At 33.8% G+C, this 230,686-nt stretch carries 202 protein-coding genes, 3 tRNA genes and 1 pseudogene (2 of these 206 running past the window's edge); 85 read left to right on the top strand and 121 right to left on the bottom strand.

Features of this window, described 5'->3' with window-relative positions; all coding sequences use genetic code 11:
• From HNQ90_RS02210 to HNQ90_RS02200, 3 genes are all read right to left on the bottom strand, one after another.
• On the bottom strand, positions 1-944 hold the 5' portion of the coding sequence (locus tag HNQ90_RS02210) for a ribonucleoside-diphosphate reductase subunit alpha (protein ID WP_144115016.1). 853 nt of this gene lie to the left of the window's left edge; only the first 944 of its 1,797 coding nucleotides appear in the window; it begins with the start codon at positions 942-944; its stop codon lies off the left edge, out of view.
• A gap of 3 nt (positions 945-947) precedes the next feature.
• Positions 948-2,222 carry a ribonucleotide-diphosphate reductase subunit beta gene (locus HNQ90_RS02205; protein WP_144115015.1) on the bottom strand — a complete coding sequence of 425 codons (1,275 nt, stop codon included), beginning with the start codon at positions 2,220-2,222 and terminating at the stop codon, positions 948-950.
• A gap of 396 nt (positions 2,223-2,618) precedes the next feature.
• A complete protein-coding gene (locus HNQ90_RS02200; protein ID WP_144115014.1) occupies positions 2,619-3,182 on the bottom strand; it encodes a DUF3109 family protein in 564 nt (187 codons plus the stop codon).
• 132 nt (positions 3,183-3,314) lie between these two features.
• Here HNQ90_RS02200 and HNQ90_RS02195 point away from each other — a divergent pair, with 132 nt between their 5' ends.
• From HNQ90_RS02195 to HNQ90_RS02185, 3 genes are read left to right on the top strand one after another with little or no spacing between them, the layout of a single operon-like run.
• Positions 3,315-3,902: a MarC family protein gene (locus HNQ90_RS02195; RefSeq protein ID WP_144115013.1), complete on the top strand. Its 588-nt coding sequence runs from the start codon at positions 3,315-3,317 to the stop codon at positions 3,900-3,902.
• A gap of 42 nt (positions 3,903-3,944) precedes the next feature.
• A complete protein-coding gene (locus HNQ90_RS02190) occupies positions 3,945-4,148 on the top strand; it encodes a hypothetical protein (RefSeq protein WP_144115012.1) in 204 nt (67 codons plus the stop codon).
• Position 4,149: 1 nt separating this feature from the next.
• Positions 4,150-4,752, top strand: a complete 603-nt coding sequence (locus HNQ90_RS02185; protein ID WP_144115011.1) for an FAD-dependent oxidoreductase — start codon at positions 4,150-4,152, stop codon at positions 4,750-4,752.
• A gap of 30 nt (positions 4,753-4,782) precedes the next feature.
• On the opposite strand, the gene HNQ90_RS02180 is transcribed toward HNQ90_RS02185, so the two are convergent.
• From HNQ90_RS02180 to HNQ90_RS02160, 5 genes are all read right to left on the bottom strand, one after another.
• Complete coding sequence (locus tag HNQ90_RS02180) at positions 4,783-5,085, bottom strand: type II toxin-antitoxin system RelE/ParE family toxin (protein ID WP_144115010.1); 303 nt, start codon at positions 5,083-5,085, stop codon at positions 4,783-4,785.
• Positions 5,086-5,319 carry a type II toxin-antitoxin system ParD family antitoxin gene (locus HNQ90_RS02175; protein WP_144115009.1) on the bottom strand — a complete coding sequence of 78 codons (234 nt, stop codon included), beginning with the start codon at positions 5,317-5,319 and terminating at the stop codon, positions 5,086-5,088. It lies immediately after the preceding gene.
• A 168-nt stretch (positions 5,320-5,487) separates the two neighbouring features.
• On the bottom strand, positions 5,488-7,080 hold the full coding sequence (locus HNQ90_RS02170) for a S41 family peptidase (protein WP_144115008.1): 1,593 nt from the start codon (positions 7,078-7,080) through the stop codon (positions 5,488-5,490).
• Positions 7,080-7,511 (bottom strand): deoxycytidylate deaminase, encoded by a 432-nt coding sequence (locus tag HNQ90_RS02165; protein ID WP_144115007.1) that lies wholly within the window; start codon positions 7,509-7,511, stop codon positions 7,080-7,082. The genes HNQ90_RS02170 and HNQ90_RS02165 overlap by 1 nt, the downstream gene beginning before the upstream one ends.
• A gap of 424 nt (positions 7,512-7,935) precedes the next feature.
• Positions 7,936-8,379 carry an SRPBCC family protein gene (locus HNQ90_RS02160; RefSeq protein WP_144115006.1) on the bottom strand — a complete coding sequence of 148 codons (444 nt, stop codon included), beginning with the start codon at positions 8,377-8,379 and terminating at the stop codon, positions 7,936-7,938.
• A gap of 95 nt (positions 8,380-8,474) precedes the next feature.
• On the opposite strand from HNQ90_RS02160, the gene HNQ90_RS02155 reads away from it, so the two are divergent.
• From HNQ90_RS02155 to HNQ90_RS02145, 3 genes are all read left to right on the top strand, one after another.
• Entirely contained in the window at positions 8,475-8,894 is a 420-nt protein-coding gene (locus HNQ90_RS02155) for a winged helix-turn-helix transcriptional regulator (protein ID WP_172625803.1), read from the top strand.
• Between the two features lie 246 nt (positions 8,895-9,140).
• Positions 9,141-10,331, top strand: a complete 1,191-nt coding sequence (locus HNQ90_RS02150; protein ID WP_172625802.1) for a GDSL-type esterase/lipase family protein — start codon at positions 9,141-9,143, stop codon at positions 10,329-10,331.
• Between the two features lie 62 nt (positions 10,332-10,393).
• Complete coding sequence (locus HNQ90_RS02145; RefSeq protein WP_144115003.1) at positions 10,394-10,912, top strand: hypothetical protein; 519 nt, start codon at positions 10,394-10,396, stop codon at positions 10,910-10,912.
• Positions 10,913-10,953: 41 nt separating this feature from the next.
• Here HNQ90_RS02145 and HNQ90_RS02140 read toward each other — a convergent pair whose 3' ends face one another.
• Positions 10,954-11,553 carry an MCP four helix bundle domain-containing protein gene (locus HNQ90_RS02140; protein ID WP_144115002.1) on the bottom strand — a complete coding sequence of 200 codons (600 nt, stop codon included), beginning with the start codon at positions 11,551-11,553 and terminating at the stop codon, positions 10,954-10,956.
• Positions 11,554-11,927: 374 nt separating this feature from the next.
• Complete coding sequence (locus tag HNQ90_RS02135; RefSeq protein ID WP_092853883.1) at positions 11,928-12,518, bottom strand: HupE/UreJ family protein; 591 nt, start codon at positions 12,516-12,518, stop codon at positions 11,928-11,930.
• Positions 12,519-12,753: 235 nt separating this feature from the next.
• Here HNQ90_RS02135 and HNQ90_RS02130 point away from each other — a divergent pair, with 235 nt between their 5' ends.
• Positions 12,754-13,272 (top strand): hypothetical protein, encoded by a 519-nt coding sequence (locus HNQ90_RS02130; RefSeq protein ID WP_144115001.1) that lies wholly within the window; start codon positions 12,754-12,756, stop codon positions 13,270-13,272.
• Between the two features lie 204 nt (positions 13,273-13,476).
• Positions 13,477-13,944, top strand: a complete 468-nt coding sequence (locus HNQ90_RS02125) for a CBS domain-containing protein (protein WP_092853879.1) — start codon at positions 13,477-13,479, stop codon at positions 13,942-13,944.
• 86 nt (positions 13,945-14,030) lie between these two features.
• Here HNQ90_RS02125 and HNQ90_RS02120 read toward each other — a convergent pair whose 3' ends face one another.
• Positions 14,031-14,723 (bottom strand): hypothetical protein, encoded by a 693-nt coding sequence (locus HNQ90_RS02120; protein WP_144115000.1) that lies wholly within the window; start codon positions 14,721-14,723, stop codon positions 14,031-14,033.
• Positions 14,724-14,790: 67 nt separating this feature from the next.
• Positions 14,791-15,138, bottom strand: a complete 348-nt coding sequence (locus HNQ90_RS02115) for a hypothetical protein (RefSeq protein WP_092853875.1) — start codon at positions 15,136-15,138, stop codon at positions 14,791-14,793.
• Positions 15,139-15,358: 220 nt separating this feature from the next.
• On the opposite strand from HNQ90_RS02115, the gene HNQ90_RS02110 reads away from it, so the two are divergent.
• Both HNQ90_RS02110 and HNQ90_RS02105 read left to right on the top strand, forming a co-directional pair.
• Positions 15,359-15,691 (top strand): single-stranded DNA-binding protein, encoded by a 333-nt coding sequence (locus HNQ90_RS02110; protein ID WP_144114999.1) that lies wholly within the window; start codon positions 15,359-15,361, stop codon positions 15,689-15,691.
• A 147-nt stretch (positions 15,692-15,838) separates the two neighbouring features.
• The gene (locus HNQ90_RS02105) at positions 15,839-18,229 is read left to right on the top strand and encodes a hybrid sensor histidine kinase/response regulator (protein WP_144114998.1); all 2,391 of its coding nucleotides are present in this window, start codon (positions 15,839-15,841) and stop codon (positions 18,227-18,229) included.
• A 25-nt stretch (positions 18,230-18,254) separates the two neighbouring features.
• On the opposite strand, the gene HNQ90_RS02100 is transcribed toward HNQ90_RS02105, so the two are convergent.
• Positions 18,255-20,060: a hypothetical protein gene (locus tag HNQ90_RS02100; RefSeq protein ID WP_144114997.1), complete on the bottom strand. Its 1,806-nt coding sequence runs from the start codon at positions 20,058-20,060 to the stop codon at positions 18,255-18,257.
• 284 nt (positions 20,061-20,344) lie between these two features.
• Between HNQ90_RS02100 and HNQ90_RS02095 the strand changes: the two genes are divergently transcribed.
• From HNQ90_RS02095 to HNQ90_RS02065, 7 genes are all read left to right on the top strand, one after another.
• The gene (locus HNQ90_RS02095) at positions 20,345-22,942 is read left to right on the top strand and encodes a phosphoenolpyruvate carboxylase (RefSeq protein ID WP_144114996.1); all 2,598 of its coding nucleotides are present in this window, start codon (positions 20,345-20,347) and stop codon (positions 22,940-22,942) included.
• Between the two features lie 226 nt (positions 22,943-23,168).
• Positions 23,169-23,675, top strand: a complete 507-nt coding sequence (locus tag HNQ90_RS02090) for a DUF421 domain-containing protein (protein ID WP_144114995.1) — start codon at positions 23,169-23,171, stop codon at positions 23,673-23,675.
• A gap of 264 nt (positions 23,676-23,939) precedes the next feature.
• Entirely contained in the window at positions 23,940-24,821 is an 882-nt protein-coding gene (locus HNQ90_RS02085; RefSeq protein WP_144114994.1) for a helix-turn-helix domain-containing protein, read from the top strand.
• 91 nt (positions 24,822-24,912) lie between these two features.
• Positions 24,913-25,776 carry a nuclear transport factor 2 family protein gene (locus HNQ90_RS02080; protein WP_144114993.1) on the top strand — a complete coding sequence of 288 codons (864 nt, stop codon included), beginning with the start codon at positions 24,913-24,915 and terminating at the stop codon, positions 25,774-25,776.
• An 11-nt stretch (positions 25,777-25,787) separates the two neighbouring features.
• Positions 25,788-26,228 carry a MoaF-related domain-containing protein gene (locus HNQ90_RS02075; protein WP_144114992.1) on the top strand — a complete coding sequence of 147 codons (441 nt, stop codon included), beginning with the start codon at positions 25,788-25,790 and terminating at the stop codon, positions 26,226-26,228.
• Between the two features lies 1 nt (position 26,229).
• Complete coding sequence (locus HNQ90_RS02070; RefSeq protein WP_144114991.1) at positions 26,230-26,418, top strand: hypothetical protein; 189 nt, start codon at positions 26,230-26,232, stop codon at positions 26,416-26,418.
• A gap of 195 nt (positions 26,419-26,613) precedes the next feature.
• Positions 26,614-27,495, top strand: a complete 882-nt coding sequence (locus HNQ90_RS02065) for a hypothetical protein (protein WP_144114990.1) — start codon at positions 26,614-26,616, stop codon at positions 27,493-27,495.
• A gap of 333 nt (positions 27,496-27,828) precedes the next feature.
• Here the strand turns inward: HNQ90_RS02065 and HNQ90_RS02060 are convergent, their stop codons facing one another.
• The 4 genes from HNQ90_RS02060 to HNQ90_RS02045 form a co-directional block, all read right to left on the bottom strand.
• Positions 27,829-29,067, bottom strand: coding sequence for an ammonium transporter (locus HNQ90_RS02060; protein ID WP_144114989.1), 1,239 nt, complete (start codon positions 29,065-29,067; stop codon positions 27,829-27,831).
• A gap of 22 nt (positions 29,068-29,089) precedes the next feature.
• Complete coding sequence (locus tag HNQ90_RS02055; RefSeq protein WP_144114988.1) at positions 29,090-29,428, bottom strand: P-II family nitrogen regulator; 339 nt, start codon at positions 29,426-29,428, stop codon at positions 29,090-29,092.
• Positions 29,429-29,587: 159 nt separating this feature from the next.
• The gene (locus HNQ90_RS02050; RefSeq protein ID WP_144114987.1) at positions 29,588-30,874 is read right to left on the bottom strand and encodes an ammonium transporter; all 1,287 of its coding nucleotides are present in this window, start codon (positions 30,872-30,874) and stop codon (positions 29,588-29,590) included.
• Between the two features lie 93 nt (positions 30,875-30,967).
• The gene (locus HNQ90_RS02045) at positions 30,968-31,966 is read right to left on the bottom strand and encodes an outer membrane beta-barrel protein (RefSeq protein WP_144115561.1); all 999 of its coding nucleotides are present in this window, start codon (positions 31,964-31,966) and stop codon (positions 30,968-30,970) included.
• A 509-nt stretch (positions 31,967-32,475) separates the two neighbouring features.
• Here HNQ90_RS02045 and gltB point away from each other — a divergent pair.
• Both gltB and HNQ90_RS02035 read left to right on the top strand, forming a co-directional pair.
• On the top strand, positions 32,476-36,990 hold the full coding sequence (gene gltB / locus HNQ90_RS02040; protein WP_221279703.1) for a glutamate synthase large subunit: 4,515 nt from the start codon (positions 32,476-32,478) through the stop codon (positions 36,988-36,990).
• A 4-nt stretch (positions 36,991-36,994) separates the two neighbouring features.
• A complete protein-coding gene (locus HNQ90_RS02035) occupies positions 36,995-38,458 on the top strand; it encodes a glutamate synthase subunit beta (protein WP_144114986.1) in 1,464 nt (487 codons plus the stop codon).
• Between the two features lie 54 nt (positions 38,459-38,512).
• On the opposite strand, the gene HNQ90_RS02030 is transcribed toward HNQ90_RS02035, so the two are convergent.
• Both HNQ90_RS02030 and HNQ90_RS02025 read right to left on the bottom strand, forming a co-directional pair.
• The gene (locus tag HNQ90_RS02030) at positions 38,513-39,262 is read right to left on the bottom strand and encodes a LytR/AlgR family response regulator transcription factor (protein ID WP_144114985.1); all 750 of its coding nucleotides are present in this window, start codon (positions 39,260-39,262) and stop codon (positions 38,513-38,515) included.
• Positions 39,263-39,264: 2 nt separating this feature from the next.
• Complete coding sequence (locus tag HNQ90_RS02025) at positions 39,265-41,109, bottom strand: tetratricopeptide repeat-containing sensor histidine kinase (RefSeq protein ID WP_144114984.1); 1,845 nt, start codon at positions 41,107-41,109, stop codon at positions 39,265-39,267.
• Positions 41,110-41,341: 232 nt separating this feature from the next.
• On the opposite strand from HNQ90_RS02025, the gene HNQ90_RS02020 reads away from it, so the two are divergent.
• From HNQ90_RS02020 to HNQ90_RS02010, 3 genes are read left to right on the top strand one after another with little or no spacing between them, the layout of a single operon-like run.
• Positions 41,342-41,713: a hypothetical protein gene (locus tag HNQ90_RS02020; RefSeq protein WP_144114983.1), complete on the top strand. Its 372-nt coding sequence runs from the start codon at positions 41,342-41,344 to the stop codon at positions 41,711-41,713.
• Positions 41,714-41,727: 14 nt separating this feature from the next.
• On the top strand, positions 41,728-42,678 hold the full coding sequence (locus HNQ90_RS02015; protein WP_144114982.1) for a tetratricopeptide repeat protein: 951 nt from the start codon (positions 41,728-41,730) through the stop codon (positions 42,676-42,678).
• Between the two features lie 38 nt (positions 42,679-42,716).
• Positions 42,717-43,844, top strand: a complete 1,128-nt coding sequence (locus HNQ90_RS02010; protein WP_144114981.1) for a T9SS type A sorting domain-containing protein — start codon at positions 42,717-42,719, stop codon at positions 43,842-43,844.
• Between the two features lie 108 nt (positions 43,845-43,952).
• Here HNQ90_RS02010 and fbp read toward each other — a convergent pair whose 3' ends face one another.
• Positions 43,953-44,966 carry a class 1 fructose-bisphosphatase gene (gene fbp, locus HNQ90_RS02005; RefSeq protein WP_144114980.1) on the bottom strand — a complete coding sequence of 338 codons (1,014 nt, stop codon included), beginning with the start codon at positions 44,964-44,966 and terminating at the stop codon, positions 43,953-43,955.
• Between the two features lie 121 nt (positions 44,967-45,087).
• Here fbp and HNQ90_RS02000 point away from each other — a divergent pair, with 121 nt between their 5' ends.
• From HNQ90_RS02000 to HNQ90_RS01990, 3 genes are read left to right on the top strand one after another with little or no spacing between them, the layout of a single operon-like run.
• Positions 45,088-45,567: a GNAT family N-acetyltransferase gene (locus tag HNQ90_RS02000; RefSeq protein WP_144114979.1), complete on the top strand. Its 480-nt coding sequence runs from the start codon at positions 45,088-45,090 to the stop codon at positions 45,565-45,567.
• 1 nt (position 45,568) lies between these two features.
• Positions 45,569-46,819, top strand: coding sequence for an aspartate kinase (locus tag HNQ90_RS01995; RefSeq protein ID WP_144114978.1), 1,251 nt, complete (start codon positions 45,569-45,571; stop codon positions 46,817-46,819).
• A 22-nt stretch (positions 46,820-46,841) separates the two neighbouring features.
• Positions 46,842-48,668, top strand: a complete 1,827-nt coding sequence (locus HNQ90_RS01990) for a GNAT family N-acyltransferase (RefSeq protein WP_144114977.1) — start codon at positions 46,842-46,844, stop codon at positions 48,666-48,668.
• Positions 48,669-48,827: 159 nt separating this feature from the next.
• Here the strand turns inward: HNQ90_RS01990 and HNQ90_RS01985 are convergent, their stop codons facing one another.
• From HNQ90_RS01985 to HNQ90_RS01905, 18 genes are all read right to left on the bottom strand, one after another.
• A complete protein-coding gene (locus tag HNQ90_RS01985; protein WP_144114976.1) occupies positions 48,828-49,304 on the bottom strand; it encodes a YtxH domain-containing protein in 477 nt (158 codons plus the stop codon).
• A gap of 106 nt (positions 49,305-49,410) precedes the next feature.
• Positions 49,411-50,175 carry a sulfite exporter TauE/SafE family protein gene (locus HNQ90_RS01980; protein ID WP_144114975.1) on the bottom strand — a complete coding sequence of 255 codons (765 nt, stop codon included), beginning with the start codon at positions 50,173-50,175 and terminating at the stop codon, positions 49,411-49,413.
• A 23-nt stretch (positions 50,176-50,198) separates the two neighbouring features.
• Positions 50,199-50,585, bottom strand: a complete 387-nt coding sequence (locus HNQ90_RS01975; RefSeq protein ID WP_144114974.1) for a VOC family protein — start codon at positions 50,583-50,585, stop codon at positions 50,199-50,201.
• 43 nt (positions 50,586-50,628) lie between these two features.
• Entirely contained in the window at positions 50,629-51,084 is a 456-nt protein-coding gene (locus tag HNQ90_RS01970; RefSeq protein ID WP_144114973.1) for a DUF1801 domain-containing protein, read from the bottom strand.
• 1 nt (position 51,085) lies between these two features.
• Positions 51,086-51,598, bottom strand: coding sequence for a DUF4199 domain-containing protein (locus tag HNQ90_RS01965; protein WP_144114972.1), 513 nt, complete (start codon positions 51,596-51,598; stop codon positions 51,086-51,088).
• A 101-nt stretch (positions 51,599-51,699) separates the two neighbouring features.
• On the bottom strand, positions 51,700-52,110 hold the full coding sequence (locus tag HNQ90_RS01960; RefSeq protein WP_144114971.1) for a response regulator transcription factor: 411 nt from the start codon (positions 52,108-52,110) through the stop codon (positions 51,700-51,702).
• Between the two features lie 9 nt (positions 52,111-52,119).
• Positions 52,120-53,055 carry a 2-hydroxyacid dehydrogenase gene (locus HNQ90_RS01955; RefSeq protein ID WP_144114970.1) on the bottom strand — a complete coding sequence of 312 codons (936 nt, stop codon included), beginning with the start codon at positions 53,053-53,055 and terminating at the stop codon, positions 52,120-52,122.
• Between the two features lie 194 nt (positions 53,056-53,249).
• Complete coding sequence (mgtE, locus tag HNQ90_RS01950) at positions 53,250-54,629, bottom strand: magnesium transporter (RefSeq protein ID WP_172625801.1); 1,380 nt, start codon at positions 54,627-54,629, stop codon at positions 53,250-53,252.
• 19 nt (positions 54,630-54,648) lie between these two features.
• Positions 54,649-55,443 (bottom strand): 16S rRNA (adenine(1518)-N(6)/adenine(1519)-N(6))-dimethyltransferase RsmA, encoded by a 795-nt coding sequence (gene rsmA / locus HNQ90_RS01945; RefSeq protein WP_144114969.1) that lies wholly within the window; start codon positions 55,441-55,443, stop codon positions 54,649-54,651.
• A 69-nt stretch (positions 55,444-55,512) separates the two neighbouring features.
• Complete coding sequence (locus HNQ90_RS01940; protein WP_144114968.1) at positions 55,513-55,965, bottom strand: GNAT family N-acetyltransferase; 453 nt, start codon at positions 55,963-55,965, stop codon at positions 55,513-55,515.
• A 9-nt stretch (positions 55,966-55,974) separates the two neighbouring features.
• Complete coding sequence (locus HNQ90_RS01935; RefSeq protein WP_144114967.1) at positions 55,975-56,298, bottom strand: DUF4286 family protein; 324 nt, start codon at positions 56,296-56,298, stop codon at positions 55,975-55,977.
• Positions 56,299-56,391: 93 nt separating this feature from the next.
• Positions 56,392-56,904: a GNAT family N-acetyltransferase gene (locus HNQ90_RS01930; protein WP_144114966.1), complete on the bottom strand. Its 513-nt coding sequence runs from the start codon at positions 56,902-56,904 to the stop codon at positions 56,392-56,394.
• 1 nt (position 56,905) lies between these two features.
• Positions 56,906-58,675: a tetratricopeptide repeat protein gene (locus HNQ90_RS01925; RefSeq protein WP_144114965.1), complete on the bottom strand. Its 1,770-nt coding sequence runs from the start codon at positions 58,673-58,675 to the stop codon at positions 56,906-56,908.
• A 328-nt stretch (positions 58,676-59,003) separates the two neighbouring features.
• On the bottom strand, positions 59,004-59,126 hold the full coding sequence (locus tag HNQ90_RS18045) for a hypothetical protein (protein ID WP_260847830.1): 123 nt from the start codon (positions 59,124-59,126) through the stop codon (positions 59,004-59,006).
• 151 nt (positions 59,127-59,277) lie between these two features.
• A complete protein-coding gene (gene serS, locus HNQ90_RS01920) occupies positions 59,278-60,549 on the bottom strand; it encodes a serine--tRNA ligase (protein ID WP_144114964.1) in 1,272 nt (423 codons plus the stop codon).
• Between the two features lie 49 nt (positions 60,550-60,598).
• Positions 60,599-61,909: an HTTM domain-containing protein gene (locus HNQ90_RS01915; protein WP_144114963.1), complete on the bottom strand. Its 1,311-nt coding sequence runs from the start codon at positions 61,907-61,909 to the stop codon at positions 60,599-60,601.
• Positions 61,899-62,834, bottom strand: a complete 936-nt coding sequence (locus tag HNQ90_RS01910; RefSeq protein ID WP_144114962.1) for a bifunctional riboflavin kinase/FAD synthetase — start codon at positions 62,832-62,834, stop codon at positions 61,899-61,901. The genes HNQ90_RS01915 and HNQ90_RS01910 overlap by 11 nt, the downstream gene beginning before the upstream one ends.
• 57 nt (positions 62,835-62,891) lie before the next feature.
• Positions 62,892-63,410 carry a hypothetical protein gene (locus HNQ90_RS01905; protein ID WP_144114961.1) on the bottom strand — a complete coding sequence of 173 codons (519 nt, stop codon included), beginning with the start codon at positions 63,408-63,410 and terminating at the stop codon, positions 62,892-62,894.
• A 100-nt stretch (positions 63,411-63,510) separates the two neighbouring features.
• Between HNQ90_RS01905 and HNQ90_RS01900 the strand changes: the two genes are divergently transcribed.
• Positions 63,511-66,240 (top strand): zinc-dependent metalloprotease, encoded by a 2,730-nt coding sequence (locus HNQ90_RS01900; RefSeq protein ID WP_144114960.1) that lies wholly within the window; start codon positions 63,511-63,513, stop codon positions 66,238-66,240.
• A gap of 70 nt (positions 66,241-66,310) precedes the next feature.
• Here the strand turns inward: HNQ90_RS01900 and pth are convergent, their stop codons facing one another.
• The 3 genes from pth to HNQ90_RS01885 all read right to left on the bottom strand — a co-directional run bounded on the left by pth (position 66,311) and on the right by HNQ90_RS01885 (position 68,932).
• On the bottom strand, positions 66,311-66,877 hold the full coding sequence (pth, locus tag HNQ90_RS01895) for an aminoacyl-tRNA hydrolase (RefSeq protein ID WP_241678312.1): 567 nt from the start codon (positions 66,875-66,877) through the stop codon (positions 66,311-66,313).
• Between the two features lie 409 nt (positions 66,878-67,286).
• Positions 67,287-67,922, bottom strand: a complete 636-nt coding sequence (locus HNQ90_RS01890; RefSeq protein ID WP_144114958.1) for a 50S ribosomal protein L25/general stress protein Ctc — start codon at positions 67,920-67,922, stop codon at positions 67,287-67,289.
• 68 nt (positions 67,923-67,990) lie between these two features.
• Entirely contained in the window at positions 67,991-68,932 is a 942-nt protein-coding gene (locus tag HNQ90_RS01885) for a ribose-phosphate pyrophosphokinase (protein WP_144114957.1), read from the bottom strand.
• Positions 68,933-69,079: 147 nt separating this feature from the next.
• Here HNQ90_RS01885 and HNQ90_RS01880 point away from each other — a divergent pair.
• The 7 genes from HNQ90_RS01880 (at position 69,080) to bglX (ending at position 82,060) form a co-directional block, all read left to right on the top strand.
• Positions 69,080-69,159 (top strand) — tRNA-Leu (locus HNQ90_RS01880).
• A gap of 198 nt (positions 69,160-69,357) precedes the next feature.
• Positions 69,358-72,147: a helix-turn-helix and ligand-binding sensor domain-containing protein gene (locus HNQ90_RS01875; protein ID WP_144114956.1), complete on the top strand. Its 2,790-nt coding sequence runs from the start codon at positions 69,358-69,360 to the stop codon at positions 72,145-72,147.
• Positions 72,148-72,443: 296 nt separating this feature from the next.
• Positions 72,444-75,521: a SusC/RagA family TonB-linked outer membrane protein gene (locus HNQ90_RS01870; RefSeq protein ID WP_144114955.1), complete on the top strand. Its 3,078-nt coding sequence runs from the start codon at positions 72,444-72,446 to the stop codon at positions 75,519-75,521.
• 8 nt (positions 75,522-75,529) lie between these two features.
• Positions 75,530-77,140 carry a RagB/SusD family nutrient uptake outer membrane protein gene (locus HNQ90_RS01865; protein ID WP_144114954.1) on the top strand — a complete coding sequence of 537 codons (1,611 nt, stop codon included), beginning with the start codon at positions 75,530-75,532 and terminating at the stop codon, positions 77,138-77,140.
• A gap of 101 nt (positions 77,141-77,241) precedes the next feature.
• Positions 77,242-78,834 carry a glycerophosphodiester phosphodiesterase family protein gene (locus tag HNQ90_RS01860; RefSeq protein ID WP_172625800.1) on the top strand — a complete coding sequence of 531 codons (1,593 nt, stop codon included), beginning with the start codon at positions 77,242-77,244 and terminating at the stop codon, positions 78,832-78,834.
• Between the two features lie 4 nt (positions 78,835-78,838).
• The gene (locus HNQ90_RS01855; protein ID WP_144114953.1) at positions 78,839-79,687 is read left to right on the top strand and encodes an endonuclease/exonuclease/phosphatase family protein; all 849 of its coding nucleotides are present in this window, start codon (positions 78,839-78,841) and stop codon (positions 79,685-79,687) included.
• A gap of 57 nt (positions 79,688-79,744) precedes the next feature.
• The gene (bglX, locus tag HNQ90_RS01850) at positions 79,745-82,060 is read left to right on the top strand and encodes a beta-glucosidase BglX (protein WP_144114952.1); all 2,316 of its coding nucleotides are present in this window, start codon (positions 79,745-79,747) and stop codon (positions 82,058-82,060) included.
• 37 nt (positions 82,061-82,097) lie between these two features.
• On the opposite strand, the gene HNQ90_RS01845 is transcribed toward bglX, so the two are convergent.
• The gene (locus HNQ90_RS01845; RefSeq protein WP_241678311.1) at positions 82,098-83,219 is read right to left on the bottom strand and encodes a formylglycine-generating enzyme family protein; all 1,122 of its coding nucleotides are present in this window, start codon (positions 83,217-83,219) and stop codon (positions 82,098-82,100) included.
• Positions 83,220-83,371: 152 nt separating this feature from the next.
• On the opposite strand from HNQ90_RS01845, the gene HNQ90_RS01840 reads away from it, so the two are divergent.
• From HNQ90_RS01840 to HNQ90_RS01810, 7 genes are all read left to right on the top strand, one after another.
• Positions 83,372-84,229: a YicC/YloC family endoribonuclease gene (locus HNQ90_RS01840; RefSeq protein WP_144114951.1), complete on the top strand. Its 858-nt coding sequence runs from the start codon at positions 83,372-83,374 to the stop codon at positions 84,227-84,229.
• 58 nt (positions 84,230-84,287) lie between these two features.
• Positions 84,288-84,878 carry a guanylate kinase gene (gene gmk, locus HNQ90_RS01835; protein WP_144114950.1) on the top strand — a complete coding sequence of 197 codons (591 nt, stop codon included), beginning with the start codon at positions 84,288-84,290 and terminating at the stop codon, positions 84,876-84,878.
• Positions 84,879-84,887: 9 nt separating this feature from the next.
• Positions 84,888-85,466 carry a nicotinate (nicotinamide) nucleotide adenylyltransferase gene (nadD, locus tag HNQ90_RS01830; RefSeq protein ID WP_144114949.1) on the top strand — a complete coding sequence of 193 codons (579 nt, stop codon included), beginning with the start codon at positions 84,888-84,890 and terminating at the stop codon, positions 85,464-85,466.
• Between the two features lie 1,009 nt (positions 85,467-86,475).
• Positions 86,476-89,961 carry a T9SS type A sorting domain-containing protein gene (locus HNQ90_RS01825; protein ID WP_172625799.1) on the top strand — a complete coding sequence of 1,162 codons (3,486 nt, stop codon included), beginning with the start codon at positions 86,476-86,478 and terminating at the stop codon, positions 89,959-89,961.
• Positions 89,962-89,974: 13 nt separating this feature from the next.
• Positions 89,975-90,229 carry a PID-CTERM protein-sorting domain-containing protein gene (locus HNQ90_RS01820; RefSeq protein ID WP_144114947.1) on the top strand — a complete coding sequence of 85 codons (255 nt, stop codon included), beginning with the start codon at positions 89,975-89,977 and terminating at the stop codon, positions 90,227-90,229.
• Between the two features lie 88 nt (positions 90,230-90,317).
• Positions 90,318-90,797 carry an archaeosortase/exosortase family protein gene (locus HNQ90_RS01815; RefSeq protein ID WP_420837398.1) on the top strand — a complete coding sequence of 160 codons (480 nt, stop codon included), beginning with the start codon at positions 90,318-90,320 and terminating at the stop codon, positions 90,795-90,797.
• Between the two features lie 225 nt (positions 90,798-91,022).
• The gene (locus HNQ90_RS01810) at positions 91,023-91,172 is read left to right on the top strand and encodes a hypothetical protein (RefSeq protein ID WP_172625797.1); all 150 of its coding nucleotides are present in this window, start codon (positions 91,023-91,025) and stop codon (positions 91,170-91,172) included.
• Between the two features lie 280 nt (positions 91,173-91,452).
• On the opposite strand, the gene lysM is transcribed toward HNQ90_RS01810, so the two are convergent.
• Entirely contained in the window at positions 91,453-91,950 is a 498-nt protein-coding gene (gene lysM / locus HNQ90_RS01805; protein ID WP_144114945.1) for a peptidoglycan-binding protein LysM, read from the bottom strand.
• A 334-nt stretch (positions 91,951-92,284) separates the two neighbouring features.
• On the opposite strand from lysM, the gene HNQ90_RS01800 reads away from it, so the two are divergent.
• Positions 92,285-95,515 (top strand): T9SS type A sorting domain-containing protein, encoded by a 3,231-nt coding sequence (locus tag HNQ90_RS01800; protein WP_144114944.1) that lies wholly within the window; start codon positions 92,285-92,287, stop codon positions 95,513-95,515.
• Between the two features lie 20 nt (positions 95,516-95,535).
• A complete protein-coding gene (locus HNQ90_RS01795) occupies positions 95,536-95,769 on the top strand; it encodes a PID-CTERM protein-sorting domain-containing protein (RefSeq protein ID WP_144114943.1) in 234 nt (77 codons plus the stop codon).
• A gap of 127 nt (positions 95,770-95,896) precedes the next feature.
• Here HNQ90_RS01795 and HNQ90_RS01790 read toward each other — a convergent pair whose 3' ends face one another.
• On the bottom strand, positions 95,897-96,835 hold the full coding sequence (locus HNQ90_RS01790) for a nicotinic acid mononucleotide adenyltransferase (RefSeq protein WP_144114942.1): 939 nt from the start codon (positions 96,833-96,835) through the stop codon (positions 95,897-95,899).
• Positions 96,836-97,046: 211 nt separating this feature from the next.
• Between HNQ90_RS01790 and HNQ90_RS01785 the strand changes: the two genes are divergently transcribed.
• On the top strand, positions 97,047-98,048 hold the full coding sequence (locus HNQ90_RS01785; protein ID WP_144114941.1) for an NAD(P)H-dependent glycerol-3-phosphate dehydrogenase: 1,002 nt from the start codon (positions 97,047-97,049) through the stop codon (positions 98,046-98,048).
• Between the two features lie 387 nt (positions 98,049-98,435).
• On the opposite strand, the gene HNQ90_RS01780 is transcribed toward HNQ90_RS01785, so the two are convergent.
• The 8 genes from HNQ90_RS01780 to HNQ90_RS01745 all read right to left on the bottom strand — a co-directional run bounded on the left by HNQ90_RS01780 (position 98,436) and on the right by HNQ90_RS01745 (position 107,365).
• The gene (locus HNQ90_RS01780; protein WP_144114940.1) at positions 98,436-98,831 is read right to left on the bottom strand and encodes a hypothetical protein; all 396 of its coding nucleotides are present in this window, start codon (positions 98,829-98,831) and stop codon (positions 98,436-98,438) included.
• A gap of 17 nt (positions 98,832-98,848) precedes the next feature.
• Positions 98,849-99,442 (bottom strand): TetR/AcrR family transcriptional regulator, encoded by a 594-nt coding sequence (locus HNQ90_RS01775; RefSeq protein WP_144114939.1) that lies wholly within the window; start codon positions 99,440-99,442, stop codon positions 98,849-98,851.
• An 11-nt stretch (positions 99,443-99,453) separates the two neighbouring features.
• A complete protein-coding gene (locus tag HNQ90_RS01770; protein ID WP_144114938.1) occupies positions 99,454-100,872 on the bottom strand; it encodes an efflux transporter outer membrane subunit in 1,419 nt (472 codons plus the stop codon).
• Between the two features lie 4 nt (positions 100,873-100,876).
• A complete protein-coding gene (locus HNQ90_RS01765) occupies positions 100,877-104,014 on the bottom strand; it encodes an efflux RND transporter permease subunit (protein ID WP_144114937.1) in 3,138 nt (1,045 codons plus the stop codon).
• A gap of 23 nt (positions 104,015-104,037) precedes the next feature.
• The gene (locus tag HNQ90_RS01760) at positions 104,038-105,168 is read right to left on the bottom strand and encodes an efflux RND transporter periplasmic adaptor subunit (protein WP_144114936.1); all 1,131 of its coding nucleotides are present in this window, start codon (positions 105,166-105,168) and stop codon (positions 104,038-104,040) included.
• Between the two features lie 12 nt (positions 105,169-105,180).
• Positions 105,181-105,684, bottom strand: coding sequence for a GbsR/MarR family transcriptional regulator (locus tag HNQ90_RS01755; RefSeq protein WP_144114935.1), 504 nt, complete (start codon positions 105,682-105,684; stop codon positions 105,181-105,183).
• 173 nt (positions 105,685-105,857) lie between these two features.
• Positions 105,858-106,877: a phenylalanine--tRNA ligase subunit alpha gene (gene pheS / locus HNQ90_RS01750; RefSeq protein ID WP_144114934.1), complete on the bottom strand. Its 1,020-nt coding sequence runs from the start codon at positions 106,875-106,877 to the stop codon at positions 105,858-105,860.
• A 131-nt stretch (positions 106,878-107,008) separates the two neighbouring features.
• On the bottom strand, positions 107,009-107,365 hold the full coding sequence (locus tag HNQ90_RS01745; RefSeq protein ID WP_144114933.1) for a hypothetical protein: 357 nt from the start codon (positions 107,363-107,365) through the stop codon (positions 107,009-107,011).
• 174 nt (positions 107,366-107,539) lie between these two features.
• Here HNQ90_RS01745 and HNQ90_RS01740 point away from each other — a divergent pair, with 174 nt between their 5' ends.
• Positions 107,540-108,064, top strand: coding sequence for a CvpA family protein (locus tag HNQ90_RS01740; protein WP_144114932.1), 525 nt, complete (start codon positions 107,540-107,542; stop codon positions 108,062-108,064).
• A 47-nt stretch (positions 108,065-108,111) separates the two neighbouring features.
• On the opposite strand, the gene HNQ90_RS01735 is transcribed toward HNQ90_RS01740, so the two are convergent.
• From HNQ90_RS01735 to HNQ90_RS01665, 15 genes are all read right to left on the bottom strand, one after another.
• On the bottom strand, positions 108,112-108,738 hold the full coding sequence (locus HNQ90_RS01735) for a carbonic anhydrase (RefSeq protein WP_144114931.1): 627 nt from the start codon (positions 108,736-108,738) through the stop codon (positions 108,112-108,114).
• A gap of 8 nt (positions 108,739-108,746) precedes the next feature.
• Positions 108,747-110,609: a SulP family inorganic anion transporter gene (locus HNQ90_RS01730; RefSeq protein ID WP_144114930.1), complete on the bottom strand. Its 1,863-nt coding sequence runs from the start codon at positions 110,607-110,609 to the stop codon at positions 108,747-108,749.
• Between the two features lie 92 nt (positions 110,610-110,701).
• Positions 110,702-111,385 (bottom strand): DUF2490 domain-containing protein, encoded by a 684-nt coding sequence (locus HNQ90_RS01725; protein ID WP_144114929.1) that lies wholly within the window; start codon positions 111,383-111,385, stop codon positions 110,702-110,704.
• A 9-nt stretch (positions 111,386-111,394) separates the two neighbouring features.
• Positions 111,395-112,021, bottom strand: a complete 627-nt coding sequence (locus HNQ90_RS01720; RefSeq protein ID WP_144114928.1) for a carbonic anhydrase family protein — start codon at positions 112,019-112,021, stop codon at positions 111,395-111,397.
• 21 nt (positions 112,022-112,042) lie between these two features.
• Positions 112,043-112,864: a universal stress protein gene (locus HNQ90_RS01715; protein WP_144114927.1), complete on the bottom strand. Its 822-nt coding sequence runs from the start codon at positions 112,862-112,864 to the stop codon at positions 112,043-112,045.
• A 5-nt stretch (positions 112,865-112,869) separates the two neighbouring features.
• Positions 112,870-114,462 carry a SulP family inorganic anion transporter gene (locus tag HNQ90_RS01710; RefSeq protein ID WP_144114926.1) on the bottom strand — a complete coding sequence of 531 codons (1,593 nt, stop codon included), beginning with the start codon at positions 114,460-114,462 and terminating at the stop codon, positions 112,870-112,872.
• A gap of 92 nt (positions 114,463-114,554) precedes the next feature.
• Complete coding sequence (locus HNQ90_RS01705) at positions 114,555-114,851, bottom strand: hypothetical protein (RefSeq protein ID WP_144114925.1); 297 nt, start codon at positions 114,849-114,851, stop codon at positions 114,555-114,557.
• 68 nt (positions 114,852-114,919) lie between these two features.
• On the bottom strand, positions 114,920-115,678 hold the full coding sequence (locus HNQ90_RS01700) for a tetratricopeptide repeat protein (protein WP_144114924.1): 759 nt from the start codon (positions 115,676-115,678) through the stop codon (positions 114,920-114,922).
• 1 nt (position 115,679) lies between these two features.
• Complete coding sequence (locus tag HNQ90_RS01695) at positions 115,680-117,452, bottom strand: BatD family protein (RefSeq protein WP_144114923.1); 1,773 nt, start codon at positions 117,450-117,452, stop codon at positions 115,680-115,682.
• A gap of 115 nt (positions 117,453-117,567) precedes the next feature.
• Positions 117,568-118,422, bottom strand: coding sequence for a tetratricopeptide repeat protein (locus tag HNQ90_RS01690; protein ID WP_144114922.1), 855 nt, complete (start codon positions 118,420-118,422; stop codon positions 117,568-117,570).
• A gap of 100 nt (positions 118,423-118,522) precedes the next feature.
• Positions 118,523-119,560, bottom strand: a complete 1,038-nt coding sequence (locus HNQ90_RS01685; protein ID WP_144114921.1) for a vWA domain-containing protein — start codon at positions 119,558-119,560, stop codon at positions 118,523-118,525.
• Positions 119,561-119,678: 118 nt separating this feature from the next.
• The gene (locus tag HNQ90_RS01680) at positions 119,679-120,683 is read right to left on the bottom strand and encodes a vWA domain-containing protein (RefSeq protein WP_144114920.1); all 1,005 of its coding nucleotides are present in this window, start codon (positions 120,681-120,683) and stop codon (positions 119,679-119,681) included.
• Positions 120,683-122,341 carry a BatD family protein gene (locus HNQ90_RS01675; RefSeq protein WP_241678310.1) on the bottom strand — a complete coding sequence of 553 codons (1,659 nt, stop codon included), beginning with the start codon at positions 122,339-122,341 and terminating at the stop codon, positions 120,683-120,685. The genes HNQ90_RS01680 and HNQ90_RS01675 overlap by 1 nt, the downstream gene beginning before the upstream one ends.
• A 15-nt stretch (positions 122,342-122,356) precedes the next feature.
• On the bottom strand, positions 122,357-123,223 hold the full coding sequence (locus HNQ90_RS01670) for a DUF58 domain-containing protein (protein WP_144114919.1): 867 nt from the start codon (positions 123,221-123,223) through the stop codon (positions 122,357-122,359).
• 114 nt (positions 123,224-123,337) lie between these two features.
• Entirely contained in the window at positions 123,338-124,339 is a 1,002-nt protein-coding gene (locus tag HNQ90_RS01665) for an AAA family ATPase (RefSeq protein WP_144115555.1), read from the bottom strand.
• 251 nt (positions 124,340-124,590) lie between these two features.
• Here HNQ90_RS01665 and HNQ90_RS01660 point away from each other — a divergent pair, with 251 nt between their 5' ends.
• From HNQ90_RS01660 to HNQ90_RS01640, 5 genes are all read left to right on the top strand, one after another.
• The gene (locus HNQ90_RS01660; protein WP_144114918.1) at positions 124,591-125,340 is read left to right on the top strand and encodes an SDR family NAD(P)-dependent oxidoreductase; all 750 of its coding nucleotides are present in this window, start codon (positions 124,591-124,593) and stop codon (positions 125,338-125,340) included.
• A 237-nt stretch (positions 125,341-125,577) separates the two neighbouring features.
• Positions 125,578-126,810 carry a cadherin repeat domain-containing protein gene (locus tag HNQ90_RS01655; protein WP_144114917.1) on the top strand — a complete coding sequence of 411 codons (1,233 nt, stop codon included), beginning with the start codon at positions 125,578-125,580 and terminating at the stop codon, positions 126,808-126,810.
• Positions 126,811-126,898: 88 nt separating this feature from the next.
• Positions 126,899-128,032, top strand: coding sequence for an ATP-binding protein (locus HNQ90_RS01650; RefSeq protein WP_144114916.1), 1,134 nt, complete (start codon positions 126,899-126,901; stop codon positions 128,030-128,032).
• 229 nt (positions 128,033-128,261) lie between these two features.
• Positions 128,262-128,705 carry a lipocalin family protein gene (locus tag HNQ90_RS01645; RefSeq protein WP_144114915.1) on the top strand — a complete coding sequence of 148 codons (444 nt, stop codon included), beginning with the start codon at positions 128,262-128,264 and terminating at the stop codon, positions 128,703-128,705.
• A gap of 150 nt (positions 128,706-128,855) precedes the next feature.
• The gene (locus tag HNQ90_RS01640) at positions 128,856-129,254 is read left to right on the top strand and encodes a hypothetical protein (RefSeq protein ID WP_144114914.1); all 399 of its coding nucleotides are present in this window, start codon (positions 128,856-128,858) and stop codon (positions 129,252-129,254) included.
• Between the two features lie 424 nt (positions 129,255-129,678).
• Here HNQ90_RS01640 and HNQ90_RS01635 read toward each other — a convergent pair whose 3' ends face one another.
• The 6 genes from HNQ90_RS01635 to amaB form a co-directional block, all read right to left on the bottom strand.
• Entirely contained in the window at positions 129,679-130,869 is a 1,191-nt protein-coding gene (locus HNQ90_RS01635; RefSeq protein ID WP_144114913.1) for a DUF1501 domain-containing protein, read from the bottom strand.
• A gap of 2 nt (positions 130,870-130,871) precedes the next feature.
• A complete protein-coding gene (locus HNQ90_RS01630; protein ID WP_144114912.1) occupies positions 130,872-132,263 on the bottom strand; it encodes a DUF1800 domain-containing protein in 1,392 nt (463 codons plus the stop codon).
• A gap of 220 nt (positions 132,264-132,483) precedes the next feature.
• The gene (locus HNQ90_RS01625) at positions 132,484-133,980 is read right to left on the bottom strand and encodes an ATP-binding response regulator (protein WP_144114911.1); all 1,497 of its coding nucleotides are present in this window, start codon (positions 133,978-133,980) and stop codon (positions 132,484-132,486) included.
• A 467-nt stretch (positions 133,981-134,447) separates the two neighbouring features.
• Entirely contained in the window at positions 134,448-135,002 is a 555-nt protein-coding gene (locus HNQ90_RS01620; RefSeq protein WP_144114910.1) for a hypothetical protein, read from the bottom strand.
• Between the two features lie 21 nt (positions 135,003-135,023).
• Positions 135,024-135,959 carry an OmpA family protein gene (locus HNQ90_RS01615; RefSeq protein WP_144114909.1) on the bottom strand — a complete coding sequence of 312 codons (936 nt, stop codon included), beginning with the start codon at positions 135,957-135,959 and terminating at the stop codon, positions 135,024-135,026.
• A 136-nt stretch (positions 135,960-136,095) separates the two neighbouring features.
• Positions 136,096-137,649 carry an L-piperidine-6-carboxylate dehydrogenase gene (gene amaB, locus HNQ90_RS01610; protein ID WP_144114908.1) on the bottom strand — a complete coding sequence of 518 codons (1,554 nt, stop codon included), beginning with the start codon at positions 137,647-137,649 and terminating at the stop codon, positions 136,096-136,098.
• A gap of 418 nt (positions 137,650-138,067) precedes the next feature.
• On the opposite strand from amaB, the gene HNQ90_RS01605 reads away from it, so the two are divergent.
• From HNQ90_RS01605 to pbpC, 5 genes are all read left to right on the top strand, one after another.
• Positions 138,068-143,638 (top strand): MG2 domain-containing protein, encoded by a 5,571-nt coding sequence (locus tag HNQ90_RS01605; RefSeq protein WP_144114907.1) that lies wholly within the window; start codon positions 138,068-138,070, stop codon positions 143,636-143,638.
• A 319-nt stretch (positions 143,639-143,957) separates the two neighbouring features.
• Positions 143,958-145,082 carry an endo-1,4-beta-xylanase gene (locus HNQ90_RS01600; RefSeq protein ID WP_144114906.1) on the top strand — a complete coding sequence of 375 codons (1,125 nt, stop codon included), beginning with the start codon at positions 143,958-143,960 and terminating at the stop codon, positions 145,080-145,082.
• A gap of 109 nt (positions 145,083-145,191) precedes the next feature.
• Positions 145,192-145,923, top strand: a complete 732-nt coding sequence (locus HNQ90_RS01595) for a YqjF family protein (RefSeq protein WP_144114905.1) — start codon at positions 145,192-145,194, stop codon at positions 145,921-145,923.
• Positions 145,924-145,937: 14 nt separating this feature from the next.
• The gene (locus tag HNQ90_RS01590; protein WP_144114904.1) at positions 145,938-146,261 is read left to right on the top strand and encodes an antibiotic biosynthesis monooxygenase family protein; all 324 of its coding nucleotides are present in this window, start codon (positions 145,938-145,940) and stop codon (positions 146,259-146,261) included.
• Between the two features lie 158 nt (positions 146,262-146,419).
• Positions 146,420-148,771, top strand: a complete 2,352-nt coding sequence (pbpC, locus tag HNQ90_RS01585; protein WP_144114903.1) for a penicillin-binding protein 1C — start codon at positions 146,420-146,422, stop codon at positions 148,769-148,771.
• On the opposite strand, the gene HNQ90_RS01580 is transcribed toward pbpC, so the two are convergent.
• Genes HNQ90_RS01580 through HNQ90_RS01570 form a run of 3 tightly spaced genes read right to left on the bottom strand, consistent with a single transcriptional unit; the run spans position 148,772 to position 150,681 of the window.
• Positions 148,772-149,608: an endonuclease/exonuclease/phosphatase family protein gene (locus HNQ90_RS01580; RefSeq protein WP_172625796.1), complete on the bottom strand. Its 837-nt coding sequence runs from the start codon at positions 149,606-149,608 to the stop codon at positions 148,772-148,774. It abuts the gene before it with no gap.
• A 38-nt stretch (positions 149,609-149,646) separates the two neighbouring features.
• Complete coding sequence (locus HNQ90_RS01575; RefSeq protein WP_144114901.1) at positions 149,647-150,180, bottom strand: YciI family protein; 534 nt, start codon at positions 150,178-150,180, stop codon at positions 149,647-149,649.
• Positions 150,181-150,192: 12 nt separating this feature from the next.
• Entirely contained in the window at positions 150,193-150,681 is a 489-nt protein-coding gene (locus HNQ90_RS01570) for a CYTH domain-containing protein (protein WP_144114900.1), read from the bottom strand.
• 53 nt (positions 150,682-150,734) lie between these two features.
• Here HNQ90_RS01570 and dinB point away from each other — a divergent pair, with 53 nt between their 5' ends.
• The 3 genes from dinB (at position 150,735) to HNQ90_RS01555 (ending at position 155,893) form a co-directional block, all read left to right on the top strand.
• Positions 150,735-151,835: a DNA polymerase IV gene (gene dinB, locus HNQ90_RS01565; protein WP_144114899.1), complete on the top strand. Its 1,101-nt coding sequence runs from the start codon at positions 150,735-150,737 to the stop codon at positions 151,833-151,835.
• Positions 151,836-152,085: 250 nt separating this feature from the next.
• Entirely contained in the window at positions 152,086-154,506 is a 2,421-nt protein-coding gene (locus tag HNQ90_RS01560; RefSeq protein WP_144114898.1) for a TonB-dependent receptor, read from the top strand.
• 19 nt (positions 154,507-154,525) lie between these two features.
• Positions 154,526-155,893 (top strand): hypothetical protein, encoded by a 1,368-nt coding sequence (locus tag HNQ90_RS01555; RefSeq protein ID WP_144114897.1) that lies wholly within the window; start codon positions 154,526-154,528, stop codon positions 155,891-155,893.
• A 358-nt stretch (positions 155,894-156,251) separates the two neighbouring features.
• Here HNQ90_RS01555 and pyk read toward each other — a convergent pair whose 3' ends face one another.
• From pyk to HNQ90_RS01530, 5 genes are all read right to left on the bottom strand, one after another.
• A complete protein-coding gene (gene pyk, locus HNQ90_RS01550) occupies positions 156,252-157,694 on the bottom strand; it encodes a pyruvate kinase (protein ID WP_144114896.1) in 1,443 nt (480 codons plus the stop codon).
• Positions 157,694-158,179 (bottom strand): IPExxxVDY family protein, encoded by a 486-nt coding sequence (locus HNQ90_RS01545; protein WP_144114895.1) that lies wholly within the window; start codon positions 158,177-158,179, stop codon positions 157,694-157,696. Before HNQ90_RS01545 ends, pyk begins: the two co-directional genes overlap by 1 nt.
• A gap of 139 nt (positions 158,180-158,318) precedes the next feature.
• Positions 158,319-159,059: a ribonuclease III gene (rnc, locus tag HNQ90_RS01540; RefSeq protein ID WP_144114894.1), complete on the bottom strand. Its 741-nt coding sequence runs from the start codon at positions 159,057-159,059 to the stop codon at positions 158,319-158,321.
• A 7-nt stretch (positions 159,060-159,066) separates the two neighbouring features.
• Positions 159,067-160,317: a beta-ketoacyl-ACP synthase II gene (gene fabF, locus HNQ90_RS01535; protein ID WP_144114893.1), complete on the bottom strand. Its 1,251-nt coding sequence runs from the start codon at positions 160,315-160,317 to the stop codon at positions 159,067-159,069.
• A 23-nt stretch (positions 160,318-160,340) separates the two neighbouring features.
• Entirely contained in the window at positions 160,341-160,574 is a 234-nt protein-coding gene (locus tag HNQ90_RS01530; protein ID WP_007647141.1) for an acyl carrier protein, read from the bottom strand.
• 187 nt (positions 160,575-160,761) lie between these two features.
• Here HNQ90_RS01530 and purN point away from each other — a divergent pair, with 187 nt between their 5' ends.
• Positions 160,762-161,328, top strand: a complete 567-nt coding sequence (purN, locus tag HNQ90_RS01525) for a phosphoribosylglycinamide formyltransferase (RefSeq protein WP_144114892.1) — start codon at positions 160,762-160,764, stop codon at positions 161,326-161,328.
• 70 nt (positions 161,329-161,398) lie between these two features.
• Complete coding sequence (locus HNQ90_RS01520) at positions 161,399-162,040, top strand: ribonuclease H1 domain-containing protein (protein ID WP_144114891.1); 642 nt, start codon at positions 161,399-161,401, stop codon at positions 162,038-162,040.
• Between the two features lie 6 nt (positions 162,041-162,046).
• Here the strand turns inward: HNQ90_RS01520 and HNQ90_RS01515 are convergent, their stop codons facing one another.
• The gene (locus HNQ90_RS01515; protein ID WP_144114890.1) at positions 162,047-162,349 is read right to left on the bottom strand and encodes a type II toxin-antitoxin system RelE/ParE family toxin; all 303 of its coding nucleotides are present in this window, start codon (positions 162,347-162,349) and stop codon (positions 162,047-162,049) included.
• Positions 162,321-162,605: a hypothetical protein gene (locus HNQ90_RS01510; protein ID WP_144114889.1), complete on the bottom strand. Its 285-nt coding sequence runs from the start codon at positions 162,603-162,605 to the stop codon at positions 162,321-162,323. Before HNQ90_RS01510 ends, HNQ90_RS01515 begins: the two co-directional genes overlap by 29 nt.
• Positions 162,606-162,729: 124 nt before the next feature.
• On the opposite strand from HNQ90_RS01510, the gene HNQ90_RS01505 reads away from it, so the two are divergent.
• From HNQ90_RS01505 to HNQ90_RS01495, 3 genes are all read left to right on the top strand, one after another.
• Positions 162,730-163,656, top strand: a complete 927-nt coding sequence (locus HNQ90_RS01505; protein WP_144114888.1) for a PfkB family carbohydrate kinase — start codon at positions 162,730-162,732, stop codon at positions 163,654-163,656.
• 125 nt (positions 163,657-163,781) lie between these two features.
• Positions 163,782-165,680 (top strand): amidophosphoribosyltransferase, encoded by a 1,899-nt coding sequence (locus HNQ90_RS01500; RefSeq protein ID WP_144114887.1) that lies wholly within the window; start codon positions 163,782-163,784, stop codon positions 165,678-165,680.
• Positions 165,681-166,241: 561 nt separating this feature from the next.
• Entirely contained in the window at positions 166,242-166,937 is a 696-nt protein-coding gene (locus HNQ90_RS01495; RefSeq protein ID WP_144114886.1) for an aspartate/glutamate racemase family protein, read from the top strand.
• A gap of 133 nt (positions 166,938-167,070) precedes the next feature.
• Here the strand turns inward: HNQ90_RS01495 and HNQ90_RS01490 are convergent, their stop codons facing one another.
• Positions 167,071-167,895 carry an alpha/beta fold hydrolase gene (locus tag HNQ90_RS01490; protein ID WP_144114885.1) on the bottom strand — a complete coding sequence of 275 codons (825 nt, stop codon included), beginning with the start codon at positions 167,893-167,895 and terminating at the stop codon, positions 167,071-167,073.
• Positions 167,896-167,987: 92 nt separating this feature from the next.
• On the opposite strand from HNQ90_RS01490, the gene HNQ90_RS01485 reads away from it, so the two are divergent.
• Positions 167,988-168,401, top strand: a complete 414-nt coding sequence (locus tag HNQ90_RS01485) for a winged helix-turn-helix transcriptional regulator (RefSeq protein WP_144114884.1) — start codon at positions 167,988-167,990, stop codon at positions 168,399-168,401.
• 208 nt (positions 168,402-168,609) lie between these two features.
• Here the strand turns inward: HNQ90_RS01485 and HNQ90_RS01480 are convergent, their stop codons facing one another.
• The 4 genes and pseudogenes from HNQ90_RS01480 to HNQ90_RS01465 all read right to left on the bottom strand — a co-directional run bounded on the left by HNQ90_RS01480 (position 168,610) and on the right by HNQ90_RS01465 (position 171,205).
• Positions 168,610-169,065, bottom strand: coding sequence for a 6-pyruvoyl trahydropterin synthase family protein (locus HNQ90_RS01480; protein WP_144114883.1), 456 nt, complete (start codon positions 169,063-169,065; stop codon positions 168,610-168,612).
• A gap of 112 nt (positions 169,066-169,177) precedes the next feature.
• Positions 169,178-169,348, bottom strand: a complete 171-nt coding sequence (locus HNQ90_RS01475; RefSeq protein WP_172625795.1) for a hypothetical protein — start codon at positions 169,346-169,348, stop codon at positions 169,178-169,180.
• Positions 169,349-169,375: 27 nt separating this feature from the next.
• Positions 169,376-170,710 carry an MATE family efflux transporter gene (locus HNQ90_RS01470; RefSeq protein WP_144114882.1) on the bottom strand — a complete coding sequence of 445 codons (1,335 nt, stop codon included), beginning with the start codon at positions 170,708-170,710 and terminating at the stop codon, positions 169,376-169,378.
• Positions 170,707-171,205 (bottom strand): annotated as a pseudogene (locus tag HNQ90_RS01465) (GNAT family N-acetyltransferase). The gene HNQ90_RS01470 and the pseudogene HNQ90_RS01465 overlap by 4 nt, the downstream one beginning before the upstream one ends.
• 57 nt (positions 171,206-171,262) lie before the next feature.
• On the opposite strand from HNQ90_RS01465, the gene HNQ90_RS01460 reads away from it, so the two are divergent.
• Together HNQ90_RS01460 and HNQ90_RS01455 are read left to right on the top strand one after the other, a co-directional pair.
• The gene (locus tag HNQ90_RS01460; protein WP_144114881.1) at positions 171,263-172,057 is read left to right on the top strand and encodes a universal stress protein; all 795 of its coding nucleotides are present in this window, start codon (positions 171,263-171,265) and stop codon (positions 172,055-172,057) included.
• Between the two features lie 6 nt (positions 172,058-172,063).
• Positions 172,064-172,140: transfer RNA gene (locus HNQ90_RS01455), tRNA-Ala, on the top strand.
• 13 nt (positions 172,141-172,153) lie between these two features.
• Here HNQ90_RS01455 and HNQ90_RS01450 read toward each other — a convergent pair.
• From HNQ90_RS01450 to HNQ90_RS01435, 4 genes are all read right to left on the bottom strand, one after another.
• On the bottom strand, positions 172,154-172,996 hold the full coding sequence (locus tag HNQ90_RS01450) for an alpha/beta hydrolase family protein (protein WP_144114880.1): 843 nt from the start codon (positions 172,994-172,996) through the stop codon (positions 172,154-172,156).
• Positions 172,997-172,998: 2 nt separating this feature from the next.
• On the bottom strand, positions 172,999-175,755 hold the full coding sequence (locus HNQ90_RS01445) for a PD-(D/E)XK nuclease family protein (RefSeq protein WP_144114879.1): 2,757 nt from the start codon (positions 175,753-175,755) through the stop codon (positions 172,999-173,001).
• Positions 175,756-175,834: 79 nt separating this feature from the next.
• Positions 175,835-177,226, bottom strand: a complete 1,392-nt coding sequence (locus tag HNQ90_RS01440) for an OmpA family protein (protein WP_144114878.1) — start codon at positions 177,224-177,226, stop codon at positions 175,835-175,837.
• Positions 177,227-177,688: 462 nt separating this feature from the next.
• Entirely contained in the window at positions 177,689-180,826 is a 3,138-nt protein-coding gene (locus HNQ90_RS01435) for a UvrD-helicase domain-containing protein (protein WP_144114877.1), read from the bottom strand.
• Between the two features lie 125 nt (positions 180,827-180,951).
• On the opposite strand from HNQ90_RS01435, the gene HNQ90_RS01430 reads away from it, so the two are divergent.
• The gene (locus HNQ90_RS01430; RefSeq protein ID WP_144114876.1) at positions 180,952-181,560 is read left to right on the top strand and encodes a superoxide dismutase; all 609 of its coding nucleotides are present in this window, start codon (positions 180,952-180,954) and stop codon (positions 181,558-181,560) included.
• A 209-nt stretch (positions 181,561-181,769) separates the two neighbouring features.
• Here HNQ90_RS01430 and HNQ90_RS01425 read toward each other — a convergent pair whose 3' ends face one another.
• Positions 181,770-182,879 (bottom strand): alpha/beta fold hydrolase, encoded by a 1,110-nt coding sequence (locus HNQ90_RS01425; protein WP_144114875.1) that lies wholly within the window; start codon positions 182,877-182,879, stop codon positions 181,770-181,772.
• A 196-nt stretch (positions 182,880-183,075) separates the two neighbouring features.
• Between HNQ90_RS01425 and HNQ90_RS01420 the strand changes: the two genes are divergently transcribed.
• Positions 183,076-183,831 carry a UDP-2,3-diacylglucosamine diphosphatase gene (locus HNQ90_RS01420; RefSeq protein WP_144114874.1) on the top strand — a complete coding sequence of 252 codons (756 nt, stop codon included), beginning with the start codon at positions 183,076-183,078 and terminating at the stop codon, positions 183,829-183,831.
• A gap of 1 nt (position 183,832) precedes the next feature.
• Here HNQ90_RS01420 and HNQ90_RS01415 read toward each other — a convergent pair whose 3' ends face one another.
• The 5 genes from HNQ90_RS01415 to HNQ90_RS01395 all read right to left on the bottom strand — a co-directional run bounded on the left by HNQ90_RS01415 (position 183,833) and on the right by HNQ90_RS01395 (position 189,433).
• Positions 183,833-184,486 (bottom strand): peptidoglycan-binding domain-containing protein, encoded by a 654-nt coding sequence (locus HNQ90_RS01415; RefSeq protein ID WP_144114873.1) that lies wholly within the window; start codon positions 184,484-184,486, stop codon positions 183,833-183,835.
• 48 nt (positions 184,487-184,534) lie between these two features.
• Complete coding sequence (locus HNQ90_RS01410; protein WP_144114872.1) at positions 184,535-185,803, bottom strand: MFS transporter; 1,269 nt, start codon at positions 185,801-185,803, stop codon at positions 184,535-184,537.
• A 19-nt stretch (positions 185,804-185,822) separates the two neighbouring features.
• Positions 185,823-187,523 (bottom strand): single-stranded-DNA-specific exonuclease RecJ, encoded by a 1,701-nt coding sequence (gene recJ / locus HNQ90_RS01405; RefSeq protein WP_144114871.1) that lies wholly within the window; start codon positions 187,521-187,523, stop codon positions 185,823-185,825.
• 48 nt (positions 187,524-187,571) lie between these two features.
• The gene (locus tag HNQ90_RS01400; protein WP_144114870.1) at positions 187,572-187,994 is read right to left on the bottom strand and encodes an OsmC family protein; all 423 of its coding nucleotides are present in this window, start codon (positions 187,992-187,994) and stop codon (positions 187,572-187,574) included.
• Positions 187,995-188,161: 167 nt separating this feature from the next.
• The gene (locus tag HNQ90_RS01395; protein ID WP_144114869.1) at positions 188,162-189,433 is read right to left on the bottom strand and encodes a D-alanyl-D-alanine carboxypeptidase; all 1,272 of its coding nucleotides are present in this window, start codon (positions 189,431-189,433) and stop codon (positions 188,162-188,164) included.
• Positions 189,434-189,634: 201 nt separating this feature from the next.
• Here HNQ90_RS01395 and HNQ90_RS01390 point away from each other — a divergent pair, with 201 nt between their 5' ends.
• Together HNQ90_RS01390 and HNQ90_RS01385 are read left to right on the top strand one after the other, a co-directional pair.
• On the top strand, positions 189,635-192,811 hold the full coding sequence (locus HNQ90_RS01390) for a SusC/RagA family TonB-linked outer membrane protein (protein ID WP_241678309.1): 3,177 nt from the start codon (positions 189,635-189,637) through the stop codon (positions 192,809-192,811).
• 10 nt (positions 192,812-192,821) lie between these two features.
• Positions 192,822-194,321 carry a SusD/RagB family nutrient-binding outer membrane lipoprotein gene (locus HNQ90_RS01385; RefSeq protein ID WP_144114868.1) on the top strand — a complete coding sequence of 500 codons (1,500 nt, stop codon included), beginning with the start codon at positions 192,822-192,824 and terminating at the stop codon, positions 194,319-194,321.
• Positions 194,322-194,408: 87 nt separating this feature from the next.
• Here HNQ90_RS01385 and HNQ90_RS01380 read toward each other — a convergent pair whose 3' ends face one another.
• A complete protein-coding gene (locus HNQ90_RS01380; protein ID WP_144114867.1) occupies positions 194,409-195,458 on the bottom strand; it encodes an aminotransferase class I/II-fold pyridoxal phosphate-dependent enzyme in 1,050 nt (349 codons plus the stop codon).
• Complete coding sequence (locus HNQ90_RS01375) at positions 195,458-196,468, bottom strand: dipeptide epimerase (RefSeq protein WP_144114866.1); 1,011 nt, start codon at positions 196,466-196,468, stop codon at positions 195,458-195,460. Before HNQ90_RS01375 ends, HNQ90_RS01380 begins: the two co-directional genes overlap by 1 nt.
• Positions 196,469-196,536: 68 nt before the next feature.
• On the opposite strand from HNQ90_RS01375, the gene HNQ90_RS01370 reads away from it, so the two are divergent.
• Together HNQ90_RS01370 and HNQ90_RS01365 are read left to right on the top strand one after the other, a co-directional pair.
• On the top strand, positions 196,537-197,127 hold the full coding sequence (locus HNQ90_RS01370; RefSeq protein ID WP_144114865.1) for a carboxymuconolactone decarboxylase family protein: 591 nt from the start codon (positions 196,537-196,539) through the stop codon (positions 197,125-197,127).
• Positions 197,128-197,294: 167 nt separating this feature from the next.
• A complete protein-coding gene (locus HNQ90_RS01365) occupies positions 197,295-198,710 on the top strand; it encodes a KAP family P-loop NTPase fold protein (protein ID WP_144114864.1) in 1,416 nt (471 codons plus the stop codon).
• A gap of 5 nt (positions 198,711-198,715) precedes the next feature.
• Here HNQ90_RS01365 and HNQ90_RS01360 read toward each other — a convergent pair whose 3' ends face one another.
• The 4 genes from HNQ90_RS01360 to HNQ90_RS01345 all read right to left on the bottom strand — a co-directional run bounded on the left by HNQ90_RS01360 (position 198,716) and on the right by HNQ90_RS01345 (position 201,249).
• Positions 198,716-199,303, bottom strand: a complete 588-nt coding sequence (locus HNQ90_RS01360; RefSeq protein WP_144114863.1) for a uracil-DNA glycosylase family protein — start codon at positions 199,301-199,303, stop codon at positions 198,716-198,718.
• A gap of 46 nt (positions 199,304-199,349) precedes the next feature.
• Positions 199,350-199,694: a HopJ type III effector protein gene (locus tag HNQ90_RS01355; protein ID WP_144114862.1), complete on the bottom strand. Its 345-nt coding sequence runs from the start codon at positions 199,692-199,694 to the stop codon at positions 199,350-199,352.
• A gap of 15 nt (positions 199,695-199,709) precedes the next feature.
• On the bottom strand, positions 199,710-200,384 hold the full coding sequence (gene rsmI / locus HNQ90_RS01350; protein WP_144114861.1) for a 16S rRNA (cytidine(1402)-2'-O)-methyltransferase: 675 nt from the start codon (positions 200,382-200,384) through the stop codon (positions 199,710-199,712).
• 103 nt (positions 200,385-200,487) lie between these two features.
• Positions 200,488-201,249 (bottom strand): hypothetical protein, encoded by a 762-nt coding sequence (locus HNQ90_RS01345; protein WP_144114860.1) that lies wholly within the window; start codon positions 201,247-201,249, stop codon positions 200,488-200,490.
• Between the two features lie 108 nt (positions 201,250-201,357).
• On the opposite strand from HNQ90_RS01345, the gene HNQ90_RS01340 reads away from it, so the two are divergent.
• From HNQ90_RS01340 to HNQ90_RS01310, 7 genes are all read left to right on the top strand, one after another.
• On the top strand, positions 201,358-202,005 hold the full coding sequence (locus HNQ90_RS01340; RefSeq protein WP_144114859.1) for a thymidine kinase: 648 nt from the start codon (positions 201,358-201,360) through the stop codon (positions 202,003-202,005).
• Entirely contained in the window at positions 201,998-203,104 is a 1,107-nt protein-coding gene (alr, locus tag HNQ90_RS01335; RefSeq protein ID WP_144114858.1) for an alanine racemase, read from the top strand. Before HNQ90_RS01340 ends, alr begins: the two co-directional genes overlap by 8 nt.
• A gap of 77 nt (positions 203,105-203,181) precedes the next feature.
• Positions 203,182-203,589 carry a large conductance mechanosensitive channel protein MscL gene (gene mscL, locus HNQ90_RS01330; RefSeq protein WP_144114857.1) on the top strand — a complete coding sequence of 136 codons (408 nt, stop codon included), beginning with the start codon at positions 203,182-203,184 and terminating at the stop codon, positions 203,587-203,589.
• A 139-nt stretch (positions 203,590-203,728) separates the two neighbouring features.
• Positions 203,729-204,718 (top strand): aspartate-semialdehyde dehydrogenase, encoded by a 990-nt coding sequence (locus HNQ90_RS01325; RefSeq protein ID WP_144114856.1) that lies wholly within the window; start codon positions 203,729-203,731, stop codon positions 204,716-204,718.
• A 131-nt stretch (positions 204,719-204,849) separates the two neighbouring features.
• Positions 204,850-206,898 carry a prolyl oligopeptidase family serine peptidase gene (locus HNQ90_RS01320; protein ID WP_144114855.1) on the top strand — a complete coding sequence of 683 codons (2,049 nt, stop codon included), beginning with the start codon at positions 204,850-204,852 and terminating at the stop codon, positions 206,896-206,898.
• Positions 206,899-206,957: 59 nt separating this feature from the next.
• Complete coding sequence (locus HNQ90_RS01315; protein ID WP_144114854.1) at positions 206,958-207,872, top strand: ABC transporter ATP-binding protein; 915 nt, start codon at positions 206,958-206,960, stop codon at positions 207,870-207,872.
• Positions 207,873-207,886: 14 nt separating this feature from the next.
• Positions 207,887-209,251: a hypothetical protein gene (locus HNQ90_RS01310; protein ID WP_144114853.1), complete on the top strand. Its 1,365-nt coding sequence runs from the start codon at positions 207,887-207,889 to the stop codon at positions 209,249-209,251.
• A gap of 7 nt (positions 209,252-209,258) precedes the next feature.
• On the opposite strand, the gene HNQ90_RS01305 is transcribed toward HNQ90_RS01310, so the two are convergent.
• The 9 genes from HNQ90_RS01305 to pdxA form a co-directional block, all read right to left on the bottom strand.
• Positions 209,259-209,720, bottom strand: a complete 462-nt coding sequence (locus tag HNQ90_RS01305) for a 3-oxoacyl-ACP synthase (protein WP_144114852.1) — start codon at positions 209,718-209,720, stop codon at positions 209,259-209,261.
• Entirely contained in the window at positions 209,713-210,438 is a 726-nt protein-coding gene (gene mtgA / locus HNQ90_RS01300; protein ID WP_244962205.1) for a monofunctional biosynthetic peptidoglycan transglycosylase, read from the bottom strand. The genes HNQ90_RS01305 and mtgA overlap by 8 nt, the downstream gene beginning before the upstream one ends.
• A complete protein-coding gene (locus tag HNQ90_RS01295; protein WP_144114851.1) occupies positions 210,438-211,550 on the bottom strand; it encodes an NAD(P)/FAD-dependent oxidoreductase in 1,113 nt (370 codons plus the stop codon). Before HNQ90_RS01295 ends, mtgA begins: the two co-directional genes overlap by 1 nt.
• A 301-nt stretch (positions 211,551-211,851) precedes the next feature.
• Positions 211,852-213,204, bottom strand: a complete 1,353-nt coding sequence (gene accC / locus HNQ90_RS01290) for an acetyl-CoA carboxylase biotin carboxylase subunit (protein WP_144114850.1) — start codon at positions 213,202-213,204, stop codon at positions 211,852-211,854.
• Between the two features lie 85 nt (positions 213,205-213,289).
• The gene (gene accB / locus HNQ90_RS01285; RefSeq protein WP_144114849.1) at positions 213,290-213,772 is read right to left on the bottom strand and encodes an acetyl-CoA carboxylase biotin carboxyl carrier protein; all 483 of its coding nucleotides are present in this window, start codon (positions 213,770-213,772) and stop codon (positions 213,290-213,292) included.
• A 25-nt stretch (positions 213,773-213,797) separates the two neighbouring features.
• The gene (locus tag HNQ90_RS01280; protein WP_144114848.1) at positions 213,798-214,796 is read right to left on the bottom strand and encodes a beta-ketoacyl-ACP synthase III; all 999 of its coding nucleotides are present in this window, start codon (positions 214,794-214,796) and stop codon (positions 213,798-213,800) included.
• 181 nt (positions 214,797-214,977) lie between these two features.
• Positions 214,978-215,181 carry a 50S ribosomal protein L32 gene (rpmF, locus tag HNQ90_RS01275; RefSeq protein WP_034042489.1) on the bottom strand — a complete coding sequence of 68 codons (204 nt, stop codon included), beginning with the start codon at positions 215,179-215,181 and terminating at the stop codon, positions 214,978-214,980.
• Positions 215,182-215,190: 9 nt separating this feature from the next.
• On the bottom strand, positions 215,191-215,730 hold the full coding sequence (locus HNQ90_RS01270; RefSeq protein WP_144114847.1) for a YceD family protein: 540 nt from the start codon (positions 215,728-215,730) through the stop codon (positions 215,191-215,193).
• Between the two features lie 125 nt (positions 215,731-215,855).
• Entirely contained in the window at positions 215,856-216,908 is a 1,053-nt protein-coding gene (pdxA, locus tag HNQ90_RS01265; protein ID WP_144114846.1) for a 4-hydroxythreonine-4-phosphate dehydrogenase PdxA, read from the bottom strand.
• Positions 216,909-216,984: 76 nt separating this feature from the next.
• On the opposite strand from pdxA, the gene HNQ90_RS01260 reads away from it, so the two are divergent.
• Positions 216,985-217,575: a riboflavin synthase gene (locus HNQ90_RS01260; protein ID WP_144114845.1), complete on the top strand. Its 591-nt coding sequence runs from the start codon at positions 216,985-216,987 to the stop codon at positions 217,573-217,575.
• Between the two features lie 749 nt (positions 217,576-218,324).
• Here the strand turns inward: HNQ90_RS01260 and HNQ90_RS01255 are convergent.
• Positions 218,325-218,398, bottom strand: a tRNA-Ile gene (locus tag HNQ90_RS01255).
• A 49-nt stretch (positions 218,399-218,447) separates the two neighbouring features.
• The gene (gene mce / locus HNQ90_RS01250; protein WP_144114844.1) at positions 218,448-218,852 is read right to left on the bottom strand and encodes a methylmalonyl-CoA epimerase; all 405 of its coding nucleotides are present in this window, start codon (positions 218,850-218,852) and stop codon (positions 218,448-218,450) included.
• 195 nt (positions 218,853-219,047) lie between these two features.
• On the opposite strand from mce, the gene rbfA reads away from it, so the two are divergent.
• The 3 genes from rbfA to HNQ90_RS01235 all read left to right on the top strand — a co-directional run bounded on the left by rbfA (position 219,048) and on the right by HNQ90_RS01235 (position 221,623).
• The gene (gene rbfA, locus HNQ90_RS01245; protein ID WP_144114843.1) at positions 219,048-219,452 is read left to right on the top strand and encodes a 30S ribosome-binding factor RbfA; all 405 of its coding nucleotides are present in this window, start codon (positions 219,048-219,050) and stop codon (positions 219,450-219,452) included.
• A gap of 71 nt (positions 219,453-219,523) precedes the next feature.
• Positions 219,524-220,729, top strand: coding sequence for an ABC transporter permease (locus HNQ90_RS01240; RefSeq protein ID WP_144114842.1), 1,206 nt, complete (start codon positions 219,524-219,526; stop codon positions 220,727-220,729).
• A 159-nt stretch (positions 220,730-220,888) separates the two neighbouring features.
• Positions 220,889-221,623: an SDR family oxidoreductase gene (locus HNQ90_RS01235; protein ID WP_144114841.1), complete on the top strand. Its 735-nt coding sequence runs from the start codon at positions 220,889-220,891 to the stop codon at positions 221,621-221,623.
• A gap of 136 nt (positions 221,624-221,759) precedes the next feature.
• Here the strand turns inward: HNQ90_RS01235 and dusB are convergent, their stop codons facing one another.
• The 3 genes from dusB to HNQ90_RS01220 all read right to left on the bottom strand — a co-directional run bounded on the left by dusB (position 221,760) and on the right by HNQ90_RS01220 (position 224,614).
• The gene (gene dusB / locus HNQ90_RS01230; protein ID WP_092849498.1) at positions 221,760-222,755 is read right to left on the bottom strand and encodes a tRNA dihydrouridine synthase DusB; all 996 of its coding nucleotides are present in this window, start codon (positions 222,753-222,755) and stop codon (positions 221,760-221,762) included.
• Positions 222,756-222,759: 4 nt separating this feature from the next.
• Positions 222,760-223,410: a hypothetical protein gene (locus HNQ90_RS01225; protein ID WP_144114840.1), complete on the bottom strand. Its 651-nt coding sequence runs from the start codon at positions 223,408-223,410 to the stop codon at positions 222,760-222,762.
• Between the two features lie 70 nt (positions 223,411-223,480).
• The gene (locus tag HNQ90_RS01220; RefSeq protein ID WP_144114839.1) at positions 223,481-224,614 is read right to left on the bottom strand and encodes a T9SS type A sorting domain-containing protein; all 1,134 of its coding nucleotides are present in this window, start codon (positions 224,612-224,614) and stop codon (positions 223,481-223,483) included.
• Between the two features lie 59 nt (positions 224,615-224,673).
• Here HNQ90_RS01220 and HNQ90_RS01215 point away from each other — a divergent pair, with 59 nt between their 5' ends.
• From HNQ90_RS01215 to HNQ90_RS01200, 3 genes are all read left to right on the top strand, one after another.
• Positions 224,674-225,411: a prolipoprotein diacylglyceryl transferase gene (locus HNQ90_RS01215; protein ID WP_144114838.1), complete on the top strand. Its 738-nt coding sequence runs from the start codon at positions 224,674-224,676 to the stop codon at positions 225,409-225,411.
• A gap of 106 nt (positions 225,412-225,517) precedes the next feature.
• Complete coding sequence (locus tag HNQ90_RS01210; protein WP_144114837.1) at positions 225,518-226,909, top strand: radical SAM protein; 1,392 nt, start codon at positions 225,518-225,520, stop codon at positions 226,907-226,909.
• Positions 226,910-227,122: 213 nt separating this feature from the next.
• Positions 227,123-227,326, top strand: a complete 204-nt coding sequence (locus HNQ90_RS01200) for a hypothetical protein (protein WP_206669632.1) — start codon at positions 227,123-227,125, stop codon at positions 227,324-227,326.
• A gap of 6 nt (positions 227,327-227,332) precedes the next feature.
• On the opposite strand, the gene HNQ90_RS01195 is transcribed toward HNQ90_RS01200, so the two are convergent.
• From HNQ90_RS01195 to HNQ90_RS01185, 3 genes are all read right to left on the bottom strand, one after another.
• Positions 227,333-228,094, bottom strand: coding sequence for a LytR/AlgR family response regulator transcription factor (locus tag HNQ90_RS01195; RefSeq protein ID WP_144114836.1), 762 nt, complete (start codon positions 228,092-228,094; stop codon positions 227,333-227,335).
• Position 228,095: 1 nt separating this feature from the next.
• The gene (locus tag HNQ90_RS01190; protein WP_172625794.1) at positions 228,096-229,943 is read right to left on the bottom strand and encodes a sensor histidine kinase; all 1,848 of its coding nucleotides are present in this window, start codon (positions 229,941-229,943) and stop codon (positions 228,096-228,098) included.
• A gap of 120 nt (positions 229,944-230,063) precedes the next feature.
• Positions 230,064-230,686 carry the final stretch of a hypothetical protein gene (locus HNQ90_RS01185; RefSeq protein WP_144114834.1) on the bottom strand. The gene runs 1,870 nt beyond the window's last position, so 623 of the gene's 2,493 nt are visible here — the last part of the coding sequence; the start codon falls outside the window, past its right edge — the gene reads right to left on this strand; its stop codon occupies positions 230,064-230,066.

Genomic DNA, 230,686 nt, shown 5'->3' with positions numbered 1-230,686 from the left:
TTATCATAATGCAATACATTTATTGAAGATAATACACATACAAAAGACCATCTTTCGTTTGTTGGCAACATGATTTCTGAACATAAGTTACTTGCGTAAATTTCATGTGCGTTATCTTTATAACAATCTGGTGCTGCATTATTAGCGTTATCCTTAAAGAAAATATAAGGATATCCTATTTCTCCTCTACGTTGTAACACTTTAGCCCAAATTGCTCTTTTATCGGCATCACCATCAATCATAGACTGCATCCAATCGTTTCCAACTGTTACACCATGTGTTAATTCTTGTATTGGGTTACCTTCTGTTCCTATTTCTAAAAACTCATGAATATCTTTATGATCGATTGGTAAATAAGGAGAAAAACGACCTCTTCTTACAGAACCTTGACTAACAACATCCACCATTTTCTCGAACAATTGCATGATGTGTACTGCTCCAGACGATTCACCATTATTTTTAACTGGCGCACCTCTATGACGAAGTTTTCCAAAGTAACCAGAAGTACCACCTCCTAATTTAGACATCATCCCAACCTCAGATTGTGTATAAAGGATATCTCCCATATCATCAGAGATATGCGAACCAAAACAACTAATTGGTAAGCCACGTCTTTTTCCAAAGTTAGACCAAACTGGCGATGCTAAAGAGTAATAACCCTCTGCCATATAGCCATAAAACTTATCTGCAAAACCATCTATTTTCAAGATTTTTTCAGCATTGTCAGCAATTTCTCTAATACGTTGTTCTGGAGTCGTATTATCAGTAAGATAACCAGATGCTAAAAATTGACGACTATGCTCTGTTAACCATTTTATTTCTGGTTCTGCTTTGCCTTCTTTAATAGCTTCTTTTCTAGCTTTTAATAATTCGTCGTGGTTAGACGTTTTTACTGTTTCTGTATTCACTTTTTGTTCGAGATCTGGATTAAGGTGTTCGTTCATGGTTTAAAATAAGTCGTCGCTGGTTATACTTTTTGTTCTTTTACTATAATTGATAGAACGTTTTACGAAGAAATCTCCGTGTTTAGTTCCTATAATTTCGTCATCAAACCATTCGGTTTGTGCTACTAAAGATTCGTCTATTTCGAATACTTTATCGATACCAATACTCTCTAACGAGTTATTGAATCTGTTCTTTATAAATTCGTTTATTACGTTTTTAGGTAAGAAATCTAATTCTCCGGCTTCAAAAATCCAATCCACAAGTTTACTTTCAGATTTAAAAGCTTCTTCACATAGTTCCTTTACTAAAGCGTTATGTTCCTCATCAAACCATGTTGGGTTTTCAGCTTTAATAATTCTAATAACATCAATTCCAAAATCGCCGTGTATTTGCTCTTCTTTAGAAGTTGCCTCAACAACATTTGAAACCCCTTTAAGCATGTTTTTATGCTTATTAAAAGCCATAATAATTAAAAACTGAGAGAATAACGACACATGCTCGATAAACAGAGAGAACAGTAAAATAGACTCTGCATACTCTTTATTATCTTCACTTTTTGCGTTTTTTAAAGCTGTTTCTAAATAATGAACACGTCTCATTATTACAGGCTTTTTCTTTAAGTTTTTAAATTCGTTATTAAGACCTAAAATTTCTAATAAATGCGAATAAGCATCGTGGTGACGTACTTCACTTTCAGCAAATGTTGCACCTACCGATCCTATTTCTGGTTTTGGCATTTTGTTGTAAATCTCGCCCCAAAAAGATTTTACTGCAACTTCAATTTGCGAAATAGCAAGCATGGTGTTTTTGATAGCATTTTGCTCTACAACAGTAAGTCTCGTTTTAAAATCCTGAATATCACTTGTAAAGTTAAACTCAGAATGTATCCAATACGAGTGTCTAATAGCATCTACATACTCGTTTAATTCTGGATACTCGTATGGTTTTAAGTTTATACGTTTTTCAAAAATATTTGTTTTTCTATTTCTAGCTTGCTCATCTCTATATAAGATATAGGCTTTTGCAACACCAGGAAAAGAACTTGTCATTAATGTTTCTTCAACAAGATCTTGCACCTCTTCTACAGTAGGTAAATAGTTATGGTCTTTCCCTTTTCTATCTAATAAGATTTGTAAAACTTTAACAGAAATTGTGTTTGCATCTTCTTTACTACCATTCCCTACAGAAAGCATTGCTTTTTCAATGGCGTTCGAAATTTTATTTAAAACAAAAGGACTGGTTTCGTAATCCCTTTTTATAATCTGTGTGATTTCCATAAAAAATTTAATTTAAAATATTAAACAGCCATTAGAATATTGGGCATCTTTACCCAACGCTCTTGTGCAATTTCTATAAAATGTGCTATTAGTTCCCCTCAAAAAAAAGGGTAAAGTGTCAAAACTTATTTTCCTTTAGAACTGAAAAATACTTTGTTTTTTACCCACAACAAAGATTGTAAATTCATTAACATGATTTAACTAAATCTTTGAAACCTTTTCAACAAGTTTTTAACAATTAAAAACAAACTAAAAAAAATTGGTTTTCCAAATTAAAAAATATAAATCATTGATAATCATAAATTTACAACCCATTCACTGGGCTTTCAGAAGAAAACGAAATAAAAGATTTACAAGTGCTTCAAGGCCTATTTTTACACTTGTTAAGCAAGGTTTTTAATAGTTTTTTGCAACTTTTTCTAGTTCCATATACCAATCCTCACCAAACTTTCTTATGAGGGCTTCTTTTACAAATTTATAGATAGGAACTTGTAATTCTTCACCTAGTGTACATGCTACGTCGCAAATTTGCCATTTATGATAATTGACTGCAGAAAACTCACTATATTCTTGAACGCGTATTGGGTACAAATGACATGAAACTGGTTTTTTCCAGGTAACTTCTCCTTGGTTATAAGCTTCCTCTATAGCACAAAGCGCTACCTTTTTTTCATCAAAAATAACGTATGCACAATCTGCACCATTAATTAAAGGGGTTTCTAGTTCGCCATCCTCGGTAGTAACATAAGTACCTTGCGCCTCAATAGCGTCTATACCTTCTTGTCTTAAAAACGGTTTTACCTTTGGATAAATATCGTCTAGTATCTTCGCTTCGTCTGCTTCAAGAGGTGCACCAGCATCGCCGTCAATACAACACGCGCCTTTACATGCCGATATATTACACACAAAGTCCTTTTCTATAATATCCTCAGAAACAATAGTTTTGCCTAATTGAAACATAAATGTTTTTATCTTGTAGATGACAAAAATAGTTAAACTTTGGGTTTATTTAATTAAGATATTAATCTACTTTTGAAGAAATTTAAAAACGCAAAAATCTGCGAAACTTTTAAAAATTTAAATTAACACGTCATGCAATTTAATTTTAAAGAAATATTTACAGTTTTTATGGTACTATTTGCCGTAATAGATATTATTGGGAATGTTCCTATTGTAATTGATTTAAGAAAAAAAGCCGGACATATACAAAGTGAAAAAGCCTCCTTAATAGCCGGAGCCATTTTAATCATTTTTCTGTTTTTAGGAAAAAGCATATTAAACCTAATTGGTATAGATGTTAACTCGTTTGCAGTTGCAGGTGCATTTATATTATTTTTTATTGCCCTAGAAATGATTCTTGGTATTACACTATACAAACAGGATGAAAACGCATCCATGACAACAGCAGTTTTTCCTTTAGCATTCCCGCTAATTGCAGGACCCGGTAGTTTAACTACCTTATTATCTTTAAGAGCCGAGTATTACATAGAGAATATTATTGTTGCTGTTTTATTAAATGTTATAATTATTTATATTGTACTTAAAACATCGGCAAAAATTGAGCGTTTTTTAGGAGCCAATGGTATTAATATTATTAGGAAAGTTTTTGGCGTTGTTTTATTAGCTATTGCAGTAAAATTATTTGCACACAACATTAAAGCTTTGTTTGACATTGTTTAAAAAAAACACTAGGTTATAAAAACGATATTAAAATTTAAATAGATGAAAATTTTCACCATAATACTTAGTATAATTGCCTTGGGTTTAATTATTTTTAATGTAACTCAAATTGATTTTAACGCGCCTTTTAAAGATGAAAGCATAGTTGCATTAATAACTATTGTAGCCTCTTTATGTGTTATTGTTATGATGGCTATTTTAAGGATTTCAAAGCGTATAGAACAAAAAGTAAAAACGGGTAAATAATATGTACGATGCTTTAATAATTGGTGGTGGAGCAGCAGGTTTATCTTGTGCCTTAGTTATTGGCTCTGCACAATCAAGAGCCTATGCCTCAGATAAAACTATTGGCATTATTACTCACCAAAAAACATCGCATTTACAAACCGCATTGTTTAATAATGTTTTAGGATTAACTCCTGGAACCACTGGCGCTTCTATTCTAGAAAGTGGTAAAAAACAGCTTTCGGATTTGTATTCACATATTGAGCAAATTGATAATGAAAAGGTTTTAAAAATATTAAAACAAAATGATGGTTTTGAGGTAACCACTAACAAAAGCACCTATACATCTAAAATTGTAGTTATTACTGTTGGTTATACTAGCTTAACAAATATAGAAGGTTTAGAACAGTACATTGAACCACACCCAAGAGCAGCTATAGAAAAAGACCGTATATGGTTAAAAAACGCAGACCATTTAATTGAACCTAATTTATATGTTGCGGGTACTTTAGCTGGATGGCGTAGCCAATTTGCCATAGCATCTGGAAGTGGTGCGCATGTGGCAACCGATATTTTAACTCTCTGGAATGGTGGTAAACATGCTAAGGTGCATGATAAGGTTTAATTACCTTATAAAAGCCTACAGAAACTAAGGTTAAAAATGTTTTGGCAAATCTTTACTTCCATGAAGCACCCTTACTATTCTAATATGATTTTCCATAATCCTATAGAAAATAGTATGTTCTTGTTCCGAAATACTAAACAAACCACGTTTTAATTCATTGCGTTTACGTCCTAATTCTGGATTTAATACTAATTGTTCAAAAACCATATCTAAATCCATAAGATATTTTACTGCTTGATTAAAGCCATGATTATATTCAGTATAATTAAAAATAGCTTCAAGATCAAAATCTGATTCCGCAGATAATTTGTAATCTTTTATTTTTTTAAACATTTAGCCGACTTTATTGCTTCGCTTGCTTGCAATAATATCTTTTACATTTCGGTTACTTGTTGCCCCAGACCATCCTTTTTCAATTTCAGCTTTTAAATCTGTAATCACTCGGTGCCTATATACTTCATGTAATCGTAAAGCGTCACGAACTAATTCGCTTGCATTTTGAAAATCGCCAGACTCAATTTGTTCTGCAATATATGCTTGTTGCTTTTTTGTTAAACTTACGTTCATTGCTATATAATTTATACATCAAATATAAAGGTTATGTCCGTATTTAGCAAATATGGATATTAAAAAACATGATACACATGTGGCAACGCATATTTTAACGCTATGGAATGATAGTAAACATGATAAGGTTTAAGATATAATTTGTGAGATTCCTGCCTGCGCAGGAATTTATTCATTCTCGTCACTCAACTTTATAACCTCATCAATCATAATATCGCGTTGGTTATAAACCTCCTCGAAGGCACCAGACCCAAAAAGTTGGTCGGCAAGTGTAGCTTTAATATACTGTTTAACCTCATCGTGGTAAGCCACAAAGGTAATTTTAGAATCGGTACGTAGGTTTAAGTAATCTTGAAAAGCGAATACTAAATCGTCTCCAATTTCAAACGAATCAATAAAATCTTGTCTCAACACATTATCATAAAGGTGTCTGTCTTTTTCTAACTCTTCAAAAACAAAATTGCCAAAAAACCCTCGACGCTGTAAAAATGATAAGGTTTCGTTTTGCATACTTTTATCAATAGGCACAAAAACATCTGGAATAATACCACCGCCGCCGTACACAATCTTGCCTTTTGGTGTGGTAAATTTTAACGAATCGTCTACTTTAATATTTTCGGCTTCCAGTAGTTCGCCACTATCTAAACGCTCAAAATACTCATCGTAATAATCTTTATTACCATGGTCGTATGGCCTTTGTATAGACCTTCCCGTTGGTGTATAATAACGCGACACGGTTAAACGCACCGCACTACCATCGCCTAAATCCATTTCGCGCTGCACTAAACCCTTGCCGTAAGAGCGTCGACCAACAATAGTACCTTTGTCGTTATCTTGTAGTGCACCAGCAACAATTTCGCTAGCAGATGCAGAGTTTTCATCAATTAACACATACACCTTACCATCTTCAAAATCGCCTTTACTGGTTGCAAAACTCTCCTCAATATCACCACGCTTATTCTTGGTAAACAAAATAAGCTTATCATCCTCTAGAAACTCATCTACAATTTTTTCGGCAATACCCAAAAAGCCACCAGGGTTATTGCGTAAATCTAAAGCAATTTCGGTAGCACCAAGAGCCTCTAATTTCTCGATACCGGCTTTAAATTCTTTATACGTAGATTCTGCAAAACGATTAATTTTTATATAGCCTAATTTTTCGGTTAGCATATAAGCAGCATCCACACTTTTAATAGGTATTTCGCCTCTTTTAATGGTAAACTCTAGTAATTCTGGCTCGCCACGTCGGTACACTTTAAGTTTAACCTTAGAGTTTTTTGCACCTTTTAATTTTTTAATAATTTCGCCATCGGCAATATTTTTACCGTATAACGAGTCGCCATCGGCCATAACAATTCTGTCGCCACCTAAAATACCCGCTTTAGCACTTGGTCCGTTTTCAATAGCACGAATAACAGCAATGGTATCTTTATAAGTGTAAAAACTAACACCAATACCAACAAAATCGCCTTTCATTTCTTCGGCTACACGAGCCATATCCTCTTTTGGAATATATACCGAATGCGGATCTAAATTTTCTAGAATTCCATTAACCGTAACATCTACTATGCTATCGGTATTAATATCATCTACATAGTCGTATTCAATATAATCAATAAGCCTATTTAGCTTGTCTTTTTTGCTATTTGTAGAAAACAACCTATCGGACGAGTCGTTAAAATCTAACTTTCCGCCTATAAAAATGCCTGCCGCAATAGCAACACCAATAATTAATGGTAAATATTTTTTTTGATTCGACATTATGCTTTTAAATCTTCTATTTGCTCTATTTCTATACCTGCTTTTGCTAAAAACTGCAATCCAGAATCGTCCTTATAAGCCTCATGATACACTACTTTTACCACACCAGCCTGATGGATTAATTTACTGCATTCCTTACAGGGCGACATAGTTATATAAAGCGTCGCACCTTTGGCCGATTGTGTGGATGCCGCAACCTTTAAAATAGCATTAGCCTCGGCATGTAAAACGTACCATTTTGTGTAACCCTCATCGTCCTCACAAAAATTCTCGAAACCCGATGGTGTACCGTTGTAACCATCAGAAATTATCATTCTATCTTTAACTATTATGGCACCAACCTGCCTGCGCTTGCAATACGATAATTTACCCCACTCTTGTGCAATTCTTAAATAAGCCTTATCGTACTTAAGTTGTTTATTATTTGGCATTAATTTTAATTATTTGGGCGTTACCTTTTACTTTTATAAAACGCCATAAAATTAAACTTTTTAGGTTAGTAAAAGGTCAGGCTATCCGCTATATCTTTTTTATGGTTCTCGATATATTTCTATTTTAAAAAAAACTCGAAATACTCGAACTAACATAAAAAAGGATGCCGCTTCTATCCTTAACGCAGTATGTATAACGAATATAGTTAGTATGTGTTTTATTTACAATGCCATAGCGTTAAAGTTTTACGAAAGTTTATTATTTAATTTATTAAAATGAGCTTAAGTTATAAATTAAACAGCATTGAAATACTTTATCATAAAAATTATATTTACAGCATAACAACGATAAAAACTTACTATATCTAGATTTATTTACGGTTTATAGAATATAATAGTAACTTTATGAGGTGTTGTGGGTAATTTAAGAAAGATGAGGCATTCCAGTTCCAGTTTCAACAAAACTCTTTAAACTTTGAGTTACAAATCTTTCCCAAGCAGGAAAACAAATCTCATAACAGTTTAACTCGGGAACTAATCCATTATGTGCGAAATTTAGAATTGTTGAGTTTTGACCATTATCTTCCAAAACCCATTCAACAAAAGTTCCTTCCCACTCTTTTTCAATTCCTTCATAACCATTGTGAATATGTTTAGCCTCAGTACACTTCCATACTATTTTTCTATTAGGTTCAAATTCGGAGATTTTAAACTTCCAATAAGTACTATCAAAACTTGTTGTGAATTCATCACCAACTGAAGAAACTGAATTATCTGTATTTCCCCACCATTTTTGGACGTGTTGTGAAATAGCATTGAATACTTGTTGTGTAGTTCCATTAATCGAAACCATTGTTGTGTAAGACATAATTTAATTTTAAAATATTAATAGTGCTTGCGAATTACAAGTACAAATATATGAAAGTACTTTTATTTTACAAGTGCATTTTTATATATTTGCATATGAAACAGATTGAAAGAAGGTCGGACTGTCCAATTAGCTTATCGCTTGACATTTTTGGAGACAAATGGACTTTACTAATTTTAAGAGATTTTATTTTCTTTAACAACAGACACTTTAACGAGTTAGTAACAGTTGAAAAAATATCTACAAATATTCTTGCTGACCGATTAAATAAACTACTTGAAAATGATATTGTAAAAAAAGAAGTTGATAGGAATAATAAATCTTCATATCTGTATTCGTTAACAGAAAAAGGAATTGATTTAATTCCGATTGTTATTGAAATTTATAAATGGGGAGCAAACAATATTGACGGAAATAATGCTAATAGTGAATTTAAAAATGAAGTGAATTCTAATTTTAATAAAGTGACATCGGAAATAGTTGACCGAATAAAAACTACCCACAACATTATATAAAAATAATGCGTAGTTTAGTGCTTAATCAAAGGTTAGTGCGCTTTTGCTAGCTTCTGATTTTCCTGCGGAAAATCCTCGCACACAAAACCGCACTATTCTTATACGTAACCGTGGCAGTCATTCCCCGTACAAAATCTTCCGCTTATGCTTTACAGTCGAAGAATTTTACAAGAACTAAAATTTAGTAGATTTGACATGCGTTGCAATGCATATAAAAATATGCTTTCAGCTAAAAACAAACCAAATATGAAAAAGATTTTTCTCACCATAATTTTAATTCTTGCTACAAATACGGTTTCCGTTTGTCAAACTTCTAACGAAACTCAATTTGATAAATGGGTTGGAAGCTGGAGTTGTGCGCCTTATGCGGCAGGCTCAAAAAACACACCTCCCGCTCCCTTTCTAGCAAATAATACTTTACGCCAAGTGGTAAGAGTATCAATTGGCGGAGACACTTTACGCATTAAGCTTAACAACAAAACATGCGCAACACCTGTTACCATGAACGCTGTAAATATTGCAGTTTCAGAAGGTGGTAGCACTATTAATGCGGCCACAATTACCCCTCTTAAATTCAATGGAAGTTCGTCTATAACAATCGATCCTTTTTCTTCAGTTATTTCAGATGCTATTGCATTTCCTTTAACCCCAAGTATGCGTGTAGCAATAACCATTTATTATGGTGAAGCAGCATCTTCAGCAGACATTACTAGTCATGTAGCATCTAGAACCGATTCGTATATTCTTAAAGGCGACCACTCTTCTTCAGCTTCTTTTAGTGGAGCAACAATAACTGAGCACTGGTTTCACATTAACACAATAGACGTTTTAGGTCCTGACTCTGCAAGTTGTGTAGGTGTACTTGGAAACTCTATAACCGATGGTTTTGGATTACACGGTGGTTTACAAAATCGCTGGACAGATTTTTTTTCTGAACAGTTGTTAAATGATACTCGCACCAAGAATGTTGGGGTTTTAAACTTAGGCATAGGAGGTTCCTTAATAAGAAATTCTGGAATTAACCGCTACAAGGACGATCTATTAGCGCAATCTGGTTTGCGCTATATTATTATTTTTTATGGCACCAACGATATTTATTCTAATGCCTCTGCAAATTCTATTGTTGATGCATACAAAACAATCATTAAAGATGCCCATGCAAAAAACATTAAAGTTTATGGTGCTACAATAACACCTTTTAAAGGCAGTGGCCATTATTCGGCAGCTCATGAAGTTGTTCGAAATGAAGTAAATGCTTGGATTAGGACACCAGGAAATTTTGATGTCTGCATCGATTTCGACAAAGCCATACGTGACCCGAATGACACAGAAAAGCTCTTGGAAAAATATTCGAATGATTGGTTGCACCCTAATGTTGATGGCTATGTCCTTTTAGGTAAATCGGTGGACTTAGACTTATTTACGGGAATTGAGTAAAACAAACTTATTTCACCTGATTTCCTTTGTAAAATCTCAGCATACAAAACCTTTAAAAACAAATGAAAAAAGCATTCAAATTGATATTCGTTTTAATTATTACCGTTTCGTGTAATAACAAACCTATTGAAACATTTGAATTATCAATTACAGACCACAATTATTCCCTTGCATATTCTATTCTCTATATCCTCTCAAACAATAATCTGACTATAACATTTCAAGGAGACTTGAAAAATGAAAAAGATAGTGTTCTCTTCTCCACAACCAAATTACCACAAAACAAAATCCGACAATTATCCAACATAAATATTGACAACCTTAATGTTATGTACTCCAACAGTTGTATTGAAGACGGAGATATTAAATCATTCCGATTTACTAAAAATGGAAAATCTAAACATGTAAGTCTACAAAACTATTATCATAAAGAGTTAAGTCCTGCCATTGAAATAATAAATAAAATTGTACCAGAAAAGTTTAAAATGCATTATAACAAAACAGGGCTGATAAAAGACATGAAGGCTTGTGGCGAATTTCAAATAATTAAAAGTTACGAAGCTTACAATACAGAAAATTAAAAACGTTTTACCCTATTTCCCTAAAACAAACAAGCATAGACCTAAGCCTTTTCTTTTGGTTTATACATTACTATAATTTGAATTAAAATAGCTAAAAACACTAGTATGTAAATCTCAATTTGGGTAAACAATTCTACGGTATCTAGCGCGCGTTTACTAATAGACATTTGCCTGCTACCTTCATTAAGTTGGATTTTAGATAAATCGTCTAGGTTAGCTTTTAAATTTTCAATATGTCCAATAACTGGTGCTTTATTAGTGAAATTAGAATTTAAAAATTGATTTTCGGCAGCTACCAACCCCTCAATATTACTTTTTAAATCTTTAAATACGTTGGCCTCTTTTAAGGTTAATTTGGTGTCTTCGAATCTAGACACTAAAGCTTTTAAGTTAATGTTAACCTTCGCATTTTTACTTTTAAAAAAAGTAGAGTCTAATACCAACACCGCTAACTCTTTTTGGTGAACCGACTTTGCCATTTCAAAAATTAAATCGTTAGCAATTAACCTATCTTCATAAATGGTAACCACAGCATCTCGAACGCGAACAAAATTATTCTTGTCAATTAAATTGGTAGCAATGATTAAAACAAAAATCATTAAAATTCCGAGTATCCACTTTATTTTATTGTAAAAGGCCATATTAATAGGTTTTTAAGGTCTAAAACGATTAACAAATATATAAAAAACGGTGCATAATGTGCGGGGCGTTTACTAACTAGAAAACACCTGTTTTTGGTTAATTTAATAACAAATGACAGTTGAAGCATTAAAATCTAACATTCTGTGGTTGGCTATATTTTGCGCTACCTTTTTTAAGGTAAAAATTAAATAAACTTATTTAAAGAAGGACTGGATTTGAGTTTAAACCAAAAGTACACAAAGCAACCCGCGTTAGGGATTGAACGGCATGTTTGAGCTCCCCGACCTTAGGAGGGAGCGAGTAGTGAAAGCCCGACCCTGGTGGTAACGCCCAAGAAAATTATCGTATTACAGGGTTTTTAAATAAGAACGGGTTACTTTAAAAAATCGCTGTTTAAAATCATTGGGATAACCAAACCTACTACAATGGCAGATATTACCATGATCCAATCGCGTTTTGAAAACCTGAATATAGTTTGCACAATATAGCCTAAAAAGAGCACTAGAAATACAATTATTATTTGTGCTATTTCTATACCTAAAGCAAATTCTAGAAGTAAAACAAGCTTATTATCGCTATCGCCTAACAGCATTTGAAATTCGCGCGCAAAGCCCAATCCGTGTATTAATCCAAAAAACAGGGTGGATAAAAATAGTACGCCTACTTTTTCGCGTTGTGCACCTTTACCCGATGTAAATACGTTAAATAGCGCAACAACCATAATAGTTATGGGTATAAGAAACTCTACAACGCTAGCATTTACTCGTACTACATTATAAGCCGATAATACAAGCGATAGCGTATGGCCAAGTGTAAACATGGATACGAGTAGAAATACCCGCTTCCAGTCCTTAAACATATACGGCACTGTTAATACGATAAGGAATAAAACGTGATCGTAGGCATTTATATCTAGTACATGGTTTATACCGTACTCTACATTAAACCAAAAATTTTGAAACATACTAATTAGGATTTAGGGTGAACACTTTGTATAACTTTAAAACAGTACTTATAGCTACTTTATTGCTTTTGGGATGCAGTAGGTAATTAAACTTTTTTTTAAGGTTAACTTAGTGTTTTCAAATATACAAATAAAGAAAAGTGAATGCCAAAAATTAAATACAGGTTTACTTAAGTGTTTTTACTTTCTATTTTGTTTATTAATTTATATTTGTAGAATACTTAAATAAAGCCTAATGCGTATTAAAACTCTTGCCCTTTTATGTTTTTTGTTGTCATTTTCTGGTTGTAAAAAAGCTCCAGAGGAAACTGTAAACGAACACGTTGAACAAAACAAAACGCACGACATAACAGAGCAAGACGTAAAGAAAATAAAGTATATTGATTATATTTTAGACTCTAAAACTGAAGATGCCATTAAAGATTGGCAAGAGTATAAACAGTTAGAAACGCTTGTTGCAAACATAAAAAAAGCCGATTTAACTTATTTTACCGAAGATAAAAAAGTGCTTTTACTGCTTTTAAGAGAATTAAAACAAAATCTTCCTGATGCTTTAAAAGCTGAATCTATAAACTCTAGAATTTTAGTTATGGAAACCCAATTGCTTAAACTTGAAAGTCTTTATAGCCTTAGTACTACAAGCAAAGCGGAACTTATTGCTGGTATTAAAGAGTTTTTAATAGCGTTTTCTAATTTAAACTTTCAAATGAATAAAAAGGTGGAATTTGACTCGCGTGTTATTGAAAAACCTTAGTTTTATTTAAGCTTGCTTATACGCTCTTTTTTAAACGCTAGTGTTGCACTTCTTTATAAAAACATCTACCTAAAAACTGCTATTTTACTTAAAATTAAAAGTTTAGCCATTCTATTTTAACGGTTTTAAAGGACACTCTAGTGGTGCAATTTTAGGATTTCTAAAAAATAATATCTATATTTAGAGTTACTAAAATCTATAACTATGGCAATAAAGAGTTTTCAAGGGGCTAGAAGACAACAAAACAATACGACCGATGATATTCCTTTTTCGGTAAGTGATTATATGACTAAAGATTTAATAACATTTACTCCAGACCAAACCGTGGAGAGTGTTATGCAATCTTTAATTACTAATAGAATTTCTGGTGGACCTGTAATTAACGATAAGCATGAATTGATTGGTATAATTTCTGAAACAGATTGTATTAAACAAATTAGTGAAAGCCGTTATTACAATATGCCTATGCAGGATGCAACCATTGAAAAATACGTAACCAAAGATGTAGATACTATTGATGGAAACATGAATATATTTGATGCTGCAAGCAAGTTTGTGCAAACACACAGACGTCGTTTTCCAATTGTAGAAAACGGTAAATTAGTAGGGCAAATAAGCCAAAAAGATGTACTTAAAGCTGCTATGCAGTTAAAAGGACAAAACTGGAAATAACGTGTTTTAAAACATTTTATATAAAATTAAAATCGCCTTTTGGGGCGATTTTTTTATTTCTTAACTCTGGTAAACCAAGGCCATTTTTATAGCCTGCCGGCTTTGGGTTTTTGCGCTGAAGGGCTATCGGTAATTAAAATTTTATCCTTACCGTTGGCTCTTATTGCTGCTATATTGGAGTAGTTATAGTCTTTTACAGGATTATCTAACTTTTCCCAGGTTACATAACCCGCAACGACAATGCGCTCGCCAACCTCCACTATAGATTCTTTGTAGCGCAACTGCCTTTTAAAACCAAATAGCGTATCGCTTTTAATGTTGTAAGATTGCAATACCGCCTCAAACTCTGGTGTAAGTTCTTTAAACAAACCAGAACTTGCCGTTTTATCGGTTACTAAATAATCGTAATAATTTTTAGGGTTTGTAGTTGGCAACACCACCAAACGTTCTCCGGTTTTCTCGATAAAAAAATCCTGAATTTTTTCTTCGTTAATAATTGTTTTCCATCTAGAGTTTTTACCAGAACGCACTTTTTTTTGTATTACCATTTTATAAAACACGCATTTTCGTTTACTTAATGGTGCTATTAATGGCACATCAATTTGCAATGCTTTGCCTTCAATTTTAGAGTATGTTTTGGTTTTTAAACTACCTATACGTTGATTGGGCAAGTTTTTTAAACGTCTTAAAATTATGGTTTTAGGACTATAGTAATATATTAAATAAGCCAGTATGCTAAAAAGGGTAACAGCAATAATAACAATATAAAGTGCACTCATATTTTAAATTAAAAAGATTTATTATTACACGTATTAGTAATACTTTAACTAAGAATGTTACATAGCCTTACTCCCGTTTTACAAGGGCATAAAAATCGCCATCCAAGGGTAAATACCCTTGATCGTAAACAAAGTAATAAATAGTGCCTGCCTTGGTAGTGTAAATACTGGTAAAGTAATTAAAATCGAATCCGTTTTGAATTAATTTAGTTCTTGTTGTTTTGGTTTTTTGTTTAGGGTTTAAGGTCTCTAAAATTCTCCAATTTTTTCGCAATCGGTTATTTATATTTCTAATTAAATTTTTAGAGTCCTTATTAATCGTGTTGTTATAGGCGTTTCTGCAATAATCGCTACAGAATTTTTTATCACTTCTGCCCACTAATTTCTCACTACATTCTAAACAAACTTTAGTCATAATAATTAATTTATATAAATATATGCATTTTAAATTAAAATTTTAATTTACAAACTCCTCAAGTATAACAAGTTAATAAAACAATTTAAACGACTACAAACGTTTACAAACGAACACAAACATTTACCAACCGATTAAAAGTTTAAAACCGATTCATCTTTGCAGTGTCGAAACATAAGAACTCGATAGTATTAACTGTTTAACACGTAAATTTAAAATTATGAGCACACTTAGAAACAAAGTACAGTTGATTGGCAACTTAGGAAACGATCCTGAAATCATCAATCTAGAATCAGGAAAAACATTAGCTAAATTTAATATTGCTACAAATGAAAGCTACACCAACAATAAAGGTGAAAAAATAACAGACACACAGTGGCATAATATTGTTGCCTGGGGAAAGACTGCACAAATTATTGAAAAGTATATTACTAAGGGTAAAGAAGTTGCTATTGAAGGCAAATTAACCTCTAGAACGTATGATGATAAAGATGGTAATAAACGCTACATCACAGAAATTGTATGTAACGAATTACTAATGTTAGGGAAGTAATTAAACCAAATGGGCTGTATAAAAGCAGCCCATTTCATTAAAAACACCGACGAACTACACATTTTATAGATTAAATACACTATTTAAGGTCTAAATCATAGAAATTCACGTAAATATTAACTATGTTTGACTCATATTTCCCCAAATATGAAACGCTTACTTATAGTTATCTACATTTTTAGTTTTGGTCTATTAGCCCAAAACGATGTTTATGATATTCAAGAAAGTACAGGTGAGTTATATGAATATGCTGAATTTGCAAATGCTGAAAAATTGGATTTTAGTATTTCTGAAATTATCGAGAACTCAGAATTGCAATACAGCAAACTTGAAACGGACAATCATAGTATTGGTTTTACTTCAGATAATTACTGGGTACGTTTTAAACTTAAAAACAGCTCCACAACAGCCAACACCTATTACCTAAAAACTGCAAGACCTATTACAGATCATGTCAATTTATACCAAATTAGCCAAGGTAATACGCAGCATTTTTTAAATGGTGATAATATTGATTTTAGCCAAAAACAAGTACAACACAGATCTACCATATTCAAATTAACGTTACCACCAAACGACATACAACACATTTACATTAATTATAAAAGTGATGGCGAAACTATAAATTTACCGCTCATTTTAAATGATGAATCTTCGTTTTGGATGGTAAATTACAATCAACAATTATTCCTTGGGTTGTTTTATGGCTTACTGTTTTTAGCAGGAATAATCTATTTGTTTTTTTACACCAGTTTAAAAGAATTGGCATTTTTCTATTATGGCCTATATGTGTTTTCTATTGCTTTAATGCAAGCCTCACTAGATGGTTTAATACACCAATATATATTACAAGATGCTGGTTTTTTAAACAGTAATTCTGTATTAATAGCCGGTTTACTTTCTAATTTATTTTTTCTAAAATATTGCGAACACTTTTTAAGAATTAAAAACACTTTTAAAGGTTTAATGACAACTTTTAATGTGCTTTACGGATTAATAGCCTTAATATTTTTATTCTTATTTATTAATAAAAGCACAATAGAAATTGCATATCCTTTAACCAACTTATCGGCCTTAATTACCTTAATTGTTATATTAACTACTATAACAACCATGCGCGTAAAAGGTTTTAAAGTAGATCCGTTTTTTTCCATCGGAATTATTTTCCTTGTAGTAGGTATGTTAGGTTTTGTAATGAACAATTTAAGTTTGTTACCTAATAACTTTTTCACTTTAAATAGCGCCAAATTTGGCTCGGGATTCGAGGTTATTTTCTTGTCGTTATCCATGACCAACTTAATTAAACAACTTCGCTTAGAGAAAGATAAATCGAGAGAAGAAGCTTTACTAAAATCTCAAGAAATAAGTGCTTTAAAAACGTATTTCATGTCTAACATGAGTCATGAGTTGCGTACTCCCATTAATGCTATTATGGGCGTTGCGGAAAACGAGTTAGAATTTCAAAAGGACAAAAAAAGTAGAGAACCGTATCAAATAATTAAAAATGCGTCACTTAGCTTATTAAGTAATGTTAATGATATTATAGATTTTGAAAAAATTGAAAACAAAGCTTTAACGTTAAACTTTCAAACATTTAACCCATCCATAAAACTAAATCAAATTAGTAGCAACTGGAAAGCTGAAGCTCTAAAAAAAGGATTAAACTACACTTTTGAGATGGATTCCGAAATACCTGCTAATATTAATGCAGACCCAGATCGATTTGTTCAAATAATAAACAATGTACTATCCAATGCTATTAAATTTACTGATAAAGGCGATGTGTTTTTCAAACTTAAATGTTTAAAACAACCTAACGATATATGCCGTTTTTCATTCCAAATTTCCGATACTGGAATTGGTATTGACAAAACAAACAAAAACGAAGTGTTTGATAGTTTTAACCAAATGAAACTAAACCACAAAAGGGAATTTGGAGGTATAGGTTTAGGATTAACTATTGTAAAACATATTGTTGAATTATTTAACGGCAGCATTACCATTGAAAGCGAACCAGATAAAGGTACCGATGTCTTTATAGATTTAAACTTAAAATATAGCATTGAACAAAAAACAACTCCAGCAACGAGCAAACAAAACGAAACACCATTACACATTTTGGTTGTAGAGGATAACAAGCTTAACCAAATGGTAATGAAAAAGATTTTAAGCACCAATTCTCAAATAACTTTTGCCATTGCTAATAACGGTCAAGAAGCTATTGAAGCCTTAAAAAAGGATGTTTACGACATTATTTTAATGGATTTACAAATGCCAATAATGGATGGCTATGAAGCAACTCAAATTATAAGAAGTGGCGAATTAGGAAATACCATACACACCACACCTATTATTGCCGTAACTGCCGATGCTATGGAAGCAACCAAAAAACGTGTTTTAGATTTAGGCATGAATGCTTACATGACCAAGCCTATAAATAAAACGCTACTTTTCGAAAACATAAATGCTTGCAATTTTAATAAGCAGAATGATAAGGACGACGACGACGACAAGTCCATGAATTTACAAATTGCCTAAGCGCAAAACGCCCTAACAACACTACTTATTTTACTTGCAGTTCCGTTATCTCAAAGCAAATTTTGTTAAGAATAAGCTCGCTATTTTCTAAATTTTTCAAAACCGTTAGTCTAATATCTTCAAAACTATGTTTTACGTTTTGAAATAAATCTTGATAGTATAATATACCTGCTTTCAAATTCTCAGAAAACGTTTTTAAATACTTCTCTTCCTTTTTACTCATTGACGATTTAGCATCTTCCATCTTATTCTTTAAATAATCAATATAAATATCCAACTCTTTAATAAACAAATTAGGTCTGTCGCTACGCGAAACCATATTCGCTCTGCCGTATATATGATCAGTAATATTTTCAAGGCTCATGGTTTTATCATAATACGCCATATTAGGCCCTGGACATATAGAGACACCATTACCTTCAACCTTAGTATCTAAATTATATGCCAACAAAGCAGAAGTGCCTAAACCTACACATGTACAAGATTTCTCGATAATTTTGTTGTATTGTTTTAAGTGATCTGCCTGTAGTAAATTTTGCTTTTCTAAATTTTTAATTTTATTAAATTGATATTCTCTAGAGGCTGTACACATACCTTTATCCTTAAACTCATTATTCAAGGCCACAAACTTTTTAGGACAAGAACTTCCTGGTCTGCCTTTGTTTATTAAAGCTTGCTTCTCTAAATCTTTAGTGTTGTTTTTTAAATTATTAAAAGGAACACCAAGCGGCGAAATATCGCTTAAATACAAGTCTTCCTCTTTCGCTTTAGCTAATTTATTTAATGTTTCACTATCTACAGTCGTAGCTTCTGGAACTAGTAAAAACGGACTTCCCCAACCTACAGAATCTAAATTGTAATGGTTAAGTAAAAAAGTATGTTCTTCATCAGTTCCTACACCACCTTGCGCGGAAACCTTAAAGGTTGCTCGTTTTTCGGGAATTGTGCGGTTAGTATTTATTAATTCTTGATGCCATACGGCTTCAATAGTGTCTTGTAATTCCTTACGTTTTACTTTAAATTCAGATAAAACAGGACCTAACAAATACCCATCGGTTGCAAAGGCATGTCCGCCACAATTTAAGCCAGATTCAATTCTATACTCCGAAACCCACAAGCCTTTTTTGGCTAAAAATTTACCTTGTATTAATGCCGATCTATAATCACTTACTTTTAAAATAATGCGTTTTTTTAACTGGCCGTTTTTATCCGGAAAAAAATCATTAAACTGAGCCATATAAGCAAATAATCTAGGATTCATTCCTGCCGATAGCACTACCGAAGAACTTAATTTACTATTAGCAAAACCACGTAAAGCTGCATGCGCATCGTTATACTTAACCTCAAGCTTTTCGTTTTTAATGTAATTATCCTTATCCACCTTGGTCATTATATTTACATCAATACTACCCATTTGTAATTTTATGCTCGCCCATTTTTTAATTTCAGAAGCATTAAAACCATTTGAGGTTAGTTTCTTAAATTCTTGCTTTGCTTTAGAGGTATCCGGGAGCATATTTACGTAAGCTAGTAATGCATCGCTTTTCTCTGATGCCATGGTTTTTAGCGATTCAAATTTTTGCTCAGCCAAATCACTAATTAAATTAAGGTAAGCTGTAATTCGCTTTGCTCTGAAATCTTCAATTTTATCTGTAATCTCATGATAAGAAACCTCAAATTTATCACTGTACATTTTTCTTAATTTCTCTAGTAAAATATCATCTACCAAAGAAATTACAGAATCCATACCGTATTGTGCTACTTTTAATGGTGTATCTATTGTAAACCCAATGCCCATTACAGGAATATGAAATGAATGTGTTTTTTTCATAATTACTTTATAATTAATCAACAAAGGTATAGAAGCGACTCATCTAGGAATATGACTTATGTCATGCTTTAAACCACATCAATTTCATACAATTTAATTTTAAGATCGCTCTTTTGTCCTAAACTAGGCTGTATGAATTAAAAAAATTCGGGCTAATCCCTTATTTTATTTAATTATTCATAATTAGAAATCGCGAATCGGGAATAATTGACAAAACTTAGAATCATCTGGGTGGTTCACCAAACCTTTAGTATTTTTATAGCGAAAATTACTAAAGAAGAAATATGTCCGTAGAGCCAAAATTAACTAGATTCAACCAAAGTGTTTTATCAAAATATCAGATATACAATAGTATATTCATGACCTTGCCTTTTGATGCAGTTACTAAAACAGGGGTTTTACTTCCTTTGTTTCATGAAACTTGCGAAAATGGATTTAAACAAGGTGATAATCCAACCACAATAGTTGAAACTTTTTTTGAAAAATACCAGGCACGTCGAAATAAAGAAAGTCAAATAAACTTATTATTCAGGTTTATTCAATACATAGAACGCCAAGTCGTTTTATTTGATGCTATTGAAGATGCCGCTTTCCCGATTGTAAATAACATGGAAGGTGTGGGTACTTTAAGAAACTTGAAAGGTACTGCAGCTGCCGAAGGTAATCTTGAGGAGTTACAAAAATATTTAGAAGAGTTTAAAGTAAGAATCGTATTAACTGCCCACCCTACACAATTTTACCCAGGGTCGGTTTTAGGTATTATTACAAACTTAACTAAAGCGATAAAAGAAAATGATTTGTCCGAAATAAATAACTTATTTGGACAATTAGGAAAAACACCATTTTTTAAACACCAAAAACCAACACCTTACGATGAGGCTAAAAGTTTAATTTGGTATTTAGAAAACGTATTTTACAAGACCTTTGGATCGATTTACAACTACATTCAAACTAGTATTTATGATGATGGTAAACGCCATAACGAAATTGTAAACATTGGCTTCTGGCCAGGTGGAGATAGAGATGGTAACCCATTTGTAAAACCAGATACAACATTAAAAGTTGCTAAAAAACTGAAACAGTCTATTCATAAAAAATATTATGAAGACTTAAGAGACTTAAGAAAGAAACTAACTTTTAGAGGTGTCGAGGAGCGTATTATAAGTTTAGAAACTTTATTTTACAACTACAGTACTAACCAAAATGGAGACAATGAAGATATCATGTCTTCAAAAGATTTCATAAAAGAATTACTAAGTATTAGAGACGTTATTACGCAAGAACATCAATCATTATATGTTAGCGATCTTAACAACCTAATTAATAGAGTTCATCTTTTTGGATACAGTTTTGCATCCTTAGATATTAGACAAGATAGTAGAATTCACCATAATGTATTCACTACCGTTATTGATAGTTTAATTGCAACAGGAACATCTTCTTTCCCAGCTAATTATCATGATTTATCGGAAAGCGAACAAATTCAAATCCTATCGAAAGCTACTGACGATGTTTCGAGCTTAGATGCCTTTGAAGATGAAATGGTTTGCAATACACTAAAAACCATTGCCATAATTAAAGACATTCAAAAAAGTAATGGCGAGCGCGGTGCAAACCGATACATTATTAGTAACAACCAAACAGCACTTAACGTTATGCAATTATTTGCTATGTTAAGAATGGTTGCTTTTAAAGATCAATTAACAGTAGATGTTGCTCCACTTTTTGAAACTATTCCAGATTTAGAAAATGCACCTGGAGTTATGGAGCAATTGTATACTAACCCAGAATACATGGCACATCTTAGAGCCAGAGGAAGTAAACAACACATTATGTTAGGTTTCTCTGATGGTACAAAAGATGGTGGTTATTTAATGGCCAACTGGGGTATTTACAAAGCCAAAGAGTTGCTAACCGAAATGTCTAGAAAATACGATGTTACTGCCATATTTTTCGATGGTCGTGGTGGACCTCCTGCACGTGGTGGTGGAAAAACACATCAGTTCTACTCATCTTTAGGACCAACAATTGAAGATAAAGAAGTACAACTTACCATTCAAGGGCAAACTATTAGTTCTAATTTCGGAACCTTAGATTCTGCTCAATTTAACTTAGAGCAACTTATAAGTTCTGGTATTAAAAACAGAATTGATGGCGCTAAAAATAAAATGTCCGATGCCGATAGAGCGGTTATGACAGATTTAGCAGAAACAAGTTATACAACCTACAAAGACTTTAAAGGTCACCCAATGTTTATACCGTATTTAGAGCGCATGAGTACTCTAAAATTCTATGCTAAAACAAACATTGGTAGTAGACCATCAAAACGTGGCACATCAGATAAGTTGGTGTTTTCAGATTTAAGAGCCATTCCTTTTGTAGGGTCTTGGAGTCAATTAAAACAAAACGTTCCAGGTTTTTACGGTGTTGGTACAGCACTTAAAAAATACGAAGAAAATGGAGAGTTCGATAAAGTAGAACAACTATATCACAACTCTAAATTCTTCAGAACATTGTTAGAAAACAGTATGATGTCTTTAACCAAGTCATTCTTCGATTTAACAAAATACATGTCTAAAGACGAAGAGTTTGGAGGTTTCTGGAACATTATTCATGAGGAATATTTAACTACCAAACGCCTATTATTAAAACTTACAGGTTATAGCGAGTTAATGGAAAACGAACCTTCGGGAAGAGCCTCTATACAAGTTAGAGAATCTATTGTATTACCATTACTTACCATACAACAGTTTGCGCTTAAAAAGCTTCAAGAGTTAGAAAAAGCCGGTGTAGCTGCCGATGATCCAGACAAGTTAATTTACGAGAAAATCGTAACACGATCATTATTTGGTAATATTAACGCCAGTAGAAATTCAGCTTAAAAAAGCTTTACATTATAGATTAAAACCAAAGCCTTCGTTATAAAAACGGAGGCTATTTTTATACCCTAAATTCCAAGTATTAAAAGCAGGCTGACTTACCTTCTGGCTAGCAGATTACCTAAAACACTAGGGCTTTATAAGCACCTCAATAGATTAAAACAGAAAACCCCATAGCTATTCCAAATATTATTGGCTACATTTATATGAACTTTACAACCTAAACCCTATGCAATTAGACACGGCTTTATTAGTTATTATTTCAGTTTTTACAATTTTTTCAATAACCATAGTTATAACAAGAATTTTTGGTTTAAGAACATTTGCAAAAATGTCGAGCTTCGATTTTGCATCCACAATAGCCGTAGGTTCTATTTTAGCATCAATTATAATAAACAAAGACCAGAGCATACTTAAAGGAGCACTGGCATTAGTATGTATCATTGGGTTTCAAACACTCTTTGCCTTTTTAGTAAGAAAAATAGATTTATTTAAAAATCTATTTACAAACAAACCGCAAATGCTCATGAAGGATGGAGAAATATATTATGAAAACCTAAAAAATTGCAATGTGGACATAAGTGATTTAATGGCAAAATTAAGAGAAGCCAATGTCCATCAGCTTTCAGAAGTGCAAGCTGTAATATTTGAGAGTACAGGCGATATTTCAGTTCTACATAGCTCAAACGGAACTAATATCGACCCGATTATATTAAGCGATGTTGCCCAAAAATAGAAAGGTCTTAATTTTCAAAATAGTAGCAGTAAAAAATATTTCACTACGCGCTACCTCCCAATGTTAAGAAGCTCAAACATGCCCACAAATCCTTAACGCGGGCTGCAAACTAGGTTTAGGCGTTAAGTTTAAAATAGATGTATTGACGCACTTGATTTTTACCCAAATAAAAGATAACTTCGTGCCACGCTTAGCAAAAACAGCAAAAAAGCAGAACTCGCATTGGTATTAATGCCTTTTTAAACGTAGCATATTGTAGGTAACATGACAAAAGATATTCCTCAAATTACATTTAACCCTGCAACAACCAATAATTTTGGTTTCGAAATTGTGCCTATTGAAGACATTGCTAAGAGTAAAAACGAACATAATCATGATCCAGAATTACCGCATCAGCTAAAATTTTATAACCTTATTTTTTTTACCGAAGGTTCTGGGAGACACTTTGTAGATTTTAACTGGTTTCCGGTACAACAAAACAGCTTGATTTATTTAACAAAAGACCAAGTTAATGCTTTCGAGTTTTCAGACCGTTTAAAAGGCTATTGCATCATTTTTACCGAAGCCTATTTTGTAAATAGCTTTACCAATTTAGCAGACGATTTTGTGTTTAGACTTTTTAATCCAGAGCTGTTTTCGCCAATTCTTCAAATTCCTCAAAACTCAGAGTTTACAACCTATTTTAACCTGTTATGTACAGAGTATAAAAATTCTAGCACCTTTAATCATAAAAATATTGTCAATTCGCTTTTAACCATTTTAATATCGAAAGCCGAAAATTTAAAACAAAAGCAAACCTTTCATATATCAGACACCTCAAAAGTGGCTATTTATCAAAATTTTATTTCGCTAATCGCAAAAAACCTAACCAAAAGCAGAAGCGCAAGGTATTATGCCAAAGAATTAGCCATAACCTACAAACACCTAAATAAAATCTGTAAGGAACTGGTAAACAAAACTGCCAAAAACGTTATTGACGATTTTGTAATACTGCAAGCCAAACGCAGTTTAATAAACACTAAAATAACCAGTGCTCAATTAGCCTATAGTTTGGGCTTTGAAGACCCAACAAATTTCACCAAATATTTCAAAAAAAATACAGGTTTAACCCCAAAAGCCTTTGTAAAATCACTTCAAGAAGATTAATGGTTCCACTTTAACCATTTTAACTCTCGTTTTTATCTTTTCTAAAGCTTGTAGTTGCATCATCTTTGTACCATAATTAAAAACAAAGACAATGAAACAAATAATCACAACCGTTGCACTCGTTCTTATAATGACCGCTTGCGACTCACAAAACAATACTAATTTAGATAACATGGAAACAACAACAGCATTATCAAACAAAGACAAAGCCGTAGCGTTAATTTCTAGTTTAGAAACCGGAGATCAATCGGCTATTGCACACATTAACCCAACTAATTATACACAACATAATCTTGCCGTAGCAGAAGGATTAAAGGGTTTTGGCGAAGTATTACAACACGCACCCGAAGGCGGTTTTAAAGCCAATGTAGTGCGTGCATTTCAAGATGGCGATTATGCTATTACACACACAGAATACGACTTTTTTGGACCAAAAGTAGGGTTCGATATTTTTAAGTTTGAAAATGGCCTAATTACAGAACATTGGGATAACTTTTCTGATTTGGCAGCAGCAAACCCAAGCGGAAGAACCCAAACAGATGGCATTGTAACAATTACAGATTTAGATAAAACCGAACAAAACAAAGCCTTGGTAAAAGATTTTGTTAATACCGTTTTAATTAATGGCGAGTTCGATAAAATGCCAAACTATTTTGATGGCGACGCTTACATACAACACAACACCATGATTGCCGATGGTGTTTCTGGTTTAGCAAAAGCCCTAGAAGACATGGCAAAACAAGGTATTACTATGGTGTTTACCAAAAACCACATTGTTTTAGGAGAAGGTAATTTTGTATTATCGGTTAGCGAAGGCACATTTGCAGGAAACCCAACATCGTTCTACGATTTGTTTAGAATAGAAAACGGGAAAATTGCAGAACATTGGGATACTATTGAAACCATTTTACCGGAGGAAGATAGAAAAAACGATAACGGAAAGTTTAACTTTTAAAAACAGCAACAATGAAACTGAAACTTATAACTTTAATAAGCCTTATAACCTTTGGCTTAGGGTTTGCACAAAGCAAAACCACAGAAACAAATACATTTGAGTTTGGAACAGCAGAACACCTTTTAGATGGCTATTCCTTAAACTTCCAATATCAAGATGGTAAAGCCATACACATGGAGTTTAACAACGGAGAAGCCGAATACAAGTGGATTTTAGGCCCAGGAAAAGGAAGAGGCAACAAAGATATTCCTTACCGCTCGCGCAAAATTGGAGACCAACTTTATATCGTTAATTGGCACGAAACAGGTATTAAAGATTATTTAACCATTGTTTTCGATTTTGAAAAGATGGTAGTACATAGTTCTATAATAATAGGTTATGAGAACAAACCCGAAAGACCATTAAAAACAGTGTTTTTAACAGGAGTTATAGATCATTTAAAAACTAATTAATATGAGTAATGTAGCTAGCTGCCCAACCTGTGGCGGCAAATCGAAAATAACAGAAACCAAGGGTAAAACAACTTACCTAGCCATACAAGATGACGAATTGGTAAAAAAAATAGGTCAACTAAAAAAGGCTATGCAGAAGTATAAGGATAAAGCCGAGGCGCTAGAAAAGCAACTGGAATCCAATAAATAGAATACACATAACATAAATGAAAAGACAGTTCTAGTTAATACTAAAGCTGTTTTTTTTGTTTAATTAATTGTTGAATCAATAGGAATAAATACACTTGACTTTGTCAGAAAAAAATTACAACTTCGTTTAACGTCGGATATAAAACATTAAAACGATTTCATATCCGCGAAATATTAGCAATAATTTTGACAAATAATGAGTGAATTAATTAACAAAATAAATGAAAGTGTAGTAAATCTCTCAAAATCTGAGCAAAAGGAAATTTTGAAATTTTCAAAACGGCTAGAATCTTATATTCACGTTCCAACAAACAAAAAAGAATTTGAGCGAATGATTTCTTTTTCATCTAATGCTTTTTTAGTAAACTTTGTTCTAAAGGTATTAGATGATTACAAATATCCTGAAGAAAGTAAATATCCGTTTGATATAGTTTCTTATTGGTATAGCATATGTTTATTGGCGTTATCTAATATAGAAGAGGCAAGGAAATTCCCTATAAATTTAGGAAATCAATTTCTTAAAACAGAACACAATGATTTATTTCTATTTAGGCGAATACTGGGGTTTATTAAAGATCCAGCCTACGAACCATTGACTAAAGATATTGAAAACTACTTCTTATCTAAGCAAAATGAGATAGAATCATATAAATGGGCAAAGGAAATAGGGCTAGAATTACCAAGCGACAATAATTGGGCTTTGTTTTTTGAAATATCTACAGATGGAAAATTCCGATTTGGTAATGATTTGACAGATAAAGAAAAAGAAAATCGTTTAAGAATAACCACCTCAGTTTATCCACTCCAAGACAAAAAATGTTGGGAGATTGAACTAAAAAATTGGAATAAAACTATTTCTGCTTGGTGGCCAACACTTTCAAAAAATGAAATAAAACTTGAAAAAAAACGAAAGAATTATACTTTAAAAACAGAACCCTCTTTGAGAGGTTTAAAAGAAGTTATTCAGGAAATAGAAACCGCATTAGATATTAAACTTGACAGAACTATATATAGTAAACAGTTTAAAGGTAAAATTAAAAATAAAAATGCTGTTCAGAAATGGCTTATGGAGAAATAGACTATTGCTAAAGCCTCTGCTTAATCAAAAATTTCAGTATATTTAATCCGTAATTGACGCTTATACCGAACCGTTAAACGAACCTCTCCCAAAACACACAATCCATACTAAAACAAGAAACTAGCAAACACTTGCGTTAGGGATTGAGCAATTGTTGGAGCTCCTCCCAGAGAGCGACTTTTGAAATATTTATATTCATGAGTACTATTATTTAAAATATAAACCAACGAGTAAAGCCCGACCCTTTTCATGTAACGCCCCAAAACAAAAAAAAGGACGCTTTGCATTACGCAAAACATCCTTTTCAATCAAACTAAACTTAAGTTGTATAGATTAGTGCTCGTTTAACCTGAAATCTGGATAGGCATCCATTCCGTGTTCGTGGGCATCTAAACCTTCTAATTCTTCTTTTTCTGATACTCGTATTCCCATTGTTTTCTTTAAAACAAAGAATATTATGAATGACGATACTACACAGATTCCTGCATAACAAGCAACACCTAATAATTGAATTAAAAATGTATGCTCTTCGTTTGTTGAAAAGATTCCAACGGCTAAAGTTCCCCAGATACCACAAATTAAGTGTACTGCTATGGCTCCAACAGGATCATCTAATTTAATAGCATCGACAAAAGCAACAGCAAATACAATTAGTGCTCCTGCAATACCACCAATAATTATGGCGCTTTCTGGTGTCATAACATCGGCACCAGCGGTAATACCAACTAATCCTCCTAAAATACCATTTAAGAACATGGTTAAATCTAGGTTTTTGTATTTTAAAAAGTTAACAAACGCTGCAATTACACCACCAGAAGCGGCTGCTAAACATGTTGTAACTAGGGTTAATGATGTTAATTCTGGATCGGCAGAAAGTACAGAACCTCCATTAAACCCAAACCAACCTAACCAAAGGATTAAAACTCCTGCAGTTGCTAATGGTATGTTATGTCCAGGGATTGCTTGTGGCTTTCCTTCTTTATCGAATTTCCCAATACGAGAACCTAGTAAGTAAACTGCAACTAAGGCTGCCCATCCACCAACAGAGTGTACTAATGTAGAACCTGCAAAGTCATAGAATCCCATTTGGTCTAGAAATCCGCCACCCCATTTCCAAGATCCTGCAATTGGGTAAATAATGCCTACGTAAATTACTGTGAAAATCATGAATGCTCCAATTTTCATACGTTCGGCAACAGCACCAGATACAATGGTTGCAGCTGTAGCAGCAAACATACCTTGAAATAAGAAATCTGTCCAGTAGGTGTAACCTTCGTTATAGGTTAAATCTAAAGCGCCTTCGGCAGTTAAAGGGGCATCGAACCCAAATCCTGCAAAGCCTAAAATTCCTGAAGAATCTTCGGCAAATCCTGGATACATTAGGTTAAACCCTACTATATAGTATAGTAATAACCCAACGGTAATAATAAATATGTTTTTAAATAATATGTTTATTGTATTTTTTTGTCTAGTTAGCCCAATTTCTAAAAATGCAAATCCGGTATGCATAAAGAAAACGAGTGCTGTACAGATCATCATCCATACATTATTAGTTGTAAGTAATCCTTCCATTGTATTAATTTTTAATGATTTTTTATTTTAAGGTGTCCACACCTTTTTCTCCTGTCCTTATTCTATAACAATCTTTTACATCTGAGACGAATATTTTACCATCTCCTACCTCGCCTGTACTTGCAGATTCTAGCAGTGTTTTAATTGTTATTTCTTCAAAATCATCATTTACTACGATTGATAAATGTCTACGTTGAATATCACTAGTACTATATGATACACCTCTATAAACATGGCCTTCTTTTTCATTACCAAGACCGGTTACATCCCAATAAGAAAAAAAGTTAACACCAACTTCGTGCAAAGCTTCCTTAACTACACGATATTTTGATTTTCTAATAATTGCTTCAATTTTTTTCATAATTCATTTACTTATATATGGTTTAGTTTGTTAAAATAGGAAAATATTTTTTTAATATAATTAACTCTAAAACACTATTATATTACGTGTTTATATTAAAGACCAAAAGACGCCTTATTACTAAGGCATCTTTTAGGTTTTTATTTTATTATTTAAAGATTACTCTTCAATTTCTCTTTGTCTCTTACCAGGGTAAGCGATAGAACCATGCTCTGTCCAGTCAAGACCAGCAATTTCTTCTGCTTCGGTAACTCTTAATCCAATAGTTTTCTTCATTATAAATAAGAAAATAAAAGATAAACCGATAGCCCAAGCTGCATAAGCAAGAACTCCAATAGCTTGTGCACCTAATTGTGCAGCACCACCTCCATTAAATATTCCAATTCCAGCATCACCATCAATACCCCAAAGACCTATTACTAAAGTTCCCCAAGCACCGCATATACCGTGTACAGAAATGGCACCAACAGCATCATCAATTTTTAAATTCTTTTCAACAAATCCAATAGCAAATACTACAAGTATACCACCAATAAGACCCGCTAATACAGCACCACCTTCGCTCATGTTTCCACAACCAGCAGTAATACTTACTAAACCAGCAAGCGATCCATTTAAAGTCATACCTAAATTTGGTTTTCCGTTTTTAAACCAAGTTAAAAGTAAAGCACCTAAAGCACCAGCAGAAGCTGCTAAGTTTGTTACTAAAACAACTTGAGATGCAGCAACAGCATCATCGCCACCCCAAGCTAATTGAGAACCACCATTAAAACCGAACCATCCTAACCAAAGAATAAATACACCTAAAGTAGCATACATTTGGTTGTGACCGTGCATTTCAACAGGTTTACCATCTAAGAATTTCCCGATTCTAGGACCTACCATCCAAGCAGCTACAAGTGCAGCCCATCCACCTACAGAGTGAACAATAGATGATCCAGCAAAATCAATAAATTCGGCAGGCATAATACCATCGGTATTGTTTAACCAACCACCATTCCATTCCCAACCACCAGCGATAGGGTAAATAAAAGCAGTTAAAACAATACTAAAAATAGCGTAAGTTGTATATTTTGTTCTTCCGGCTACAGCACCAGAAACAATAGTTGCAGCTGTTGCAGCAAATACAGTTTGAAAGAATAAATCTGCAGCACCTTGAGAAAACGTAAACCCTCCCCAGTGGAAGAAACCTCCGCCCATATCGGCACCGTACATTAAAGAATATCCTATAAACCAGAAGGCTAAAGAACCAACGGCGATATCTAGGAAGTTTTTCATGGCAATGTTTACAGCATTTTTAGAATCCGTCATTCCTGACTCCACTAAAAAGAAACCTGCTTGCATAAAGAATACTAAGATACCTGATATAAGCATCCACATCATTCCCATGTCGCCTTCTACAGCGGCAGTATCTTGAATTATTAAAGGCATATTTAATATAGACATAATATAATTTTTTGGGTTAGTTAATTGAAAAAAAACAAGTTCTCTACTTTCATAGAGAACTTGCAATAATATTCTCTTTGTTGTGTTTTTCTCTTAGAAAGAGTAAATAGCTGCTAATGTGAAAGCTGCTAAGCTATCTGAAGCTGCTCCATCGTTATCTACGAATGGCTCATTATTACTCCAAGCATCTAATCTAATTTCTGGCTTAATAATTAAGTTATCTACAGTATAGCTACCTGTTAAAGTTGTAGCGAATACACTTGGTAAATCATCTACATCTTCTGCATGGTATCCAAAATACTCACCTCTTAACCCTATAGAAAAGCTATCAGAAGTTGCTACTTGAGGATAAAGAGCAGCTCCGTAAAAACCAGCACCATCATTATCATTATAAGCCGCATTGATTCCCATAAAGAAAGTATCAGAAAGATCGAATCCACCCGTATAATCTACTTCAAAACCTAAACCATCATTAGATCCACTATCGTAGTATAAGTTTAAAAATTGTCCTTTATATCCTAACTGAGCACCTAATGCATATTCTCCAGTCATTGAAGTATCATTAACATCCCATGGATTAGTAACTGCTAACATTAAGCTAAAATCTTCAGATAAAGCAAAATCTGCTTTTATACCCATATGAGAAAATGGTCCGCTAGAAAATAAGTAAGATGTACTGTAGTTAAAGTTTGCTGCAGGAGAAATTACTTCATATCCTAAAAATGTATTAAAACGACCAAAAGTTAATGTAGTTCCTTCTGAAACATTCCAGTAAACATATGCTTGATTAACAATACCATCAACAATATCACTATTAAAAGTCGCACCTGCACCTCTAGGTCCAGTAACTAAATCTAATACTGCACCAGCTTTTTCGCCTTCATAGCTTGCAATAATGTTACCCATACCTAAAGCAAATCCTGATTGTCCTGCAAATGCAGTTCCGAAACCAGCACCAACATTATCAGGAGCAGTTAAATAAGTTTGGTAATAAGCATCAACACTACCACTAATTGATAATTTTGACTTCTCTTCTTGTGCAAATAATGCTGTTGCTGCGAAAAGCATTGAAAGTGTAATAATTTTTTTCATCATTGTTTTATTTTTAAGTTATTTAATTTCTTAGATCTAATTCTTGATTAGTTTGAGTTATTAAAGTTTTATAGACCTAATTTCCCTTAAGAACGAGGCTAAACTATGTGAAAATATTTTAACCCCCATAAAAAATAGGGGTATTTGAGTTACTTTTATTGATATTATATTTTTTACCCCTTTTTTTTAGGGGTGTGCGATTAAATAATTAAAATATTGAATTATCTACAACAGGATTAATTGAATTATTGTCAGTATTTTCATGAAAATCATAGAGTAATTTCCATTTATTAAAAGAATCATTATCAAAAATTCAGATATACGTATATAATGACAATATTTCGCAGTTTGAATATTCATTAAAAAAGTGGAGTAATATTGTTATATAATTATTTTTATCTCCCAATGGCTTCTAAAATCGAAATAATAAATGGTCTCTATTGTATTTCAAATTGTAGAACGTATCTTAGCTTCTCAACTCAAGTTTTTAAATTAATTTATTGTTGACTATGATTAAGAAGCAAGGACTTTATTTACCAGAATTTGAACACGAAAACTGTGGCGCAGGTTTTATTTGTAATCTAAAAGGAGAGAGAACAAACCAAATCATTCATGACGCCCTAGAAATTCTTGTAAAATTAGAGCACCGTGGTGGTGTAAGTGCAGATGGGAAAACTGGTGATGGTGCTGGACTGCTAATTGATATCCCACACGACTATTTTAAACGCGTTTGTGATTTCGAAATTCCAGCGCAAAGAGAGTATGCCGTTGGTATGGTATTTTTACCAAAGGTAGACAACCAATATGTTTATTGTAAAAAGACTTTTGAGAAGGAAGTTGAAGCGCAAGGACTTTCCATTTTAGGATGGCGTAAAGTACCTGTGGATTCTACACAATTAGGACCAATTGCATTAGCATCGGAGCCTAATATAGAACAACTATTTATTGGTAAAACTGATGCTATTGACGAGGCCACTTTTAAAGCTAAATTATACGCTGCTAGAAAAATAACTGAACACACTATTAGAAACTCTAAAACTTCTGAAAGTGGTTACTTTTATGTACCTAGTTTATCAACAACAACAATAATATATAAAGGTATTATAATGCCTGAGGATATTGGGCCATATTATACCGATTTACAACAAATAGATTTAGTTACACGTTTGGCCTTAGTACACCAACGTTTCTCTACAAATACAATGCCTACCTGGGAATTGGCCCAACCATTTCGTCACATGTGTCAAAATGGAGAGATTAACACCCTTCGTGGTAACGTAAGTAGAATGCGTGTTCGTGAAGAAATCATGAAAAGTGATGTTTTTGGACCGCAAATAGATAAATTATTCCCAATAATTTTACCAGGAAAATCAGATTCTGCTTCTATGGATATGGTGGTAGAATTATTAACACACACAGGACGATCATTACCAGAAATTATGATGATGATGATTCCTGAAGCTTGGGAAAAACACGCTACAATGTCTGCAGAGCGTAAAGCATTTTACGAGTACAATGCTTGTATTATGGAGCCCTGGGACGGACCAGCATCGGTACCATTTACAGATGGCGATTACATAGGTGCTTTATTAGACCGTAACGGTTTAAGACCTTCAAGATATACCGTTACTAAAAGCGGAAAACTAATCATGTCATCGGAAATTGGAGTTGTAGAAGTTGCTCCAGAAGATGTTAAAGAACATGGTAGATTAGAGCCAGGAAAAATGTTCTTAGTGGACATGAACGATGGTCGTATTATTGAAGATGAAGAAATAAAAAGCAAAATAGTTTCAGAAAGACCATATAAAGAATGGTTAGATAAAACACGTTTACATTTAAAAGACGTGCCTTACACTAGCGAAACTTGCCCTATTGAAACTATTGATATTAAAACACGCCAGCGTTTATTCAATTATACTTTTGAAGATATTCAAGAGGTAATTACGCCAATGGCACAGGTTGGAAAAGAGGCTTTAGGATCAATGGGAATTGATACGCCATTAGCGGTACTTTCAGACCGTCCACAATTAATTTCAAACTACTTTAAACAATTATTCGCGCAGGTTACAAACCCACCTTTAGATGGTATTCGTGAAGAAATTGTTACAGATATTAGCTTAAATCTTGGTAAAGACAGAAACATTTTTAGTATTACTGAAAGACAATGTCGTAAACTAAGAATTCAGAATCCAGTTATTTCAAACGGCGATTTAGAAAAAATTAGAACTATTGATATTGATGGTTTCCAAACCGAAACTATTCAAATGCTATACCCAAAAATTGAGGGTATGAATGGTTTAGAAAATGCGCTTGATGATGTAATCATTCAAATTGAAAAAGCTTTAGAGAGAAAAACAAATATTATTATTCTTTCGGATAGAGGTGTAAATCAAGAATTAGCACCTATTCCTGCTTTATTAGCATGTTCATTTGTAAATCACCAACTGAATCGTTTACGTAAGCGTTCTTATTTCGATATTATTATTGAATCTGCAGAACCACGTGAGCCACATCATTTTGCAACTTTATTTGGTTATGGCGCTAGTGCGATAAACCCTTATATGGTTAACGAAATTATTAGAATGCAAGTTAAAGAAGGCTTCATTACTGGTATGGACGAGCAAAAAGCGGTCGATAATTTCAATAAAGCTATTGGAAAAGGTATTTTAAAAGTAATGAACAAAATTGGTATCTCTACACTACACTCGTATAGAGGTTCTCAAATTTTCGAAATTGTTGGATTCAATTCTCAATTCGTTGAAAAATATTTCCCATACACCGCTTCTAGAATAGAAGGTATTGGTTTATATGAAATTGAAAAAGAAATTGACCAACGTTATAAACAAGCGTATCCAGATAATGCTATCGATAAAAACTTAGGTTTAAATATTGGTGGCGATTACAGATGGAGACGTAATGGCGAGCGCCACTTATTTAACCCAACAACTGTAGCAAAATTACAACAAGCGGTTAGATTAAGTGATCAAGCAAGTTATGATGTTTATGCAAAAGCCATAAACGAACAATCTGAAAACTTAATGACCATTCGTGGTTTATTTGAGTTTGATAACCTAGACCCTATTCCTTTAGAAGAAGTAGAGCCATGGACAGAAATTGTTAAGAAGTTTAAAACCGGAGCCATGTCTTATGGATCTATTTCTCGTGAAGCACATGAGAATTTAGCCATAGCCATGAATAGAATTGGAGGAAAATCTAATTCTGGTGAAGGTGGAGAAGACAGAAAACGTTTTCAAAAAGATATAAATGGCGATAGCCGTAACTCTGCTATTAAACAAGTAGCATCGGGACGTTTTGGGGTAACATCACATTACCTTTCTAGCGCTAAAGAAATTCAAATTAAAATGGCTCAAGGAGCTAAACCTGGCGAAGGTGGACAACTACCTGGAGAAAAGGTTTTACCTTGGATTGCCTCGGCACGTAACTCAACACCTTTTGTAGGGTTAATTTCGCCACCACCACATCATGATATTTATTCTATTGAAGATTTAGCACAATTAATTTACGATTTAAAAAATGCAAATCGCGAAGCTAGAATTAATGTAAAATTAGTATCGGAAGTTGGTGTAGGTACAATCGCAGCCGGTGTAGCAAAAGCTAAAGCCGATGTGGTATTAATTTCTGGTTATGATGGTGGAACAGGAGCATCTCCTTTAACCTCATTAAAACATGCAGGTTTACCTTGGGAACTTGGTTTATCTGAAGCACAACAGACTTTAGTATTAAACAACTTAAGAAGTAGAATTGTTGTAGAATGTGATGGCCAATTAAAAACAGGTCGTGATGTTGCCATTGCAGCATTATTAGGAGCTGAAGAATTTGGTTTTGCAACTGCACCTTTAGTAGCTTCAGGATGTATTATGATGCGTAAGTGTCATTTAAATACTTGTCCTGTAGGTATTGCAACTCAAGATAAAGAGTTGCGTAAAAACTTTAAAGGAACACCAGAACACGTTATTAACTTCTTCTTCTACATTGCTGAAGAATTAAGAGGTATAATGGCGCAACTAGGGTTTAGAACGTTAGCAGAAATGGTTGGTCAAACCAATAAAATTAACGCGAATAAAGCTATTAAGCATTATAAAGCAAAAGGTTTAGATTTATCTAGTATACTTCACAGACCATCTGCTTACAACGACCTTCCTGTAAGAAATACAGAAGGACAAGATCATAACCTAGAAAACGTATTAGACTTTACAATACTTAAAGATTCTCACAGAGCATTATACCGTAAGGAGAAAATGACTCTAGAATATCCTATAAATAACATAAACCGTACGGTTGGTGCTATTGTAAGTAACGAAATTTCTAAAATATACGGGCACTTAGGATTACCTGAAGACACCTTGAATATTAACTTTACAGGGTCTGCCGGACAAAGTTTCGGAGCATTTGGCGCACACGGTTTATCATTCATATTAGAAGGTAACACAAACGATTATTTAGGTAAAGGATTATCTGGAGCTAAACTAATTGTTAAAAAGCCTGCAAAAGCAGATTTTATAGCCGAAAACAACATCATTGTTGGTAATGTATGTTTATTTGGTGCCGTTGCTGGAGAGGCTTACATAAATGGTATTGCAGGCGAACGTTTTGCAGTAAGAAACTCTGGAGCAACTACAGTTGTTGAAGGTGTTGGAGATCATGGATGTGAGTACATGACAGGTGGTAAAGTAATTGTTCTTGGTAAAACAGGAAGAAACTTTGCGGCAGGTATGAGTGGTGGTATTGCATATGTATACGACCCTAATAATAAATTTGTAAACGGATTATGTAATACTGAAACTATAGAGTTTGAAGATATTACAAGTGAAGACGCAAACGAATTAAAACAAACTATTGAAAAACACGCACTTTATACGGATAGTAATCTTGCTAAAACATTATTAGCAGACTGGGATACTAGTCTTGGTAATTTTGTAAAAGTGATGCCAATAGAATACAAACGTGCATTAAAACGTTTAGAGACAGAAGAACCAATGGTAGAAGAATTAACAACAGCATAGTGTCATGGGAAAAGTAACTGGATTTAAAGAATTTGAAAGACAAGATGAGAGCTACAAGCCTGTAGAAGATCGTGTAAAGGATTATAAAGAATTTACCCAACCTCTTTCTGAAGAAGAAATAACAAAACAAGGATCGCGTTGTATGGATTGCGGTATTCCGTTTTGCCATAGTGGTTGTCCATTAGGAAACTTAATCCCTGATTTTAACCACATGGTTCATCAAGGAGAATGGCAAAAAGCGTCATGGCTACTACACTCAACAAATAACTTTCCTGAATTTACAGGTCGTTTATGCCCTGCACCATGTGAGCAATCATGTGTATTAGGTATTATTGAAGACCCTGTATCTATTGAAAATATTGAAAAAAATATTGTTGAACGCGCCTTTAAAGAAGGTTGGATTAAACCTCAGCCTCCAAAAACAAGAACTGGTAAAACTATTGCAGTTGTAGGATCTGGTCCTGCTGGTTTAGCTGCTGCACAACAATTAAATAGAGCTGGCCACACCGTAACTGTTTTTGAGCGTGATGATGAAGTTGGAGGTTTATTACGTTACGGTATTCCTAACTTCAAATTAGAAAAAGGAATTATCGATCGTCGTATAAAAATTTTAGAAGCTGAAGGCATTACTTTTAAAACCAATGTAAATGTTGGTGTTAATTACGATGTTAAAGATTTAAAAGCATTCGATTCGATAGTACTTTGTGGTGGTGCAACAGAAAGAAGAAGTTTACCAACACCTGGTATTGATGCTGATGGTGTTGTACAAGCTATGGATTTCTTAACACAACAAACTAAAGTTGTATTTGGAAAAGAAGTTAAAGATCAAGTATTAGCAACAGATAAAAACGTAATTGTTATTGGTGGTGGTGATACAGGATCAGATTGTATAGGAACATCAAACCGTCATGGTGCAAAATCGGTAGTTAATTTCGAAATTATGCCAAAGCCACCAGGACACCGTTCGCCAACTACACCTTGGCCGTTTTGGCCTTTACAGTTAAAAACATCATCGTCTCACAAAGAGGGTGTTGAGCGTAACTGGCTAATAAACACTAAAGAATTCGTTAAAGATGAAAGCGGAAAACTAACAGCTTTAAAAACTGTTAATGTAGAATGGAAGATGGTTCCGGGTCAACGTCCTCAATTAATAGAAATTGAAGGTACTGAAAAAACTTGGCCATGTGATTTAGCTTTACTAGCACTCGGTTTTACAGGTCCTGAAAGCACACTTGCTGATAAATTAGGAATTAATAAAGATGCGCGCTCTAACTATAAAGCAGAATACGGAAAGTACCAAACAAACATTCCAAATATATTTGCTGCTGGCGATATGCGTCGCGGACAATCATTAATTGTTTGGGCTATTTCTGAAGGTAGAGAAGCTGCTAGACAAGTAGATTTATATTTAATGGGTAAATCTAATTTACCTTCTAAAGATGTTACTGGCGATTTAGTTGCTATGTAATATCCATAATATTTTAATTAAAAAATGCGAACTTTTCAGTTCGCATTTTTTTTGTCATGATATTTTTATAAACCGTTGTATAAATTCCTCTTTACGACGTATTGAAACGTCTATATTTTTATTATCCTCCATAGTAACATAGCCCCCTTTACCTTTGGTGTATTTAGTAACATAATTTAAGTTCACTAGATACGAGTTATGCACCCTAAAAAAATGGTTATTACTTAGTAGTTTATCAAAAGTTTTTAATGTTTTTGAAGTTGTTATTTTATCGCCTTGCTTGGTATAAATATGTGTATAATTAATATCGGCATTGCAGTACAAAATATCTGAAACCTCAACAAACACATAGCCATCTGGTGTTGCTATACTAATTCTTTTTAAGGCGTTTTTCACTTTCAAATTATGGAAAAGCACATCAATTTTGTTCTTTAAATGCGATGTTTCCACCACTTTTTGAAGTTTTAAAACCGTGGCATGAAAATCATCTTTATCAATAGGTTTTAACAAATAATCTAGGGCACTAAACCGGAACGCTTCAACCGCATAGGTTTCAAAAGCCGTTGTAAAAATGACGTTAAAATTTATATGTTCAATTTGTTTTAAATAATCGAACCCAGTTTGATTGCCAATCATAACATCCAAGAACACTAATTCTGGTTGTAAAGATTTAGTACCTTCTATTCCTGCTTCAACGGTATTAAACGTACCCAAAACATTAAAAACATCGGGATAACTTGAGGTTAGTTTTAAAACAACATCTGTACAATGTTGCTCGTCATCAATTATTATGGTTTTTATCATAATTAAAAAGCAAGTTTTAATGGCAATTTAACTTCTACTCTTACCCCTTGTTCCTTATCAATAATACGAAGGCTTCCTTTAGTTTTATTCTGTGCGTTAATAATATCTATTCTATTTTTGGTTAAATTTATACCTAAAGAGGTGTTTTCCTTAGCTACTTTAATAGCTTGTTTTCTACCCACACCATTATCATCTACAATACAAAATAGTACATTATTTTCTTTTTTAAACTCAACACTAATATGTCCAGAACGTTCCATTTGTGCAATACCATGCCAAATGCTATTCTCTAAAAAAGGCTGAAAAATTAATGGTGGTATTAGCGTATTCCCAGCATCAATAGCATCATCAACCTTTATAGAATAGGTAAAACTATTATTAAGGCGTTTATTCTCAATATCAAGATAGTTTTTTAAAATTTCAATATCATCCTTTAATAAAACTTCTTTTTCGGTTGAGCTTTCTAATGTTTTTCTAACCAATTTAGAAAATTTAGTGAGGTAGTTAGTTGCAGATTCTGTATCATTCTTTACAATATAACTGTTAATAGAATTTAGAGAGTTAAATATAAAATGCGGATTCATTTGCGCTCTTAACACCTTTAGTTCAGTATCTGTCACCTTATTTTTAAGTTCAATTTCTTTTGCTTTAGCAACCGCTAATTGCTTTCTTCTAAATAACGTTACCCCAATAATTGAAGCTATTAAAACAATGAATCCTACTAGTAAGGTTGTGTTTTTAATAAGTTTTTGTCTGTTAATCTCTTCTTCTGCTACAAGTTGTTTTTTTTCGTGTGCCGTATTTAATAGTTGCTTTTCTAAATTATACTTGTGCTTTGCTTCTAAACTAGCCAACTCTTCTTTATTTTGCATGGCGTTAAAACTATCAATAAGCTTAATGTGGTTTTTATAATAGGTTAAAGCCTTTTTGTTTTGGTTTCTAGATTCATAAATATTAGAAAGATTTTCCCAAGCGTAAGCTTCCCACTCCACAGCCCCAATTTCCTTTGCTAGGCTTAATGTTTTATTAGCATAAATTTCTCCTTGAGCATAATCAGGTTTTAAAATGCTAATATTACTCAAGTTATTAAACACTAAAACCTGCACATACGTATCGTTACTTTGCTCCGCTAATTCTTGAACTTTCAGATAATAAAACTCAGCCTTTTGGTAATCTTTTTTTCTTTTATAGGCTAACCCAATATTTAACAGAATACTCAACTCATACCTGTCATTACCTACTTCTCTGGCTAATGCTAAGGCTTTTTCTAAGCTAACAATTCCATTATCTATAGATGTTTCTCTTTCAGTTAAAAGTGTACCAATATTGGTTAATGCTATAATTTGAGAGGGTTTATTATCCAGTTTTTCAGAAATAGACAACAGCTTATTGTAATACGTTAAGGCCTTATCAAACTCTCCAGAATCAGAATAAATATTAGCCAAATTATTATAAATGCTAGATTCTAAAAGCGCACTATTTTTAATGGTTTTTAAAATTTCTAAAGCCTTATACCATTGCTCTGTTGCTTTTACAATATTTCCTTGCCTATAATAAACAACTCCCATTTGCCTTAAGGCCAATACTACACCTTTTTTCCATTTAATACCGGTGGAAATATTAAGAGCTTCTTCAACTAACTCGTAGGATTTCGCAAGATCTTTACGAACAAAATTATTTGATGTTGTAATTAAGAGTTGTGCTCGTATAGAGTCCTTTGTAGTAATTTTTTCTAACTGAATTAGAAGAGAATCTAGTTCTTTTTGCTCTTGAGAGAATAAAACGGCACTCATCATAAAAACAAAACAACAGAAACTCTTCTTGAGTAGCGCATGAATTAAGTGCATAGAATTTTGTTAGGTTGGTTTAAGATTTAAAAATACGAATAAGAGAAAGAATAATCTTCATTAAATTTTTAAAATACTCAACGATTAATAACAAAAAACCTACAAATAATAATTTAACCTAGTCTTTTTCAGCTTTAAAATGTATCTTTATAATGCTATTAATTAATTACTTACAATCATGAAATCCCTCAACAGTACATTTTTGCTTGTTTTGTTGTGCCTAGTTTTTACTATGCCATTACAAAGTTTTTCTCAAAACAAAAGACAGTTAAAACCTAAGCGACCTTCTAAAATAGAAAGTGCAGATAAATTTGTAGATCTAACCTATAATTTATATCACAAAGTCTATGTACATGACAGCCTAACACAAGTTGGCATTGAAATTCCTTCCGATTTAGAAAGTGAACTCCTCGAGAGCGCCCAAAACGACATCGATGAATTGTTCCAAGTTTTACCAGATGTTATAGACGACATTGGTAATAGTGGAGCCTCGTTTGTAAATAAAGGACGCGCAACTTTAAATTTAAACAAATCAAAAAAAGCATTAAAATACTGTGCTCTTTATGTAAAGGAGATGGTAGTTGGAACTAAAGAAGAGGAATAATAAAATGCAACGGTATGAAACAGTTTATATTTTTAGTGATGCTCCTTTGGGGCTTAAATAGTTATTCTCAAAATTACGAAAGCAACTATAAAGCAGATATCTGTGCTTGTATTGAAGCGCAAGAAAACACACAACAACTACCCGATAAAATTTATAATGCGTGTTTTACTAAACACATGACTACCTATGCAGCTATTATAGATGCACAAATTAAAGAAGAAGACAAAACAAAAAAATTTATAGCGGGACAACAAGTAAGACGCGATTTAAACCAAAAATTTAAATATGATCTTGCTTATGTTTGTGATGCTTACATTGATATTATTGAAGGCAAAAAACAACACGCTTTACAACAATTACGATCTAGAACAATAGACTCTTCTAAAATTGAGAAGTTAAATGAAAACGTTGCTATGGTGCCTCATTATTCTAGTTATTATAATCGCGGCCAGTATTATTATCAAATAGGCGATTTAAATAATGCCGAACGTGATATAAAAAAAAGTATCCAAGAAAATCCTTTAAATCAGGATGGTGTATTATCACTACAAGAAAGTCTTTTACTAGCATTAATTTACGAAGGACAAAAAAGATATAGTGAGGCTATAGCTATTTATGATGCTGTTAACGCTAAAGCCATTCATCCATCGGTAGAACTCCTAAAGGCTATTGCGTACAGAAAAAGTAAAGGCTATGTTTTAAAACCTAAAGTCGTTTTAAAGGAAGGTGTTGAACCTGTTGTGGCAGCAAAAGAGAAAATCGAGAAACCACCCGTTAAAGCAACTAGAAGATCTTCACAAAGAGTTCCAGCACCTAACACAGAACAAAACAACACAACTTCAAAAAGAACGAGAACAGCAACAAGAACGGGAACAAGTACAGTAGCGGAACCAGCAAACAAACAAGCACCTACTAAAAGCAAAGATTCTACCAAAAATTTACGCGGACTTTTCAAACTAGATTGACATCCTAAAATAAAGTATAACCTTTTAAACCCAACCAAATGAAGCATACTTTCCTTTTATTACTAGCATTGATAATTACTAAAAGTTACTCGCAAACAGAAACAAACTTAATACATGTACCCGAAGTTTGGGAGAATGATATTTGGGATGGTACGATGTGGGTTTTAGCTTCTCGAACCACATTCACTTTTAATGGTTCGTGCTTAGCAACCGAAGGCTTATCTGAATTTATTGATTACGGAGGCTCAGGGAAGCTTGAAAATGCTTCTTACCTTACATTAACTTACAACGATAACGATTTACCTGTAGAGTCCATAAATCAGCTTTGGAATGAAGATACAAGTACTTGGGAAGATCAACTAAAAACAGAGTTTATTTACACAGGAACTAACCTAACACAATATATAAATTACGATTGGCTTAATAATACCTGGGAGCAATCCAATAGAGAACTAAATACCTATAATGCTTCAAATTTACTCACAGAAAATATAACTCAAACTTGGGACGAAACAAATATGGTTTGGATGAATAATACCAAAACCGAATACACTTATAACCCAAACAATACTTTTAATGTTGTAACCATATATGACTATAATAGCAATTGGGTTAGGGATACAAGAGAAACCTATACGTACACCGGAAATTTATTGACCTCTAAAAAAGCGGATCATTGGAACTCCTCTGCTTGGGAGAATGATAGAATAAGACATTACACTTACGATAGTAATGACTTCTTAATTGAAACCTTAAAAACAAAATGGAACGGCAGTACTTTTGAAAATGACAACCGGGTTTTGCAAACTAACAATAGTGATGGTTTCCCTATCGAAATGACTGACCAAACTTGGTTTTTCGGTTCATGGTTAAGTGCCAGCAGAGATAGACGCACTTACCCGAGTTGCGCGTCGCTATCCACTAAAGATGTAGCAAAATCAGAACTTAAAATTTATCCCAATCCAACTAAAAACGAACTAAATATTAAGTCTAAAACTTCCGGAGTGATATCAATAACAGATTTAAATGGCAGACTAATTAAAAGCTTTAATCATAAAAGCAATACCACAAGATTTAATACTTCCAAAATAAGCAACGGCGTTTATGTATTGCGTTTTGAAGGTGAGAATATCAAAGTAACAAAACGCTTAATTATAAATCATTAGCTACCTCATTACTTAACCCTAATAACAAAAAATGCGAACCATAAGGTTCGCATTTTTTTATTAACTGCATCTATTATACAATCTTAATCCTAAAAGTAAATTGTTATTTTATCTTTTTTCAGCATTTCGCATAAACTCTTCAGCTTTTTCAACCATATTTTTACTACCGCAAATAAAAGGAACACGTTGGTGTAATTCAGTTGGTTCAACATCCATAGTTCTTGTAAACCCATCACTAGATTTCCCGTTAGCTTGTTCTGCTAAAAACGCCATAGGGTTACATTCGTAAAGTAAACGTAACTTCCCTTGGGGGTTTTTAGAACTTTGTGGGTACAAATAAATACCACCTTTAATCATATTTCGGTGAAAATCACTTACCAAAGACCCAATATATCTTGATGTATAAGGTCGGTCGTCCTCTTCTTGTTGGCAATACTTTATATAATTTTTTATACCTTGAGGAAAATGAATATAGTTTCCTTCATTAACCGAATAAATAGTGCCATCTTCCGGAAACTCCATGTTTGGGTGCGATAAATAAAAGGAACCAATTGCAGGGTTTAATGTAAACCCATTAACGCCATCTCCTGTAGTATAAACAATCATGGTAGATGTTCCATAAACCACATAACCAGCTGCTACTTGTCGGCTTCCTTTTTGCAGAAAATCATCTAAGGTTACTTCTGTTCCAACAGGAGTAACACGTCTATAAATAGAAAAAATAGTCCCAACCGAAACATTAACATCAATATTAGAAGATCCATCTAAAGGATCAATTAGCACTATATATTTGTTTTGATGATTTTCATCCTGACTATTAATAGAAATAAAATCGTCTTCCTCTTCACTTGCAATACCACAAACAATATTTCTTTTAGTTAAAGTTTGTATAAACTTTTCGTTAGCATAAACATCCAGTTTTTGCTGGTCTTCACCTTGAATATTAGTATCGCCCGCTGCACCAATAATATCAACTAAACCTGCCTTATTAACTTCATGATTTACAACTTTAGCGGCTAATCGAATTGAGTTTAAAAGACTTGATAATTCACCTGAAGAATATTTGAAAGACGACTGATTTTCTATTATAAATTCTCCTAAGGTTTGTTTTTTGTGCGACATGAAGTTGTTTTTTAGTTTAAACAAATATCTAAAAATTTTAATAAACTACAACGTTTTCGCTACAGATATATACTTTTAAATGAGCAACTTTAAACTATATTTGACACATTAACATTACATCATGGAATTTAAAATTAGAAACGCAAAGGCAGGCGACATGCCACAGGTACATCAATTAATTACGGAATTAGCCATTTTTGAAAAAGAACCAGATGCTGTAGAAGTAACCGTCGAAGACTTACAAAAGGATGGTTTTGGCGATAAACCAGCATTTCATTGCTTTGTAGCCGAGGTTAACTCTAAAATTGAAGGTATAGCTTTAATATATAACCGCTACTCTACCTGGAAAGGTAAAATTATTCACCTAGAAGATTTGATTGTTAGCAAAGCTATGCGAGGATCTGGTTTAGGCACCGCACTTTTAGATACGGTTGTTAAATATGGTCACGATTTAGGCGTAAAACGCATTAATTGGGAGGTTATAGATTGGAACGAACCTGCCATTGATTTTTATGAGAAAAAGGGCGCTACAGTTTTACGCGATTGGGATGTTGTTCAATTAAGTGAAGCAGGAATTAAAAATTATATAGCAAACTTATAACATGCAAGTATTTAAATTTGGTGGCGCTTCGGTTAAAGACGCTAATGGCGTAAAAAACTTAGCTATAGTGCTAAAAAAAGTAGACTATAAAAACACGCTTGTAGTCGTTTCTGCTATGGGAAAAACCACCAATGCATTAGAGCTTGTCATTAAAAATTACTTTGATAATAAAACCGAATTACAAAGTTCGCTTCAAGATGTTAAAAAGTATCATAATGCCATTTTATTAGACCTGTTTGACAATGTAAATCATTTTGTTTTTAAAAAAATAAACGATTTATTTGATGAACTTAATAGCTTTTTAAAAAGTAACAAATCGCCAGATTACAATTATATTTACGACCAAATTATTGGTTATGGTGAGCTTTTATCTACCACTATAATTAGCGAGTACTTAAATACAATTAACATAAAAAATAATTGGATAGATGTAAGAAGCCAAATTAAAACCGATAACTATTACAGGCGCGCTAATGTAAATTGGAAAGCCACGCAAAAACTTATAACCTCTGGTTTTAACACTTCAATTTTAAACATAACTCAAGGTTTTTTAGGAAGCGATAACAACAATTTTACAACCACATTAGGTCGAGAAGGTAGCGATTATACCGCCGCCATTTATGCCTATTGTTTAAATGCTAGTAGCGTAACCATTTGGAAAGATGTTCCTGGTGTTTTAAACGCAGACCCACGTTATTTTGAACACGCACAGCTTTTAAATAAAATATCGTATCGCGAGGCCATAGAATTGGCGTTTTATGGTGCTTCTGTGATTCATCCTAAAACATTGCAACCACTTCAAGGTAAAGAAATTCCTTTATTTGTAAAGTCTTTTTTAAACCCAGAAGCTATGGGTACTCAAATAGGTAAAAACGAAACGTTAGAACCTATGATGCCTTGCTTTATAGTGAAAAAAAACCAAGTATTAATTTCACTTTCTTCTTTAGATTTTTCATATATAGTTGAAGAAAACATTAGCGAAATTTTCAGTCTTTTACATCAATATAAGATGAAGGTAGATGTTATTCAAAATTCAGCAATAAGCTTTTCAGTTTGCGTGGATGATATTTACAACAATCTTGATGCCCTTTTGCATCATTTAAAATCTAAATTTAAAATAACAAGTCATACAAACGTATCACTTTATACCATACGGCATTACACCCAATCTGCAATACAACAAATAGAAACAGGTAAAACTATTTTATTAAAACAAATAACTCAAGAGACCATTCAAGTAGTAACTAAATAAACATTTTAGTACATTTACACCCATGACCAAAGCGCAAGACACAGGATTAGTAACCCCTAAAGAAGTTGCAAAAGCCATACAGCTAGATAAATATGGCTTTATGGGTACTTTTGTGGGTTGGGTTTTAATGAAGGTTCTTAAAATATCTACTATAAACAAGTTTTATAAACGCAATAAGCACCTAAAAGACATAGATTTTATAGACAGCATTTTGGATGAGTTTCAAATTAAATTTGAAATACCAGAGGAAGACTTAAAACGCTTACCAAAAGATGGTGCTTATATAACAGTTTCTAACCATCCACTTGGTGGAATAGACGGCATATTACTTTTAAAATTAATGCTAGAACAGCGCAAGGATTTTAAAATAATCGCTAATTTTTTATTACAAAGAATAGAACCTTTGGTGCCTTACATAATGCCTGTTAATCCTTTTGAAAACAGAAAAGATGTAAAATCGAGCATTGCAGGCTTTAAAAACTCCATACTACATTTAAGAGCTGGACACCCATTAGGTGTATTTCCTGCGGGTGAAGTTTCCACGTATCGCGATGGAAAATTAGTGGTTGATAGACCTTGGGAAGAATCCGCTATGAAACTAGTACAAAAGGCAGAAGTACCAGTTGTTCCTATTTATTTTCATGCTAAAAACAGTAAATTATTTTATAAGCTATCTAAAATTAGTGATACGTTTAGAACGGCCAAATTACCGTCGGAAGTTTTAACACAAAAAAGACGTGTTATAAAAGTTAGAATAGGCAAGCCCATTTCAGTAAACGATCAAAAAGAACACGGTTCGCTAAAAGAATTCTCTGAGTTTTTACGCCGAAAAACATATATGTTGGCCAATGCTTTTGAGAATAAATCTAAAATATTAGACAATATATCATCAACCTTAAAAACACCTAAAGCGCCCAAAAACATTGTTACTCCTGTTGATAATGCGCTAATGATAGCTGAAGTTGATGCACTTAGAGAAAACGATGCCAGACTTTTACAAAGTAAAAATTACGAAGTGTTTTTGGCCCAAGCTAAAGACATGCCAAACATGTTGCGCGAAATTGGTAGATTAAGAGAAATTACCTTTAGAGAAGTTGGCGAAGGCACCAACGAGGCTATAGATTTAGACACCTTCGATGAGTATTACCACCACATGTTTTTATGGGATAACGACAGCAAAGTACTAGCCGGAGCCTATAGAATGGGCCTAGGATCCAATATTTACAAACAATTTGGCATCAATGGGTTTTACCTGCAAGATTTATTTCGATTTGAACCCGAACTACATAAAATGATGAGCGAGTCCATTGAAATGGGGCGCGCCTTCATAATAAAAGAATATCAGCAAAAACCAATGCCTTTATTTTTACTCTGGAAAGGCATTGTACATACCACATTACGCTATCCAGAACACAAATACCTAATTGGCGGTGTAAGTATAAGCAATCAGTTTTCAAACTTCTCAAAATCCTTAATGGTCGAGTTTATGAAATCGCATTATTACGATCCATATATTGCACAATACGTGCATCCTAAAAAGGAATTTAAAGTAAAACTGAAAGATGCCGACAAAGACTTTGTTTTTGACGAAGCCGAGGCCGATTTAAACAAATTCGATAAGTTTATAGACGAAATAGAACCAGGTGCATTGCGTTTACCAGTTTTACTAAAAAAATACATTAAACAAAACGCTCGCTTAGTCGCTTTTAACGTCGATCCGTTATTTAATAACTCCGTGGATGGCCTTATGTATATTCGTATTGCAGACCTACCAGAAAGCACCGTAAAACCAGTTATGGAAGAGTTTCAGGCAGAGTTAGAACGTAAGCTAGAAAACAAAACCGATTAAAAAAACCAATCCATTCTAATTGCCATTTTTATTTGTGCGTCTGCCAAAGCCAACACTAAGTTCCTGCTTAGCGGTGGCGTAGTAACTTTATTAAACAAAAAAAGAGGCCTTACAGGACCTCTTTTCAATTATTTATAAATGCTAAATATTAGCTTTATTCTATAATGATTTAAACCAATTTTGGAAATGCTCTCCCAATACTGGTGTTAGTTTCTTTTCGCCACCTAAAGCACCTACTAAACTCATTATCCAAAAAACAAGCATTACTATATTTAAAATCCACCCAATAACAGGTATAAAACTTAAAATTAATGATACAATCATAAGCCCCAACATTTGTCTAATATAAAATGAAGCAAATTCAGACTTGTTACTATTATTCATTACCAAAGCAATAATCCATCCTATTAAGGTAATATGAGCAATAATCGCTATATTTTTTTCATTGCTTAATGCTTCCTTGGCATCGTCTGCAAATTCAGAAGCCGTTTCTTTTGCTTCATTAGCAAACTCCTTAGCTTTTTCTTTAGCTTCTCCAGCTATTTCTTCAGCTTTATCTGCTGCTTTTTTTGCGCCATCTTTTGCGTCTCCTAACATATCGTTTAGATCGTCGCTTAAATTTTTTTCGTCAGACATTTATTTATTATTTTTTTGGTTAGACTGTAAAATTAGTAAAAATTAAATTGTTATTTATCTATATGTAACATTACTTAACCTAATGTTACATAGTCTATTAGTTATTTTATTTAAATAACATAATTACACCACCAAGAGCGGTTACAATTAAAATAAAACGTCTGTAATTTACATTAGAAATTAGCTTAACAATTTGCGCTCCTACAAAAAACCCTATTATTACGGCCGGAATTAAAACAGAATTTAAAACCAAAGTCTCTACAGTAACGGTTTTCCAAATAAAAATGTGAAATGGCAACTTAAACACATTTATTATAAAAAACAACCATGCCGCTGTACCTATAAACTCGTTTTTAGGAAAACGCATTACCATAAAATAAATATTAGAAACAGGCCCCGCCAAATTTCCAATCATGGTTGTAAAACCCGCTAAAAACCCTAAAGAAGCACCAAAAGCTTTATTGGTTGGCACACTATTAGATTTTTTGTTTTCGTTATAAAACATTAAGGCCACCGAACCTATAATTATAATAGCCATAAGCCTTTTAAAAAGCAATGCCGAAATATCGTTACCTACCCAAACACCAACTAAAACACCAACAATCATCCACGGGATTAGTTTTTTAATAATACCCCATTGCGCATGCCTGTTATAATAAATAACCGCAAAAACATCGGCGCAAATTAGCATGGGCAGTAAAACACCTGTTGATGCTTTTTCGCCAAAAACAAAGGCCAGAATTACCACGATTATAATACCAATACCTTTTATACCAGATTTAGATAAGCCTAATAAAAAAACGGCAAACCCAATAGCTGCCCACTGTAATGTTGTTAAGTTGTAAGATTGAAGAATTTCTATATAAGACACCTTTTGTTTTTAGAAAAACGAATTTACAAAAAAGCAGAATCTACGGGCTCCCAAAGCTCAATTTTATTTCCGTCGTTATCTAAAATCCAACCAAACTTACCGTATTCATACTCTTCTATTTCGCCTACAATGGTAACACCCTCTTCTTTTAAAACTTTAAGTAATTCTTTTAAGTTTTCTACCCTATAATTAAACATAAAATCCTTTTTGGAAGGCTCATAATAAGTTGTGTCCTCAGGAAAAGGACTCCATTGGGTAGAACATTTTTTACCGTTCTCATCCTTCCACCAAAACGTGCATCCATAATCGTCGGTATTAAAACCTAAATGTTTTTTATACCAATCTTTTGCTGCTTTAGGATCTTTAGTTTTAAAAAATAAACCACCAATGCCTGTTACGCGTTTTTTCATAATACATTTTATTTTTTTGTTCCCGCTAAAGCGGAAATTAGCCTTAGTTTTTTACTGTAGTTTCATAAATATTAATCCATTCTTCGGCGCTTACTTTTGCGGTTAGTTCGCCAATTAAATCGAAAGGAATATCGTCCATTTTTTTAAAACGCATACGACTTTTACCCATATCCAATTTATACTTACAACGTTTTGCATACTCTACAGTAAACCAATCCATAACTTCTTGTTTAGAATAAATGACCATACTGTAAACCGCAATAAAATTTTTTTGAGAAGCCAAATTCATGAAAGGTAATGGTAGTTTTGTGTTACAATGGTAACCCTGTGGATATACCGAATGCGGAATTACGTAACCCAACATACCGTAACTCATGGTCTCTTCTACGCCTTTTGGAAGATTATCTAAAATTTGCTGTCTTAGTTTAGTAATAGGTTCTTTTCTGTCTTCTAGCAATTCATCCAGATATTGTTTTACGGTTGTGGCTTTCGATTGCATTTTAAATGTATTTACGTTGAAGAATTAATCCAGATATTAAAGATATAACAAATCCAATAAGCACAACGGTAAAGCACATTAGCAACGCCATAAAACCAGAGCCTCCATAGTCTTCCATTTGTTTAACGAGTTCTGCTTTTTGGGTTTGATACGCTTCGGGCGAAAGCGTGCTTTCCATAGTTTTTAAGGTGGTTTCTAAATACTCTATGGCAAAATCTGGGTTTATAACGGTAGTATAAATATAATCTGAAATACCAACACCTATACCAACTAAAACCGATATTAAACCACCAATAATTATTGCATTTCCTAATGACAAGATGCCATTATTTTCAAGGTCGCGAAAATGTTTAATCCCGAAAAACACAAAGGACAAGCATGCTGTCATGGAAGCATAACCCAGAAGTTCTTGCGTGGAGTAACTTAAACCTCTACCAAGTACAATGGATGCTAAAAAAATTACAACACCCGTTAACAAACCATAAAGGCCGTATTTAATAACTGTATTTTTCATCTGTATAGTTTTAGATTTGTTACAAAGCTAGAATAACGGTAGAAAATGAGGTCATACTAAAGTACCAAATGCCTAGTACTTTTGTATAAATGTATTAAATTTTAAATAATTTGAAGCTTTTGTGCTATTTGTAATGCCTGCGTTCTGCGTTTTGCGTTTAGTTTTACTAGAAGATTGGAGACGTGGGTTTTTATAGTACTTTCTGAAAGAAACAATTTATTTGCTATTTCTTTATTTGATAAACCCTCTGAAATAGCCTGAAGAACCTCGTACTCCCGCGTTGTAATTTCTAAATCTTTTATTTTTTGATGATTTATACTTTGTGAAGCGTTTGCTGGTTTTTGAAGACTCTTTTTATTTATATAAATGCCAACTATTAAAAATATAACGGCAATTATGGTAATTGCAAATTCCATTTTTAAATTTCCAGAAATAATAGAATAGGTACTTATTTGAAACAGTAGTAACAATGCTATTATTAATCCTGAAAAAACTAAGATGGTTTTCTTCATGCATTAAATTTAACAAAATTTCGCTTTAATTTTATCTACAATGGTTTGTGCTAATTTTTCTTTACTTTCAACAGTCCAACCAGCAACATGAGGCGTTAGCAGTACCTTTTCTGAACTAATTAAATATTGAAAAGCCTCTGGCATTTGAGATGAAAACAAACTTTCGAAAGATGCTTTTTCGTACTCCAAAACATCTAAGCCTGCACCTAAAATTTTACCAGATTTTATAGCCGAAACCAAATGGGTTGTAACCACACTTTTACCGCGTGCTGTATTTAAAAACCAAAACGGCTTTTTAAATTGGTTTATAAACGTTTCATTAATCATGTTTAACGTTAATGGCGTTTGCGGTGTGTGCATACTTAACACCTCTACTTTGTCTTGAAACTCGGTTAGCGACACTTGTTTTGCATTGGCATCGCCAACATTATTTTTTATATCGTAGCAAAGTACCTCAACATCGAAACCACGAAGTTTTTTAGCAAAAGCTTTCCCCATGTTTCCGTAGCCAATAAGCCCTACGGTTCTGCCATCTAGTTCGATACCACGGTTATCTTCGCGCAACCATTTGCCAGATCTAACTTGGGCATCGGCTTTATTTAATTTATTAAAAAGCGACAGTAACATACCTAAAGTGTGCTCGCCTACGGCATTCCTGTTACCTTCGGGAGCAGAAATTAAATACACCCCTTTTTGTTCGGCGTAATCGCAATCGATATTCTCTAAACCGGCTCCTACACGACCAATAAATTTTAGGTTTTTTGCGGCATCTAAGAATTGCTTATCTATGGTGAAACGGCTTCTTATTACGATGCCATCATACTCATGTATTGAGGCTTCAACTAGTGCTTTTGAAGACGTAAAATCTTCATGATTAGTGAATCCTAAGTCGTTTAATTGACGGATTAATAAATCGTGATTGCTATCGAGGTGGAGTATTTTCATGTTGTAAAATTACGGCGTTTTAATTTGTGTAAAAATATGAAAAGATGATTGTAAATAAGCACTAATCTTGTTTTTGAATACCTAAGTTTACGGATTAACCCGCGTTAGGGATTGCAGTGGAAAGCCCACAGCCCGACGTAGGAGGTGCGAGGACTTGTAACGAAAAGCCCGACCCTTGTGGTAACGCCCAAAAACTATATACCTAAAATGGATTTAGCTATTAAGAAATAGAGTAAAATGCCTAAAATATCGTTGCTTGTTGTTATAAATGGCCCCGTTGCAATGGCTGGATCGATGCCACGTTTATTTAGAAATAACGGTACAAATGTGCCGATTAAGCCTGCAATAACTATGACGGCGACTAGTGATACTGAAATAGCGAAAGCGACTAGCATTTCGCCTTTTACTGCCCAAACAAATAGGAATAAAAATATGGCTAAAATGGTACCGTTTAGAGCGGCAAGTAGCATTTCTTTTATTAAACGGCTGTTTACACTGCCACGTACATCGTCGTTGGCAAGACCTTGCACGATTATGGCGCTTGATTGAACACCTACGTTACCTGCCATGGCCGCGATTAGTGGCGTGAAAAAGAATAATACAACGGCTTCGCCTGTAAAAAGGCCTTCGAAACCTTCCATGATTAAAAAGGCGCCTATACCACCTAATAATCCTAAAAACAGCCATGGTAAGCGTGCTCTGGTAAGTTCGAGAATACTATCATCGGCCTCGACATCGCCGGTAATACCTGCTGCCATTTGGTAATCTTTTTCGGCTTCTTCTTTTAAAACATCTACAATATCATCGATTGTGATACGTCCTAACAGGATTTTATTATCGTCGCTTTGAATAACAGGAATGGCTTCTAAATCGTACTTTGCCATGATTCTTCCCACTTCCTCGACCTTTTCGTTAACGTTTACATAGTCGACGTTTACTTTTACTATTTCGGAGATTTTTTGATCGCTTTTTGCTACTATTAAATCTTTTAAAGACAGACGACCAATAAGTTTTTCTTCCTTATTTACCACGTAAATGGAATGTACGCGCGTTACCTCTTTAGCTTGTCCGCGAATTCTGCGCATACAGCCTGCAACAGTCCAAGTTTCGTAAACTTTTACAAGCTCTTTTGCCATAAGTCCACCTGCAGTATCCTCATCGTAAGCTAAAAGCTCGGTAATTTCTGCTCGGTGTTCGTCGTCTATAATTTGAGCGATAACGTCTTTTTGACGCGATTCTGATAACTCTGCAATAATATCGGCAGCATCATCGGTATCAAGCTCTTCAACTTCTTCGGCAATTTCTTTTGCCGAAAGATTTTTTAAGACTTTTTCTCTGTTATCCTCATCCAACTCCATTAAGATATCTGAAGTGGTTTCAGAATCTAGAAGCTTTATAACATACATAGCCTGTTCTAGATTTAACTCATCTAGAATTTCGGCAATATCGGCGTAATGAAACTCGTCTAAGAACTTTTTGAGTTCCTTATCGTTTTCTTGTTCGATAAAAAGCTCGACTTGCTCAATAAGTTCATCAGTTAATTGAAATTGTATGTTTTCGTTTTCTTCTGACAAATGGAAGGATTTAAAAAATTTACGCGTCGTTTTCAAGTAATTGCGTTAGCTCAATAAAGGCTTGAACGCTTAATTGTTCCGGACGTTTGCCAAATATACTATTTGCTTTTAAATTATCGGATAAATTGAATGTTTTTAAACTGTTACGAAGTGTTTTTCTACGTTGCTGAAATGCTGCTTTAACCACCTTGAAAAAGAATTTTTCATCGCATGGTAAACTATAATCTGCTTTTCTGGTAAGTCTTAATACGCCAGAATCTACCTTGGGTGGCGGATTAAAAACATTTGGTGGTACTGTAAATAAATATTCGGCATCGTAAAAGGCTTGCGCTAATACCGATAAGATACCATAAACTTTACTACCTTCTTTTGAGCAAATACGCTGTGCAACTTCCTTTTGAAACATGCCTGAAAATTCGGGAATTTGATCGCGCATTTCTAAGGTTTTAAACACAATTTGTGTTGAAATATTATAAGGGAAATTACCAATTATAGCAAATGGCTCCTGATTGAAAACCTCGTTTAAATCGTATTTTAAAAAATCTTTTTCTATTATGCGTGGTGCCAGGTTTAAATAATTGGCTTGCAAATACTCCACCGATTCGGTATCAATTTCAATAACGTAAGTCGTGCAGTCTTTTTTTAGCAAGTACTTGGTAAGCACGCCCATTCCTGGACCAATTTCCAAAACATTTTTATAGTCTTTTAAAAGGAGTGTGTCTGCAATTTTTTCGGCTACAGTCTCATCATTTAAAAAATGTTGGCCTAAATGCTTTTTTGCTTTTACTTGATGATTGTTTGGTTTGTTTGACACAGAATTTTTACTTTTAGCTTACAAAGATACAAAAGACCTTTTCGACTAAGCTTAAGCTAGCAAAAAGTTTTAAAACTGTAATTTAAATCCTTCGTGAGAGGCTATAAAACCTAAGTTTTCGTAAAACTTAATAGCTTCGGGACGTTTTTTATCGGAAGTTAGCTGAATAAGCACTGCATTATTTTCTTTGGCTCTATTTATAGCCCAAGTAAACATAGCTTTACCTAAACCTTTTCCTTGCTGTTCCTTCTTTATATGAACAGATTCTATTTGCGCCCTTAGGCTTCCTAGGCGATTTAAGTATTGTAAAAATGTAAGTTGTAAGGTGCCAACAATCTCGTTAACCTCATTAACAACTACTATAAGCTCTTGGTTTTTATCTTCACTTATGTTTTTAAAAGCATCTAGATACTCCTTGGGCAATGGTGTTTGAAACTTTTCTCTGGTTTTGCCAAGTTTGTCATCGGCATACATAACAATAATTTCTGGTAAATCATTTAGAGTAGCTTTTCTAAAAATCATTGCAGAAGGCTATTTAAAGTTTACCGTGTATTCGTCTACAATTTCAAGTTCGGTTCTAAACGCCAACATTTTATCTGCGAATTTTTTTAATCCTTCTTGTTGTAATCTATCGGCATCTTCTCTATAAAAAGCATCTAAAGCCTCGCGTGAGTACGAGCGGTATTGTACCGAATAGGTTAGACCTCCCATATCTTCTTCTACTAAAACTTGAGTTAAGGTTGCTTTTTCAAATTTTCCTGTTCCTAAAACTTTTGGTATGTGTTCTTTAATCCAAATAAGCCATTCGCTGTGAATAGATTCGTCGATATTTAATGTTTCGTTATATATAATCATAGCTTAAAAAATTTCAAATTTCAACTAATTACAAACAGCTATTACCTTATGGAATTTAAATTTGATTGTTTGGTAATTGATATTCGATTTTGTTTATAATGTTTTTGCAAATAACAGGAGTTCTTCATCATCTGCAAAAGGTTTTACGAGTTTTTCGAAGGTAAAACCCAATTTTTCAATCAATTTAATAGATTTTTTATTGTCTGGATTAATAATAGCTACAAGTCTTTTTAGTTTGAATTGTTGTTTAGCCAGCTTTATAACCTCTTTTGACGCCTCGTAACCTATACCAATGCCCTCATAATCCGGAAGCATTGCAAAACCAATATCGACATCATCTAAAGTGTCTCGTTTAATTAAACCGCAAGTGCCAATAGGCTTGTTGTTTTCTGCTTTAAGCAGTAGTTTATAAAACCCAAACCCTGTAGATTGATAGCTTTTAAGATGCCCATCCTGAATTCTTTCTTCGGCTGCTTTTACGGTTTTAGTATTGCGGTCGTCAATATATTTTATCCAATTGGGCGAGTTTACAAGTTCTAAAAAAAAAGGCGCGTCTTTTAAAGTGAATTGTAAAATAAAAAGCCTGTTGGTTTCTGCAACTATCATATTAATTTATAGCATCGCCACGCAAGGTTCGGTAGCGTTTTCTCGCATCTACAAAGTAAATACTATCGGCATGATTAAAAATAATTTGCTCGTAGAGTCCCTTTGCTTTTTCAGGAAGGTTTAATTGCTTTTGATATATTTCTGCTAAATGAAAAAGCGCATCGTCAATTAAAATACCGTCTTTATAATTATCTATCATAGCCTGATAATTTACGGCAGCCTTATCGTACTGCAATTTCAATTCGAATAATTGTGCTTGTTTGTATAAGGCTTGAGCGATAATTGGTTCGGTTTTATGTGCTTCTAAAATAGTATCTAGCAATGTTATAGCCTCGTCATTTCTATTTTGAAACGCTAACAAATCCGCTTTTGCATAAAGTTTTAATGCGGTTTGAAGGGAATCTTCATATTTATTATCGGAAATTAAAAGTTTTAAGTCCAACGCATCATTTGCAATAAGTTGCGATGTTGATGCTTTTAATATTTTAAGTTGCGATTCTGCCCATTTAAAATCGCCTTTATAATAACTTGCTTTCGCTACTTTAAAACGAGCTTGTTGCGAAATGGTACTATTTTTAAGGTTTCGCTGAATTTGAGTATAGTAAATTAAGGCTTTATTAAATTTTTCTTGAAGAATTAAAATATCGCCTAACTCTAGCTTAACTTGTGCTTTTTCTAGGGTTGATAAAGGCAGCTTTAAGGTAGACTCCAAAAAGTTGGTAGCTTCTTTAGTTTCGTTTAAATAAAATGCCAAAAAGTGGCCGTAAGCAATTTGCAACTCTAATGTTTCTGGTTGCTCGCCATAGGTTTTTAATAACTCTAGATACTTGCTTTTTATGGCACCGTAGTTAGCATCCGATTTTAAATCTATTTTTATTAAGTTATGATGTGCTCTTAACTTGGTTTCGGCATCTGGTGCCGTTTCAATAATATAGTTTAAAACATCTTGAGCAACTTCGTTTTCATTATCGTTTACTGCAATTAATGCCAACTCTTCAATACGACTTAAACTTTCTGGTTGCCTTTTATAAATAGCCTTTTCTTGGGCAAAAGCCTTTTTTAAATCTTTTTGTTGAATAAATAACCAACTTAGCAACTCATTCCAAAGTGTGTTAGGTTCTTGCTGCATCTTTTTTAGTAGCAATTTGCGCAACAACACGTTGTTTTCATTGGAACTATCCTCACTAATAAAATCGTTTATAGCACGTTTAACATCCCTTAAAACAAGTGGGTTCGATTCGGCAAAATTTAAGTAACTATTAAACATTTTTTCAATGTTACCTTGCTCTCCATAAATTTGGGCTAGCTGCACATTAAAATTAAGATCTGGATTTAAAACAACTGCTTTTTCGTAGGCTATTACAGCTTCGTTTAAAAGCGAATGGTTTTGAAAACTTCTAGCTACGGCATACACATTTGTTGCTCTTTCATCTATTTTTGAAATTGCAAGTTTATAGTATTCATTAGCTTTTTCTAAATTATTTTTTAACTGATAATTATACCCTAATTCTACAATAAAAGCAGGATATTTAACGCGCTCCATTAAATCTAGAATAAATTTCTCGGCCTCATCATATTGTTCTAATTGCTGATACGTGCTTATAATTTGAGTGATATAAGTAATATTGGAAGACGATTTTGCGTATAGCTTTTTGTACTCAATTAAAGCTTTTTCATATTCTCCTTTTTCAAAATAATTTTTAGCTATCGTGGCATTTTGTGCATACAAAACACCCGAAATAAAGAAGCATAAAATTAGAATATATCGCATACGGTAAATATAATAAAAGTAATGTTTTGAAATTGTACTAAACTCGAGTAATTAATTAGATGTCGCTAGATATCGAGATTAACTCCACCAACACATATATTTTGGCACGACAAACACCATTGCTTGGTATACAAACAAAAAAGTGCCCGATAAATCGGGCACTTACCAATCAAAAATAATTTTATATTAACTACTAGTTAACTAAATACTTGGATTGGGGACAGTATTAAATTCTTAATAACACACCAAACAAAACTAGCTTAACGGCTAGCTATTGGATTTACTTAGAACGCCTGTTTTTTGAAAATATTACTTTAAACTAAAAATTCTATTTACTAGCAACTACAGTTGAAGTACTTTCTGATTCAAACAATTCGAAATCTGAAGACAACACCTGAGATGCAACAAATATTAAAGTAATTAATAGGATAATACGCTTAAAATTCTTCATAATCAGTAGGTTAATAAGATTAGGTTAAGCGAACTTGCAAAATATTCCTCAAAAAATAAAATAAAGCATGCTAAAATCGTTGAACAGCATGAATAAAATGCGTTTCGTCGATAAAAACAAACAAAAACATTATTTTATGTAGTCTTTTACTTTAGTTTATGATTTTAAATCCTGTATAAGGCTGAAGTACTTCTGGTATTACAATACCATCTTCGGTTTGATAATTTTCAAGAATTCCGGCCAACACTCTAGGCAACGCTAAAGAGCTTCCATTTAAGGTATGTGCCAATTCGTTTTTACCTTCGCTATTTTTAAATCGTAGTTTTAAACGATTAGCTTGAAAAGTTTCGAAATTTGAAACAGAAGAAATTTCTAACCATCTATCTTGTGCAGTAGAAAACACTTCGAAATCGAAAGTTAAGGCTGCAGCAAAAGAGGTGTCGCCACCACATAAACGTAAAATTCTGTATGGTAATTTTAATTCTTTTAAAATATCTTTTACATGGTCAATCATACCATCGAAAGCTTTATAAGAATTACTTGGGTGCTCTACGCGTATAATTTCAACTTTATCAAATTGATGCAATCTATTTAAACCTCTTACATGAGCACCGTAGCTTCCTGCTTCGCGACGGAAACATGGTGTATACCCAGTAACTCCAACAGGAAGTTCGCTTTCGCTTAAAACCACATCCCTAAAAATATTAGTTCCTGGCACCTCGGCTGTTGGTATTAAATATAAGTTATCTTCTGTAACATGATACATTTGCCCTTCTTTATCTGGCAATTGTCCAGTACCAAGAGCAGAAGCTTCGTTTACCATAAGTGGTAATTGATACTCTGTATAGCCTGCAGCTGTGTTTTTATCTAAAAAATAAGCAATTAATGCACGCTGTAATCGTGCACCTTTCCCTTTATAAACTGGAAATCCTGCGCCTGTAATTTTATTACCAAGCTCGAAATCTATAATATCATATTTTTTGGCTAATTCCCAATGCGGTAGCGCACCATCATGTAATGTTGGTATATCGCCGTCCTTATAAATTTCTTCGTTATCCTCTTCTGAGTTTCCTTTTGGAACAGAACTATGTGGTACGTTTGGTATTTTATAAAGCAATTGGTTTAAAGCTTCTACCTTAGCGTTAAGCAAGTCTGAAAGTTCTTTTGAAGTCTCTTTTAAAATGCCTGTTTTTTCTTTTAAAACATTGGCTTTTTGAGCTTCTCCAGATTTATACAAGTTCCCTATTTCTTTTGATAGACTATTAGATTCAGCTAAAGTATTGTCTAGTTCAGTTTGAAGACGTTTTCTATCGTCGTCAAACGTAAGGACATCACTAATCATTTCAACCGCATTAATATTTCGTTTTGCTAAGGCTTCAACAACTAATTCTTTATTTTCTCTAATAAAAGTAACTTGTAACATGACATGAAAATTTAAGCGACAAATTTAATAAAATGAATATATAATCACTCTACTTTAATGGTAAAATCCAATCGCTATGTTTAAAAACATCCCACTCCTCATTTGCAATATCAATAGCAGGATTTATAAAGGTTTTATAGGGTTTTCCGTTAATGCTAACTTTGCTCTCTACATACACCGCTACATCTACACCATCGGCCTTAAACTTTTGCTTTAAGTGTTTAGCAAACTGCCACATAACATCTGGTTTTGTACTTGCGGTTCTTATTTGTTTTTTAGACAGATAACCACTTAAATTAACCACATGACGTTGCCCTGTTTCTTTATTTTCAATCCAATATTTTGTTTTTCCACTTTTGGACCTCAGCATCATGCGCCATGATAATCGGTGACCTTCTTCTGTCCAGAGTACATTATCCTCAATAAAATGATGTCTTAACGGCAACCCAATTTGAATAATAAAATAGACTATAAACACGATTAACAAAGGTGTTTTTAACTTTGGAATTATTACAGCTTCACTATTATAAAAGGGTTTCTTTTTAAGAAATAGTTTTTGAATTTTTTCAGATGAAAAAAAGAATAATGAAAATGAAAGTGATAAATATGGAAAAATACCTATTTGAAATATTATTGAATTAAACAGATGAAAGAAAATAGAAATTACAAAAGCATATTTTCGTGTTGGCTTAAATAGTAGTAATGGAATAATTAACCCATCAAACAAAATACCACCGTAAGCCAATACATGATGTAACCATTTTTGCTGCAGAAACTCGCCAACTAACCAATAGTCTTTTTTGCCTCTCATCAATAATTCGATAAAGGTAGTGTCTAACCAATCGGGATATAATTTTGCTATTGACGCATAAGTATACACGATAAAAAGCTGCAATATAATGACCCAACGACACCACTGCGGCATGGAATAACTTGTAATACTTGGGTTTAATTTAGCATCTACCGAGGCATATGTATTAGCTGGTAAAAACACCATTATACTACTTAATAGCATTAATAAATAATAATGGTTGTTATAAGACGATTTTTGCATTAAATACGTCGCCGACCACATTAATGTAAATGCCAATATACTAAGCCGATATTTATAGCCAACCATAACAAGTAAACCAAACATACCCATAACGGCATAGTAATAATACATTCCATTTCCTGGTAAAGGTTGTAAAAACTCGAAACCTATAAAGTTGAATGTAAAACTAGGATCTACTAAAGTGCGTTTTATCCATCCTGTAAAGATGGCACCCACAGATTCTAAAAAACAAAGCAGGCCAAAAATAATCCTGAATACTATTAAAGCAGAATTATCTATATGTTTAAATAGCCAATTATTCAGCATTTTTATCTGTAAAGTATGCTAGTGCCGTAATCTTATCGTTTGCTAATTGATGCTTTAGGGCTTCAACCGAATCGAATTTTTGTTCATCACGAATTCTTTGTAGCAAATTTATTTTGATAGTTTGGTTATAAATATCAGCTTCAAAATCAAAAAAGTGGACTTCAATAGTTTGCACACTCCCACTTACTGTTGGGTTCACACCAATATTCATCATACCATAAACCTCAATATCATTAATAGTAGAACTAACAATATAAGACCCTTGTTTAGGTATCAGTTTGTAATCTTCTTCAATATGAATATTAGCCGTTGGGAATCCTAATTGCTTACCCAATCCTTTCCCTTTGGTTACAATACCTGTAAGCATAAATGGGTAACCCAAATAGCTGTTGGCCCGTTCTACATCGCCTTCCATTAGCGCCGTTCGTATTTTGGTAGAACTCACAGCAACATCGTCGATATCTTGTGCCGAAATTTCTTCGACCGCAAAGCCATAGGTTTCCCCAAAAGTTTTTAAATTATTAATATCGGCATTTCTGTTTCTACCAAACCTATGATCGTAACCTATAATTACTTTTTTAGCATTTAATTTTTCAACCAAAATTTGCTTGACAAAATCTTCGGCAGAGAGTCTTGAAAACTCTTTAGTAAAGGTTTTTATTACTAAGAAATCTAGTCCGGAATCCTCTAAAATATCATGGCGTTCGTTAATAGTATTAATTAATTTAATGTTGGAGTCCTTTTGCAATACCATGCGCGGATGCGGAAAAAAGGTAAGTATTACAGACTGTAAGCCTTCTGCCTCTCCAGTTTTTATTAAACGTTTTATTATTTTTTGATGGCCAATATGCACACCATCAAAGGTACCAATAGTAACAACCGTTGATTTATCTGGTAAGGAATTTAAATTACGCCTTGTTTTCAAGCTTTTTCTTTTCTACAAAACTAGTTATAATGACACTCAAATCAAATTTATAAGCAGCTATTGTAAACTAAAGATGTGATTTATTTCATTTATAATTTGGGGAACTTCGGGAACAGTAAAAGCTAAATGTAGTTTAAACTTGGTTTTATCAATTTTAGTTACACTTAACTTACCTTGATTAATTTTATAATATCCGGTTTGCCCTTTGCAATAGCACCAACGGGCAAAAAAAAGCTTTTTAAATTTTAAATTGGCGGTTTCAAACTCCAGATTGTTTTTATCAAGCTCAATAAATACTTCTTCACGGTATCCGCTATCTTGATGTTTACTATTTCCGCTCTTCTTGTATTCGACTTTTACTACAAAACTATCGCTATCCACCATTTCTAGGTACGGACTACCAAGATTATCTGTTTTAACCTTAAGTGCTTTATTTTCAATAATTTCGTGAGCACAAACACCATTTTCGGGGCAAATAGCACGTTCTACTTTGCTTGCTATAGCTGTATTAAGACTACTTTTAGCTTTACACGATACCAAGCTAAATAATACATAAAAAACATATAAATAATTCATAAACAAATATATGTTATTTTAAAATGAGAGTTAAATTTTTGCAAATGATACTTTTACAGCCTATTTTTAGCATCCCGTAAAAAATCTAATTTAAACTATTATGAAACATTTTTACCTTAAAAATTGTTTTTACCTACTACTTTTTATCTTTTTATCGACGTCTGTTTTTGCACAAAACACAAGTACTATTTGGTCTCAGGTTTCGGCGAAAGAAGCTTTAGCAGGAAAAAAAATAAATAGAAAAACCGAACCTAGAAAATCGGTTATTTATACTTTAGATATAAACCAACTTAAAACTAAGTTAAGTCTGGTTTCAAAAAACAACTCGGGCAAAATTACTGAAAATCAAATAATTGAATTCCCAAATAGTGAAGGTGGATTTGATAAATACAGTATTAAGGAGTCTTCCATTTTAGAGCCAGCGTTTCAAGAAAAACATCCAGAAATTAGAACTTACGTGGGTAAAAATATTAAAAACCCAGCATCGACAATAAACTTTAGTATAACACCGCAAGGTCTGCACGCCATGACGCTATCTACAGGTAATGGCACTCAGTTTCTGGATCCGTACACTAAAAACAACACTTATATAGCTTATAGTAAAGGAGATTTACCAGCTTTAAAAGAAGGGTTTGAGTGTTACGTACCGGATGATTTTACGCTTGAAAAAGAAACAAGCAACAGTGCAAAATTACTTAATGCAAACGATAGTAAATTAAGAACCTTTAGATTAGTGCTAGCTTCTACGGTTGAATACTCTGAATACCATTGGAAAGCCGCTGGATTAACAATTGCCGATTCTGAAGCCGCTAAAAAAAATGCTGTTTTACAAGCCATGGTTACTACCATGACTCGTGTTAACGGTCTTTTTCAAAAAGATTTAGCCTTAAAAATGGTTATGGTAGATAATACAGATCTTATTTTTATTAACTCGGATAACTTTACCAATGACGATGCAGATCTTTTAATAGATGAAAGTCAAGTTGAAATAGATAACGCTATTCTTTCTACAGATTACGATATAGGTCATACATTTAGCACTGGTGGTGGTGGTTTAGCCTCTTTAAACTCACCATGTGTTACCGCTAGAAAAGCGATGGGTATTACAGGATCGTCACTACCGGTTGGAGATGCCTACGATATAGATTTTGTAGCTCATGAAATGGGACACCAATTTGGAGCGCCACACACATTTAATGGTAGTACTAGCAATTGTGCAGGCAACAGAGAGTCAAGCAATGCTTACGAACCTGGAAGTGGTAGTACGATAATGGCTTACGCAGGTTTATGTTCGCCACAAAATATACAATCTCAAAGTGATGTTTACTTTCACCAAAAAAGTATTCAAATGATTTGGGATAATATAACCACTGGTGCTAGTACCTGTGGTACCGAAACCACTTTAACAAACAGCGCACCAACGGCTAATGCCGGCGCAAATTATACCATTCCTATTTCTACGCCTTATAAACTAACAGGAGCATCAACAGATGCCGATGGTACAGCATCGCACACCTACACCTGGGAACAATACGATTTAGGAGCTGCAGGTTTACCTCTAGAAACAAATACCACTGGTCCTTTAGTGCGTTCTTTTGAAGGAACAACTAATACAACGCGATATATACCTAATTTAAAAGACTTAAAAACTAGTGCTGGGTCTACAACTTGGGAAAAATTAGCCTCTGCTGATAGGGCTATAAATTTTCAGTTAACGGTAAGAGACAATAATGAAGATGGAGGACAAACGGCAACCGATGGCATGACCGTTACCACTACTGCAAATGCTGGCCCGTTTTTAGTGACTTCGCAAAATACAACTGGTATTAGCTGGTCTGAAGGCACAACCGAAACTATAACTTGGGATGTAGCTGGTACAACAGGAAACGGCGTTAATACCGCTAATGTAAACATATTACTATCTACCGATGGTGGCTTAAAATATGATACTGTTTTAGCGAGTAATGTACCTAATGATGGATCGCACGACATAGTTGTGCCGAGTGAATTATCGGCCTTTTGTAGAGTTATGGTTGAAGCGGAAGGCAATATATTTTTCGCAATAAACACCGAAGATTTCACTATTGGTTACACCATTGTAGAAACATGTACGACATACAACTCTACAGATCCTAATTTACCTTTAACCATATCAGATAATGAAAGTGATTTTACCGAAGTTTCGTTTATAAACGTACCAGCTACAGGAACTGTATCCGCGGTTACACTTACAGTAAATATATCGCATAATTGGCCTGGTGATATTTTATTAGGATTACAAAGTCCAGAAGGTAATTTAATAACCCTTTTAGAATCGTATACGCCTTGCCAAGGTGAAGACAGTAATTTAGTAGTTACTTTTGATGATAATGGCACCGAATTTAACTGTACCACAACTGGCGATGGTTTAACCATGAAATCGCCATCGGCATCGCTTAGTGGTTGGAATGGTGAAGCTGCCAATGGTAATTGGTTATTAGGTCTTGGCGACTCTGGAGTGGATGATATTGGTACTTTAAACAGCTGGTCTATCGAGGTATGCTCGTTAGAATTACTTCCATTACATACTACCAGCTTTGAGTTTAATGACTTGGTGGTTTACCCAAACCCAAACAAAGGTGAGTTTACCATTAAACTTGATAGTGCAGCATCGAATAATATTAGTGTTAACCTTATAGATTTAAGAGGACGCGTTATTTATAGTAACACATATACCCATAGCAGTAACTTTGAAGAAACTTTAAAATTAAACAACGTACAATCTGGTATGTATATTTTAAATATTAGTGACGGTATAAAGCAAGCGACTAAAAAAATAATTATTGAGTAATACACACGCTTTAGGCCAACCTAAAAGGTGTTACTAAATAAAAAAGGAAGGTTTAAAAAACCTTCCTTTTTTATTTACCATTAAACGTATTCATGGTATTATTTATGCCCGCTAATGCAAAAGATTTTATTATTTCTGATGCTTTATCTAAGCGCTCTTTAAGTTTTGCTGTTTCTTCTGGTGTCCATTCTCCTAGAACATAATCTACTTGCCTGCCTTTACTAAAGGCATCGCTTATACCAAACCTAAAACGGTTATATTTATTGGTATTTAAAGTGTTTTGCGTGTCTTTTAAACCGTTATGACCGCCATCGCTTCCTTTTGTTTTTACACGTATGCTACCAAAGGGTAGGTTTAAATCGTCGGTGATTACTAATAGATTTTCTACAGGAATTTTTTCTTTTGTTAACCAATATTGAATGGCTTTTCCGCTTAAATTCATGTAAGTACTTGGTTTTAAAAGTAAAAAGGTTCTTCCTTTTAGTTTATAAGTGGTTACATCGCCTAATTTTTGGGTTTCGAAGGTTAGCTTTTCTTGATTTGCAAAGTGGTCTAACACTTTAAACCCGATATTGTGCCGTGTGTTTTCGTACTTCTCGCCAATATTACCTAAACCAACGATTAAAAATTTTTTCATAGGATTTTGTTCTTCTATATAATTTCTCTTTTTAAATAAATTTAAGAAAGATTGCCACATGTTTTTAAAAGCTAAAATACATTAAACATGCCAAAAATAAAGGTTTTTTTTAAAACTGAGTGCTGTGTAATATGTGCTGTTAAATAGTTTAATATTATTGACTATTCTCAGCAGGCTAACCCGCGTTAGGGATTGAAACGGCATCCTTTTTAAAGGTTCGCAAAATAAAAACTTGTGTTTAAACTATAATTTAACAGATTGTATCGTAACCCACTTCCTAGCAATGACACTTTAAAAAGATATAGTGTAAAGCCCGACCCTTGTGGTAACGCCTTAATTAGAATGTTTTAAAAACAAAAAAGCATCCCAAAAATATTGGAATGCTTTAATATTATTGTGCAATACTAGTTTATTCTTTTACTGCAGCGGTATCATCAGTTTCTGTAGCTGGTACATCTCCTGCTTCTACTTCATCTTCATCTTCATCGTCTACAACTGCTGTTCTAGATGTTCTTACTTGACATACTACTGTGTTATCTGAGTGTAAGAATGTGTAATCTCCACTTGGTAAATCGCCTACTGCAACTTTATCTCCAATTTTAAGAGGTGTAATATCGATCTCTATAAAATCTGGTAAGTTTGCTGGTAAAGCTTTAATACGAAGTTTACGGTTGTTTCTTCTTAAAACACCACCGTTTTTAACACCTTTAGAGTTACCTACAAGTTGTACAGGGATATCTAATGCTATTTCCTTATCATCGAATAACTGATAGAAATCTACGTGTAAAATTCTGTCTGTTGTTGGGTGAAATTGGATGTCTTGAAGTACTGCTTTTAATACTTCGCCACCTTCTAAATTAATCACAACTGTATGCGCATTTGGCGTGTATACAAGTTTAGAGAAGGCTAATTCTGGTGCAGCGAAATGCACTGGCTTGTCTCCTCCGTATAATACGCAAGGAACCTGACCAGCATTACGTAAGGCTTTTGTTGCTTTTTTGCCCACGCTTTCTCTTTGAGATCCGTTGATTGTAATTGATTTCATTTTGTTTATTTAAAATTAATAATTAATACTCTTGTTTGTTGCGCTTAAATAATTGATTTAGCGCTTTTTTACATTACAAATTTTGAACTGATAGATTGGTTGTTATGTACTTTCTCCATAACCTGCGCAAATAAATCTGCACAACTTAATACCTTTATTTTATCGCTTAAAGGTTTTACTGGTATAGAGTCTGTTACTATAAGTTCTTCTAATTTTGAATTGTTTATGTTTTCGTAAGCTTTACCAGATAAAATAGGGTGTGTACAAATGGCTCTTACGCTAAGTGCACCACGCTCCATCATTAAATCTGCTGCTTTTGTTAATGTTCCGGCTGTATCAACCATATCGTCCACTAACACTACATTTTTACCTTCTACATTACCAATAAGCTCCATGTGCGAAATGATATTGGCTTTTGCTCGTTGTTTATAACATATTACAACATCGCTTTTTAAGGCTTTAGAATAGGCATAGGCTCTTTTGGAACCTCCCATATCTGGTGATGCAATGGTTAAATTATCTAGATTTAGGCTTTGTAAGTATGGTAAAAAGATTGTTGAAGCAAATAAATGATCTACAGGTTTTTCGAAAAACCCTTGGATTTGATCTGCATGTAAATCCATAGTAATAATACGTGTTGCTCCTGCTGCTTCTAGCATTTTTGCTACTAATTTTGCTGCAATTGGTACTCGAGGCTTGTCTTTTCTGTCTTGTCTTGCCCACCCAAAGTAAGGCAATACAGCTGTTACGTGTCTTGCTGATGCTCGTTTTGCTGCATCAATCATTAACAACATTTCCATTAAATTTTCTGGTCCAGGATTGGTAGATCCTATAATGAAAATACGAGTTCCTCTAATAGATTCTTCGTAAGAAGGCTGAAACTCACCATCGCTATAGGTAGATGTAATAACATTACCCAATTCTGCTCCAAATGCTTTGGCTATTTTTTCGCCTAGAACTTTACTTTGTGTACATGCAAAAATTTTGGCTTCTGTAATTACAATTGGCATAGTTAACTTGTTGTTTTTGAGTGCGGAAACACTAGCTGTTTTTTAACGAGGTGCAAATTTATGCATTTATTTTAATCTAAAATGTATAATGACTAGTATTTTTGTGCATAATATCGAAAAAAACTATATTTTTGCTGTCCTATTACTGCTCAAGTGGTGGAATTGGTAGACACGTCGGATTCAAAATCCGATTCTTCGGAGTGCGGGTTCGATTCCCGCCTTGAGTACAAAAGGCTATAACATTAATGTTATAGCCTTTTTTTTTATTACTTTATAGCTGTTTATGTTATAAATTAAACAAAATTTTAAAAAAGAAAAACATCTTTAAGATTCATAATTTATAAGGTTTATACAAGTTTCAATTTAAAACTTCTTAAATTGTATTAAAGGAAAAAATCTAATATGTGTTTTTGAGTACCATTTATATGAAAAATAATTTAAAAATAGCCTTTACTTTTTTCATTTTTCTACTAGTCTACACTAATACGTTAATTGCACAGGAATTACCTCCTATTCAAAAATTTTCGCCAATAGACTATAATGCAGACAGCCAAAATTGGATGGTTTCTCAAGGATCGGACAATTTTATTTACGCAGCCAATAACAAAGGCCTTCTTGAATATAACGGCCACAGTTGGAGTGTGTACCCATCCCCTAACAACACTATAGTTAGATCGGTTAATGCTATTAAGGATAAGATTTATACTGGTTGTTATTCAGATTTTGGCTTTTGGCTTAAAAATGATTTTGGAGTATTAGAATACCAATCGTTGGCATCAAATCTGGATAGCAATTTATTGATTGACGAACAAATTTGGGATATTATTGAATATAATGAATGGGTAGTTTTTCAAGCTAGAAAACACATCTATTTTTACAATACAATTACTAAAGAGTTTAAAATAATAACCTCTAAAAATTTAATTTATAAAATTTTCAAAATCGATAATCACATTTATTACCATGTGGATAACGAAGGGTTATATACAGTTAAAGATGGCAAACCAAAACTACTGGTAAATGACCCTATTGCGTTAAACGACAGAGTTATTAATATTTTTGAGAGCAATAAAAACATACTACTTTTAACTAGAAAGTCTGGTTTTTATATCATTGAAGCCAATAAATTAACTCCTTGGCATATACGAGCTATAGATACATTGAAAAACGTAAGTGTGTTTAGCGCAATTCAATTAAGCGATAAAAGTTTTGTGCTTGGTACTATTTCCAAAGGAATATTGCATCTAACTAAAGATGGACAAATCGATTATATTATAAATCAAAAAAAAGGACTTAGCAACAATACTGTTTTATCTCTATTTGAAGATAGCAACAATAATGTCTGGGCAGGTTTAGACAATGGTTTAGACTGTATAAATGTAACATCGCCAATTAGAACTTTTATAGATTATGATGGTGTTTTAGGAACCGTTTATGCCACAAAAGTATTTAATGACCATTTGTATTTGGGTACAAATCAAGGATTGTTTTACCGTAAACTAGGATCTGTAAATGATAGTTTTAAATTTATAGAAGGTACTGCTGGTCAGGTTTGGAGTTTATATAATTATAATGATGAAGATTTGCTATGTGGGCATCATTTAGGAACCTTTTTGGTAAATAAAGATAAGGCCAAACAAATAAGCGACCACTTTGGAGTATGGAATTTCAAAAACGTCCCAAACCAAGAAAATGTATTACTACAAGGAAATTATGATGGCATTTATGTCCTTGAAAAAGTTGATAATAACTGGAAATTAAGAAACAAAATAAAGGGCTTTAATAACTCTTCTAGATATTTTGAAATTAACGACTCTAACCAAATTTGGGTAAATCATGAATATAAAGGCGTATTTGAACTCGAATTAAACGACAGTTTAACTAAAGTGGTTAAGGTTGTTAAAGAAAAAAAATTACCAAAAGGAAAAAACTCTAGCTTAACAACTTATAGAGGTGATATTTTATATATGTCCAACAATGGCGTTTTTAAATATTACGATAGTTTAAGAGCTTTTAAAAAAGACTCAACACTAAGTAAGGTCGCCATGGGAAATCAGTACATTTCCGGAAAAATGGTGGTCGATTTAAACAAAAAACTATGGGTGTTTTCTAAAGAGAGTATTAATTTTATTGATAATGACAATCTTACCAATAAAGTTAAAATAGCTAATATTCCTATACCCTCTTACTTTAGAAGAGGCGCTTTAGGTTTTGAAAATATTGAGACTATAGCACAAGATCTTTATATTTTAGGAACAGCAAATGGATATTTAAAACTTAACCTAGATAACATTACTTATAATGAAGATTATTCAGTCCATTTAAATTCAATTTCTAATACCGATATAAATCAAGATACTACAACAAAAATCTTGCTTAAAGATTCTGGTGATTTCAATTATAAATATGGAATCTTAACATTCAACTACTCGGTACCAGAATATGAAAAATTTTTAGATGTTAAGTATCAATTTAAATTGAATGGAAATATTGATAAGTGGAGTGAATGGTCCAATAAAGCAGAAAGCAGTTTCGAAAACCTTCCATATGGAGATTATCATTTTGAAGTAAAAGCTAAAGTAGGAAGCAAGGTATCAAACAATATAGCGTCTTATAACTTCACTATAAACAAACCTTGGTATATATCTAATTTAGCATGGTTCTTATACCTTTTGGCATTAATAACCATAGCTTTATTAACAAATAGTATTTATAAAAACTACTATAACAAAATGCTTAAAAACAAGGAGTTAGAAAACAAGCAAACTGTTATGCAAATTAAAAATGAAAAACTAAACCAAGATATTGAGAATAAAAATAGAGAATTGGCAATATCAACTATGAGTATTATTAAAAAGAATAGGGTATTAAATAAAATTAAAAAAGAATTAAAAAAGAGTAAGGATGCCAATAATGCTGAAGCCATAAAACTTGTAGAAAGTAATTTAAACGACACCAAAGACTGGTCTTTCTTTGAACAGGCATTTAACAATGCAGATAAAGACTTTCTAGAAAAAATCAAACAAGTTCATCCAGACTTAACACCAAACGATTTACGTTTTTGCGCCTACCTACGTCTTAATTTGTCTTCAAAAGAAATGGCCCCTTTACTAAATATTTCGGTTAAAAGTGTTGAAACAAAGCGTTACCGATTAAGAAAAAAACTTGATTTAGAGCACGACAGCGGCCTTGTTAACTATATCTTAAAGTTCTAGTAACACTACAGACACTCTATCTACCACGACATTACCACTACAAGCTCTTAAAACCCTCTATTTTTATGGGCTTAAACTAAATTTAATGGTTTTTTAAACATTATAGTATTTATAGGGTTTTTGGCTAATTATTTTACAATTACTGCACGTTTTAAATACAATGTTCGTTTTTTATCGGCTTAAAAATTATTGAATTATCAGTCTCTACCGGTAATTTTAACAAACAGTTAATTTTGAATACCGACTAAAAATTTAATCAAACTATAATTTTGACACTAAACTAAAACAACCATTTTATGAAATTTAAAATTTGTTATCAAAAAATTAAAGTACTGTTCTTTATATTGTGTTTATCTGTTTCATTAGGAGCAATAGCACAATCAGAACAAACAATTACAGGAACTGTGCTGTCGGCATCAGATAACATGCCTTTACCAGGAGCAACAGTACTTGTAAAAGGAACTAGTAATGGAGTATCCACCGATTTTGACGGGAAATTTTCATTAACAGTAAACAACAACGCAACTATATTGGTTATTTCTTATGTAGGGTACAAAACAAAAGAAACCCAAACTACTTCCAACCAAATAACTATTCTGTTAGAACAAGATGAAAACATTCTAGACGAAGTTGTAGTGGTAGGCTACGGTACACAAAAGAAAAGCGATATTGTAAATGCTGTGGCTATAACCGATTTATCTAAAGCAACACTATCACCAACATCCGATGTTAATGAAATGTTGAGAGGTAGAATTGCCGGTCTTCAAGTAAATGTAGGCGGTGGTACATTAAGACCAGGTGGAACATCTGATATTATTTTTAGAGGACAAGGTTCTATTGAAGGTAATGTAAATGCTATTTATGTAGTTGATGGCATTATTAGAGATGATGGCATAGAGGATATAGACTCAGACGATATTGAATCTATAGAATTCTTAAAAGATGCATCGGCGCAAGCCATTTATGGATCAAGAGGTGCTAACGGTGTGGTTTTAATAACTACTAAACGTGGTAAAGCAGGCAAAGTAAGTGTTAGTTACCATGGGTTTGTAACAACTAAAACCATAGAGCGTAATTTTGATGTATACAGCGGAGAAGAGTTTACACAATTAAGACGTGAAGCTGTAAGAACAAACAGAGCTGATGACTCTTACCCAAATGATGAAGATATTTTTTCTGATATAGAATTAGAAAACATAGCCAATGGTAATTTTGTAGATTGGGAAGATGAATTAATGCGAAACGGCTTCGTTAATAGTCAAGCTATAAGTGTTAGCGGCGGCACAGAATTAACTAAGGTTTTTGGTAGTATTAATTACTTTAAAGAAGATGGATTGATTCCATCCTCAAGTTACACTCGAAAAACACTACGTTTAAATGTAGATCAAAAGATAAGCGACAAATTCTCTGTTAATTTCGATTTAAACCTTTTAAATGATAATACAGACAGAGCTGCAAACGTAAACGTTATAACAACCTCTCCTTTAGGTAGTGCCTATAACCCCGATGGTAGTATAGCACGTTTTCCAAGTGGTGAAGAGTTATCTGCAGTAAATCCATTATGGAATTTGCGTGAGCAAAATAACGAAGAAACAGGAAATGACTTTGTTATGAACATTACTCCAATATGGAAAATCACAGACAACTTAACCTATCAATTAAAAGCAAACATGACTAGACGAACTTCCGAAAGAGGACAGTACCAATCGTCTTTAAGTTCTGCTGGTGATGATGTTTCTGGAATTGCACGTATAGATAGCAGATTAAGAGAATCATTCTTAATAGAAAACATTTTGACTTATGATAAAGCGATAAATGAAAACAATAAGTTTAATGTTACCCTGGTACAATCTGCACAAGAAGATGATGTAAGAAGAACTTTTACCGAAGGTCAAGGATTTACAAACGAAGACAACGGATATAATGGTATTGCAAGTGCTATTGGCAACCTTAGTGTAGAACGCGATTCCGATAAAATTAACTATCTATCCTATATGGCCAGAGCACGTTATACCTTAATGGATAAATATTTATTTACAGGTACCATGAGAGCAGATGGCACATCGTTAAACGGGGTAGGTAAAAAATGGAGCTACAACCCTGCAGGTTCTTTTGCTTGGAAAATGCATAATGAAAGCTTTTTAGAAAATGTAGATGCTATACAAGAATTAAAACTAAGATTAAGTTACGGTTCTTTAGTAAACGATTTAGGAATTCCTTATACATCGCTTTTTACAGCAGATCCAGAACCTTATATTTTTGATAGCGAATCGGCATCCGGTTTTTCACCTTCAACAATTTTACCAAATCCAGATTTAGAATTTGAAAGAATTACAACAGCAAATATTGGTTTAGACTTTTCTCTCTTCCAAAGAGTGTTAACTGGTAATATTAACTGGTATGATGCAAGAACAAAAAACCTATTATTAAAAAGAGCAGTACCTTCTACAACGGGTTACACCTTTACATACTTTAATGCTGGCGAATTACAAAACACAGGTATTGAGTTAGGTCTTACAGCTAATATAATTAATAAAGAAGATTTTAAATGGTCTGTTTCAACAAACTGGTCTAATAATAAAAATAAACTTATTAAGCTATATACAGATGGTAATGGCGATGAAATAACCCGAGATGACACATATAACTACTACGTAGGACAGCCAGTAGGTGTTATTTATCAATATGCTTTTGATGGTATTTGGCAAGAAGGCGACGATTTTGAAAACGCAGCTCAAGCCAACCCAGAGTCATCACTTACCCAAGACAACTTAAGCCCTGGAGACATTAAAATTAAAGATGTTAACGGTGTTGATGATGAAGGTAATATAATATCTGGCCCTGACGGAAAAATTACTCCAGAAGATCGTGTATTTATCGATCAAAACCCAGATTGGTTTGGCTCATTCTCAACAACTTTCGAATATAAAGGTTTCGATTTATTAGTCGATTTTTATGTTGTAGAAGGCGCAACAAAAGTAAACCCGTTTTTATCCGATTTCAATAACGGAGGAACAATATCTGGCAAACTTAATGGTGTTAAAGTAGATTATTACACACCAGAGAATCCATCTAATTCATACCCAAGAGCAAATTTCGATTCTACCCCCTTATACTTAAATTCTTTAGCAGTTAAAGATGCATCCTACGTAAGATTAAGAACCCTAAGTTTAGGGTATACGTTACCAGAAATAGTAACAGACAAGTTAGATTTAGAAATGATAAGGTTCTATGTAACAGGAACCAACTTATTTACAAATACAGATTACATAGGCTATAGTCCAGAAGTAAATATAAGATCTACATTTTCAAGCGCAGATACGGGATATCCAGATGCAACAAGTTTCACCTTTGGTGTAAGAGTTAAATTTTAAAAAAAGAAATGATGAATACAGAAAGTTTTTATAAAAAATTAAAAGGATCCGGATTGCTTCTTATATTATTATTTTTTGCAGTTTCCTGCGAAGATTTCTTAGAAGAAAACCCAAGCACATCAATTGATGCAGATTATATTTATACTACAGAAGAAGGATTAAAATCTGGAGTTGTAAGTCTATATAAATTTGAAAGAGATCGTTATCAAAAAAGTACAGAAGATTTTATGGGTGCTGTACTTATGTCTTCTAGAAGCGATTTAGCTTTTAGCAGAACAGGTTATACCGGATTAATGGGCAGATACGAAAGAGGTGTTTCACCAGTAGACCAAGGCGCGAACTTTGTTTCTTCATTATTTTGGAAACACTTTTATAACATGACTAATAAAGCTACTGCCATTATAAATGCGGCTGAAGTTGCTAAAGGAATTGATGAAGATGTTAAGAACCAAGTTCTAGCAGAAGCCAAATTTTTTAGAGCACACTCTTATTTTTATTTATACAGAATGTTTAATAACATTTATGTAACTACTGAAACCGTTACCGTTGAAAATGCATTTGATGTTGTGAACGACAAATCTTCTGAAGAAGAAATTTTTACACTTATTAATAGCGATCTAGATTTTGCAGTTAAAAACTTAGAGTGGACAAATACCTTTGGACGTGTTACTAAAGGCACTGCTAAGCATGTAAAAGCAAAAGTAGCGATGTGGCAAGGTAATTGGACTGAAGCTAAAAACCAAGCCTTAGATGTTATAGAGGGTCCAGATTCGCCTCATAGCTTAGTTTCCAGCACAGCAGCTGTTTTTGATGGCGATAGAAACAACTCAGAATCGCTATTTGTAATTCAAGCTGAAGACGATTTATTAGGCGGTGGAAACACCACTATGATCAATGCAAATTATGTAACACAATATTTTCAAATTTCTGGTATTGAAGCAAACATAGAGCAAGGTGGTAGAGGGTTCTCTCGTATATTACCTAACCTTTATTTATTAAATCTATTAGCTGAAGACCCTAATGACACTAGAGATGATGATACTTACTTCAGACTTAAATATTATTATACTTCTGGAGACAGAATTGGCGAAGAACTAGATGACTATGCGCCTATAACAGACTTAGATAACCCTAGCAGTGATTACGCAAGGTATTACCAAAGAATGCATCCATCATGCATAAAATTTGCCCAGGAAGACGATAATCCAGACTCTTATCTAAACAGAAGTAATATTACAGTTTATAGGTTAGCAGAAACGTACTTAATTGCAGCCGAAGCTATTATGAGATCTACAGGAGACCCTTTACCTTACATTAACGCAGTAAGAACGCGTGCTGGTGCCAAAGCAGTTACATCTGTAAACCAGCAAACTATTTTAGATGAAAGAGCAAGAGAATTGGCTTTTGAAGGTCAGCGTTGGTTTACCCTAAAACGTATGGGACAAGATGTTATAGATTTTCAAATAACAAATTACGCAGGCGACGGAGAATATTTCCCTGCTAATTTAGGCACTAAAGACCCAAGAACAAATTGGCAACCACACTATATTAATTGGCCAATTGCTCAAATAGATTTAGATTTATTAGGTCCAGATTTTCCACAAAATGATGGTTATTAAACCCTAATAACACCCTATTTAAAACACCTAAGGGCAACTACAATTGTCCTTAGGTGTTATAATTATTTATATTTTATAAACTTATAATTCTGTATTTCTTTATGAGCATTTGCAAAAACATATGTATTTCAACATTAATTTTTATAAGTCTTCTAGCTTGCAAGTCGAGCTCAAAAAAGAATATAGCGTTTGCCAATAATGTTGTAATTGCCCACCGGGGTGCGTGGAAAACAAACCATTTACCACAAAACTCCATTGCATCATTAAAACAAGCCATAAAATTAGGCTGTACAGGTTCAGAGTTTGATGTTCGGATAACAGAAGACAGTGTACTTGTTGTAACTCACGATAAAGATTACAATTCTTTAGTTATTGAAGAATCTACATATGCCGAACTTTCAAAATTTAAACTTTCAAACGGAGAAACTTTACCAACGCTAAAAGAATATATAGCTGCTGGTCTAAAAAATAACGACTCCACCGGTTTGGTCTGCGAACTAAAACCAGCAAAAACCAAAGAAAAAAATCTGCTTATAGCAGAACAGACTATAAAACTAGTAAAAGAACTTAAGGCCGAAAGCCACATTTTATCCTACATAAGCTTTAGTTATAGTATATTAAAAAAAATAAAGGAACTAGACCCTAATGCTAAAACCCAGTATTTAGACGGCTCAAAATCGCCTAACCAATTAAAAGAAGATGGAATTTCAGGATTAGACTACCTAGTTTACAAATACAAAATACATCCAGAATGGATATCTAGTGCTAAAGAAAACAATTTAGAATTAAATGCATGGGTAGCCAATAAAGTTGATGATATTGATTGGCTTTTAGCTAACAATTTTGATTATATCACCACAGACGAACCAGAACTTACTTTTAAAAAAATAAAGCAAAGCCCAACCACTAAAGGTTACAAATTAGTTTGGAGCGACGAGTTTAATTATAATGGCAAACCAGATAGCACAAAATGGGCATATGATTATGGTTTTTTAAGCAATAGAGAAAAACAATACTATACAGACAGCTTAAAAAATGTTAGAGTTGATAAAGGGCATTTAATTATTGAAGCACATAAAGAAAAAATAGCAAATAAAGATTTTAACAACCCCGAAATTAAAAAGAAAAGCTGGATAAAATATATAACAGAAATTGATACTGCACAATACACCTCAGCACGATTAAACACCACAGACTTAGCCTCATGGAAATACGGCAGAATAGAAGTTAAAGCTAAACTACCAAAAGGTGTTGGCTTATGGCCCGCTATATGGATGTTAGGGAATAACAGGAAAGAAGTGGGCTGGCCAGAATGCGGAGAAATAGACATTATGGAACATGTTGGTTTTAACCCAGATTCTATATTTGGAACGATACACACCAAGGCTTTCAATCATTTAAGAGGCACCCAACGTGGTAAAAAAATTTTTATAAATAAACCTTACGACACATTCCATGTATTTGCAATAGAATGGACTCCCGAAAAAATGGATTTTATATTGGATGGTGTTGTGTATAATCATATTGAAAACGAACGCAAAACAACTGCAGAATGGCCTTTTGATCAAGAGTTTTATTTAATTCTAAATGTTTCAGTAGGCGGTATGTTAGGAGGAAGAAAAGGTATTGACGATAGTGTTTTCCCCCAACAAATGCTAATTGACTACGTTAGGGTTTTTCAACAAAAAATATAGTAAAATGAAAAATTATTTAAAAGTATTGTGTGTAATTGCCTTAGCCTTTTCTGGTTGTAAAACAGCAATTAAAAGTCAAAACCTTAGTGTAATGACCTATAACATACGGTTAGATGTCGCCTCAGATGGTGAAAATGCATGGAAAAACAGAAGCCAATTTTTAAGTTCGCAAATATTATTTTATAGCCCAGATATTTTAGGGGTTCAAGAAGCGCGCCCTAACCAAATGGCAGATTTAAAATCTGCTCTTATAGATTATAAAGCCTTCGGAATAGGTCGCGATGGTGGAGAAAAAGGAGAGTTTTCAGCTATTTTCTACAACCCAAAAAAAATTAAAGTAGAGCAGCAAAATACCTTTTGGTTATCTGAAACACCAAATAAAGTGTCTAAAGGTTGGGATGCCGCCTACCCTAGAATTTGCACTTACGGCCTGTTTACCACACTCAGTAACAACCAAAAAATATGGGTATTTAATACACATTTAGATCATAAAGGAGCAGAAGCTCAAAAACAGGGTATGCAATTAATTCTTAATAAAATAGAAGAACTTAATTCTAAAAATTATCCTGTTATAATTATGGGTGATTTTAATGTAGAACCTAATAGTGATCTAATTAAAGATTTAAAACAAACTATGAATGATTCCAAAAATATAGCTAAACTAACTTTTGGTTCTAATGGAACATTTAATGGGTTTAAATTTGAAGAACCTGTAACACGAAGAATTGATTATATAATGCTTTCAAAAAATTCTGGAATTCGGGTTAAAAGATATGGTGTTTTATCTAGTAACGTTAATTTAAAATACCCTTCAGATCATTTCCCGGTATATGTTCAGCTAAGCTTAGAATAATTTCTGCTAAACCAACCATTAAAACACGCTTTAAAAGACCTATTTAACACATTTCAAATGAAAAAAATCTTATCATATATTCCCATAATATTACTTGTTATATTTCTAACTAGTCTTAAAAAATCTAGTACAAACGATACTTTAACAACTTCAAACAGCGATAAGGTTATAGAACAAAAAGTAGATTCGGTTTTAGCCTTAATGCATTTAAATGAAAAAATTGGTCAATTAGTGCAGTATAGCGGAAAATGGAATGCCACTGGACCATCATCTTCAAAAACAGACCAATTTAAACTCGAAAAACTAAAAAAAGGGGAAGTTGGATCCATGTTAAATATTGCTTCTGTAGCTACTACTCGTGAAACTCAAAAAATTGTTATGGATAATTCACGACTTAAAATTCCATTAATTTTTGGGTATGATGTAATTCATGGATACAAAACTATATTCCCTATCCCCTTAGGTGAAACAGCTAGTTGGGATTTAGATATTATAAAAAACACGGCAGCAATTGCAGCTAAAGAAACAGCCGCATCTGGTATACACTGGACCTTTGCTCCTATGATTGATGTTTCAAGAGATGCACGCTGGGGAAGAATCATGGAAGGTGCAGGAGAAGATGTTTACTTAAACAAAGTTGTTGGAGTAGCACGTATTAATGGATTTCAAGGAACCAACCTAACTGATACAAACACCATAGCAGCCTGTGCTAAGCATTTTGCAGGTTACGGTTTTGCCGAAGCTGGGCGAGACTATAACACCGTTAACGTTGGCGAATTTGAATTACACAATACCATTTTACCACCCTTTAAAGCAGCTGCCGAAGCTGGTGTTGCAACTTTCATGAACTCATTTAACGAGATTGATGGTATTCCTGCTACCGGACACAAAGTGCTACAACGCGATATTTTAAAAAGAGACTGGAATTGGAACGGATTTATAGTATCAGATTGGGGTTCTATTGGGGAAATGAGAAATCATGGATATGCCAAAGACAAGAAACATGCCTCTGAAATTGCAATGAATGCTGGTAGCGACATGGATATGGAATCGTATGCCTATGAAGCCAATTTAGAAAGGTTACTAGAAGAAAAGAAAATAACTTTAGCCCAGTTAGATGATGCCGTAAAAAGAGTACTACGAGTAAAATTCAAATTAGGCTTATTTAAAGATCCATATAAATACTGTAATGAAGAGCGCGAAAAAAATAACGTATTTACGGAAGCCCATTTAGCAATTGCTCGTGATGGCGCAAAAAAATCGATAGTATTATTAAAAAATGAAACCAATATATTACCCTTATCAAAAAACATAAAAAGCATTGCTGTTATTGGCCCCTTAGCAAATGATAAGGATACGCCCCTAGGAAACTGGAGAGGAAAAGGAGAAAACAATTCGGCTGTTTCTCTTTTAGAAGGCATTAAAAACGCTATAGGAAACAACACTGAAATACATTATGAAAAAGGGATTGATTTAACAGTCCCCAACATAAAACCAGGCAGTAACCAATTTTTACATCCACTAGAATTTAACAATACGGATAACTCCGGAATTGCTGCCGCTGTTGATGCTGCAAAAAAAGCAGACGTTGTATTATTAGCTATTGGTGAAAATGCCTATCAAACTGGTGAAGGTAGAAGTCAGACTAATATTGGGTTATTAGGACTTCAAAATGAGTTATTAAAAGCGGTTTATAAAGTGAATAAAAACGTGGTTATTGTTTTAATGAATGGAAGACCAATGGATATTTCTTGGGCAGCAAACCACATACCTTCCATTTTAGAATGCTGGTTTTTAGGCTCGGAATCTGGAAATGCCATTGCCGATGTAATATTTGGAGATTACAATCCTTCCGGGAAATTACCGGTTTCCTTTCCGCATAATGTTGGTCAAGAACCCTTATACTACAGCCAAAAAATGACGGGAAGACCATCAAGCCCAAAACATGTTACATATTCCGGCTATCAAGATGCTCCCAAAACAGCTTTGTATCCTTTTGGCTATGGTTTAAGTTATACAACTTTTGAGTATAAAAACCTTATGCTTGATAAAACAGAAATACCAACAAATGGAGAAATAAAAGTATCAGTAGATGTAACCAATACAGGAAATAGAGATGGCGAAGAGGTTATTCAACTTTACATTAGAGACTTAATTGGAAGTATAACTCGCCCTATTAAAGAACTAAAAGGTTTTGAAAAAACAATGATTAAATCTGGCGAAACCAAAACCATCCATTTTACCATAAACGCAGAAACATTGCAGTTTTACACCATAAATAAAAAGTGGGAGGTAGAACCTGGCGATTTTAATGTTTGGGTAGGTGGAGACTCCACAACTAACTTAAAAGCATCATTTACAGTCGTAGATTAATACGAGATGGTATTCAAAAAAAAGGGATAACTAATTTTTATTTAACCAACATCTCTAGAGTTGCAACCGTTCTAAACCCTACATGTTCTGCAGACGAGTCTAAACTCGTGCCCATTCTGGCAGATACACGGTAGCTTGCACAATAGGAATCGCTACATAAAAACGAACCGCCTTTTATTACCTTTTCTGGTGTGTACGGCATATTTGGGTTATAAGCCTTATCGGCACCTTGCGGATTAAAAATATCTTTATTGCTAGATTTTAGTTCTTGGTAGTAATTAATGTTATACCAATCGGTGGTAAACTCCCAAACATTTCCTGCCATATCATATAATCCAAAATCGTTTGGTGGATATGTTTTTACTGGTGCAGTTCTTTCAAAACCATCTTGCAAGGTATTATTTACTGGAAACTCGCCTTCCCAACTATTTACCATTTTTGAAAGCGTAGATCTATCATCGCCCCAAAAATAAACAGCACTTGTTTTTTTGCCTCTTGCGGCGTATTCCCATTCGGCCTCGGTAGGTAAGCGTCTGCCTGCCCATTTACAATACGCTTGCGCATCTTCAAAACTAATATGAACTACTGGGTGGTTTTCTTTACCTTCAATATTACTATCTGGACCACTAGGGTGTCTCCAGTTTACACCAATTACCCAGCGCCACCATTGTGAGAAATCATATAAATTAGGAACCGATGTTTTTGTTTTTTTAAACATTAACGAGCCGGGTTGTAAAATACTATCATGTGGTTTTGGTGTGCCTTCAGGAAGTTGTTTTTTCATCTCTTCCCAATCAATCTCACGTTCTGCCACTGTTATATAATTTGTTTCGTTAACAAATTTTGTAAATTCGGCATTGGTAACTTCTGTAATATCCATAAAAAACCCATCTACCGATACGGCGTGTTGCGGTTTTTCATGACTCATAGCCATTTCATCTTGATCTACAGCACCCTGTAAAAAAGAACCTCCAGGAATCCAAACCATACCATTAGGCGCATTAGAAATTAACTTTTGTTTTACCTCGTTAGTTATTTTGTTGGTAATATTTTTAGCTGCATCAACAACGTCAACTTCCTTTTCAGTTTGCTTGTTTTTGCACGAAAACATAACTAGTAAGCAAACCACAACTACAGCTAAACCCCTATTCTTATTCATTATTGTAATTATCAATTAATATTGGTAAATGTATTTATTTAATGGCTTATAACCCAAAATAATACATTTAAAGTATTTTTTTTAACATTAAGTAATTACCTTTTCAGTCTTTTAGTTTTAATTACCTTTGCACAACTTAAATACGAGCATTTATGATATATTCAATGACAGGTTATGGTAAATCTGTTTTGCAATTGCAAACAAAAAAGATAACTATAGAACTTAAATCTTTAAATAGTAAAAATTTAGATTTAAATGCTAGAATGCCATCTATATACAGGGAAAAAGAATTATCTATTAGAAAAATTCTTGCCGATAAACTTGAACGTGGAAAGGTTGATTTTTCAATTTATGTTGAAGCAACTGCCGAAGACACATCAACCCAAATAAACACGCCTGTTGTTAAGCAATATATGGAGCAATTAAAGCAGGTTGCAAATGGAAACGACTTGGAATTGCTAAAAATGGCTGTTCGTTTTCCTGACGCTCTTAATACTGTGCGCGAAGAAATAGATGAGAATGAATGGAAAACTATTGAAGTTGAAATTCATAATGCTATAGACGCCTTAAACCAACACAGGCTAAATGAAGGTAAAGTATTAGAGCAAGATTTTAACAATCGTGTGGTTTCAATAGGAAATATACTTGAGCAAATAATAGCTATGGACCCAGAACGTGTTGAAGGTGTTCGTGAGCGTTTATTAAAAGGTGTTCAAGAATTAAAAGAAAAATACGACGAAAACAGGTTTGAGCAAGAACTGGTATATTACATCGAAAAATTTGATATTACAGAAGAAAAAGTACGCTTAAAAAACCATTTAAATTACTTTACGGAGTCTATCAACACTAAAGATTCTAACGGGAAAAAATTAGGTTTTATTAGTCAAGAAATGGGTAGAGAAATAAATACTATTGGCTCTAAAAGTAATTATGCACCAATGCAACAACTGGTGGTGCAAATGAAAGACGAATTAGAAAAAATTAAGGAACAGTTATTGAACGTACTTTAAAAAAGCTGGCAGCAGTCAGTCTTTAGTCGGCAGTAATTTGTAAAATATTAGCGTACAAGTGGCAGAAAAAGAAACAAAAAAACAAGGCAAGCTCATTGTATTTTCGGCGCCTTCGGGCTCTGGTAAAACAACCATTGTTAGGCATTTATTAGGCAAAGAAAACCTAAATTTAGAGTTTTCAATATCGGCAACCTCTAGAGAAAAACGAGGTACGGAGGAGCATGGAAAGGATTATTATTTTCTATCGGCCAAAGAATTTAAGAACAATATTAAAGACGATAACTTTTTAGAATGGGAAGAAGTGTATCGCGATAACTTTTATGGCACTTTAAAAACTGAAGTTGAACGTATTTGGGCACTTGGTAAAAATGTTATTTTTGATATTGATGTTTCTGGAGGATTACGAATAAAAAGAAAATTCCCTGAACAAACCCTTGCTATTTTTGTTAAACCACCAAGCATAGACGAACTGAAAATACGTTTAAAAAAGCGTAAAACCGAAAGTGCCGATAAAATAAATATGCGTGTTGCAAAAGCATCGGCCGAATTAGCCACCGCTCCGTTATTTGATACTATAATTATTAATGACGATTTAGAAAAAGCACTACTTGAAGCTGAAAAACAAGTAGCAGACTTCTTAAACTCCTAGTACAACAAAATGAAAATCGGTTTATATTTTGGCTCGTTTAACCCTATTCATATAGGGCATTTGGTTATTGCAAACCACATGGCAGAATATAGCGATTTAGACCAGGTTTGGTTTGTAATTACACCCCATAATCCGTTTAAAAAGAAAAGTAGTTTACTTGATAATTACCAACGTCTAGAAATGGTTTATGAAGCCACTAAGGATTACGATAAGTTAAAAGCCAGCGATATTGAGTTTAACTTACCACAACCCAATTATACAGTAAACACGCTTGTTCATTTACAAGAAAAATATCCAGATTATGATTTTTCTTTAATTATGGGCGAAGACAACCTAAATAGTTTTCATAAGTGGAAAAACTATGAAGTTATTCTAGAAAATCATCACATTTATGTTTACCCTCGAATTTCTAATAGTACGGTAGATATCCAATTTAATGCGCATAAAAAAATACATCATGTCGATGCGCCTATTATGCAACTCTCTTCAACATTTATTCGTAAAGCTATAAAAGACGGTAAAAATATCAAACCCATGTTACCTAAAAATGTTTGGGAGTATTTGGATGAGATGAATTTTTATAGGTAAAATTCTTAAAACCTACTTTTTCAATATAAAAACTTACTTAAACAAACAACTACACCAAAATTCAACCGAAACAGAGGTAGCAAATTACAACCATAACGTTTTAAAAATTAATTCAAACTTCACCATGTTGGTTATTATTCGCTAACAATGTATTTATCTCGTAGTTCGCTAGACTACCCAATAATATTGCCGTTTATTTATTTTTAAGTAATTAAGTTATCTTTTTTACCTCCATAATGTTATGATTAATAATGCTATTCACCAATAGCACCCACATGAAAATTTCATGGCAAACTATTATCTTATACTTTATTATTCATTTGTTTAACAACTTTTAATTTAGCCACATAGCGTTAAATAAAAAATCTAGAAATTCATAATGACAATCCAGATTTTAACTACAATGTTTCAATATTCAACTAGACTAAAAAAATAGTATTCTAAATAATTGGACGAGACAAATTCTTAATTACAAGCCCCTAGTAATCTACTACTAAATCACTTATTTAATTTCAACCAAACCGCCATTGATAGTGATTTTAATGTTATTTATCGAAAAAAATAAAATGAAACGGTAAAATTATGCATCTTAGTTTAAGGTTTTAATGATTGTTTTATAAACAAATAAAACATTTAATGACAACCTCTCTCTCTATAGCACTAATTTTTTGGCAGCCCCATCCTATCTAGACCTTAGTTTTATTAAAAACGGGGTTGTACTTATTTCGAAAATGTTTTGGTTAATATTAGCTATTAATCAACAAAAATTTATATGACCAAAAAATTACCTCTCGCTTTTCAATTTTTTTAAGACTATTTTAAACATAACAGTTAAACTTTTTAGTTTAAATTTTAATTAAAATTCAACCCTAAGGAATTTTAATAGGACTTTCTCGTGCCTAAAAACACGCTTGTTAATAACAATTAATTATAATCTAACCAATACCAAAAAAACATGAAATCCTTTAAACCTTTCTTAGTATCCTTGCATGTACTGTGCAAAAAAATAATGACACACAATTTTAAGTCGTTATTCATTGTATTACTAACCTTTTCTGGAATGTTGTTTTCTCAATATGCAGAAGCTAGTCATTTTCGACATGCCACAATTAGCTGGCAAGTTGTAGACAGTGACCCAACTGGCAGAACCATCGAATTTAGAATTACTCAAGCCTGGAGAGAAGGCAAAGTTCCTATTGGATCCACTTACACTGGTGACTACCTCTATTTTGGTGATGGAAATTCGCAATATTTCGAAGTAGTAGCCACTGCCAACAATGCGAGTGAGGATTGGTATTTTGGTGAAGCCACCATTACGTACACCTATGCTAATACTGGAGATTTTACGGCATATACCTCAAGTTGTTGTAAGATTTATGGCATGGTGAATAACTCAAGTGCGTCTTGGAGGACTGAGACTATTGTAAATATTGGGAGTGGCAACAACTCACCAGTAACCACGATGGCCCCTATTATTAATATGCAAACTGGCTTAGCAAATGCGATATTTCAAATACCTGCATCAGACCCGGATGGAGATGCATTGACATTTAGACTCGCAACTTACTCTGAGTTTTTAGGAAGTCAACCCCCTGGGTTTGCAGTTAGTCCTACAGGTTTAATTACATTTAATACAACTGGAACATCAGTCGGTCAACTCTATAATGCAGCAATAGTGGTTGAAGATTCTAATGGGGCGTTGGTAATGAATGATTTTATTATTAAAATTACCGGACAATCGTCTCCTCCAGTTTTTGTTTACGGCACGAACGAAACACCTCCAAACGGTATTGTATATCAATTATCACCTGGAGATCCAGCACAATTTATAGTTAGGGCAACGGATACAGATCCAGGCGCTGTTGTAACCTTACAGGCACTTGGGTTACCTCCGGGAGCCACCGTAAACCCTGCACTACCTGTTTCAGGAAATGGCACCGTTAGCACTTCATTCTCATGGACGCCAGCTGCAAATAACTTAGGCACAAATGTTATTAATTTTATCGCCACAGACGAAATTGGAGCCCAAACTAGTACATCAATTTCAATAAATGTAAGTTTAAACCCTGTATTTGATGTACCACCTACACCTGCAGAAGCCACGCATGATTATGTAGTATCACCTGGTACACTTATTACCTATACCGTACAAGCTAGCGATCCAGATCCTAATGATGTGGTTCAAATAGTTGATGTTACAGGAAAAAATATGATAGGAAATCCTATCCCATTATATGCAGGAGCATCTTTAAACCCATTTCCAACAGTTGCTGACAATCCAACAAGTGGAACTTTTAGCTGGCCAACACAAGCATCAGATTGGGGACACAAACATGCCATATTCACGGCTAGAGATAGTTATGGAGATGAGGCAACCCATGAAGTGTCACATTTAATAAATACAGTGCCATCGGTATCGTCAACACCTGTTACGGAAGTAGGAGTTAATCAAACCTATACCTATAACATAGTGGCAAATGACCCAGACATTGCGTTTGGAGATACCGTTGATTTAGTACCATCAACACCACTGCCTACATGGCTCACACTTACAACTGATCCTGCTACTGGTACAGCTGTATTAACTGGTACTCCAGGAAATAGCGATTTAGGCCCTTTTAATATTAGTTTATTAGTTGAAGACACTAACCACCATTATTATCCTTCAATTCCAACCCATGATTTCACAATCACAGTAACACAAGGTAGTCCATGTACTTCAGGCATAATAAATTATTTTTATTGGATAGGAGCTGTTAACTCGGATTGGACTGAAGCAGCAAACTATTTGTTTGGCTTTGCACCAGGACTGTCGCTTAATAGTATTTATGTAATTATCAATGACGGATCAGCTAACTATCCTATATTAATGAATGGACAAAATCTCTATATTGATGAATGTTCAAAAGTTACTGTTCAAGCTGGAACTTCATTAACAGTAAATCCAAACGCAGTGGTTACTAACGATGGCGTTCTAGACAATGCTGGCGGTACCATTACATTTGAATCTGATGCCACAGGATCTGCTTATATAGGTTCAGGCACTGGTACTTATAATGGCGATTTTACAATAGAACGCTATATCCCTTCAAAAAGAGCATACCGACAATTAGCTTCTCCTGTTAATACGAGCACACCTATTTCAAGCAACTGGCAAATGGACACTCACATTACAGGATCTACTGATGTTAATAATCAATTAGGTTTTGATTATACCAATACAGGAAATCCATCCATGTACATTTTTGATAATGTAGCTAATAATTATATCCAAATGGCTAATACAAATGCTACTAATATAAATACTGGTACGGTGTATCATACCTTGGTTAGAGGAGATAGAACTACCGATTTAACAAATAATAATGCACCATCCTCAGAAACTACTTTAAGAGCAACAGGCGAGTTGACTGCGGAAAACGATGGAACAAGTGTTTTTAGCATTAATCTTAACGCATCACAATTTGTTGCCTTTGCCAATCCTTTTCAAGCCCCAATTAATATGAATACGGTATTAACAACGGGTGCTACCAATATTAGTACAATATACTATTGGATTTGGGATCCAACCTTAGGTTATAGAGGTGCATATACTGCCATTAATGCTTCTACCGGTGTCGCTTCCACAAATGAGTCAGATGCTAACCAATTTTTACAAGCTGGTCAATCTGGATGGGTAAATACTGATGGAGCAGGCCAATCATCATTAAGTTTCACGCAAGCAAGTAAGGCAACATCAGAATCAGAAACTTTAGTATTCAAAACTTCAAATAAAAAAGCATCTAAAATAAGTCAATTACGATTATCTTTATATGAAACTAGCGCCTTAGCAGCCAACAAATCGAAAACTGATGGTATGTTAATTCTGTTTAACGATCAAGGAACTAATGCCATAGATGCTAATGATGCTCCTAAATTAACGAACCTAGATGAAAATATTGCCACTAATAATGATGGTGTATTGTTAAGTATCGAAAACAGAGCTGCCCCAATGGATGCTGAAGAAATTCAATTAGAAATTAATACATACAGAACCACAAATTACACTATAGTTTTAGAAGCAAGTGAAATAAAAGGCACGACTGCCCATTTAGTTGACAACTATACTAATGTATCAACTAAAATACCAGAAACGGGAACGGTGAACTATGACTATACTGTTGATTTTGACAATCCTAATTCGGTAGCTGGAGATCGATTTAAAATCATTTTTTCATCGGCACTTTTGTCTACCGAAACTAATGTTGCTGAACAGATTATAATGTACCCGAACCCTTCTAAAACAGGTAAGTTTTACTTAAATATCCCTGCTGATATTAACGACTTAGAAGTAACTATTTATAATGTACAAGGAGCTAAATTATATTCTAAATCGGGATTAAAATCAGGAAACAAAATCTCCATAAACACAAGGTCTTTCCTTAGCCAAGGCATCTACTTTGTAAAAATGAGCTCTAAAGGCAGAACAACAACCAAAAAGTTAAATATTAATTAAAAAAATGAATGTAATGAAAAACACAAGAAACACATTTTCAAAGACGGTTAGTAGAATAATTATTGTTTTTGCATTAGTATGCTTTTCCAACAACTTAAATGCGCAATTTGGACCTGGTGGAGGACCTGGATCAGGACCTGGAGGACCACCTACAGACACTGTTGATAATGGCGATGTTCCATTAGATGGCGGACTAGCGATACTTCTTTTAGGAGCCGCTGCATTTGGTATTAAAAAACTAAGGGATAATAAAAATAGTGCACTTTAAGAAATTATATAAACTATTTCCATTTACAGTAAGGCTTATCTTTATTAAAGCCTTACTGTTTTATGTTTTATGTAAATTTCTTTTTTCATTGGATTTAAGAGCCGTTAATTACCACTTATCCGAAAATATTGGAACCTATTCTACAAAAGTTTTAAATACTTTTACAAACTCTTCAAATTTTAGCGTAAAAAGAGAATACGCAAAAAAATATTACACTGAATTACCTCAAATATATTTTAATGATATTAAGGTAGTTTATATAGCCGACGGATGTAACGGTCTGTTTGTACTTATGCTATATATGGGATTGATTTTTTGTTTTCCTTCTAAATTTTGGCGTAAAATTTTATATTTAATTTCTGGAATTTTAATAATACATATACTTAATATTTTTAGATGTGCAGGTTTGGCTTACATTAATTTACATCATCAGACCTATTTTGATCTTGCACACCGTTACTTACTTAAATGGGCTATTTATTCTGTTATCGTTATTATTTGGATGTTTTACATTCGAAACATTCAATTTAATTTTAAAACATTGAATAAACAAACTAATCTTGTCTAAAAAGTTTAAATCAATAGACTAAATTTCTCAAAATAGATTAATCTAAAAAACGAAGTATTATTACCACATATACTTAAAAAAAACACCTTTAAGTTAAAATAGATCTTCCAAATGAAAATTATAATTTTTCAAGATTCGACTGGACTGGAAAAATTACAGAAGTAAAATTTAAATCCATCTTGGTATCAACTATTGAAAGTGTAACGCATAAAGATGAATATCTTTATGGAAAAAGGGTTATACAATGAGTTTGGTATTGAAAATGCCCTAGGATTTGAGGAAACAGAAATAGGCGATTGGTTTCATAAAATCGGTGTAGGCCTATTAAAAAAGGATAGTAACACCTATTCATTAAACAACGAATACGAAATTTAAGCCAGCTAAATTTAAAGTTCTAAAAAGACTTTACAGCTTGCATATCTCTTATAATTCGGAATCCAAAAATGGCTATTCTTATGTTTTAGAAAAAGAAATTCATGATTCCACAGAGTTTTTTAATACCTATGTGAATTAAAAAACGTTTAAAATTATGACTAAAAGCTAAGGCAATCAAAATTTTACTACATACAACTTTATATAAAAAATAAAGACCAACTTTTGCAAGTTGGCCTTCGAACATAATAATGTAATTAGCTATTAATTAAGTGCTCATGTTCTAATCTAAAGTTGGGATTCGTAATACTTGTCCCGGATATATTTTGTCTGGGTCTGTAAGCATTGGTTTATTCGCTTCAAAAATAACTGGGTATTTCATAGCGTTACCATAATATGTTTTTGCAATTTTTCCTAAGGTATCTCCACTAGCTACCGTATGAAATTTTGCTATAGGTTCTTCATGTTCAACAGTCATTTGGTCGTCTACAGTAGCAATACCGTTAGAGTTTCCAACTACTAATACAACTTTTTCTCTTGTTGCTTGATTGTAAGCTAATCCAGAAATTGTTGCTGTATCATCATCAATAAAAACTTTTAAACCTTCAACTTGTAATTGTAAATCTGTTATAGTTTCTTCTAGCTTTCTTGCGGCAGCTTCTTCTCGTTTTAATTCTTTTACTGCAGCTTCCATAGCGACTTCTTTTGCCTCTTCTTCTTCTGTTTTTCCAATTCCAAATACTTTGGCTCCTGCGTTTTTAATAAATGAAAATAATCCCATTGTCTACTTTATTTTTAAGGTTAACATTATTAAGACGCAATAACTAGTAATAAGTCACATTATATACAAATAAAAATAAAAAGAAACCGCTTAAAGCTGAGTGCTTTAAGCGGTTTCTAAACTAAATAACCAACCAAAATTTTCAATTCAGATAATCCATTCATAATGATTTAATTACCGATTATCGGATTTCTTTTGCACCGCTAAATTAAATCTGAATATTAGACCTCTCATTAAGAATCTCTCTCCCTGGTTAATTTATTTAATAGCGTATTCACTTGTTTTTAACAATAAGTAAATGATTTAACAATTGCTATTAATTAATCTAACCAACATGAAAAACATTTTACACATTAAACGCTACCTGCTGGTATTTGTATGTAGCATAACTTTTTTATGCCCGCAACTGTCTAAATCTCAAAACTGGGATGAAATTATTAAAGCAACCGCAGCAGATGGGACTGCTGGCGACGAATTCGGGTATTCCGTGGCCATTTCTGGAAACACCGCTATTGTGGGGGCTTATGGAGACGATGATGCTGGCTCTAATTCAGGGGCTGCCTATGTGTTTGTGCTTACAGGCAACACATGGGCCCAAGAGGCTAAACTTACTGCCGCAGACGGGGCTGCTGACGACTATTTCGGGTGGTCCGTGGCCATTTCTGGAAACACCGCTATTGTGGGGGCTGATCTAGACGATGATGCAGGAAATACTTCAGGGTCTGCCTATGTGTTTGTGCGCACTGGCAACACATGGACCCAAGAGGCTAAACTTACTGCTGCAGACGGGGCTGCTGGCGATTTCTTCGGGAGATCTGTTGCCATTTCAGGAAATACCGCTATTGTGGGGGCTCATAAAGACGATAATTCAGGAAGTGCTTCAGGATCTGCCTATGTGTTTGTGCGTTCAGGCAACACATGGACCCAAGAAGCTAAACTTACCGCTACAGATGGTGCTGATTATGACCTATTCGGGGTTTCTGTTGCTATTTCTGGAAACACCGCTATTGTGGGGGCTTATTTAAACGATGATGCAGGATATGATTCAGGGGCTGCCTATGTGTTTGTGCGTTCAGGCACCACTTGGAACCAAGAGGATAAGCTTATCGCTGCAGAAGGGTCTACTTATGACCATTTCGGGTGGTCCGTGGCCATTTCTGGAAACACCGCTATTGTGGGGGCTTATCGAGACGATGATACGGGAGGTAATAGAGGGGCTGCCTATGTATTTGCGCGCACTGGCACCACATGGAACCAAGAGGCTAAACTTACTGCTGCAGATAGGGCTGCTGGCGACTATTTCGGGTGGTCCGTGGCCATTTCTGGAAACACCGCTATTGTGGGGGCTGTTTATGCCGATGTTAAGGCACCTTTTTCAGGGGCTGCCTATGTATTTGGGCGCACAGGCACCACATGGAACCAAGAGGATAAACTTACCCCCACAGACGGGGCTAATCAGGACTATTTCGGGAATTCCGTGACCATTTCAGGAGACTACGCCATTGCGGGGGCTCCTTTTAACGATGATGCAGGATATGATTCAGGATCTGCCTACTTTTTTAAGCCGGAAACTCCTTTAACTATAACGTGTCCTGATGCTATTAGTGTTAATACTACTGTAGGACAATGTGGTGCTATTGTTAATTTTGAAGCCACAGCTACAGGTACTCCAGTACCAACTATTACATACCTACCAGCTTCTGGCAGCATGTTCCCTATTGGTGAAACCACCGTTACAGCAACAGCTACCAACGATGCGGAAAGCATAGAATGTACATTTACTGTAAATGTTACCTTAAATAACCATATCTGGACAGGGAATATAAATACCGATTGGACCAATGCCAGTAACTGGCAATGCAATAACGCTCCAGGATTAGCAACTAATAGCGATATTCTTATTCCTTCTGGGATGCCTAATTATCCTGTTTTAGTAGTTGGGCAAGATTTATTACTAGAAGAAGATGCTTCTTTAACCGTTGAAACAGATGCTTCCTTAACCTTTAATCCAAATGTGATACTCAACACTAAAACAGTAATGACCAATGACGGAACGGTAACCTTTAAATCGGACGCTACTGGTACGGCTATTATTGCAAGTCAACACAATGCTGCTAAATTTATAGGAGAATATACCATAGAGCGTTACATTCCCGCAAAAAGAGCCTTCCGTTTTTTAAGCACACCTGTAACCACGTCTGCCCCTATTGCAGATAACTGGCAACAAGCTACGCATATAACTGGATCTAGCTCTGGCGCTAATGGTTTCGATGCCACCAACAGTGGCAATCCATCCATGTATACTTTTAATAACTTGTACCCTTCATGGGACCCTATTCCTAATACCGATAATACTATTTTAACAGCAGGTACACCCTACCGTTTATTTGTAAGAGGAGACAGAACTACAGATTTATTTGATAACGATGCCACACCATCACCAACAACTTTAGTTTCAAAAGGAGAACTCACTGCTGAGAACACTGGTTATTACCACACCTATTTAAACGAATTGAATGGCGGCTTTAGTTTTGTTGGAAATCCGTATCAAGCACAAGTAAACATGAATAGTGTAATTGCATATGAATTAGACCTGAACGTAAATTCCAACTTTTATTGGGTTTGGGATCCAACTATAAACACTAGAGGTGGCTATGTTACCGTTATTTTAGCAACTGGAAATAATAGTTCGCAAGGAGCTTCCGAAGCCAATCAATATTTACAAGTAGGCCAAGGTTGTTTTGTACAATCTAGAATTTATCATCCTCGCGGTAATTATATAGTGTTCAGACCATCGTTTAAACATACTTCAACCCAAGAAACAAACGTCTTTAAAAGTTCTGCTAAAACAGCAAGCACCGGGCAATTGGGCTTAAATTTATACGAAAGCAGCGCATTTACAACTGAAAACGGAACGGTTGCAGATGGTGTTCTAATTTTATTTGATGATAACGGAAATAATGATGTAGATTTTAGTGATGCTACTAAATTTACAAACTTAGATGAAAATTTAGCCACAAATATTGATGGTAATTTTTTAAGTGTGGATAGCAGAGCAACACCTTCTACATCAGACGAAATTCAATTAGAAATTAATACCTATCGTCATACAGATTATGTATTAGTAGCTAAAGCAACGGCTTTACAAGGCGACACACCGTTTTTAGTAGATACCTATTTAAACCAAACTACAGAACTCCTTCAAAACGGAGAAACGCCTTATGCCTATAGTATAGATGCTGGCATTCCAGCCTCATTTGCTGGAGATAGATTTAAAATTATTTTCCAAAAAACATTAGCCGTTGCAAATACAGAATTAAGTAAGGTTCTATTATACCCTAACCCTACAACTACGGGTAACTTCTTTTTAAATATCCCTAATGGAATAAATGATTTAGAACTAACCATATTTAATGCTTTAGGTGCTAAAGTATTTGAAACAAATGGTCTAGCAACAGGAAACAGAATACCTGTTAATGCTAACTTTATTAAAAACAGCGGGGTATATTTTGTAAATCTCACCTCAAAAGGATTAACAACTACCAAAAAATTAATTATTAACTAATTTATTAAATAACGAACATCATGAAAAATTTACTAAAAACCATTAAAGCAGTGCTTTTAGTTTTTGCCTTTATATCTACAACTAGCCTAATGGCTCAAGGACCACAAGGTCCTCCAGCTTTTGGATCTGGAGATGATTCAGATAATGTTATCGATAATAACCAAGGCGTACCTCTAGATGGTGGCATTGCTGCTTTAATTATTGGGGCTGCGGCATTTGGTATTAAAAAATTAAGAGACAACTCTAAAAAATAGTGCAAGCTTATTCAAAAAAAAAAAAAGAAACCGCTTAAAGCAGAGTGCTTTAAGCGGTTTCTAAACTAAATAACCAACCAAAATTTTTAATTAAGGCACTCTATAAGAATGCTAATTCTATCTTTTTTTAAACCCTTGTATTTTCTCTAGGGTTTGCTACTTTATCTTTTCTATGCTTACGCATTTTATCTACTTTAACTTTGTTTTGTTTTTTACTATCAGATTTTAAATACTGAATATATCCTCTTCCTTCAAATTCATAAACCGTTTCAGAAGCAGGATGAAACAACTCTATCTTGCTGTCATTTATAACGCTCAGCTCAAAATATTCATTGCCTAAGTAATCATAATCTAATGTTAAAGTTTTTAAAGTTTCATTACCACTTACATCTCCTACACCGTAAACACCTGTGTAATCCCAGTACAAGTTATTTGTGTTATTAATGTTTGTGTCTTGCGAGCTTCTAAATTCAGAATCATTTCCGCCAGCTAAAAACTGTAAATAATTTTCATTATCAAACTCGTTTATAGCGCCATATTCACTTGTATATGTTTTTTCCCAAGCATCATATTCTTGTAAAAAATAATGGATGTTATCATAAAACACAAAATCATAATCAAAATTATTACGTTGATAACCATCTAAAAAATACGAGGTATCGTTGTTTGGATTGTACAACTCAATAGTATTATAATCTACTTCATAAACATCAAAAGTTGAAAAACCATCAATATCATGTTGCACATCTAAAATCATGTTATAAGCATCATAATTAGCAACATCAATTCCATATCCATTACCATTGCTACCTAAACCGGCAATATTATTATTAGCGTATAACACGCCATTAATAAACGATACTGTAAACGCTTTTTGTAAAAACGGCGATTCGCCATAACCAACAGTGCTATTAATATCTACATACCACAACTCGTAAGAGTTTAATAACTGATTTGCTGTAAGTGGTGGCACCTCATTAAAATCATCGACTATAACCTCTGTATAACAAGATGTAAAAAGAGTTGCTATTAAAGCAAAACTAGAAAGTAATTTTATCGTTTTCATAATATAACATTTTAGGGGTTCTGTTTAAGTAGTTTCAAAACGCGTGCCAAACATTTTAAACCCCACTTTTCATACCACTATCAAAAGCTTTAAAACATTATAAAAACGCCTTAATCACACAGCTTTACCCTCATTTCCAGATTCTTTTACAACAGCCCTTTAAAATGAAAAATATTTATGTATTTTTGATTTAGAAAATGATATAAGACCTATGGATAAACCTTTAAAATATGCGGTTTTTGGAGCAGGAAGTTGGGCAACAGCAATTGTAAAAATGCTTAGCGAAAACTTAAATGAAATTGGTTGGTATATGCGCAGCGTATACACTAAAGAGCATTTATTAAGAGAACAACATAATCCTAATTATTTAAGTTCGGTAGAGTTTCATTTAGAGCAATTAAAACTTAGCAACGATATTAATGAAATTGCCGAATATGCAGATGTTTTAATTTTTGTTATCCCATCGGCCTTTATCCATAGCGAATTAGAAAAACTAACTGTCGATATTTCTAACAAAACCATAGTATCTGCAGTAAAAGGCATAATGCCCGAAACAGGACTGTTGGTAGGCGAGCATTTTCATGAAACCTATAAAATACCTTACGATAATATTGCGGTAATTGCAGGACCTTGTCATGCCGAAGAAGTAGCTTTAGAGCGTTTATCCTACCTAACCATTTCATGTTCTAATACTGCAAAAGCCGAGGCTATTGCCAACAACCTATCTAGCGATTACATTAAAACAAAAACCAGCGACGATATAATTGGTATTGAATACGCCGTAATGCTTAAAAATATTTATGCCATTGCAGCCGGAATAGCACACGGTTTAGGCTATGGCGACAACTTCCAGAGTGTATTAATGAGTAATGCCATACGCGAAATGAAACGCTTTATTAAAAAGCGCCATAAAATGAAACGTAACATTAATAATTCGGCTTACTTAGGCGATTTACTAGTAACTGGCTATTCGGTGTTTTCGCGAAACCGTATGTTTGGAAATATGATTGGTAAAGGCTACACCGTAAAATCTGCACAAATGGAAATGAGCATGGTTGCCGAAGGATATTACGCTACAAAAAGCGCCCATACGCTTAACGAAAAAAACGTTAAAAAAACTCAAATCCCTATTATAAACGCTGTTTACGAGATTTTATACGACAATAAAAACCCTAAAAAAGTATTTAAAAAACTTACCGATAAATTGGATTAAACAAGTCCTGCAAAAGCAAGAATCTAATACTATTAATTTATAACAATTATTTGGGCGTTACCCGAAAAGGGTCGGGCTTTACGCTATATCTTTTTTTTGCCATTTATGGCAGCAAAAAAAAGGATGCCGCTGCAATCCCTAACGCAAAAACCACCTTGTCTTTTATTATATCACATTAAAACAGAATCCAATCTAGCCTACAAAAGGAGCAGCATTACATTCCGTTTATTAAAACTGTTAATTATATTGTATTTTAACAAAAATCTTAAACCAAAACGTAAACTCAACTCCTTCCTCTTTTTTAAGGGAAGGTTGCTTTAACTCCAGTAAAAGTAATTAAAGACGGAAGGGTTCTTTTTATGGGATTCCTACCTCCGTAAGAATATGCTATTTCACCAAAACACCTTTAACATCCATTAAGGGTACAGGTTGTAAAGCCTTAAGATTAATAGTGTTTTTTCTAAACAAATAGGTTTTATCAAACATTTGGTTACCCTCGAAAAAAGACACGTTAAACTGGTTATTTAAAGCAAATAACTCCTCTTGTATAAGCTCTATTTTAGCATAACTCTTTTTAGGAAGCACATCAATTTTTTTTCTAAATTTCGATGTTGTTTTAGTTTCAGAATAGCCATCGGTAACAATAATAACCATTTCTAAATCAACATCTTTATTGTTAATTATATAAGCGTTCCAGTCTTGAGTTTTATAAATATCGTTATACTCGTTTACAACAGCAATATAAACGTCTTTTACAACAGGAATTTCAATATCTTTTTTCATGCTGCAAAAATAGTAAACTATTCAAAATAAGAATTAGAATAATTAGGTGTAATTATTCCTTTTAAATTATAAACTACCAAATGATTAAAAAGTTCCTCTTTTGGGTATAAATCGAATAAGTTATTCTTCTTAAAAACCAGTTTATCAATACGTAAAAAATAAATACTAACTATTAGTTTTAAGTTAACTTCCGCTTTAATATCTCCAGATTCTTGTGCTTGTTTAAGCAATTTATAAACTATCGTGTTAGATAACTCTTCAACAAAATCTTCAAATAAAGCATTTGCTTTAGGGTAATACTTTTCTAGACCAAAAAGAAAAGAGGGCTTAAAGTATTTTAAATACTCAAACCCTCTCTGGTAAATTATTATAACACACAAAACAGGATCTTTACCATTGCTATTAACAATCCCATTTATATCTACTTTATACTCGTTTAATAAACTTTCAATACTCGCCGAAACTAGTGCTTCTTTGTTTTTATAAAAAGTATAAATTGTCTTTTTTGATATGCCAAGTGTATTTGCTATCTCGTCTAAAGTTACATGCTTGCTCCCGCATTGCGTAAACTTTTTAATAGAACATTTTAGCAAAGTTGCCTTAGTAATCATAGTTATTTATTTTATCTCCATCCGCCACCAAGTGCTTCATATAAATCTACAACAGATACTAACTGTTGTAATTTACTACCTATAACATTAAGCTCTGCACTTAAAGCACTTTGTCTTGCTGTTAATAAATCTAAGTAATTGGCATAACCGTTTTTAAGCAATTCTTCAGAGTTTGCTTCTGCAGTACGTAAAGCTTCAACTTCATTTTTTCTAAATTGAAATTTTCTAGTTTCGGCGTTATAGCTATATAAAGCATTAGATACTTCGCTACCTGCAACCAATAATGTTTTCTTAAAGTTTAAAAGTGCACTTTCCTGGTTTGCTAAAGCCACTTCTTTTTGAGTTTTAAGCTTACGCTGATTAAAAAGCGGTTGCGTTAACCCACCTACAACTGTAGCAAAAAGTGAATTGGTATTAAATAAATTATCCAACTCTAAACTTTGTAAACCTCTAGACGCTGTTAGCGTTAAACTCGGGTAAAAACTGCTATTAGCAACATTGGTTAACTCAAAATTCTGAATTAATGCAAACTCTGCAGCCATAACATCTGGTCTATTACTTAATAGAGTAGAAGGTACACCAACGGTAATTTCCTCATTTATTTTTTGAATATTTAAGCTGCTTCTTTCAAAATTTTGAGGTGCTTTACCCAATAAAATACTTAAGGTGTTTTCAGTTTTAAAAATGGCAACCTCTAAATCTACCTGTAATGCTCTAGCGCTATTATACTGCGCTATATTTTGATCTACAGCCACTTGTGTTACTTGGCCCGCATCTTTTAAGGCTTTAATGGTTTCAACCCCAATTTCTCTAGTTTCAATAGTTTGCTTTGTTATTTCTAACTGCGCATCCAAGGCCAACAAATTATAATACGTGTTTGCAATGCTAGAAACCAACTGTGTTTTTACAGCTTGATGTCCTGCTACGCTTTGTAAATAAGCCGCTTGCGTTGCCCGTTTATTACTTCTTATTTTACCCCAAATATCGGCTTCCCAAGATAAATTGGCGGTTACATCGTAAGTATCTAAACCACCGCTAAATATAGACCCAAATTGGCTATTAGCTGAGTATTCTTGATGCGTATAGTTAGGCCCAACACTTAAGGTTGGAAAGTACCCTGCTTTACCTTGTTTAGCATAAGCTTCGGCCGAAATAATTTGCTGTAAAGCGCTCCGAACATCCATATTATTTTGCAAACCTTCTTCTATGTATTGCTGAAGGTATTGGTCTGTAAACAACGTTTTCCATGATACATTTGCAATAGATAAACTATCTGTTGGCAAATTATCTGTGCGGTAAAGCGCTTCTGTTTCAGTTTCTAAATTTGGTCGTTCATAATCTTTAGCCACAAAACAACTTTGTAACGTTAATGCAACTAACAATACTAAAGCACCTTTACTAAAATTTATATGTTTTATGTTTGATTTCATCGTGTTATTCTTCAATAGTTTGTATTACTGGTTTCCCTGAAATTTTTTCTTGTAACCACTGGAATAGTATAAATAAGATAGGAATTACAAAAACTCCTAAAAGCGTACCTATAAGCATTCCACCAGCAGCACCAGAACCAATAGAGTTGTTCCCTTCAGACCCAACACCTTTTGCTAACGCTAATGGCATTAACCCTAAAATAAAAGCGAATGAGGTCATTAAAATAGGACGTAAACGCGATTTTGCTCCGTGAATTGCGGCATCTACAATACTCTCACCGTTCTTTCGTCTGGCTAAAGCAAACTCCACAATAAGTATGGCGTTTTTAGCCAATAACCCAATAAGCATAATTAAGGCTATTTGGAAATAAATATTATTTTCTAAACCTAAAAACTTCGTACTTATATAAGCCCCAAATACACCAAATGGTAATGAAAATACTACTGCAAATGGCAATAAATAACTTTCGTATTGCGCACTTAATAAGAAATACACAAATAGGATACTTAATATAAAAATGAACGTTGTTTGGTTTCCTGCATTTACCTCCTCACGTGTTAAACCAGAATAGGCAACAGTATAATTACTTGGTAATTTTGCAACCTCTTCTTCAATTACTTTAATAGCATCACCGGTACTAAAACCTTCGTTTGTGGCCCCTGTAATTGTAGTTGAATTAAATAAGTTAAAACGTGTTACCGATTGTGGTCCATACACACGCTTTAAGGTTACAAACTGCGTAATTGGTGTCATTTCGCCAGAATCTGTTCGAACATACATACTATTTAAAGCATTTTCGTCTGCTCTATCTTCTGGTAAGGCTTGTATATATACTCTAAACTGTTTTCCAAATCTAGAGAAATCGGACGCATAAATTCCACCAATATAGCCTTGCAACGTAGAGAAAATACTAGTAACCGACACTCCTTTTTCTTTTGCTAAAGGCACATTTACTTCCATCTCGTATTGCGGATAGCTCGTATTAAATGAAGATGTTGCATACTTAATTTCTGGGTGACTCATTAAGGCCATTGAAAAATCTTTGTTTGCTTGATCTAAATCTGTAAACTCGCCTCCAAACTTGTCCAATAAGTTAATTTCGAAACCAGACGAGTTACCAAAACCACGAATACTAGGTGGCGAAAAGAAAATAATATTAGCCTCTGGAATGGTAGCTGCTATACCAAATAATTTTCCGGTAATGGCTTGTGCTGAAAGTGCAGGACTTGTACGGTCTGACCAATCTTCTAATTTAATAATACCAAAACCAAAGTTACTACCAGCTCCACTAATTAAACTTCTACCTTTAATAAAGTTTACTGCTGAAATACCCTCTATGCCTTCGGCTTTAGCATAAAGTTGTCTTGCTACTGCATCTGTTCTATCTAATGAAGCTCCTGGAGGTAATTCGATATTAGCGAAAATAATGCCTCTATCTTCATTAGGCACAAATCCTGTTGGTGTTGTTGTTGCAGCCCAATATATACCTACAACAGCAATGATTAATAATAAAACTGAAACAAATTTTCTTCTGTATAAAAACTGAAGCGATTTACCATATCTATCAACCGTAGCGTTAAATCCACGATTAAATAATGTGTAAAAACGTTTTAGCGGACTTTTTCCTTTTAACTCTTCATCATCCTTATGCCCTTTTAATAATAAAGCACATAATGCAGGACTCAAAGTTAATGCGTTTACTGCCGAAATTAAAATGGCAATAATTAACGTTACACCAAACTGCTCATAAAATACTCCTGTTGGACCCGTTACAAAAGTTACTGGAATAAATACCGCTGCCATTACTAAAGTAATAGAAATAATTGCTCCAGAAATTTCGTTCATGGCTGTAAGTGTGGCTTTTTTAGGGTCTTTTTCACCTTCATCTAGTTTGGCATGTACCGCCTCTACAACTACAATGGCATCATCTACCACAATACCAATGGCGAGCACTAAAGCAAATAGGGTTAATAAGTTTATAGAATACCCAAAAATATTCAAGAAAAAGAACGTACCAATAATAGAAACAGGCACTGCAATTGCTGGAATTAAGGTAGAACGGAAATCTTGTAAAAAGATAAACACCACTAGGAATACCAATAAAAAGGCTTCTAATAAAGTGCTAATTACTTTTTCGATAGATGCGTTTAAGAACAAACTCGTATCGTAAGGTACAAATACATCTAATCCTTCTGGAAGATCTGCTTTTACTTGCTCTAGAGTTACTTTTATGTTTTCAATAATCTCTTGTGCATTAGAACCTTTGGTTTGAAAGATCCCCATAAATACTGCCGGATGCCCTTTACTCATGGCGTTAGACGCATAAGATTGTGCATCTAACTCGATGGTTGCGACATCTTTTAAACGTAAAAACTCTCCGTTTCCTAAAGCTTTAATAACAATATCGCTGTATTGTGCTTCATCTTTAAAACGACCGCTATAGGTTAAAGTATACGAAAAAGATTCACCGTTATTCTGACCTAAAGATCCCGCAGCAGCTTCTAAATTTTGTTCTGCTAAAACTGCCGAAATATCTGAAGGAATTAAATTATAAGAAGCTAATTTTTCTGGGTTTAACCAAATACGCATGGCATAATCTTGTTGCGAGAATACACTAACATCACCAACACCACTAATACGTTGCATAGCTGGAATAACGTTAATTTTTAAGTAATTCTGAATAAATGTAGCGTCGTAATTTTCGCTTTCAGAATACATAGAAATAAACATCAGTGCACTGGTTTCCTGTTTTTGTGTAGTTATACCTGTTTGTATTACCTCTTGTGGTAATAAAGGTGTTGCTCTAGATACACGGTTTTGCACGTTTACAGCTGCTATATCTGCATCAATTTCTTGATCGAAGTACACTGTAATTTCTGCTGTACCCGTGTTTGACGCGGTAGAAGTTATGTATGTCATACCTTCAACACCATTAATTTGTTCTTCGATAGGTATAATTACACTCTCTAAAACAGTCTCGGCGTTTGCTCCTGTATAATTTGCAGTTACCTTAATGGTAGGCGGCGCAATATCTGGATATTCTTCTATTGGTAAGCTAGTTATACTAATAACACCTAGCATAACTATAATAATAGAGATTACTGTTGAAAGCACTGGTCTTTCAATAAATGTTTTTAACATGATAAATTATGTTTGGTGGTTATTTAATTTCTAAATAAAGTTGCAACGGGTTTAATAGCGTCTTCAAAAGAGGTGTTTTGCGGTGAGATTACCATGCCGTTTCTTAGTTTACCTACTCCGGATACTACTATTTTATCGTTAGCCTTTACTCCAGATTCTACAACATATAAGTTATCTACTGTTCCTTTTACTTTTAAGATAGATGTGGCTACTTTATTGTCTGCAACTAACTTGTAAATCATAATATTTCCTTGTTGTTCGAAGGTTGCAGATTGTGGTACAACTACAGCATCTTTATACTCGGTAGGAATTCTAATTTTACCGCTGTTTCCATTGGTTAAAATTTCGTTAGGATTATTAAAAGCGGCTCTAATTTGAATGGTTCCTGTACTTTGGTTTATTTGGCCTGTACTAGTTTGAATGCGTCCTTTTTCAGAATACATTTTTCCATTTGCAAGAACTAAACTTAAGTCTGGCGAATTTTTAATACGTTCTGCTTTATTTTGCCCTTCCGAGCGTTGCAAATGATCGATATATTGAGCTTCGTTAAAACTAAAAAAGGCATATACTTGGTCTATTTCGCTAACCGTAGTTAAAGGCGTTGCATCGTTTGGACTAATTAAAGCCCCTTCTCTAAAATTTATAGCGCCAACATAACCATCTATTGGACTTTTAATAGTGGCATAACCAATATTAGCAGAAACACCACTTAAGGTAGCTTTTGCTTGGGCTAAATTTGCCTTAGCGGTTTCCAATTGCACGGGGCTAATAATGTTTTTTTCTACTAAAGGAATTAACTTATCTACCTCAACTTGTGTCACATTAACACGCGCTTTTGCAGCTCCTGCATCTTGACTTAAAGACTGAGTTTCTAACTTAAATAAAGCTTGTCCTTTACGTACTTTTTGACCTTCGTCTACAAATACTTTCTCGATATAACCAGATGTTTTTGCTCTTACATCACTGTTTACAATCCCTTCTATTGTAGCTGGGTAATCTTGATAACCTGTTACGGTTTTAGTTTCTAATTGCGACACAGGAAAAGGTGCAGGCGGAGGAGCCGCTGCTCCTTGTTTTTGGTCTGAATTGCCACAACTTACAATAACTAAGAAAAGACTTAGTGTTAGTATGGTATATAGTTTATTCTTTTTCATTTTGGTAAAACTTTAAATATGGAACTTGTTGCTTATTAATTTTTCTCTTAATTCTTTAACTGATGCTGTGGCTTCGTCTACAAACTTTACATAATCGTTATGAAAACTTAAATCGAACTTCTCGTCGTTATTTTCAATTTTTAGTTCGTTTTGGGTTTCTTTATATGCCTTAATTTCTAAATGAATAGCGCGCTCTTCATCCCAATGACTTATCATCCTATCCACATGCTGAATAATAGTGTTTTTATCGATGATGAAATACTTTTTACGATCGCCAGTTTTTGTGAAATATTCAATTTTATTTAAATCTTGTAAATGATTTACATGCGTTGAAATGGTACTTTTACTAGCACAAAGTACACTTACCAAGTCTTCAAAAGTGGCACCTCTTTTACCCGTTAGAATTATGTAGGCCAAAATACGTGCAGCAACAGGAGCTAGGTTTTCTCTTGCTTCTAAATGAACACCTAGTTTTTCAACAAGACTCATTTTTTTTTGGCAGATATCTTTTTTCATGTTTACTATTTTAATACCGTTGTATTGAATATATTATTCATGGACAGTAAAATTCTCTGCAAATATATAATAGGTTCGGAACAAACCGAACTAATCGAAGTTAAAATGTTGTTAAATAAAAAAGCCAACTGTTAACAGTTGGCTTTACTATATATTTTTAAAAACGTTTTGCTTTATAAAGCAGATTTAAATTGCTCTAAGAAACGCACATCGTTCTCGCTTAATAAACGAATATCACTTATTTGATGCAGTAACATGGCTATACGATCTATACCAACACCAAAGGCAAACCCAGAATATTCCTCAGGGTCTATTCCACAGTTTTTTAATACGTTTGGATCTACCATACCACAGCCTCCAATTTCTAACCAGCCTGTACCTTTAGTAATTTTATAATCGGTTTCTGTTTCTAATCCCCAATACACATCTACCTCTGCACTTGGCTCGGTAAATGGAAAGTAAGACGGACGTAAACGAATTTTAGCTTTACCAAAAAGCTCGGTTGTAAAGTGTTGTAAGGTTTGTTTTAAATCTGCAAAACTTACATCTTTATCTATATACAAGCCTTCTAATTGGTGGAAAAAACAATGTGAACGTGCTGATATGGCCTCGTTTCTATATACTCTACCTGGAGATATTGTACGAATAGGCGGTTGATTATTTTCCATATAACGTACTTGTACCGAACTGGTGTGTGTACGTAATAAAATATCTGGATTAGTTTGAATAAAAAACGTATCCTGCATATCGCGTGCTGGATGATATTCTGGCAAGTTTAATGCTGTAAAATTATGCCAATCGTCTTCTATTTCTGGACCTTCGCTTACATTAAAACCAATGCGCGAAAAGATATCGATAATTTGATTTTTTACAATAGAAATAGGGTGTCTTGCGCCTATTTGAATAGGCTCGCCTGGGCGCGATAAATCGCTATAAACACCTTTTACTTCTTCTTTACTTTCTAGCTCTTCTTTAAGGGCATTAACCTTAGCTTCGGCAGTGTTTTTAAGCTTGTTTATAGTTTGACCAAACTCTTTTTTTTGATCGTTTGCTACATTTTTAAACTCAGCAAAAAAGTCGTTTAATAATCCTTTTTTACCTAAATATTTAATACGAAATGCTTCTACTTCCTCTTTAGATTGGGCTTTAAAAGCTTCGGCTTCTGCTATGAGTTCTTTTATCTTATCTATCATGACCTTTTACAAAATGATGGCAAATTTACTATTTTTTACGTGAATTGCGTTAGGGATTGAACGGTTTGTTTGAGCTCCTCGCAGAGAGCGAGTAGTGAAAGCCCCACCCTTGTGGTAACGCCCGCAGTGTTTTAATGGATATATTCTGTTTCTATAAAGTAGCTTACAATGGCTTCCTTCATTAACACACTTTGCTCGCCGGCTTTTAAATTTGGTAGTTCTGCTAGCGTTTTATAATGTGGCCAACCATCGTTATCCACAAAATCGAGTTCGTAATATCCATAAGGCACCAACAACTTGCAAATAGCAATATGCATGAGGTCTAGCTTTTGGTCTTTTTTAAACTCGCGATCTAATTGCCCAAGTTCTTGCACGCCTATTAAATAAATAATAGCATCAAGATCTAGCGTGTCGCCATCGGCAAATTGATTGGATAGTTTTTTTACTACCAATTCCCAGCGTTCTTTTAATTGTTCGTCTCTAGCCATTAAACTTATTGTAATTAAGATGAGATCCCGATATTTAATCGGGATTAGTGCAACTAAAACATATTTGCTTAGCAATACATGCTTGAAAATATTAGTTTCACTAATTTTAAAGCTGCAAAGTTAATAAACCTAAGTGTTAGTATTATTTTATATTTGCTTTAAATAACTTTAAATATGGGTGTTATTGATATTGTTTTAGGTGCATTAATTTTATTTGGTCTTGTTCGTGGTTTTATGAAGGGACTTTTTGTTGAAGTAGCCTCTTTAATTGCATTAGTTGCCGGTGTTTATGGCGCAATACACTTTAGCAACTTTGCTGCCGAATTTTTGCAAACTAAAACAGCATGGGAAGAAAAAACCATTAATATTGTGGCCTTTGCTATAACTTTTATAATTATTGTTTTAGCTATTGGACTAGCTGGAAAAGCACTTACTAAACTAGCCGATTTTGCCGCATTAGGCATAATAAACAAATTGGCTGGCGGGATTTTTGGAGCCTTAAAAACAGCTTTAATTTTAAGTGTTATTTTGAATGTTTTTGATAAAATGAATAACACCATAACGTTTGTAGATGAAGAAAACATTGACAGCACCATACTTTACAAGCCGGTAAAAGGCTTGGTGCCGATGATTTTCCCAAATATTTTAACGCCGAAAGAAGACCTAGAGGAAGATGATACATTAGAGCAGAAGGCATAAAAAAAACCACTTTTTAAAGTAGCTTTTTTATTATTAAATGTATTGGATTAATCTAGATGGTAGATTTCCATAATATCATGCAAATACTTTTCGAAATCTATTTTTAGATCGATTAGTTTTCCTGTATGAATATCGAAAACCCAACCGTGAACTTGTAAATCTCTATCTCTGTATGCTTTTTGCACTGCTGCGGTTTTAATTAAATTCACGCATTGTTCTTTTACATTAAGCTCTACGAGTCTTTCATATTTTTTTTCTTCATCGGTAATAGAACTTAATTCTACTTTATGAATTCTATATACATCGCGAATATTACGTAACCAGCCATTTAGCACACCTAAATCTGCCGATTGCATTGCGGCTTTTACACCACCACAGCCGTAATGACCACAAACTACCACATGATTTACTTTTAAATGAGACACGGCATATTCGACCACACTCATGGCGTTTAAGTCTATTCCGGAAACCATATTTGCAATATTTCTATGTACAAAGGCTTCACCTGGACCTAAACCCATTAAATCCTCGGCAGTTACACGACTATCGCTGCAACCAATGTATAATAACTCTGGAGTTTGACCTTTACCAAGGTCTTCAAAATAGCTTTCGGAGGTTTCCAATTGCTTTTTAATCCACGCTTCGTTGTTTTTAAAAACTTTATTTAAATCCATATTTATATTTAAACTTCGTCTTTAACGTTTTGCTTTATCCAAGTCATACAATCTTTAAAATTACTGAAGATATGCTCTTTTGGAACCATATCAGGAATAATATCGATACGCTCCATCATATACTTTGGTTGTTTTAATAAACCAACAAACAAGACTTGTACTTTATTTTTATTTAACTCCTGAAGCATATCTTCCATAGCATATAGTCCAGATTGGTCCATATACTGCATACGCCCTAACCTTAAAACAACGGTTTTTGCTGTGTTTGGGATTTGTTGTGTTAGCGCTTGAAAATCGCTTGTAGAACCAAAAAACAATGGCCCTTTTAGGTGTTTAACAAATACTTCTTCTTTTAAATTTGCAGGAAATCCTATTTCATCATCCCAAGCTTCCTCTTTAAGGGCTTTAACGTCTGAACGTTCTGCGGTTAAATCTCCAATCTTTTTCATGAACATTAAAGATGCTATAACTAATCCTATTCCTACTGCATAAACTAAATTCCAGAATGTTGATAGTAATAAAACTACAAGCATTATTAATACTTCCGAACTCATTTTAAAAGGCCCTATTTTCATATCCTTAGGTAAAGCAGGAATGGCTTTTAAGCCTTTATAATCCATAACACCAATGCCTACAGTAATTAATATACCTGCCAATACAGCTGCTGGAATTTGAGATGCTATTGGTCCTAATCCTAAAAGGATTATTAATAACATAACACCCGCTATCATTCCCGATAACTTTGTTTTTCCGCCAGAGGTAATATTAACAACAGTTCTAATAGTTGCACCTGCTCCTGGAAGACCTCCAAACACTGCTGCAATACTATTACCAATACCTTGACCAACTAATTCTTTATTTGGTTTGTGTTTGGTTTTCGTCATATTATCTGCAACCACACTAGTAAGTAAGGAATCAATAGCACCTAAAAGCGCTAAGGTTAAAGCCGTAAAGATATATGGTGTAACACTAGCTAAATTAAAATTTGTAAAAATCTCTAAATTAGGAATAGGTAATCCGCTAGGGATTTCTTCAATAGGCCTGTAATTTAAACCGAAACCAACGGCAATTCCCGACATGACTATTAAAGCCACCAAGGTACTTGGTACCGCTTTTGTGATGCGCTTAAAACCATAAATTATAAATATGGTTCCTAGGGCTAAAATTAACTCTAGCCAGTTAATGTTTTGAAGCGCTTTAGGTATTGCTTTTACAGCTCCTAATGCTCCCGAAGCTTCTTTTGCTGCTAAGGTTTGAGATTCTTTTAGAATGGCTTCTTGCGAAATTTCATTAGCACGATTAATGGTTTCTTTAAAATTCTCAAGAACCAAAATACCTTCGCCCGCTTCTTCTTTTAAAATATTTTCTAAAATAACCTCTTCTGCTTTTGGCTTAAAGGTATTAACAAACTCAATATCTTCCTTTGGATAGTAACCCAACGAAGGTAAAATTTGAGTTAATAGGATAATTACACCAATAGCTGTCATGAATCCAGAAACTACTGGATACGGAATATACCTAATGTATTTTCCTAAGCCTAAAACTCCTAAACCAACTTGCATTAAACCAGCAATTAAAAATACTGTTAGAATAACTGGTAGGGCTTTGTTAACATCGCCATCATTTGTTGCAATAATACCTGCAATAACTACCATACTTACAGCAGTCATTGGTGCGGTAGGCCCAGAAATTTGAGTACTTGTCCCTCCAAAAAGTGCAGCAAAGAAACTTATAAAAATGGCTCCGTATAATCCTGCAGTGGGACCTAAGCCAGATGAAACTCCAAAAGCTAATGCCAATGGCAATGCTACAATACCTGCGGTTATTCCGCCAAAGGCATCTCCTTTTATGTTTGAAAAAATATTTTTCATGTCTAGTTTGTTGTTTAGATAACTAAGTTAACTCTTCTTTATTCAAAAAAAAAATCAATACTTTAAGTATTGATTTTTTTAAAATTACCCTTTTAAAAATTAATAAAGGTTATAATATTAAATTGATCTCTACCCGAAGTTTCAAAGAACTGGTTCATATAACCAGCTTCAATCCGTATGTTTTTATTGAGATGATAGCCTAGACCTCCATAAACCCTGTTTCTGTCGAAAACAGATGACTTTGTGTTTAAAAATATCTCGTTATAAGCAGAAAAATATAACTTAGTAAGGTTTTCTGCCTGAACCGTTAACGGAATGCTTAAACCTAGAAAATACCTGAATCTCATTTTAAAATCATCCTCCACAAAACGCTGCTCGAAACGATAGCGGTGATTTAATTTTACTCTTCCTACACTTTGTTTGGATGTAAATTGTTGAAAAATTCGATGCTCATTAACAGAAATTTTTTCATCAGTATCATTAATATAATTTTCTGATAAAATATATCCGTAGCCTAGCAAAATATTGTTTTTACTTTCGTTAAAAGTATATCCTAAACCTGTTCGTAAAAGCAATTGTTCTAAATCGCCAACAGCATTATAGTTTCTGTATTGTATTTCGTTATGGATATTCCATTTAGAATCTAGCTTTTTGTTACCAATATAAATTAGCCAATTTCCAAAATCGCTTTCTTGCGCAACAACAAAATTTGGTAGCACAAACAATACTGCTAATGCTACCAAAACTATATTATTTTTTAAACTCCTAAATATCATAAAAGGTTTTTAGTAAAAGTTTACTGCTCCTGTATTAATATCATACATAGCACCAACAATTGTTATCTCTCCATTCTTTTCCATTTCTGATAATACAGGGCTTTCAGCATGTATTCTATCAATTGTTAACTCTACGTTCTTTTTAGATACGCTATCAACAAAATCTAAATTTTTAGAGTTTCTTAAACTAGCATCAGCAGGCTCTGAAACAGCAGTTACCGCAGGCTTAATTTTACTTAACATAGCCGTTAAATTCCCTAGTTTAGCATCATCGCAAGCGCCTTTAACAGCACCACAACTTGTATGACCTAATACAACAATTACTTTTGTTCCTGCAAGTTTACATGCAAATTCCATGCTTCCTAAAATATCTTCGTTTACAAAGTTTCCTGCAATACGAACACTAAAAACATCGCCCAAACCTTGATCGAAAACCAATTCGGCAGAAACTCTAGAATCAATACAACTTAAAATAGTTGCGAAAGGAAATTGCCCATCGCTAGTATCGTTAACTTGCTCTAAAAGGTTTCTGTTTGCTTTTAAATTATTTTGAAATCTTTGGTTCCCTTCTTTTAAGAATTGAATTGCTTTTGCTGGCGTCATTGTAGACTGCGTTTCTCTTGTATGTGCTTTCATAATATATTGTTTTATTAATTTTTAAACGGCTTGTTTTTGAGTATTGCTAGTTATAAACAACGACACGTTTACATTATTGATTATTTGTTTTATTTCAGACTCATTATTGGCCGTGGTTCCTTTTTTAACAGAGCGGTTTATCAATAATAAGTTAACCTTGTTTTTATCTAAATACTGATCTATATTTTTAATAGTATTATCGTTTTTTTCAAACACAAAATCGATAGTATTTTCATTAGGCTTATCTCCTAATTTATATCCTGAATTTACACTATTTACAATATTAAAAGATTTTAAAGGTGCTTTTGTATTTTCAAACAAGTTACCATTAAAATGTTGATTAAAAACTTGAGATTGCCCATTAAGTAAACCAATATGCAAATCGGTTTCTGGAGCTATCCCGTTTTTATTAGAAACTATTAACACTGGTCCGTTGTGTGTTTTTAAAACGAAATCTGTAACATGATCGCCTGCCAATTTTAAAATCTTAGTATTTCGTTTACCCAATACAATAACATCTGGCTTAGTAGCACTAATATAAGCTTCAATTTCAGACTTTATATTACCTAAACCATAATTAGAAGTTATAGCTATGTTATAACTTTCAATAAATGGATTTATAAGCTTCTCAATTTTATTTTTAAATTGATTTAATTCCTGATTTATAGTTCTAATGGCAGACAATTGACTATCGCTAGCCACAACATCGGTTGGTTTTTTTACGTGAAATACGTCAACTTCTGCATCTATCATTTTTGCTAAACCAACAGCACTTTTTATAGTGCTATTGGTATGCTTCTTTAAATCTGAAAGAACCAATATTTTATATTTTTTTGCTTTCATATGTCTTAACTTAAGCTTAAACTTGATTTTGGTCTTTCATTAAAAAATCTAATAAAACTTGAAGGGTTTTCCACAACACCACGTTTAGAAACAAGTTTTATATCAATGTTTCTTTCTTCAGCTTTAAAAAGAAAATCTTCTAAAATTTCAATAATATCATTATCTAAAAATCTAGTTTTAATTAAGTCAATTTCTAAATATGTATCTATTGGTAAACTATCCAACTCTTTAAGTATAGCACCTTTATTAAAGAAAGTTACCTCTTCGGCTAAAGTCATTTTTATTTTATGCTTACCATTACTTTTATCTTCTATATGAAGAAAGTGTGAATTTTGGTAACTTTTTAAAAGTATTACAACAATACCAACGGCAAGACCTAAACCAATACCCCAAAGTAAATCGATAAACACGATACCTAAAACAGTTACTACAAAAGGAACAAATTGTTTCCATCCCATTTTATACATTTTAACAAATAAACCAGGTTTAGCTAATTTGTAACCAACAACAAGTAGAATTGCAGCCAACACAGACAACGGAATCATGTTTAATAATTTAGGAATAACCACAACTGATATTAACAATAAGAAACCGTGTATAATAGTAGACATTTTAGAAGCTCCTCCTGATTGAATATTAGCAGAACTCCTAACAATTACCTGTGTAATTGGTAAACCTCCTACTAATCCAGAAACGATATTACCAGTACCTTGTGCTAATAACTCGCGGTTGGTTGGTGTAACGTTTTTATGCGGATCTAACTTATCGGTAGCCTCAACACTTAATAAAGTCTCTAAACTAGCTACTAAAGCAATTGTAAATGCTACAATCCAAACGTCTGGATTAATTATAGATGCGAAATTTGGAAAACTAAATTGCCCTAGAAAAGAATCGAAATCTTCTGGAATTGGAACACTTACTAGGTGAGATGATGCAATATTTAATGTGTCGCTATCTTGAGTTAGCGAAAAATAAATAACACCCACTACAACAGCTACAAAAGGCCCTTGGATAATTTGGAAGATCTTAGCTTTTTTCGACAATACTTTATCCCAAAACAAAATAATACCTAAACCAATAAGTCCTATAATAAGTGACCCTAAAATAAGATGATCGGAAATATTTAATAGGGCAGAAAACGTGTTTTCACCCGTGCTTTCTACAAAACTATCGGCACCTTCTGCCTCGGCATCATACCCGAAAAAGTGAGGTATTTGCTTTAAGATTATAATAATCCCAATACCGGTTAACATTCCTTTAATTACAGACGATGGAAAATAATAACCAATAACACCTGCTTTTAAAACACCAAAAATAATTTGAATAATACCCGCTAAAACTACAGCTACTAAAAAATTCTCGTAACTACCTAAGCTAACAATAGCGGTTAACACAATAGCTGCCAAACCTGCAGCAGGACCACTTACACCTAATTTAGAACCACTTAAACTTCCAACAACAACACCTCCAATAATACCCGCAATTACTCCTGAAAATAATGGCGCTCCACTGGCCAATGCAATACCTAAACATAATGGTAATGCAACAAAAAATACAACTATACTCGCTGGCAAGTCGTTCTTAATACTTTTAAACATACATAATAATTTTCCTTTTGGTTAAATGTTTTAAAACCAAAAGCGATTAAACTTAATTATAAGACCTAAGAAATACAGGCCTGTAAACGAAATTATATTATGTAAAAATCGGGTGGTGGAGAAATTAAATTGAGATGTGGTTTTGGGTAGTTTTTATAATAATACCCAAACTGCTGAAGTTCTTTAAATTCAACATTACTTAAAAAGTCGTGGTTTTGAAGAGAAAAAGGAGACAACATATTTTTTGCCTTACCACTTTCTTCTTCTTCAGCTAAAGAATAAAATATTGATGTATCAACAGAATCGTCTAAAACAACAATTACAGTTGGAGCTGCTATGAGACCCAAAAATAAAACCAAGAAAAATATTGCTGTAATTTGTTTTTTCATCAAAAAAATAAAGTGCAAAGATAAAACATATCCCTCGTAATAGTGTTAAATTTTCATTAAAACTAAACCTATGGCGCCTTTAACAGCTTTAAATCTTCAGAGTTTACCCATCCTGTTTTACCATCAGAAAGTTCTATTTTATTCCAGCCATTATAAGCTTCAACAACCTGAACTTTAGTTCCTTCGTGTAGTCTAAAAGACTCTTCACTTCTTGAGTTTGGATCACTTTTTACTTTACTTTCTTGCGCAAAAATAATAGCAGGATTATCTCTTTTTTCTAAATTAAACTTATGAAAAGCAAAAGCCAATGTTATAAAAACAAATATTAATGCCGCTATACTACCAATAAATGCTAAACGCTTATTTAGAGTAGAATATGCAAAATAATACACTAAAAACAATACTACAAAACAAAATACTAAAACCACTGATGCCTTTGCCCAGGCATCAAACGACATTTTATTGGTTGTTGTATTTAACAGTTTTGAAAACCCTGCATCTGGAACCACATCAATAGCATCGATAGTCATATTTCTAGCAAAAGCTATATTGTTTTTTATATCTGCATCCTTTGGTTTTAATTGTAATGCTTTTTCAAAATAAAATATACTTGGCGCAATATTATTGAGTTTATAATGTGCATTTGCTAAATTAAAGTACACCTCTGCCGAATGCTTTTTGGTGTCTAAAATCATGCTATAATTATCTATAGCTTCGGCATATTTACCTTGGTTATATAAATTATTTGCCTTTTCGAATAGTGTTTGGTTTTGTGCAAAAATTCCAAAACTCAACAAAAACGACAGTATGTATAATATCTTTTTCATATTAACGTGCTTGTTTATCGATTAATGAAATAGTTTTTGCCGCCTTATCGTAATCCTCTTGCATAGTCACAATATCAATTGGTGTATATCGGGCTAACTCACAACTTTCTAAAATCCCTTCAAAATCTTTTATAACGCTTTCTTCTACGCATTTTTCGGCCAATAAACTCTTAATTTTATCTTTACTAAGTTCGTTAGTTTCAATTTGTAACTTCGCCTTTAAATAATTATGTAACGCTTTTTCTAAGGCAATATAAAATGCTTCTTTTTTACCTAAAGCCTTTTTCGCATTGCTTAAATATTTACGAGCAAGCTTATTGGCTTTTCTAATTTTATTACCAGATACATCGGCATCTCGTGTTGCCTTCTTTTTACGAATTATTATAGCCAAAGGAATTGCTAAAAATGGTAAAAGCAGTAAGCCCCAAAACGTGCTAGACTTAAAAAAGTATTTTGGCTTTACAGCCGAAAAGTTAGTTTTTGTTTTTATAAATGCAAACTGATCGTTATTTAAAACTACAGCCTGCTTATTACTATTGGCCGCTTGATTAGCATTAGATGCTACTGCGTTGTTTGACGGACCATTTAGCACATTAATAACAATTTCGTTAGATGTGAGCCTTTTATAACTCTTGGATTTTAAATCGAAATACGAAAATGAAATACTTGGTATAGGGTACTTACCTTTAAACTGAGGCACTACAGTATAACTATCTGAAATACTACCTTGCATACCAGATAAATTAGTAGTAACATCCTCTTTATGTTCTGGCTCGTATACTTCTAACGAGCTTGGTAACGATATTTTAGGAAGCTTAAATAGTTTTAAATTTCCGTTACCAGACACTTTTACGCTTAACAGCAAGGACTCTGTGGCATCTAACTCTGTTTTAGAAGAAGACACATTAAGTTTAAAATCGCCAACAGCACCTGTAAAATCTGCCGGTTTACCTTCTTCTGGCAATCCTTTTACATTAATGGTTTGGTTACCTGCCGAAACGGTTCGGTTAACACGCGTCATTAATAAACTACCAAAAATATCCCGCCTGTTTGAAGGCACACGCATAGAAAGATCTAAGGTTAATGGCTCGATATTTAATTTTCCTGTTTTTTGAGGATATAAAACCGTTTTTCTTAACACTAAATAGCGATAATCTTCGCCGTTATACGTTCCGTTTTGAACTTTTTGACCTTGCGTATTTATATTCTGGCTCCAAAAATCGTTATACCTAGGCGAATCGATTTCATTCCAATTATCCACCGCTATTTTAGGCGACACATAAAGCTTATACACAACTGTAATAGCCTCGTTAAGGTATGGGTTTGTTTTAGATATTTCGGCAACTAAATGTATGTTTTCTGAAGCTAAATAATTAGGGTCGTTAGGATCCTTAGGAATATCTACTGCAGCTGTAACCTCTATTTTTAAAGGTGTTGTTTTAAAGGTTTCACCATCAATAGTTATAGTAGCTTGAGAAATTGTAAAACTTCCGCGCTTTTTAGGGGCTAAAAAATAAGAGTATGTTTTTTTAAATGATCGTTTACCATTAATCCACGAATTACTTACCGATTGGTTTGGGCCACCTACAACGGTAAATCCATTAAAATCTGGCGGATTAAAGTTATCGCCATCTTGATTCATTTCAAAATCAATACGCAGGCGCTCGTTAATCCCTAATTTGGTTTTACTAGGTTTTGCATCAAACTTTACTTGCGCCGAAGCAAGTGTTGAAACCAATATGAGTAATATGTATAAATGTTTTATAATTTTCATTTGTATTAAATTGAGATGCTTAGGCTGTGCCTCTTGCACGACAAAATGATTTTAATTTATTCTTTTTAATACCTACAAGGTTTTTAAAATCTTGCACTAAACTTATAGCTCAAACCTACCAATCTTTATCGGTTTTAATTTTAACACCTTTTTGTTTTTCGGCATTCATTTTTTCTTGAACTTTTTGTTCTTGATTATTCATGGCTTCTAACAAACTTTTAATTTGCTGAGGCGATAATTGTCCTGGTTGCTGTTGTGGCTTTTTATTTTCTTCTTTCTCCTTATCGCCATCCTTTCCTTTATCTTTTTCATCTTCCTTTTCATCTTTAGGCTTACCATCTTCATCTTTCTCGTCTTCACCTTCTTTTTTATCGTCGTCGCCCTCGTCCTTTTTATCCTCTTTATCTTCGCCCTCTTTATCTTTATTATCCTGGTTTTCCTTTTGGTCTTTGTTCTCTTTATTTTCGTCTTTGTTATCTTTATCTTCCTTATTCTGGTCGTCTTGCTGCTGTTGTTGTTCTGCACAAACTTTCGCTACACCTAAATTGTAACGGGTTTCATTATCGGAAGGATTGTTTCTTAATGCATTTTTATAAGCCTCAACCGCTTCTTTACACTTTTCGTTTTGCATTAAAATGTTTCCAATATTATGAAACGCTTTATGTTTTTCAGACTTTGTACTTGCTGTTTTTACAGCTTGTTCTAAACGATATAATGCCTCGTTAAAATTACCACTTTTGTAATACGATGTGCCTAAATTATATGCTCCTGTGGCTCCTGTTGGTTGTTCGGAAATTGCTTTACGATAAGCCATTTCTGCCGAAACAAAATCTTCACTATCAATTAGCTCATTGCCTTCATAAACAAAATTATTAGCCTTTTTTGCAGCCAATAGCAACGCTTCGTTTTCTTCTTGCGAAAAAGAAAAAATCGAAGTTAATGTTATTATGATAAGAATTATATGCTTCATTTTTTATTTCTAAATTATAGAATCTTATGTGTTTTTGGCGTTAAAAAAATTATAAAAAATAGTACGACTTCAATTAATGAGATTCACGCTTTCGCGGAAATTAAAAATTTTCATTAAATAAATTCAACTTCTTTAACCAGCCTGTTTTTCTTTCTAATAGTAAAACATCTAATAATAAAAAGAAAATTCCGAAACCTAAAAACCATTGAAACTGATCTTTAAAATCTGCAAATTCTTTAGCTTCAAACTCCGTTTTATCCATGGTATTTAATATCTCACGAATCTTCTCAACCACATCGTTTGTGTTTTTACCATTAATGTAAACACCGTTAGCTTCTGATGCTATATTTTCTAACGTTTCTTCGTTTAGTTTTGTAATTACCGTTTCGCCTTGGCTATCTTTTTTATAACTTAAAACTACACCGTTTCTTTTTTCTGGAATTGGTCCTCCTTTTACATCGCCAACACCAATGGTGAAAATTCTAATACCTTCCTCGCTAGCTTCTTCTGCAACCACAGCTGCTTGTTCGCTATGATCCTCGCCATCGGAAATTATTATAAGTACACGATTGGTTTGCTCCTCGTTATCAAAATAGGTTTTAGCCAATTTAATAGCTTCGTTAATGGCGGTACCTTGCGATGATAGCATATCGGTGTTCATGCTTTGTAAAAACATTTTAGCCGATGCATAATCTGTTGTAATTGGCAGTTGCGGAAACGCTTTTCCGGCATAAGCAATAATACCCACACGGTCGCTTGCCAAATTATTTATAATTTGAGTAACTAATTGTTTAGATTTTTCTAATCGGTTTGGAGCAATATCTTCTGCCAACATACTTTTGGAAACATCGACTGCAAACACAATATCGACACCTTCTCGCTTAACCGTTTCAAGTTTTGTACCAATTTTAGGATTTACTAAAGCAATTGTTAAACATAAAAATGCTAAACTTAACACGATGATTTTTAAAACGGATTTAAAAACAGATCTATTCGGACTTAATCGCTTAAGTAATGCGGCATCAGCAAACTTTTTCTGTGTTCTATACCTCCAAAATTGAAGTACCAAAAAGAGCAGGATTATTACTGGAATAACTCCTAATGTCCAAAACCATATTTTTTCTTCTAATTGAAACATTTTATTGTTTAGTTGTTTGTCGCGGATTTGTTTAAATCTGTTTCCACGAATTCACTAATATTTTTATTCTTAGAGTTCTCTTTTTATGATTTCCGCTTTGGCGGAAATAAAAAAACATCTAAATAAAACTTCTAAAAACGGTGTAACGCAATAGTAACTCCATTAGAAGTAACAAGCCTGCAAGAATCACTAATGGTCTAAATTTTTCTTCGTAATTATAATATTTAAACTCTTCGATTTCTGTTTTTTCTAGCTTATTTATTTCTTCGTAAATCTCTTCAAGCTTTTTATTATTGGTAGCTCTAAAATATTTACCACCTGTAACCTCAGCGATTTCTTTTAGCAACTCTTCATCAATTTCCACTTGAATTCGTCCATATTGAAAATTACCGTTTGGTAAAATAGCCACTGGCGATAATGCCATTCCATTGGTTCCTAAACCTATGGTGTATGTTTTAATACCATACTCGACAGCCAACTCACTTGCAATTTTAGGATCTATAAATCCGGAGTTATTTACACCATCGGTTAATAAAATAATAACTTTACTTGATGCTTTACTATCCTTTAATCTATTTACCGAAGTAGCTAAACCCATGCCTATAGCAGTTCCGCCTTCAATAATGTTATTGTATTTAATGCTTTTAAGCGAACGTAATACAATAGACTTATCGCTAGTAATTGGTGTTTTGGTATAACTCTCGCCAGCGTACTCAACCAAACCTATTCTATCGTTTGGTCTGCCTTTAATAAACTCTGAGGCTACTTTTTTTAAAGCTTCTAATCTATTTGGCGATAAATCTTTAGCCAGCATACTTGCCGAAACATCAATAGCCATAACAATATCTATACCTCTGGTGGTTTTGGTTTTTGTAGACACATCTACCGATTGTGGTCTTGCTAGTGCCATTATTATAAGGGCTAATGCCAATAAGCGTAATCCAAACAACAAATGCCTAAGTTTTGGTAACCACGAACTGGTTACTTTAAAACCTTTTAAACTTGATATTTTAAGTTCGGCTGTTTGTTTTTTATTTTTTAAAATGTACCATAGTACAACCAATGGAAGTACTAACAGCAACCAGAAAAATTCTTTATTTACAAATTCAATACCTTCTAACATTATTCTTCCGCAGGTTTAAGTTCGACTGAATTTAAAATACGATCTACCATTTGTTCGGCATAAACATCTTGTTCTTTATAAAAAAGCATGACTTGTTGCACCACGCTTTCTGCGGTAAATCCTAAAATAACATATTTACCTTTTTCAAGTTTATCGGTTCCTAAAACAGGTGAATCCATAGTACCATAAACCTTTAATCCTTCGGCACCATTTGGTGTTACAAACTTTTCGTTTTTAGTAATTATATTTTGTGCTCCAGCATTTTCAAACACTTTTAATGTGCCTTCCATAGCCTGCTCCAAATTAATTTTATTCTCGCCTAAATTTTTAATGTTTGTGGTGGCAACTTGTATTTGAAATTTATCAATTAAGCTTCCGTAGCTAAATTGCGTTAATTCTATTTGTTGCGCCATTTCTTCTGGCAATTCTGGCGTGCTTCGTTTTAAAACTTTAGGTGTAGAAATGGTAATTGGTGGAAAACCGTATTCACTGCGCACCCAATCGCCCTCTAAAAGCTCCTTACTATCATGACCAATTATGGTATCTTTTACTAAATCGAATCCATATTTTAAAGACAACCCAGTTAAGGTTGCAAGTAATAAAAACACACTAATACCAACCGTTAGCCAGATCTTTTTACGTTTCTTTTTACGTTCTTGCTCTTCTCTATATTTTTCGTCTAGAAGTTTTTCTTCCTCGGTAGGTTCTGGCAATGCTTCTTTTACATGATCAATTTCAACATCTATGGTGTCTCTATCAATTTTAGCTAACTCGATATCTGGAGCAGATTTTGCAAATTTTACTAAATCGGCACGTTTTAAGATGTCTTCTAAATTCTTGATATCATCTTTACTTAAATCGACTTGATTGCCTTGTTTTAGTATTTTTAATCTTGTAATTAGCTCGTCGGTGGTACTTTCTAAAGCTTTATCGTATACTTTTTCGTCAAGATATTTTCTAATAATAAAAGTTAACTCTGAGTAATAATCCTTTAAATTTTGATTTTCTAAATACGTGCTTTCATCCAACTTACGAATTGCTAATTTTGCTCTATCATAAGGTGGTAATAAGGCTATTTTTTCATCTTCCGTTAACGGCTTTTTTCGCCAAATAAACCAATATAATAAAAACGCTAATACACCTATAACTAGTACGGTTAGCAATAGATACTTCCACCAATCGCTCCCGCTTTTTTCTACAGCAATAATGGGTTTAATATCGTATAAACCTTGTGTGGTGTCTACCACAACATTATTAACCTCAACCTTTAACGAATCGGTAAAAAAGGTTTTATCTCCAACAATTATTTTTTGCCTCGGAATGGTGTAAGACCCAGAATCAAATTGGGTTAATCCGTATTTTTTAATTAGGTTGTATTTATCGATTTTCTTAAGGGTATCAATTTCATAGGATTCAATCATTTCTAAAGGCGAAAAAGTTTGCCCTTCTGGAAAAACCACTAAAGCGGTAGAGTCTGCTTCAACTTGAACGTAATAAGTAATTTGCTCACCAATTTTGATTGAAGTAGAATCGATGGTTGATGAAACTTGACCTGATGAAATAAGAGAAAACAGAATAAAGAATATAGAAAAAAAGACCGAAGACGGAAGTCCGATGACGGTGTGTTTTCTATTCATATATCGTAAATCGTTATTCATAAATTGTAAATCTTTTTATCCTCTTCTTTTAAAATAGCCCAAAAGCTTTTTTACATAACTTTCGTCTACACGACAATCTATAGCGCCTGCACCAGATTTTGTAAAGCTATCCTTGTAATACGCTACTTTTTGGTTATAGAACTTCCCGTAATTAATTCGCACTTTTTTTGAAGATGTATTTACTAGCATGAGTTCGCCAGTTTCCTCATCTTGCATTTGTACTATACCTAAATTTGGAATTTCTTCTTCTCGCTTATCGTAAACCCGAATACCTGTAACATCGTGTTTTCCAGAAACAATTTTCATGGTTTGCTTATAATCGTCTGCAATAAAATCTGAAAGCACAAATACAATGGCTTTCTTTTTCATGACGTTTTGCAAAAACTTTAAAGCCTCGGCAAAATTTGTAAGCTTACTTTCTGGCTTAAACTCTATAAGCTCTCGAATAATACGTAGTACATGCGATCGACCTTTTTTAGGCGGAATATAAAGCTCTACTTTATCCGAAAATAATATGAGTCCTATTTTATCGTTATTCTGTGTTGCCGAAAACGCTAAAGTTGCAGCAATTTCGGTAACCACTTCGTTTTTAAATTGCTGGTTTGTACCAAACAACTCAGACCCCGAAACATCTACCATAAGCATCATGGTGAGTTCGCGTTCTTCTTCAAAAACTTTTACGTAAGGTTCGTTATAACGTGCGGTAACATTCCAGTCTATATTTCTAACATCATCGCCAAATTGATACTGACGCACCTCACTAAAAGTCATACCACGACCTTTGAAGGTGGAATGGTATTCTCCTCCAAAAATATGATCAGACAAACGGCGTGTCTTAATCTCAATTTTTCGTACTTTTTTTAGTAATTCTTTAGTATCCATCTATTCAGTAAACAGTTTTCAGTCGCAGTAATCAGTTATCAATAAACCGTTAAGTTTTTTTAGTATTCAGTTGAGTAAGCAACTGCTCACTGAAACTGAATACTGGAAACTCATTTATGGTACCTCTATTTCGTTTACTATTTTGTTTATAATATCTATTGAAGTAATATTTTCTGCTTCGGCTTCGTAAGTAATTCCAATTCTGTGTCTTAACACATCATAAACTACAGCACGAACATCTTCAGGAATTACATACCCACGACGCTTAATAAAGGCATAACATTTTGCCGCTGTTGCTAAGTTTATACTACCACGAGGTGATGCTCCAAATGAAATTAATGGTTTTAAATCTGGAAGTCTAAATTTTTCAGGATAACGTGTAGCAAAAATAATATCTAAAATATATTTTTCTATTTTTTCATCCATATAAACCTCTCGAACAGCGTCTTGCGCTCTAAGAATCTGTGCTATAGACACTACTGGGTTTACCTTCTCCCAAGCCCCTTTTAAATTGGCACGCATAATTAATTGTTCTTCGTCAATTTTTGGATAATCAATAACTGTTTTTAGCATAAAACGATCCACCTGTGCTTCTGGTAAAGGATAAGTTCCTTCCTGCTCAACCGGATTCATAGTTGCCATTACTAAAAATGGCTTATCTAACTTAAAGGTTTCATCACCAATAGTTACCTGTTTTTCTTGCATAGCTTCTAAAAGTGCCGATTGCACTTTAGCTGGCGCTCTATTTATCTCATCTGCTAAGACAAAATTTGCAAATATTGGTCCTTTTTTAATTGAAAAATCATTAACCTTCATGTTGTAGATTAATGTTCCTGTAACATCTGCAGGTAATAAATCTGGAGTAAACTGTATTCTACTAAAGCTACCATCTACAGCCTGTGCCAAAGTATTAATTGCTAAAGTTTTTGCTAAACCCGGAACACCTTCAAGCAAAATATGCCCTTGCCCCAGTAAACCAATTAACAAACGTTCTACCATGTGTTTTTGACCTACGATGACTTTATTCATTTCTAGCATCAGTAAATCAACAAAAGCACTTTCTTTTTCAATTTTCTCGTTAATTGACTTAATATCAATTGTACTGGTTTCTTCCATCATTTTTTGTTTTATTATAAATCCAAAAATACAGTAGTTATTTTCGGTTTGCAAAGTGTTAAAATTTTTGATGATACCATGTTAAAAAATGGTTAAAAATTTTAAGGAAACCCAATGTTTACACCATTTAACAATTAATTATTATAAGTTTATCTTAAATAGTTAAAGCATCCTAACTTATATCTTTTAAAAAGCTTCTATTTTATAATGGCTTTTAAGTATTTTTAGGGTTGAGATAAATAACACATTACATGAAAAAAACAGCACTAATTACTGGAGCTACAAGCGGAATTGGAGAAGCTACCGCTTATGAATTTGCAAAGCAAGGCATTAACCTGGTGCTTTGCGGCAGACGCTTACAAAGACTAAAAACCATTCAGAAAGCATTAGCACGATTAACCGATGTTCATATTTTAAATTTTGATGTTCGCGATAAGGATGCAACGTTTAAAGCTATTGAAAACCTTCCGAAAGATTTTAAAACTATTGATATTTTAATAAACAATGCGGGTAACGCTCATGGTTTAGACCCTATACAAACAGGAAGTATAGACGATTGGGACGCCATGATGGATATTAATGTTAAAGGTTTGCTATACGTTAGTAAAGCCATAATACCACAAATGACGGAGCGTAAATCTGGCCAAATTATAAATATTGGATCGTCGGCTGGTAAAGAAGTGTATCCAAAAGGCAATGTGTATTGCGCTAGTAAACACGCTGTTTTAGCCATTACTGAAGGTATGCGTATTGATTTAAACCCGTTTGGCATTAAAGTAGGCTCCATTAATCCTGGCTTGGTAGAAACCGAATTTTCTAAAGTACGCTTTAAAGGCGATGCTGTTGCAGATAATGTTTACACAGGTTTTAAAGCCTTACAAGCAAAAGACATTGCAGAGATTATTTATTTTGCTATTTCTAGACCACCACATGTTAATATTGCAGATTTATTGGTGTTTCCTACGGCTCAAGCTAATTCTACTACCGTAAAAAAGGAATAACAGTAAAAAAAAAACATTTTAATGAAGCGTCTAAACTTTTAAAAGATAAAGAAACCTATTTAATTCTATAAACTAACATTAGATATATTATACTTATTATCATAACTTTACCATGCATTAACCTATAAATTAAAACTAAATATTTGCTCCTTTTCTAACATATAGAGTTTAAACTAAAGTATTCGTTAATAAATACATTTAATTATACTAAACATAGTGCTCAATAAATTCTTAATTATGAAAAACAGTCTAAAACCTTCAAGCTTTTTTATTTTAATAATTTTATTATTTACATGCTCTTGTGGCAGCGACGACGATTCTAGTGCCAGCAATAAAATAATCGTTAAAAACCTAGTTACTAATTTTGATGAAAACCCAACTTTAAATGCTAGTATAGGCACAATTCAAGCAACAAGCAATTATACATTAAGCTTTAGCATAAGTTCTCAAACACCTGCTGGAGCATTAAAAATTAATCCTAGTACAGGTGAGTTATCAGTAGCAGATACTGCGGTTTTTGATTTTGAAACTAATCAGATTATAAACGCTGTAATATCGATTAGCGACAAAAACGATTCAGCAAGTGCAATAGTAACAATTAACATTAATGATCTTGATGATACAATAAGCGTTGAAAACCTAGTTACTAACTTTGATGAAAACCCAATAACGGATGCTGTTATTGCAACTATTCAAGCCACTAGCACTAAAACTTTAAGTTTTACTATAAGCTCTCAAACACCTGATGGAGCATTAAAAATTAACCCAAGTACAGGTGAGTTATCCGTAGCAGATCCTGTAATTTTTGATTTTGAAACCAACCCAATAATAAGCGCCTCAATTTCTATTATTGATGCAATTGATACAGCAAGCGCTACCGCAACAATTAACCTTAACAACCTAGATGATATCGCATCTTTTTTAACCACCTCTCAAGCAGATTATTTAGCTGCTACGGATGGCACATGGATTATTATTGAAGAAGCAGAATATAATGTTCTAGCTAATAAATTAAATGCCGTTACTAAAGTAGCCACTTCCGATGATGATTATATAGCTTACGAAACTTCTAATCTCAACTCTCGCACATCCTTTACGGCTGCAAATAATGATGATTTAACAATGCCTAGTGGCAGCTATGTTTTTGCACTTAAAACTAATAACCATGCTGTAAGCACAACAAACAAAGTAAAACAATCAAGTACGAGCGTTTCAGACGGTTTTATCGATTTAGGCAACCCTTTACCAGCTAATGAAGTTGATACTACCAATTATTTTGTTTTAAAAGGAAGTAATTCACCAACTACCGATTTGGGTTACCTAGGAATACACGCCAACAACAGCCTTAAATACAAAAATATTACAGAGCGAAATGTTGTTACAGGACCGGGTGATGTTAACACTTTACCTAACTCAGCTAATCAAGTTGTTTTATATCAAGGCTTAAGCACAACCCAAAAACAATGGTAGCCACGAAAAAGATAACTTTTCAAAAAACTAAAATTACTTTAATTAAAGACCATCGCTTTCGCGGAAAAGAAAACCCGACCATTTTTAAATGATTAACAAACGCCTACTCATAAAACACTTACTTGCCCATAACGACGAGAATAGCTTTTATGATAAAAAGCGAAAAGTTGATATTAGCCATAAAGAAGGAAAAGCTAAGTTTTTAAAGCATGTCTGTGCCCTTTCTAATAGCAACCCTAAAAACAATTCGTATATAGTTATTGGTGTTGAAGATGAGGATAACACTATTATTGGTGTCGATTTTTTTGATGATAGTAAAATACAAAACCTCATTAATGCGTATTTGAGTCATCCGCCAATTGTGCAATATGAGAATATTCCGTTTCCTCACTTACCAGACGATAAAGTAGTTGGCTTAGTAACTATTAGACCTACAGGTAAAATAACATCTCTTAGAAAAAACATTTGGAAATACTATGGCGGCTCTGTCTTTTTTAGAGATGGTAGTATGAGTATGCCTAAGGTTTTTGATATTGAAATTAAGGATGTAAATTCTAAAATAGTTGAAGCTATAGAAAACCATGCCCAAAACAATATAGAGCACACTCTAAATGGTGTTTTCCATTTTATGAATAGCCGTAAAGACTATAATGCACAATACAAAGTATTTAAAGAGTATTTTGTTGTATGTTGGGCAGGACATAAAAAGATAGTTAAAGAAAATACATTCTACTCCAGAGTGGATATAGAATTAATTAACGAACAGGTGCGTTTGTTTTTTTCGGCTTTAGACGAAGTTGCCATATCGATTAACGATGATAGCTTTAAAATTATTGAATACGTAAATCTGGGCCTTCAAAATTTAGCTAAATATTATCCTTTGGAAGAGACAATTATTAAGTTTGAAGATAATGCCAGTTACTCTATTGACACCCATTTGCTTTTTGAGCCTCCACAGTTTAATAAAAAAGATTTACACCATGTTTACAATACAAATAATGCCATTTTAGAAAAACTAAAAAAAGGTCAACCACTAACTGCCAGCGAAGACTTAGATTTAAAAAATCTACCATCAACTTACCTAATTTGTTACCTCAACTTATTTCATGAGGCCATAGACAAACTACACGAAGCCAAACCTTACATAAAGGCTTACAACAAGGAATATTACAACCTCTACAAGGAGTCTTTAAGAATTTTAAGAAAAGTTAAGTACAGCTAATTTCCTGCCTTAAGTGAAGCCTAAAAACCTAAACACGTAGGCTTACTTATTTCATAAAACCATGGCCTATTGTATATCTAACACATACAATAACCTTGAAAACCTTTGATTATCTAGATAAAACAAGCATGTTACATATGTGATATACTTTGTTACATATGTGATGTAAAGTCAACTGGTTAAGATATAATTTGCATGCAATTATTAACATAACTTACAAATTTAAAACATGAAAACAGTATTTAAAAACTACAAATTACTAGTCGTATTACTTTTAATGATATCATTTTGCGCTTGCTCTAGTGATGATAGCAAAGAAGACGAACCTACTGTAACAGAACTATTAGAAAATAAATGGTTTGCAATAGGATTTTGGGATACAACCACCGATCCTGAAACCTATGAAGAAGTGGATGATTGTGCTAGAAACATATATTATAATTTTTTAAGCGATGGCACATTATTGTCTCAGAACTATTTTCTTGATGCGGATGATGTCTGCGAATCTAGCGACATCGAAACCTACACCTACATTTTAAGCGCTGATGGAACGCAAGTTATTGTAGAATTTGAAGATGGCACATCAACCCTAATTATTACCGCTATTGATGATACTACTTTAGAACTTTATAATAAAGAGTTTCCAGAATTTAGATACGTATTTAACAAATAATCTCATTTTTAGAACACGTGAGCTGTTTATTCCTGCGGCATAAAGTGAAGTAACCCAACATGGTTCTATACAAACTACCATTAACAAAACTTATAATTAAAACATGAAAACAGTGCTTAAAAACTACAAATTACTAGTCGTATTGCTTTAATGACATCAGTTTGCGCTTGCTCTAGTGATGATAGTAAAGAAGATGAACCTACGGTAACAGAACTATTAGAAAATAAATGGTTTGTAGCAGGAGTTTGGGATACAACTACCGATCCTGAAACCTATGAAGAAGCGAACGATTGCACTATAAACTCACACTACAATTTTTTAAATGATGGTACATTATTAGTTCAGAACTATTTTCTTGATACAGACGATGTTTGCGAATCTAACGGCATCGTAACTTACATCTATATTTTGAGTGCTGATGGCACAAAAATTATTGTAGAATTTGACTACGGCACCACAACCAATATAATTATTGATTCTATTGACAATACAAGGTTAGAACTTCATAACGAAGAATATCCTGAATATAGGACTACATTAAGCAAATAACCTAGTATTATTTTTATAATTAGTTAGTCGAAAGCCCTAAATTTTATGTTTTATTAAAATTTGGGGTTTTTCCGTTTTATTAACATTAAAGCAACAATTTATAACGTTGGTTTTTATATATTTGTTATGCTATTAATCATTTAATTAAACCTTGCGCCCCAAATCGTTAAGATTGGTTCAAGGTTTTTTTTATGCCTAAATTTTCCATTAATTGTTTTAATGACGGCCTTTTGCAGATTTACCTGCGTTGGGGATTGCAGTGGATAGCCCGCAGCTATTCCGATGGAAATCGGGAGAGCAAGGACTTGCGGTCTTTCGTCTATGCTCAAGACAGACTTCAAACCCGACCGTCTGCTCTGGACATAGACGAACGGAGTGGTAACCTTCCTGACGGTAGGCAGGCTCCAAAAAAATTAAATGGATTTTAAATAAAATCTAACGGATTGAAGGATGTATTGAGTACCTTTTTATTATCTACTTCCAGCCATTTATCTAACACGGTGGCGTAAATAGTTCTAAAATCTATTTCAAATTTTAAATCGCCGTTATCGTCTAAATCACTTAAACTCGCCATAGTATTATACAACCCTTGTTTCTTTAAGTTTTCGCCAATTATAAATACATTGTTTGCTGTACCATGATCTGTACCAATACTAGCGTTTTGTTTTACACGGCGCCCAAATTCCGAAAAGGTTAAAATTAAGGTATCTTTAAACGTGTTATTATCTTTTAAATCTTCCACAAAAGCCTCTACACTTTCTGCATAATTACTTAATAATCGTTTCTGGGTATTTAATTGATTTACGTGTGTATCGAAACCGCCTAAAGAGGTATAAAACACCTTAGTTTCTATGCGCGAATTAATAAATTGTGCTGTGGTTTTCATCTGCTTTCCAAATTTATTATTTGGATATTCTTTTTTACTAGTAACGGTTTTACTGGTTTCGAAAATATACTTAGCTGAAGACTCCGCAGCAATCATAGATTTGTATAAATAACCCAAATTGTGCTCGCTTAAATGCGCATCGTTTTTATGCTTATGAATGTTTTTAAAATATGGATCTTTAGACAAGTTATAAAAAGCCTTTGCATCTTGTGTTGCAATGGCGTTAAACTGTTCGCCTTTCATGGCTAGGGATAAACTTTCGTCCACCTCGATAGCGCTGTGTGGTTGTTTTCCATAATGATCTAAATAACGACCAATCCATCCACTTTGCGAATATGTATTAGCGTCGGTAGCAGTTTGCCAAATATCCATAGACCTAAAATGAGATCGTATTGGGTTTGGGTACCCTACGTTATTAATAATAGATAAATAACCCTTATCGTACAGCCTTTTTAATGGCTTTAAACTAGAGTTTAAACCAACCTCATCGTTTAACTTAATAATGTCTTTTTGTGGAATTCCTAATGTAGGACGCGCTTTATAATACACATCGTTTCTGTAAGGAATAACAGTATTTAACCCATCATTACCTCCAGATAGCTGTATAATTACTAAACGTTTATAACCTAATTTACTACTTGCAACCTCCTCGAATGCTCTAACAAAACTAGGAACAAAAAATAGGCTACTTGCTAAAGACGACTGTTTTAAAAATTTTCTTCTGTCCATAATTAACACATTTGATATTCGGGTAACGACATGAGCTGCACACAGTATTCTTTTTTGGAGACTTTCTCTAAAGATTGCAAATACGCTTTTGCGCTTTCACTAACCTCGCACGCCAAGACATGTTTTTGAAAATCACTTATCGCAACATTTTTAAATTGTGTATTAAAATACTCCCAATTGGCAACTGTTTTAAATCGTTTACCATATTTTTTCTTAAAAGCCTCTTTTTTAGCCTGAGCATATTCATCAACCTCACCTAGTTTTTCTTTAGATATATAGGCATTATTTAATAATAACGATGGTAATTTTAAACGCAAAACAATAGTATTGCTATCTATCCAACTTTTACCACCTTTCCAACCAGCTACATTTGGTGGATTTAAAAGTATTTGACCCAATAGTTTTTGAATATATAAAAGTTGTTTCGGGTTTTTAAAATCTGTGGGCACTATGGTTTTAAGGCCTACTATAAATTCTATTGGCGACTTAATTTTTGAACCTATATTTTGATCATTATAAAACCAGCCAGATGTAAGCATATAACGCATTACATTCTCAATATTATAGTCTTTATAAAAAACATTAGCCATTTCATTAACATGATTTTCATCAATCAAATCATTTACAAAATAGCGGTATATCTTTCCGCATATATACTTAGCGCATTGTTTTTGCTCCAATATGATATCTATAATATCCTCGCCCGAAAAATTACCAGTTTTGCCAAAAAAGGTTTTTTCGCCATCATCATGTCTAGCCTTTCTAAATACAAAGTCTCCTTTTAAATTATGACTATAACCTGTGAATGCTTTAGCACTTTCTTTTATATCTTCTTCAGAATAATATCCAACCCCAAGTGTAAACAACTCCATTAATTCTCGAGCAAAGTTCTCGTTTGGCTTTTGCTTTTTATTTTGCTTTGTATTTAAATATTTTGTCATGGATGCTTCCTTAGAAACGGCGTTAACAAAAGCTCTAAAATCACCCAAAGCATGCTTTCTTAGCGTATTATTGAAGTTTTTTATATAAGAAATAGTACTATCCTCACAGACAAAATGGTTTGCCCAAAACAGGGTCATTTTTTCTCTTAATATCTCTGGAGTATTGGTAAGTCTATCTACCCAAGCAATATTAAATTCAATTTGTTTTTTACGACCTAATTGCTGAAGTTTTTTTCGAGTTTCAGAATCTAGTGTAGATTCCTTCTTTATAATACTACTATAAATTGCTGTTAATTCTGAAATATCAATTTCGAGTGGCGTGAATTTTTTTGAAGATTCAAACATCTCATTAATAATTGCTTTTTCGCTCTTTTTTGACAACTTATTTAAAGTTGCGGGTAAAATGCCAAAACCAATACGTCTGTATAAATGTTGTATATGTTTTGTTTTCATAAAGCGATAATATTAAGACATAAAACCTGTTAAGTAGCAACACGGTATACTCTTAGACCTAAGCCTGTTAAAATGGTTTAATCTGAAATATGAAGATACAAAAAAACCGTTTCAAGTTTGAAACGGTTTTTAAAAGAAAATATTTTATCAACTTTGCTCTAAAGCTTTACTTTACGGCACTAAAAATAGCTTTTTGTTATTACTAAATAAATCATTGCATTCAATATATTTTTAATAGAGCATTCATTTTTTTTAGTAGTTCCTTTTCGTTAAATGGTTTTGTAATATAATCATTCATGCCTGTGTTTAAACATTGTTCTCTTTCTAAAGATGATGCTTTAGCTGTAACGGCAATAATTGGAATATTCTTAAAATTAGCTCTCGAAGATTCTCTAATAAACCTTGTAGTATCATGGCCATCCATTGTTGGCATTTTTAAGTCCATTAATATTAAATCATACTTGTTTTTATGAAGGTACTTAATAACTTGATCGCCATTACTTGCAATATCAAAGTAAAACCCACCAAAGTCTGATAAGGTTCGCATCATTAAAATTTGATTGACCTCTAAGTCTTCTGCAATTAAAATGTTACGTTTTTTCTTACTATCATTTTTTTTGCTATCTGATTTTATAGTTTTGTACGCTTTTTGGTTTTCAGATATTTTAAAATTTAATTTAACATTAAAAGCAGTGCCTTTACTAGGAGTGCTTTTAACTTCAATATTACCTTCCATTAATATTACTAATTTTTTTACTATGGCCAAACCAAGCCCTGTGCCTTTATTGTTTTTGTTATTAACCCGTTCAAAACTTTCAAAAATGGTATGAATATCTTTTTTGTTTATTCCAATGCCGGTATCAGAAACTTTAAAATCTACACAAACATTGTCATTTTCTGTAGTATCAACTTTAACAATTAATTTAATAGCTCCTTTATCTGTATAATTAATAGCGTTATCTAATAGATTTCCTAAAACCTGCCTTAGTCTAAGTTTATCGCCATCTATAAACTGAGGTAATTTTTTATCAATAACAATTGAACATTTTAAGTTTTTCTCTGAAGATTTAACAGTGTAAACAAATTCTAAGTTTTTAAAGAAACTTGTAGTATCGAATCTTGAATTATTAATTTTTAACTGCCCCATCTCGATACTAGAAATATCTAAAATATCGTCGACAACTCGTTTTAATTGCTCGCACGATCCTTTTATAATATTAAGATTATGTAATTGATCTAATGTTAAACTTGACCTGTGTAAAATAGAAGTAAACCCCATAATTGTGGCTAGTGGAGTTCGTAATTCATGACTTGTATTTGCTAAAAATATATTTTTAAACGCTTCCTTTTCCTTAAGGATTTGCCCTTCTATTACAGACTCATTTCTTTCTTGCGATAATATTTGAGATGATTTGTAATGACTAGTGAGATCTAAAAACATAAAAATCAAGTTATCCTCTAAAATATCAATATCAATATCATATATTCCTGTTACCCCTTTTATTTCAAAATTAACACAAGTTAAATGGTGACTGTTGCCCGCCTCTTGCTCGAAATAATAACTAATAGCTTCAAAAAAAGTGTGTGCTTCAAATATTGATGTTCCTTTTTCTAGGAAAAATAAATTATTCTCGCTTTCATTAATAATTCCATTTCTTGAAATATCTATAAATTGAAATCGTTTATTTATGATTTTTTCCTTTCTCTTATCAATCATATGCTTTCCATGATTAAATCTTCTGGAAGATTAGTACATTATTTTTTTGCAAATTATCACCAGTTTTAACATTTGTAAAATAATCGCATTTTAAGTTAATTAAAATTGGCCCAAATTTTTCCCGAAAACTTTTTAAAAGCTTAAAATCAAAAACTTACCGCTCTACTGTTTTGCAAATGTAATTCTGTAATAGAATATATCTTAAAAGGAGTTAACCATATTAATATATTTAGGCTCGTTAATAATATCACGATTTGTTTCATTAATAACTTTGGGTTTTTTATACATTTTATTCTAAAAAACTAAAATAATAACTTACAAAATTTCTTATCAATGTTAATTTGTTACTATTAAATTAACTACAATAGCTAATTTGAAATCTATTAAAATAAGTTAATATGAAACATGAATATACAAAAAAAACCGTTTCTTAACAGGAAACGATTTTTTTAAAGTAATGGTAATACTTATTTTCCGCCATCCAATTCATCTTGCCATTTAAGCAATTTGGCCCATTTACCTTCGTAGGCAAACTTAGCTTGTTTTGGCCATGTACCTGGTTTGTGCATTTTAAACCTATCGCCTCCACTAATTAAAACTTCTTTACATTTTTCAATGGAACATTCTGATAATGCTTTCCATGTTTTTACACCGTTATTATGAAATAACTCCTGGATTTTTGGTCCAATACCCTCTACAACCGTTAAATCGTTTTCTTTTATTTTCTTTCCAAGCACAGCTTTAGCCGCAGCTGCATCAAACGGAATTAAAACAGCACTTGACATAGAAGCCGCGGGAGCAGCAGGAGCAATTAATGATGACGCTAAAGAAGCCTTCGTTGATTTTAAATCGCCCTCTAATGAAACCTTGCTTAATTTACAAGCATCTAGCTGTGTTTGTAATCTTCCTAATTTATTGTTGCACTCATCATGGTTTCCACCACCTATGAGTCTGCCTAATAAATAACCTAATATAGCGCAAATTGCACCGACTACTAATGGAATTAATATACACCAATTCATAATTTTATATTTTTTTTAATTTTAGTTAATTGTAATTTCTGTTCTTCTGTTTTCTGCTCGTCCTGCTTCGGTGGCATTGTCTGCAATAGGCAGGTTAGGTCCTTTAGATGATGTTTCTATATTGCCTTCCAATATTCCATTTTTCACCAAATAACCTTTAGCAAAATCTGCACGCTGTTGGCCTAAAACAATATTGTTTGTGGCATCTCCTATATTATCGGTATGTCCTACAACCTGTATTTCAACCCCTAATTTATCTACACAATGAGAAATATCTGCAATTTTCTGGCGTTGTTCTGGAGTTAAATTTATTGATGCTTGCCCTGTTTTAAAATGTAACACTAATGGGTTTGCCCTAATGGCATCGCAAGCTGTTTTTAAAGCTTCAATTGCCGAGGTATCTGATGCATCTGCTGTTGCAACACCAAACTCCACTGGTCCAAACAATGTTTTACTTTCATCTGCATTAATACCATCGTTTAATTTGCCATAAGTATCTATTTGTTTAGAAGAGATGCCATGTAAAACCAAGTAATTTTTAACCGAATTTGCTCTTGCTATCCCAAGATTTGGATAGGCAGAATTATTAGTTTCATCACTTTTATAAAAACCTGTAATATCTACCGTTTTTAAAGGATTTGTTAAAAGATAGTCTTTAAGCATTACCACGCCGTTTTCAATATTAGTAGAAACGGGTTGTAAAATTGAAAAATTAGACGATTTAAAATTGAAATTCTCTCTTAAGTTAAGATTAAAGTCGCCGTTAGCATCTTTTAATACAAATGCATTTTTAGTGGCATCTTTTATTTCTGGGGTTATAACACTTTTAGTTTCGTCCACTTTATTTTTACAAGATTCTTTGCCACAGCATACGCTACAACAGAGAAAGTAATACAAAATAGTACCGAGAATAATAGTGAGTATAATTCCTAAAAGATAGGATGATTTTTTACTCATTAGATTTTTAGTTTTTGGTTAATAAAATATAAGTGACTACAAGATAACACTTTAAGCTCGTAAAATAGGAACCAATAAAACCAAAAAAGTCACATTAATACAAATGTGACTTTTCAATGCGTAAATCGAAGATAAATTATAAATCGAATTTAATACCCTGAGCCAGTGGCAATTCTGTAGTATAATTAATGGTATTGGTTTGACGACGCATGTAAACTTTCCAAGCATCTGAACCCGATTCGCGTCCGCCACCTGTATCTTTCTCACCTCCAAAAGCACCTCCAATTTCAGCTCCTGAAGTTCCAATATTTACATTTGCAATGCCACAATCTGATCCTTGAACAGACAAGAAACGTTCCGCCTCGCGTAAATTATTCGTCATAATAGCAGAACTAAGCCCTTGCGCAACTTCATTTTGAATGTCTATAGCATTTTCAACCGTTCCAGAATATTTTAACAAGTATAAAACAGGAGCAAAAGTTTCGTGTTGTACAATCATAAAATTTGGTTTAGCTTCTGCAATTGCCGGCTTTACATAGCATCCGCTTTCGTAACCTTTTCCAGAAAGCACGCCACCTTCAACTACAAGGTTTCCGCCTTCTTCAACTACTTTCTCTAAAGCATTTTGATACATTTTAACAGCATCTTTATCTATTAACGGCCCAACATGATTGTTTTCATCTAGCGGGTTTCCAATGCGCAATTGTTTATACGCATCCACAACAGCAGTTTTTACCTTATCGTAAATCGATTCGTGAATTATTAATCGGCGTGTACTAGTACAACGTTGTCCTGCAGTACCAACGGCACCAAAAACAGCACCTATAACCGTCATTTTTATATCGGCATCTGGCGTAACAATTATAGCGTTATTGCCACCTAACTCTAATAAACTTTTACCTAAACGCCCAGCAACTTCTTGAGCTACCAATTTTCCCATTCTAGTAGAACCTGTTGCAGATATTAATGGAATGCGCGTGTCCTTGCTCATAAATTCCCCAACCTTATAATCGCCATTTATTAAACATGAAATACCTTCTGGCAAGTTATTTTCGGCAAAAACTTCGGCAGCAATATTTTGGCAAGCTACACCACACATAGGTGTTTTTTCAGAGGGTTTCCAAACACAAACATCGCCACAAACCCAAGCTAAAGCCGTATTCCACGCCCAAACAGCTACTGGAAAATTAAAAGCCGAAATAATACCAACCACACCTAGCGGATGGTATTGCTCGTACATGCGGTGTCCTGGACGCTCAGAGTGCATGGTTAAACCGTGTAGCTGACGCGATAATCCTACTGCAAAATCGCAGATATCAATCATTTCTTGAACTTCGCCCAAACCTTCTTGATAACTTTTACCCATTTCATAGGATACTAGTTTACCTAAAGCTTCCTTTTTTTCTCGTAATTTATTACCAAATTGGCGCACAATTTCGCCTCTTTGTGGCGCAGGCATTGTTCGCCAAGTTTTAAAGGCCGAAGTAGCAGCTTCCATAACTTTTTCGTAATCTGCCTTTGTAGTTTGTTTTATTTTACCCACCAATAATCCATCAACGGGCGAAAAAGATTCGATAATTTCACCAGAAGAAAAGTTAGTTAATCCTATAGACGAGCCTTCATTTAAACCTGTAACTCCAAGTATTTTAAGTGCGTTATCGATACCAAAATCTGCTTCTTTATTCTTCATTAATTATTGATTTATGAGTTATACTGAATATATTTACGAATATACCAATTAAAAGTCGTTTTTACTGAAATTTACGAATGATATAATGATTGTTTCCAGTTTTAATTAACAATAGAAAAACTACCGTTAATAGAGTCTAAATAAGGCCTTTTTATATTCAATTTAAAACAGAGTTATCGTCATAAAACATCTAACAGCCAATCCATTCTATGAATAGTATCTTCAACTGAAAATAAAATATTTCATAACAACTCGTGTTAATTATAAGAACATTTTCAAACTTAATTACTATATTTTTTGGGAGTACTTTAACAACAACTAAAAGTCTAAACTTAAAAAAATGAACGTAATTTTATTAACGAGAAACACCTTACGCTTTCTTTTTTACCTAATTTTGTTCATATAAATTCGTCTATCCATGTCTCTAAAAAAGCTTTTTGCGTTCATTTTTATACTTTCAATTATTGTTTCTTGTAAAAAGAAAGTTGTAGAAACCGATAACCTTTTTAAGTTTCGAGACTATATAAGCTACACCACTTCTGGCATAACATCGGTAGCAAATCCTATTCAAATTAATTTAGCTAACGAGGTTGAAGGCTGGGAAATGGGTCAAGACATTACAGATAACATTATAAGTATTAAACCTCATGTAGAAGGCAAATTAACAGCCGGAAATAAGCACACGCTCCTTTTTACACCCGATGAAAATCTAGAACCAGATACCGAATACACAGTTACCGTTAAACTTCGCGACATTTATAAAAATATGCCCGACGGTTTTAGCGATTACACCTTTCAGTTTAAAACAATAACACCAAGTTTTAATATAGATACTAATCATTTACAATCGTATAGTAAAAATTGGCAGTACTTGGAAGGCGTAATAAAATCGGCCGATATCATTTCACTTAAAGATGCCAAAACCTTAGTTGAAGCGACTCAAAATGGTAAAAACCTATCCATAGTTTTTAATGAAGCCAATACATCCTCAAAGTATTTCGAGTTTAAAATTGATAGTATTAATCGTAAAATAGACGACGATAACATACTTGTTAAATGGAATGGAAAAGCCATAAAAGCATCAAACGAGGGCGAAAACACCATGGCTATTCCAGGTATAAATAATTTTAGCATTGTAAACGTAGACGTCATTCAATCGCCCGAACAATATTTATCTATAAACTTCTCAGATCCGTTAAAAAAACAACAAAATTTTGATGGTTTAGTCACTATTCAAAAGGTAAAAAACCCAAAATACATTGTGGATGGCAATGTATTAAAAGTATATCCAGACACTAAATTAGTTGGCAACATTCAAGTTGATGTATTTCAAGGCATAAAAAACACCGATGGTTTTAAGCTGAAAAAACCTTTTTCTGAAACCATTGCTTTCGAATCTTTAAAACCACAAGTTCGACTAATTAGCAATGGTACTATTTTACCAAATTCCGAACAACTAAAATTCAATTTTGAGGCGGTTAATTTAAGTGCTGTTGATGTTCGTGTTATTAAGATTTTTGAAGACAATATCCTTCAGTTTCTGCAAGACAATAATTTAAGCAGCAATAACACTTACGATATTAAAAAGGTTGGTCGTCGTATTGCAAAACAAACTATACCACTACAAACCGCAGCCGAAAATTCTGGAAAATGGAAAGCCTATAGTATAGATTTATCTCAATATTTTAAAGCAGACGCTGGCGCCATTTACCGTATAGAATTAAGTTTTAATAAAAGCTATTCGTTATACGATTGCGAGGCTAATGCCGGAATTTCAAATTCTGAAAGCGATGATTACGATGATTATTATGAAGATGATTATTACGAGGGCGATTACACCGAAACAGATAGTGAAGATGAAGAATTACGCGAAGAAGCATATTGGGACAACAAGGCTTACCGCTACAAAAACTATACATACAATTGGCGCGAAGAGCAAAACCCTTGTCATGATGCCTATTACGGCGAAAATAAAATAGTGTCTCAAAATTTATTGGCTTCAAACTTGGGTGTTATTGCTAAACAAGCCGCTAACAACTCGTATTATTTTGCAGTTTCTAATATACTTAATACCAATCCTGAAGCTGGTGCTAAGGTGGCTATTTATAATTTCCAGCAGCAAGAATTAGCTAGTAGAAATACCGACGAGCAAGGTTTAACCTTAATTGATTCCGATAAAAATACAGCATTCGCCATTGTTTCAAAAGGAAAAAACAAAACCTATGTAAAACTTCATGATGGTAACTCATTATCCTTAAGCAAATTCGATGTGTCTGGAAATCGTTTACAACGCGGACTTAAAGGTTATATTTATGGCGAACGCGGAGTTTGGAGACCAGGAGATACGTTGCACTTAACCTTTATGCTAAATGATAGAGCAAATCCGCTCCCAAAAAACCATCCTGTAAAACTCGAAATTACCGACCCCAATGGCAAATTGGTACATAAAAACGTTACTACAAATAATATTGATAATTTTTACAAGTTCACGGTAACAACATCTACCGAAGATAAAACAGGAAATTACAATGCCAAAGTATCTGTTGGAGGTGCTACATTTTACAAACCTTTAAAAATTGAAACTGTAAAACCTAATCGCTTAAAAATTAAAGTCGATTTTGAAAACGAGATACTTTCTAGCAAAACTCCTCTTGAAGGGCACTTAGATTTAAAATGGCTTCATGGCGCTCCAGGAAAAAATTTAAAAGCCGAGGTAAAAGCTAAATTTAGTACGGCCTATACGGCGTTTAAAAACTATAAAGATTATACGTTTAACGACCCTACACGAAACTTTCAAACCGAAGAAATAAATGTTTTTGAAGGCAAAGTAAACAACGAAGGCTTAGCCACAATAAATAAAAACCTGAGTGTTGGTAAAAATGCTCCTGGTATGCTTAACGTTCAATTTTTAGTCCGTGCCTTCGAAAATGGTGGCGACTTCTCAATGGACGCCTTTACAAAACAATATGCCCCTTACCAGTCTTTTGTGGGATTACGTTCCCCAAAAGGCAATGCGTACGGTTCGTTTTTTACAGACGAAAATCAAACGTTTGATGTCGTTGTAGTCGATAAAAATGGCAAGCCTATAAAACGAAACAATCTAGAAGTTAAAATTTATAAAGTAGAATGGCGTTGGTGGTGGAATTCCTCTTACGATAATTTGTCTAGCTACGTTTCTAGCAACTACCACAGGCCTTACACCACAACAAAAGTAAATACAGATGCAAATGGCAAAGCCACTTTTAACATTAAGGTTCCTGATAATGATAGAGGCCGCTATTTAATAAGAGTTTCCGATCCTGTAAGTGGTCATGCCACAGGACGAACAGCCTATTTTTATAAAAACTGGTGGCAAAAAGCACCATCTAGCGATAAAGAAGCGGCTAAAATGCTAGTCTTTTCAGCAGATAAAGAAAACTATAATGTTGGAGAAACCGCTAAAATCACCTTTGCATCAGGAAGCGAAGGGCGTGCTTTGGTAAGTATAGAAAATGGTACCGAAGTTTTAGATTATAAATGGGTAAAAACAACCAAAGGAGAAACCGTTGTAGATATTCCAATTAGTAAAGACATGGCACCAAATGTGTTTGTAAACATTTCATTACTACAACCGCATGCTATTACGGCCAACGATTTACCAATTCGTTTGTATGGCGTAATTCCAATTATGGTAGAAGATCCAAACACTATATTGAAACCTCAATTACAAATGCCAGATAAATTACGCCCAGAGCAAACCTTTGAGGTTAAAATATCTGAAAAAAACAAAAAAGCCATGACCTATACCATTGCTATGGTTGAAGAAGGTTTACTAGATTTAACACGTTTTAAAACCCCAAATGCTTGGGATGAATTTTATAAACGCGAAGCTTTAGGTGTAAAAACTTGGGATATTTTCGATGATGTTATTGGTGCCTATTCTGGCAGCATAGACCAAGTGTTTGCTATTGGTGGCGATGGTAGTGCTGCTGGCGGAAAAAACAAAAAAGCAAACCGTTTTAAACCTGTGGTTACCTATTTAGGGCCTTTTAAATTGGATGCAGGACAAACCAAAATACATCAAATAAAACTACCAAATTACATAGGTTCGGTACGCACCATGGTGGTTGCAGGAAACAACAGCAATGAAGCTTATGGCAGCACAGATAAAGCTGTAGAAGTTAAAAAACCGCTTATGGTTTTAGCAACGCTTCCGCGGAAGTTAAGCCCAGGTGAAAAAGTAACGTTACCAGTTACCGTTTTTGCTATGGAACCTAAAGTGAAAAATGTAAACATTAGTTTAAAACTGAGCGATGGCATTTCGATTGTTGGAGAAACCACTAAAACCTTGAGTTTTGCCCAACCCGACGAACAAATGGCTTATTTTGAATTAGATGTTAGTAAAGCTAAAGGCATTAATACCGTTGAAGTGATTGCTACAGGAAATGGCGAAAAATCGACTTACAAAGTAGAGTTAGATGTTTTAAACACCAACCCAATAACATCCAAAGCTATAGATAAAACTTTGGCAGCAAATGCTTCTGAAACTTTAGATTTTACAACCTTTGGTGTAGCAGGAACAAATGGTGCAACCATTGAGTTTTCAACCTTACCGCCAATGGATTTTTCACGTAGGTTACAATACTTAATTCAATATCCGCATGGTTGTGTAGAGCAAACCACATCGAGTGTATTTCCGCAATTGTTTTTAGCCGATATTTTTGATTTGACCTACGAAAAAAAGAAACAAATTCAAACCAATGTGGAAAATGGTATTAAGCGTTTAGGGCATTTTCAACGGGCTCATGGCGGACTAAGTTATTGGATTGGAGAACAAAGCGCGAATGATTGGGGAACAAGTTACGCTGGGCATTTTATGCTTGAAGCCGAAAAGAAAGGGTATGTATTACCACTTACCTTTAAAAGCAATTGGTTAAAATACCAAAAGCAAGCGGCTAGAAATTGGCGCCCTAGTTATAGAAGCTATAATTCCGATTTAGCTCAAGCCTACAGGCTTTACACATTAGCATTAGCCGGAAGTCCGGAATTAGGAAGCATGAACAGACTTCGAGAATTCTCCGAAATTTCTAACGAAGCTAAATGGCGATTGGCAGCAGCCTATGCTTTAGCAGGACAGCAAGAAGCTAGCGATAAGATTTCACAGTCGGCAAATATTAATTTTAAACCTCAGCGTTATAATTATTACACCTATGGATCTGTAGATAGAAACCGTGCTATGGCTTTAGAGACTATGGTGCTTACCAAAAACGCTAAAATGCGAGAACTAGCAGAAACTATTGCTAAAGATTTATCGAGCGATCGATGGATGAGTACACAAACCTCAGCTTATAGTTTATTGGCTATGGCTAAAATGGTTAATGCCAATGGCGGAAAAGCGTTAAACGTAAATTACACCATAAACGGAAAAACTGAAAATATAGACACCAAAAGTGCCATTGCACAACGTGAATTACAAGTTGTTGATGGCGCTAATAATTTAACATTTACCAATTCAAAAGGCAATGTAATTTACGTTAGAGTTTTAAATTCTGGAAAATTACCGCTAGGTCAAGAATTGGTAGAGCAACGTGGTTTAAGCGTATCTGTTAAGTACAAAGATTTAAAAGGCAATCCAATTGAAATATCTAAGCTTATGCAAGGTCAAGATTTTATGGCCGCTGTAAGCGTAAGTAATTTAAAAAATACGGCAGTAAATGATGTGGCTTTAATACAAATTTTCCCGTCGGGTTGGGAAATTGTTAACACCCGTTTTACGGCCTTTGGAAGTACAGTAACAAGCGCTGCAAGACATACCGATATTAGAGACGACCGCGTAAATTTCTATTTTGATTTACCAGAAAAAGGAAAACACAGTACCAAAACGTTTATCGTCATGTTGAATGCATCGTATTTAGGTACCTATTACTTACCTGGTGTACAAGCCGAAGCCATGTACGATAATGACTTTTTAGTTAGAACGAAAGGAGAATGGGTTACGGTAGAGAAGTAATTTGCATCACAATCAACTCGTTCCCTTAAAAAAAGGGAAGGTGGCTTTAATTCCCTATGAAATTAACGCGGAAAGGTACAAAAACCGAACTCCCGCAAAAACAAATTAAACTTAAAACTTAATTCCATAAGCTAGCAAACAGGTACGTTAGGGATTGAGGCATTTGTTGAAGCTCTTTTTGTGTTGTTGCGTTTATGCAACACAAAAAAGCAACTGCCGAAAGCCCGACCCTTGAGGTAACGCCCAAATAATTGCCTTGTTAGTAGGGCTTTATTTAAATAAATGATATATTTGGTGTAAATTTTACACTTAATAACAAATGTATCTAAAAACTCTCTATTTCGGCCTGATTTCTGTATTACTTATTACCTCTTGCAAACAAGTCTCGCAAGATCAAGCTTTAAAACAAGATATTGAAGTATCTACCAACAAAGGTCTTAAAGATTGGTCTGACTTACCTATTGGTGGCGCTATAAATATTAGTAAAGTATTAAAGGATAGCAAGCTAGATTCCATTACCCACACCAACTTTAATAGTATTACGGCTACCAACGACATGAAAATGTATGCATTAGTCGAGCATGATAGCATCCCAGATTTTACTAACGTAGATAGATTAGTGGCCTACACACAAAAGCATGATATGCGTTTGTTTGGTCATGCTTTAGTTTGGTATTACAATGTGCCGGAGTGGATTACTAACATGACCAACAAAAAAGGTGCTGCATGGGCAGACGCCTACCTAAAAAAATATATTACTACTGTTTTAACCCGATATAAAGATGATGTGGTTGCTTGGGATGTTGTAAACGAAGCTTTCGCCGATAAATCTGGTGAATTTAGAGACGAGTTTTGGTTTAATACTTTTGGTAAAGATTATATTGAAAAAGCGTTTCGATATGCGCACGATGCCGATCCTGATGCCAAGTTATTTTATAATGATTTTGGGCATGAAAGACATCCGGAAAAATTGAATGGTATAGTAGCCATGGTTAACGATCTTGTAAAACGCGATGTTCCTATACATGGTATTGGATTGCAAATGCATTTAGAAATGGATACCACAGAAAAGGCCATTGCAAATGCATTAAAATTAGCGGCTTCTACAGGGTTACTTATTCATATTTCTGAACTGGATATTATTTTTAATACCCGCGATGAAAATGCAAAAGACAAACCAAAAATAACCACTTTAACCCATGACATGGAAATGGCACAGGCCGAAAAATTTAAACAAGTTGTGATGCTTTACCGAAAACATGTGCCAAAAACACAACAATTTGGAATTACTTTCTGGGATTTTAATGATCGTGATACATGGATTAAACCTTTCTACGATTTAAAAGAATGGCCAACTATTTTTGACGAAAATTTAGACCCTAAACCCGGATATTATGGGTTCTTAGACGGCTTAACTACAGGTCTTGAAAATGCTACCGAATAATTTATTGTTTTAAGGCTACACCCTCTGTGAATTTCTTTTTAAATTTACCTATAGCTAAATTGAACGGGGCATAATTAAATAGCATGCTTTCCCGTTCAAAAAAAACAACATGAAAGCAAAGGACATATTAAAACAAAAATCGCACAGACCTTTTGCATACCCAAAACGTTCTTGGAAGTTTTACCAAGAATGGAATAAGGTTGTTTTTTTACATTGGGAAGTTACCCCAGAATTAATTAAACCGCTACTTCCTAAACCTCTAGTAGTAGATACTCTTTACGGTAAAACATGGGTGAGTTTAGTGGCTTTTAACATGAATAAAATTGGTATTAGGAGCCTTCCAAAAATCCCTCATATTTCAGATTTTCAAGAAATAAATATTCGTGTTTATGTGGTTTGTAATGGCAAGCCTAGTGTGTACTTTTTAAGTATGGAAGGCAGTAAAAAAACATCTTGTAAGGTTTTAAAAACACTTTCTAAATTTCCATATAGGCATTCTAAAATGAGTAGAAACGCATCTACTTTTACATCGGAAAATAATATATTTTATGACACGTTTCATATTAAATATGAACGCAATGAAACGCCTGTTACAAAAGATAAAACCGATTTATGGCTTACTGAACGTTATGCGGTTTTTCAAGATTATAAAAAACATATTATTGAATACGACGTGCACCATGTGGAATGGCCCATGCAAAATATAAACATTAGTAGTTTAAAATTAAACTATGGGCGTTTTAACCATTTAATAAATAACCAACCAGATAGAATGCATTACTCTAGCGGCGTACAAGTTTTAACTTGGAATAAGAAGAAAATGCCACTAATTAGTAATTAAATACCTTTTGACCAATGACAAATGACTTTAAACCTTATTATGCGGTAATCTTCACATCAACTCAAAATGAAAATATTGAAGGTTATGCAGAAATGGCAGATAAAATGGAACATTTAGCCAAACAGCAACCAGGTTTTCTAGGTATGGAAAGTGCAAGAGATGGTATTGGAATTACTGTTAGTTATTGGGAAACTGTTGAAGCCATTAAAAACTGGAAACAACAAACGGCGCATTTACAGGCGCAACAAAAAGGAAGACAAGATTGGTACAGTTGGTATAAGGTAAGAATTTGCAAAGTAGAACGCGAGTATGAGTTTCTAAGAAACCAAGAGTCTTAATAAAACTAATTCTTTTTTTAGTTTCTTTTAGCAAAACTAAATCCGCTCCTGCTTTTAATGGATGAGCGTTTAATAAAAAATATTAATAAATTAAAACTAAACTCCTGCACAATTCCTTGCCTTCATGAAGGGAAGGTGTCCAAAGGACGGAAGGGTAAATGACAGGCCTAATAAACACCATAAAGAAACATAAAATTAAATCGGCAATTATTGCTGTACTATGTGTTGCTTATATGTTTTGCTTACCAAAACAACTTTTTAAAGACCCTACAACTACTGTAATTACAAGTTCCAACAATGAACTTTTAGGTGCACAAATAGCCAAAGATGGACAATGGCGTTTTCCGCATAACGATTCTATTCCCGATAAATTTAAAACTTGTATTCTACAATTTGAAGACGAGTACTTTTATAAACATCCTGGGTTTAACCCAATTTCTATTTTTAAGGCCATACGAGATAATTTAAAATCTGGAGGTATTAAACGTGGCGGAAGCACCCTAACGCAACAGGTTATCAGACTATCGAGAAAAGGACAATCTAGAACCTATTTTGAAAAAGTAAAAGAAATAATTCTAGCCACACGTTTGGAGTTACGAGAGTCTAAAGATGATATTTTAGCGTTTTATACCAGTAATGCCCCTTTCGGGGGAAATGTGGTAGGGCTTGAAGCAGCTTCGTGGCGGTATTTTAATAGACATGCAAACGATTTATCGTGGGCAGAAAGTGCCACTTTAGCGGTTTTACCAAACGCACCTAGTTTAATTTACCCCGGTAAAAACCAAGAGCGCTTATTAAATAAACGAAATCGCCTGCTGAAAAAGCTTTTAGATAACACGATTTTAGATTCACTTACCTATAAACTTTCTACTGCCGAAGGTTTACCTCAAAAACCTTATCCGCTGCCGCAAATAGCACCTCATTTATTACAAAAAGTAACTAAAGGACATTACGGACAACGTATTCATACTACCATAAATGCAAAACTTCAAGATCGTGTAAACCGTATTGTACAAACACATTACAATCAACTTAGCCAAAACGAAATACACAACGCAGCGGTTTTAGTTTTAAATGTAAAAACCAGACAAGTTTTAGCTTATGTTGGTAATACACCAACAGATAAAGCGCATCAAAAGGATGTAGATATTATTGACAAACCTAGAAGTACCGGTAGTATTTTAAAACCATTTTTATATGCTGCTATGCTAGATGCTGGCGATTTACTTCCTAATACCTTGGTAGCCGATGTACCCACACAATTTGGAAGCTACAATCCTGAAAACTACGATAAAACCTATGATGGCGCTGTACCTGCAAGTCGTGCTTTATCACGCTCTTTAAATGTGCCAGCCGTTAGAATGTTGCAAGGTTTTGGTTTAGATAGATTCTACCATTATTTAAAACAACTCCATCTTAAGGATTTAAAATATAATGCCAATCATTACGGATTATCCTTAGTTTTAGGCGGTGCCGAAAGTAACCTTTGGGATTTATGTAAAAGCTATGCTGCTTTATCTTCAACCTTGAACCATTTCTCGGAACATTCTAGCGAATACTTTTCAAATGAATTTTGCGAACCTACGTTTTTGGCTTCTGAAGTTGTTGATTTTGGAAACAAAACTACTGATAAAACACTTTTTGATGCCGCCTCTATATATCTAACCTACGAAAGCTTAAAAGAAGTAAACCGACCTGAAAGTGATGAAAGTTGGGAGTTTTTTGATGGCTCGAAACAAATAGCTTGGAAAACCGGTACCAGTTTCGGTTTTAGAGACGCTTGGGCCATTGGAACCACAAAAGATTATGTAGTTGGTGTTTGGGTTGGAAATGCCGATGGCGAAGGCCGACCAGGATTAGTTGGCGTGCAAACCGCGGCGCCTATTTTATTTGATGTGTTCGGTTTATTGCCAAACAGCGATTGGTTTGCTAAACCTTTTGATGAAATGCAAAACGTTACTATTTGCAAACAAAGCGGCCATAGAGCTTCTCCAAATTGCGATGATACCCAACAAAAATACATTCAAATTAGCGGACTAAAAACCAAACCGTGTCCGTATCATGTTTTAATTCACTTGGATAAACATAACACCTTTCAAGTGAACGCTTCGTGCGAGGATTTAAGTAATATTAACCATAAGTCTTGGTTTGTGCTGCCACCATTAATGGCCTATTATTACAAAACTAAAAATCCGTTTTATAAACCGTTACCAAAATATAGAAGTGATTGTATAGGCGAAAATAGTGTGTCTATAGATTTTATTTACCCAAAAGCCAATAACAGTATTTTTTTACCAAAAGATTTTGATGGCAATACCAACGATCTTATTTTAAAAATTGCCCATTCCAAGCCAGAAACTAAAGTGTTTTGGTATGTTGATGAAAAGTTTATTGGAAGCACAAAAGATATTCATGAGTTAGCAGTTAAACCAACATCAGGACAACATATTATTACTGTTGTTGATGCATTTGGAAACGAGGCAAAACGAAAATTTGAAATATCGGAATAACTACCGTCTAATGGTTGTTCTAATCATGCAATGATCGCTTTTAAACGTGTTTATTTTTTTTGTAGCTATAACCTGCAAGTCTTTTGAAACCCAAATATGATCTAAAGAAAGTAACGGCATATTCCAAAACCAAGTTTCGCGAAATCCATTTCCTTTTTCATTGAAAGCATGATTAAAGTTAGATTTAATGGCACTAAAAAATTTCGACTCAAAAGGCACATTAAAATCCCCTAACAACACAGCGCGTTCTTTTTCTTCTATTTGTGCATCAATAAAATCTAATCCCCAAGCTCGAGGAACATCTAAACTTCCTACGCCATCAACAGCATAAAAACGAATGTCTTTCACTTTAAAGCTTACAATAATGGTTCTAAATTTATTTTGATTCACTTCAATGCCTTCAATAGGTGTTTTAGAAAAAATGGAAATTTCTTCACCAGAAAAATAAAAATGATACTCAGGAAAATCAATCTGAAGCCTTTTAATATTCATTCTTCGAGCTTCAACCAAAACAAAAACATCAGGGATATTTTCGTTTTCTATAAAAGCTTCTTTAAAATTATTTTCTCGAGATGCGTTCCATAAAACCACTTCTAAATCGCTTTCTTGAGCGTCTTCTGGAATATTAATTTTAAAACTTCGGCTTAACCAAATTATCAATAACAATCCGGTTAATATGAGGTTATACCTTCTATATCTTTTAGATAAAAAAACACTTAAAATTAAAACTGTAAAAATTATAATGGGTAAAGGCAACATGTAATAAAGCAAGGAGCTTTGATGGCTACTTTCTTTAACCACAAAATGAATGGCTAATAAAGCAACAATAATTGCCATATTTAAAACGAGGTAAAGCCCTCTAACAAACTTTAGCATTAGCGTAATTCAAAACCTTTTGCGGCCCACCATGGGTGTACTTCAATAACCAATCTTCCGGCCTTAACCATAGGATCTGAATTTGCTAAACTATCGGCCATTTTTAAAGTTGGTACATTGTAAATGGTTATACCGCGAATATCGCCATCATCACCAAAAGGACCAGAGATATCAGCATAACCTAGCTGGTACATTTTTTTTAAATGTGCTAAATGCTGTTTTTGGAGTTTTGCAGATTCCTCTTCGTTTTGCATACGAATGGCACCTTTTTTTAAAAACGCCATAAAATACTGCTGCATAATGATAGTATCTTGAGTGGCTTCATCTACATAATCAAAAATCTTAAAACCTTTAGCCGTAAGTTCTTCCTTAATTTCCTTTGTAGTTTTTGGAACTTCCGGTTCTATTTCAGCAACGTCTTTTATAGCATTAGTAACCTCATTAATAACCTCTTCTGCTTCCGGTTTTACTGAATTGTCTTTACATGCAAATAGCATGAAACTAAGTGTAAATATTACTAGAATTCTTTTCATTAATTTCATTTTTTATAAATTATTACAGGACGTATCCCATGTATTAAAAGGGTTATTACTTAACTGTGAGTTATAATATTTGATTTGGCCAGAAACCTCTTCGCCTAACCAATTTGGTTTTTCAAAAGTTTCATTTTCGTTTTTTAGTTCGATCTCGGCTATAATTAAACCTTCATTACCACCATAAAACGTGTCAATTTCAAAAATATGACGGCCTACTTTTACCTCGTAGCGGGTTTTATCAATAACTCCCGGTTCGCACAAATTTAATAATTCTTGAGCTTCTTTACGGGGAATTTCTTTCTCCCATTCAAAACGCGATAAGCCATTTTTTGATGATGCCCCTTTTATGGTTAAAAACCCCTGCTCACCTTTAATCCGTACTCTAACAGCTCTATCCTTATTGGAATTTAAATACCCTTGTGTAATCCGTGTAGATTTAAAAGCCTCTGTTTTAAAAGCATTTGAAGTCACCAAAAATTTACGTTCAATTTCTATCATTTTTATCCTAATCTTACTTTAATAAACAGGCATTTAATGCCTAAATTTACGGTATGTCTAGCAATTTTCCATTAAGAAAAATTATTCATGTTGATATGGATGCGTTTTATGCATCTGTAGAGCAATTGGATAACCCAGAACTTAAAGGCAAAGCAATTGCCGTGGGTGGTGGTGGAAAACGCGGTGTTATTAGTGCTGCGAGTTACGAGGCTAGAAAATTTGGAGTTAAAAGTGCGATGTCTGGCTCTTTGGCTATAAAACTATGCCCGCATCTTATTTTTGTGAAAACAAATTTTGAACGGTATACAGAAATATCTAAAAAAATTAGAAAAATTTTTCATGATTATACCGATTTGGTAGAACCATTATCCTTAGATGAAGCGTATTTAGATGTTACCATAAACAAAAAAGGAAACCCAAGTGCCTCGAAAATTGCTGAAGAAATTAGAGCTAGAATTCTTGAAGAGGTCGGTTTAACAGCTTCTGCTGGTATTTCTATTAATAAATTTATTGCTAAGGTAGCTAGTGATTACAATAAACCAAACGGACAAAAAACGGTAAATCCCGAGGAAGTTCTTGAGTTTTTAGAACAATTGGATATTCGAAAATTTTATGGCGTAGGCAAGGTAACGGCCGAAAAAATGTACCAAAAAGGCATTTTTACAGGTTTAGATTTAAAAAATAAATCATTAGAATATCTGGATAAAAACTTCGGAAAATCCGGAAGGTATTATTATCACATTGTTAGAGGTATTCAAAATAGCGAGGTAAAACCAGATAGAATTAGAAAAAGTTTGGCGGCCGAACGTACGTTTAGCGAAAATTTATCGTCGGAAATATTTATGCTAGAAAAGCTAAAACATATTGCAGACGAGGTATCGCGTAGGTTACTTAAAAGCAAAGTTGCTGGTAAAACTGTAACCTTAAAAATAAAATACAGCGATTTCACATTACAAACACGTAGTAAAACATTGCCATATTATATAAGTGATAAGGATGTTATTTTGGAAACAGCGCAACAATTACTCTATCAAGAAACTTTAAATAATTCTGTTAGGCTGTTGGGCATTTCTATGTCGAGCTTAAACACAGAAAAAAAAGAAAAGCCACAACCAACTGCAAGTGTGAGTGTCCAGTTAAAATTCGAGTTTTAGCCAAAAAACAATCCTATTCGCTGTTAAAATTCATTTTTTTAATAAAAATCACCTTAAAAATGCAATTTAAATTCAATTTCCTCTATTTAGAATTATTAAAAATAATAGATTTTTTTGATTACTATTCAAAATAAATAATTATAAATTTTGATATCAATAAAATTTTAACACTATAAACTAAATATGTGAAAATGTTATATCTTTATTTGGACTAAATCTAAATAAGGCTACTTTTGTAAAAAAAACAACCATGTTTCTTAACAAAAGTCCATTTTTAATTTTACTGCTACTTAGCAGTATTACTTTTAGTCAGAATTGCACACTAGAAGGACTTGTTACTTTTAATAATAACGAACCCGTTCTTGGAGCCTACGTAACTATCCAAAACAAAACGCTTAAAAAAGAAACGGCAACAGGTATAGACGGCGAATTTAAATTTAATGCTATTCCTTATGGTGAGTATTCTTTAGAAATTTATTCGATTGATGCTAAACCCAAAAAAATTAAGGTGGTTTTAGATTCAAATAAAAAATCTATAAACACAACCTTAACATTAACCGATTATCAAGATTTAGACGAGGTTCAAGTTATTAGAAAATCTAATAAAACAATAAAAGAAACCCAAGGCTTTGCAGTAAGTGTAATTAAAACCAAAGAAGCTGGTCTTAGAAACATGCAAACTAACGAATTGCTAAACGCCACGGCCGGTATAAAAATTAGACAGAATGGTGGCTTAGGCTCTAGCGTTAGTTACAGCTTAAATGGCTTGTCGGGAAGTGCGGTGCGCATATTTATAGACGGTATACCTATTTCAATTTATGGAAACTCCTATAACTTAAACAGCATTCCGACTTCAATGATTAAGGATATTGAGGTTTACAAAGGTGTAGTTCCAGGACATTTAGCAGACGATGCCTTAGGTGGTGCCATTAATATTGTACTGCACAAAGGCACTCGAAGTCATTTAAACGCCTCTGTGTCCTATGGTTCTTTTAACACAGTACAAACGCATGTTAATGGTTTATATCGGTTTGATAAATCTGGCTTTACAGTAAAGGGTTCTCTGTTTAATAATTATTCTGATAACGACTATAAAGTTTCAGGACGAAGCATCGTTGTTACAGGCTTAGGCGGTGTACAAACTCCAATTACAGCAAGACGATTTAATGATACCTATCGCTCTACCGGCGGAATGGCCCAAATTGGGTATACCAATGTAAAATGGGCAGATCAATTTTTAATTGGATTTAATGCCTCGGAAGATTATAAAGAAGTACAACACGGTGCTTTTATGACCATTACGCCCTATAAAGGTCGTTATTTAGAATCTGATGCTTTACTAGCAAATTTAACCTACCAAAAGAAAGACCTTTTTACCGAAGGGCTAGATGTAAATATTAACGGTGTTTATGGCAAAAGAAACCGTGCCGTTAACGATACCGTTGCTGCAGCTTACAGCTGGAATGGTGAGCGCGCCATTGATTTTAGAGGTGACGAATACGAATATACATGGGGTTCGCAACAAGAAGGTGGCCCAACGCTAGCTAAAATAAAACGTCATGTAGCCTCTATTAGAACCGGAGTGTCTTATGAAATTAACGAGCATCACAAAGTATTAGTAAACCATGTGTATAGCGGTATTGATAGAGAAGATAGCGATGCTTTACAATCGTATTTAGAAAACACATTTAAAGGCACTAGAGATTTCGATAAAAATATTTACGCTTTAACTTACGAGTTATCGGCCTTCGAAAACAAGTTTAAAGCCAGCCTATTCGGAAAACACTACCAACAAAAAACAACTAGTATTGATCCTGCTATTGAAACGGATACGGAAGGGAATAGTACAGTTGTAGACGAGATAGTTAGCAGTAACAATACATTTAATGGTTATGGCTTTGCAACATCGTATGCTATTACTCCAAAACTAACCGTATTGGCCTCGGCAGAAAAAGCGATTAGACTACCAAACGAAACCGAAGTTTTTGGTAACGATGGCGATAATGTGGTTGCCAACCCAAGTATTAAACCAGAACAAAGTAACAACTACAACTTAGGATTTCGTTTTGGTAAATTTAATTTCAATAAACATGGCTTAACGGTTTCAACCAACCTGTTTACTAGAAATATTAAGGATAGAATTGGCTTACCTATTGAAAACTCATTTAATATTGATGACGAATTAATACTCTATGTAAATCAAGGTAGTGGAACTTCTAAAGGTATCGATGCCCAATTAAACTATACATATAACCGCAATTTTACGCTTAATTTTAATGTGTCTAAATTCGAATTAAACATTGTAAATAGCGGTATCGAAATAGATGTACCCAACACCCCTTTTATGACCATGAATGGTAATTTACGCTATTCATTCAAAAATTTAATTCAGCAAAAATCGCGTTTAAATTTATTTTACTCATTTCATTTTACAGACGATTTCTCATACTTACCAAAACAAGGTAGTAATACGGTTGGCGACGATTTTTTTAAAGTTCCAGAACAGTTGGCTCAAGATTTCGGACTGAGTTATGCCTTTCCAAACAAGCAATTAGTGGTTAGTTTCGACATTAAAAATATATTCGATAAGCCTGTGTACGATAACCTATCTGTACAAAAACCAGGACGTGCTTTTTACTTTAAACTTAATTATTCAATTCATAAATTTTAACCAAATAAATAAATCACACATGAAACGTAATTTTTTAAATATCCAAACCTTAGGGCTTTTAGCTATATCAATTGGGCTTTTAACAGCTTGTACTAGCGACGACGATAATGGTGGAACTACAGATCCTAATCCAGAACAAACAGATTCTAGATGGATAACTGTTGCAGCAGCTAAAATGGGAACCGAACCAGGAGATGGAAATGGAGGGACATTAATTTACTCGGTAAGCACTGAAGATGCCAAAGATCCTACTGTTTCAATTGATGCTTTTAATAATGGTTTTATAGCACCATCAAACAGAACTGCAAGATTACAATCTTCTGAAGATGGAAACACTATTTTTAATATTAGCTACGCTGGAGATACTGGTGGAAACTATACAAAATACACTGTTGGAGGCGGACAAAGCTTTACACAAACTGGTTCTGCAATTAGTATTGCGCCATACGTTGGTACCGCTCCAAGATGGATAAAACTATTTGATGGTGATAATACAGGCGCTGCTGTTTATGTAAACACAGAACATCAATTTGACGATAATGATACTCCTGATGATGATACAGACGATTTCTATACGCATACCGAAGCCACAATAGGTGTAGTAACTTTAGATTTAGTAAACTCTGCAATAAATAACTTCCAGGAGCATGTTGTACCATTAAGTGCTGAAGAAGAAGCTGCAGGTTACTACTTTTCTAGAATTGATATGCCAACTTTAAATGCCGCTGGCGATAAACTTTATATAGGTGGACGTTTAAGTAAAGTGGATCCTGCTACCGCAGAAAGCGATAGCGATTTCGAAATTTTAGGATCTAAAACCATTGTATTAGATTATCCTTCGTTATTAAACCCTCAAGTAATAACCTCTGCTGTAGGACATGGAAACACTAATGGTTACAGAAGTATTAATGCTTTTGAATATAACGGAAGTGTTTATCAAGCTAACCAAAGTGATCCTGAAGGGTCTCATATTTTAAAGATTGATAGCAATAACCAATATGATGATGCTTACGATTTTAATTTAGATGATGCTTTAGGCGTAGAAGGTGCTTATATTCTTGCATGGAGACCAGCAGCAAACGGAAAAGCAGTGTTAGCTTACCGTCATAATGGTTCTGCGGAAGGTGTAGCAGGTGCACAAGGCTTTTTTGCTTTAGTAGATTTAAACGCTAAAACAGCAGTGAAAATTGATGCTATTCCTTACAGTCCTGATTTCTACCTATTCCAATACCAAGGTTTTGTGGTACAAGACAACGACATTTACGTAACTCAAGCTCCAGTAGGGCAAAATGGTAATATTTATGTTGTAGATACCGAAACTGGTAATGTAACTAAAGGTGCAGAGTTAGTAAACGTTACAGGTAGCCACTTTATTGGAACGTTCTAACCGAACAATTATTTATATATTTATAAAAAGGCGGGCTTTAAAAGCTCGCCTTTTTTGTTTACAAGGAATTGGCATACTTGACTTTGTCAGAAAAAAATGATAACTTCGTTTAACGTCGGATACAAAACATTGATAACGATTTCATATCCACGAAACGTTAAACGAACCCTTCCAAAAACAAAACAACCTTTAGTTTAAGCCATAAACTTACAAACACCTGCCTTAGCGATTGAAATGGCATCCTTTTAAATAAAAAAAACTGCCTTAAAAGCAGTTTTTTTTATTTAAAAGATATAATGGAAAGCGCGACCCTTTTCGGGTAACCTGCCGGCAGGCAGGCGCCCAAATATATATTATACTATAAATTACAAGTTTCTATTTCTGTAACACGTAGCGTGTTTACCATACCTTTTTCTTTCATTGGCATTGCGGCTAAACTAATAACCATGTCGCCAACATTTAAGTATCCTTTTTTACAGGCTATAGCGTTAACATCTTCTATAGTTTCATCGGTACTTACAAACTTATCGTAATAGAATGCACGAACACCCCAAAGTAAGCTTAAACGCGTTAAAATACGGTGGTTTGATGTAAATACTAGGATATGACATGATGGTCTCCAAGCCGAAATTTGAAATGCTGTATACCCACTATTTGTTAACGTAGAAATGGCTTTAGCATTAATTTCGTTTGCCATATTAGCCGCATGATAACAGATTGATTTTGTTATGTAACGGTTAGTACGAATATGTGGAGGTAATTGAGGTACTTTAATTAACTCTGAATTTTCAACATTTTTTAAAATGTCGGACATTTTTTTAATAACCTGCACAGGGTATTGACCTACAGATGTTTCGCCAGATAACATTACAGCATCGGCTCCATCCATTACCGAGTTGGCAACGTCATTTACTTCTGCTCTTGTTGGCGTTAAACTATCTATCATAGTCTCCATCATTTGCGTTGCAATAATTACTGGAATTCTTGCTCTTTTTGCACGTAATACTAGTTGCTTTTGGATAAGTGGTACTTCTTCTGCTGGAACTTCTACACCTAGATCGCCACGAGCTACCATTAAACCATCGCAATGCGCAACAATTTTATCAATATTCTCTACAGCTTCTGGCTTTTCGATTTTAGCAATAATTGGAATTTTATGATCACCATGTTTTGCTATTAAATCGCGCAATTGCATTAAATCTTCTGCATGACGTACAAATGAAAGTGCTATCCAATCGACATCTAAACTAATAGCGAAAATAGCATCTTCAATATCTTTTTCTGTTAAAGCAGGTTGCGATATATCTGTATTAGGAAGGTTTACCCCTTTTTTAGATTTTAACGGTCCACCTTGCACTACTTTAGCTTTTACTTCAGATTTACCATCTGTAGAAACAACCGTAAACAATAATTTTCCATCATCTAAAAGAATACGTTCTCCTGGTTTTGCATCTTGCGGAAACCTATCGTAAGTCATGTAAACACGATCTTTTGTACCTTCGAAACGCTCTCCGGTAGCGAAAATAATTTCGTCTCCTGGGTTTACAATTACTTCATCCTTCATGACACCAACACGAAGCTTAGGACCTTGTAAATCGGCAAGTATAGCTGCCGTAAATCCATATTCTTCATTTAGTTCGCGTATCATTTGTACGCGTTCTTTCACATCATTATAATCGGCATGCGAAAAGTTAATTCTAAATACGTTAGCTCCTTCTTCAAGCATTCCTTTTAAGACTTCCTTGGTACTGGTAGCAGGCCCTAGAGTGGCTACTATTTTAGTTTTTTTATCTATTGACATTAGTTAAAAATTAGATTTTCTTTTGATTTCAATTCACTAGAATCTACACTGTAAGCGGTTGCAATTTGTGGAATACTCAATATACTATCTAATATATATTTTTCTTTACTTAAACTGATTTCGCTGTCTATTTTTAAAAAATAGTTTACAGTTTTATATTCTGGTAATAACTGAAATGTTTTAGTTATTTTTTCTTGGTTGTCGAATAACGACGTATTATCTGATTGTTTTAGCTCGGTGGTTTTACAAATATTAGACACCAAACTCCAAACTGTTAGTTGTTTTTGGTCTTCCCATTCGAAAATTGAATAAGAAACCTGTCCGTTTTTAAAATCTAAATCTGATGCTTTTCTAGCAAGTACAATACCTAAATGTTTATTTAGCAGATAAGCTAATCGATAGTCTTCAAGCCTGCAATGTATTGCGATTAAGGTATATAATGCGTCATCAAAAGCATCATCAAGAATAAGTTTGTGAACCGCCATAACTTATTTTAATTTTCGTAAATATAATATTAAAAACGTTCGGTTATATTAAGTTTATGCTAATCTTAAGAAGAAATGCGACTAAAACGTTGTAGTGAACTTCGATAAAAACTTAATGCTAAAAAAGTTTTTTTTAGGCCTAAAGCATCTTCGACATTTTATTTTGAAAGGCAAAAAAGGCACGTTTTGAAGCTTTTTCTTCGGCCTTTTTCTTGGATGTTGCTCTTGCTTTAGCAATAACCTTATTATCGATAGATAGTTTTACCGAGAAATGCCTAACATCGTCATTACCGGTATCTTCGTAAACGTTATAACCAAAGGTCTTCTTTTCTTTTTGGCACCACTCTATTAGTAAACTTTTATAGCTTATTACTTTTCCTTCTAGCGTTTCAATATCTACATGAGGAATTATAATGCGTTTAAAGATAAACTTTTCGCAGTATTTATAACCTCTATCTAAAAATATGGCGCCTACTAAGGCTTCAAATAAGTTTCCATGAATATTATCGCCAAATTGACCTGGTGGAATTTTACTTTCAACTAAATCTATTAGTTTTAAGTCTTTTCCTAAGTCATTAAGATGCTCTCTACTTACTACTTTAGATCGCATTTTGGTTAAATAGCCTTCATCGCCACTTGGTACTTCAAGATATAAGTGAGAAGCAATAACGGAGCTTAACATGGCATCTCCTAAAAACTCTAACCGCTCGTAATTAAACGGATTGCCTTTAGTGTCCTTAATATTCATAGAACGATGCGTAAAGGCTTTTTTAAAGTATTTAATGTTTTTAGGTTTAAACCCAAGAATTTTAGTTAATTCCATAAAAAAATTCCCGTTGCGTTTAAAACGGGAATTTAGTATGTTACGAATGCTTTCCATTCGGGATTTAATCTAGTTTTTTGAATATTACACAAGCGTTGTGACCGCCAAATCCAAATGTATTACTCATTGCTACTTTAACGTCTCGCTTTTGAGCCTTGTTTAAAGTTAAATTTAATTCTGGATCAATGTTTTCATCTACTGTAGTGTGGTTAATAGTTGGTGGCACCATTCCGTGTTCCATAGCCAAAATAACCGATATCGCTTCAATAGCGCCAGCTGCACCTAAAAGGTGACCTGTCATTGATTTTGTCGAATTAATATTTATGTTCTTAGCGTGACTTCCAAATACTTCTGAAATTGCTTTAAGCTCTGCAACATCACCTAAAGGTGTAGATGTACCATGTGTATTAATATGGTCTACATCTTCCGGCTTTAGGCCTGCATTTTCTAAACAATTTTTCATTACTGCAATAACACCAATACCTTCTGGATGCGGCGCCGTCATATGGTAAGCATCAGAAGATAAACCTCCTCCAATACATTCTGCATATATTTTAGCACCTCTTGCTTTTGCATGTTCGTATTCTTCAAGAATTAATGCCCCTGCACCTTCTCCTAAAACAAAACCATCTCTGGTAGCGTCAAAAGGTCTGGATGCCGTTTCTGGACTTTCATTTCTAGTTGATAACGCATGCATAGCATTAAAACCACCCATACCAGCTATAGTAACTGCTGCTTCACTTCCTCCTGTAACAACCACATCTGTATGACCTAAACGAATAGAGTTTAGAGCATCGAACATAGCGTTTGCAGACGAGGCGCATGCAGAAACCGTTGTGTAATTAGGCCCCATAAAACCATGTTTTATAGAGATATTACCTGGTGCAATATCAGCAATCATTTTAGGAATAAAAAATGGGTTAAATCTTGGTGTTCCATCTCCAGCTGCAAAGTTTAAAACTTCATTCTGAAAGGTTTCTAATCCACCAATACCTGCTCCCCAAATAACACCAACACGTAACTTATTAACCTTGTCTAGATCTAATTTAGAATCTTCAATGGCTTCGTCTGCTGCTACCATAGCATATTGTGCAAACTTGTCCATTCTTCGAGACTCTTTTCTATCTATAAAGTCAGTAACGTTAAAGTTTTTCAATTCGCAAGCGAATTTTGTTTTAAACTTCTCGGTATCATAATATGTTATAGGCGCAGCTCCACTTTTACCACTAATTAAGCCTTCCCAATATTCGTCTTTGGTATTGCCAATTGGTGTTAAAGCGCCTAAACCTGTGACTACAACTCGCTTTAATTCCATAAAGTATTTTGATTGTTTTTTACTTATTTAGCTGCTTCAATATAAGAAATAGCTTGACCTACTGTAGCGATGTTTTCAGCTTGATCGTCTGGTATTTGAATATCGAATTCTTTTTCGAATTCCATAATTAATTCTACAGTGTCTAAAGAGTCTGCTCCTAAATCGTTTGTGAAGCTAGCTTCAGTAACAACTTCGTTTTCATCTACTCCTAATTTGTCCACGATAATCGCTTTTACTCTTGATGCAATGTCTGACATAATTTTTTAATTTAAATGTTTTAATTAGTTGGCAAAAATAAAAAACTTTATTTTATAAATCACCTTTAGTTTAAAAATGTGATGGTAATTTACTAAAATTAGTTTTAAGTATTTAGTTTTTACCTTCTAATTGTTAATAATTATTCTTTTTTTTGTTCGAATAATCTTTAACATTATAGTCTGTAAAATGAAACGTATTGTAATTTTTGCGTCCGGGAGTGGTACTAATGCTGAAAATCTAATTAAGTTTTTTCACAACAGCGATAATGCGTCTGTTATTCAAGTACTAACTAACAATCCTCATGCCAAAGTTTTAGAGCGTGCTAAAAAATTAAAAGTTAGCGCCCTATCATTCAATAGAATAGCGCTTTCCCAAACGGAAGACGTACTTAACATTTTAAAAGCATCCAAGCCAGATTTAATTGTATTAGCTGGTTTTTTATGGAAGTTTCCTGAAAATATATTGAATGCTTTCCCTAATAAAGTAATTAATGTACACCCTGCATTATTACCAAAATTTGGAGGAAAAGGTATGTATGGCATGAACGTTCATGAAGCCGTAGTTAATAATAAGGAAACCGAAACTGGTATAACAATTCATTATGTAAATGAACATTATGATGAAGGCGCCATCATTTTTCAGGCAAAATGCGATGTAAATCCTAATGATTCGGCTGAAAATGTTGCCGCAAAAATTCATGAATTGGAGATGGAACACTTTCCAAAGGTTGTTAATGATCTTTTAAAACCATAAAAACACCAATTCCAAAAACCAATATTTATCAATTATTAAACGGATTTTCGCTTTCGCGGAAATGACAAAAATGAGTAAGAAGAAAAAGAAATATTATACCGTTTGGCAAGGACATAAAACTGGTGTTTTTGAAACTTGGAACGCCTGTAAAAAGCAAATTACAGATTATCCTGGTGCACAATACAAATCGTTTGCCACACTAGAAGCCGCCAACGAAGCTCTTGAAGGTAATTATTTCGATTATATTGGGAAAAAATCAAAGTTTACAAGTGAATTATCTCACGAGCAACTAAAAAAAATAGGGCAACCTAACTACAATTCCATTTCGGTTGATGCTGCATCAAGTGGAAACCCAGGCATTATGGAATACAGAGGTGTGGACACCAAAACAAAAAAACAAATTTTTATTCAAGGTCCTTTTGAACAAGGCACAAATAATATTGGCGAGTTTTTAGCTTTGGTACATGGTTTGGCTATTTTAAAAAAGAATAACAGCGACCGCATTTTATATACAGACTCTAGAACTGCAATGAGTTGGGTAAAAAAGAAAAACTGTAATACTAAACTAGAGCGTAATGATAAAAACAAACCCGTTTTCGACTTAGTGGATCGCGCTGTAAATTGGCTTAAAAACAACACTTACAAAACCGTTATTGTAAAATGGGAAACCAAAGCTTGGGGAGAAATTCCAGCAGATTTTGGCCGTAAATAGCAATTATTATTTTATTATTTCTTTTTTAATTTTTGGATCTCTGTAGTTATTCCAAAAAAATTCTATCTCAATAACTTCTTCATTCAACTCTCTATAAAACATACTGGTATGCTTTGTTATAATAACTTCTCTGCTCTGTTTATCAAAAACAGAACGTTTAAATAGTTTAGGGTTTCTCTCTATTTTTTCGATTATAGATTCTACTAAATCAATAAAATTATTAGCTTCTTTAGCAGTCCATTTTAGCAACAAATAATCAATTGTTTCATTAAAAGAATCTTCAGCTTGTTTTGTCCACACTACTTGCATCTATTCTTTTTTTAGCAGCGTTAATAACTTGTTTACTAGACTTAATCAATCCTTTTTCGCTTTGAGAACGACTTAAAATTAAAGCCTTTTTAATTTCCAAAGCCTTAGGCTCTTCTAAAATGTTATTAGCCACTTCATTTAAAATAAACTCCATATAATTTTTAAGATTTCGACCTTGATTTTTAGCCTTTTCTTCAAGAACAGCAAGTGTTTCCTCGCTTAAAACAATTTCTTTTCTTTTTTTTACTTGTTTCATAACCGTAATATGTACGATAAATATACGTAAAAATTACACGTAAACTTATATATTCTCAAGAAAAATATTGTTTCAATTAGTGTTTAAAAGACTTATATTTGCAGCTTAAATTCACACCTCATTTATGAGCAAATTAGTAATAGTAGGTACTGTAGCTTTTGATGCTATTGAAACCCCTTTCGGTAAAACCGATAAAATTCTTGGTGGTGCTGCAACGTATATAGGACTTGCTGCCTCTCACTTTAATATTGATGCCGCAGCTGTTTCTATAGTTGGTGGCGATTTTCCGCAAAAATATTTAGACTTATTATCAGATAAAAATATTGATGTTTCGGGAATTGAAATTGTAACAGATGGTAAAACATTCTTTTGGAGTGGAAAATATCATAACGATATGAATTCTCGCGATACTTTAGTTACCGAGCTAAATACTTTAGAAGACTTTAACCCTGTTGTACCAGAAAATTATAAAGATGCCGAAGTGGTTATGTTAGGAAACTTACATCCACTCGTCCAAGCTAGTGTTTTAGATCAAATGACGACTAAACCAAAATTAGTAGTTCTAGATACTATGAATTTTTGGATGGACATCGCCTTACAAGATTTAAAAAACGTTATAAAACGTATTGATGTGATTACCATAAATGATGAAGAAGCAAGACAATTAACCGGCGAATACTCGCTAGTTGTTGCCGCGCAAAAAATTCATGAAATGGGACCAAAATACGTGGTTATTAAAAAGGGAGAACATGGTGCATTATTGTTCCATAACGAGCAAATGTTTTACGCACCGGCTTTACCGCTAGCCGAAGTTTTTGATCCAACAGGAGCAGGAGATACTTTTGCAGGTGGATTTGCAGGCTATATTGCTAAAACGGGCGACACCTCTTTTGAAAACATGAAGAACGCCGTTATTTACGGATCGACTTTAGCTTCGTTTTGTGTTGAAAAATTTGGTACAGAACGCATGGAAAACCTATCAAACCAAGAAGTACATAAACGATTGCTGCAATTTAAGCAATTAACACAATTTGAAATAGAATTAACATAAACTGACGCGCTCTAAAATAGAGTGCGTTTTTTGATTAAAATACTGTTTACCTCTTAAAAATCAAATAATCAAGATTTTAACCGAGGAAATATAATTAGTTAGTAAAGCGAAAACATTTACAAATTATGAGTGATGCCTTAAAACACGAATGCGGAATTGCAATGATTAGACTTTTAAAACCATTAGAGTTTTATAAAGAAAAATATGGCAGTGCATTTTACGGTGTAAACAAAATGTATTTAATGATGGAAAAACAGCACAATCGTGGACAAGATGGTGCGGGTTTTGCTAGTATAAAATTAGATACAAAACCAGGAGAACGATACATAAGTAGAGTACGCTCGGTACAACAACAACCTATTCAAGATATTTTTGCTCAAATTAACGACCGTATTAATAAGGAACTTGAGGCGCATCCGGAATATAAAGATGATGTTGCAGCGCAGAAAAAAAATATACCTTATATAGGCGAGGTGTTATTAGGACACGTACGTTACGGAACCTTTGGGAAAAATAGCGTAGAAAGTGTACATCCGTTTTTAAGACAAAACAACTGGATGCACAGAAACCTAATAATGGCAGGAAACTTTAACATGACTAATGTTAAGGAGCTTTTTGGCAACCTTATTGAATTGGGACAGCACCCTAAAGAATATACCGACACCATAACTATTATGGAAAAAATTGGTCATTTTTTAGATGATGCTGTTAGTAAAATTTACAAAGACTTAAAAAAAGAAGGCTATAACAAGCAAAACGCTTCGCCGCAAATTGCAGAACGCTTAAAAGTTGGTAAAATATTGCGTCGTGCAGCAAAAAACTGGGATGGTGGTTATGCTATGGCTGGCTTAATTGGACATGGTGATGCTTTTGTATTAAGAGACCCTGCAGGAATTCGTCCGGCATATTACTATAAGGATGATGAAATTGTAGTAGTTGCATCAGAGCGCCCTGTAATTCAAACTGTTTTTAACGTCGATTTTAACGATGTAAAAGAACTAGATCCTGGACACGCTATTATTACCAAAAAATCTGGTAAAGTTGCCATTAAAAAAATATTAGAGCCTTTGGAAAGAAAATCATGCTCGTTTGAGCGTGTTTACTTTTCTAGAGGAAGTGATGCCGAAATTTACCAAGAGCGTAAAACATTAGGAAAGCTACTTATGCCTAAAGTACTTGAGGCTATTAATAACGATACAAAAAACACCGTGTTTTCATATATTCCAAACACCGCTGAAACCTCGTTTTTTGGAATGATTGAAACGGCAGATGCATTTATAAATAAAACAAAAACGGCTGCTATTTTAAATGGCCAGCGTTCCTTATCGGCAGAAAAAGTAACCGAGATTTTATCTGAGCGTGCTAGAATTGAAAAAATAGCTATAAAAGATGTAAAACTTAGAACTTTTATTACTGAAGATAGTAGTAGAGATGATTTGGTTGCACACGTTTATGATGTTACCTACGGCGTAATTAAGCCTACAGATAACCTAGTTATTATTGATGATAGTATTGTGCGTGGTACCACTTTAAAAATGAGTATTTTAAAGATGCTAGATCGCTTAAATCCTAAAAAGATTATTGTAGTGTCTTCTGCGCCACAAATTCGTTATCCGGATTGCTATGGTATTGATATGGCTAACCTGGAAAGCCTTGTTGCTTTTAGAGCAGCTCTAGAGCTTTTAAAAGAAGCTGGCAAATTTGATATTGTTAAGGAGGTTTACGAAAAATGCTTAACACAAACCGATTTAGAGGATAAATTGGTTAAGAATTTTGTTAAAGAAATTTACGATCCTTTTACAGATGAAGAAATATCGGATAAAATAGCAGATTTATTAAGTCATGAATCAATTAAGGCCGAAGTTAAAATTATTTTTCAATCGGTAGAAAACTTACATAAAGCTTGCCCTGAACATTTAGGTGACTGGTATTTTACAGGAGATTATCCTACCGTAGGAGGAAATAGAGTTGTAAACCGAGCATTTATTAACTTTTATGAAGGTAATAAAGAACGTGCTTATTAATTATTAAATTAATAATTTGGATGTGGCAAAACCGTAAATTATGCATTTTAACCCAAAAAAATGCTTTTCATCTAAAAAATAATTTTAGTACTTAAAATACACATAAATTGGACTCACCATAACATAAGTAGGTTAAGTTCATGGTAGATTTGGGGCAAAAAAAGCTGAACTTCTGTTCGGCTTTTTTTATGGAATAAAGTGAAATCTAAAACACAGATTCATAATCTTACACTTTAACCCTAATTAACTAGTATTATATCGTTTAAGCCAATAATTGCGTAGTTTAACTAAATTATTTCTGCGTTGGGTTTCCGTACTATATATTTGCATCACCATAACATAAGTAGGTTAAGTTTATGGTAGATTTGGGGCAAAAAGGTGAACGCAAGTTCACCTTTTTCATTTTATATAATCTCGATAACTATCGGGAATAATTTTTTTGTATTCTATCTCTTTCAAAAAAAATTATCTTTACAAGATAACAGTAACAAAAAACTTTGCATATCACGACTTGTTTGCGAGATGTGATTGATACAAGGTTTTGTAGGCAAAAAAAAGTATATGAATACAATCGGAATAATTGGTGGAATTGGACCTGAATCAACTATAGAATACTACAGATTGCTGATAAAGACATTTAGAGAGCGATTGAACACAAATCAATATCCAGAAATTCTTATTCATAGCGTGGACATGACAGAAATGCTTAATTATGTTTTTACTAATCAATTAGATGAATTGGTAGAGTTTCTAAAAAGTAAAATTAAAATATTAGAAAAATCCAATGTAGATTATATTGCATTAGCATCTAATACACCTCATTTAGTTTTTGACCAACTAGCAGAATCTGTAAATACGAAAATGATAAGTATAGTTGAGGAAACGTCTAAAGCGATAAAAAACACAGGAATTAAAAAAGTTGGTTTGCTCGGAACAAAATCAACAATGAGTAAAGGATTTTACCAAAAATCAGGAGAACAAAATGGAATTAAAATAGTAATTCCAAATGAGGAAAACCAAAACTATATTCACGAAAAATATATGGGAGAATTAGTTTTTAACAAAATCGTTCCCGAAACAAAAAAGCAACTCATTGGAATAATAAATGAATTACAAGTCAATGAAAATATCGAAGGAATTGTATTGGGCGGAACTGAATTACCACTAATACTTGACCAAAAGGATTTTGATAAATTAAAAGTGTTTAATACAACAACAATTCACGTAAACGCTATTTTAAACAAAATGCTGAACTAAAACCAACTCTACCTATAACAACAGCTTTACTTAATTGCTAAATTGCCGTAACTAAGCATAGCAAAACCGGTAACCACCAGTTAAATAAAACACTCACTGCGAACTTATCTCATTTTATGCCAAGGATTATTTTTTAATTTTTAAGGAAAATGTTAATATATTTAGTTGATAATTCGGGATATTGAAAATGCATTGCGTGACCTGAATCTGGTAAAATAATATGTTGAATTGTAGGTGCGTTTTTTAGAAGTGGAAACCAATTTTCTGTAGCATAAGATATATCATGATCTCCTGAAATGACTAAAATTGGTGTTTGCAAAGTTGTATACTTTTCTCTAAAATTTTCCTTATCCTCTACCACTGATGGGGCTGCAGCAAAATAGCGGTTAAATTCTTCTTTACTAGATGGAATTTTTGAAATATCTAGGTTAGAATAAATTCTACTTCTTGATTCTTGAGCTGCTTTTCTACTCTTTTCTGATTTAGGTTCATAAAAAATAATAATTTCATCCTCTAGATCATTTATTGGTTTTAAGGCATGTTTCAGAAACAGTGGTTCAAGAGGTACTTCATTTTTCCCAATTGGATTACTTCCAATTATCACGGTTTTTAAAACTCTTGAAGAATTAATAAAGGTTGCATATTGTGCTACCCAACCACCATAAGACCAACCTAACACAAAAAATTTATCGATTTTTAAATAGTCTGCAAGTTTTACTATTTGACCTGCAACCTCGTTAATATCTATTGGTAATTCACCTTCAGAATAGCCAACACCAGTATAATCAAAAGTAATTACAGTATTGTTTTCTGATAATAAATCTAAGAAAAGTGGATCCCATGTGTCCAAAGTACCTCTAAACCTATTCGCCAAAATAATTGGAGTGCCATTACCTCTTTTTCGATAAGCAATTTTTAAATCTTCAATATTTGCATATTCTGTATTTGAATTTTTCATTCCTAAAATTTTAATTATATATTTACTTGCATTTTACAAGTACAAATATATAAATTCACTTGCGTTTTGCAAGTGTATTAAAGGTTATTTTTATGTCAAAAGATAAACACAGATCAAATTGTCCGATAAGTTGTTCTCTTGAGTTATGGGGAGATAAGTGGTCATTAATCATTATTCGTGATTTAATGTTTGCTAAACAATGTACCTATGGAGATTTATTAAAATCTGAAGAACAAATATCAACTAACATTTTAGCAGCAAGACTAAAGACGTTAGAACAAAATATGGTAATTGAAAAACTTGAACATCCAAATAGCAAATTAAAAGTATTATATAAACTCACTAAGAAAGGTATTGAATTACTTCCTATACTTATTGAAATTAATTTATGGGGAGAAAAATATTATGCTGACATTCCTGATAGAACAAAAGCACTTCTAAAAGATGTTAAAAAAGACAAAAAAAGTTTTATAAGAAGAACAATGAAAAAATTGGATATTGATTAAAAACCAGTGGCCTACATACTTATAAAATAAATAAAAAATCACAAATTTTCAGGACAAAAAATTGCCTATTTACTAATTACTGAATTCAGCAAATATGCCCGCGTTAGGGATTGCCGCGGCATCCTTTTTTTGCTGCCACAAATGGCAAAAAAAGATATAGCATAAAGCCCGACCCCTGTGGTAACCTGCCTATCGGCAGGCATGCGTCCTAAATATTATCGTACTGAAACCATTGTGCGAACGAGGTATCGGTTTCTTGAAGTTTTAATGAATGTAGTTTAATGTGGCTTGGTAATCGCTTGCCAATTTTTTTAGCAAAGTCTAAAACCATCATCTCGCTAGTGGGTTGATAGTCCACTAATAGTACATTGTGCCCACGGTCTGACAACTCTTTTGCTAACTCGACATGTGGCGTGTTTTTGTTGAATACCGTGGCGTGGTCGAATACGTTTACAATTTCTTCTTTAACGATTTTTTTAAGATCGCCAAAGTCTATAACCATACCGTATTTTACGTTATTAGTATCTGTAATAGGCTGACCAATAACGGTTACAGACAGTTTGTAGCTGTGTCCATGTACGTTTTTACATTTTCCGTCGTAGCCGTAAAGTGCATGACCGGTTTCGAAAGAGAACTGTTTTGTAATACGAATGTTATTTGCCATTATCTTCTTTTTCTTTTATTTACAAAGTATACGATTATTAAAACGATTCCTAATATTAGGAATAATCCGCTTCCGCTTAAAAAGGACAAGATGCTCGTGATATCCATAACGCTTATTTATTTCTTTTTTTATTATAATAGTAAACTACATAGGCTAATGTAACAAGCACTACAAATGGAAGTATAGAACCAATAAAAACGCCAATTTGGTAGCCTTTATCTGGTGCATTATTAATTTTTTCTTCAATATCTACTTGCTGAAGTAAAGCAATGAATAGATTCATATTAGTTTGTTATGCTATGATGCAAAGTTAATTGTTTTGAGCTAGTGGCAAAAATAGTTGCCTGAATTTTATAATTAATGGTATGCCTCGTGCAATTATCCAAAAGGTGATGGCTATAAAAATAGCATGCAACTTATAGTCCAAATTATCTAACCAAAACAATATGGGTATAAAAACAATAAAGGTAGAAAAGAGCAGTACGTTACGTAAATATTTCATTTTACCAAGGCCTTTAAAAATACCATCGAAAATAAATGCCAACGTACATAACGGCTGCATAACAAGCACGATCCAAAAGACGTTATAGAACGCCTCTTGAACTTCGGGCTCTTTAGTAAATATTCGCCCTATTGGGTAATAGAATATGCCTCCTACAACTCCTAATATAACGCCAATAACTACGCCATATTTAATAAGTTTGTTGCTTAACGTTATAAGTGTTGCATATGCTTTTTCGCCAAATAGCTTGCCCGATAAAATATTGCCTGCACTGGCATAACCATCGACAATAAAGGCTCCTAAAAACCATAAGTTTATTGCAATGGTGTAGGCCGCTATATATGCTGCGCCATAACTTGTTGCAAAAGAGCTCGCGTAATACAGCGTTACGTTTAAAGCAATGGTGCGTATAAAGAGGTTTAAAATCATTAACAAAAATCGTTTGATTTCTGGATTAAAAGGAAAACTTGGTTTTAGCGGAATCTCTGTTTTTTTAAGCAGGAAATATGCTGAAAATAAAGCCATTAAAATTTGAGCTATAACACTGGCATACGCTGCTCCTTCTATATGCATAGGCTTTATAAAACCACTAATTCCGTAAACAAAAATAATATCTAAAATAATATTTGATATGGCACCTATAATAGCAATGATCATGGGATGGTATGTGTTTTGCAACCCTCTAAAAGCTCCAAAAACAGCAATTGTAAATAAGGTAAAAGGAAATCCTAGTACGCGGATTTTATAATATACCACGGCATAATCTAAAATTAAATCTGTGGCGTTGTAAAGTTTAAAAATATATTTTGCAAACGGATAGGTGCTAACAATTATAAGTACACTAAGTGAGGTTATTATAAAAATAGCCTGAGCAGGCAGATTTTTAATTTTCTCTAACTTATTAGCACCAACGTATTGCGATACTATAGAGGAAATAGCACTTCTAGTTTGCCCCAACACCCAAATTAGCATAGACATAAAGGTGGTTACTATACCAACAGCTGCCAAAGACTGGGTTGCATTTACAGGAATATTTCCAACAATGGCCGCATCGGTTAACGATAAAATGGGCTCTGATACTCCGGCAATTAATGCGGGAATAGCCAATTTATTGATATGCTTTAAACTTATGTTTGTGCTCATAAAACTAATTCGTAACAATGAAATGGATAGCTGCTTTGTTTGGGAAAGTAAATATCTCCTAGTTTTTGATAGCCTCTAAGTTCATAGAATTTATGGTTTCTTTTGTTCTGTGAAAAGGTATCTAACCTAACAGAAGCATACTTGTTTTGCCTTGGGTAAAGCTCTGCAAAATCCATTAATTGTTGTGCGTAACCTTTACCTTGATAATTTGGATGAACGGCTAATCTATGGATATATATGTTATTATTTTCAGTTAGCCATGAAATGGGCTGGTACTCCGTATCCATAAAAGTAGAAATGGTGATGCTTCCTATAATTAGACTATCCATTTCTAAAAACATATAACTCACTACGATCAACATCTTTTTGAAAAGCTATTTTATTGGGATACCTTTGATTCCATTGATAAATATTATTTGCTACCATATGAACCGCACACGCTCTTGTAATATCCAAAATCTTATTTATATCGGTGCTGGTTCCTTTTCTAATCATTAAAATGTTTATTTTTGCATCAAATTTATTGTAAATTTAGCTTTAAAACTCTTAGGTATGAAGAATATTTTAGTCCCAGTTGGATCGTCGAAAAATGCAGTAAGCCATTTACAGTACGCTGTAGATTTTGCAGAAGCCTTTAACGCCAAACTTTTTATTGTACAAGTATATAATGTGTACACAAAAGCAGGTACTATGATACGTGTGGACGATATTATCCAAAGAGAAAGTAAAATGTTTTTAGATGATTTGGTATCTAAAATTGACCCAAAAAATGTTGAAATTGTTGTTAAAACCTTAAAAGGAAAATTAGTTGACACTTTAGAGTTAGCTTGTAAAGCTGCTGATATTGACTTGGTTTTAATTGAACCGAGAACCAACTCCATTAAAGATGAAGTCTATTTAGGAAAGACATCGGGTAAGATTGTTAAACAAATGGATGTTCCGGCGCTAATTATTCCTGAGGGCTATAAGTTTTCGCCAGTAAAAACCATTTTAATGGCGGTAAAATCGGCTATTATAAAAAAAGAAAATGCCTTAAACCCGTTACTTGACGTTAAAAAGAAATTTGATGCTACTTTAAATTTATTACTTGTAAAAACGCCTTTTTATAATGAAGGTGATTTTGAAGTTAAAGAGGAACTTAGTACTATTGTTGACCAAGTTACTAAAAGCGGAAACGCCACTACATTTCAAGGTGTTTTGGAGCATTTTCAATCTAACAATCCAGACATGTTGTGCGTTGTTAGAAGAAAAAGAGGTTTCTTTGTTAAAAAATGGGAAAAGAGCACCATTCTAAAAAAGGACTTTTTTAGTAAAGTGCCTGTTTTAGTTTTAAGTGGCTTAAAATAAAGACAAGGGGATGTAGCTCAGTTGGCTAGAGCGCTTGACTGGCAGTCAAGAGGTCGTCGGTTCGAATCCGATCTTCTCCACCACGAAGCGTTAGTTTTAATTATTTAAAAACTGAATACTTATAATTAACGCTTCTTTTAACGCCTTTGGTAAGTTATCTTTTGACCAAGGATGAGACCCTCCAAAAACATGATTAGCGCTTTCAATAATTTCTAGAAGGCTATTAGAATTCCAATTATTAAGATTATAAGCTTCGTCAATTAAAACACTTGTATCGGCATCGCCATGAATGATTAAATACGGTATTTTTAAATTTGAAACCGCACGTTTAATAGTTAACCGCTCTTCGTTGGCTACAAAATTTTCATAAAACTGATAAAAGTGAGGCATTTGTTGTTTGGTACGACCGTTTAATACGTATTTAACACCATCTCTTTTCCACTCTTCTAAATTTCCAATGGTAAATGTCCTTTTTCCGAAATCGCAAACACCAGCAAGACTTATTACCTTTTTAATTCGATTGTCTTCTTCAGCCTTTATAGTTACAATACCTCCAGCTCTACTGTGTCCAATTAAACTAATATTACCTGTATTAATTTCTGGTTGATATTTGGTATGATTACTTATCCAATCGATAACCGATTCGAGATCATCTAACTCTTTAATATAGTTATTATTCCCAAAGGCTTCTAAATCAGGAAAATCTATGGGTTGCTCTACCGTTCCACCATTATATGAAAAATTAAACTTTATAAAAAAGAAGCCTGCGTTTGCAAACGCTTCCGCCATTAAATCCCAAGGGCCCCAATCTTTAAAACCTTTATAACCATGACAAAATATAACCACAGGTTTTTGCCCATGGTCTTGGTTATAAAAAACATCGGTAAGGATAGGTTTTTCATGCTTTCCAGAAATAATACTATTCTTTGTTATAATCATATTTATACTTCTTTTTCGGTAAAATCTATATTCGGATTACATATTTCTATGATTAAGTTTCTTAGCTCTGTTTCAAAATTAGCTAAGGTTTCATCAGTAATTAAAGCAATTTTACTTTTAGCTGAAGACCCTTCTTTTTTACCAAATTTTAAAAACCCTTTATTCAGATTTTTAAATGATACAATTCCAGCTTCAATAGGTAAATTAATAGCTCCAGATTGATGCATCATATAAGCATATGTAAGCACTTGAAAACTCTTACTATACTTTTTATAATCTGTTGTAAGATCTTCCCAATTAGAAATTTCAACCTGGCCTGATTCTACTTTACCCGTTTTATAATCAATAATCCTGGTAATGCCGTTACACTCGTCTACCCTATCAACCTTACCATTTAATCTTACAGGATAATTAATTTCTGGGATTTTAATTTCAATATCGTTATCGGCCTCAATAGCTATAATCTTTATTTGATCTCCAGCCTTTAATGCTTTTAATTCAAGATCTAAAAAGTTATTTACATAGCGCTTAGCAATCTCATAGATAATAAGATTTTTACCTTTTGTTATATCGCCTTCCTTATATTCATTTTTAAAATGATAAGTGACTCTTTTATCTATGTCGAGTTTTAATTTTTTAACCGCTTCAGAGGTCAAAAATTCACCAACAAAAGGTTTATAAAAATCCTCTAGAGTATTATGAACAACAGTTCCTAATGTATTTGCTGCAACAGTTTCTTCAACATCATTATGTTCTCTAATTTTTAAAACTTTCTGATAATAAAAATCGATAGGGTTTCTAATATAATTGGTTAACGATGAAGGTGAAAATCCGCTTTCAGCGACTTCTATTAATTTTTGTTGTAAATCACTATTCTTTTTTACCACATTTAATTCCTTTTCAATTTGCGGAACTTGTGGTGTTATTATTTTACTATTAATTTTATGAATACCTTCTAGCTCTAGCTGTGTAATAAACCTACTTTTTTCTCCTGCAGTTAGCACATCGGCCTCCGTGTTATAAGTTATATAGATGTTTTTAGCTCGTTGCAAAAGCTTATAAAAGTGGTAGGTGTAAACAGCGTCTTTTTCCTTAAATGTTGGTAGTTTGTTTTCTAGTTTAACATCGAAAGGAATAAAGGAGTTATTGCTTTTTCCTGCTGGCAGAATACCTTCATTTACAGAGGCTATAATTACAGTTTCAAAATCTAAAACCCGAGACTCTAGCATTCCCATAATTTGCAAACCTTGTAATGGCTCGCCTTGAAAATCTAGAGTTTCGGTACTTAATAGCTCTTTATATACACTAAATAATGTTGAAATATCTTTAATGTGTTGATGCTCTTCATTTAATCGTTTAAGCTCGGTAAATAATTCGTTAAAACGGAAAACATATTCCAACTGCAATAAGTTTGATGCTTTATCCTTATCCAAATTAGCCTTCATAGCCAATACTAATTTAGATATGTTTTCTAGCGCAAATGGAATTGAATTATCCCAATTAGCGAATAATAAATCTATAACTGTATGGCATGCGGTAGCCATTTTTGATAAGCGCTCCTTGTTTAAGTAAACAAGATTATTTTTATCGATAGTCTGAATTATTAAAGCAGCATAGTCCACGTCTTCAATAAAAAACAATGGTCTGATAAATTGATGGGATATTATTTTAACAACATCTTTAAAATAAAATGAATTTGAATTGGTTTTATGCGATTGAAAAAGAACCTCAAATAACGATGTTAAAGGAATTGACTTTAAAGGAAACCCCATAGTAACATTTAAAGCATCTATACTTGATGGCAATGAATTAAGTACGGGTATTAACAAGTTTTCATCGCCCAATACTACTGCCGTATTTTTTAATGAACCGTTGTTTTTTTGCAAAGATTCTAAAATACTACCAATGTGTTTAGCCTGCCCTATGTTTTTAGGAACACCAAATACAGAAATATTTTTGTCTTTGGAATAATTATCGGCTATCCAATTAAAGGGGTTCTTTTTAAAAAACGGCCAATTATTTTTGTGTTGCCTAGTAAACAAGGCTGCATCGTGTTTTTTATTCTCCATAAAAGCACGATCGACATCCCAATAAACACTTGCTAACTTATTTTTTAATAACTCTTGAATTATGGTTTCCTCGGAAGTATTTAACGCATTAAAACCCAAAAAAACGTGATTCTTTTTAGCGTTATTCTTAATATAGTTTTTTAGATTATTAACCGCCTCGCGGTAAATTAAACCTTGATAGCCTATATTTTTGCTTAGTAAGTGCTTTGAAAACGCATTATAGTAACCATAAAGTTTTTTCCAAAAGGCTAAATAATTTTTAACAAAATCGGTTTGAGGTTCCTCTAATGACCAATGATTTAAATCTTGGATACTGCTTAAATAATCGAATATTTTTTCTTGAGGAATAAGATATCTGTCTATTTCGTTAAAATCTTGAAGTAAAATTTGTCCCCAATTTGAAAAAGACTCAAAAGAATCTGCTTGTTCTTTTTTTGTTAATTGGATATAAATGGAATAAAACTCGAAAAGAAGCCCTGTATTAGAGGTTGATTTTATCTGGGATAAATCTTCAACAAACTCTTCAATACTTAGTATTTCTGGAGCAAAAATAGTTTTCTCTACAACCTCAGCAAGCTGATGCTTTAAGAAGAGTCCTGCTCTTTTACTGGGTAGAACAAAAGTTAATTCAGAAAAATTCTGATTATCATTTTGTAAATCATTTAAAACATCGTGAATGAAAGTTGTCATTCTATAAAAATAAAAAACGCTTCGGATATCCGAAGCGTTTTTTGTAAACTTATTTGTTTAAAATTTAATTAGCTATTTCTTATTTAGCTAAGTTAATTTCTACACGTCTGTTGTTTGCTCTACCAGCTCTAGTTTTGTTAGAATCGATTGGTCTAGCCTCTCCATATCCTAGTGCAGATAATCTGAAAGCATCAATACCATTCTCAACTAAATATTCTTTTACTGAATTAGCTCTAGAATCAGATAATCTTTGGTTTAATTGATCGCTACCAACACTATCAGTATGACCTTCAACTGTAAATTTAGCTGTTGGGTATTCTTTAAGGATACCAATGATATCAGATAATACAGCAGCAGATTGTGCTTTTATAGTTGCTTTACCAGTATCAAATAAGATAGTTTTAGCATAAGCGTTAAGTGTTGCTTGAACAGCTTGAGTTACTTCAGGACAACCGTTGTTTGCAACAGTACCTTTAACTTCTGGACACTTATCATCTTTATCTAATACACCGTCACCGTCTTTATCAGCCCAAGGACATCCTTTGTTTGCAGAAGGACCTGCTTCGTTAGGACATTTATCATCAGCATCAGTTACACCGTCACCATCAGCATCAGGACAACCGTTTAATGCTTTTAAACCTGCAACTGTAGGACAGTTATCTTTGTTATCAGCAATACCATCACCGTCAGAATCAGGACAACCGTTAAGTTCAGCTAAACCAGCTTCGTTAGGACAATCATCTTTACTATCTTCGATTCCGTCACCGTCAGTATCAGGACAACCGTTGAAAGCTTCTAAACCAGCAACATCTGGACAAGCATCGTCTTTATCATATATTCCATCACCGTCAGTATCAGTTCCACCAAATTTGATAGAGATACCTGCAGTATGTTGGAAGTGTGTATCTAAGTAATCTTCAAAAGCATGTTTGTAAGCTGTTTGCACAGTTAAACCAATGTTTTCGTTAAACCATACGTTGAAACCTAAAGTTCCGTTTACAGTACCAGCACCAATTTCATCTACCCAAGTGTAACCACCACCAAGACCTAAGAAAGGATCGATAGTTGTACCTTCAAGAAAGTTGTATTTAATTGTACCATCTACACCGTAGTATGATAAATCAGATACTTCATTGGCTACATCAGGATTTACACTGATATCACCGTATTTATCAATTTTATTTAAAGATCCAGTAATTCCGAAAGAAAAACCATCGCTTAAATATTTAGATACAGAGATCGTTGATAAAGAAGGTAAAACATTCCAGTGGTCTGTCGCATTTGCAAATTCTTCTCCAAAAGACTCACTAGCGAAACCGCCTTTAGAAAGTGCTCCGTCTCCTGTAGGATAGAAATCAACTGCGTTTACCCCGATAGAAATTTGCCATGGGTTGTTTTGGTCTTGCGCATTAACGTTGCTATAACCAAGTACAAGCAACATAGCGAACAATAATCTGCTAAGATTTTTCATATTCAAAAGTTTAATTTTAAGTGTTAAATTTACTGCAAAAGTAAGTTGTTAAATGTTATTAACAAAGACAAATATATAAAAAAATAGGATAAACAAGTAGTTCGTCGATAGTTCATAATGAATTTAGATAACTTTAAGTGCTTCCCCTACACTAACTAATACCTACAACATCTTATGTAAGTCTTGTTTTACGAGGGCTGCCACGAGTTACAATACATTTCTAGCTTTACGAAAAGAACGATTAAAAAAAGAATCCTACAACAAAGCTCAGCCAAATAAAACGCATATTAACAATAGATTGACACAGTTTAACGGCATAAAACTGCTAAATAGTGGTCTATAATATCAAAACATTTAAATTTTGCCCACTACCGTACTATTTCGAACACTCCATATATACTAATACAGTTTAAACAGACTTATTTTTTCACTAAACGATAGTACGTTTCGTATTCAACACAACTATACATCCTTAACTAATATATCGTCATTTATATATACAAGAACTTTCTTTTTAACACTAATATCCATCTCTTCCAAAACATCTTGATAGGATTGTAGCTGCTGCGCATATTTTATATCTTCAGAACCCGTTTTATAATCTATAATTACAGCTTCGTTATCAGAATTTACAATAACCCTGTCCGGTCTCAAAATAATGCCATCTTTAGTAATAATATCGCGTTCATTATATATGGTATTACTTTTTGTATAAAATGCTTTTAGTTTTTGATGATTAATTATTTGCAAAACAGTGTCTTTAAGAAGCTTAATTTGTTCTTTCTGTATAGCAGAATCCTTTACAAAGTCTTCCATTACAGCATCTACATCATCTATAGTTTCAATTTTAGCCATAAGGTTATGGATTAAATTCCCTTTCTCGATAGCTTCCTGCTGGTTAGTATCCCATAATAAACCAGATTTTGTAACGACATTTATATTATGGTCTTCTTTAGCTGTTGATATAAAGGACTCTTGAGTATACGTTTCTTTTTTATTCCCAACAGGTTCCGATACCTTTTTAGGGTCCCCAAAACTATATTCAAGCTCTGAATCTTGCCACAGCCCCAAATGTTGCAGATAATTAATTAATAATCCCGAATACTTTTTATTGTTAATCTCGCCTTTGGCCGAAATATCTTTAGAAGATATAATATGTAACTGCCCTACAGGGCGCGTTAAAGCCACATACAACAGATTTATACTATCTAATTCTTGTTCTGATTGATGTTTATTAAAAATCCGTAGACCCTCTTCTCCATAATGTTCGAAATCTTTATTATAATTTAAAAGTGTACTAGAAAAACCATTATACTTCTCCTTATCTAAACTAAACCATTCTTTAGGCTCCAACTCCCTGTAAATATCTAAATCAGCATAAGGGAAAATGACCACCGGAAACTCTAATCCTTTAGATTTATGAATGGTCATAATCTGAACAGCATCCTGACCTTCGGGCGATATAATACTTAAATTATCCTTTTTCTTATCAAAATAATCCAAAAACCCCGAAACATCAGAGCCTTTTTTCATTGAAAAATCTAAAACAATGTCTAAATAAAACTGAATATAAGCGTTGGATGTTTTAACCAAACCAAAAGATCTTACAATAGTTTCGGCTAAATCGTAAAGCGGACGTTGTAATAACATGTTAGCATCTATAAACACATTATAAGTCTCGAAACTTTTAAACAACTCATCGGTTGGCAAATTAATATGTGCCGTGAAAAAATCGTGCTTTTCTTCAATATTAAAAAGTGTCGTTAAATAATTTAAAACTTGAATTTTAATGTCGTTATTTTCTGGTTGAACTAAAAGGGCCAAAACATTATTTATAAAAACAACTTCGGGCGAATTATTTATCAATAACGTTTCAGAAGAAATTATGGGTACTTTGTGTTGACTCAAATAATCTGCAATTGCAACACCCTCTTTTTTCTTCCTTACTAAAACGCAAATATCTTCCAATTTAAAACCATTCTCTAAACATGTATTTATGGTTTTTAAAACTGCTTCAGGAAACTCCTCATCCCTTTTATCTTCTTTATCTAGGTCTAAAAAAGACAGCTTAACAAACCCTTCATTTCCACTGGTAATATGCTGTGTAGAATTTTGGTAAAGGTCTTGATGATCTGCATCATTAAAAAAGCTGCTTGCCAAAAATTTAAACAATCCATTATTAAAATTCACTACAGCTTTAAAGCTTCTGTAATTCGCTTCTAAATGTTTTACAACTTGATTAATTTGAAACGGTTTGTCCTTTTCATTAAACAAATCCATAAACTGTTCCGCCTTACCACCACGCCATCGGTAAATGGCCTGTTTAGCATCACCAACCAACATGGTGCTACCGTTTATACCAGAAAGCGAGTTATCTAACAAGGGTTTTAAATTTTCCCATTGCATCACCGAGGTATCCTGAAACTCATCAATAAAATAATACTTAAACTTTTCGCCTAAGCGTTCATAAATAAACGGTGTAGGTTGTCCTGCAATCTCTTTACTAAGAATAGCATTAAACTCCGAGATTAGCATTTTATTCTGCTCCTCCTTTAAAGCCGTTAACTCAGTATTTATGGCATTTAAAACCGAAAGTGGCGTTATATTTCTATAAAAAGCTCTTAAAAACTTAACATGAAAAACATTTATTTTATTCGTTTTATATCTCAATTCTATTTCAGGTAATAAAGCATCAATGGCATTTGAGATTTCAAGCTTTGCGGTTTTTGCATAAATTTTCTGTCTTTCAATAATATTTTCCTCTAGATTATTATTGTAAATACCCGAAAACTCTAACTTCGAGGCTTTTAAAAAGTGATTTGGTAACGTGCTTCTTGAGAAGTCTTTAAACTCTAGGCCAGATTGCGCTATTAAATCGAGCACCGTTTTGGCATTTTCCACAATATCTTTTTCTACCGTAGCAATTTCCTTTCGCAATTGCACTTTAAGCTCCTTAAATTCGGCTAAGGTTTTATCTTTTAGTGTATCAATAAAAGGCAAATCGTTTTCCTTAACTAAAAGTTTAGCAATTTTATTAAAATCGAAAGCCACATCATAACTCTTATCATCATCAGCTTTTTCAACAGCAAAATCAACCAAAATTTTGGTAAGCTCATCATCATTTCCTGCTTTAGCTATTAAACTATCTACAGCTTCGGTTAATAAAGAATCTTGGTCTAATTCAACTTCAAAATTTAAAGGCAATCTTAAATCGTGAGCAAATGTTCGTATTACTTTATGGGTAAAACCATCAATGGTCGAAATATCAAAAGCTGAATAATTATGTAAAATCGTATTTAATAAATGATCCGATTTTTCTCGAAGCACATTAGGTTCCATCTGCAATTCCTCACAAAGATCCTTAAACATTGGTGTTGGCTCATTTAAAACAGCAGGATTAGAAAACGCTTTAAGCATCTCCACAATACGCCCTTTCATTTCAGCAACCGCTTTATTGGTAAACGTAATAGCTAGTATACGCTTAAAAGGCTCAGGATGGTTAGACTTAAAAAGTATTTTTAAATACTCTTTAACCAAGGTATAGGTTTTCCCGCTACCCGCAGAAGCATTATAAATACTAAAAGGATGTGTTTCCTGCATAAAGAATGATTTGTTACAATATAAAAACTATCAATGAGTTGATAACAATTAATTATTTTTTATTGACCTCTTTTATCCGTAAATTTGAATTAAAATAAATATAAATACTAAAAACAAAAAAAATTATGGCTTTCGAATTACCGAAATTAGGATATGCTTATGATGCTTTAGAGCCTCATATTGATGCTAGAACCATGGAAATACACCACACTAAGCACCACCAAGGATACACAAACAACTTAAATAACGCCATTGCAGGAACAGATTTAGAAGGAAAATCAATTAACGATATTCTAGAAAATTTAGATTTAGATAATGCCGCAGTTAGAAATAACGGAGGTGGATTTTACAACCACTCATTATTCTGGGATGTTTTAAATCCAGAAGATAGAGGACGCTTATCTGGCGAATTAAAAGACGCTATCGATGCTGCTTTTGGTTCTAAAGATGAATTTATAGCCGCATTCTCTAAAGCTGCCGGAACACGTTTTGGTTCTGGATGGGCATGGTTATGCGTACATAAAGGTGGTAAAGTAGAAGTTTGCTCTACACCAAACCAAGACAACCCATTAATGCCAGGAATTGGTTGTGGAGGAACTCCAATTTTAGGATTAGATGTTTGGGAACACGCATACTACCTAAACTACCAAAACCGTCGTCCAGATTACATTAGCGCATTTTTTAATGTAGTTAACTGGAACGAAGTAGAAAAACGTTACGCAGAAGCTAAATAATTTCCATTTAGCCTTAAAAATAACTAAGCAAATCTAGAAATAGGTTTGCTTTTTTTTTGGCGTTACCCGAGGGGTCGGGCTTTCCACTACAAGTCCTCGCACCTCCTACGTCGGGCTGTGGGCTATCCGTTGCAATCCCTAACGCGGGCATATTTACCAACTTTTAGCCGTAAAAAATGCTTTGCTTACCTGGATGGTTTCCAGAAAAGCTACTTTTTTAAAATCTCATTAACATAAATAGCACGATACTTTTCGGGATATTCAATTTGAACGCCATGTGTGCCATTTTCAAACAAAAACCATTTTTTTGATGGTGCAACTAGCGCATCAAAATAAGCCTTAGCAATCTCGGTTTCTGTAAAGTGATCGTTATCGCCATGCATAAAATAAACAGGCACTTTCAGTTCTGGTACATCACGAAAAAGATTTACATTAAGCGCCGTAGATTCCATTAGTTTTGCAGCCGGGTAATACGATTCGGGCTTATTAATCATATCTGTAAATTTTTCCTTAAAGGTTAACCCGTTATCCATAAACATACCTTTAATTAAATTAAAACCAGTATCCATTTTTATCGGCGCGTACTTAAACACAATAGTCCTTTCAATTTCTATAGCATCACTAATTTCCATACCCGGTTTATTGGTATACGGCGGCCTTCCTATTTTTTTTAATTGATTAATAGATACCGTATCGTTACGTTTTTGCGCTTCTGCCATAACAAAATCATAAGATAATATTTCCGACTCTGCTTGCTTAGCACAAATACCGCTGCCTATATACGCATGGTACAACTCCGGTTTTTTTTGAACCATAAAAGCAGCTACTGCTGTACCCCACGATAAACCTTCAATATAAATTTTATCCTTTTTAAAAGTTTTCTTTAAGTAATTTGAAACTTCCAAGCCATCATCTACAATTTCATTTAAAGTAATGGATGCATCTGGCACACTATCGTTATACGCGAGACCCGAACCTCTTTGCTCCCAATAACAAACCGTAAATAAATCTTCCAAATCAATACCAGAAAGCTTATAAATAACAGGAAAAATGGGAGCACCTGGACCACCATGAACTATTAAAAGCACAGGATTATTAACATCCTTTCCTCTAATAGTAATTCTTTGAGACACACCTCGTATTAACATATCTTCATGCATGGCAATACTATTTGGCAGCACCTCACCGTTTTCATCTAAAAAAGGCTCTTCGACACCAGAACTATTAAATTTAATAATTACTAATAAAATTAAAATAGCTCCGATAATAACCCCCAACAGAATTAATAACCATTTACCTAGTTTTTTTAATAGCCCCATAATTTCTTGATTTTCCCAATTTAATTTTCCTGATATTTTACTAACAACAAAAAATAAACACCTAGTTTTCAGTACTTAACGAATATATAGATTTTCTCCAAAAAACGCCTAACCAAATATTAAAATTCTCTAGTTATAAAACAATAAATATTAAAATCAAATAATCTAGCATGCTCAGGAATTAGTATATTTACGCATGCAAATTCCAAAAGGAAAAAAAATATATTTCGCCTCAGATAATCACTTAGGGGCACCAACCAAAGCGGCTTCTTTTCCTCGCGAAAAAAAGTTCGTAGCTTGGTTAGACGAAGTTAAACACGATGCTGCAGCCATTTTTCTTTTAGGCGATTTATTCGATTTCTGGATGGAGTTTAAAACCGTAATACCAAAAGGCTTTACAAGAACCTTTGGTAAGCTTGCCGAAATTAGCGATTCAGGAATTCCTATTTATTATTTTGTGGGTAATCATGACCTTTGGATGAATGGCTATTTTGAAGAAGAACTAAACATACCTGTTTACCATAAACCAAAAGAATTTACCTTTAACAACAAAACCTTTTTAATAGGTCATGGCGATGGTTTAGGCCCCGGAGACAAAGGCTATAAGCGCATGAAAAAAGTGTTTACAAATCCATTTTTTAAATGGCTTTTCCGTTGGTTACATCCAGATTTAGGTGTTCGAATGGCACAATACTTATCGGTAAAAAACAAACTTATTTCTGGCGATGATGATGCTATATTTCTTGGAGAAGAAAACGAATGGCTAGTACAATATTGCAAACGAAAGTTAGAAAATAAACACCTAGATTTTTTTGTGTTTGGCCACAGACATTTACCTTTAAATATCGACCTTAACGATGCATCTAAATATATTAACCTAGGCGATTGGATTCAGTATTACACCTATGGCGTTTTCGATGGCGAAAACATGGAACTTAAAGAGTACAAGTAAGCTATTTCAATAAAGCTTCAAAGGTTAATAAATCTACTTTACCATCAGGAAATAGTCCGTTTTTTTCTTCAAAAGATAAAACCGCATCTCTTGTAATGGTTTTATATAATCCATCAACTGGAATATCAAAGCCCTTCTTTACTAGTAGCTTTTGAAGTTCATAAACGAATACACTTTTTTGCCCAATCCTCAACTCAGAGATATTATTATTAAAAAGGGTAATCAATTTACTTTGTGTTTTTTCTTTTTCAAATTCAGCTTGACTGATACCTTCGGTTTCCAGCAACCTAATATTAGCATTAGTTAAACCACTATTTTTTAAAGTTTTAGACTTCACTAATTGATCTTCATAAAACTTTACAGCACCTAGTTTATCTGTATATTTAGAAATAGCCGCTAATTCCTCTTCATCATCGCTATCCGAGTTTCTTACATCTATACCATTAGCGCTCCATTGCGTAATTACGTATCCATTTAAATCTTCAATAGCCTTGTAATAATGCAACAAAAAAGACCGATCATGGTAATTTAAATCAATATTTTTATTTGTAACATACTCATATTCTGGAGGCGTAAAACGCTTGTGTTCCTTATAGGTATTGTAACCTATAGCCAACACAACAATAACTAGTAAAAATATGATAATTTGTTTCATTTTTTATCTTCGTTTTTTTGTTAGGGTAAATATAATTAAAGAAAATGACTATTCCGTAGTTTGATTTTCCCCCATATCGGCAGTTAAATCTAAATCTCGTAGTATAGGGTTTTTAATTCCAATGGCAATAACAGTAATCAAGGTCATGGTACCTCCAAAAACTACAGCAGCAACGGGACCCATTAATTTAGCAGCTACACCACTTTCAACAGCCCCCAATTCATTAGAAGATCCAACAAACATAGAATTAACCGAAGATACTCGACCACGCATATCATCTGGCGTTTTTAACTGCAATATAGTTTGACGAATAATCATAGAAATGCCATCTGCTGCACCACTAATAAATAACATTAAAACGCTTACCCAAAAAACAGACGAAAGGCCAAAACCAATCATACTTAAACCAAATATAAAAATTGAAACAAGCAGTTTTTTACCCGTGTTTTTGCTAATAGGAATGTAGGTAGTAACAAACATGGTAATAATGCTTCCTAAAGATATTGATGCATTTAAAATACCCAAACCTTGGCTTCCAACCTCTAAAATATCTTGCGCAAAAATTACTAATATGGCAACAGTACCTCCAAATAACACCGCAATCATATCTAAAGTTAAAGCGCCTAGTATCGCTTTGTTATGAAACACAAACAAAACACCAGCCTTTAAACTTTCTTTTACCGATTCGCCTATTTTCTTATTTAAAATAGGTTTCTTTTTTATTAAAAAAGTTAAGAAGAAAGCAATAACTACTAAAACAAACACAACACATAAGGTACTTGGTACTCCCATCCAACTAATAAAAAAACCACCAAAAAGCGCACCTAAAACGGCAGCAGTTTTCCAGGTGCTTGTGCTCCAAGTAGCCGCATTAGGGTATATTTTTTTAGGAACAATTAAAGCAATCAAAGAAAAGATAATTGGACCAAAAAACGAACGCATAAAACCACCAAAAAACACAAGTGCATAAATTGAATATAAAATACGATTTGTGGACCAACTAGTTATTACCATATTGGTGGTTAATAAAAAAAGGCCTAAACTAATTAGAGAAAAAGCAGCTATACAAAGTGCTAAAAGATTTCGTTTCTCTTTTTGATCTACAATATGACCAGAAAACGGCGCCATAAAAAAAGCTGGAATAAACTCGCAAGCTCCTATTAAGGCTAAACTCCAAGGGTCTTTTGTTAAGCTATATACCTGCCACTCTATTACAATAAATTGCATAGACCAACCAAAAACCAAAAACAATCGAAGCAATAAAAATATATTAAACTCCTTTATGCGCAGTGCCGCATACGGGTCGGTTTTAGCCATAATTAAGTATTAAAATCTATTACTTTTGCTTCTTAATATCCCTTAACTTTAGCTGTAAACTAATGTTACCGTTCCATTCGTTTTCATCAATAGAGTAAGCAGCACGAAATAATTTACCATCGGTAATTTTATTTATTTTTTTACCCAATCCAAAACCAATACAAACTATTTTAGTTGCCGATTCTGGCTGCGTTGCCGTTAAACGTAAATGTGTTTTATCTGCTCCAACACACTTACCATAGCCGGTATCCATTACATTTTCACTTAAAAAAACCGGAGTCATATTACTAGGACCAAAAGGCGCAAACTGCTTTAAAATTCTATGAAATTTAGGTGTAATGTCATCTAAATCAATTTGAGCATCAATTTTAATTTCAGGAGTCAATAAATCTCTATCTATGGTTTTAGAAACCTCATCTTCAAAAGCTTTTTTAAAGGCTTCATAATTTTCTGGCTCTAGCGTTAAACCTGCAGCATATTTATGTCCTCCAAATTGCTCAATATGTTCCTTACAATTTCCTAAAGCATTATAAATATCAAACCCTTTTACAGATCGTGCAGAGGCAGCCAATTTATTTCCACTTTTTGTAAATACTAGCGTTGGTCTGTAATACGTTTCTATTAATCGAGAAGCCACAATACCAATAACGCCTTTATGCCAATCTTCATTAAAAACAACAGTAGTAAGGCGGTTCTGTTCTTTTTGTTCTTCAATTTGCTTAAGAGCTTCTTCTGTAATTCGTTTATCCGTTTCACGTCTATCTAAATTATACTCATTAATTTCGGCAGCGTACTTTTTAGCCATATCTGGCTCTTCTTCAGATAATAATGTTACCGCATAATTACCATGTTTCATGCGTCCTGCAGCATTAATTCTGGGCGCTACAATAAACACAACATCGGTAATAGTTAAGGTGGTTTTTTCTACCTGATCTAAAATGGCTTTTATACCAGACCTTGGGTTTGTATTTATTACTATCAAACCAAAATAAGCCAAAACTCTATTCTCTCCATCAATAGGAACAATATCTGCACCAATGGCTGTAGCTACCAAATCTAAATACTCAGTTAAATCTTCTGCAGTTTTACCTTCTTTAGACGCTAAGGCTTGAATTAACTTAAAGCCCACACCGCAACCACACAACTCTTTAAAAGGATAGTTACAATCCTCTCTTTTAGGATCTAATACAGCTGCTGCATCTGGAATTTCATCTCCTGGCCTATGGTGATCGCAAATAATAAAATCGATACCAAGTGTTTTGGCATGCGCTACTTTATCAACAGATTTTATACCACAATCTAAAGCTATAATTAGCGAAAAATCATTCTCTAAAGCAAAATTTATTCCTTTATACGAAATACCATAACCCTCATCATACCTATTAGGAATGTATGTATAAACTAAATTATGTTTCGTTTTTAAATATGAAGACATTAAGGCTACAGACGTGGTGCCATCCACATCGTAATCGCCATAAACTAAAATATTTTCTTTATTAGCAATAGCTTTTTCAATACGTGCAACAGCCCTATCCATATCTTTCATTAAGAATGGATCGTGTAAATCTTCTAAACTTGGTCTAAAAAAACGCTTAGCATCCTCATAATTATCAACACCTCTATGAACTAATAACTTTGCAGTAATAGCATCTACCTGAAGTGCTTCTTGCAAAGCTTTAACTTTTTCTTTTGGAGGTTCTGTTTTTAATGTCCAGCGCATTGAGAGATTGCAATTTTGTTGTAAAAAGTAAACTTTATTGGTTCCTTTTTATGCTTTATGAAAATGTGTTTCTATGGTTAGTTCTGCGAATTGACGAAACATTTCCATAACGCCACAATATTTTTCAATAGATAAATCTACCGCGCGTTGTAGCTTTTTCTCGTTTAAATTATTCCCATAAAAATGAAAATGCATGGCTACTTTATCATAATACTTTGGGTGCTCATCGGTTAAATTTGCTTCGGTTTCAATTTTAAATGTATCAACCTCTAACTTCATTTTTTTAATTAATGCTGCAACATCTAAACCAGAACAACCTGCTAATCCCGATAGCATTAAAGCTTTTGGACGGTATCCCTCGCTTTTGCCTCCGTTTTCCTCTCCTGCATCAATAAATAAATTATGTCCTGATGGGTTTGTACTTTCAAACCTCATATCTCCTAACCATGTCGTGGTAACCTCAACTGCCATTTTTAAACTGTTTTTTTGTTTTATGTAAGTATCAAAAATACTACATAAAAACCTAAAACAATAATCTAAGCTTTTAAATTCATGTTTTGCAAGAATCCAAAGAATTGTAAAATACCAATCCGTTTATCATAAGCTTTTAAAATAAAACTTAACAAAAAGCACTAGGTTTAATAATTATCGCGAAGACTTTCTAAAATAAGCTGCATTTGTTTTTTAACCTCTTTAGATGATGTTTTGTAATGATTATTCATAAAACTAAATATTAAAGTTTCGCCAGAATGAGTTATTAAGTACCCGCTTAAAGAGTAATTGTTACCTACAGTTCCTGACTTCGCATAAATATACGGTTCGCTAACTCCCGAATAATAACGTTTTAGGGTTCCTGACGCTCCACCAACGGGAAATAAGTTAAACAAGCGCGCTCTAGGTAATGCTTTATATAATTTTGTTAGCACTTGCACAAAGGATGTTGGCGTGAATAAATTATACCTACTTAAACCGGAACCATCTACCCACCTAGGCTGTTGTTTTAAATCTTTTAATTGATTATTTAATATAGTATCGCGAATTCTACGAGAACTTAAAGTGTCAGAAAGCACAGAAGAAGCCATAATTAAAATCTGTTCTGCTAAAAAATTATCACTTACAACCATCATACGTTTATACAAAGAATCTGCGGGAACGTTGTAAGCTATTTTATTCAATTGTCTTCCCGAAAACTTAGAAACCTCAACCTTATTAGGTAGTAAATCTTGCCAAAATTTAGTTATTAATTCGTCATTTAAAACCATAGGTACCTCAATAGTATCTTTCCTTTTGGGATTATAATAAAACGCATTAGCGTTATAAGCTCTTCGCTTCTTAGACTCGGCAAGTTGAATGTTATTTTTTAATAGCCTTGGTGTGCTTTGTAAGCTATCTTGATTACTAATAGTTAGTACATTTCCGTACATAGGAAAACTGCTTCTTTCTGGACTAAAATAAGTATCATAATCTTCCCAAGCCCAACCAGGACCAAATTTATCATCAACTAAATTATCTAAAATTAGGTTTACCTTTTTATACGGCTTAAGCAGTTTTAATGCCGTACTATCATTAAAAAAAGGATGTAAAAATGCAGGATTTCCAACACCTTGAATAGTTATAGTATCATTATCCACCTCATATTTAAAAGCAGGAAGCTGCTCTGGTAAAAATTGCAATGCTGTAAACAAAGTAAATATTTTAGTATTGCTTGCCGGCGTAAAATATTTATCAGCATTATACTTATAAATAGTGTCGTGGTTTTTAGGGTTATACACTAACAGCCCTGTAAATTGATTGTTATAAAATGGCGATTCAAATTGTTTTGTAATGCTTTTTTTAACCGCAGCAGATTTACAACTAAATAAAAAGAAGTAAACCAAAACAAATAATATACTATTAGTCAACACTCTCATCAATAAATAATTTTAAAATAATTACACCTTTCTTTTTTTTCAAATCATAAAACTAAGGAATTCATTGTAAAATAAAGCTTTTTAACATATTTGATAAATATTTATTACCAAATTTAACGATTACAAATAATCTTTCAACAAATATTGAAAAACAATAAAAAAACAATATATTTGAATGACTAACAATTCAAACTCTATTTTATGAAGAAAAAAGCAACCCTCTCTTTTCTTGTCTTTTTTACAGCTACATGCAGTTTTATGTTTGCACAAAACATAACTGTTAGTGGTCAAGTAATGGATGCTTCTAGCGTACCGTTGCCTGGTGTAAATATTCAAGTAAAAGGAACAAGTAACGGAACATCAACTGATTTTGATGGATATTATAAAATTTCCGCAAAACAAGGTGATGTATTACAGTTTTCTTTTTTAGGTTTTAAAACCAAAGAAGCAACAGTAACAGGAACCACATTAAATATTAACCTAGAAGAAAGCACAGATATACTTGGCGAAGTTATTGTTACCGCTTTTGGTATTGAACAGAAAGAAAAATCTCTTGGATATTCTGTAACACAGGTTAAAACAGAAGACCTTAACTTAACAGGACAAAACGATGCTATGACTGCCTTACAAGGTCGTGTGGCGGGTTTACAAATATCTCAAACTTCGGGAACTCCTGGCGGTGGTGTAGATATTTTAATTAGAGGCATGTCTTCTATGAATCCTAATCAAAACAATCAACCTTTAATTGTCGTAGATGGTGTCTCTATTAATAACGATACATTTTCTGGTAATATTCTACCAACTTCTGGAACAAACTCTGCGGGCTCCGACTCTCAGTTTTCATTTTCGAACAGAGCAACTGATATAAACCCAGACGATATAGAAAGCTATAACATTTTAAAAGGAGCTGCAGCAACAGCGTTATATGGTGTTAGAGCTGCAAATGGAGCTATAATAATTACCACTAAAAAAGGAAAATTAGGGAAGCCTAAAATAGGTTTTTCTGCCAGCACAACATTTAATAATGTTAAAACTACACCAGGTATCCAATCTACTTTTAGAGAAGGACGATATGGAGCACCTTACAGAACATACACTCCAGAAACAGAAACTGGATTTACTGTAACAGGCGTTGGTAATTATAATGGACCAATGACTTGGGGTGTGCGTTACACAGACGATTCTTACACACATACCGATAACACCGTTATAGACTTAAGCAATGACCGCTTTTACAGCCCTTACGATTTATTTGATACCGGTATTTCACACACCGAGAATTTTAATATTTCTGGTGCAGATGAAAAGTTTGATTACTACATGTCGTTAGGAAACACATCATCAGACGGAACTTTACCTAACTCTGAGTTTGGCAGAATTTCTTCAAGATTTAAAGCAGGGTACCAAGTAACCGATAACTTTAAAATTGGAGCAACCGTTAATTATTCAAACTCGAGCTCTACTAAAGCCACTGGTGGCGACAAATCTGTAATGAGTGCCTTAGGGTGGTGGTCGCCTACATTCCCTATTAACGATTATTTAAATCCAGACGGATCGCATCGCGCCCTGTTTCCTGGATTTATTGATAACCCAAGATATAACGCTTATATAAGCGCATTAACAGAAGATACAGATCGTTGGGTTGGTAATATAAACCTAAACTGGAATCCGAAAGATTGGATAAACGTTAACTATACAGGGCAAATTGATAACTTTACAACGCTTATAAATAGATTTGTTCCTGCCGATTTAGATGGTGGCTCTGGAGTAAACGGCTATATTGTCGATCAAAATTATATTTTCAAAGGTTTAGAATCTAATTTACTTGTAACACTTTCTCACGATTTTTCCGATAAAGTAAGCAGTTCACTTTTATTAGGGCAGTCTATTTTAGACAATAAAAGAACAAGCTACAGAATGTACGGGCAAAGTTTAAACCTGCCTTATTTTAATCATATTAGTAACATTCAAGAAAACCAATCGATATCCAATTTTGTAACCCAAAAACGCCTTGTTGGATTTTTTGGAGAACTTAAATTAAGTTATGATGATAAACTCTTTTTATCTCTAACGGGCCGAAACGATAAAGATTCAACTTTACCAACAGACACCAACTCTTATTTCTATCCATCGGCAAGTTTAGCTTACGATATGAAAGATATATTTGGCAATAATAGCGTGGTTTCTTTTGGTAAAATTAGAGCTTCGTATGCAGAGGTTGGTAACGGAACTATTCCCGGGCAAGTTGGATTTTTTAATTACCCCGACCCAAATTTTCCTTGGGCAGGCACAGGTGGTTATGTTACCGATAGATATGTTGGTGAACCCGAATTAAAACCTGAGCGCACCAAAGGTTACGAGTTAGGTTTAGATTTCCGTTTTCTTAAAAACCGTATTAGGTTAGATTATGCATATTACAACTCAAAAGTGTACGATGCTATTTTCCCTGTAGGAACAGCACCATCTACCGGAATTATTCAATTTACCAGAAACGCAGGTATTTATCAAACATTTGGACATGAGTTGTTAATTAGTGGTGATATTATTAAAAATGATGACTTAAAATGGGAAATGATTTTCAACTTCGGAACTAATAACGGAGAAGTTGTTGAGTTACCGGAAGAAATTCCATTTTTAGATTTTGTAGACGATGTTACCGGAGCACGTATTTATTTACAACCACAAGAAGGCGATAAAATAGGAACATTATACGGCTATAAGTGGAAACGCGTAGATGGTGAAATTTTAATTGACGATGCCGGCTTACCTGAAACTAACTTTGATGAAAAAGTAATAGTTGGAAATGTTACTCCAGATTTTGTAGCATCTTTAGGATCTAACATTAATTACAAAGGTTTTGGTTTAAACTTTTTGTTTGAATGGAAAAAAGGAGGCGACAAATATACTTGGCAACGTTACCAAATGAATAGAGCAGGAACCTCTGAATACACTATGCAGTACAGAGAAAACGACACCTATGTGTTTGATGGTGTAATGGAAGACCCAGCAAATCCAGGAACGTATATTGAAAATAATACTGAAGTAGATTTTTCAGTTAGTTCCGCAACCGGGTATCAATTTTTTAACTTTACCTCTCTAGCAAGACGTAATGCCGAAGTACTACTACAAGATGCATCATGGGTTAAACTAAGAAACGTAGGTCTAACCTACAGCCTTGGCTCTGGTGTATTAGATAAGTTAAAATTAGAAAGCGTAAAACTATCGGCTAACTTAAGCAATGTGCTAATATGGACACCTTTTGATGGTTTCGACCCAGAAGGAAGCGATTATGGCGCAGGAAGTAACAAATATGGTTTTACAGGTAGAGGCATACCGCTAACCGAAAACTATTCGTTTGGTGTTACAATTGGATTTTAAAAAAAGAACTATGAAAAAATATATAAAATACTTTCTATTAATAACTATGATCTCCAGTTTTTCTGGCTGTGATGATTATTTGGATGTTAACACACCATCTGACGCTGTCCCTTTAGACAACCTTAGCATGAAGGACATTTTAGGGCCAACACTGTTTAATACAATTTATGGGTATTACTATGCAGAATTATCATTATGTAACTATACACAGTATTATGCTGGATACGGTACTGCTCCGGTGGTAGAATCTTTTAATAGTAGCACATGGAGCAATATTTACACAAAGGTATTACCAAATATTGAAAACTTAAAAGAAAAGGCAATCGCACAAGATGCGCCGCATTTTTTAGCCGTTGCTAAAATTATCACAGCAATGAATTTAAGCTTTGCGGTAGACAATTGGGATAACGTACCTTATACACAAGCTGGTAAACCTTTTGAATTTCCTGCGCCTAAATTTGATGATGGCGAAGTTGTTTACAATGACATGATTACCTTATTGGATGAAGCAATATCAGCGCTTTCAGGAGCTTCAAATCCTAAGTTTAATTTAGAACCGGGTGATCTTGTCTATAAAGGAGATGTATCAAAATGGATACGTTTAGCGTACACATTTAAAGCACGTATGCAATTACACATGATGAAAAATGGAGGTGTAACAGCAAGCGATGTTCTAAGCTCAATTAACAATGGGTTTACTTCAAACTCTGATAATTTTATACTTACTTATCCAGAAGGTGAACTTAATCCGTATTACGCCACTAATGTGCAAGCTAGAGCAACTTCAAATTATTTCCGCGCTCCAAACGATCAATTGGTAAGCATGCTAAATGGTACAACTTATCCTTTTGAAAGTGGGACCGTAGAAGTTGACCCACGATTACCAGCTATGTTTGTAAAGGAAATTAGGGTAGATGTTCCTGCACCTGATACTGATCCTTGGCGTGGCTTTTTAAACGGAGGAACAGGACAATCTTCCGATGGCGAAGCTGCAAACACCTACTATAAAGATGGTGGATATTACACAAAAGCAAGCGCACCACTAGAAGTGTTAACTTATGCTGAAGCGATGTTTATTAAGTCGGAAGCGGCATTTTTAGCAAACGGTGGCACAACAACTAGTACTGGCACGACTTCAGAGGCTTACAACGCTTACCTTGCTGGAATTAAAGGTAGCATGGAACAAATAGGTGTAGATGGTGCCGATTATTTAGCAGACACAGCCGTAGCTGTTGGCGAAGGTGGCTTAATGCTAAACCATATTATGAAGGAAAAATATATTGCAAACATTCATAACACAGAAACTTGGAATGATTTTAGACGCTATAATTTCTCTGCCGATGTTTTTAAAGGCTTAGAACTACGTTTGGAAGAGGATAATTCTGATGATGAATTTGCAGGCGAATGGATTAGACGAGTTTCTTATCCTACATCAGAATTAGATGCTAATTTTGATGAGGTTAAAGCAAACGAAAAAAGCCCAATAACACCTATTTGGTGGGCTGAATAAGCTTGAATATCCATAATAAAAAAGCCGAATAGAAATAATCTATTCGGCTTTTTTATTATTCAATTTTGAGCGTGTTTTAAAATGAGACTACATGCCATTTAAAACGTTGCATAGCTTTAAAATATCAGCTTCAGTATGTCCTGCACTTATAACTATTCGACTCATCATAGGCGAGTTTATATCTGGGTACCTAAAACTTGTTACTATTATACGATTGCTTTCTAGGTAATCATTAAGATCTTCATCTATAAAACTAAAAGCAGGATGACCTTCCATGTATTGAAATTTATTAAGCGAATCCAAGTGTTTTTTAAAAAAGGTTGTGTTATATTCTAGTTGTTTTCGCTTGGTTTTATAAATCTCTTCAGCATGAATTAAAGTAGCCAAATTAGCAGGAGAGGCAGGACTAGAGCCTCCAAAAAAGGCTGTACTTTCTAAAGAAGAGATTCTGCTTTTAGAACCAAAAATAGCACCAGCCTGAACACCGAACCCTTTTCCTAAAGAGCCACAAACTATAAGTTCCTTTGGGTTTAAATCTTTAATGGTTTTATAAACACCGCCACCGTGCTCTCCAATAATACCTAAACCATGCGAATCATCAACTACCAAAACAAGTTCTGAAAGCGGTAAGGATTTCAAGCCTTTAAAATCGGGAAAGTTATTTCCTGAAAATTCTATAGCGTCTAAAAACACAACTGGTATTTCGATTGGCTTTTGCTTTAAATGAACATGTAATGCTTCTTTTAAAGTTTGATACGTTGAAAACGATTGGCTTTTGCTTGTTGATAAACTTAACGCCGAATGTGTATTTGGTGCATAAAAAAAACCATGTTTTTTAGTATTCAAACCATGAGCCACAAGTTGCCCCGCTAAATACCCCGAAGACAAACTAATACAGGCTTCGCTTCCTACTAGTTGAGATAAATAGGCTTCAGCTTCATCATAAATAGAAATACGAATATTTGATTTACGCGATGCACCATAATTAGTGCCGTACTTTTTAATATTCTCAATAAATATATTTTGAAAATCAACATCGGTTTGCAAACCTAAATAGGCAGTACCACCAAAATAAAGATAGTTTTCCTTTTGGATTGAAATATGATTTCCCGGAAATGAATTTAAATAATAAGCCATTACTTTAAAGTTATTCCACTACCCCCTAATGTTGGAAATATCACCTTGGCATCCGGCAAAATACTTACGCCTTTCGCAATATCCTCTTTAAGTAAAAGTGCTCCGTCCATATCAACATAATCGAGTTGAGGTAATAGTTGTGCAATAGCCGAAATACCAACGGTGGACTCCGTCATGCAACCCACCATCACTTTTACGCCCATGGCTTTACCTTTTTTAATCATGCGTAAAGCCGGTGTTAATCCGCCGCATTTAGTGAGTTTTATATTAATACCGCTAAAATGATTTCCGCAAGCCTCCACATCACTTTCAACAATACAACTTTCATCTGCAATAACGGGTAAAACAGCATGTTTCATTACCTCTTTCATGCCTTCCCAATCGTTTGCCTTTAAAGGCTGCTCCAAAAACTCGACTCCTAAATCTTTTAAAAGTGGCGCATTCCTAATGGTTTCTTCTGCTGTCCATGCACAATTAGCATCAATTCTAAATACAGCGTCACTATGTTTTCTAAGCGCTTTTACAATACTAACATCGTCGTCTGTACCTAATTTTATTTTATAAATTGGCCAAGGGGTTTCTTGCATTTTAGCCACCATCTCATCTATACTAGCAATACCAATCGTGTAATTTGTAGTAGGAAAGCTATCCAGGTTTGTTCCCCAAATACTATAAAGTGGTTGGTTTTGGAGCTTTCCATATAAATCGTGAGCTGCCAAATCTAAAGCACAAATAGAAAAGTTAGTTAATCCTTTTTCCATTAAAAAAGCATGAAAAACATCGGGTGTTGTAAAGTTGAAATCTTCAATGTCTTTTAAAATGGCATTAATTTCCAACATCATGCTTTCAACCGTAATGTTATAATATGGATTTGAAGTAGCTTCGCCATAACCTGTTTTTCCGTTTAAAGAAAGACAAACAATTAAACTGGGTTGTACATCGTGAGACTCGCGAGAAATTGTAAAAGTATGCCTTAACTTTAGTTCGTATGGCTTTAAAATAACCTCCATAAATTTCTTTTTTATTAGATGTGAAGTTAATAAAATTATACCTTTGAGAATAACGAAAACTTAAATATATGCCACTAGTAACACCACTTTCTGCCGACCATGACCAAGAGACCAAAAAACTAGCCGAATTTTTTAATGAAACCTTAGGTTTTTGTCCTAATTCGGTATTAACCATGCAACGCAGACCCGCCATAAGTAAAGCATTTATAAACTTAAATATGGCTGTTATGGCAAACGAAGGAAAAGTAACTTCTGCCTTAAAACGAATGATTGCTTGGGTATCTAGCAACGCTACAGGTTGCAGATATTGTCAAGCACATGCCATAAGAGCTGCAGAACGTTACGGCGCAGAACAAGAACAACTCGATAATATTTGGGAATACCGAACACACCCTGCTTTTAATGAAGCCGAACGTGCTGCCTTAGATTTTAGTTTGGCCGCAAGCCAAGTACCAAACGCTGTTGATGAAACCATAAAAAAACGATTACACAAATATTGGGATGAAGGCGAAATAGTTGAAATGCTTGGTGTTATTTCTTTATTTGGCTATTTAAATCGCTGGAATGACTCTATGGGTACATCTATTGAAAGTGGCGCTGTTGAAAGTGGCGAGCAGTATTTAGGAAAACATGGTTGGGAAAAAGGGAAGCACATCTAATTCCTGCGAAAGCAGGAATCTCATGATAGGCGTTATTTGTTTCAATTTAGAATCAACAATTTTTTAACCCTTTCCAGAAAAGGGGAGGTTTTTATTGTTTACAACTTCAGTATGAAGCATTACTATATAACATATATCTTTTCTACATTAGATGTAAATTTTTTATTATGAATCTAAGACATAAAGACCTATATATTCCTAAAGAAAAAACAGAAGACCCATTCGCAAATTGTAAATTAGAAAGAAAACCATACGCTCAAATCCTAACACAAATAGTGTCTAACTATGCTGATGGATTCGTTCTTGCTATCAATAACCCCTGGGGCGAAGGAAAGTCTACTTTTGTGAAAATGTGGCAGCAACAACTATGTAACGAAGGCTATACAACGTTATATTACAACGCGTGGGAAAATGATTTCGAGAAAGATGTGTTAGTAGCCTTAATATCAGAACTAGCCGAGATTAAAAACAAACCAGTTAACACTTTTAACAAAGTAATTGACAAAGTAGTACCATTAACTAGTAAGCTTTTGCCTTTAATAGCAAAGCATATGGCTAAAAGAACAATTGGAGACGAAGCAACTAATTCAATAATTGAAGGAGTTGTTGAATATGGTGCTCAAGAATTAAAGGACGAAATAAAATCATATACTTCGAAGAAAAAAAGCATTCAAGATTTCAAGGATACTTTAGAGGTCTTTGTAAATGAAGTTGGAAAGGAAAAACCTGTTATATTTATAATTGATGAATTGGATAGATGTCGTCCCAATTATGCTGTTGAAGTTTTAGAACAAATTAAACACTTATTTTCCGTTCCAGGAATCGTTTTTGTTCTTTCAATTGATAAAATTCAACTAGGCCATGCTGTAAAAGGGGTATACGGTAATGACAATATTGATTCAAATGAATATTTAAGAAGATTTATTGATATTGAGTATTCAATTCCTGTTCCAAATAAGCGATTACTGTGTAATTACTTTTATGAGTATTTTGAATTTTCAGTTTTTTTTAAAACGACCTATAGGGAAAGAAGAAATAATAATGATTCCTATAATTTTATTGAACTTTCTCACAAGCTATTTAGTAAAACTAATTTAAGAATTAGACAAATTGAAAAGATTTTTGCACATGCAAGATTAGCCTTGAAATCCTTTGGAAATAAAGAAACCGTTTTCCCTAAGCTCTTTTTACTATTAATTTTTTTAAAAAACCATCACAGTAATATCTATAATAATATTAAAGTTAAAAAATACACACTACAAGAGCTAATTGATACATTTGAAAATCTACTTCCTAATAAAATCACTGACGATGAATATTCAAACCCCATTCTATATACAATAGTTGAATTGGCGGTATTTTATCACAACTATTATCAAAAAGAAAACCACCCTAAACTTAATGTTTTAAAAAAGGATAATGAACTAAAAGAAACTTTAGCGTTTAATTCAAAATTTGACAAAAGCGAAAACCAACAAATATTGATAGGTCATTATTATAATTTAAAGAGAAAATATATTCTAGAAAACCTTAATATACATTCATTAATAAAAAAAATAGACTTATTAGAACCAATAAGTTAGGTGTATTAATTTATATAATCATTAAAAATTAGTCTCCCCACCCTTTCCCTCAAAACCGGCAACACCTCAACCTCAAACCAAGGATTTTTAGTTAGCCAAAACCTGTTTCTAGGCGAAGGATGCGGCAACGGCAAATATTTGGGCAGGTAGTCTTGAAAATTATCTACAGTTTCTGTTAAGTTTTTTTTAGCTCTTTTGCCTAAATAATATTTTTGAGCATACATACCAATTAAAATAACGAGTTCTACATTTTTAAGCTCGTTAAGTAGCGGTTTATGCCATTGTGGTGCACATTCTGGTCGCGGCGGTAAATCGCCCGTTTTTCCTTTTCCGGGATAACAAAACCCCATAGGAATTATGGCGAACTTGGTTTCATTATAAAAATCTTTAGTTGAAACATTAAGCCATTTACGCAATTGTTTGCCGCTTGCATCGTCCCAAGGAATTCCCGAAGCATGTACTTTTGTTCCGGGAGCTTGACCAATAATTACAATTTTAGAATCTGGGTGTGCAGAAACCACAGGTCGTGGGCCTAAAGCTAAATGCTCTGCACAAATGGTGCATTGTTTTATATTATCGAGTAAATCTTGCATTTAGCTTTAGCTCCTAGAACTCATTAAGAAATTCAAATTGTAAGTTTTATTTCTCGGTTAACGGATTCCCTTCAAAACTTAAACCATTAAAACCGGTATTCATAAAATTTCTAATGTTTTGGTGTCCCGTTCCATTAGGGTCTTTTAAAACCTCATCAAAATAATACTGCCCAAAACAAGCTAATGTTTCGTCTTTAGAAAAACCTTGCGCTTTAGCAAAGGCAAATAATTTACAAGAGCCCGAATTTTGTCCCTCGGCATTTTCTAGAGTTCCGTTTTTAAATGCTGTAGGCTCAAATTTGTAATTTTCTTCAATAACGCTCATGGTTTCGGTAAACGCTATGGCAGTTGGGTCTTCTTTTAATTTCTTCTTGAACGATTCTAAATTCATTGTAATACTTTAAATCTATTTAACTTTTCCTCCAACAATAACAACAATTTCGCCTTTTGGAGGTTTATTGGTATAATATTCTAATACTTCTTTGGCTGTACCTCGAATGGTTTCTTCAAATAGTTTTGTTAATTCTCTTGAAACCGATACTTGTCTTTCTTCTCCAAAATACTCGCAAAAATGCCCTAAGGTTTTTACTAGTTTATGCGGACTTTCGTAAAAAATCATAGTTCTAGTTTCTTCTGCTAAAAGCAAAAGCCGTGTTTGTCGGCCTTTTTTAACAGGTAAAAAACCTTCGAACACAAACTTATCATTTGGCAATCCAGAATTTACCAATGCCGGCACAAATGCTGTGGCTCCAGGTAAACAATCTACTTCTATACCATTTTCAATACAGGCACGCGATAGTAAAAACCCGGGATCTGAAATGGCTGGTGTTCCCGCATCGCTAATTAGCGCCACGGTAGTTCCGCTTTTTAATTTTTGAATTATACTTTCAACCGTTTTATGCTCATTATGCATGTGGTGCGACTGCATGTGAGTTGAAATTTCGAAATGTTTTAAGAGTTTTCCTGAGGTTCTGGTGTCTTCGGCTAGAATTAAATCGACATCTTTTAGAACTTCAAGCGCCCTTAAGGTGATGTCTTTTAAATTTCCAATGGGTGTTGGAACTATATATAGTTTACTCATGTGTTAGTGATTGAAATGGTTAGCTTTTGGCGAGGCGCGCATCGAGCCAAAACTATGAATGAAAAGCACGACCGCGCTTTTTCTGCGCGGTAACACCCAAATATTAATTAAACTTTGCTTCTATAATGTGCATAAAACGCTCTTCGAACTCCTCTTTTCCTTCCCAATTATTATAATCTGGTTTAACCATTTGTACAATAAAGTTTTTGGCATTTTCATAGGTTACAAATGTATTTAATTGCGACAAAACACGATCGTAATCTTCACTTTTACCATCAAATAAGTGCTTAATAAATGCAATTTTATCGTTTAACCCAATGTTTAACCCGCCAATTTTAAGCTTATCATTCAAGGATTTTTTACCATTAGGAGGCACGCCGTTTTGTGAATTAGAAACAGGCTCAAAAACAGGAATGTCTCCAAACCCCGCAGTAATATCTTCTATGTTTTGTTGTTTTTCTGGTGTTTTAGGCACAAAGATATCCTCTTCGGCTGCCGCATTAGGTTGTTCGGCCTCTTCAGTTTCTTCTGGCATAAAAGCAACCATATCTTTAATTTTATTCATTACAGGCTCCATAATATCATCCTCTTCAACCGCATCAAGGTTTACATAAATTTTATCTTCAACCTCTATATTATCGCTTACTTTATTGTTGAAAGCCGTGTCTAACATACCAAAAAAGGACGAATCGTTGCCAATGGTTGGCAAATCGCCTTCAAAATTTTCGTGAGCAAATTTCATGACCGAAAGCTTCTCATAAAGCGCAGAAACCTCAGCATGCATTTTTAAAACATCTTCTTTTCCTTTTAATTTAAGAATCCTGTGTGCTATACTAACGAGTTCAGATTCAACCTTCTTCTTCATTGTTTATAAATTTTAAATTATTGCACTTTAGCCTTTTGTTTTTTTAATAAATTTACGTCACCTTTATACAAATGATAATCGACTACGAATTAGTGTTAAAATTACGAAATGTTTCTTGAAAATACAGTAAATCATAAAGAACAATTTGGATGGATAGAAGTAATCTGCGGCTCTATGTTTTCTGGAAAAACCGAAGAACTTATTCGTAGACTTAAACGGGCTCAATTTGCAAGGCAAAAAGTAGAGATCTTTAAACCTGCTATTGATGTCCGCTATGATGAAGAAATGGTGGTCTCACACGACGCCAACGAAATACGCTCTACACCTGTGCCTGCAGCAGCCAACATTCCTATTTTGGCCGATGGTTGCGATGTTGTAGGTATTGATGAAGCCCAATTTTTCGATGATGAAATTGTACGTGTTTGCAACGACTTAGCCAATAAAGGTATTCGTGTTATTGTGGCTGGCTTAGATATGGATTTTAAAGGCAACCCATTTGGTCCAATGCCTAATTTAATGGCTACTGCCGAGTATGTTACTAAAGTACATGCCGTTTGTACTAGGACTGGCAATTTAGCCCAGTATAGCTACAGAAAAAATCAAAATGAAAATCTTGTTTTACTTGGCGAGGTTAATGAGTACGAGCCTTTAAGTAGAGCAGCATATTACAAAGCCATGCTACGCGAAAAGGTAAAAAACATGAAGGTTAATGAGGTTGAAGAAGTAAACACTAAACCAAAAAACTCCAATGCCTAAAGCACAAGAAACAGTGCTTGAAATAGATTTAAAAGCGCTAAAACAAAACTTTGAACACCTAAAATCTAAGCTACAACCCAACACCAAATTTTTAGCCGTTGTTAAGGCTTTTGCCTATGGTAGTGATGCCTGTGAAATAGCCAATTATTTACAAGGTTTAAACGCAGACTATTTTGCTGTAGCTTATATTAAAGAGGGTATTACCCTGCGAAAAGCTGGTATTACCAAACCTATTTTAGTGCTCCATCCGCAATCTGTAAACTTTAAAGCCTTATTAGATTATAACTTAGAGCCTAGTTTATATAACACCAAAATTTTAAACGAATTTATAGGGTTCGCTTCCGCGGAAAAACAAACTAACTATCCAATTCATATTAAATTTAATACAGGATTAAACCGGTTAGGATTTTCAGAACATGAAGTAAACTCTATAGTTATTAAAGTTAAAGAAACTGTAGCTGTACATGTTACATCGCTGTTTTCTCATTTGGCTGCTAGCGAAGACTTAAACGAAAAAGAATTCTCTTTAAACCAAATACAAACCTTTAAAACCATTGCTGAAGGGTTTACAAATAAAATAGGTTACCAACCTATACTGCATATGTGCAATACTTCGGGCATATTAAATTACCCCGAGGCTCATTTTGATATGGTTAGAAGCGGTATTGGATTATATGGCTTTGGCAATTCTGTAAAAGAAAACCAGCACCTAACGCCAATTGCCACTTTAAAAACTATTATTTCTCAAATTCATACCATTAATAAAGGCGACTCGGTGGGCTATAATAGGGCGTATAAAAGTGAAGGTGTTTTAAAAACAGCTACGCTTCCCATTGGTCATGCCGATGGTATTGGAAGACCTTACGGTAACGGAAAGGGTTTCGTAAGTATAAATGGACAAAAAGCACCTATTATTGGTAATGTTTGTATGGACATGATTATGGTTAATATAACTAATATTGAATGCAATGAGGGCGACGAGGTTATTGTTTTTGGTAAACACGCCACCGCCGAAAACCTTGCTGCTAGTGCTAGCACCATCTCTTACGAGCTTATAACATCTATTTCGCAGCGGGTAAAACGTCTAATTATAAATTAATCAAATAGAAGATTAAACATATTGTGACTTTTTATGTAAATTGTGTCCTATTAAATACTAACTAAAAATTTAAAATTATGTTAAAAGAGTTTAAAGATTTTATCATGACGGGTAACGTTGTGGAATTTGCAGTTGCTGTAATAATGGCTGGAGCTATTGGAGGCGTTGTAAAAGGATTTGTCGATAATATTATCATGCCAATTGTAGGTCACTTCTCTGGCGGAATGGATTTTGCAGAATTAAAAATAGTTCTTGATGAGGCTGTTGTTAATGCTGAAGGTACTGTAACATCAGCGGAAAATGCTATTATGTGGGGATCTTGGGTTAACACGATTGTAAACTTACTAATTGTTGGTTTTGTTATGTTCTTGATTGTTAAAGCTTATAACAAAAGTAAAAAACCTGTTGAAGAAGCACCTGCTGCACCAGCTGGACCTTCTCAAGAAGAGTTATTAGCGGAAATAAGAGATTTACTTAAAAAATAACAAAGTGTTAATTAAATAACAACTTGTTATTTCTTGTTAAAAAGCCCTCGTTTTATTAAAATGAGGGCTTTTTTTATATTCTAAAATAGAATAAATAGTTAGTTTTGTCCACACAAATTTTTTTTAAATCTATAAAACGATGAGAGTAGCTGTAGTAGGTGCAACTGGAATGGTTGGCGAAGTAATGTTAAAAGTTCTTGCAGAACGTAATTTTCCTGTAACAGAGTTAATTCCTGTTGCTTCAGAACGTTCGGTTGGAAAAACATTAACCTATAAAGGAAAAGATTATACGGTAGTTGGATTAGAAACAGCAGTTTCTATGAAACCAGATATCGCTTTATTTTCTGCAGGTGGAGATACCTCATTAGAATGGGCTCCTAAATTTGCAGAAGTAGGAACAACAGTAGTTGATAATTCTTCGGCTTGGAGAATGGACCCAACTAAAAAATTAGTAGTTCCAGAAATTAATGCTCACGAATTAACTAAAGAAGACAAAATTATTGCCAACCCTAATTGTTCTACAATTCAATTAGTAATGGCATTAAATCCGCTTCATAAAAAATATAAAATGAAACGCGTTGTGGTATCCACTTACCAATCGGTTTCAGGTACAGGTGTTAAGGCTGTGCGTCAATTAGAAAATGAAATTGCAGGTATTGAAGGCGAAATGGCATACCCTTATCCAATTGGAAGAAATGCATTACCGCATTGCGATGTTTTTGAAGACAACGGGTACACTAAAGAGGAAATGAAATTAGCTAGAGAACCTCAAAAAATTATGAACGATAGATCGTTTTCTATTTCGGCAACCGCAGTTAGAATTCCTACCGCAGGAGGGCACTCGGAATCTGTTAATGTTGAGTTTGAAAATGATTTCGATTTAGCTGAAGTAAGACAACTTTTAAGCGAAACACCAGGTGTTGTAGTTCAAGATAATACAGCAACTAACAGCTACCCAATGCCAATTTTTGCTCACGATAAAGATGAAGTTTTTGTGGGTAGAATACGAAGAGACGAAACGCAACCAAACTCATTAAACATGTGGATTGTTGCCGATAACCTTCGTAAAGGTGCTGCAACAAACACGATTCAAATTGCAGAATATTTAATTGAAAACAAACTAGTATAATATACTTTATCAACTAAACAAACCAATTTTAGCCTCTTTAATTAACGTAAAGAGGCTTTTTTATTATAGCTTTGTAGTAAAAAAGATACTTCTCCCTATTTAATCATCATTTTTAAATTTTAAAACACCACGTGAAATATCCTTTTACTAAATCAGTTGATGTTACAGACACCTATTTTGGAGTTGAAGTTAAAGATCCTTACCGATGGTTAGAGGACGATAGAAGTTTAGAAACCAAGACTTGGGTTGAAACACAAAACGAGGTTACTAGCGCATATTTAGATAAAATTCCATACCGAGCGCAGCTAAAAAACCGATTAGAAACCTTATGGAATTACGAAAAAATTAGCGCCCCTTTTAAAGAAGGCCATTTTATCTACTTTTCTAAAAACGATGGTTTACAAAACCAAGACGTTATATACCGAAAGCAAAATGAAAATAGTCAAGCTGAAGTTTTTCTAGATCCTAATACGTTTTCTAAAGATGGTACTGTTTCATTAGGTGCCATAAGTTTTTCTAAAAATGGTAAGTTTTTAGCCTACACCATATCAGAAGGAGGAAGCGATTGGAGAAAAGTTTTTGTTATGGATGCTGTAAGCAAAACCATAATTGAAGAGGCTCTAACTAATGTAAAATTTTCTCAAATTTCGTGGTATAAAGATGAAGGCTTTTATTATTCTAGCTACGACAAACCCGAAGGCAGTGAGCTTTCGGCTAAAACAGACCAGCATAAAATATATTATCACAAATTAAGAACACCCCAAGAAAATGATGTTATAATTTATGGAGATAAACCAGAAGAAAAACACCGCTATATTTATGCAAAAGTAACCGAGGATAACCGGTTTTTGGTGTTAACCCCACGCGTATCCACATCCGGAAATAAAGTTTTTATAAAAGATCTTTCTAACCCAAATGCTGCCTTAAAAACAATAATTAACAATACAGAAACAGACACTTACCTTATTGACAATGCGGGAGACGCGCTATTTCTATTAACCAATTTAAACGCTCCTAATAAAAAGGTAGTTCGAGTAAATTTTAATACTCCAGATCCTAAACATTGGGAAGATGTCATTCCAGAAACCAATCAGGTTTTAACCATTGCCAAAAGTGGCGAGTATTTTTTTGCGCATTACATGGTAAACGCCATTTCTAAAGTAAAACAATACACATACAACGGCGAATTTATTAGAGATATTAAACTACCTGGTTTAGGCACATCAAGTGGTTTTGGCAGCAAAAAGGATGAGCTGTCGTGCTACTTCTCTTTCTCCAACTACTGCACGCCTAGTAGTATTTATAAATTCGATTTAAAAACTGGCAATTACACACCGTATTGGCAACCTTCAATAGATTTTAATAGTAACCATTTTGAAAGTCATCAGGTCTTTTATACATCCAAAGATGGCACTAAAATCCCTATGATAATTACCCACAAAAAAGGGATTAACTTAAATGGCAAAAACCCCACTATTTTATACGGTTACGGCGGTTTTAACATAAGCCTTACACCTGCTTTTAGCATAACTAATGCGGTTTGGCTAGAACAAGGTGGCGTCTTAGCTGTACCTAATATTCGTGGCGGTGGCGAATACGGTAAAACATGGCACGATGCCGGCACGAAATTGCAAAAACAAAATGTATTTGACGACTTTATCGCTGCCGCGGAATACTTAATAGCTAACAATTATACCACCTCTAAATATTTAGCATTACGTGGTGGATCAAATGGTGGGTTATTAGTTGCTGCTGTTATGACACAGCGCCCAGACTTAGCTAAAGTTGTTTTACCAGCAGTTGGTGTTTTAGATATGTTACGCTACCATACCTTTACAGCGGGAGCAGGTTGGGCGTACGATTATGGCACTGCCGAAGACAGTAAAGCCATGTTCGATTATTTAAAAGCATACTCGCCATTACACAATATAAAAAAAGGTGTTGCATATCCTGCCACACTAATAACAACAGGCGATCATGACGATAGAGTGGTGCCGGCCCACAGTTTTAAATTTGCAGCCGAATTACAAGCTAAGCAAACAGGCAACAACCCTACTTTAATTAGAATTGAAACCAATGCAGGCCATGGTGCAGGAACACCTGTTAGCAAAACCATAGCCCAATATGCAGATATTTTTGGGTTTACATTAAACAATATGGGGTATACGCTTGAAAATTAAATACTATTAATGCCTGCTAAATTTAGCCAAAGCATTTTTTATGTTATTTTTGTTAACCTATGTTACACGTAAAAAACCTAACGTTTTCTTATAACAAAACTCCTGTTTTAAAAGCTATTTCTTTTGATGCACTACAAGGCGAACATGTTGCTATTATAGGAGAAAGTGGCTCTGGAAAAAGCACCTTATTAAAGGTTTTATATGGAGAATATGATTTAGATGAAGGACATGTTTTCTGGAATGATGAAGAAATTTTAGGTCCAAAATACAACCTTGTTGTTGGCTACGATTTTATGAAATATGTGGCACAAGAATTTGACTTAATGCCTTTTATAACGGTTGAAGAAAACATAGGTAAATTCCTGTCTCGTTTTTATCCTGAAGAAAAACAAAGACGTACTGACGAATTACTAGAAGTTGTCGAGCTTACTAAGTTTGCAAAAACAAAAGTAAAAACACTTAGCGGCGGTCAAAAACAACGTGTTGCCTTAGCACGTGCTTTAGCCAAACAACCCGAAATTATTTTGCTAGACGAGCCTTTTAGCCATATCGATAATTTTAAAAAACAAAGTCTTCGTAGAAGTGTTTTTAAATACTTAAAAGAAAATAATATTACCTGTGTTGTTGCCACGCATGATAAAGAAGATGTTTTAGGTTTTGCAGACCGTATGATTGTTCTAAATGATCATAAAATTGCAGTTAACGATTATCCCGAAACACTTTTTAAAAACCCTAAAACACCTTTAATTGCATCCTTTTTTGGCGAATTTAATGTCCTTAACAACAAAATAATTTATGCTCATCAATTAAGAGTTGTAGATAAATCAGATTTGAAGTCTACGGTTAAACGATCTTTTTTTAAAGGCCATTATTATTTAATTGAAGCCGAATTAAACGGCAAACACGTGTTTTTTGAATATAGCAAACAGGTTAGCGTAGGCAGCACATTATTCCTAAAAATAATCGAAGATTAAATAGAACTCTATACATGTTTGCTAAAAGAACTTTAAATGACAATGAATTAGCTTTTGTTTCTAGCCAAATAAACAGAACCAAAAAACTATTATTAGGCATGTTCGTTATACTTGCTGTAATAATTACTATTGTTGCCATTGTAATTTACAGCGAAGAAGACGAAAATCATGTCGTTATTAATATCATGTTTGGCGTTTTAATAATGCTCTTATATGGTATTAATTGGTTTGTAAAAGGCTACAAAGAACATGTAATAGATCCTACAATATATAAAGCAACTGGTTTTTACAAACGTATTTATGAGCAACACGGAAAAAACGGAAGGTATTACGACACTATAAACGGAGCTAAAGTAAAAATACCATGGCATTGGCGTAAATACTTAAAGTCTCTAAAAAACGAATCCTTTAGCTATGAGTATATTGTTAGAGATGGCGTTGTGGCTATTAATGAAGGCGCTTCACGTTATATCGTTTCTATTAACGACACCTTGTCTTTAGATTATGAAATTAAAAATGGTCTTAAAAAAGCCAAACCACTTTCATTTTTAAACATAGTAAGCGTAATATTAATTATTCCTGTAACTATAGCACTTTTTGCGAATAGAGATATAAAATACCTTAAAGACATTTGGCAACTTACGCAAACAAAGGAAGACATTGTTATTTTAAATAATGCCGATGAACTAACTACACTTCCAGGATCAAGGTATATACAACTAAATAACGCTTGGGTTTACCAGATTAAACGCCCTTACGATTTTAATGGAGAAAACTATGTGCTTTCTCAAGCAGAACGCGACCACATTTACAACAACCCATCTTCTGGCGCGTACTATCGTTATTATTTTAACCCCATACACCTTAAAAAGCCAGATAAAGAAAGCTTCAAAACTCAGCTAAAAAAGAATATGGATAAATTCGGGTTTAAAAAAAATATAGATTCTAGCCTTTGGGAAAAATCTATGGATCAAGCCTTTAAACTACAATTAAGAGATTTTAATAACCGGTTATATAAAGCCAAAAGACTAGATTCCATTTTAAACGTTTTAAAACCCAAAACACCCCTTTTTAAACTTTACGACAATTGTTTTAATACACCCGAAGAAAGCACCTATTCTATTAAAGCTAGTTTAGAAAAAACATTTGTAGTTCGTGGTTTTTATAACCCAAAAACTAAAACCATTTTAAGTTTTGAAGAACAAGATAAAGTAAAAAAAGACCTTAAAAACATTCTTGTATTTGTTGGTATTTGTGCATTACTAGCTATGGCTTTTTTAATAACAATTTTTAAAATAATAAGAAATACTATTATTAAAAGAAACCTTGTAGAAGCTCAACTAAATACTTTTTCTGGACCTGAAAGAATAGAGCGCTAAATTAGCTTTACAACACCTCTTTAACAACAAACGCTATGCCTCGAAAAGCAATAGACTCATTAACCTCTTTCCCCATTAATAACTGCCCAATAGGCGTATTAGGAGAAATAGCATAAAATTTGTCCTTGTTAACTGTTAATTCTCCTGCACTAATAGCTATATAATAATTAGCTTTTGTGGTATATACTGCACTTCCTAAACCAATTGTTTTAGAGTTTTTTTCGGTACTAATTTTAGACAATGCTTCTTTAACCTTCACTATTTCGGCCAGTTGATTTCCTGCTTTTTCTCGCTCTAGCTGAAGCATAGCACGACCGGTTTCATGCTTATCGCCAGCGCTACTTTTAGTTTCGCTAGTTAAGGATTCTTGAATTTCGTTAATGGTTCTTTGGACCGTTAACAGTCTGTTTTCAATAAACTGAAAACAGGCGTTATATAGGTTTTGCTTTATATTTAGAGGACTACTCATTTGTTTTAAAATCTAAGGTCCCAAAATAAACCATTTGTTTTACAATCCAGTTTTTTCTAGAGTTTATATAAGTAGTTGCTGGATGTGCAATGTATTTACGCGGATTTGGTAAAATAGCAGCAATTGCTGCGGCTTCTTGTTTAGATAATTGGGATGCTGGTTTTTTAAACCAATATTGCGAAGCGGCTTCTATACCGTAAATACCATTTCCCATTTCTATACTGTTTAAATATACTTCTAGAATACGCTGCTTAGTCCAAATTTTTTCTATTAAAAACGTAAAATAGGTTTCCAAGCCTTTGCGCAACCAACTACGCTGTGGCCATAAAAACACATTTTTTGCCGTTTGTTGACTTATGGTACTTCCGCCTTTAATTGCGTTTCCTTTTTTGTTGTTTTCGTATGCTTTTTCTATGGCTTTTAAATCGAAACCATTATGATTTAAGAATAATTGGTCTTCGCTACAAACTACAGCCAATAGAGCATTTTTTGAAATATTTTCCATAGCAACCCAATCGTGTTTCCAAACTATATCTTGACCATTTTGATATTGCTCGATACTTCTATTAACCATTAATGGCGTAGCCGGAACGGGCGCCTTTTTATACAAGAAAACCGTGACTACAGAAAGTACTACCAACCAGAAGATCGTTTTTAAAACAAATCGAAAAAATCGTTTTAGCAAACTCTCGCTATGCTTTTTATCTTTTAACGCCATTATACCAATTCCGCTAATTCTTTACCTATTAAACTACCAATTGCAACACCCATACCGCCAAGTCTTACACCACAAAACACATTAGTGCTTAGTTGCTTTACAACGGCTTTTTTTTGGTTGCCAACACCCATAATGCCGCTCCATCTGTTTTCAATTTCAAAAGCTGTTTCTGGTAAAATGATTGTTTTTAAAAGAGTTTCCAAGTGGATTTGTATTAAGGTTGTTTGTTTAAACTCGGTGGTTTCTTCGGTTTTAAAATCTAAATTTCGGCCACCACCAAGCAGAACTCTATTGTCTATATTCCGAAAATAATAATAGCCTTTATCTAAATGAAACGTGCCTTTTAGTTTTAAATTATTTATGGGTTTAGTTATTAGCACTTGGGCCCTTGCTGGCTTTACATGTTCTTTGATTAACTGTGATGCAAATCCGTTGGTAGCAATAAGAAGTTTTGATGCCGAAAACTCAAACTGATTGGTTTTTATTTTTACCGAATTGGCAACTTCTAAAAACTGCTCCACTTGCACATTATTTAAAATTTTGATGCCTTTAGAATTCACTTTTTCCAATAAGGCCTCCATCATTTTTCCGGTATCTATTTGCCCTTCAAGCTTATTGAAAACATATTGGCTATTTATATTTTTGAAATTGAAACTATTGTGTGTTATACTGAAAACATCGGTTTTAAAAAGCGGTTTTAGCCATGTATTAATGGCTTCTCTTTTAGATATACAGTCTTGAAATAGGGTTTTATTTGAGTTTAAAAACAACTCGTAACCGCCTAATTGCTTAAAATTAATTAGCTGGTCGCCTAAGGTTTGCCTTAATACGTTTAAGCCCTTTACACGCTTTTGAATGAGTTGAAGGACGTCTGCCTTGGAATGTGTTTTTAAATCGTCTAGTATTTCGCTTAGGCTTCCAAAACAGGCAAATCCTGCGTTTTTGGTACTGGCACCTTGTGGCAAGGTTCCTTTTTCGAGGATTAGAATTTTGGCTTTTGGAAACTTAGCTTTTAATTGTAAGGCACAGTTAAGACCTACAATACCACTACCAACTATGCAGTAATCGATATTTGAGAGCCATGATTTTATTTCCCAATATGAAAGGTTCATGAAGCTAAGTTATAATTTTTAATTGAAGTTTGAGTCTACGCTATGCCTTTTGAAAATTTAAGAAAGTTTACTTAACACCTTGCTTACCCCTAACTTATTTGAAGGAAAATTGTAATGGATTTGAATAGATTAAGAGTGACTGCGCACTGATGACTGAAAACAGCGGACTGGCCCGCGTTAGGGATTGCAGAGGAAAGCCCACAGCCCGACGAATGGAGGTGCGAGGACTTGTAATGGAAAGCCCGACCCTTGTGGTAACGCCATAAAAAAACTCCGAAATTGCTTCCGGAGTTTTATTTATTTATTCTTCTACTTGTTTTTCCATTTTAAAGTCTTCCATAAATTTAGTGGTATAATTACCTGCTAAATAATCTGGATGATCCATAAGTTGCCTATGGAATGGAATGGTAGTTTTTATGCCTTCTATAACGAACTCGTCTAAGGCACGTTTCATTTTATTAATGGCTTCTTCTCTGGTTTGCGCCGTTGTAATTAACTTAGCAATCATAGAGTCGTAGTTAGGCGGAATGGCATAACCTGCGTAAACATGCGTATCTAAACGTACACCATGCCCTCCTGGAGCGTGTAATGTTGTAATCATTCCTGGTGAAGGTCTGAAATCATTATACGGATCTTCGGCGTTAATTCTACATTCGATAGAATGTAATTTTGGGGTATAATTTTTACCTGAAATTGGCACGCCTGCTGCTACAAGAATTTGCTCGCGAATTAAATCGAAATCAATTACTTGCTCTGTAATAGGGTGCTCTACCTGAATACGCGTATTCATTTCCATGAAGTAGAAATTACGATGCTTATCTACCAAAAACTCAATGGTTCCTGCGCCTTCGTATTTAATATATTCTGCTGCTTTTACTGCTGCCTCTCCCATTTTTTTACGAAGTGCGGTTGTCATGAATGGAGACGGTACCTCTTCGGTTAATTTTTGGTGACGACGTTGTATCGAGCAATCTCTTTCTGATAAATGACAGGCTTTTCCGTTAGAATCGCCTACAATTTGAATTTCGATATGTCTTGGCTCTTCAATAAGCTTTTCCATATACATATCGTCGTTTCCAAAGGCTGCTTTAGATTCTTGTCTTGCAGAATCCCAAGCATCTTTAAGATTTTCTGGTTTGAAAACACCACGCATACCTTTACCTCCACCACCGGCAGAAGCTTTAAGCATAACAGGATAGCCGGTTTCTTCGGCTAATTTTTTACATTCCTCAAAATCTTTTATTACACCTTCACTACCTGGTACACATGGTACTCCGGCAGCTTTCATGGTTTCTTTGGCGTTTGCCTTATCTCCCATTCTATCAATCATTTCTGGAGATGCTCCGATAAATTTTATACCGTGCTCTTCACAAATTTTTGAAAATTTAGCGTTTTCTGACAGGAATCCGTAACCTGGATGAATGGCATCTGCATTAGTAATTTCTGCTGCAGATATAATATTAGACATTTTTAAATACGACTCACTACTTGCTGGTGGTCCTATACAAACGGCCTCATCGGCAAACTTAACATGCAGACTCGATTCGTCGGCAGTAGAGTATACCGCCACCGTTTTAATGCCCATTTCTTTACAGGTTCTAATAACACGAAGTGCTATTTCTCCTCTATTGGCAATTAATATTTTTTTAAACATACCTTTAAAATTAAAAATTACAAATTCCAACCGCCAAATTCCAAATATTGGATTTCGAGATTTGTTTATTGGAATTTTTAATAGGTTATGATGGGTCTACTAAAAATAATGGTTGATCGAATTCTACCGGAGAAGAATCGTCTACTAAAATTTTAACTATTTTTCCTGAAACTTCAGATTCAATTTCATTGAAAAGTTTCATGGCTTCAATAACACAAAGTACATCACCTTCGCCAATAGTTTGACCTACCTCAACAAATAAAGGTTTATCTGGAGCTGGTTTTCTATAAAAAGTACCAATTATAGGTGATTTGATTGTAATATATTTTGAATCTTCTGAAGCTGGAGCTGCTGCGGCTGCAACTGGTGCGTGAGCTTCGGCAACTGGTGCTGCAGAAATAACTGGTTGTGGTTGTAATTGAGTAGCAGGAACCTGATGCACTATTGTAGTGTCTGAATCTGATCCTGTTCTAATGGTGATTTTTATATCGTCCATTTCTAATTTAACCTCACTTGCACCAGATTTGGCTACAAACTTAATTAAGTTTTGAATCTCTTTAATATCCATATTATTACTAATTAGTTAGTGGTTATTATTTTGAATTATAGGCCCATTTTAAATAAATGGCTCCCCAATTGAATCCTCCTCCAAAGGCTGCAAATATAACATTATCTCCTTTTTTAAGTTGCGATTCGTAATCATTTATAAGTAAAGGTAAGGTTGCAGATGTAGTATTTCCATACTTTTGAATATTCATCATAACCTTACTATCATCTAGTTCAATACGTTGCGCGGTGGCATCAATAATACGTTTATTTGCTTGATGCGCAGCCAACCAATCTACAGTATCTTTTGTTAAGTTGTTACGCTCTAAAATTTTAACAGCAGCATCAGCCATATTAAACACAGCATTTTTAAATACTGTTCTTCCTTCTTGAAAAGCATATTGCCCGCCATTTTCTAAAATCTCTGCAGTTAGTTTGTGAGATGATCCTCCGTAAGTGGCCTGTAAAAACTCTCTACCAGTACCATCACTTCTTAAATACTCATCTTGCAATCCTAAGTTTTCGTCGTTAGCTTCGAATAAAACAGCTCCTGCACCATCGCCAAAAATAATACATGTTGCTCTATCTTTATAATTAATAATAGACGACATTTTATCGGCTCCGATAAGCAATACGTTTTTATATCGACCTGATTCAATATAACTTGCAGCTACAGACATTCCGAATAAAAAACTTGAACATGCGGCATCCATATCAAAAGAAAAAGCATTAGTTGCTCCAATTTCTGATGCTGTGTATGATGCTGTTGAAGCGGCTTTCATATCTGGAGTTGCAGTGGCAACGATAACAAGCTCGATTTCTTTTGGGTCAATCCCTTTTTTGTTTATTAAATCTTGTGCTGCCTTAATAGCTAGGTACGATGTTCCTTTTCCGTCATCTTTAAGAATGCGACGTTCTTTGATCCCTGTTCTAGAGGTAATCCATTCATCGTTTGTATCAACCATCGTTTCAAGAATTTGATTGGTTAATACATATTCTGGCACATAAGCGCCTACAGCTGTAATGGCTGCTGAGATTTTACTCATACCTTTTAAGTTTGTTTGACCAAAAAATCGTTAAAATTGGACAAAAACATCCAATATTTTAGGAAAACTACTAAATTTTGGCCTAATAATATACAAATTACGCGTTTTTGTGATTTAGAAAAAGTATTTCATAAAAAAAACGCTCATAAATGAGCGTTTTATATATGCATGCATAATATAATTATGCTACGTTTTCTACTTCTTCAGAATTGTCAATTAATACTTGACCTCTGTAGTATAATTTTCCTTCATGCCAGTGCGCTCTGTGATATAAATGAGCCTCACCTGTTGTAGGGCATGTAGCAATCTGTGGCGCAGTTGCTTTGTAATGTGTTCTTCTTTTATCTCTTCTTGTTTTCGAGATTTTTCTTTTAGGATGTGCCATTTTATATGTTTATTTATCCGTTAATAATTTCTTTAATGTATTCCAACGAGGATCTGTTTCCTCTTCTTTGTCTTTCTTATCTTTAAGCTTTGGGCTTAATTCTTCTAATTTTTCAAGTATCTCTGAATCCAATGTACCATCTTCAACTCCTGGGTGAATCCTTTTAATTGGTACAGCAAGTATAATTAACTCATAAATATACTGCTGAATGCTAACTTCGTAAGTGCCATGAGGTAAAATTAAAATATCAATATTTTCATCATTATACTCATCGCCAAACTTAACAACCAAGTCAAATTCATTTTCTACAGATTGGTTAAACGGCTCATTTGTTAAATCGCAGTTTATATTAACCCATCCAGAAATTTTAAAATGTAACGCTAATAATGTTGATTTTTTATCTAACTCCAGATCAACATTAATGTTTACGTCATTAAAATCTTCATACTCAAAATGTTCAAAGAACGCTTGCTCAACTTTGTACTCAAAATGATGTTTACCTACTTTTAATCCCACAAATGGGATTGTAAACTCTTTTAATAGCTTCATAACCGCATCTATTTTGAGCCTGCAAATATATAAATTTTTATTTACCTAGCACGAGTTATCAACATTTTTTTAATTATGTTTTTACAGGCTTGTTTTTATTAACTTTTTAACTAATAATCAACCAATTAACGATGCACTTTTCTAGGCGCTTTCTTTAATGGATTTGCAGTGAGTTGTTCATAACTCATCCTGTTTCTATAAATACTAATAGCGCTAAATACTGCTTCCTTAAATGAATTTTCGTCGGCAACCCCTTTACCTGCTATCTCGTAAGCTGTACCGTGATCTGGCGATGTTCTTACTTTGTTTAATCCCGCAGTGTAGTTAACACCTTGACCAAAAGACAGCGTTTTAAAAGGTATTAAACCTTGATCGTGATACGATGCTATAATGGCATCGAAATTCTTATAATTATTAGATCCAAAAAAACTATCGGCGGCGTAAGGACCGTAAACTAATTTACCTGTATCCTTTATTTTTTTAAGTGTTGGTCTTAATACATCGTCATCTTCAGTACCTATTACACCATTATCTCCGGTGTGCGGATTTATACCTAAAACAGCAATTTTTGGTCTTTCTATTTTAAAATCTTTTTTAAGCGAGTTGTAAACCGTGCCTATTTTTTGCTCAATTAATTCTGGAGTTATATGAGTCGCTACATCTTTAACAGGTACATGATCGGTTAATAAACCAACCCTAAGTGTATCTGTAATCATAAACATTAAACTTTCGCCTTCTAGTTCTTGCGCTAAATAATCAGTATGTCCAGGGAATTTAAAATCTTCCGACTGAATATTATGCTTATTAATAGGCGCAGTTACTAAAACATGAATTTCATTTTCCTTTAATGCCTTAGTAGCAGCTTCTAAAGATTTAATCGCAAAATTTCCAATTTTAACATCTTCTTTTCCAAATTCAATTTTAACAGGCTCATTCCAACAATTAAGCACATTCACCTTATTATTAACAATCTGACTTATATTATTTATTATGTTGAAATTAATTTCCGACTTAAAATGCGTTTTAAAAAAAGTCATGGCTTTTGCCGACGCAAAAATCACAGGTGTGCAAAAATCTAAAAACCTTGGGTCTTCAAAAGTTTTTAAAATAATTTCTCCCCCAATTCCATTTAAGTCACCTATAGATATACCTACAATTATATTTTCTTCTTCGTTCATTAGAAATGACAACTTTTGTTCGTAATTTTGAAACTCTTATACTAGCGCAAATTTAACCAAATAAACAAACAATACTATGTTTACGGGAATTATTGAAAATATTGGTGTGGTTTCAGATTTGAAAACCGAATTAGAAAACCTTCATATAACTATTAAAAGCACCATTACTCCTGAACTTAAAATAGACCAAAGTGTAGCACATAACGGCGTTTGCTTAACCGTAGTTAAAACAAATAACGACGAATACACAGTAACGGCAATAAAAGAAACGCTTGACAAAACAAGTATTGGAACACTTAAAGTAAATGATAAAGTAAACCTTGAACGCGCCATGAAACTTGGCGATAGATTAGATGGTCATATAGTGCAAGGCCATGTAGACCAAACAGCCGAATGTATAGATATTAAAGAAGAAAACGGCAGTTGGGTATTTACATTTAAATATGATAGTACGTTGAACAATATTACTATTGAAAAAGGATCGATAACAGTTAACGGTACAAGTTTAACGGTAGTAAACTCTAAAAAAGATACCTTTAGCGTAGCTATTATACCATTCACTTATAATCACACAAATTTTAACACTTTTAAAATTGGCACACTTGTAAATTTAGAGTTTGATGTTTTAGGGAAATACGTTGCAAAACTTGTTAACTTAAACAAATAGTTTGTTAGCCATGTTTGTTTGAAGACAAAAGCTTTTTACCACCATATATCATGGCAAAAACAACACCTACTAAGATTCCTCCGTCAATAGGAAGACCTGGTGGTGGTGGCGGTCCTGGAACAGGAGGCGCTGGAACGGACTGAGCTGCACAGACAAAACTTATTAATACAAATAAGATTGAGGCAAAAATTCTTTTATTTTGTATTATCATTGGGTTGCAAATGTATAAAAAAAAGCGAGCTAGCAAAATATATTTCTTTGAATTGACTTAAAAACATCCATGAAAACACCAAAAACATCGATGAAATGCTTATTTTCTCAGTCTTTTCATTAACATTCTGTAAGAACATCGAAAACATATTAAATAAATAGTTTCTCTCACTTTTTATTTACAGCGTAAATATATGTATTTTAACGTAAACCAAAAAGAATATTACACCCTTACTAATTAAAACATTACATATAGGATGATGCTCTTTACATTTTGGTACGCCAAAAACAACATGATAGTCCGACTAAACTGTTTCACTACTATTTTTAACGCTTAAAAAGTAGAAATATTTTAAACGACCGCTCTATTGATAAAAGATGAAAAGCATTAACAGATAAATTATATAATAAGAAGGATATGGAAAATGATGAAACCGTAGATAAAAAAATAAAGCCTATCTAAAGCAGAGAAAACTTAATGTTTACAAGTAATACAAAAAAAGCCTTTCAAATACATGAAAGGCTTTACAATTTCTAAGTGGTCCCACATGGACTCGAACCATGGACCACCTGATTATGAGTCAGGTGCTCTAACCAACTGAGCTATAGGACCGAAATTGGAGTGCAATATTACTACTTATTTTAATTGTTAGCAAGAAAAATTATTGCTTTATCTCTTGACACAATTCAATTAACACCCCGTTTGCTGTTTTTGGATGCAAAAAAGCAACCAACTTATTATCGGCACCACGCTTTGGTGTTTCGTTTAATACAATAAAACCCTCTGCTTTAAGTCGCTTAATCTCAGACACTATATCATCAACATCGAAAGCAATATGATGGATGCCTTCGCCTTTTTTTTCTATAAATTTTGCAATAGGGCTGTCTTTTTTAGTAGCCTCTAATAATTCAATTTTATTTTCGCCAACCTTAAAAAAAGATGTGTTTACACCTTCACTTTTTACTTCTTCGGTTTTATAATGAGCTTTTCCAAATAGTTTCGAAAACAAATCATTCGAATCTTTAAGGTTTTTTACGGCTATTCCTATATGTTCTATTTTATTCATCGTTAATTGATTTTCTTCATTTCCGCGAAGGCGAAAACCTTTTAAAAACAGTCTTTTTGTCATTCACTTTAAAAAGGGAAATCTCTAAATTCAAACTAAAATCCATATCAAAATACGAAAATAGCGCACTAAAAGTAACATAATCTTTAAATAACCGTTATTTTTGCAATCTAAACCTTTAATGGGTATTAAATAATGAGCGACATAGAAGAAAGTCAAAGACAAAAGAAAATAGGATCTGTATTACAAACCGACTTAGTTGATGTATTACAAAGAGCTGCCACAGAAGGCGGTATGCGTGGTGTTTTAATATCTGTTTCTAAAGTAAAAGTTACTGTAGATTTGGGCGTTGCAAAAGTTTATTTAAGCATTTTCCCTAATAATAAAGCTAAAGAATTACTAGAAGGTATTAAGTTTAACACACCTGCAATTCGTCATGAGTTAGCGCAACGTACCAGACACCAACTGCGCCGTATGCCTAATTTAGAATTTTTTATTGACGACTCTTTAGAATATATAGACCAAATAGAAAAATCTTTAAAAGGAAAAGAAAACCCAATAAAGGATCCTTCTATATTAGATAAAAGAAAAAAACATTAAGTCTTACATTACCTTTTTAATGGTTTGTTTTAACATTCATTTTGTAATTATAAATTCATAATATTACAATTATGAATGTTTCTCTGTACATAGCAAAACGCTACCTCCGCTCTAAGAGTTCTAACAACGCTATAAACTTTATAACTTATATTGCTATTATTGGCGTTATTTTGGGGTCGGCATCGTTATTTGTTGTGCTTTCCGGATTTGCAGGCTTAAAAGATTTTACACTACAATTTACTAGCCAAGTGGATCCAGATTTAAAAGCTGAAACCACACTAGGAAAATCATTTGTTTTAACAGAAGAAGAAACCCTAAAACTCGACGCTTTAAGAGATATTGCCAGCTACTCGAAAATTATAGAAGAACGCGTTTTTTTAGCGGTCGATGATAAAAATAGCTTTGCTGTTATTAAAGGTGTCGATGAACATTTTCAACACGTTGTGGCTATCGATTCGACGTTGGATCATGGCAGTTGGTTTGAGCAAAAATCGAATCAGCTTGTTTTGGGCTGGGGCATTTCAAACAGTTTATCATTAGGAGTTTTAGATTTTAGCAAACCAATTTCGGTTTATGTTCCTAAACCCGGAAAATCGCAAATAACACCTACCAAAAATGCATTTAATACCGTAAAAGCTATTAGCGTGGGTGTGTTTAATATTAACGAACAGTTAAACGACGCTTACGTTTATGCGCCAATAGATTTAGCTAGAAACTTACTAAATTATAAACCCAATCAATTTACAGCATTAGAGTTTAAGCTAAACAATGGTGTAGATGAAACCCAAGCCAAAGCAAACATAAAAGCAATTTTAGGCGACAAAGTTATTTTAAAAAACAGAGCCCAATTAAACGACGCCTTATATAAAATGTTAAACACCGAAAATTTAGCCGTTTACCTCATTTTTACACTTGTATTGATAATTGCCTTTTTTAACGTAATTGGGTCCTTAATTATGATGATGCTGGACAAAAAACGGAGCTTAAACACCTTGTTTAACATAGGCGCCACAGTTAAAGATATTAAGAAAATATTCTTTTATCAAGGTAGTTTAATGAGTATTGTAGGTGGTATAATTGGTTTAATTTTAGCGCTTATAATTACTGGTTTACAAAAAGCATTTAGTTTAGTTATGATTACCCCAACCCTAGCTTACCCTGTTACCATAAAGTTTGAAAACATTATTTTAGTGTTTCTAACCATTTCTGTTTTAGGTGTGGTAGCCTCAAAAATTGCATCTGCGCGAATAACAAAAAGCCTTGTTAAGGGTTTTTAATAGCTAAACTTACACGAGTCTTCCTATAATCTCTAATAGCTTTAATCATACTATTAAAAAAGAGTTAAATCAACTAAAAAAGTATTGTGTTTGGTGTTTTTTTTATAATTTAAATACACGAAACCAAAATGATATTTTCAACCTCAAACACAAAAACTTATGAGCTTAAATAATAAAGCAATTATTGTTACAGGAGCATCGAAAGGTATTGGTAAAGAGATTGCTATTCAATTAGCGAAAAACGGAGCTAAGGTAATAGTTAACTATTCTGATAGTGATACCGAAGCCCAAAACACCGTAAATACCATAATAAAAAATGGTGGTACAGCTGTTGCCATTAAAGCAGATGTTAGTATTAAGGCAGATGTTACTCATTTATTTGATAAAGCTATTGAAACCTATGGAAAGGTTGATGTATTGGTTAATAATGCTGGCATAATGATATCTAAATTAATTAAAGATAGTTCTCAAGACGATTTTACAAACCAATTTGATGTAAATGTACGTGGTGTTTTTAATGCCTTACAAGAGGCTGATAGTAAATTGGCAGATAACGGGAATATTATAAATGTCTCGTCGAGTACTACAAAATTAATGTTTCCTACGTATGGTATTTACTCTGCAACTAAAGCTGCTGTGGAGCAAATGACACGTGTATTCTCTAAGGAAATTGGCCGTGGTATTTCGGTAAATGCTATTGCTCCGGGCGCTACAGAAACGGAATTGTTTTTAAAAGGGAAATCGGATGAATTTATTGATAGGCTAAGTAGCATGAATGCTTTTAATAGGCTTGCAAAACCTATTGATATTGCTAATGTGGTTGTGTTTTTAGCCAGTGATGAATCGAAATGGATTTCTGGACAGGTTATTGGTGCAAACGGCGCTTTGGTTTAAAAACTACTTTAGCAGATTGGTGCAAAAGCGATAGTAGCGGCATCCTTTTTTTGCTGTCATAAATGGCAAAAAAGACCTGCCTGCCGGCAGGCAGGTATAGCGCGGTGGCTTGCCATTTGCTATAAATAGAAACAAACTACTCCGTAAATTGGTGGCCTGCAAATTTTTCTAGAACCTCATCGAAGGCTGCAAAAACATCTTCGGAATGATCGGAAGTTACCATTTTCATGCGGTATTCCTTAAAATGTGGTATGCCTTTAAAGTAGTTGGTGTAGTGGCGTCGGGTTTCGAAAACGCCTAAAACTTCGCCTTTCCAGTCGATAGACATTTGCAAATGTCGACGAGCCGCCTCTACGCGTTCTTCTAATGAAATGGGTGCTAAATGCTCGCCTGTTTTAAAAAAGTGTTTTACTTGCTTAAAAAACCAAGGGTTTCCAATAGTTGCTCTCCCAATCATACAGCCATCTAACCCGTAATCGTCTCGCATTTCCATGGCGCGCTCCGGACTTGTAACATCGCCATTTCCAAACACTGGAATGTGCATGCGTGGATTGTTTTTTACTTGTGCTATGGGTTTCCAGTTGGCATCGCCTTTATACATTTGTGCACGCGTCCTGCCATGTATGGCTATGGCTTTACAGCCTACATCTTGCAAGCGCTCTGCAACTTCGACAATGCGTATAGAGTTATCGTCCCAACCTAACCGGGTTTTTACGGTTATTGGAATGTTGGTACGTTTTACCATTTCGGCAGTTAGTTGCTCCATTAAACAGACATCTTTTAAAATGCCCGCGCCTGCGCCTTTACTTACTACCTTTTTAACGGGACAGCCAAAATTAATATCGATAATATCTGGTTTAGACTCGGCAACAATATCGATGGTTTGCAACATGCTATCTAGGTTGGCTCCAAAAATTTGGATGCCTACCGGACGCTCTTTTTCGTAAATATCGAGTTTCATAACGCTTTTTGCTGCGTTACGTATTAAGCCTTCGCTAGATACAAACTCGGTATACACCACATCGGCACCTTGCTCTTTGCACAATGCACGAAATGGTGGGTCGCTAACATCTTCCATGGGCGCTAAAAGCAATGGAAAATCTGGAAGTTCTATGTTGTCTATTTTTACCAAAATATTATTCGCCTAATTCTGTTATTTTTTTCTCGTAAAGCTTTTTACTTTCTACAACAGCTACGTTAAGCTCTTGCATAATACCATCTACACGGTCTTCAATGCTTTTCATTTGTCCGTTTATAGAATCGAACGAATTTAAAGCCGCAGCAACCTCAAGCGCTTTTACAACCTCGACAGCATCGTTATGTAAAAGTCGTAGTTTACCAATAGCATCGGCAGTATTTGCCAATGTACCGTTATACTTTGTTTTTGCTTTGTTTATGGCTTTTAAAAGTGTGGTTCTGCTTTTTTGGTCGCTTAAACTATTGGTTTGAGTTTCCATGGCAGTAAAAAGGTTTGCTGCTTTGGTTTTTAAGTCCTCATACTCCTTGTTTAAGTTATTTACGCGTTTGTTTACTTTTTCCCAATCGCCATAAACTTTTGCAAACTCTCTGTCTTCGTTTTTTGCATCTTCTAAAGCTGCTTTTAAGGCTCCTAACGATGTTAACCCTTTAGTTACATTTTTATTAGCAACTTCCTTTTTACTCTCGAATGTTGATACTTGCGATTTAAACTTGTCTTTTAAACGAATTAAATCTTCTGGACTTTTATCTTTCCAACAAGAACTCATTACAAAAAGCACCAAAAGGAGTGCAAGGGATTTTTTAAACATAACTTTTAAATATATTAATTGGGCACAAATATACAATGAAGTATTAAAACAACACAACCAAGGCAATTACCTATTGTTTTACAAACTTTTTAACCACAAACAAATTGGTGTTTAATTGCACTTTTACAAAATAAAGACCTGGACTAAATGCGGCTACGTTAATTACCGCTTCTTGCCCTTGATAAAGTTTTTTGAATTGCGAGTTGAAAATTTCGACCGACAAAAAAGCGTCGCTACTTTTAAGATTTAAAACATTTGTTGCTGGATTAGGGTATAATGCCAGCATGTTGGGTGTTTTAGTTTTTGTGTTTGATAACACCTCGTCGTTAGTTGAAAATGAAATGAGTTTAGCATCGTCTGTAAACGTAAAACCTCCAAAAGATTGAGAAAAAGACTCCGAAGTTAAATAATAACTGTTTTCATCTATAAACGTGATAGCCTCAGCCTGTTCTTGAACTAAGCTTGATAACTGTGTTTGGGTGTTGGTTCCTGAAAAAACACTTCCAGCGCTAAAACCTTCGCAGTCCCAAATAAAAGGCTGTAATATTTCGGTATAACCTACTAAATATAGTTTTCCTGTAGCTTCGTTATAAGTTCCTCCGGTAATAAGGCCGTTACTATTTAAGGTTGTAGCTTGTGGACTTACCGAATGCGAACCCGGGAGCTTAGGTATTACATATGCCTTGGTAACGCCATCTACCCAATTTTTTGTAAACAGCATTAAATTATCGGCGTTGTAAGATACCAATGCTTCGGCATCCCAAATATTGTTATTAGGGTTTGCTGTAAAATCGGTTTGATCGGCATAGCTATATGCTATAATTTCGGCAGTAACCGTTGTAGAAGCGGTATAATCTGCTTTACTAATTTTATAAATTTTTAAATTGGTTCGGTTGCCGTTGTTATTACCTATGTCGCCAATAAAAATGGATGTATCGTCTTGGGTTATATCTTCCCAGTCTATATTTGTAGCGTTACTTATGGTAACCGTTCTGCTAATTTGCTGGGTATTAACATCTACTTCGTAAAGCTTGTTTTCGCCACCAGAATCGTTATGCGTAATTAATTTATTGTTAAAATAGATAATACCCGAAGATTCAGATAAACTAGCAGGTAACAAAAATTCTTCTTGAACATTGCTTATTTGCGCAAAAGCTCCAAAAACGTTTAAAATAATAAAGGGTATTAAAATTATAGCTTTCATAGGTCTTAAAAGTTCCAAATGTACCATAAAATCGCATATATTTATAAAAAATTAAGCTTTTGGAAATCCCTTTCGAGCCACAACTGTTTGGTTATAACATAAATGTACATTTGGTTTTAGAATACCTCGCTTTTTTTATAGCGTTTAGGTATTATGTGTTTTTAAGACGAAAAAGTACCGATGTAATTTCGAGTAACAATAGGTTGTCTATTATACTTGGCGCTGCTTTAGGAGCTTTAATTGGCTCGCGACTGGTTGGTTTTTTAGAAAACCCAATGATTGAATTTTCGCAAGAAAATATAATACAGTTATTAAACACTAAAACCATAATGGGCGGTTTGTTTGGTGGTTTGTTGGGTGTTGAGTTTGCTAAAAAGCGAATTGGCGAAACGGAATCGTCGGGCGATTTGTTTACGTTTCCCGTTATTCTAGGCATTTTTATTGGTAGAGTTGGCTGTTTTCTATCTGGAATAAATGAGTTTACTTATGGCAAACAAACAACTACATTTTTAGGAATGGATTTAGGCGACGGCTTGCTTAGGCATCCTACTTCTTTATACGAACTTGTGTTTTTAGTCGTATTATTTATTAGCTTAAAACATGTACAAAAAACAGAAAAACTAAAAAATGGCGACCTTTTTAAATGGTTTATGATTCTATATTTCTCATTTAGGTTTTTTATTGAGTTTTTAAAACCCAATGTGTTCTATGTATTTGGATTAAGTGTAATTCAAATATTATGCATAATTTGTTTGCTGTATTACAGGAATACCATCGTTAAAGCTAAATTTAGCTGAGAGACACAGCGTTAGGGATTGAACGGTTTGTTTGAGCTCCTCGCAGAGAGCGAGTAGTGAAAGCCCGACCCTTGTGGTAACGCACAAAACATAAAAAAACTAAACTATGCCCGTTAGAAATTACACCTATTACGATTTTACCTTAAGCCTTTGCCCCGAATGTTTAAAGCGTGTTGATGCTAAAATTGTGTTTGAAAACGGTAATGTTTATATGCTTAAGCGTTGTAACGAGCACGGAAATAGTAAAGTGCTTATTGCAGACGATATTGAATATTACAAAAACATTAGAAACTACAATAAACCTAGCGAAACACCCTATAAATTTAATACACAAACCCACTATGGTTGCCCTTACGATTGTGGCTTGTGTCCGGATCATGAACAACACAGTTGCCTAACAGTTGTAGAGGTTACCGATAGGTGTAATTTAACTTGCCCAACCTGTTACGCGGGCTCGTCGCCAACCTATGGCAGACATCGTACTTTAGAGGAGGTAAAAGCCATGTTAGACACCATTGTTAGGAACGAGAAAGAGCCCGATGTGGTACAAATCTCGGGAGGCGAACCTACCATACACCCGCAGTTTTGGGAAATTATGGATTATGCAAAATCCCTACCCATTAGACATTTAATGCTGAATACTAACGGGATTAAAATTGCAAAGGATATCGCTTTCGCGGAAAGACTAAAAACCTATGCTCCAGATTTTGAAATTTATTTACAGTTCGACTCTTTTAAAAATAGCGTATTACGAGAACTTCGTGGCGCCGATTTAAACCATATACGTAAACAAGCTATTAAAAATTTGAATGCTGTAAACCTATCGACCACCTTAGTGGTTACTTTACAAAAAGGGCTGAATGATGGCGAAATTGGAAAAATTATAGATCATGCTTTAAAGCAAAAGTGCGTGCGAGGTGTTACGCTACAACCCACGCAAATTGCGGGCCGTTTAGATAATTTTAACCCCGAAACGGATAGAATGACACTTACCGAAGTACGCAGAAAAATTATGGAACAAACCACTATTTTTAATCCAGACGATTTGCTTCCTGTACCTTGTAATCCCGATGCTTTGGTTATGGGTTACGCCTTAAAACTTGATAATGAAGTATTCCCATTAACGCGCTATATTAACCCTAACGATTTATTGGATAACAGTAAAAACACAATTATTTACGAGCAAGACTCGCAGTTACAAGATAAAATGATTGAGTTGTTTAGCACAGGGAACTCGGTTGAAGTGGCTGAAGAAAACCTAAAAAGCATTATGTGTTGCTTACCTAATATTGATGCACCAAACTTGGGTTACGATAATTTATTCCGTATTATTATCATGCAATTTATTGATGCTTACAACTTTGATGTGCGTGCTATTAAAAAATCGTGTGTGCATATTGTAGATAAAGACAATAAAATTATCCCGTTTGAAACCATGAATTTGTTTTATAGGGATGATAAGAAAGCGCGTTTAGAAGAATTAAGGAATGAAGTATAATGAATAATATATTATTAGAAAGTGCCGCTTTAGGTTGGTATATAATTTTACTTATATTTTTAGTTTTTGGTCTACCAACTATTCTTTTAATAGTTAGTATAGCTATAAGACAAAAAAAGAAAAATACTTCTAACGTCTTACTAATTATAACAGCAGTTTATGCTATTATTGGTCTAGGTATTTGCGGTAGTTTAATGTTTTAAATTTTCAAAAATGATACATTTATTAAGTCCGAATATGAATTTAGATGGTTTAATTTATTTAATCCTTGCTATTATGTTTGGTCCCGCTATTTTACTTACTATTATTGGTTTTGTCGTACTTAAAAAGAATAAAAAAGCAGCAAAAGTTTTATTTATTTTAGCTGCTATTTATGTTATTGTTAGTTTAGGTATTTGTGGTAGTATGATGGTTTAATTTAAACTACAAATCCATCCACGCTTTAATAGCATTGTTATAACTTCTACCTGATGTTAAACGCGATTGTTTTTTATTGTTTAGCGTAATAATATGTCGGCTATTAAAATATTTTTGAATGTTATTAACATAATCCTTATTAATAATAATGCCTCTGTGAATACGTATAAAATTATCAGGTAATTTGTTTTCTAAAGCAGCTATCGATTCGGTACTTAGTTGGTTCCCAGAGGTACTATCTATAGTCGTATAATTATTATTGGCCTCAAAAAAAGCGATATCTTCTAATTTTATAAAAATAAGTTTATCGTTCTTTTTAACAGTTATTGAGGTCATTTTCTTCACCACTTTATTGTTCGAAATTTCTTTTAAAACAGTCAGTATCTCTTCCGATGATTTATGTTTACTAAACGTTTTTAGCTTTTCTACTGTTTTTTTTAGACGTTCTACTTTTACAGGTTTTACTAAATAATCGATGCTATTGGTATCAAAAGCTTCTAAAGCATATTGATCGTAAGCAGTGCAAAATACCACAATAGGAATTGTTTTTAATTGTGCCAATAAATCGAAACCTGTTTGCCCTGGCATTTCTATATCCAAAAAAATAATGTCTGGATGTTGCTGTTCTATTTTTGCTTTAGCTTCGGTTACATTTTGCGCTGTATCAATCACCTTAAAGGTTTCAGGGAATGCCTTAAGCATGTTTTCTAAACCCAATCTTGCAGGGGCTTCATCGTCTATAATAATGGTGGTATATGCTTTATTCATTTTAAACAGTTTCGGGTATGGTAATAGTGATTGTTTTTTCTGGGGTGTTTGTCCAATTTAAAGTGGCGTTATTGCCATAGCTTAAGCGCAACAAATCATAAACGGTTTGCAAACCATGACCACTTACTAAACCTTCTGGGAAATCTGGTCCATTATCCTTTACCGAAATTACTAATTGATTGTCCACTTTTTCAATTTTTAAACGAATTGTTCCTTCGCCTTCATTTTGAGAAATACCATGCTTTACAGCGTTTTCTACTAGGGGTTGAATTAAAAATAAAGGAATTTCATTATTCATTAAGGTTTCATCAACTTCAATATCAAATTGTAAACGGTTGCCAAAACGTATTTTTTCAATATTTAAATATGATGTTACCATCTCTATTTCGTCTTTAACAGTACTCATTTTTTTGCCTTTTCGGTTTATAGAATACTTAAACAAATCGGATAAAGAATGTACCATTTTTTGAGTTTTATTGGCATTTATTGGTGCTAAACTGGCTATGGAATTTAAAGCATTGTATAGGAAATGTGGATTGATTTGGGATTGTAAAGATTTTAATTCTGCTTTAGATTTTAGTTCTCTTAAATGAGAAAGTTTGGTTTCGTTTTCTATAATTAAACTACGTTCTTTAAAAATGAAATAACTTATTAGGGCCCTTAACGAAGCTAAACTCATTAAAACCAAAAATACTTTCGACATAAAAAACAATCCACCTTGTAAATCACCTTTCCTTTTTAAAGCGAACAAGAAGCCTATTACAATACACAAAAAAGGCAATATCCCAGTTGACAGAAAAACAAGTACGGTCTTAATAAAAATGTTTTGGGAGCTTTTTTGGATTTTTAATTCTATAAACCTGAATAAAAAAAGCAATGGAAATAAAGGTACCAATGCTGCTATTGTAGATACAATGGTATCTTTTCTCACAATTGGAACCTTTGTATAATCATCTGGTATGGTTAAAAAATCAAAAAAAGACACACAAAACACAATAACAAAACTTGCAAATAATAATATTACAAATGATAAAATAGCAAACCGAAGCAGTTCTTTTTTAATTTGTATTGCACGCTTAATTTTACTGATAAGAAATATAAAAAATAGTACTAAAACTAAAGTTGGTAAAAAAATGACTGCTATGGGGTTTTTTACCCACCACAATGATCTATCTCTGCTTTTAATCTTATCATTTTCTAACTTATCTAAAACATAAGAAAATTGTTGTTCTGCTTGTAGCAAACGTTTCTCAAAACCCTTTTTATAGACTTCTTTAATAATAGAAATATCTCCGGAATTTAAAGTTCCTGCTAATAAAGAACCTAGTGATGGATTGAAAATACTTTGTCTTTTTTCAAATGCTCTAGCATAGGCAAACCAACCGTCAACCAATATTCTTGAAATTTGGTTTTCTAATCTATTTTTAACCTCTAAATCCGTTTTTTTGAAAGTATAAATATAAAGGTCGGAGCCATAAAGTACTTTATTGCTATTATACCAATTTTTTGAATTAATGTTGCGATTTTGGTTGTATTCATCTTTAACATATTTATCTAAAAACTTAATTTTAAAATTAGACTTATTTGTATTTGAAAAACTAACCGTTGTAGTTTCTGTTAGACTATCTAATTTCTTGATTATTCTAGCAATAGTTAAAGAATCAGAAGCTTTATAAAGTCCTTCAATACTTATGTTAATAGAATCTCCCCATTTACGAATCGGATTTTTTTTAATTGAATGCATTTCAACCAACTCCTCCCAAGGTTGGGCTGGTAATTCCTCAACATCTTGAGCATAACAATACATTCCTAAAAATAGAAATACGAATAAAAAAGACAATATCTTCATCTGTGGTAAATTTAAATATTTATACCACAAAAAAACTTTAATAGTGTATATTAAAAAACACTTTTTTTGTAAAATGCACAACAGGCTTGTAAGTTGCATTTTACACGATAATAACAGTTACTATTTCTCAATACTATACTTCGTTTTAACCACAACAGGAATACCTGCAGCAGTTATGCCTTGTAAAGTAACTTTAACCTCTGTTTCTACGGCTGTGTTATAATACTCTACCTGCGCATTTCCTGTGGTATCTGGGTGAATATACGGGTTCCAGTATAGGGTGTTACGAATGGCCGCATTTCTGCTTTTTTCGGTGGTTTTTTCTAAATCTGGAGAATAAAAAACACGGGGTTCATGGTAGCCAACCATCTGTTTTTTAATAGACTGCAAATCCTTTTTTCTTGGACCTGAAGTATAATCTTTATTCGATTTTGTGTAAATCATGATAACACCGTTTTGACCTGCACTACCAAACATCATAGAAGCTACAGCACTATTATCTGAGTCTATTTTTAAAATATCGTCGGGCTGAAAGCTGCTTAAAAAATTATAAATGTTTAACGGCTCAGATTCGTCAATACTCGGGTCTAAAATAGTGGTGTCGTTTATTATTATAAGTGCTCCACCACTGTTTCTACTAAACTTAATTAACTCGTTGTTTACAATTTCTAGTAACGGTACCGCTTCAGTTAGTAACTGAAATATATCTGTAAAGGGCGATGTATCTGTTTTAATAGTATAAC

The sequence above is a fragment of the Algibacter amylolyticus genome, from assembly GCF_014202225.1.
Taxonomy (GTDB): domain Bacteria; phylum Bacteroidota; class Bacteroidia; order Flavobacteriales; family Flavobacteriaceae; genus Algibacter_B; species Algibacter_B amylolyticus.
Note: the sequence above shows the minus strand (reverse complement) of the source record. Positions and strands in the feature narration are given on the sequence as shown.

Excerpts from the sequence above, each read along its gene's own strand:
- HNQ90_RS01475 (WP_172625795.1), bottom strand. The coding sequence starts at position 169,348 with ATGAATCTATTCATTGCTTTACTTCAGCAAGTAGATATTGAAGAAAAA.
- HNQ90_RS01555 (WP_144114897.1), top strand. The coding sequence starts at position 154,526 with ATGAAACGTAATTTTTTAAATATCCAAACCTTAGGGCTTTTAGCTATA.
- HNQ90_RS02140 (WP_144115002.1), bottom strand. The coding sequence starts at position 11,553 with ATGGCCTTTTACAATAAAATAAAGTGGATACTCGGAATTTTAATGATT.
- HNQ90_RS01715 (WP_144114927.1), bottom strand. The coding sequence starts at position 112,864 with ATGAAAGCAAAAAAATATAAAATATTGGTTCTTTCAGATTTAAAGAAG.
- rpmF (WP_034042489.1), bottom strand. The coding sequence starts at position 215,181 with ATGGCACATCCTAAAAGAAAAATCTCGAAAACAAGAAGAGATAAAAGA.
- HNQ90_RS01360 (WP_144114863.1), bottom strand. The coding sequence starts at position 199,303 with ATGCAAGATTTACTCGATAATATAAAACAATGCACCATTTGTGCAGAG.
- HNQ90_RS01655 (WP_144114917.1), top strand. The coding sequence starts at position 125,578 with ATGAAAAACAGTCTAAAACCTTCAAGCTTTTTTATTTTAATAATTTTA.
- mce (WP_144114844.1), bottom strand. The coding sequence starts at position 218,852 with ATGAATAAAATAGAACATATAGGAATAGCCGTAAAAAACCTTAAAGAT.
- dinB (WP_144114899.1), top strand. The coding sequence starts at position 150,735 with ATGTCTAGCAATTTTCCATTAAGAAAAATTATTCATGTTGATATGGAT.
- HNQ90_RS01445 (WP_144114879.1), bottom strand. The coding sequence starts at position 175,755 with ATGACAACTTTCATTCACGATGTTTTAAATGATTTACAAAATGATAAT.
- HNQ90_RS01640 (WP_144114914.1), top strand. The coding sequence starts at position 128,856 with ATGACATCAGTTTGCGCTTGCTCTAGTGATGATAGTAAAGAAGATGAA.
- HNQ90_RS01860 (WP_172625800.1), top strand. The coding sequence starts at position 77,242 with ATGAGCATTTGCAAAAACATATGTATTTCAACATTAATTTTTATAAGT.
- HNQ90_RS01930 (WP_144114966.1), bottom strand. The coding sequence starts at position 56,904 with ATGATAGTTGCAGAAACCAACAGGCTTTTTATTTTACAATTCACTTTA.
- pyk (WP_144114896.1), bottom strand. The coding sequence starts at position 157,694 with ATGTCAATAGATAAAAAAACTAAAATAGTAGCCACTCTAGGGCCTGCT.
- HNQ90_RS01975 (WP_144114974.1), bottom strand. The coding sequence starts at position 50,585 with ATGAAAAAACGCGTAACAGGCATTGGTGGTTTATTTTTTAAAACTAAA.
- HNQ90_RS01270 (WP_144114847.1), bottom strand. The coding sequence starts at position 215,730 with ATGAAGCTATTAAAAGAGTTTACAATCCCATTTGTGGGATTAAAAGTA.
- HNQ90_RS01960 (WP_144114971.1), bottom strand. The coding sequence starts at position 52,110 with ATGAAGAAAACCATCTTAGTTTTTTCAGGATTAATAATAGCATTGTTA.
- HNQ90_RS02090 (WP_144114995.1), top strand. The coding sequence starts at position 23,169 with ATGCAATTAGACACGGCTTTATTAGTTATTATTTCAGTTTTTACAATT.
- HNQ90_RS02100 (WP_144114997.1), bottom strand. The coding sequence starts at position 20,060 with ATGAAAAAAACACATTCATTTCATATTCCTGTAATGGGCATTGGGTTT.
- purN (WP_144114892.1), top strand. The coding sequence starts at position 160,762 with ATGAAACGTATTGTAATTTTTGCGTCCGGGAGTGGTACTAATGCTGAA.
- HNQ90_RS01620 (WP_144114910.1), bottom strand. The coding sequence starts at position 135,002 with ATGAATTGGTGTATATTAATTCCATTAGTAGTCGGTGCAATTTGCGCT.
- HNQ90_RS01810 (WP_172625797.1), top strand. The coding sequence starts at position 91,023 with ATGGAAAAAGGGTTATACAATGAGTTTGGTATTGAAAATGCCCTAGGA.
- HNQ90_RS01740 (WP_144114932.1), top strand. The coding sequence starts at position 107,540 with ATGGGTGTTATTGATATTGTTTTAGGTGCATTAATTTTATTTGGTCTT.
- HNQ90_RS02065 (WP_144114990.1), top strand. The coding sequence starts at position 26,614 with ATGAGTGAATTAATTAACAAAATAAATGAAAGTGTAGTAAATCTCTCA.
- HNQ90_RS01435 (WP_144114877.1), bottom strand. The coding sequence starts at position 180,826 with ATGCAGGAAACACATCCTTTTAGTATTTATAATGCTTCTGCGGGTAGC.
- HNQ90_RS01855 (WP_144114953.1), top strand. The coding sequence starts at position 78,839 with ATGAAAAATTATTTAAAAGTATTGTGTGTAATTGCCTTAGCCTTTTCT.
- HNQ90_RS01760 (WP_144114936.1), bottom strand. The coding sequence starts at position 105,168 with ATGAAAAAGAATAAACTATATACCATACTAACACTAAGTCTTTTCTTA.
- HNQ90_RS02155 (WP_172625803.1), top strand. The coding sequence starts at position 8,475 with ATGAAACAGATTGAAAGAAGGTCGGACTGTCCAATTAGCTTATCGCTT.
- HNQ90_RS01370 (WP_144114865.1), top strand. The coding sequence starts at position 196,537 with ATGCCACTAGTAACACCACTTTCTGCCGACCATGACCAAGAGACCAAA.
- HNQ90_RS02080 (WP_144114993.1), top strand. The coding sequence starts at position 24,913 with ATGAAACAAATAATCACAACCGTTGCACTCGTTCTTATAATGACCGCT.
- HNQ90_RS01785 (WP_144114941.1), top strand. The coding sequence starts at position 97,047 with ATGGATAAACCTTTAAAATATGCGGTTTTTGGAGCAGGAAGTTGGGCA.
- HNQ90_RS01490 (WP_144114885.1), bottom strand. The coding sequence starts at position 167,895 with ATGAAAAATTCAAATACAGAATATGCAAATATTGAAGATTTAAAAATT.
- HNQ90_RS01380 (WP_144114867.1), bottom strand. The coding sequence starts at position 195,458 with ATGGCTTATTATTTAAATTCATTTCCGGGAAATCATATTTCAATCCAA.
- HNQ90_RS01340 (WP_144114859.1), top strand. The coding sequence starts at position 201,358 with ATGTTTCTTGAAAATACAGTAAATCATAAAGAACAATTTGGATGGATA.
- HNQ90_RS01515 (WP_144114890.1), bottom strand. The coding sequence starts at position 162,349 with ATGCAAGTAGTGTGGACAAAACAAGCTGAAGATTCTTTTAATGAAACA.
- HNQ90_RS01625 (WP_144114911.1), bottom strand. The coding sequence starts at position 133,980 with ATGATTGATAAGAGAAAGGAAAAAATCATAAATAAACGATTTCAATTT.
- lysM (WP_144114945.1), bottom strand. The coding sequence starts at position 91,950 with ATGGGATTATTTTCATTTATTAAAAACGCAGGAGCCAAAGTATTTGGA.
- HNQ90_RS01675 (WP_241678310.1), bottom strand. The coding sequence starts at position 122,341 with ATGAATAACGATTTACGATATATGAATAGAAAACACACCGTCATCGGA.
- HNQ90_RS02015 (WP_144114982.1), top strand. The coding sequence starts at position 41,728 with ATGAAACAGTTTATATTTTTAGTGATGCTCCTTTGGGGCTTAAATAGT.
- HNQ90_RS01385 (WP_144114868.1), top strand. The coding sequence starts at position 192,822 with ATGAAAAAATATATAAAATACTTTCTATTAATAACTATGATCTCCAGT.
- HNQ90_RS01865 (WP_144114954.1), top strand. The coding sequence starts at position 75,530 with ATGATGAATACAGAAAGTTTTTATAAAAAATTAAAAGGATCCGGATTG.
- HNQ90_RS01780 (WP_144114940.1), bottom strand. The coding sequence starts at position 98,831 with ATGAAAAAAGATATTGAAATTCCTGTTGTAAAAGACGTTTATATTGCT.
- HNQ90_RS01665 (WP_144115555.1), bottom strand. The coding sequence starts at position 124,339 with ATGGAAGAAACCAGTACAATTGATATTAAGTCAATTAACGAGAAAATT.
- HNQ90_RS01420 (WP_144114874.1), top strand. The coding sequence starts at position 183,076 with ATGCAAATTCCAAAAGGAAAAAAAATATATTTCGCCTCAGATAATCAC.
- HNQ90_RS01840 (WP_144114951.1), top strand. The coding sequence starts at position 83,372 with ATGATATATTCAATGACAGGTTATGGTAAATCTGTTTTGCAATTGCAA.
- HNQ90_RS02195 (WP_144115013.1), top strand. The coding sequence starts at position 3,315 with ATGCAATTTAATTTTAAAGAAATATTTACAGTTTTTATGGTACTATTT.
- HNQ90_RS01240 (WP_144114842.1), top strand. The coding sequence starts at position 219,524 with ATGAATGTTTCTCTGTACATAGCAAAACGCTACCTCCGCTCTAAGAGT.
- mtgA (WP_244962205.1), bottom strand. The coding sequence starts at position 210,438 with ATGGCGTTAAAAGATAAAAAGCATAGCGAGAGTTTGCTAAAACGATTT.
- HNQ90_RS01755 (WP_144114935.1), bottom strand. The coding sequence starts at position 105,684 with ATGAAAAAAGATATCTGCCAAAAAAAAATGAGTCTTGTTGAAAAACTA.
- HNQ90_RS01700 (WP_144114924.1), bottom strand. The coding sequence starts at position 115,678 with ATGAAAAAGATATTATACATACTGTCGTTTTTGTTGAGTTTTGGAATT.
- HNQ90_RS01845 (WP_241678311.1), bottom strand. The coding sequence starts at position 83,219 with ATGAATAAGAATAGGGGTTTAGCTGTAGTTGTGGTTTGCTTACTAGTT.
- HNQ90_RS02145 (WP_144115003.1), top strand. The coding sequence starts at position 10,394 with ATGAAAAAAGCATTCAAATTGATATTCGTTTTAATTATTACCGTTTCG.
- HNQ90_RS01635 (WP_144114913.1), bottom strand. The coding sequence starts at position 130,869 with ATGGACAGAAGAAAATTTTTAAAACAGTCGTCTTTAGCAAGTAGCCTA.
- HNQ90_RS01260 (WP_144114845.1), top strand. The coding sequence starts at position 216,985 with ATGTTTACGGGAATTATTGAAAATATTGGTGTGGTTTCAGATTTGAAA.
- HNQ90_RS01295 (WP_144114851.1), bottom strand. The coding sequence starts at position 211,550 with ATGAACCTTTCATATTGGGAAATAAAATCATGGCTCTCAAATATCGAT.
- fbp (WP_144114980.1), bottom strand. The coding sequence starts at position 44,966 with ATGTCGCACAAAAAACAAACCTTAGGAGAATTTATAATAGAAAATCAG.
- HNQ90_RS01560 (WP_144114898.1), top strand. The coding sequence starts at position 152,086 with ATGTTTCTTAACAAAAGTCCATTTTTAATTTTACTGCTACTTAGCAGT.
- HNQ90_RS01965 (WP_144114972.1), bottom strand. The coding sequence starts at position 51,598 with ATGAAAAATACAGTTATTAAATACGGCCTTTATGGTTTGTTAACGGGT.
- HNQ90_RS01955 (WP_144114970.1), bottom strand. The coding sequence starts at position 53,055 with ATGAAAATACTCCACCTCGATAGCAATCACGATTTATTAATCCGTCAA.
- fabF (WP_144114893.1), bottom strand. The coding sequence starts at position 160,317 with ATGGAATTAAAGCGAGTTGTAGTCACAGGTTTAGGCGCTTTAACACCA.
- HNQ90_RS01530 (WP_007647141.1), bottom strand. The coding sequence starts at position 160,574 with ATGTCAGACATTGCATCAAGAGTAAAAGCGATTATCGTGGACAAATTA.
- HNQ90_RS02170 (WP_144115008.1), bottom strand. The coding sequence starts at position 7,080 with ATGTCGAATCAAAAAAAATATTTACCATTAATTATTGGTGTTGCTATT.
- HNQ90_RS01745 (WP_144114933.1), bottom strand. The coding sequence starts at position 107,365 with ATGGCTAGAGACGAACAATTAAAAGAACGCTGGGAATTGGTAGTAAAA.
- HNQ90_RS01775 (WP_144114939.1), bottom strand. The coding sequence starts at position 99,442 with ATGATTACTAAGGCAACTTTGCTAAAATGTTCTATTAAAAAGTTTACG.
- HNQ90_RS01660 (WP_144114918.1), top strand. The coding sequence starts at position 124,591 with ATGAAAAAAACAGCACTAATTACTGGAGCTACAAGCGGAATTGGAGAA.
- rbfA (WP_144114843.1), top strand. The coding sequence starts at position 219,048 with ATGAGCGACATAGAAGAAAGTCAAAGACAAAAGAAAATAGGATCTGTA.
- HNQ90_RS02135 (WP_092853883.1), bottom strand. The coding sequence starts at position 12,518 with ATGTTTCAAAATTTTTGGTTTAATGTAGAGTACGGTATAAACCATGTA.
- HNQ90_RS01630 (WP_144114912.1), bottom strand. The coding sequence starts at position 132,263 with ATGAAAACAAAACATATACAACATTTATACAGACGTATTGGTTTTGGC.
- accB (WP_144114849.1), bottom strand. The coding sequence starts at position 213,772 with ATGGATATTAAAGAGATTCAAAACTTAATTAAGTTTGTAGCCAAATCT.
- HNQ90_RS01395 (WP_144114869.1), bottom strand. The coding sequence starts at position 189,433 with ATGAGAGTGTTGACTAATAGTATATTATTTGTTTTGGTTTACTTCTTT.
- HNQ90_RS01425 (WP_144114875.1), bottom strand. The coding sequence starts at position 182,879 with ATGGGGCTATTAAAAAAACTAGGTAAATGGTTATTAATTCTGTTGGGG.
- HNQ90_RS01390 (WP_241678309.1), top strand. The coding sequence starts at position 189,635 with ATGAAGAAAAAAGCAACCCTCTCTTTTCTTGTCTTTTTTACAGCTACA.
- HNQ90_RS02185 (WP_144115011.1), top strand. The coding sequence starts at position 4,150 with ATGTACGATGCTTTAATAATTGGTGGTGGAGCAGCAGGTTTATCTTGT.
- rnc (WP_144114894.1), bottom strand. The coding sequence starts at position 159,059 with ATGGAAAGCATTCGTAACATACTAAATTCCCGTTTTAAACGCAACGGG.
- HNQ90_RS01495 (WP_144114886.1), top strand. The coding sequence starts at position 166,242 with ATGAATACAATCGGAATAATTGGTGGAATTGGACCTGAATCAACTATA.
- HNQ90_RS01440 (WP_144114878.1), bottom strand. The coding sequence starts at position 177,226 with ATGAAAAATCTTAGCAGATTATTGTTCGCTATGTTGCTTGTACTTGGT.
- HNQ90_RS02125 (WP_092853879.1), top strand. The coding sequence starts at position 13,477 with ATGGCAATAAAGAGTTTTCAAGGGGCTAGAAGACAACAAAACAATACG.
- HNQ90_RS01365 (WP_144114864.1), top strand. The coding sequence starts at position 197,295 with ATGAATCTAAGACATAAAGACCTATATATTCCTAAAGAAAAAACAGAA.
- pheS (WP_144114934.1), bottom strand. The coding sequence starts at position 106,877 with ATGATAGATAAGATAAAAGAACTCATAGCAGAAGCCGAAGCTTTTAAA.
- HNQ90_RS01670 (WP_144114919.1), bottom strand. The coding sequence starts at position 123,223 with ATGGATACTAAAGAATTACTAAAAAAAGTACGAAAAATTGAGATTAAG.
- HNQ90_RS01595 (WP_144114905.1), top strand. The coding sequence starts at position 145,192 with ATGAAAGCAAAGGACATATTAAAACAAAAATCGCACAGACCTTTTGCA.
- HNQ90_RS02205 (WP_144115015.1), bottom strand. The coding sequence starts at position 2,222 with ATGGAAATCACACAGATTATAAAAAGGGATTACGAAACCAGTCCTTTT.
- HNQ90_RS01505 (WP_144114888.1), top strand. The coding sequence starts at position 162,730 with ATGAGCAAATTAGTAATAGTAGGTACTGTAGCTTTTGATGCTATTGAA.
- HNQ90_RS02130 (WP_144115001.1), top strand. The coding sequence starts at position 12,754 with ATGCGTATTAAAACTCTTGCCCTTTTATGTTTTTTGTTGTCATTTTCT.
- HNQ90_RS01235 (WP_144114841.1), top strand. The coding sequence starts at position 220,889 with ATGAGCTTAAATAATAAAGCAATTATTGTTACAGGAGCATCGAAAGGT.
- HNQ90_RS01355 (WP_144114862.1), bottom strand. The coding sequence starts at position 199,694 with ATGAATTTAGAATCGTTCAAGAAGAAATTAAAAGAAGACCCAACTGCC.
- HNQ90_RS01685 (WP_144114921.1), bottom strand. The coding sequence starts at position 119,560 with ATGTTTCAATTAGAAGAAAAAATATGGTTTTGGACATTAGGAGTTATT.
- HNQ90_RS01870 (WP_144114955.1), top strand. The coding sequence starts at position 72,444 with ATGAAATTTAAAATTTGTTATCAAAAAATTAAAGTACTGTTCTTTATA.
- HNQ90_RS01765 (WP_144114937.1), bottom strand. The coding sequence starts at position 104,014 with ATGTTAAAAACATTTATTGAAAGACCAGTGCTTTCAACAGTAATCTCT.
- HNQ90_RS02165 (WP_144115007.1), bottom strand. The coding sequence starts at position 7,511 with ATGCCAAATAATAAACAACTTAAGTACGATAAGGCTTATTTAAGAATT.
- HNQ90_RS01790 (WP_144114942.1), bottom strand. The coding sequence starts at position 96,835 with ATGAAAACGATAAAATTACTTTCTAGTTTTGCTTTAATAGCAACTCTT.
- HNQ90_RS02035 (WP_144114986.1), top strand. The coding sequence starts at position 36,995 with ATGGGAAAAGTAACTGGATTTAAAGAATTTGAAAGACAAGATGAGAGC.
- HNQ90_RS01570 (WP_144114900.1), bottom strand. The coding sequence starts at position 150,681 with ATGATAGAAATTGAACGTAAATTTTTGGTGACTTCAAATGCTTTTAAA.
- pth (WP_241678312.1), bottom strand. The coding sequence starts at position 66,877 with ATGAAAAAATTTTTAATCGTTGGTTTAGGTAATATTGGCGAGAAGTAC.
- HNQ90_RS01190 (WP_172625794.1), bottom strand. The coding sequence starts at position 229,943 with ATGAAGATATTGTCTTTTTTATTCGTATTTCTATTTTTAGGAATGTAT.
- HNQ90_RS01885 (WP_144114957.1), bottom strand. The coding sequence starts at position 68,932 with ATGCCAATTGTAATTACAGAAGCCAAAATTTTTGCATGTACACAAAGT.
- HNQ90_RS01825 (WP_172625799.1), top strand. The coding sequence starts at position 86,476 with ATGACACACAATTTTAAGTCGTTATTCATTGTATTACTAACCTTTTCT.
- HNQ90_RS02190 (WP_144115012.1), top strand. The coding sequence starts at position 3,945 with ATGAAAATTTTCACCATAATACTTAGTATAATTGCCTTGGGTTTAATT.
- HNQ90_RS01650 (WP_144114916.1), top strand. The coding sequence starts at position 126,899 with ATGATTAACAAACGCCTACTCATAAAACACTTACTTGCCCATAACGAC.
- HNQ90_RS01730 (WP_144114930.1), bottom strand. The coding sequence starts at position 110,609 with ATGAAAAATATTTTTTCAAACATAAAAGGAGATGCCTTTGGCGGAATA.
- HNQ90_RS01695 (WP_144114923.1), bottom strand. The coding sequence starts at position 117,452 with ATGAAAATTATAAAACATTTATACATATTACTCATATTGGTTTCAACA.
- HNQ90_RS01325 (WP_144114856.1), top strand. The coding sequence starts at position 203,729 with ATGAGAGTAGCTGTAGTAGGTGCAACTGGAATGGTTGGCGAAGTAATG.
- HNQ90_RS01900 (WP_144114960.1), top strand. The coding sequence starts at position 63,511 with ATGAAACATTTTTACCTTAAAAATTGTTTTTACCTACTACTTTTTATC.
- HNQ90_RS02160 (WP_144115006.1), bottom strand. The coding sequence starts at position 8,379 with ATGTCTTACACAACAATGGTTTCGATTAATGGAACTACACAACAAGTA.
- HNQ90_RS01890 (WP_144114958.1), bottom strand. The coding sequence starts at position 67,922 with ATGAAATCAATTACAATCAACGGATCTCAAAGAGAAAGCGTGGGCAAA.
- HNQ90_RS01985 (WP_144114976.1), bottom strand. The coding sequence starts at position 49,304 with ATGTCTGACGAAAAAAATTTAAGCGACGATCTAAACGATATGTTAGGA.
- HNQ90_RS02060 (WP_144114989.1), bottom strand. The coding sequence starts at position 29,067 with ATGGAAGGATTACTTACAACTAATAATGTATGGATGATGATCTGTACA.
- HNQ90_RS01970 (WP_144114973.1), bottom strand. The coding sequence starts at position 51,084 with ATGCAATCGAAAGCCACAACCGTAAAACAATATCTGGATGAATTGCTA.
- HNQ90_RS01345 (WP_144114860.1), bottom strand. The coding sequence starts at position 201,249 with ATGAAGAAGAAGGTTGAATCTGAACTCGTTAGTATAGCACACAGGATT.
- HNQ90_RS01615 (WP_144114909.1), bottom strand. The coding sequence starts at position 135,959 with ATGAGTAAAAAATCATCCTATCTTTTAGGAATTATACTCACTATTATT.
- HNQ90_RS02020 (WP_144114983.1), top strand. The coding sequence starts at position 41,342 with ATGCCATTACAAAGTTTTTCTCAAAACAAAAGACAGTTAAAACCTAAG.
- HNQ90_RS01470 (WP_144114882.1), bottom strand. The coding sequence starts at position 170,710 with ATGAGCACAAACATAAGTTTAAAGCATATCAATAAATTGGCTATTCCC.
- HNQ90_RS02075 (WP_144114992.1), top strand. The coding sequence starts at position 25,788 with ATGAAACTGAAACTTATAACTTTAATAAGCCTTATAACCTTTGGCTTA.
- HNQ90_RS01720 (WP_144114928.1), bottom strand. The coding sequence starts at position 112,021 with ATGAAAGCACATACAAGAGAAACGCAGTCTACAATGACGCCAGCAAAA.
- HNQ90_RS01415 (WP_144114873.1), bottom strand. The coding sequence starts at position 184,486 with ATGAAACAAATTATCATATTTTTACTAGTTATTGTTGTGTTGGCTATA.
- HNQ90_RS01735 (WP_144114931.1), bottom strand. The coding sequence starts at position 108,738 with ATGGATTTAAATAAAGTTTTTAAAAACAACGAAGCGTGGATTAAAAAG.
- HNQ90_RS01200 (WP_206669632.1), top strand. The coding sequence starts at position 227,123 with ATGATACATTTATTAAGTCCGAATATGAATTTAGATGGTTTAATTTAT.
- HNQ90_RS01710 (WP_144114926.1), bottom strand. The coding sequence starts at position 114,462 with ATGTTTAAAAGTATTAAGAACGACTTGCCAGCGAGTATAGTTGTATTT.
- HNQ90_RS01520 (WP_144114891.1), top strand. The coding sequence starts at position 161,399 with ATGAGTAAGAAGAAAAAGAAATATTATACCGTTTGGCAAGGACATAAA.
- HNQ90_RS02030 (WP_144114985.1), bottom strand. The coding sequence starts at position 39,262 with ATGATAAAAACCATAATAATTGATGACGAGCAACATTGTACAGATGTT.
- HNQ90_RS01220 (WP_144114839.1), bottom strand. The coding sequence starts at position 224,614 with ATGAAAGCTATAATTTTAATACCCTTTATTATTTTAAACGTTTTTGGA.
- HNQ90_RS01375 (WP_144114866.1), bottom strand. The coding sequence starts at position 196,468 with ATGGAGGTTATTTTAAAGCCATACGAACTAAAGTTAAGGCATACTTTT.
- HNQ90_RS01590 (WP_144114904.1), top strand. The coding sequence starts at position 145,938 with ATGACAAATGACTTTAAACCTTATTATGCGGTAATCTTCACATCAACT.
- HNQ90_RS01575 (WP_144114901.1), bottom strand. The coding sequence starts at position 150,180 with ATGAAAAGAATTCTAGTAATATTTACACTTAGTTTCATGCTATTTGCA.
- HNQ90_RS01195 (WP_144114836.1), bottom strand. The coding sequence starts at position 228,094 with ATGAATAAAGCATATACCACCATTATTATAGACGATGAAGCCCCTGCA.
- HNQ90_RS01690 (WP_144114922.1), bottom strand. The coding sequence starts at position 118,422 with ATGAAGCATATAATTCTTATCATAATAACATTAACTTCGATTTTTTCT.
- HNQ90_RS01820 (WP_144114947.1), top strand. The coding sequence starts at position 89,975 with ATGAAAAACACAAGAAACACATTTTCAAAGACGGTTAGTAGAATAATT.
- HNQ90_RS01310 (WP_144114853.1), top strand. The coding sequence starts at position 207,887 with ATGTTTGCTAAAAGAACTTTAAATGACAATGAATTAGCTTTTGTTTCT.
- HNQ90_RS01430 (WP_144114876.1), top strand. The coding sequence starts at position 180,952 with ATGGCTTTCGAATTACCGAAATTAGGATATGCTTATGATGCTTTAGAG.
- HNQ90_RS02010 (WP_144114981.1), top strand. The coding sequence starts at position 42,717 with ATGAAGCATACTTTCCTTTTATTACTAGCATTGATAATTACTAAAAGT.
- HNQ90_RS01795 (WP_144114943.1), top strand. The coding sequence starts at position 95,536 with ATGAAAAATTTACTAAAAACCATTAAAGCAGTGCTTTTAGTTTTTGCC.
- HNQ90_RS02000 (WP_144114979.1), top strand. The coding sequence starts at position 45,088 with ATGGAATTTAAAATTAGAAACGCAAAGGCAGGCGACATGCCACAGGTA.
- HNQ90_RS01995 (WP_144114978.1), top strand. The coding sequence starts at position 45,569 with ATGCAAGTATTTAAATTTGGTGGCGCTTCGGTTAAAGACGCTAATGGC.
- HNQ90_RS01770 (WP_144114938.1), bottom strand. The coding sequence starts at position 100,872 with ATGAAATCAAACATAAAACATATAAATTTTAGTAAAGGTGCTTTAGTA.
- amaB (WP_144114908.1), bottom strand. The coding sequence starts at position 137,649 with ATGAAGAATAAAGAAGCAGATTTTGGTATCGATAACGCACTTAAAATA.
- HNQ90_RS01545 (WP_144114895.1), bottom strand. The coding sequence starts at position 158,179 with ATGGCGGTTCACAAACTTATTCTTGATGATGCTTTTGATGACGCATTA.
- HNQ90_RS02045 (WP_144115561.1), bottom strand. The coding sequence starts at position 31,966 with ATGAAAAAAATTATTACACTTTCAATGCTTTTCGCAGCAACAGCATTA.
- HNQ90_RS01925 (WP_144114965.1), bottom strand. The coding sequence starts at position 58,675 with ATGCGATATATTCTAATTTTATGCTTCTTTATTTCGGGTGTTTTGTAT.
- HNQ90_RS02110 (WP_144114999.1), top strand. The coding sequence starts at position 15,359 with ATGAGCACACTTAGAAACAAAGTACAGTTGATTGGCAACTTAGGAAAC.
- HNQ90_RS18045 (WP_260847830.1), bottom strand. The coding sequence starts at position 59,126 with ATGAAGAATTTTAAGCGTATTATCCTATTAATTACTTTAATATTTGTT.
- HNQ90_RS01315 (WP_144114854.1), top strand. The coding sequence starts at position 206,958 with ATGTTACACGTAAAAAACCTAACGTTTTCTTATAACAAAACTCCTGTT.
- HNQ90_RS01280 (WP_144114848.1), bottom strand. The coding sequence starts at position 214,796 with ATGAGTAAAATCTCAGCAGCCATTACAGCTGTAGGCGCTTATGTGCCA.
- HNQ90_RS01915 (WP_144114963.1), bottom strand. The coding sequence starts at position 61,909 with ATGCTGAATAATTGGCTATTTAAACATATAGATAATTCTGCTTTAATA.
- HNQ90_RS02120 (WP_144115000.1), bottom strand. The coding sequence starts at position 14,723 with ATGAGTGCACTTTATATTGTTATTATTGCTGTTACCCTTTTTAGCATA.
- HNQ90_RS01935 (WP_144114967.1), bottom strand. The coding sequence starts at position 56,298 with ATGATTATATATAACGAAACATTAAATATCGACGAATCTATTCACAGC.
- HNQ90_RS01645 (WP_144114915.1), top strand. The coding sequence starts at position 128,262 with ATGAAAACAGTATTTAAAAACTACAAATTACTAGTCGTATTACTTTTA.
- pbpC (WP_144114903.1), top strand. The coding sequence starts at position 146,420 with ATGACAGGCCTAATAAACACCATAAAGAAACATAAAATTAAATCGGCA.
- HNQ90_RS01680 (WP_144114920.1), bottom strand. The coding sequence starts at position 120,683 with ATGTTAGAAGGTATTGAATTTGTAAATAAAGAATTTTTCTGGTTGCTG.
- HNQ90_RS02200 (WP_144115014.1), bottom strand. The coding sequence starts at position 3,182 with ATGTTTCAATTAGGCAAAACTATTGTTTCTGAGGATATTATAGAAAAG.
- pdxA (WP_144114846.1), bottom strand. The coding sequence starts at position 216,908 with ATGAACGAAGAAGAAAATATAATTGTAGGTATATCTATAGGTGACTTA.
- serS (WP_144114964.1), bottom strand. The coding sequence starts at position 60,549 with ATGTTACAAGTTACTTTTATTAGAGAAAATAAAGAATTAGTTGTTGAA.
- accC (WP_144114850.1), bottom strand. The coding sequence starts at position 213,204 with ATGTTTAAAAAAATATTAATTGCCAATAGAGGAGAAATAGCACTTCGT.
- HNQ90_RS01990 (WP_144114977.1), top strand. The coding sequence starts at position 46,842 with ATGACCAAAGCGCAAGACACAGGATTAGTAACCCCTAAAGAAGTTGCA.
- HNQ90_RS01400 (WP_144114870.1), bottom strand. The coding sequence starts at position 187,994 with ATGGCAGTTGAGGTTACCACGACATGGTTAGGAGATATGAGGTTTGAA.
- nadD (WP_144114949.1), top strand. The coding sequence starts at position 84,888 with ATGAAAATCGGTTTATATTTTGGCTCGTTTAACCCTATTCATATAGGG.
- HNQ90_RS02025 (WP_144114984.1), bottom strand. The coding sequence starts at position 41,109 with ATGCACTTAATTCATGCGCTACTCAAGAAGAGTTTCTGTTGTTTTGTT.
- HNQ90_RS01500 (WP_144114887.1), top strand. The coding sequence starts at position 163,782 with ATGAGTGATGCCTTAAAACACGAATGCGGAATTGCAATGATTAGACTT.
- bglX (WP_144114952.1), top strand. The coding sequence starts at position 79,745 with ATGAAAAAAATCTTATCATATATTCCCATAATATTACTTGTTATATTT.
- HNQ90_RS02180 (WP_144115010.1), bottom strand. The coding sequence starts at position 5,085 with ATGTTTAAAAAAATAAAAGATTACAAATTATCTGCGGAATCAGATTTT.
- HNQ90_RS01940 (WP_144114968.1), bottom strand. The coding sequence starts at position 55,965 with ATGATTTTTAGAAAAGCTACTCTAAATGATTTACCAGAAATTATTGTT.
- HNQ90_RS02070 (WP_144114991.1), top strand. The coding sequence starts at position 26,230 with ATGAGTAATGTAGCTAGCTGCCCAACCTGTGGCGGCAAATCGAAAATA.
- HNQ90_RS01605 (WP_144114907.1), top strand. The coding sequence starts at position 138,068 with ATGTCTCTAAAAAAGCTTTTTGCGTTCATTTTTATACTTTCAATTATT.
- HNQ90_RS02050 (WP_144114987.1), bottom strand. The coding sequence starts at position 30,874 with ATGTCTATATTAAATATGCCTTTAATAATTCAAGATACTGCCGCTGTA.
- HNQ90_RS01600 (WP_144114906.1), top strand. The coding sequence starts at position 143,958 with ATGTATCTAAAAACTCTCTATTTCGGCCTGATTTCTGTATTACTTATT.
- HNQ90_RS01875 (WP_144114956.1), top strand. The coding sequence starts at position 69,358 with ATGAAAAATAATTTAAAAATAGCCTTTACTTTTTTCATTTTTCTACTA.
- HNQ90_RS02150 (WP_172625802.1), top strand. The coding sequence starts at position 9,141 with ATGAAAAAGATTTTTCTCACCATAATTTTAATTCTTGCTACAAATACG.
- gltB (WP_221279703.1), top strand. The coding sequence starts at position 32,476 with ATGATTAAGAAGCAAGGACTTTATTTACCAGAATTTGAACACGAAAAC.
- HNQ90_RS02175 (WP_144115009.1), bottom strand. The coding sequence starts at position 5,319 with ATGAACGTAAGTTTAACAAAAAAGCAACAAGCATATATTGCAGAACAA.
- HNQ90_RS02055 (WP_144114988.1), bottom strand. The coding sequence starts at position 29,428 with ATGAAAAAAATTGAAGCAATTATTAGAAAATCAAAATATCGTGTAGTT.
- HNQ90_RS01580 (WP_172625796.1), bottom strand. The coding sequence starts at position 149,608 with ATGGCAATTATTGTTGCTTTATTAGCCATTCATTTTGTGGTTAAAGAA.
- HNQ90_RS01460 (WP_144114881.1), top strand. The coding sequence starts at position 171,263 with ATGAAGAATATTTTAGTCCCAGTTGGATCGTCGAAAAATGCAGTAAGC.
- HNQ90_RS01210 (WP_144114837.1), top strand. The coding sequence starts at position 225,518 with ATGCCCGTTAGAAATTACACCTATTACGATTTTACCTTAAGCCTTTGC.
- HNQ90_RS01905 (WP_144114961.1), bottom strand. The coding sequence starts at position 63,410 with ATGAATTATTTATATGTTTTTTATGTATTATTTAGCTTGGTATCGTGT.
- HNQ90_RS01800 (WP_144114944.1), top strand. The coding sequence starts at position 92,285 with ATGAAAAACATTTTACACATTAAACGCTACCTGCTGGTATTTGTATGT.
- HNQ90_RS01480 (WP_144114883.1), bottom strand. The coding sequence starts at position 169,065 with ATGGCAAATAACATTCGTATTACAAAACAGTTCTCTTTCGAAACCGGT.
- HNQ90_RS02115 (WP_092853875.1), bottom strand. The coding sequence starts at position 15,138 with ATGACTAAAGTTTGTTTAGAATGTAGTGAGAAATTAGTGGGCAGAAGT.
- HNQ90_RS02105 (WP_144114998.1), top strand. The coding sequence starts at position 15,839 with ATGAAACGCTTACTTATAGTTATCTACATTTTTAGTTTTGGTCTATTA.
- HNQ90_RS02085 (WP_144114994.1), top strand. The coding sequence starts at position 23,940 with ATGACAAAAGATATTCCTCAAATTACATTTAACCCTGCAACAACCAAT.
- HNQ90_RS01705 (WP_144114925.1), bottom strand. The coding sequence starts at position 114,851 with ATGAAAAAACAAATTACAGCAATATTTTTCTTGGTTTTATTTTTGGGT.
- alr (WP_144114858.1), top strand. The coding sequence starts at position 201,998 with ATGCCTAAAGCACAAGAAACAGTGCTTGAAATAGATTTAAAAGCGCTA.
- HNQ90_RS01510 (WP_144114889.1), bottom strand. The coding sequence starts at position 162,605 with ATGAAACAAGTAAAAAAAAGAAAAGAAATTGTTTTAAGCGAGGAAACA.
- HNQ90_RS02095 (WP_144114996.1), top strand. The coding sequence starts at position 20,345 with ATGTCCGTAGAGCCAAAATTAACTAGATTCAACCAAAGTGTTTTATCA.
- recJ (WP_144114871.1), bottom strand. The coding sequence starts at position 187,523 with ATGCGCTGGACATTAAAAACAGAACCTCCAAAAGAAAAAGTTAAAGCT.
- HNQ90_RS01485 (WP_144114884.1), top strand. The coding sequence starts at position 167,988 with ATGTCAAAAGATAAACACAGATCAAATTGTCCGATAAGTTGTTCTCTT.
- mscL (WP_144114857.1), top strand. The coding sequence starts at position 203,182 with ATGTTAAAAGAGTTTAAAGATTTTATCATGACGGGTAACGTTGTGGAA.
- rsmI (WP_144114861.1), bottom strand. The coding sequence starts at position 200,384 with ATGAGTAAACTATATATAGTTCCAACACCCATTGGAAATTTAAAAGAC.
- HNQ90_RS01410 (WP_144114872.1), bottom strand. The coding sequence starts at position 185,803 with ATGGCTAAAACCGACCCGTATGCGGCACTGCGCATAAAGGAGTTTAAT.
- HNQ90_RS01725 (WP_144114929.1), bottom strand. The coding sequence starts at position 111,385 with ATGATATTTAGGAGTTTAAAAAATAATATAGTTTTGGTAGCATTAGCA.
- HNQ90_RS01305 (WP_144114852.1), bottom strand. The coding sequence starts at position 209,720 with ATGAGTAGTCCTCTAAATATAAAGCAAAACCTATATAACGCCTGTTTT.
- HNQ90_RS01225 (WP_144114840.1), bottom strand. The coding sequence starts at position 223,410 with ATGTTTAAAAAATCCCTTGCACTCCTTTTGGTGCTTTTTGTAATGAGT.
- HNQ90_RS01450 (WP_144114880.1), bottom strand. The coding sequence starts at position 172,996 with ATGATTATAACAAAGAATAGTATTATTTCTGGAAAGCATGAAAAACCT.